Here is a 230,686-nt window from a genome sequence, read left to right on the forward strand (position 1 = left end):
ACCGTCGCGTTGAATTTGAAATTATACGAGAGGAGGCTATTGAAAATGAGTAACTCAAAGGGGCTGTCGAACAGGTATGACGTTACTTATTGGACAGCCCCTCAAAGGTCATATGAATAAGTCCTTGATCCATTTGTAAATGTCATTGCCAATCGCAAAGGCCATCAATCCCAGCAAAATAACCATGCCCACTTTTTGGGCCACCTCCAGAAACTTATCACCGGGCTTTCTGCCTGAGACTATTTCAAATAATAGAAATATGACATGTCCTCCATCCAGCGCCGGAATAGGAAGCAAATTCATAAAGGCCAGCACCATGGAAAGGAAACCGGTCATGGTCCAAAAATTCAGCCAATCCCAGGTGGAGCCGAATATCTGAGCAATGCCAATAGGGCCACTCAATGATTTAGAAGCCGAAACCTGGCCACTTAATATCTTTTTGAAAGCCTTTATCTGATCGATGATAATTTTAAAAGCTTTTTTTGTGCCATGGGGAATAGAGGCCCAAAAGCTATATTCTATTCTGCTATATGCCAACTGGCTGTCAATGGCGAAACCTAGCTGCCCTTCCTCATTAACATAGGCTTTGGTGGATTGGAGGGCGCCATTTCTCATATATTTAAGGTCTATTTCCTCATCTTTATTTGCTTGTAAAACCTCATATATTTCCTGAAAATAGTCAATTTTGCGATTGTCAGCTTCAACGATGATATCACCTTTTTTCAGTCCGGCATAATCAGCTCCCTTTCCAGTGAGTACTTCACCTACCTTAAAGGGCCTTAAAGGTTCTACAAAAGGCAATTTATCTTTGTTGTCGGAAATAATATCCAAAAAATTGGAAGGAATATTTATGATAACGGTGTCAGCGCCTCTTAATACTTCATAATACCCATTGTCTGAAAGAATTGCATCGGTGCTGGTGATGTCCGAAAACCGCTGATAGTCTTTGCCATTAATTCTCAATACCTTATCACCAATCTGAAATCCAAGTTGTTTTCCCAATTCGGTGGGGTACAATCCATGTTTGTTAGCTTCTTCTTTCGAAAGATAAGGTTCGCCAAAATTGAATGTCAGGACAATAAATACAAAAATCCCTAAGAAAACATTCATGATCACCCCTCCGAGCATAACGATCAACCGTTGCCAGGCGGGTTTTGCCCTGAACTCCCAGGGTTCCGGCTCATTGGCAAGACTTTCCGTATCGAGTGATTCATCTATCATTCCGGTTATTTTCACAAATCCTCCCAAGGGAATTGCCCCTAAGGAATATTCCGTTTCCCCATATTTAACCCCAAAAATTTTCGGAGGAAATCCGATGGAAAACTTCTCGACCCTCATCCCAAAGAGCTTTGCGGTGATCATATGCCCAAACTCGTGTATTCCTACTAAAATCGATAGACCCAATATTAACTGGGCCGCCATTATCAATGCTTCCATTTACCTTATATATTCAATTGCTTTTACTCTAGTTTCTTTATCGGTCGATACATAGTCTTCCAGGGTAGGAGATTTTATATGACTGACTTTCGACATACATTCCTCAACCACCTCCGACATCTGTAAAAACCCTATTTTATCATTTAAAAACGCAGAAACAACCACTTCGTTGGCAGCGTTGAGTATGCAGGGCATATTTCCACCCCTGTCAATGGCCTCAAAAGCTAAACGAAGATTCTTAAAAGTATCTGTATCCGGTTTTTCAAAATCAAATGACGGATAATCTGCAAAGTTAAATCTGGGAAAATCAGATTTTAACCGTTTCGGATAACTCAGCGCAAACTGTATAGGAATACGCATATCCGGCAAACCTAGTTGCGCTTTAAGAGATCCGTCCTCAAATTGCACCATGGAATGAATGATGGACTGGGGATGGATTACCACCTCGACCTGATCGGTTTTTAAACCGAACAACCATTTAGCTTCGATTACTTCCAGTCCTTTATTCATCAAAGAGGCAGAGTCAATGGTTATTTTCGCACCCATTTCCCAGTTGGGGTGCCTGAGCGCCTGTTCTTTAGTGACCGAAGCCAGAAATGACTTGTCTTTTCCTCTGAAAGGGCCTCCGGAAGCGGTTAAAATTATTTTTTCAATCCGGTTCCTGAACTCTCCGACCAGGCACTGAAATATGGCGGAATGTTCGGAGTCGATTGGATATATATTAACGCCGTGCTCCAGGGCCAGCCCGGTTACCAACTCTCCTGCCACAACCAGTGTTTCCTTATTTGCCAGCCCAATGTTTTTGCCAGCCTCGATAGCCCTGATCGTAGGTCTTAAGCCGGCATAACCAACACAGGCGGTCACTACCAGGTCGACATCATCCATGGTCACTGCCGAACATATGGCATCATCGCCTGTGTAAACCTTGATATCCAGGGGATCCAGGGCGGCAAAGACCCGGTCGTAATGCGCTTCATTACCGATTACCACCACATTGGGTTTATACTTTTGTGCCTGTTCGATAAGCAGACCGGCATTGTTTTGGGCGGTGAGCACTTCTGCGATGAATCGATCCTCATGTTGCCCTATCACCTCCAGGGTCTGTGTGCCAATCGAGCCCGTGGACCCCAGAATGGCTATATGTCTTTTCCCTTCCTGTTTCAATGCTTTTTCATGTTAGTGATTAATGATGAAGGGAACCAGCCCGGAAGCAATTTTTCTGTCATTTGATAATCGGGGGACTTTATTTTGACCACCTAACTTTCCCTGCGCCTTCATGTAGTTTCTAAATGCATCTTTTTGCAACTTCACCACTTTTAAACTTCTCAAAATGTTTCCTGAAATAAGATCGTCATAATAGGTGTTTAACTTTTGCAAATGCAAATTTAAAGTTTTTTCAAAAGCGATCAAATCAGAAGGGGCATTATTGAATTCCACGTACCACTCATGCAGTGGTAACCCCTCCGCCGGTGTCACCTGTGGCGCAACGGTGAACTCAACTAAGTCTACTTCCCGATGCTCCTGCATGGCATACTTCATGGCTTTCTCCACTTCTTCACCGATAACATGCTCTCCAAAGGCGGAGATAAAGTGTTTTATTCGACCCGTGACCAATAACCTGTAAGGATTTTTGGAGATAAATTTTACTGTATCACCAAGAGAGTACCCCCACAAACCTGCATTATTATTTAAAATAATGGCATAATTGACACCTGTTTCTACTTCTTCTACAGTAAGGCGCCGGGGATGATCGGTGAAATATTCTTCGGCAGGAATAAACTCGAAAAATATACCACTGTTCAGGTTAAGTAACAACCCCTCCTGGGTCTGGGAGTCCTGAAACGCCACAAACCCTTCGGATGCCGGATAGGTTTCCACTGAGTCGATCACCTTGCCTATGGCATCGAACAGCCGGGCCTTATAGGGTTCAAAGTTCACTCCACCATATACAAACAAAGAGAATTGCGGGAAAACATCTTTAATTTTTTTTCCCGTCCTTTCCTGTATTTTATCGAAATACATTTGCACCCAAGGCGGAATACCGGATATGAGCGTCATGTTTTTGTTCAGGGTCTCATCGATGATTTTGTCCAATTTTGCCTCCCAGTCCTCCATACAGTTGGTTGCATAGCTCGGCATTTGATTTCCTCTCAGGTAATCAGGCACATGATGGTTAACAATGCCGGAAAGCCGCCCGGTAGGTATTCCGGCCGTGTCGGTAAGCTCAGGACTTCCAGACAAAAAAATCAGCTTTCCATCTACAAATTTTGAATTTCCGGTTTCATGGATATAATTCAGTAATGCATTTCTGGCAGTGTCAATATGGTTGGAAATAGACTCACGGGTAATGGGTATATATTTTACACCGGATGTGGTGCCTGAGGTTTTGGAAAAATAGATAGGCGAACCCGGCCATAACACATCCTTTTCCCCTTTTTTTACTAACTCCATGTAGGGTCTGATGGCCTCATAGTCACCAGTCGGCACTTGTCGCCTGAAATCATCATAATTCTTGATCTCCGCAAAACCGTGATCTTTACCGAACCTTGTGTCCCGTGCACGCGCGATCAGGCGGTTGAATATTTTGGCCTGATAAAAACCTGGTTTTTTTACCCATTTGTTTTGCTGATGGATAATATAACTGGCAAAAGGTTTGCTTAGTACAGATCTAAATCCCATAATCATGCAAATCTAATAAAGGGATTTCACATTATTGCATTTATGTTTCTATTCCTTGACCGTACCGGCAGGGGAGTGACGGATTAATGTTAAATTGTGTTAAAACCACTTTTTAAATAATTGGCAGGGTTTATTTTTGAGACAAAATAGATAATAACTACTTAATTATAGCTATGAAAAAGAACCTATTATTGATAGTAATTGCATTTCTAAGCGGGATAGGAGGTGCCTTTACCTACGATTATTTCCAGCCTGGCAATGATATGGCATTATCAGATAGCCAAAATACACCGCAGGCGGATCCCAGTTACGTCGCTCTTAAGGAAACGGTTAGTAAGGCAACGTCCGGGTCATCCGTAACAGAAAATTCAGGTTCGGCCATAGAGACAATTGTATCAAGGCCTGATCTGGTCGAAGCCTCTCAAAAAAGTACTAATTCTGTGGTTTTTATAAAAACTATATCCGGCCAGGAATATGGCAGGGGAACATGGCTGGACTGGTTTTTTGAAGGAGGCAGAGGACAAACTTCAGGAAGTGGGTCAGGAGTTATATATACTGCCGACGGTTATATCGTCACCAATAATCATGTGGTAGATGACGCCGATATCATCGAAGTTATACATGGTAAACAAATTTATCCCGCACAAGTGGTTGGAACGGATCCCTCCAGCGATCTGGCTGTATTGAAAATAGAGGAAAAAAGGCTCCCGGCCATCCGGTTGGGCAGTTCCGGGGATCTTGCTGTGGGTGAGTGGGTTTTGGCCGTAGGCAACCCGTTTAACCTGACTTCAACGGTAACGGCAGGTATTGTCAGCGCCAAAGGACGGGACATCAACATTTTAAAGGGGCGGTTTCCTCTCGAGTCTTTCATTCAGACTGATGCGGCCATTAATCCGGGCAATAGCGGAGGTGCCCTGGTTAATGCCCGGGGTGAGTTGGTGGGAATAAACACTGCCATTTTGTCCAGGACCGGTTCTTATGCAGGGTATGGCTTTGCTGTACCGGTCGACATTGTGAAAAAAGTTGTCAGGGATTTGATCAACTACGGGGAAACTCAGAAAGCATTTTTTGGTGCAGAGGTACTTGACCTCACTCCGGAAATAGCTGAAACCATAGGTGTAACTGATCTCAACGGCGTGGTCTTAGGCTATATCCAAAGAGATGGCGCCGCAGAAAAAGAAGGATTGCAAAAGGGTGATGTTATTTTGGAAATCGATCAAAATGTAGTGGACAGCAAAAGTGAATTTGATGAGCGGATAAGCTATTATTCGCCCGGAAACCGTATTAATATCCTGTTCAAACGCGACAACCAAATTAAAAACAAAACCCTTACCCTTACCAACAGGGAGGGCACCACAAGTCTCATTAAACGTGAAATCTACACTTCCAAGGCCTTGGGGGTGGAGTTTGAAACAGTTTCACTGGCAGAAAGGGATCAACTGGACATTGATCACGGTATCAGGGTACTTAAGGTAAAAGACGGGTTTTTCAGGCGGTTAGGTATCAGGGAAGGATTTATTATTACGGCAATTAATCGCAAACCGATGAAAACCCCGAAACAACTGGCCGAAACCCTGGAAAATATTGAGGGAAGTGTCAGGGTCGAGGGGATTAATGAAAGGGGAGTCAGGGGTTATTATTCGTATTATTTTTAGGGGGCGTTGGGGGATAGTGAAAATGAAAGTGAAAATTAAAATGGGGGGTTAGGAGATTTGGAAGGTGAAGGGGAGGTCGAATAGCTCTTCGTATTGTTTGCCGGTTTCTTCCATGTCTTCATCGTCTTCATAATAACACCATATTACCTTGACACCCTGGTTTTTTTGATGGATTTCATTGAGAATATGAAAAATATCCAATAGAAATTTGGAAGAGCTGGTATTCATGTATTCCAGGGCAAAGGTAAATTCGGTACTGTCATTTGGGGTCGATTTGTATGCATTCAACCAGTCCATAATGGGTGTATAAAACGCAACGGTGTCTTCCATAAAAGAAGTGCCTGATATTTTCAGGTTACCTTTTTTGTGATCGAATTTAACTTCCGGAAATTCACCCGATTTTTTAATAACTAAATGTTCCATCTTGTAATCTTGGCATTTAAATGCTTTAAAATTAGCGAAAACTTCAAACATAAATCTGTGTAAGTAAGATTTTTAGATATTTGTTTATTCTGCGAGGCTCATCCTGTCGGGTGAAAGGGAAATTTAATATTGCTTCACTGATCACAGGCGTTTGGCATTGTAAGATTTTCACATAGTTTTTGTTTTAATGCCTATGAGTACTGCTAACAGAAGGGCAATTCTTTCAAAGTCTTCTTAAATTAAAAATAATTTTTAAGTATATTTATTGGATGGTGGGCCGGGCTTGATATTTTTTTAACAAATGCAGGGTGACGAAATGTAATTTGACCTCATTTGATAGCATCGGTATGGCAAATCGATGTAGTTTGAATGTTAGGCTTAAAATTAAGCTGGAAATCAATTAAATCACCAATGGAGCTTTTACACCTGTTCTGCGGGAATGGCTCTTTAGAAATGTTACAGTCGATGAAGGTGAACATAAAAAGACGATCTTTGTATTTTGGCATTTCCACATTGCTTATAGCAGCAATTTTTTTTACGCAATGCCAACCCTCTGCCGGAGTAGCGGATATTCCGGATAAAGTGGATTTTAATTTTCACATCCGGCCGATTCTTTCCGATAAATGTTTTGCCTGTCACGGACCCGATGCCAATCAAAGAAAAGAAGAACTCCGGCTGGACACCAGGGAAGGTGCATTGGCGGCGTTAAAAGACTATCATAACCGTTATGCCATTGTTCCGGGTAAGGCAGAGGACTCTGAGGTTTACATCAGGATTAATTCTGCCGATACCACCCAGGTGATGCCACCCGCCTCTTCTAACATGAAGCTTTCCGATCGCGAAATAAAACTGATTAAAAAGTGGATTGATCAGGGTGCTGAGTATAAACCTCACTGGTCTTTTGTCGCCCCCCAGCCTGTAACACCACCAGCGGTAAAAAATGAGTCCTGGATTACCAATGAGATCGATCATTTTATGTTGGCCAAAATGGAGGAAACGGGTTTATCTCCCAATCAAAGGGCAGACAAATATCATTTACTGAAGCGGGTATCATTCGATTTGCTTGGGCTTCCTCCGTCGCTGGAGCTTCAGGAAAGATTTATAAACGATACGTCTCCCGAAGCTTATGAAAAACTGGTGGACGAATTGCTGACAAGCCCACATTATGGAGAAAAGATGGCCATCCACTGGCTCGATGTCGCCAGATACGCCGATTCACACGGGTATCAGGATGACGGTTTAAGGACGATGTGGCCCTGGCGTGATTGGGTCATTCATGCTTTTAATCAAAATTATCCGTATGATCAGTTTCTTACCTGGCAGTTAGCAGGTGATTTATTGCCAGACAAGACCAAAGAGACGATTTTGGCCACCGGTTTTAACCGAAACCATAAAATTACGCAGGAGGGTGGGGTCATAGATGAAGAATACAGGATAGAATACGTAACAGATCGTACCAATACGTTTGGCAAGGCCTTTCTGGGATTGACTTTCGAATGCGCCAAATGTCACGACCATAAATACGATCCTATCTCTCAGAAAGACTATTTCAGCACCTTTGCATTTTTTAATCATGTCCCTGAAAAGGGCATTTTCGGGACGATCGATGCTTCCTTTGCCGACCCACCCAACATGCAGATTACCGAAGAGGATATTAAGAATTTATTGGCATTTGTCAATAAAAAAGACACCACTAAGCTTGAAGTGATGGTGATGAAGGATTCCATGGGATTACGGAACACCCACATTCTGACCAGGGGCAATTATGATGCGAAAGCTGAAGAAGTATATGCTGACACACCTGAAGCGATTTTAAAATATGATACCACCAAACTCGGAAGTAACCGTCTGGGTTTGACCAGGTGGCTGCTGGACCCGGCCCATCCACTTACCTCCAGGGTCTTTGTCAACCGGATCTGGCAGGAAATCTTTGGCCGGGGCATCGTGAAAACTGCAGGCGATTTCGGCATGCAGGGCGATCTGCCTTCACATCCTGAATTATTGGATTGGCTGGCCCTCGATTTCATGAATAACGGCTGGGACATTAAAAGACTGATCAAAAAAATTGTCATGTCCTCCACCTATACACAATCATCTGAAATAAATAAAAAAAAGCTGGAAAAAGATCCGGAAAACATCTATTTGTCAAGGGCAAACCGGACCCGGCTGGGTGCAGAAATGGTAAGGGATCATGTGTTGACCAGCAGCGGATTGCTAAACCCTGAAATTGGTGGCCCCAGTGTAAAGCCTTATCAGCCGGAAGGTATCTGGGAATCGTCGACCTCGGGCCGGGGGCTGTTGCAAACTTATATTCAGGACCATGGTGATGATCTGTATCGCAGGGGAATGTATACTTTTATTAAGCGCACTGTACCTCCCCCCATGATGTTGATGTATGATGCTTCGAACAGGGACCAATGTGAGGTAAGGCGTCTGACAACCAATACGCCGCTACAGGCACTCGTGATGCTGAATGACCCCACGGTTCTGGAGGCCTCCAGGGTACTGTCTGAAAAGCTGGTGGTGACCCCGCTTTCGGTGGAAGAGAAGGTGGAAAAAGCCTTCCGGTTGATTCTGTGCCGTCAGCCGAATGAAAAAGAAAAAGTTTTGTTGACGACGTATTTTCAGGATGAGCTCGAACGTTTTGCCGGACATCCGGAAGAAGCCGGTAAATTTATCACCATCGGAGAATTCCCAAAACAGGAGGCGGAAGATGATATAGAAGTGGCTGCACTGATGCAGGTCATTCATACGATATATAACATGGAAGAAGCCATCACTAAAAGCTAAAAATACAAATAGTATGGAAAAACCTTTTTTGGAAAATCGCTTAAACGTTAATCGCCGCCATTTTCTGGGCAAGCTGGGGTTGGGTGTAGGCGGAGTGGCACTGGGTTCTTTGCTGGCACCTGATATCTTCAAAAGTACAGGCGAAGCAGGTGAGGGGGTGCCCCTTGGCTTCAAGCACTTTGCCTCCAAAGCCAAACGTGTTATCTATCTTTTCCAAAATGGTGCGCCCTCCCAACTGGAGAGTTTTGACTACAAACCCAAGCTCAACAAAATGTTTGGCGAAGATTTACCTGAGTCCATAAGAGGTGGCCAGCGTCTTACCGGTATGACGGCCAATCAGGAAAAATTTCCGCTGGTTGGCTCCAAGTTTGCCTTTAGCCAATACGGCCAGTCAGGTGCCTGGGTAAGTGAGTTATTCCCGAACATAGCCAAGATAGTCGATGATATTTGTGTGATAAAAACCATGCATACCGAGGCTATCAACCACGATCCGGCCCTGACTTTTATGCAGACCGGGGCGCAGGTAGGCAACCGGCCCAGTATGGGCGCCTGGCTGAGTTATGGCTTAGGCAGTGAAAATAAAAACCTTCCGGCGTTTTGCGTCCTGTTGTCAAGAGGCCGGGGGAATGGACAGGGGGTGTATTCCAAATTGTGGACTAACGGCTTTCTGGATAGCATCCATCAGGGTGTGCAGTTCAGTTCCGGAGAAGATCCCATTCTGTACCTTAATAATCCGGAAGGCATGGATATGGCAAGTCGCAGGAAAATGCTGGATCATTTGGCGTCTCTGAATGAGATGGGATACCGGGAATTTGGGGATCCGGAAATTCATGCCAAGATCAAACAATATGAAATGGCCTACCGCATGCAAACCGCTGTACCGGAGATCACAGACCTTTCAAAGGAGCCGGATCATATCATCAAGATGTATGGGCCCGATTGTCTGGTGCCTGGCACCTATGCTGCCAACTGCCTGCTTGCCAGAAAGTTGTCTGAATCCGGTGTGAGATTTGTTCAGCTATATCATCAGGGTTGGGATCAACATGGCAATCTTGTAGGTGAAATGCCCATGCAGGCTCAGGATGTCGACCGGGCATCGGCAGCACTGGTAACTGACTTAAAACAGCGGGGCCTGCTGGATGAAACCCTGGTTATATGGGGAGGGGAGTTCGGACGTACAAATTACTGTCAGGGCAAATTAACCAAAGAGAACTACGGCCGCGATCATCATCCGAGATGTTACAGCCTATGGATGGCCGGTGGAGGGATCAAAGCCGGGATAACTTATGGTAAGACCGACGAATTTGGCTATAATATCGTTGAGGATCCCGTTCACGTGCATGACCTCCATGCCACCATTCTCCACTTAATAGGTCTTAATCATGAGAAACTTACCTTCAAACACCTGGGGCGCCGTTTCAGGCTGACAGACGTGCACGGTAAATTAGTGAAAGGAATCATCGCATAAGTATGGCCAGACTGGAAAAGATCGTTTCCAATTTTGTTTTTTTTCTGCTTTTTCTGCTGGCCTTTCTGTTGATTTTCGAATCACATGTAACCATCCCTTACTGGCTTCAACCGGTAGGGCGCATGCATCCGATGGTATTGCATTTTCCTATTGCACTCATCGTTATGTTGGTACTGCTGGATCTTTTCCAGTCGCACCTGGAACCCGCTTCTTTTGAAAAGGTCCACAAAGTCTTGCTTTACGCTACAGCAGTTACTACTTCACTATCGGCTATTATGGGTTTTTTCCTTTCAAAAGAAGAGGGGTATACTTCTGACCTGATGGCACTGCACAAATGGATCGGTGTATCGGTCAGCTATCTGGTTTATTTGCTGCTGCTTACCGATCAGAAAAAGTGGTGGTATAAAATTACGCTTTACAGCAGCCTCGTAATCCTGTTCTTTGCAGGTCATTTCGGAGCAGGCCTCACACACGGAATGGACTTTCTGCTGGAACCCATCACCAAAAACCAGAAAAAAGAGATCACGGAAAACACCCCTGTATTTGAGGCTTTTGTAGATCCGATTCTGGAGGCTAAGTGTAAGGGATGCCATAACCACCAAAAGCGGAAAGGAGATCTGGATATGACTAGCTATGCGTTAATGACCAGGGGCGGGGAGCATGGTCCGGTATGGATTCAGGGAAACCCCGCCGGGAGCGAGATCATCAAAAGAGCCCTGCTTCCCCTCGAGCATGAGCATCACATGCCGCCAGAAGGGAAACCACAGCTTACCGGCTCAGAACTGGCATTGCTGAAAAGTTGGATTAGCGCTGGGGCTGACGCCAATGTTTCTATGGCGCAATTGGATCCATCCGATACCTTGTTAATGCTGGCCAAACAGCGTATGAAAGCCCGGCAGGGAGGCGGAAACCGCCCCCGGTATGATTTTGATTTCGCCAGTAAAGACCTGGTAGCTTCACTTAACAACCCCTATAGAACGATCGTTCAGCAAACCCCCGGCTCACCGGCGCTGGACGTAAATATCTTTGTTAAACAAGCCTTCAAATCCGAATACATTTCAGAATTAAAGAAAATAAAGGATCAGGTGGTTTCCCTGAACCTGGCATATATGCCGGTGAAAGATGATGATCTGACAACCATAGCCGCATTGGATAACCTTGAAAAATTAAACCTGAACCATACCGACATCACCAGTGCAGCTTTGGCCTATTTAGACAAGTGTACCAGGTTAAATTCACTTTCATTGTCAGGAACAGCGGTGGATATGCAACTTTCCGACGGGCTGGGGCAATTGCCAGCCCTTAAGGATGTTTACCTTTGGAACACCTCCATAACTCATGACAATCTTACGGAACTGAAAAAGCAGTGGCCCGCTATCCGGTTCCATCTGGGGTATCAGGCCAATGAAGAAGATCTGATCCGGTTGACACCTCCACTTTTGAAAAATAAGAACAAGGTTTTGGAAAGAGGTGAAAGAATAGTATTGGAACATAAGTTGCCCGGGGTTTCCATCCGTTATACAATAGACGGTTCCGACCCTGACAGCATTTCTTCCCTCATATATCAAAAACCTATTGATATTCAGTCATTTACAGATATTAAGACAATAGCTTACAAAGATGGGTGGTTAACCAGTGAGGTGCAGGTGTTTGAGTTTTTTGTTAAAGGGGCGTCACCGGTGGAGGCAGGATTGATCAACCCTCCGAGTCGAAAATATCAGGGTAAAGGGGCTATGTCACTGATGGATTTCGAGAAGGGTGAGGCTACCAATTTTAGAGGTAAACCCTGGCTGGGTTACAAGGACAAGCCCTTTGCTGCCTGGGTGGATTTTGGCGAAAAACCTCCTGCTTTACAGCAGATGGTTTTGAGTTTTGGCATTAACATGAGCCAATACATTATGCCTCCTGTTCAGGTTGAGATATGGGGTGGGAATGACCTGAACGATGTAAGATTGCTAAAAAGACTGACCCCACCACCACCTGACGCGTATCGACCCGATGCTGTAAGTGGCATGCGTGTACCTTTTGCTACTTCCAGTTTCAGATACTACAAAATAAAGGCCTTGCCGGTTAAAAAACTCCCCCCGTGGCATGCCGGAAAAGGTAGCCCGGGATGGGTATTTGTAGATGAATTGTTTTTTTATTGAGAGTCAGATCGTTCTCATCTTTAACTTTTTACGCATACCATCGATGGAATGCCTGAAATTAGCATCGGTATCCATCATATCATTGACGGATTGCACCGCATGAATGACGGTACTGTGGTCCCTGCCACCGAAATGATAGCCGATAGCTTTCAGTGAGTGATTTGTATATTCTTTTGAAAGGAACATAGCCACCTGTCTGGCGATGACTATTTCTTTTTTTCGGGTTTTGTCCTTAAGGTCATCCAGAGGCACCTCAAAGTATTCCGAAACGGCTTTTTGAATGTAGTCTATGCCAACCTCTGTTTCAATATTATGAACTATATTCTTGAGCGTCTGTTTGGCCAGCTCCAGATCAATTTCCCGCCTGTTCAACGATGCATGGGCGATTAATGAAATGACCACCCCTTCCAATTCCCGTATATTGGTATCTACGCTGTAGGCAATGTATTCCAGCACATTATCCGGAATATAAATACCATCAGCCTGTAACTTTCTTTGAATGATAGCTACCCTGGTCTCAAAATCGGGCTGCTGCAGATCTGCTGTAAGTCCCCATTTAAACCTGGATAACAGCCTTTCTTCCAATCCTTTCAAATCCCTTGGGGGGCAATCACTGGTCATAATGATTTGCTTACCCGATTGATGCAGATGATTGAAGATGTGGAAAAATATTTCCTGGGTTTTTTCCTTGCCCGAAAGAAACTGGACATCATCGATAATGAGGGTATCGACCTGCAGATAAAAATTGGAGAAGTCCTGCACATTATTATTTTTCAGTGCCTCTATGAATTGATTGGTGAAGTTTTCAGAGGTGACATATAAGACAAACTTATCGGGGATATTTTTTTTAACCTCATTGCCGATTGCCTGCACCAGGTGTGTTTTGCCCAGCCCTACACCGCCATAAAGCATCAGGGGATTAAAAGAAGTTATGCCTGGCTTTTTAGCGACCGCATAGCCCGCCGACCTCGCCAGCCTGTTACAATCCCCCTCGATATAACTTTCAAATGTGTATTGAGGATTGAGTTGTGAGTCATGCCGTAACCTGTCGACTGACCTCAGGTCGAAAGGGCTTTTATAATAAGTATTGTGTGCGTAGTTTTCGTTGCTTTTATTATTGGTCCTGTTAGTGGGGAGATTGATAGTATAAGGGCTGTTTTTTTCATCGCCCTGATCTACAATGACAGAATACTCCAGTCTTCCATTGGAACCTAGCTTTTGGTCCAGTGCCTGCTTAATAATATGAACGTAGTGCTCTTCCAGCCATTCATAAAAGAATTGGCTGGGTACTTGTATGGTGAGCACATTGTTATCGAGCTTTAGCGGTTTAATCGGCGCAAACCAGGTCTTAAAGCTTTGATCCCCAATTTGCTCCTTAATTACATGGAGGCACTCATCCCATACCGTACTACAGTTCAATTGCATAGACTAATTAAAGTTTAAGGTGAAAGTTTGAGCCCCTTGAGAGAACAAGGGAAACAAATTTGTGAAAAAAAAAATAAAGAAAAAAATGATGCAAGACTTGACTTTTTAGTATACCGTCAGGATCGGATTTTTGCAATATTTTTTTTTAAAATTCTTTAAAAAATACAATCTATTTCTCCTAAAGTAATAAGCGCAAATATGCATAGAAATGACAGCAAACTTTGTGTTCAGCATTGCTGAATGCAAAATTTACTACGCCCAACATTCACCGGAAATTTAAGTTATTTTTGTATACATAATATAGTAATATTTGTTATAAAATAGCAAATGAATTCAGATAAATCGAAACGGGAAAAACGGGCCAATCAGATAAAGGCGATCGCCGGAGAGCTGGGTTTTGACTTTTGCGGAATTTCCAGGGCGGAGTTTCTGGAAGAGGAGGCTCCGAGATTAGAGTCATGGCTAAATCAACATATGCATGGCAAAATGGCGTATATGGCCAATCATTTTGATAAAAGACTGGATCCTGGCAAATTAGTAGACGGTGCTAAATCCGTCATCTCACTTATTTACAATTATTATCCGCAAGAGGACTTTAATGGGTCTTCAGGATACAAAATCGCTAAATATGCTTTTGGTAAAGACTATCACTATGTGATTAAAAATAAGTTAAAGGTTTTTTTTCAACGCATACAAGCCGACATCGGTGAAGTTAATGGCAGAGTCTTTGTCGATTCTGCTCCTGTTCTTGAGCGTGTATGGGCTAAAAGAAGTGGCCTTGGGTGGATAGGCAAAAACAGTTTGCTGCTTAACCGGCATATGGGAAGTTTCTTTTTTCTGGCAGAGATCATCCTCGATTTGGAACTGGCCAGTGATGGCCCGGCGAAAGACTATTGTGGCACCTGTACCCGTTGTATCGATGCGTGTCCGACTGATGCCATCCCAGCCCCCTATGTAGTTGACGGAAGCCGGTGTATCTCTTATTTTACTATAGAATTAAAAGACGAAATTCCGGCGGAGTTTAAAAATACATATGATGACTGGATATTTGGCTGTGATATCTGTCAGGATGTATGCCCCTGGAACCGTTTTTCCACGCCTCATCGTGAAGAGCAGTTTGTTCCCGGTAAGGAACTTAAAGCCATGAGACAAGATGACTGGCTCGAAATAACCCGTGATGTTTTCAATCAATTGTTTAAGGGTTCAGCAGTGAAACGTGCCAGATATGAGGGATTGAAAAGAAACATTAGTTTTATCAGTAAAAAAAAAGCCAGCCAGAAATGATAGCATAAAACCTAATGACTGAATACCTTCCGTCTAAGAACCGCTCATCAAAACAAACCTCCGCAAATAATTAAGCCCCATGTGAATGGGGCTAAGTGATTAAAATTCAATTAAGTCGTAAGGAAACATTTGTTGAGAATAGGCTGGTAAATGTCCCCATACTTCGCATAACACCATTTCCTCAATTCCTTCAATTCTTCGGGAATTAAAGACTTTATTGCTTTCAACAGCTCTTTTTCGAAGAGCTTCCTATCAAAACTAACTTTTGAAAGAATTAATTTAAAATACTCTAACATTAACGGTTGGTTTGATTTAAAATTCTGGTATTAGTATTAAAATTGTTGAAGGATTGTCATGTAATATACAACAAAACTTTAAACAAAAAAAGTGTTTTTCCATGTTTCTTGATCAAAAATGACTGTGCTCGTGACAATTTGAATTAATCACTATACATGTTTCGTCAAAACATTAAGCGCTTAATAACCAGTCAATTCCAACTACCTTCCAACTACCCTTTGCCCGCCCTGCTTGTGACTGCCAACTACAGTACGATTGATTGTTATAGATTATTGTAGCATAGAATGTTAAATTTTGTTAAACAGCCCGACAAGACCTGTAAGCGGAAAGTTTTTAAACAGAATGTTCATTACCTTTGTTCCCAGGTTAAGACCGGTTCTGCGGGAGTCGTATTCTTGCGAATTATGTTAAAACTATAAATTGTATGCGCAATACTCTATTCAAAGCAGTAGTTTTATCCATGCTGGTGATGGTGGTTTCCGGCTTTGTTGCCAATGCCCAGGAGGTCGCTATTGAACTCGGACCCGATGAAATTGCGCTTAATCAAGGTTTTACCATTACCATTACGGTACACAATGAAAGGCTGAAGAATTATGATGATTTTCCGGAAATAGAGGGTTTCAGAAAAATGGGGACCACCTCTTCATCCAACACCACCGTTATAAATGGCCAAATATCTTCATCGCAAAGCACTATTCAGCAATATGCTGCCCTGCGTGAGGGAACTTTCAGGCTGAAGCCATTCTCCATGACTGTCAACGGAAAAAAGATCCGCTCTCCGGGTAAAACCATCGAAGTAGGCCCCGCCTCCAAAAGAACTGCCAGAACGGATCCTTTTTCCAATAGTATTTTTGATGAGTATTTTGGCCGTAGCAGTGGCGAAGAAGAGTTTATGGATGTAAAAGCCGATGCTTTTCTGGCTTTAACTACGGATAAAGACGAAGTGTATCTTGGAGAAGGGTTTACAGCAACATTGGCCTTTTATGTTTCAGAAGCTAACCGGGCAGAACTGGAGTTTTATGATTTGAGCAGGCAGGTTTCAGAGGCTACCAAGCTGATCAGCCCGACCAACTGTTGGGAGGAAAGCTTTAGCATAGAAAATATCAAAGGAGAATTGGTCGTGTTGAATAAGAAGCGTTATATGCGTTATAAACTGTTCCAGTCAGCCTATTATCCATGGAATCTGGAACCTATCGAACTTAATTCAGTGCCTTTGGAACTCATTAAATATAAGGTGTCAAAACGCCGTTCATTTTTCGGAAGAAATAAAAAAGAAGATTTTCAAACATTCTACTCTCTCCCCAAAATCATTGAAGTAAAAGACCTGCCCCCGCACCCACTGAAAGATGAGGTGGCAGTGGGGGATTATTACCTGGAAGAAAAGGTTAGTTCAACCACCCCGAAAACCGGCGAAAGTTTCAACTATCGCTTTCAGATATTTGGTGAGGGAAACATATCGGCAATTAATAATCCACAGATTCCCGATGATGAAATATTTGATTTTTACCCACCTAATATCCGGCAAAATATTAAAAGAGGGAATGGAAAAGTGGATGGAGTAAAACAATTTAATTATTATGGGATCCCCAATGAGCCAGGAAGTTACAACCTTACAGATTATTTTAACTGGATATTTTTTAATACCAGGACAGAACGCTACGATACATTATCCTCTAAAATTGCATTGAATGTCACAGGAGAAAGTAAAAGAAACCTTTCCATTTCTTCAAACGATTTAGGTAGCTTTTATGACATTATCGATTTTGAAAACAACAAATTAACCAGCCGGATTGGGGATGTTTACACCAAAATTTTTGCTAACATTTTTATTTTAATTATGTTAGTGCTTTCTCTGATATTTATTTTTAGAAAGTAGTTTCATGGGGAACACCTTTGGTACAAAGTTTAAGATCACCACTTTTGGTGAATCTCATGGTAAAGCCATCGGAGTAATCATAGACGGTTGCCCGGCAGGCTTACAGCTTGATGAAGCATTTATTCAAAAGGAGTTGGCAAGGCGTAAGCCAGGACAATCCAAAATTACCACTCAACGGAAGGAAAAAGATGAAATGCAGATTTTATCGGGTATATTTGAAGGAAAGGCTACGGGCACTCCGATACACATACTGATCTGGAACGAAGATGCCAAAAGCAAGGACTATTCACACATAGCGGAGAAGTTCAGGCCATCACATGCTGATTATACCTACCATGAAAAGTATGGCATCAGGGATTACAGGGGCGGTGGTAGAAGTTCTGCCAGGGAAACGGCCGCCCGCGTAGCCGCCGGAGCCATTGCCAAAATATACCTGGATGTTAAAGCTATTCATATCAACGCTTATGTGTCTCAGGTAGGGGACTTAAAGTTGGATAAGTCCTATCAGGAACTGGATTTGACCAACACCGAAAATAACATTGTGCGCTGCCCGGACGAGGACATGGCACAAAGGATGATAACCCTTATCGATAATACACGTAAAGAAAGGGATACCATAGGTGGTGTGGTTACCTGCGTAATACAGGGCGCACCTGCGGGACTCGGAGAGCCGGTATTTGACAAACTGCACGCGGATTTGGCAAAGGCCATGATGGGTATTAATGCTGTTAAGGGCTTTGAATATGGGAGTGGATTTGCAGGGGTAAGCATGAAAGGTTCACAGCATAATGATGTTATCATTAACAAAGATGGAAAGATCAAAACTAAAACCAACTACTCGGGAGGTATCCAGGGAGGTATAAGCAACGGCGAAGATATCTATTTTAATGTTGCTTTTAAACCGGTGGCCACCATTATGAATGACCAGGAGAGTATCGATATCAAAGGAGAAAAAACCGTAGTCTCAGGTAAAGGCAGGCATGATCCTTGTGTAGTACCAAGAGCCGTGCCCATCGTTGAGGCCATGGCAGCTTTGGTCATCACAGATCATTTTCTTATGAACCTAACTACAAAACTAGCATAAATGAAAAAGCTTGCACTGCATTGGAAAATCATCATTGGGTTGATATTAGGTGTAATCTGGGCCTTGTTATCCAGTTCTTTGGGATGGAGTAAGTTTACACTGGACTGGATCGATCCTTTCGGAACAATTTTTATTAATCTTTTAAAATTAATAGCGGTCCCGTTGGTACTTTTCTCTATCATCGACGGGATTTCAGGGTTGTCAGATGTGACAAAAATTGGCAGGATGGGTGCGAAAACGCTGATCATCTATTTAACTACAACAATCACAGCGGTAGGTGTTGGATTGTTTATGGTTAATGCAGGCCAACCGGGTACCTATATCGATGAAGAGCAAAGAATTGACAATCGGATTGAATATGAGCTTTGGGCGGGTAATAATGAGCATGTAGCCATACTGGATGGAACCTGTCTGACCTGTGATGAGTCAATGAGAGACCGGGTGGCTAAAGTTTCCGAAAGAAGCAAAGAGGCTATGGTAGATCAGAATTTAACCAACAAAATGTCTTCCGCCTGGGCTACAAAAGAACAGGGCCCCTTGCAGTTTATAGTGGATATGATTCCCAGTAACATATTTTTCTCGCTTAACAACAACAGCCTCATGCTTCAGGTGATCTTTTTTGCAATATTTTTCGGAATCACCATTATAATCCTGCCTAAAGAAACTACCGAGCCCGTTAGGAAACTGGTTGCGAGCATTAATGAGGTATTTCTGAAAATGGTACATATTGTCATGGAAGCTGCGCCGTTTTTTGTATTTGCCTTGCTCGCCGGAACGGTATCCCGCATGGCCGGGGATGATACTTTTAGGGTGTTTGCGATCTTTAAAGCGCTCAGTTCCTATGCAATTGTTTTGGTAACCGGGTTAGCTTTTATGGTATTCGCTTTTTATCCGACTGTTATGCGGTCCTCTGTAAAAGGAATGACCTATAAGAAGTTTTTCAAAAGTCTTAGTCCCGCCCAGTTGCTGGCTTTTTCTACCAGTTCCAGTGTGGCTACACTTCCGGTTACTATGGAGTGTGTGGAGAAAAATTTAAAGGTGCCTGAAGAAACTGCCAGTTTTGTCTTACCCATCGGTGCGACTGTGAATATGGATGGTACCAGTTTATACCAGGCGGTGGCTGTAGTTTTTCTTGCCCAGCTTCACATGGTGGATTTAAGCATTTCGCAGCAGCTTGTGATCGTCCTTACCGCCACCCTCGCTTCGATCGGGTCGGCAGCGGTTCCAAGTGCCGGCTTAATCATGATGATTTTGGTGCTGGAGTCCGTAGGTTTGAATCCGGCATGGATTGCCATAGTTTTTCCGGTGGATAGAATTCTTGATATGTGCCGGACCGTAGTCAACGTAACCGGTGATGCTACAGTAGCTACCTTGGTAGCCAGTTCGGAGGGTGAACTTACTATGGATGATACAAAAACCGCCGGCCCTGCTCCGGAAGAGGAATTGGAAGCGGCAGCCATAAAACAGGATTGATAATTTTGTCGATTAGGTTGTAAAGTTATCCTTGTTTGAACTATTTTGTTGTAACTTTGTTTCCATTAAAATAGTATGACATGGAAAATACGAATTCAGAAAATAACATAGTCAATTTATACCTGGAAGCTAATCCAAATCCCAATTCTTTGAAATTTGTGGTGAATTTTATGATAGTTCCGGAAGGGAAAAGCTATGATTTTCCAACGGCAGAAAGTGCGGTTGAGGCCCCACTGGCTGCGGAGATATTTAAGCTCGATCATGTAGAGCGGGTCTTTTACATGAGCAATTTTGTGACGGTTACCAAATCAGGTGATGTCGAATGGATAGAAATTCAGAATGACATAAAAAACCTGATTAAGAATTATCTTCAGGCAGGGAAGCCAGTGCTTTCAGATAATTATAAAGAAGCAGTCGCTGAGAATGTCGAGGAGGAAACGGATATTGAAAAGAAAATTAAATCCATACTGGATGATTATATCAGGCCGGCAGTAGAGCAGGATGGAGGGGCCATCAGTTTTCATTCTTATGTGGATGGAACTGTCAAAGTCTTGCTGCAAGGTTCCTGCAGTGGCTGTCCTTCTTCCATGGTTACCCTAAAGGCCGGAATTGAAAATCTTTTGAAAAGAATGGTTCCTGAAGTGCAGGAAGTAGAGGCCGAGGGCGTTTGATAGGAAAATAGCTCGACACCCACGTCACGCACGGTTTGTGCCCTTCAACATCGTGAAGTACACCAGCGTCCCGTGGCTGTTGCGTTATGTTCTCGACAAAACCCTTTGTGTCTTGGTGCCTTTGTGGTTAGCCATTTTTCACCACGAAGGCACCAAGACACAAAGAGACTCAAAGCCGGTTTTAAAAAACATTCAGAGACTGCAGGAATACCAGTATAATCAGCAATGGAGAAATTACCTTCACAAAAACCGGCCATACCTTCATAAAAATTGAGTCTGCGACAGTGGGGCTACCTTTTTTCAGTTCTTCAAGGATACTATTTCTATTCATTACCCAGCCAATGAAAATGCATATTATCAAACCCAGGAGGGGTTGACTGTATTGAGTGGTAAAGCTTACCACCATCCCAAACAAGGTTTCGAAATTTGCTACCAAAATAATACTAATAATCCAGAAAACACCTCCGATTACCCAGGTCGAGCGTTGCCTTTGTAAGTTTCTGGTATCCACCGCATAGGACACCGGCACCTCCAGCATGGAGATGGAAGAGGTTAAGGCGGCGATACTCATCAACACAAAAAACACCAGGGCGACAGGAATTCCTACCGGGCCCATAGAGTTAAACAACTCGGGCAATACCTGGAAGACAAGGGTAGGTCCTGAAATCAGATTGCCAGCCGGGTCAAAAATTTCTGTTCCTGCATTGGCAGCTACGTACATAGCTGGAATGATCAACAAGCCTGCTAAAAAAGCAATGGCAATATCTGCAAGGGTCACAAACACCCCCAGGTATACCAGGTTTTCTTTATTGGCAATATAAGAACCGTAGACCAACATCGTGCCTACTCCCAGGGATAAGGAAAAGAAAGATTGCCCCAAAGCACTTAGGATTAATTGCGGATCGGTTATTTTGTTAAAGTCAGGTAGCAAATAAACTTCCAGACCATCGCTGGCCCCATCCAATGTGAGTACATAGATGGTCAGTAAAATCATCATAAATATGAGTGTCGGCATCAGGCGGGAAGACCACTTTTCAATCCCGCTTTTCACGCCACCGATGATAATACCAATTGTCAATAAGTAAAATAAGGATGTAAACAAAATGTTTCTGGTAATATTGCTTTGGTCTACCACCCAGGCTGCGAGATGATCCGCTCCTATTAATTTAAAAAAAGGTTCTACAGCGTATGCCACCATCCACCCTGCTAAAATTGAATAGAAACTAAGGATGAGTCCTGCAACAATAATTCCAAAATAACCTGCCGGAACGAAAGTTTTGCCTCCTGCCATAGAGCGGTAAGCCCCTACAGGATTTGACCTGGCATGCCGGCCTATGACAAATTCTGCCATCAACAGGGGGTAGCCAATAAAAAAGGCAAGTACTAAATATACTAAAACGAAAGCAGCTCCACCGTTTTGTGCGGTTTGGGTAGGAAACCCCCAGATGTTTCCTAAACCTATGGCGGAACCTGCCGCCGCCATAACAAACCCGAAAGTCGAGCTGAATTCACCTCTTGATTTGGCCATGTTTGAAAAGAATATTGATGAAAAATAGGTTCGAATTCATTGCGTCATGCAAAATAAAAATCGCAAATTATAAAAATTCACCACAAATCATATCAATTTTCTGTCGCGATTTTAAACCTGCCTACCTATTGTATACCTGAAATGATTTCAATTGAGCCTCAGAGCCGTTTTTCCAGGTGTATCCGGTTTTCAGCTACAGATTCCGCCTCATCCACTTTTGTGATATTAAAACCATTGCCCAGCGCAAAGTAAAGCATGGGCCTTAAACAGTTTCTGGTCTTCATTTTGACTTTGGTATACCCTTTTTCTCTGGCCCAGGCTTCCTGGTAATCAGCCAGTTGCCGTGCAACACCCATCCTTCTGAAATCTGGTAATATTCCGCCCATCCAGCTATAAAATGAACCGTCGTGTTCTTTTTGGTACCCCACCTTAAAGCCTATGGGTTTATTTTCAACATAAGCCATGGCGATTAAATGGGGAATATTATGTAACCGCTTTTGATACTCATTGTGCCGATAGGGCTCATGGAACTCGGGAATCTGCATAGAGACTCGTACCGCTTCCTCTATAGACCCTGGTTTTATGATGATGTCAGCCATATCCGGATTTCCTGATAAAGATTTTAATTCTTCTAAGCGACCTTATCCTTTAAAATACCAGCCCGCCTTAAGAGCGCCTGTGGTGAGGGTTCTTTACCCCTGAAACGTTTGTACAAAATCATCGGGTGCTCACTGCCACCGGCAGAAAGGATATGTTTTTTAAACAGATCAGCCACCTCGCGATTAAAGATGCCTTTTTCTTTAAAAAACTCAAAAGCGTCAGCGTCCAGTACTTCGGCCCATTTGTAGCTGTAATAACCTGATGAATAGCCCCCCTGAAAAATATGACCAAAAGCACAACTCATGTTGATTCCGTCTACCTTAGGAAACAAATTGGTGGCATCCAGGGTTTCCCTTTCAAAATCAGCGACATCTTTGATTGTTTCCGGTTCGGTAGTATGCCAGGCCATGTCCAGCAATGCAAAGCCTAATTGTCTGATTGTTGCCAAACCTTCGTTGAAGTTGGCGCTGTCTTTGATTCTCTGCACATATTCTTCCGGGATCTTTTCCCCGGTTTCATAGTGTCGGGCAAATAAATCAAGGCATTCCTTTTCATAACACCAGTTTTCCAGTATCTGTGATGGCAGTTCCACAAAATCCCAGTATACATGGGTGCCAGATAAGCTTTCATAATGCCCATTGGCGAGCATTCCGTGTAAGGCATGGCCAAATTCATGAAATAAAGTAGTGACCTCATTGAAGGTTAGCAGTGAGGGTTTGCTGGGTGTCGGTTTGGTAAAATTGCAAACAATTGACGCGTGGGGCCTTTGCGCTTTTTCCGGTTTCTTGAATTGTCCCTGAAAAGCCGTCATCCAGGCGCCGTTCCTTTTGCCTGCTCTGGGGAAAAAATCTGCGTAAAAAATTGCCACATGTTCCCCGTTTTCATCCGTCACTTCGTATGTAACTACATCCGGATGATATTTGTCGATATCATTCCTTTCTCTGAAATTGAGCCCGTATAATTTATTGGAAACCTGAAATACCCCGTCGACTACATTTTCAAGTTTAAAATAAGGTTTAAGTAATTCATCTTCTATCGAAAATTTTTTCTTTTTCAATTTTTCTGCATAATAGGCGAAGTCCCAACGCTGTAAAGGATCGGGCCTTCCGTTTTGCCTGGCATAGTCCGTCAGCTCTTGTAACTCTTCCCTGGCTACTGGCTGTGCCTGATTGAGCAGGTTATTCAAAAAATCGAATACTTTGTCCGGGCTTTCAGCCATACGCCGTTCCAATACAAAATCTGCATGGGTTTTATAACCCAGTAAATTGGCTCTTTCCTTTCTTAAGGCAACCATTTTTAAAACAATGTCGCGATTGTCATTTTTATCTTTGCCGAAAGCTCTGCGGCTGAAGGCTAAAAACATTTTTTCCCTTAGCTTACGGTTATCAGCGTAGGTCAGAAAGGGGCCATAGCTCGGATGATCCAGCGTAATCACCCATTTCCCATCATGTCCTTTCTCCTGCGCGGTCTGTGCTGCGGCTTCCACTGCACTTTCAGGCAGTCCTTTCAGATCTTCTTCATTGTCCAGTACCAATGTATAGGCATTGGTTTCTGCCAAAACATGCTCCCCGAATTTCAAGGAGAGCCCGGCCAGTTCCTTGTCAATTTCGCGTAACCGTTCCTTATCACCGTCTTCCAGCAGGGCGCCGTTTCTTACAAAACCTTTATAGGCTTTATCCAATAAGGTAGCACGCTCGACGGTAAGGGTTAGCCGGTCTTTCTGATCATAAACGGCTTTTACCCGGGCAAACAACTGCTCATCTAACTGAATATCATTGCTGTAAGCCGATAATAATGGTGAGATCTCTTGTGCCAGCTTTTGTATTTCATCGTTGGTTTCTGCCGAGTTGATGTTGAAGAAAATATCAGTAACCTTATTCAATAAACCACCGGCAGATTCCAGTGCCTCGATGGTATTTTCAAATGACGGCGCTTCGCTGTTGGATTTAATCTCTTCTATCTCCTCCTTCGCTATTTTAATCGCCTCTTTGATGGCGGGTAAATAGTGCGCCTCTTTTATCTTTGAAAAAGGGACTGTATTAAAAGGGGTATTAAATGGTGCCAGTAGTGGATTCATAACTTTGTTGTGTTCCTTCATTTGTTCATGGGTTACAAAAATAAATAATCAGTCGGAGATTAAGGTGATTTTGGATCAATACTTGATCAGTGTTTTAGCGTTTAATCCTTTTGGAAAAATAAACATTTGCCACCCACGCCAACATTTATGCCGGATGATTTATTTTTGAGTCAAAATTTATGATTGAAAACCAGATGAAGCGCCACCTTAGCATGATTAATTGCCGGTTGGATGATAATTAAGCCAAGATCAGAGGGCCGGACAAACGGGCGGCCAGTCAGTAGACTACCAGGTAATATCATTATAAAACATTCTCAATCAACTTAGGTGTTTGAAGTTTAATGCCCTGAATTAATCCATCGCAAAGGATAATTACTTATCTTAGAAAGTATTACCATCATCGTATTTTTAATAACGTAGCAAATAGCAGAAAGAAATGGCCGGAAATTTTATAGATACTTTCAGAATGGGTTTCAAAAGAGTTCCGGCCAATCAGGTGGCTCAGGTGAAACTGGTAGAAACAGATTATGGAAACCTACGGGTACTTGATACGCAAGGCTATAAGCCAGTTATTATAAACGTTCCTGACGGACCCAATGTGATTGAACATCATGAGGAATTGATCAAAGGACTTGCTACCAGGTTCAGGGTAATCTGTTTTGAGTTTCCAGGCTTTGGCTTTTCCTACCCTTCCTCACAGTATGATTACTCACTGCACAAGTCTGCTGACTTACTCTTAAACTTGATGGATATACTAAAAGTGGACAAAGCGGCCCTTTCATTTTCCTGTTCCAATGGCTTTTACGCTATTAAAGCTATGGAAAAAGCACCTGAGCGGTTTAACCACTTATTCTTAGCGCAAACCCCGTCTATGCATGCTATGCGAAATTGGGCGGCAAATACAATACCGTCAGTTTTGACACTTCCGGTTATTGGACAATTAGCCAACTCGTTTTTAGAAAAGAAATTTGCCAGGAGTTGGTATAAATATGCGCTGCCAAAAGGAGCGGATGTTTCTGATTATAAAGAAAGGGCCTTACATGCTTTGAATAATGGGGGCTGCTTTTGTTTGTCAGGATTAGTTCAGGGATTGCGTAAAGACAGTGACTCTGAATTGAATGTAACCGGGGTTCCGGCCACAATGGTTTGGGGTAGCAAAGATTTTACCCATACGAAAACAGACAGTCAATCCATCAGAACACATTTACCAGGGTGTGAGATTATTTCATTCGATCACTGTGGACACTTCCCGGAGTTGGAAGACACCAAAAACTATGTAAGCCTTTTGAACGAAAGGCTCGGCTGATCACCGTCTTCAGTTCACTTTAAATTTCCTGAAATCATATACCCGGCAATTTTAAGCCCGCCTTTAATCAGCGTACTTCTTGAAGCAACTTGTAATGCAATAAAAACCCACCCGTAGCCACTATTTTTTCATTTTTTTCAAGAACATATTCCCCGGCATCTTCATCTTTTTTTCCGAACACATCATCATTTTCCTTTCTTCTTCGAAATATGACTTCAGGCAGATTAAAATTCGTTGTCATATGATCTTCAAATAAAACCACTTCGGAGTTAATATTTTTTGAGCATTCATAAACCATCGAGGTCATTAGCAGATCATTGGTTTTGCATTCTGTATGAAGCGCTTTTGACGAGGAAATCAGTGCTGAAAATAAGGACTCTGATTTGGACCGGTGTGGAGGAATTACATAGAATTCAAAGATCGTATCCCTGTCCCCTATTTTGGCTTTAATCATCGGCTAAAACAAATGATTCGATTATTTGATTGAGTCAGGTTTAAATCTTATATTTATTCTACTGAAAACGGACTCATTCGTCCGATATCATTCAGCAACTTTGTGGTAAATCTGATAGGTTTAACCATTTATCCTTTCATAAGCAGGCATATGCTAAGCCAGATCACAGAAATAACAGATGATGATATTTCAGAGATGCCGGAAGAAAGAAAAACAATGATGCCCGATATGCTACTAGGTTATTTATATGTCGATAATAAAAACAGCCAACTATGAATCTAAATTTACGATCCGTTAAAGAAAATACCTATGATGCCATTGTTATTGGGTCAGGCATCAGTGGTGGTTGGGCGGCCAAGGAATTAACAGAAAAGGGCCTGAAAACATTGCTGCTAGAGAGAGGACGGGATGTCAAACACATCAAAGACTATCCTACCGCCAACAAACAACCCTGGGAGCTTCCTGTCGGTGATAAATTAACCATTAAAGAAGCGGCAGATTATGCAAAACAGCTTCGTACCGGCTATACAGTCAAGGCATCGACAAAACACTGGTGGGTAAAAGATACCGAGCATCCATACACTGAAAGGAAGCGTTTTGACTGGATGAGGGGGTACCATGTAGGAGGCAGGTCTATCATGTGGGGGCGGCAGAGCTATCGCTGGAGTGAAATGGATTTTGAGGCCAATGCGAAAGACGGGATAGCTGTTGACTGGCCTGTCCGGTACAGAGATCTGGCGAAATGGTATGACTATGTTGAGGATTTTATCGGTGTAAGTGGTCAAAACGAAAACCTGAGCCAGCTTCCCGATGGAAAGTTTATGGCACCCATGGAAATGAACTGCATTGAAAAGCATGTTGGAAAAAAGGTGGCTGAAAAATTCGATGACAGAATACTTACCATTGGCAGGACAGCTAATATTACAGATCGAGTAACCAGGGGGCAAAGATCGAGGTGCCAGCATCGTAATCTTTGCATGAGGGGGTGTCCTTTAGGAGCTTATTTTAGCAGCAATTCGTCAACCTTGCCGGCAGCCCAGGCTACAGGTAATTTAACTTTACGCCCTCATTCGGTCGTTACGGAGGTTTTATATGACAAAGATACCAAAAAGGCAACCGGCGTAAGAATCATGGATTCCGAGACCAGAGAGACCATGGAGTTTTATGCTAAAGTCATATTTGTCAATGCGTCAACAGTTGGGAGTACGCAAATCATGATGCAGTCTGCTACAAATGTTTGGGAGGGAGGGCTTGGTAGTTCCTCAGGAGAATTGGGGCGTAACCTCATGGATCATCATTTTTTAGTAGGGGCTTTCGGGGAGTACGACGGTTATGGAGATCAATATTATAATGGGCAGCGGCCAAATGGCATTTATATTCCCCGGTTTAGAAACCTTCCTGGTAAACCGAAGACAAAGCAGGGCTATTTAAGAGGTTTCGGCTATCAGGGCGGTGGCAGTAGAGGGGATTGGAGGAGGTATATCAAGGAACTAACTGTTGGGAAACCAATAAAAGATCTCGTCATAGAGCCAGGTCCCTGGAAAATTGGAATCATCGGATTCGGAGAATGCTTGCCCTATCATGAAAACAAAATGGAATTAAACAAAGAGGTGCTTGACATACATGGGTTGCCCACCGTCACTTTCGATGCAGCGTGGAAGGAAAATGAGCTGGAAATGAGAAAAGACATGCTTGCATCTGCAGTGGAAATGCTGGAAGCCTCCGGTTTTAAAAAAATTATGCCAATCGATGGTGAGAGCTATCCAGGCCTTGGTATTCATGAAATGGGTACAGCCAGGATGGGACGGGATCCTAAAACCTCGGTGCTGAACAAATGGAATCAGGTTTGGGATGCCAGAAATGTTTTTATGACCGATGGTGCGGCGATGACCTCTTCTGCATGCCAAAACCCCTCGCTAACCTACATGGCTTTGACTGCCAGAGCGGCAGATTATGCAGTTAATGAATTGAAAAAAGGCAATATTTAAGCAAAACCTTAAAAAAAATGGATAGAAGAATAGCTATAAAAAAAACCGGCCTGTTCATTGGCACCGGATTGTCATTTTCCACCATCGCAGCTATTTTACAAAGTTGCACCAACCAACCGGCTGAAAACGCCTGGAAACCTGAGTTTTTAAGTGAAGAACTTGCCAACGTATTGACCATCATCTCGGAAATACTGATTCCAACTGAACAGGTTTCAGGGGCAGTGGATCTTTTGATCCCCCGATACATAGATTCTATCCTCAAGGATTTTACAACTGCCGGGGAACAACAAGGCTTTTTATCGGGCTTTGAGCAATTTAAATCAAACTGTATGAATCAATATCATCAGGATTTTCTCAGTTGCCCGCCCCAGCAACAGCTTGATTTTTTAAAAAGCGAGGAAAAGAGATTTGTAGAAAGTCCTGAACCCAGTTTTTTCGGAACCGTAAAACTATTAACTTATGAGGTATTTTTTTATTCCGAGGTTGGTGTAACGCAATATTTAAAATATGAGCCAGTGCCAGGTACCTATGAAGGCTGTGTACCATTGTCATCGGTTAATGGTACCTGGTTTTCAAATGATATGTTTTCGCTTTAGCAATTATTAACCCTTTATATCATGAAAAGAAGAAGCGCCATAAAACATGCCATTTTGAGTACAGGAAGCTTGGTGCTTGCCAGTGGTTTTAGGCCTTTTGAAGGCGTCGCGGCCGGATTATCTGCCAGTGCAGCAAAAACCGATTTTGGAGTCCAATTATTCACCATTCCGGGTATGGTTGATAAAGATTTCAGAGAAACCCTTAAAACCATTCGTGAGATTGGCTATAAAGAGGTTGAATTTTTTGGACCGTATCCTTTCAGCGCTGATGAAACAAAGGAGCAATGGGCACCAATGAAATCAATGCTGGGGCTGAAGAACGATGCTTTTTATGGTTTTACAGTACAGGAAACCGCACAGATGCTAAAAGATTTCAACCTTACCGCACCTTCTTTACATGCCGATATCACAAGCATGAGAAAGGGCATGGCTAAAATGCTGGATGGCGCCTCGGTACTTAACCCCAAATACCTGGTAATTCCTGCGCTGATTGAAGGCAGAAGTAATCTCGATGATTACAAAAAGCTGGCGGAAGAATTCAATCGCTTTGGCGAGCAGATGTCCAGTTACAATATGAAATTTGTTTATCATAATCATGGCTATGAGCACATTGAAATGGATGGCCAGATCCCTATGGACTTTTTGTTGCAGCATACGGATCCAAATTTTGTACAATTTGAGCTCGATATCTTCTGGATGAGGGCTGCCGGAGCTGATCCTGTAGAATTTCTCAAAAAATACCCTAACAGATTCATGATGTTACACCTGAAAGATGCTTCAGAAAGCTTCAGGTTTTCAGGTGATGGCGGATCGCCCGATCAGTGGATGGCAGGTTTTTCAAAGATGAGCGATCCGGGCGATGGTGTTTTAAATGTAAAAGAGATCATGCAAACCGCTATAAAATCCGGCGCCAGGCACCTGTTTCTTGAAAGAGATCTGGCTCCGGAGCCCCTGAAGACGCTAAAAAATTCATTTAAAAACCTAAAACGGTTTTCTTAAGAAAGATGAATAAAGGTAGCTAGGCTACCTTATATGGAATTATACGCTCATAAGAGTCTTTATTCGCTTTTTCTTCTTCGAGATCATACCTGCATTGTGCATTGAGCCAGAACTCCGCAGACATTTGGAAATACCTGGACAACCTGAGTGCTGTATCTGCAGACACTCTTCTTTTTCCTTTGATCAATTGACTGATTCTGGTCTGATCGACACCAATCGCTTTGGCAAGTGCATAGGCAGTCAGATTCATTGGCTCCAAAAAGTCTTTTTGTAAAATCTCTCCCGGATGAACATTTTTTAACTTTTTCATTTTCTTTATTTTTTCAGTGATAATCCCTTATAGCCACCTCATAAACATGACCCTTCCTCCATTTAAAAACGATGCGCCATTGGTTATTTATTCTCAGACTATAAATATTCATGTAAATTACCTTTAAGCTTTTCCAACCTGTTACACGGAGGCACCCTTAAATCATTAATTGAAATAGCAGCGTCAACAATTACCAATTTTCTTTTGGCTGTTTGTTGAATAGCAAAAGGAAATTTCAGTGATGCCTCGCCATCCCGGATTCTCTCTGTTTCCTTGCAGGAAAACGAATGTATCATTTGCTTGTGTTTTGCAATACTATTGCGCCACACTCATATTTAACGCAATTGTAAAAAAAAAGTTTAAAATTACTTACCATATTTCCACCCTGTAAACCACAGCAGTTAATTTGGCTTATTATTGCTGTTGCCCACACAGTTGTTCAATTCGCCCACCCTTCCCTGTCCAAACTTCTGTACTGAATCGCTTCAGCCAGGTGCTCAATTTTGATATCCTCACTTTGGGCCAAATCGGCAATAGTTCTTGATACCTTAAGTATCCGGTCATAGGCCCTGGCCGACAGCCCCAGCTTTTCCATGGCGGTTTTGAGGAGGATCTTTCCGGCCTGGTTGATTTGACATATTTCTTTTACTTTATGGGAATTCATCATGGCATTGCTAAAGATGGATTTGTTGCCTGCGAACCTTTTAGTTTGGATTTCGCGGGCCGCTATAACCCTTTCCCTGATCTTATCGCTGGATTCAGCCGGCCGGTCCGAAGTCATTTGATCAAATGATACCGGGGTTACTTCTACATGCAGGTCGATACGGTCGAGTAGCGGGCCGCTGACTTTATTTAGATAGCGCCGCACTATCCCGGGTGCACAGACACATTCTTTATCCGGGTGGTTGTGATAGCCGCATGGGCAGGGATTCATACTGGCTACCAACATAAAGTTAGCAGGAAAATCCACCGATATCCTGGCCCTGGAGATCGATACCTTTCTTTCTTCCAACGGCTGGCGCATTACTTCCAGCACCGATCTTGGAAATTCGGGCAGCTCATCTAAAAACAGCACGCCGTTATGAGCGAGGGATATTTCACCCGGTTGTGGATTGCCACCGCCACCGACCAAGGCGACATCCGAACTTGTGTGGTGAGGGGCACGAAATGGCCTGGTGGCTATGAGAGAAGTATTAGGACCCAGTTTTCCTGCAACAGAATGTATTTTTGTGGTTTCCAGTGCTTCTTGCAATGAGAACGGGGGCAAAATGGAGGGTAATCGTTTTGCCAGCATGGTTTTACCGGCACCAGGCGGTCCGATCATGATTACGTTATGCCCACCTGCGGCAGCAATTTCCAGCGCGCGTTTGATGTTTTCCTGGCCCTGCACATTGGCAAAGTCCGTTTCATAGTGGTTGACATTTTCATAAAAGATATCCCTGGTGTCCCGCTCGAGGGGTTTTAACTCCATGCTGCCATCCAGAAAGGTAATGGCTTCTTCCAGGCTTTCGATACCAATAACATCCAGGTTATTCACGATGGCTGCTTCTTCCGCATTTTCCCTGGGCAAGATAAAACCTTTAAAGCCGTTTTTCCGCGCCTCTATGGCAATAGGTAGTACTCCTTTTACCGGCCTTAGAATACCATCGAGAGAAAGTTCTCCCATAATAAAGTACGCTTCCAGCGCTTCAGCCTGGATCTGTCCTGAGGCACTTAAAATACCTAATGCGATGGGAAGGTCATAGGAGGAACCTTCTTTTTTTATATCTGCCGGAGCCAGGTTAACAATGGTTTTAATACGCGGCATCTTGTAACCGTTGTATTTTATGGCAGACTCCACTCTTTTCCGGCTTTCCCTGACTGTATTATCAGGTAACCCAACCATAAAAAACTTGGTTCCGGCTGATACACTGACCTCAATAGTAATCTTATGGGCGTTTACGCCGTAAACAGCACCACCATAGGTTTTTGCAAGCATAAATTTTGTTTTTTGACAGTAAATCTGTTTTTTGACAGTTAAAAAAATGGCATTATTCGATGCCTTCTGTTAGTTAAAAAAATCCTGTTGCCGGACTGCTCAGGCGATTTGGAAATCATCCTTTCGGGGGTGTTAGAAAGATTGCCTTATAGCCTTTTACTGATCTTATTTTTGATCTGTCAAAATAAAATTATCAATAAATTTTTCTTATAAAAACCAATGACTGAATAATTTTAGTCTGAAGTCATTGGTTTTTGCCGGTTTTTAAGTCCGACAATAAAAATACCTGGCTATCCGTAATTCCAACTCACTGGTTTACATAAATATGGGAGCGGTGAAAGTGACTGTTACACAACGTTTTCGATAAAATTCTTTGTGTCTCTTTGTGCCTCGGTGTCTTTGTGGTTCACCATTTTTCACCACGGAGGCACCGAGGCACAAAGAGACACGGAGGTTTTCGTTTATAAAATGAAAATACAGGCACATTCTGGTGTTGTACAATAGCCAGGGAGGCCTGTGTCAGGGTATGTGGATCAGGGTTAAATTCAGCAAACAGGTGTAGGTGTATCGCCGGTAGTGGAGGGTATTGTGATAATCTTTAAGTGTTAGTAAACCCTTGCAAATGTTGTATCCAAAAGGTTATGCCAGGTTAAAAACGGAAAAGTGCCCTGGAAAGGCACTTATCAGTTAACTAAACTTTCATAATTTCTTATGAAAAATAAAGTTTGCTTGTATTCATTTTGAGTTAAGTGACCGGTCTTGATACAGGTCAGGACACTTAAGCTATTATATTGGGTTCATTATCATATGGTTAACAGCCTGATCATTTTTTAAGCCCGGGTTAAATTCTAAAACCGTAAGCCCCGGGTGGCATAGAAAAACACTATTGCACAATTATTGGTACAATATAATAAAAAGGGCGAATTCGCCCTACCAATCTGACGATTTTTTTTAATAATTAGTCATTTTAAAAGACTTTGAAGAGGATTGGAATAAAAATATTGTTTGGTAGAAGAGTCAGGGAATTACGATTGAGTAAGGGCATGACTCAATTCGATCTGGCTACGTTGATGAAAACCGATACAAAGCAGATTGGAAGGATAGAGCGCGCTGAAATCAATTCAAGCTTGGAGGTTATTTACAAGCTGGCAAGTTGTCTGGATGTCGATATCAAGGAGTTATTTAATTTTGATTGTAAAGGTCATCAGAGGTAGCAACATTAAATTCTCTTAGCCCCTTAAAGGTAACCTGCTTAACATGAACGATCAGCTGGCAGGACACTTAAATCGGATTGTCCTGCCGAAATATTTTTACTTTGACCCCATCCGATAGAATCAAAGGACCCCATCCAAACAGCTCGTGAGAAAAGATAACACTATTATACAATTATTATTACAATATAGTGAATGAAACGAAATAAGGCAAATCTGCTCTATCGATCCAACACAAAAGTTAGGATTTTTAGCTTTTTAGCCCTGTTGGATCAAGTAGACATTAAAATATCATTTGGAAAACGAGTTCGTCAGATACGTTTGAGCCGTAAAATGACGCAGTTGGATTTATCTGTCAGAACCGACACAGACATCAGCCAGATAGGCAGAATCGAAAGAGGTGAAATTAGCACAAGCGTTACTTTTGCCGGTAAGTTGGCAATGGCGCTTAACGTTCCATTGAAAGATCTGTTTGAATTTGACCAGTAGGACATGATCGTCAATCTATAGCCTGTTTTCTGACATTTTATATGTAAATATCTGATTTTCAATAAATTATATTTTTATTGTGCTTGATACAACTGACACCCGGACTGAAATTCTTGTACAGGTATTTTTGATTAAAGAAAATTTAAATATTCGGGGGTATATAAATGTTTAAAAGGTAAGGGTTCCAAATACGCTTAAGCTGTACCAGGGCTATTCTTTTGAGTACTTTTGCCATTGGGATCAGGAGAAGGCGGATCGTTAAGGTGTATCTCACGTTCTGTTTTGTCATACAGCTCAGCTTTATATTTATTCTTTTCCGCTTCCATATTTTTCAATTTCCTTTTCAGATTAAATGCTTCAAAAACATCTTTGAACCACAAAATCGCATATAGCCCCATACCTAGCATTATCCAATACAACAAATAATTTGACGTGTTTAGCCCGAAATACTTATTGAGTTGATCTTTATTTAATACTAAAACTACCGATAATACCAGGTAAATAAAGTGGATCGAATGAAAAATGTATGTGAATTTCCTCATATCTGTCACAGTGATAACAATCTAACCTCAAATTATCAAAAAAAATCATCATACCACAGCCAATGAACCAATAAAAAAACTCCCCCTCCCCACTCTCACAGCTGCAAAGCCCACTCAAAATTTTCCTTTTCAAAATGAACATCACCGATATTGATATGGTTGTCAACAGCAAACTGTTTGTATCCGGCCCTTTCGTTGATATCCAGGGCCTTTACGAAATATTGCAATGCCTCATCACTGGCCCCAAGCTCCTTTTTGATACGTCCAATGTCATTAAATGAAATGGCAAGACCTTTTTTACTTCCGATTTCCCGGTTATCGGCAAGTGATTTTTCGTAATAGTTAAGTGCTTTGAGATTATCGCCCTGCATATCATAGATATAACCTATGTTATTTAAATTAATCGCCACCCCAAGTTTGTTATTTAACCTCGATTCTATTTTTATACATTCTTCAAAAGTATCCAGCGCCTTGTCGTATTCTCCTCTGCCAAGATAAATATTACCAATGCTGTTTAATGAAATGGCAATACCTTTTTGATGGCGCGTCATCCTGGAAATGTCCAGTGATTCCAGGTGGCACTCCAAGGCCCGTTCGATGTTATCCAGGCGACGATAGACCACACCCAGGTTGTCGAGGCTTACTGATATCAAAAACCTGTCGTCGATATTCCTGGCAATTTCCAGCGCTGCTTTATGTTTTTCCTCTGCCTGCAGGTAGTTACTCTGGGTTCTTTCCCTGATACCCCGGTCATTGAGGCAGATCACTTGCCCTTTTCCATAGGCCACTTCTACTGCCAGCTTACAGGCCCGTGACTGGAGCTCTTTTGATTTATCATAGTTGCCCTGTGATCTCATTTTTTTGGAGAGATCAAAAAGCAGCGCTACCTTGAGGCTGTCTTTGGGCTTGGCAATCAGGGCATTTTCAAGACTATCCAACTGGGCAAAACCGCTGACCGGTAGCAAAAATAATCCGAAAAAGAGGTATGAAAGCTTCTTAAAATAGAACATGAGGTCACTATTTAATAATGATAACTAAACAGACATTTAACAGGTCTATATTGTTGATCTTGCCCCACATTAAATTTCAGGACATAAAAGATATGAAAATTAATAAAAAGGTGAGCAAAATTTGTGTTAAATTTTTTGTGATCCTTTTTATTTATGGCATGAACGAAATTTGAGAGTTTAAAATTCATTAATTTTGCAGCTTAAAAAAACGGAATGAGAAGATTTGAAAACGAAAGGATTAAAAAAAGATAAAGTCAATATTGTCACATTGGGGTGTGCCAAGAACCTGGTGGATTCGGAGGTAATGTTAACCCAGTTGAAAGGCAACGGCATAGACACCACCCATGAAGCCCGGAACGATGATGCCAACATTGTCATCGTCAATACCTGTGGATTCATTGACAATGCCAAACAGGAATCGGTAGATACTATTTTACGTTATGCGGCGGCCAAAGAGCAGGGGGAAATTGAAAAGTTGTATGTAACAGGATGCTTGTCACAACGTTACAGGGATGACCTGGAAAAGGAGATACCGGAAGTTGATGCTTATTTCGGGACGATGGAATTACCTTTGCTGTTGGGTCGGTTCAACGCAGACTACAAACAGGAGCTTCTGGGCGAAAGAATCACTACTACAGAGCGGCATTATTCCTACATGAAAATTTCTGAAGGCTGCGACCGTCCCTGTTCTTTTTGCGCCATTCCACTTATGCGGGGCAAACATATATCAAGGCCGATAGAAGATTTGGTGAAGGAAGCAAAATCGCTGGCCAGCAATGGAACAAAGGAACTGTTGCTGATCGCACAGGATTCTACATTTTACGGACTGGATATTTACAGGAAAAGAAACCTTTCGGAGCTATTAAGGCACCTGTCGGATGTGGATGGCATTGAATGGATCAGATTGCACTATGCCTTTCCCACAGGGTTTCCTACTGACGTTCTGGATGTGATGGCAGAAAGATCGAACATTTGTAATTACCTCGATATGCCCCTACAGCATGGGTCGACCAACATGCTAAAAATAATGCGGCGCGGTATTACCAGGGAAAAAACCGAGGCATTGATCCGGATGATCAGGGAAAAAGTGCCTGGAATTGCTTTAAGAACCACCCTCATTGTAGGGCATCCTGGCGAGACCGAAAAAGATTTTCAACAGTTGATGGAATTTGTGGAACAAAGCAGGTTTGAAAGACTAGGTATTTTCAATTATTCACATGAAGAAAACACCCATTCATGTACGATGGCTGATAATATTCCGGAACACGTGAAACAAGAGCGCGGAAATCTCGTAATGGAAATACAGGAAAAAATATCCCTGGAGATTAACCGGGAAAGAATGGGACAAACTCTTAAAGTATTGATAGACAGGCTAGAAGGGGGGAATTTCATAGGGAGAACAGAATATGATTCACCGGAGGTGGACAATGAAGTTATCATTGATGCTTCAAACAATTATTTGCGGGTTGGAGATTTTGCCGCCATCAAAATAAATGATGCCACTGAATTTGACTTGTATGGTGTTCCGGTTTCCGGCGTATAGCAACTTCAAATAATCAGAACGAACAATAATCACCTCAAACCTGGCTTACAACATGCCCATGACCCTATTATCGCAATCACTTCTTATGAAAATAGAAAAAATAGAACTTGGAGAGACAGGCAACTTTTCTCCTATTTTTTTGGATTATCTTCAGCAAAAGGATCAATTGCGCCCCTTTTACCATCTTTATCCCAGTATGGAGAATCTTGGGAAGCAACTCAGACTGAAGGAATTTTCAAAAGAAAAAAGGGCTGTTTTAGCAAAGGCATTGGAGGAGCAATATGCTGATATTGAGGTCGGTACCAAGGTGCGGGATCATATTTCACAGCTTAAATCAGCAAAGACTTTTACGGTCACCACTGGACATCAGTTGAATATTTTTTCGGGGCCGCTTTACTTTATATACAAAATAGCTACCGTAATCAACACTTGTAAAAAGTTAGCCGAAGCTTTCCCGGAATTTAATTTTGTTCCCGTGTATTGGATGGCCAGTGAAGATCATGATTTTGAGGAGATCAATCATTTCCGGTTATTCGGCAAAACATATACGTGGGAAACCGATCAGACCGGTGCTGTGGGCCGGTTTGACCCCGTAGGATTGAGAAATATTTTGTCAGCGTTACCTGAAAAACTGGCTTTATTTGAGCAGGCCTACCTGGGACACAATAATCTGGCCGATGCCACCCGGTTTTTTGTCAATGAATTATTTGGAAGCCAGGGGCTGGTAGTAGTAGATGCAGATCATCCCGGGTTAAAGGCGGAAATTAAGGGGTTAATGCTGGATGATTTAATTAAACATCAGGCTGAGTCTATTGTGATACCTGATTCGGACAGGATCGAAAAAATGGGTTATAAGTCACAGGTGTTTTGCAGACCGGTTAATTTCTTTTATTTGGATAATGGTATCAGGGAAAGGATAGTTTATCAAAACGGCCGTTACGAAATAAACAATACCGATTTGTTTTTCACCAAAGAGGAAATACAGGAACTTGTCCAAACCAACCCGGAAAAGTTCAGCCCCAACGTCATTTTAAGACCACTTTATCAGGAAACTATTCTGCCGAACCTGGCTTATATTGGCGGCCCGGCAGAGGTGGCTTACTGGCTGCAATTGCATGGTTTGTTCCGGCATTATAAAATACCATTTCCGGTTTTAATGCCAAGAAATTTTGCCTTGATCATTAATCGGGCAAATGCGAAAAAAATCGGAAAGACAGGTATTGAGCCCAAAAGCCTTTTCAGGGATGAGCAGTTTTTAAAAGAACGCTTTATTACCGGAAACGGGGGGCGTAAGCTAACGCTTGAGCGGGAAAAAGAGATCCTGGAACAGGTTTTTCAATCTATCAAAAATCAGGCACTGACTGTGGATAAAAGTCTGGGGGGATTTATAGGGGCAGAAGGCAATAAAGTACTTAAAAGTGTAGAGAACATTGAAAAACGTTTGAAAAAAGCAGAAGAGAGCAAGTACGAAAACAGCCTGAAATCCCTTCTGGCTGTTAAAGAAAAACTTTTTCCTGAAGGCAAACTGCAGGAAAGGACTGATAATTTCCTTAACTTTTACATTAACAACCCGGATTTCACAGACCGGATTCTGGAGGCTGTTGATCCCTTCGACTTCCGATTTCATATTTTAATTGAGGATGAATAAGCGTCAATTAAGGTTGACATACAATCAAAAGAGGCAGGAACTGACAGAGGAAAGATACTGTGAGTTGAACGATAAAATCAAAGCCCTTTTTTTTCAGCAATTTAGTCTGTTTTCCGGTAAGACTGTGCATTCATTTTTGCCGGTAAAAAAAAGAAAGGAAGTAAATACCTGGCCGATTATCAGTGAACTTAGCAAGGTGGGCGCCACGGTGACAGTTCCCAGGGCGCACATCGATGTGTTACAATTAACCAGTCACTTATACCATGATCAAATCCTGTTGGAAGAAAATGAATGGGGGGTACCGGAACCGACCGATAACGACACAGTGCCTGCTGACGCAATTGATCTTGCCCTGCTTCCATTGTTGTCTTTTGATGAAAGAGGTTACCGTGTCGGATATGGAAAAGGTTTTTATGACCGTTTTCTGTGTCAATGCAGGCCAGATATTCTAAAAATAGGCCTGTCATTCTTCCCGCCTGTTCGTCAGATCATTGACGTGGATGAGTTTGATGTGAGAATGGATTTTTGTATCACTCCCAATAAAGTTTACAGCTTCTGAGGGATGTGATCAAATTTATATGCCATCCATGACATTTTATTGCGTATTCAGGGCTTCGCCTAAATGGACTAGGAGCTAACAATGGGGGCGTTCTCGCCGTAAAGGCCTTTTTTTACCGCCTCAATCTGCAAAAGATAGTGTTCACTTTCTGCTGGCAACCCGCCTTCTTTGGATTTAGCAAGCAGGAATTGTAAAATTTCGATCCTTAATTCATGGAATTCCGGTAGGGAAGCTGAACCTTTTAGTAAACTTTTGGCCGCATTGATCCTGTCCGGATCAGTTTTTGTCTCACCTTTTTCCTTTAGCACGATAAAAGCCAGCCGGTCCAGGTTGATATTCTTTTTATCATAATATTTTTCGTTAATGTTGGCCAGGTGAGCTTTCAGGGAATTATACTTTCCCGATTTATTCTTTTTTTGATACCATTCCAGCAAAGTATATTTCATATCCAAAACCAGTTCCTGATTTTTATTCAAACTGCCTTCCGCACGTTTAATCAGTTGGCCCAGCCTGGCTATGCTATTTTCCGAAGAATCTGATGCGGCATTCATTTTGATTTGTTGAAATTCGTACTGAAGCATGCTGTAATCTTTTCCCGAAAGATTGTTGCTTATCCATACCCTGGCAACATTAAAGGCACTGTCGGCTTTGGCCGGCTGATTGGTTTTGGTATAAAGCTTTCCTGTCAGGTGCAGGTAACTGGCATAGCTCCTTTTATTTTGCTTGATTTCAAATGCACTCAGCTTTCTTGACTTGTGTTTATCAACGCTGATAAAATTATCTTGTACCTCAGTTGCTATGGTGAGGTCTGCCATATAATCCCTTACTTTTATGAATAAGTCCAGTGATTCCCGATAGCGTCCCTGGCCGGCATAGACCTGGGCAAGTAAATAATCCTTTTTATGTTCCAGGTTAACATCTTTGTTATTATAGTCTGTTAAAATCTGCGACACCTGATTGAGCAGTACTTCGGCCTGTGCATAATCGCCGTACTTTACCAAGACCGTGATCCCTTCGAGAACAATTCTGGCATAATCCGGGTTATTCCGGCCAGTGGTTCCTTGGGCTATGCTGAAACCTCTGTAGATTGATCGCCTGTAAGCATTGAAGTAGCCTGCCCCGGCATGGTATTTGGCATCTTTAAACTGGGCCAGCGCAGTATAAGCATTTTGTGGGCCCAGAGTAGTTTTTATTTTTATTTTCAGGTTGTGATTTTGTTCCTTGGCAAGCTTATAATCCCCTTTCATATACAGGATATCCTGCTTTACAAATTTTTTAGACCAGTGCTGTCCAAAAGCAGCAGGCAGGGCGAAAACAAACATTATGAGCAGGGTGGGTAATTGTATTTTCATAATGAGGTGCTTAAGTGATCCTAGAATTCCCCATACGAAAGTCGGAGGAAACCCTGGAATATAATATAAAAGTTTTTGCCCGGAAAAATATACATAATTATTCGCTTTCCAACAGTTTCGTTAAAATTTCGTGAGCCGCCCGGGAAATAACAGTTCCCGGACCAAAGACACCGGATATCCCGGCTTTATAGAGGAAATCGTAGTCCCTGGCAGGAATGACTCCCCCGGCAATGACCATGATGTCATCACGGCCGATTTTCTTCAGGTTTTCCAGTAGCTCAGGCATTAATGTCTTGTGTCCCCCTGCAAGGCTTGACGCGCCGATTACATGCACATCATTTTCTGCAGCCTGTTTGGCTACTTCCTCAGGCGTCTGAAAAAGCGGACCGATGTCGACATCAAATCCAAGATCCGCGAAACTGGTGGCAATGACCTTTGCCCCGCGGTCATGACCGTCCTGGCCCATTTTCGCAATCATAATTCTTGGTCTGCGGCCTTCGAGCTCAGCAAATCTGTCGGCCAGTTGCCTTGCCTGTATAAAATTTTTATCCTGACTTGCCTCCCCTGAATATACGCCGGAAATAGCCCTGATGGTGGCCTTGTGTCTTCCAAATTCTTTTTCCATTGCAAAAGATATTTCTCCTACGGTAGCCCTTTTTCTCGCAGCTTCGATAGCGTATTCCAACAAATTTCCTTCACCGCTTTGCGCACACCGGGTCAGCGTATCCAAAGCCTCGGCTACTGCCCGGGAGTCCCTTTCTGCTTTAAGCTGTTGTAACCGGTTTATCTGTTTGGTTCTCACTTCCGTATTATCGACCTCCAGTAATTCGATGTCCGTAATATCCTTGGTCTGATATTTATTGACCCCTACAATGACATCTTTACCTGAATCGATTCTCGCCTGTTTCCTGGCGGCAGCTTCTTCAATGCGCATTTTCGGAAGGCCGGTTTCAATTGCTTTGGCCATACCTCCCAGCTCCTCCACCTCTTCAATCAGCTTCCATGCTTTGCGGATCAATTGACCGGTCAGGTATTCTACATAATAAGAGCCACCCCAGGGATCGACTACTTTGGTAACATTGGTCTCGTCCTTCAGATACAGTTGTGTATTTCTGGCAATTCTTGCCGAAAAATCGGTAGGTAAGGCGATGGCCTCGTCCAGGGCATTGGTATGCAGGGACTGGGTATGTCCCATAACGGCCGAAAGTGCTTCAACGCAGGTACGTGCTACATTATTGTAGGGATCTTGTTCTGTCAAACTCCAGCCGGAAGTCTGACTGTGGGTTCTCAGCGCCAGGGATTTTGGGTTTTTGGGGTTGAACTGTTTTACTATTTTAGCCCACAACACGCGCCCTGCACGCATTTTGGCGATTTCCATGAAGTGATTCATGCCTATGGCCCAGAAGAATGATAACCTGGGGGCAAAATCATCAATGTGCATACCTGCGTCCAGGCCGGTTCTAATGTATTCCAAGCCATCTGCCAACGTATAAGCCAGCTCCAGGTCTGCCGTGGCTCCTGCCTCCTGCATGTGGTAACCACTGATACTGATTGAATTAAACTTGGGCATGTTGCCGGAAGTGTACCTGAAGATATCAGCGATAATTCTCATGGAAGGGCGGGGTGGGTAGATATAGGTATTCCTCACCATGAATTCTTTCAGGATATCATTCTGTATGGTACCGCTTAGTTGGTCAGGGCCGACACCTTGTTCTTCGGCGGCAACAATATACAAAGCCATAATCGGAATAGCCGCCCCATTCATGGTCATGGATACCGACATTTTATCGAGTGGTATCTGATCAAAAAGTATTTTCATATCCAGAATGGAGTCAATGGCCACACCTGCTTTTCCAACGTCACCGGGTACCCTAGGGTGGTCAGAGTCGTACCCGCGATGGGTTGGCAGGTCAAAGGCGATAGAAAGCCCCTTTTGGCCGGCTGCCAGGTTTCTCCTGTAAAAAGCATTGGAAGCCTCTGCTGTAGAAAATCCGGCATATTGCCTGATAGTCCAGGGTCTTTTTACATACATCGTACTATAAGGGCCCCTCAGGTAGGGGGGTAACCCGGCTATAAAATCCAGGTGATCCATTCCGGTGATATCTTCTTTGCTAAAAGCCGGCTTTACTTTTATCTCCTCAGCCGACTGCCACTCAGGCAATTGTCCCATTTGCTCGTTTTGCCTGGGGCGGTGTTTGTCAGATGCTTCGAAGTTGAAATTTTGAAAATCAGGTCTCATAACAGTTTCACCTCCTCTCCCTTATCTATTCCCAGGAAACGCTGAATTTGGCCCACAGTGGCTATCACATCTGAATTGATGTGAATGAATCCATCGAGGCCTGCCTCCGGAAAATCTGCCTGTTCGCCCGGTGGAATACCGGCGAGCCATAGCATTTTACCTGTATCCTTTGCTTTGAAATGCTTCACAAAATCCAGGGCTTTCTCCTGGTAATCTTCGTTCGATCCACAAATTACCACTATTTTTTCTTCTGCACCGGCCGCTTCATCGATGCTTTCCGTAAAATTGTTACCGTGAGAGGAGGTTTGTATTTTAAAACCGGCACATACAAAAAAAGTATCTATAAAACTTACCCTGGCTTTTTGCATTGGTGACTTGTTACCCAGGGTGGCCGCAAAAATTCCGGGTTTCATTCCGTTTAATTGTTCCTTCGCATAATGAATGGTTTTCATTCTTAGGGTTTCAAATTGCTCACTGGCCCGGTGGGGTGTGAGAAGCTCATAGTCTTGGACCTGCCCTGTATCTTTTTGAGCCCCGCCACTCGTTGCGGTTGTCAACTTCTCACTTTTATCAGGATATTGATTGACACCGACAATAACCGTACGTCGATTGGCAATTTGCAAGAATTTTTGTGTTCGGGTCTTTTGTATGGTTTCCTGAATTTTGTTGGCCTTAAAGGAACTAATAAAACCGCCGGCTTTTTCCACCTCCCGAAACAATGCCCATGCCGCCTTCACCAATTCATGTGTCAGATTTTCCAGGTAGTAGGAACCGGCAACAGGATCGACGACTTTGTCCAGATAAGCCTCATCTCTTAAAATACTTGAAATATTTCTGGCAATTCTCTGTGACGAAGCCATAGGATTTCGATGTATATCATCATGAGGTGTAATTTGAATCGAGTCACAGCCTCCGATAATAGCGGCCATAGCTTCGCTGGTGTTGCGAAGCATGTTATTGTTAATGTCAGCTAATGTCTTATTCCAATACGCAGATGTACCATGAATTTTAATGGCCCCGGGTCGGTACCCTTTTAAACCATAATTCAGGGCAAGCTGATGAAACAATATCCTGAAGGCCCTGAATTTGGCAATTTCCATAAAAAAATCGCTTCCTGAGGCAAGTGAAAACTGCGTACCCCTGATGATTCTTTCCGGTGATAAACCCTCATCGGTGAGCCGGTCAAAGTAATCAACCGCCATATTGAGTGTATAGGCGAGTTCCTGAACGAGATTGGCACCGCTGTGTTCCAGCGCTTGACTGGAAATGGTTAGCGGCTTAAAACCGGGAAAGTCCTGGGTTTGTCCGAAAAGACCTGCTAACTCACGGAAATAATGACTTTCCAAGGCATCACCGCCCATGGTCCAGGTTGCAATGGCATCACGCCCGTAAAAACCATGGATGTTTTGAGGGTTGTTTCCATTTTTAAGCAGGTATTCAAGGTAATCCTGCATGAAGCCTATACTATTTTCTTCTGCCAGGAAAGATACATGGCAGTGTTCACATAACACCTGATCCAGGAGCACAGCCGGTGTAAGTGACGCCCCGGGATTACCCAGTTTAAAAAGCAGTCCATCCGCTCCCATATCCAGGGCGTTAAGGGCGGCTTTGTTGGCCGGTTTTCCATCGGCTACATGAATTAATTCGTAGTTGGTCCAATGTCTCGGGCCATAGGCCGGGTTTTCCGTATTGGCAAAACTATGCTGAAAGCTTTCAATATAATCCAGTTTTTTAGTGTCTTCAGATGTGTAAAAAGGCTGTATTTCGATGTTTTCCGATGACCGCCAAACCAGGCTGTCAAAAGGTGAGCCTTTAAGATCTGAAAGTACTTTTTTAACCCAGTCTTCTTTCCCGCCCTTGTCAAACTCTCCAAACAGATTTTCCTGTGAACCAGCGTTTGCCATAAGTGTCAAAGTCTTTAAGTGTTTGCCTAAAGTTAATGAATACTGGTATTAAGTTAATCATAAAATGATGATTAAGTTGCGGGTATTTCCGGTTGGGGCGAGCCATAAAAAAGAGCTATAGATCCCGGAATGGGAACTTTCTTTTGGGCATAAATTTTAAGCGATTTGGACCTTTATGAAGCGTTTACATGAAGCTAATTAAAATAATGGCGCCATTTGCTGAGCTCGATGTGGTCATGGATAATATCATGGTACCAGATAGGTTCCTGGTACTCGAGCCACAGATTGCTTCTTTTTTGATCCGCTTCCATTTTTTTTGTTAACCTCGCCTTCGCCTGTTCTATTTTCTTAACCCAGGGATCAGGCAGGTTTCTGATCAGCTCGAAGCGGGCTATTTCTTCGACTTTGTAGCTTTTTGCCAGGCTGTTGTCTGCAACCCTTGCCCTTACATTCAGTGAAAGCGGCAATTCGGGATAAATGCTGAATGCTTTTCGTAAAATGAAATTCTCTTCCCGCAATATTTTTTTGTTTAAAACTTTGTCACCACTTTCATCCGTCATTTTGTATCTGGACTGTGATTGATCGGATTTACTCTCTGCGAAAAAAAGCTGTGTGGCTCCTTTTGCTTCCAGAAGTTCAGCATAAAATCCGCTGAAATCGAGATCCAGCAAAATTAAGTGTTTATCGGTCGCAGTCTCATAATAAAATGCATTCGGGTGAAAATGTTTGTTATCGTAACTGTAACCCAGGGCGATTACTCCTTCTGTTGTTTCCCCGTTTTTTAAAGTGATTTTTCCAATAGCCTGAATATGAGGTAGTTTACTTTGTGATGAAGCAGGAGCCATGGTAAGTCCATATAAAGACAGAATGGCAAGAAGGTATTTTGAATTTTTACAGATCATTTCAACGACCGTCTGCATTTTATTTAAGGTACTTCAGTTTGATCACTTCCTTTTGCGTCAAATACCGCCAGTTTCCTCTTTTAAGGTCTTTTTTTGTCAGCCCGGCATAAACCACCCTGTCCAGTTTGATTACCTCATAGTTCAAATGCTCAAATAACCGGCGTACTATCCGGTTCCTGCCCAGGTGAATTTCTACGCCGATGGTCTTCCGGTCATCCGACAAAATGGCGAAATCATCTACTTTCACCGGCCCGTCTTCTAATTCCAGGCCTTCGTGAATTTTCAGGAAGTCCTCCTTCTGTAACGAACGGTCCAGCTCTACCTCGTATATTTTTTTGACATTATGTGAGGGGTGCGAAAGCTTTTTTGCCAAATCACCATCGTTGGTAAACAACAATAAGCCAGTGGTATTTCTATCTAGCCTGCCCACCGGGTATATTCTTTCATCGCACGCTTTAGCGACCAACTTCATAACGGTCTGGCGATTTTCAGGGTCGTCGGTAGTGGTGATAAAATCCTTTGGTTTATTGAGCAGCACGTAGACAAACTTTTCTCTTGCCAGGATTTTACCCTTGTATTTTATTTTATCGGTCGGATTGACTTTATACCCAAGTTCGCTAACGATTTTTCCGTTCACCATTATTTCACCTGCGGCGATCAATTTGTCTGCTTCCCTTCGTGAACAAACACCGGCATTGGCTATATACCTATTCAGGCGAATGGTGCTATCAGGGTTGTCATTTGCTGTAGAAACCCTGGATTTAAGAGATTTAAAGTCGTAATCCGGAGGGGTACTTTTAGGTTTTGATCGGCTGAATCTTTTTCTGTTGGCAGGATTGTTTTCTTTTTTTCCCGGAGATTTACCTTTCAAACCGGGTTTGCCTGTAAATTTTTGGGCTCGTTTTTTCATGATGATGCAGTATCACTACTGTATTTAATTTTGAAATATCTATTCTTCCTTGTTTTCCCCAATTTCATTTTCTTCCTGCCTGAAGTCTTTGGGGGTAGGCAAGTCATTCAGGCTGTTAATGCCAAAATAATCCATAAACTTATCGTTGGTACCATAAATTAACGGTTTGCCCACAGTATCGGCTTTCCCTTTAATTTCTATGAGTTCTTTTTCAAGGAGTTTCTGGATAGCATAATCGCAATTGACGCCCCTGATCTGTTCAACTTCTGATTTGGTGATAGGCTGTTTATAAGCGACGATAGCCAACGTTTCCAGCGCTGAGGTCGACAATCGCTTTTTGGACTTATGTTTAAGTAAAATGCCAATACTGGATTGGTAGGCAGGTTTAGTTAAAAACTGGTAACCTCCACCCATTTGTACAATACCGAATGAAAAACTATCATCTTCGTATTTTTCCTCCAGAGCGTGTATGGCAGTATCGATATCTTCGTCAGGGATGGCCGCATCAAACATTTCAACCAGGCAGTTTTTGATCTCGGACTTCTTTATAGGCTCCGATGAACAGAATATAAGGGCTTCTATGTGGTTAACTAGAAAATCCAACCTGAAGTGCGTATTTATTTGTTTTGCTTGAGCTTTGCCTCGATGGAATGCATCGTGTGTGGTACGGCTCTCAACCTTTCCTTGCTAATGAGTTTACCCGTATCGACACACACACCGTATGTGCCGTTTTTAATCCTTACCAGGGCACTTTCCAGGTTAGAGATAAACTTTTGCTGTCTGGCTGCCAATTGGCTCAGGTTTTCTTTCTCTACGGTGTCAGCGCCGTCTTCCAATACCTTTAGAGTTCCGGCAGTATTGTCAGTTCCGGTATCATTTTTCCTGCTTAAAGTTGATTTTATATCTTCCAGGGCAACTTTTGCCTGGCTCATTTTTTCCAGAATGATAACCTCAAATTCCTTTAATTCCTCATCAGAATACCTGGTTCTATCATCTTTTCCCATACTTCCTAATTATTTAACTTGAAAAAAATTTTTATCAAATCGGGTTCTTCCGAAAATTGCCGCTAAAATAAACTATTGAAAGTAAAACAAAAACATTATTTCTAATTAAATTTAAGCGCATAAGAATTTTGCTTTTCAGATTAAGCCTCAAAAAATAGCTGTGTAATTATGAAAAAATTAGTTTTTTTACTGCCCGTTTTATTATGCTCTTTTTCACTTAAAGCCCAAAACGGTAAACAAAATATGACATTAGTTATTCATGGTGGCGCCGGTACGATAGTAAAGGAAAATATGACCCCGGAGAAAGAGGCGGCATACCGGCAAAAGCTCGAGGAAGCCCTTGCCAAAGGCTACTCTGTGTTGGAAAAAGGAGGAACCAGTTTGGAAGCTATAGTTGCTGCCATTAGCATCATGGAGGATTCCCCGCTGTTTAATGCAGGGAAAGGGTCGGTTTTTACCAATGAAGGAAAGAACGAAATGGATGCCTCGATCATGAATGGAAAAACTACGATGGCAGGGGCAGTTGCCGGGGTTACAAATATAAAAAATCCCATTACAGCGGCTATGGCCGTGATGAATCAATCCAAACATGTGATGATGGCCGGGGCCGGTGCTGAAAAATTTGCACAACAGGTGGGCCTTGAAATTGTTGACCCTGCTTATTTTCATACAGACAGCAGGTATCATCAACTTCAAAAGATTATCGAGAAAGAAGAAATGCAACTAGATCATGATGGTGATCAGGGCTCACTTAAAAATAACTACAACGACTACAAATATGGAACCGTAGGGGCCGTAGCGTTGGATCAATATGGTAATTTGGCGGCGGGGACTTCCACCGGTGGCATGTCCAATAAAAGATATGGCCGGATTGGTGATGCGCCCATTATAGGTGCCGGTACCTATGCAAGTAATGAGGCCTGCGCTGTTTCAGCTACCGGTCATGGTGAATATTTTATCCGATCAGTGGTAGCGTACGACATTGCAGCGTTGATGAAATATAAAAACCTTTCTTTAAGCCAGGCAGCCGATGAGGTGGTGATGAAGAAACTAGTGGATACCGGGGGTGGCGGTGGAGTGATCGCCGTGGACAAAAAAGGAAATATAGCTATGCCTTTCAATACAGCCGGTATGTACAGAGGTTATATAAAAGCTAAGGGAAAAGCGAAAGTATTTATCTACAAGGAGGAATAACATCGAAAGATAAGATAACAAGCTTGTTAGCTTATCTCATATTTCATCTTATTGATTCTAATTCTGTTTTTTAATGACTCAACATCGATGCTGATGTGGTATTTTAATCTCATGTACCTCCTGATCACATCTATCCTTTTTCCTTTCTTCAGATATCTGCTCAACACGTTGTCAATTAGACAATTCATAACAATTTAAATTTAGGGTTGGCTATTATAAATATAACAATTTATCCTGAATTCAGTTTAAATCGGTGATGGGTTTGCATTAGAATATTGAAAATGTTATAATTAATCTTGGTTCGTTAAAAATCATTAGCCAGTACAACAGTTTTTTTGACCTGGAAACCGGTTCCTTCCGGATCAAGAATATCTACTAATACTAAATAATAGCCCGGTTGGGCCAGTGAATTTGCGTGATTAGTGCCATCCCACTGATAAAAACCCCTTATGCCGGCCAGATCGTTGTTGACAATTTCCTTAATCATTCGCCCTTTTATGTCATATACAAAAATACTGATCAGATAACCTCCCTTATCAAATTGATAGTTAATACTTGCAAAGTCTTTAATTCCATCGTTGTCGGGGGCAAAAACTTTTGGTTCAATGAATATTTGATCACTGACCGATGCCATAGGCAGGTTTTGTGAGTTTTTCTTACCGGGCGTGGTATATCCAACAGCGCTTGCTGCCGAATGCCAGTTATCCCGATTGTTGGTAGGGGCGGTGGCTGATATTCTTTCAAGCGAAACACCATTTAAATCCCGGAGCAGGCCATGATGATAGCTTTCCGAATAATCAAAGCTATCGATGTTTTGATCGAGGCTATCGGTAAGTGTAACATTACCCTGCTCATCGGGCAGTGTGGGCATACTTTTTACCTCATGGTAGTTTTTCTCGTTTCCAAACGGATAATCGGCAATTAAAGTGATGATATCTTCGGTGATTACCAGGTATTGGCCAGGTGCCACTACCAGATTACCTTGGATCTCTGCCACTTTGGGTTTTTGGGCAGTGGACTGGCTGTTTGAGAGACGCCAGGCTTTCATGTTTATAAATTTTTGTGAAACGTTATAAATTTCAACAAAATCCTTGCCTCCTGGTCTTGGGTTAAAAAGCACCTCGTTAATTACCAGGTCCAGGGAGTCTGCTGCGACTGCCAAGGCAAATTGAAAGGTATTTTTTTCTCTCTGAATCAAATTGCCACTACAGTCGATGACATAATTGATCGTTAAACTATGCAAGGTATTGGACTGCAGTGGGTGTTTGAATGAAATGACAACACTGGCTGCATAGGGCGCTGAATCGTCGATACTTTCAATTTCATTGGCGGGTGATATGTCGATATTGCTTTTCCTGATGGTTCTGGTATCAATTTTTTCATCGAAGAAGGTAATTATCTGCCGGGGGTTTTGAACCATTACATTAATGATAGTCGGCCCCAGCAGGTCCGGAATTATGTCCAGAACGGAATTTTGCACACCAGGCGTGCCCCCTGCCGGGTTTTGTGCGGCACGCCAGTTCCGGTTATCGGGACAGGCTTCAAGCGGGTTAACTTGTTCAAGGCTCCATCCACCTCTGGATTTGTCAGAATCCTGGTACCAATCGGTTCTGTAACTCACCTCATCAATGATTACACTATCTGCATTTCTCAGTACCAACTGGTCTTTATCATTGTTGAGGGTAGGCCAGTCGATAAGACCAACAGCCTCTCCAAATTCACTAAATAGGCCTTCCTGCCTATTTTTGCAGAGAATGATAAGCCGGTTCGGTTCAATTTTAAGTTCCGGTAGAACGGCCGATGATTTTGGATCGCTGATGGTCCACCCCGTCAGGTCAACCGGGCCGTTGGACGTGTTTAATATTTCAATGAATTCAGCTTCGGGCAACTGGTTTGGAGGGCTGGGGTCGGCCATAATTTCATTGATTACTACCGTCCGGAATCCTGCGTTTTTGGGTTGTTGTGAGTAGTTTTCACGGTTTTGATACTTGATACTTCCTTTACAGGAGGAATTACTGCGAATAGGGTTTGATACACTGCCGTGGGCATGTACCGCGCGTACTTTATTAGTAAAAAATAGTACCGCTGCCAAAAAAATAAGTCTAAAAAATGTCATTAAAGCGGTTAAAAAAGTATTGAATATACCTAAATATAGTATTTTTGTATGAAGAAATAAATCTTACAAATATGAAATTAGCAGTAGTTGGTGCTACAGGGTTGGTAGGCGCTGAGGTGCTGAAAGTGATAAAAGAGAGAAACTTTCAGTATGATGAAATTCTGATGGTGGCCTCACCCAGGTCAGTGGGTAAAACCATTGCTTATAATGATCGTAATCACGAAGTTATCAGTATGGAAGCGGCTGTGAAACAGCAACCTGATGTGGCGATTTTTTCTGCCGGTGGCAGCACTTCGTTGGAATGGGCTCCGAAATTTGCCGAAGTGGGTACCATCGTTATCGATAATTCTTCGGCATGGCGGATGAGCCCCAGGCATAAGCTGATTGTTCCGGAGATCAACGCTTCAAAATTAAGGATCGATGACAGAATCATTGCCAATCCGAATTGTTCGACCATTCAGATGGTAGTGGCTTTAGCACCGCTGCATGACAAATACAAAATAAAACGCATTGTAGTATCTACTTATCAATCTGTTACCGGTACAGGGAAAGCTGCCGTTGATCAGTTGATGAACGAGCGTGCCGGTAATGAGCATGGAAAGGTATACCCTTACAGGATTGATTTAAATGTCCTTCCTCACATTGACGTGTTTCAGGAAAACGGCTATACCAAGGAGGAAATGAAGATGATTAATGAAACCAAAAAAATTCTGGATGATCAGCATATGGCCGTTACCGCCACTACCGTCAGAATACCCGTGATCGGTGGCCATTCCGAGTCCGTCAACGTAGAATTTCATGAGGATTTTGAGCTGAATGAGGTCAGGGAATTGCTTTCCAACGCAGCCGGTGTAGTGGTTGAAGATGATGTGGAACAATTGAAATACCCAATGCCCATCAACGCTCACAACCGTGATGAAGTTTTTGTTGGCAGGCTAAGAAGGGATGAGTCACAGCCTAAAACCCTGAATATGTGGATTGTGGCCGATAACCTGAGAAAAGGCGCAGCCACAAACGCTGTGCAGATTGCAGAGTACATGGCAGCGCATAATTTGGTTTATTGATTGCCGGACTTTCGCAACCTCATGTAAAAAAATTCATTTTGGAACATCAGGATGATGACCCGGCAACTTTGCTGTTGTCCGCGTCCAAATATCCTGATGTCCCTTTGCGTGAAGTAGCAGCACAAATCAAAGCCAGACAGAAAGCCAAAAACAAGATACCATCCTGGTATCAGTCCGAAAACATCATATTTCCGCCAGCCCTTGCCATGGAACAATGCTCTTCGGAAGCTACTGCCAGGCTGAAAAGTGAGTGGCTTCAGGGGGATAAGCTGATAGATCTGACAGGGGGTGCAGGAATCGATACTTATTTTCTGAGCAGGCGATTCAATCGAACTTATTACGTAGAAAAAGAAACTGAGTTAGGTCTTCTGGCAAAACATAATTTTGCCCGGTTGCAGGCACCCCGTATCCACGTTACCATCATGGACGCCTTAGATTTTTTAAAGGGTGATTCTATGCCGGTGGACTGGATTTATATCGATCCCGCCAGGCGCGATGACCACCATGCCAGGGTATTCAGATTGTCAGATTGCCAGCCTGATGTGACCCTGATGCAGGATAGCTTTTTTCGCCGTTCAGATAATATTCTGATCAAAACTTCTCCTATGCTTGATATCAAACAAGCCCTTAACGCGCTGAGAAATGTGAAAAAGGTCTATGTAGTGGCCGTGAGAAATGAGGTGAAGGAGGTCTTGTATGCCATCCAAAAAGGATTTGAACGGACGCCTCACATCCATACCATTAACCTCAAAAATTATGAAGACAGGGAAGTTTTCAGCTATCCAAGTGATGCTGAATCCACCGCCACTGTCATTTTTGACCATCCCAAAGGCTATCTTTACGAGCCAAATGCAGCCATTTTAAAAGCAGGAGGGTTTAAAATCATTGGCGCGTGTTTTGGTTTGCTCAAATTGCATCCACATAGCCATTTATATACTTCTGATCGACACCTGAAAGATTTTCCGGGCAGAAAGTTTAAAATACAGGCGATATCCAGATTAAATAAAAAAGAAGTCCTGGCCCATATACCAGAAGGCAAAGCCCATATCACCGCCAGAAATTTCCCGTACTCCGTTGATATGATCCGAAAAAAAACAGGCCTGAAACCGGGCGGGGATCATTACGTCTTTGCCACCACAAATATGGATCATAAATTGGTGTTATTGATTTGTGTTAAGTTCCCCGTGGAGTGAAAAGGAGCGAGGGGGGGATGGAGGCAGGTTTCGGCACCAAAACCGGCAGCCTGTAACCCTGTAATTGTTAATTTCACTGTGAACCGTACATTATCTCTAGTCCCCACCAAAGTCGTCATCATCGAAGCCAAAGTCCCTTTTAAGGGTTTTTTTCATCTGTTCGTATTCCGCTTTCACGATGAGCATCTGCAAAATCCGCTGATCATATTTTCTTACCTGTTCAGCGATAAAGGCATCTTTGTCCTCCAAAATATTTTGTTTTTCACCTCTTTGTTTTTTGGCATACCATAAACTTGTGACCACCAAAACCAGCAGAATGGCAGATATCCCACCCAACGTTTTCGTCCTGCGAGTAAGTGACAACTGCAAAGCATCAGCTTTATGATGGGCATCATGTAGGAGGATTTCAGCCTGCAAACGGTGTTTTATTAGGTTACTTTGCAATTCCAGCAGTGCCTCCGACCGTCGCTGTTGGATCTTCATGTATTCTGTTAGGATCTCTTGGGCTAAAGGGAAATTAGCACTTTGGTGGGTTGCCACCTTACTAACGAATTCTATTGTTTTGTTGACGTTTGAACTCAATGGAGAAAGTTGTGTTTTATTGATGAGAGCTATGCCCTTTTTGAGCCATTGCATGGCATTCTGGGGTCTGCCGCTTTTGGTAGTGAGCTCGGCCAGCAGTAGCAGTGTGGATAGAGTGATATCAGGGTCTTGTAAGGTGTCCCTCAGGATCCACTGATTTTCAAGATACCAGAGAGCAGAGTCGTATCGTTCCTCTAGCAAGTAGCTTTCGCCAATGTTATTATAGGCTATAGCTTTGTACTTGCTCCACTTTGGCTGTCCTTCTAGCAATGACATTGACTTACCGTAAAAATTCCTGGCTTTGGTATAATCTCTCTGTTCTTTGGCCACTTTTCCCATTAGGGTATAAATCCTGGCAATTTGGGAAATCCGCTCTTTGGGACATGTGGCCAAAGCCTTGTCAAGTAATTTGATCGCAGGTACCGCGCTGCCTTTTTCTACATAGCAAATGGCCATTTCATATAACACTTCACTGAGATCATAAGGCCTATCTAACGCCAGAAAATGGGTTTTAGCCCGTTCCAGGTACTTCAAAGCCTGATCATACTTATTCGCCTGGGCGAGAATTTGACCTAGGTTAAGGTATACTCTACCCAGACCGGTTGTGTCATGTTGCTGTTCTGCAAGCCTTTTCCACTGAAAAAAATACCGGGTACTTTGTCCGAGGTTACCCTGTAGTTTGTAAGCCAGAGATAATTGACTAACAGCGAATGTCATGGTTATGTCATTACATGATTTTTCAGCCATCTGTTGCAACCGAAGTGACAGGGCAATGGTACTGTCCGGAGCCTTTTTACCGAGTCGTAAGATGGCAGATTTTAAGATGTTCTGCTGCTGCCATGTATGCAAACTTTCCGCGGTGGCATTTGTTGTTTGCAGCCGTCCTGAGATATTAAACTCCATGAAAAGCCATAGTAGGAAGCAAAAGTTTATCATGGATTATGTGTTTAACATACCTAAAGCAGTCTGCTGAAACAGCATGAAGACATTTAGCCAGTTAAACTCCTGCACATTCAGGGTGTCTTCCAACAGTTTGTCAATTAGCCTTTTCAATTCCGTTTCCATGGATATCATAGCTATAGTTTGGCAATTATCATTTCACTTTTTCGATTGGCACTTTTATACACTACTTGTTACAGGGGTATAACTCCCAGCCTGTGTTGATTTTTTTTGAAATAGTCTTGAAAATAAGCTGTCAATCCCCACCCTGGAGACAATATCTGTAGGAGATACTATTAGGCATCCAGGGTATCGAACTAAGAAGCTAGTTATAAGGATCTTTGAGAGAAATGTACAAGGGAAGAAAGGAATTGATACAATAAATCACATACACCATGGCCATAATCTGGCGATATCAAATTATTTGGCAATAGTGGGATCATGCATTATGGTAGCCATTAACCACCAATTAACAGTGGAGAGTATCGCAGCTATCCCTCAATGGGGATAACCAAGGTTGTATTGGGGTTTGTGAGCTTTATCCGTTCAGCAGTTCTTCTTGGTAGCGGATTTTTGTTTGGTTTTGATCTTCTAATCGTTTAATCTAAAAGGTCATCCTCATCCAATCCCATACCCCGTTTTCGCTTGCCAAGGATTTCTTCATATTCTGCCTTAACAATCATCAGTTGGATGATCTTATGGTCATACTCGCTGATCAAGTCCTTGATAAAGGTTTCTTTATCCTGGAGGGTTTTTTGGTTTCTTTGGTTAAGTTTTTTTATGAATGGAAGCCCTAGGGCTAACAAGGCAGCAAGAATTATAATCAATCCTGCGATTATTAGTTTCCGGATAGTCAAAGTATTTTCTTTGTCTGTCAATGAGGCTTGTAAAACTTTCGTATCTTTTTCACGGACAAACAGGTTTTCCCCTGCTTGTATACTGTATTTATCCAAATGATATTTTAAGTACTGTAGTGCCTGGAACTGTTGCTGCTGAATTTCAAAATAGCGTGTCAGCGTAGTTCCTTCGAGTAAAACACTACCTCTAGAGGCATTTATGATCGTTGTGACCATTGCCAAGGCTTCGTTCATATTTTTGCTTAACTTATTGGTCGTCTTAACTTTATCAATACCATAGTTCAGTACACCCAACGCCTTTCTTTTATTACCTAAGTTGAACTCCAGTTTTCCCAATAGTACATAAGTGGACAGAGTAAAGTCGGAATCATTTAATTGCTCTTTTTTGTTAAGCGCCTTTTTAATATAAATCCTCGCAGAATCATACTTCCCTTCCAGAAAATAACTTTCGGCGATATTGTTGTAGGCAATAGCTTTTTTCCTACCCCATTTGGGTGAATTGTCTAACTCAGATAACGATTTTTGATAGTATGAACGTGCGCCGGCATAGTCTTGCTGGTCTTTAGCAGTCCAGCCCAACCGGTTATAGATCATGGCCTTTGTTGATTTATCCAGATCTTTGCCGTGAGGAAGAATCCCCAGTGCCTCGTTAAGTAATGAGGCCGCTGCTTTGGGGTCTCCTTTTTCAATATAACGTTTGGCCATGTCATATAATGCCAGGATGACCTTGTCATCCTCTCCTGCAGCATGGTAATAGTCTTTGGCTTGTTTTAAGTAATTTAGGGCCTTGTCATGCTGTTTGGCTTTAGCAAAGATCAGGCCTATGTTGTAGTAAGCAGTACCTAAACCGGCGCTATCTGCCAACTGCTGATACAGCGTTATGGTCTGAAAATAATGCTGAATACTTTCTGCCAGATGTTGTTTGTGTCTATAAGCCCATGCCATTTCCTTGATGGCATATGCCTTACAGCTGTCATCATGTAACTTTTCGGCGATTTGCCGGAGCTGAGTGGCAACGATAATAATGGAATCCAGGTCGTTAATACCCAATTGTACGATCACTGATTTTAGAGAATCAGCCTGCTGATTTGAAGGCAAATGTGCCCAGGGATATTGATTGGCATGGAGCAAGCTGGTTGCCCAAACACAAATAAAAAATGTCAGTATGCAGAGATTTTTCATAAATATTTGGTGACTCAATAAATAAATTCAACAATATACGTATATTTTACGTTTAAAGAAAAATAATTTCTCTATCTTCCTTATAACGAGATCAATAGTGCTTTATTTAGTGTCTCTTTCCTTAAGTGGGGTCGTATTTTTAGTAATTTTCTGGTAAGGGGCGCCTAAATTCCTTCAGCCGATAATTAGGCTAAACTTTGGCTACATACGCATCAATGGCGTTGTACCACTACGGTAAATGCTAACAATTAAATATACTCAAAACTGTACTGACTATCAAGGTCATAGACAAAAGTAATTTTCCCATTTGCTGGGGAGAGGTAAGAGAAATTAGTTACACCTAAGCTTATGATTAAAAAAGACAAATAACAGTAGTTATGGAAGAATGTTATTTTTGAACACAACGTTGGTTACCAGCGGGGAAGGTTGAGAATAACCAGAGTTCGGAGGTTATCGCCTTTGCTATAAAAAATTTTCTTCATGTTTGATGTTAAAATAAAAAAGCGGGCAAACATTGCCCGCTTCCAGTTTTGTCCATTAACGTTTACCTCGATCATCTCCATCTTCGTCATCAGTCAATTCTACTCGGGGTTTGACATCGTCCGTACCATCATCGATACAAGCGGTAAAAGCGAAAGGGGCAACTAACATCACAAACATCATCAATAACTTTTTCATGGTAATAAAATTTAGATTGGTGAATAATTGATTAAAATAGGCCAGACCATCTCCCTCCCCGAGGGCCCTATGGCCTGTTGTTTCCCTTGACCATAGCTTAAAATAATTCAGGATATATAATAAAAGTCCCATAGCAATCACCGGCTAAGGACACCTAACCTTGGGTAACATCCCAAATCGGATAAGCCCAGCCGGTTCAATTAGGGTTAAATCAAAATAAAACTGATTAACTGGTTATGTCATACATTTTCTAATAGTGCTGGCTCAGCGATATCATGAAAAGCCTAAAACTTTGATATGACGGTAGCTGGACCTCTGTTTATTGCCCATGATGTCCACAGGCCTAATTTCATTTCCGTTTTTGCAGTCGGTGAATGTACTATGAAAGTACATTTTTTTTTTATAACGACCTAATTTTTAAGCCTTTATCTTGGTTTAATCCCTTGCGACCGTTGAACCTGTTTAGTGATGCGGGGCGACCTTTGTGAAAACCACCTGGAAATTTTGGATAATTTCCGAGCAACAAATTAAAATAGGCCTTTACCGGGGACTATAAATACTAATTTGTTTTGATGTTTGTGGTACTTGTCATTAAATGGGGACAAAAGCAATTGACATTGGTATGCGCTGCCATGTATTGATTAGGGCTGAAAGAATATGGCAGTTTAGCTATGGTGTGATGTAGCGGGACTTACCAATGAAGAAACATATCCATGCTATTAACATTCTTTTATTGGCACTTTTTACAACGTTAAAAAAACGTTTATATTTGTACTATAAGAACATCTATTGGGCAACTACTTAAAGTTATGGAAACGAAACTAATCCGGCAACTCTTCCAAAAACTTATTGATGAGACAATCACTGCTGGAGAACTTCATCAATTTTACACCTATGTAAAAAAGGCAAAAGGTGATACTGATATCCAGCAGTTACTTTGTGAACTGTGGGGGCAGATTGAATTGAACGATTATGCCCCCTCCATAGAGCCAGACAATGCAGGTTTCCTTCAGTTGCAAAAAAGGATGCGGTTATTGGACATATTGGTACGGGAGCATACCCAACCTGATGAGATCGATGAGATCATTGAAAAAATAGTCAAAGGACATTACCGATGAATGGCCTAACATAACACTAAACACAGCAGAAACTACCCAAAAGCTTGCCTGTAAAATAGGTAGGTATTGTGACCCATTCCTAAACCACTCGACCCTATCGATAATCGACATTCTTGAATTTTTAACAGTAAAGATTTACATTTTAATTTTTTTTTTGCATATTTAATGATTTGATAATCGAAAAATAACGTTTGGTGAACATGGGGACAGTTAATGGTGACCTAAGTCAGGAGACGAACACGGATACTGATGAAAGCATTTTGATCAAAAGGATAAAGTCCGGAGATGAGATAGCTTTTAAGGTAGTTTATGACCGTTATCAAAGAAGGTTGAGGCACTATGCCTTTAAAATAACAAAATCACGATTTATGGCCGATGAGCTCCTTCAGGAAGCTTTCCTCAGGATATGGCTTGACAGAAAGAAACTTAAACCGGAACTATCTTTTGATCACTACCTTTTTAAGGTTGCCAAAAACCTTGCCCTTAAACATTTCAGAAAAGTTGCCTTGGATGAGCGTTTAAAAAAACAGCAGCTTAATAACATAGAGAAGGTGAGCAACGCTACTCAAAACATTATTACGTTTAAGGAATACCAACATTTGGTTCAGGAAGTTATTCAAAATCTACCACCCAGAAACAGGTCCATTTATCTCATGTCCCGCCACGAGGGAAAAAGTAACCAGGCCATTGCCACAGCACTCAATATCTCAGAAAAAACAGTAAGAAACAACCTAGTGCTTGCCTTAAAAGCTATTAAAGAGAAATTGTTACATACTACTGAAATTACCCTGACGCTTTTGTTAGTCGTGTTAAGTTGATCCAATAATCTTCCTCACCCTATTCTTTAATCTACCATAATTATCCCACATTATTTTCAAATTATCCGAGCCTCTGTATCTTTTGGGACTGGAAAGGTACTGAATGAAACGAAATCCTAAAGCAGGAAAAACACCCTTTGGGGTTGGTCCAAAAGACCTTTTTCAGTAACCGTAGTTCCATATCGCAATTAGGGGACAACTCCCCTAATTTACAACTAACCTATGGCTTTTTATGAATTAAGTGAATTTTATTTTTCTGTCATTCATCTGGTTACAAAAAAAACCGAAAAAATACCGGGACATTTGTACCTCTCAAGGACAATTTGTAAAAACCCAGAAAAACAAAACTAACATTAGCACTCATTTAATGTTATGAATATAGAAGACGATATTAGTTTGTTATTTCAGAAGTTCATTGATGACAAAATCAATGAGGAAGAATTGAGTAGGTTCTATGCTTACATAGAACTTGCCGAAGCAAACCCTAAGATCCAGCAACTCCTCAAGGATTTATGGGAATATGCGGGTTGTACCTTTGATCCTGACTCTGACAAGCTGGAAGAAAGTGTCGATGAAATCCTGGGAAATAAAAATCGCTCCTTTGAGTATCTTCTAAGAAGTGTCAACGATTATAAAACTGAAGCAGCACAGGAAACAACAAAAAAGAGCAAGGTGCAGGAACTAGGAAGCAAAAAACAAGGCTTGTGGGGGTGGTTAAGGGGACTTTTTGTATTAGTGATCATCGTAGCTGCGGGAGTATGGTACTATTTCAACCACCAGGAACCTGTAACAACAGCAGAAGTGGCTTACGTGGAGAAGGTTAGTGAATATGGACAAAAGTCTATCATCCCGTTGCCTGATGGCTCTTCTGTCAAGCTCAATTCCGGCAGTAAGCTTGTTTATCCACAGCTTTTTGAAGGCAATACAAGAGAAGTGATTCTGGAAGGGGAGGCCTTTTTTGAGGTGTCAGAAGATCCGGAGCGTCCTTTTATGATTCGGACCGGCGATCTGATCACCACAGTGTTAGGTACGACTTTTAATATTAGGTTCTATCCCGAGGAGCCACAAATCAAAGTGGCTGTGGCATCCGGTAAGGTGCGGGTAGAAAAGGCTGAAAATAAGTCGACACCACAAGAAGACGCCGATGATAAAGCAGCGGCCGTTTTGACGGCCAACATGCTGGCCTCCTATAATCAGGCCAACAGTCAAATCAAGGTAGAATCCAGGGAAAGCATCGCGGATCTGATTGCCTGGAAGGAGGGGGTGTTGAAGTTCAGCGGCACTCGGTTTTCCGAAGTAGTCAAAACCCTTGAAAAATGGTATGGCGTAAAAATCAACGTTGAAAATGAAAGGTTAGGGGATTGCGTCATCTTTGGGGAATTTAAAAATGAAAGCTTAATGCGCGTCATGCAAACGCTACAATACGCGATAGATATTGATTATCAGCTAACAGATCAAGGTTTGACTGTGAATGGCCTTGGGTGTGAAAACACACCGCCAAATTAGTCGCGAACATAACGATGCTGGCCACATAAAATAGGTGAAAAAGATGGCCACAGATATAATTTCAATAAACGAACCAAAAAATGAAAGACTTTAACCCTTATCGCTATGTACAACATGGTTTACCAAACTGGAAAAAAACCTGCCTAGGCAATCTGACCCGGAGGTTACAACGGCCCTTTGTTACCCACAGGATGGTCCAATGACTTCGATCTTGGTATGATAACGTTTACATTTTAAACAAAGAAAATATTAATAAAAACTGATTGGCTTAATCCAGGTGTTGTAGCAAATGTTTAAGCCTCTCTAAAGATCTAACCAAAACCAAATCTTTTATGAAAACAGATTTACCTTATCTAAGGGTACTTATTATGATGAGCAGAACCTTTTTCTATGGTATTATCCTCACCTACCTCTTTTCGGGGGTCCTCCTAGCCAATGAGGGTAATGCACAACATAAAAGTGTAAATGAAGTATTTATTTCTTTAAAGCTTCAGCAGGTTACCGTCCGTCGTGCGCTGGAATCGATACAAGAGAATACTGAGTTCAAGTTCATCTTCGAACAGGGCGTGCTCAGCGCCACTGAAGGCCAACGGGTGACCTTAATGGTAGATAATGAGAGTGTGGCCGATGTCCTTAAAACCGTCTCCAACGAGACAGACTTGTCTTTCCGCCAGTTGAACGGCAGCATTGTCGTTAAGGCTCCTCCACCGTTGAAGAAATTACAGACTCCGAAGGAGGAGGAATCTGCGCTGGAACAAAATATCAGTGGGAAGGTGACCGATGAAAATGGCGAACCCCTTCCAGGTGCCAGTGTTTTGGTGAAAAACACCAGCATTGGTGTGATCACGGATGCCGTTGGAAACTACCGGCTGTCAGCCCCTGATGAAGCAACGACGCTGGTATTTTCCTATGTAGGCTATGAACGCAAGGAGGTAGCCATAGCGGGGCGCGCGGTGATTGACATTTCGTTGAAATTTGATGTCACTACGCTTGGGGAAGTAGTGGTAAATGTGGGTTATTATGAGGTAAATAAAAAAGTGCAGACCGGTAATATTGCTAAAGTAACAGCACAAGAAATAGAAAAACAGCCTATCACCAATCCTTTGCAGGCTTTGCAAGGGAGAGTTGCAGGTGTATATATACAACAGAATACGGGTGTTCCGGGGGGAGGTTTTGATATACAAATAAGAGGTCAAAACAGCCTTCGAAATACATTAAATGATAATGGTAATCAACCTTTTTACATAGTTGACGGTGTACCTTATGTTCCATCATCTTTATCATCATTTTTTGTGGGTGGTCAAGTAATTCCAAATGCCAATCCACTTAATAGCATCAATCCGGCGGATATTGAAAGTATTGAGATTTTAAAAGATGCCGATGCTACCGCCATTTATGGTTCAAGAGGGGCCAATGGAGTAGTCTTAATTACTACCAAAAAGGGGACACCTGGAAAGACTAAAGTAAATTTTGATATAAGCACCGGTGTTGGTAAAGTGGGAAACAAAATGGAGCTATTAAATACTGAACAATATCTTGAAATGCGTAGGGAGGCATGGTACAATGCTGGATTAAACCCTGAAGATTTCGCATTTGCAGCATTTGATTTGCTCGAATGGGATACAACTCGTTACACTGATTGGCAAGATGTTCTATTAGGTGGAACCGCTAATGTAACAAATGCTCAAGCAACTATTTCGGGAGGAAATAGTAAAACACAGTTTTTATTTAGTGGGGGGTACTTTCGTGAAACGACTGTATTTCCTGGCGATTTTGCCTATCAAAGAGGCTCAGGACATTTTAATTTAAATCATACATCAGATAATAGCAAGTTAAGGGTTTCTTTGGTGATTAGTAATACAAGGGATAACAATAATTTGATAAGGTCTGATCTTACCAGAAGAGCACTAAATCTTCCACCAAATGCTCCAGATATTTTTGAGGGTGAGGGTAATTTAAACTGGGAAAATGGTACTTGGGAGAATCCTTTTGCTATATTGGAAAGAAAGTACGAGGCGAAGACAAAAAATTTGATTACAAATACAAACATTAGCTACGAAGTATTACCTGGGCTTCAGCTAAAATCAAATTTAGGTTACTCTAATTTGCAGTTAGATGAATTTAGCACAATCCCAGCCGGTTCTCAACAACCCGGAAGTGGCTTACCAGCAGTTGCTAGTTCTGCTAAACGTAACGAAGAAACTTGGATTGTTGAACCTCAACTGGATTATAATACAAATTTTGGGGACCATAGGTTAAATATTCTTATCGGCAGTACATTTCAAAGGAATCTAAGTGAGTCAGAAAGAATACAAGTAACTGGGTTTGCTAGTGATGCTTTAATTCGCAACATACAGGCAGGGACAACTATATTAAGTAATATTTCTGATTTTACAGAATATCATTATAACGCATTATTTGGTCGTATTAATTACATTTGGGAAGAAAAGTATATTTTTAATTTGACTGGTAGAAGAGATGGCTCAAGCCGTTTCGGTCCGGGTAATCAGTTCGCCAATTTTGGTGCGATAGGGACTGCTTGGATTTTTTCTGAAGAAGATTTTATTAAGAATTCATTGCCCTTTTTAAGTTTTGGGAAACTAAGGGCTAGCTATGGCACCACAGGTAGCGACGCTATCGGAGATTATGGTTATCTTGATAGCTATTCATCGACGCAACGTCCTTATCAAAATATAGGTGGCCTGATACCTATTCGTTTAGCAAACCCTGATTATGGCTGGGAAAAAGTAAAAAAATTGGAGTTTGGGCTTGAGACAGGCTTTATCGGAAATCGTATACTTTTAACCGCAAGCCATTATAGAAACCGTTCATCAAATCAGCTTGTTGGTTTACCACTATCTAACATCACCGGATTTTCTTCTATTCAAGCAAATCTTCCAGCGACAGTCGAAAATACTGGTTGGGAATTTGAACTAAATACCACCAATATGAGAAATTCTAACTTCAATTGGGTAACTTCTTTTAATGTTACCATTCCTCGTAACAAATTGTTAGAATATCCTGATCTAGGGCTATCGCCATTTGCTAATACATATGAAGTTGGTAAATCCTTGTTTATAAGAAAAGTGTTTAATAATACTGGTGTTGATCCTGAAACAGGAATGTATACTTTTGAAGATATCAGCGGAGATGAAAGTATTACTTTTCCAGAAGACATCATCCCATTAAAAGAGGTTGCACAGCAGTACTTTGGAGGAGTTAGAAATAGCATTACTTATAAAGGCTTACAAGTAGATTTTCTATTTCAATTTGTAAAACAAACAGGTAACAATATATTTAGAGATTTTGGAATACCAGGAGTTGTATCGGCTCAACAACCGATCTCAGTGCTAGATCGTTGGCAGAAACCTGGAGATATTTCTAACTTCCAACAATTTACAGTGGGATTAAATCCTGATATTGTCACAGGACATAATAACAATTTCTTACTTGGTACCAATTCTGTCACCGATGCATCTTTTGTAAGGCTTAAAAATGTGTCTATTTCTTATCAAATCTCTGATAGCATTTTAGAACAATGGAGATTAGAAAATCTAAGAATTTACATTCAAGGTCAAAATCTAATTACTTTAACAGATTACCAGGGTCTGGATCCAGAAAGTCAGGGTTCATCACTTCCTCCTTTGCGTATGATAACCGGCGGTCTTCAAATTACATTTTAAAACTTGATAATATGAAATCTCTAAATTGTAACATAAAAATATACAATTTAAAATTGGGTAAACTAATAATATTCTGTCTACTATTAATGATTTTGTCAACTTCATGCGAAGATTTCGTTGACATTGATCCACCCAGAAATCAGATTATTAGGGAAACTATATATACAGACGATGAGTCTGCAATGGCTGCAATAATTGGTATTTATAGCGAAATGACAAATGAATCTAGCATAATAACAACTCAAAGTAATTTATTTGAAGGATGGTGTTCAGACGAATTTTTTATATTTTCGTTTTCAGCCCCAGAATTAGAATTTTTTAATAATGAACTTACAAGTACAAATTCAATAGTTGGAGGGAATTGGGATCAGGCATATAAATTCATCCATTATTCTAATGCTGTTCTAGAAGGTTTAGCTGCTTCTGAAAATATAAGTGAGATAACTAAACAACAATTAACAGGAGAAGCAAGATTTATTAGAGCATTAACCCATTTTTATTTAGTAAATGTTTTTGGAGATGTACCCGTGATCACGACCACCGATTTTAAAGTAAACAGTGTAGCCTCTCGTAATTCGAAACAACAGATTTATGCACAAATAATTTCGGATTTAGAAGAAGCTCAAATACTTTTGAATGATGACTATTCCTTTTCAAATGGAGAACGGATACGTCCCAATAGATGGGTCGCTACAGCCTTGTTGGCTAGGGTATATCTTTATCTCGATGATTGGGCAAATGCTGAAGAGCAGGCCACTGCTATAATCAATAACTCGCTGCTTTACAGTTTAGAGTCCGATTTGAATGCGGTATTCTTAGCCAATAGTAATGAAGCTATATGGCAACTAAAGCCTAACGCTGCAAACAAAAATGCTGAGGATGGTTTTACATTTATTCCCGCTAATTTTACTTTACGACCTTTTAAAGTTTCACTAAATGACCAATTAATTAATGTTTTTGAAGCTGGAGACGCAAGGTTAAATAATTGGGTTGGTAGCTATGATGTAGACAACACGACCTACTATTTTCCTTTTAAGTATAAAGTCAGAGAATCTTCCAGCATTACAGAATATAATATGATATTCCGCTTAGCAGAACAGTTCCTAATACGAGCTGAAGCACGTGCAAATCAAAATAAAATAGGTGAGGCAATTGATGATCTAAATATAATTCGGGCTAGGGCTGGATTGTCCAATTTATCTGCTTCTTTGGAAGTTGAACAAATGTTATTGGCAGTTGAACAAGAAAGAAGAATAGAATTGTTTGCTGAAGGTGGCCATCGCTGGAGAGATTTAAAAAGAACTGGCCAAGCAAATACAGTTCTGGCATCAAGTAAACCTAGCTGGCAAACCACTGATGAGTTATTTCCCATACCACAATTGGAGCTTGAGAAGAATCCCAACCTTATACAGAATCAAGGCTACTAAGTATTTAACATTTCTTAATTTATAATGTTGAAGTTTAGATTTTTTATCCAAATGGAAAAAGAATACATTAATTCCAAAACAGGATTATGGACATTTTGGGATGGATGAAATCAATATCTAACAATTAAAAATCAAAGATTACGCAAATATGAAATTTACTAAGTTCGTTTATGTCACTTTAACCTTATATTGCTGTAGCAATGGTTCTGCGGAATCAATCAGTATATCAAATCAAAAACCTTTAAATGTAGGTGACAGGGTTCCAGATATAGCATTTAACCACATGGTTAACTATCAGAAGAAAACTGCTAAAATTTCAGACTTTCAGGATAAACTGCTAATTCTTGATTTTTGGACAACTTGGTGTGGCCCCTGTATAGCAGATTTTCCAAGGTTGGATTCTCTGCAACGAAAATTTTCTGCGCAGATACAAATATTGCCAGTTACTGGTGAAAAGCCTGAGAAAATTGAGACGTTTTTTGAAAGGTTGAAGAAGAAAAAACAAATCATACTACCGAGTGCAGCTGATACTGATTTAACCGAATACTTTATGGCAGATGGTGACTTATGGCTCGGTAAAGTATGGATTAATAAAGGAACAATTATAGCATACACAGAAAAGGAGGCTGTAACAGAAAAGAATATTCAAGATGTTCTTTTAGGCAAGCCTTTAGATAAAGGCTTGCAAAAGGTGATACATAAAGTCTTACCAGTTGATTTCAGCAAGTCGTTATTAGAAGGTAACACTCTCTATAGTGCTAGGACAGCCAACTATTATTCAGCGGTAACAACTCATATTGAAGGATTAGAACCCATGGCACACATAAAACTCCCCAATGCTGAGAGCAAATATGCTGGAATGCGCCTTGTAAATGTATCACTTTCACATCTTTACTGGCAGGCTTATGAACTACACCCTTTTCATCAAATTAAATTAGAAATGGCTGATTTTAAGCATTTTGACCCTCCAAAAAACAAAAAAAGTAGTTCTAATTTATACTGTTATGAGTTAATCAAGGAGAGCGCCGGGATAGAGGAGTTACGAGAAATAATGCGAAAAGATTTGAATAAGGCATTTGGCTACAATGTGTCGATCAAAAAAAGAGAAGTCAGCTGTGTAATACTTAAAAAGTTTAATGAGAAATCCTTATCAGACGGGGGTGACGTTCATGCAGAAATCACCAATTTTTACGTCAACCTAAGAAATGCTCCTTTTTCCACATTCACCTCAAAGCTAACATACTTTATGGTAAATAAAGCAATTCCATTTGTAATAGATGAAACCGGTATAAAAGGAAATGTGGATATAGTTTTTGATGCTGATCTTAGTAACCCACAGGCTGTCGCCAAAGAACTCAAGAAGTACGGATTGGTATTAAAGGCAGAGAAACGGAAGATGGAAATGTTGGTTATAGATGACAAAACCAACGAATGAAGAATTAATTTCTCAGTCTAATTGAATGTTATAAGATAGCTTTGTATTAATAATCACTATTAATTATGATCGAATCCTAAAAGAATATTGATTTGCAATTGTAAAGATTTAATCGTAAAGTTAATGTTATTCAAAGCCCAATTGGTGAATTTAAAAGTAATTTTCTCTAGTTTAATGAGGTCGTAATTAGATTAAAAATTTGGAAGTATTAAAATGGGGAAAAAGAACATTCTGTTAGTTATTTTAATTTTGTGTTGGCTCAATTCATGGAGTCAAGTAACCGATCCGGTGCAATGGAGCTTTATTGTTTCAGAATCTACAGTGCAGCCTGGGGATGAAATAGAATTGTTTTTTAAGATTGATCTTGAACCCAATTGGTATATCTATTCCAATGATTTCGAAGTAGACATAGGACCGATACCCACGAAAATTAGCTTTGATGCGCATAAAAGTTACCAACTTATAGGTAAAACTAGGCCACTGAATGTAAAAGAAAAGTACGATGACATTTGGGGCATTACTTTTCGGTATATGGATGAAAAAGCCGGTTTCAAGCAAAAAGTAAAAATACTAGATGATAATCCTATAATAAAGGGGTATTACATCTGCTTGGTTTGTTCAATGGTAGATGGCAAATGCATTTCTAAAAAGGAGAGGTTTATGTTCCCAAAATTAGGGACCTCGCCAATTCAACAACAAAATCTAAATGAAAGGAAATCTGTTAATTAATAATTTTTCATTATCAATGGTATAATGCTCACATCTTTTCCAGGCTCATTGCAATTGATCCTTATTCTTTTAGTTTTAAAAAGATGATATATATTAAATTAGTCAATTCAAATGATAATTATTTAGAAATATTCGTTAATTAGTTAAAAAATTTGGCTAATCAGATTTTTTTTTGCTGTGTTGAGGGGATGGATGTTTTTGATTCTTATGCTTGGAAACGGTGACTTGGAAAATTACTCAGAATAACTAAGTCCAAATTTTCTTTGGTTTGATTTTTTCTGTTACCGGTTGTAGGCATATTTATTTTCTTACGACCGCAGAACATTTGCAGCTCCCAGTCCGAGTTAAGCCGCTTTAACAGGGTAGGATCATCCATTCGTAGCAATTGGGACAATAATAAAAGGGCGATTTGTCCTTCATTGTCAAACCAGGATCTACGGCTAGCCCCACTTTGATCGGGCAGCAGGCCGGACAACTGACCAATGGGTAATACCGAGCGCAGTTTGCCTAACTCAGTCTGCTTGAAAATGTACAATTTGGGAGAAAAAGTAGCATATTGTTCAAAAAGCTCACCTTGTTCTGAAAAATTCTACATATATTTCTGTTGTTAATATTAGATATGTTACCCCGAATATAGTGTTATTGAGCCTTTTTCGAGGTTTTTCTTGGCAGAATTTTTAATACTTATTCCTGATTATCAATCAATTGATTATTTTCCAAGTCATCGTATTTAGATTCTTCTTCTAATGGACTATTAAATTCCTGAGAAAATATTGAATCAAGTTGATAGGAAAGCAGGTATCGATCATGAATAGCAAAAAGCCTATCTTTTAATACTTGAAAACCCTTCATTTTGTGTCCTTGATAGTGAGAAATATAGAAGCTAAATTCATATGTTCCTCTCGCTTTCAAATTGTAAACATCGATTACATTAGATTTCTGGAATGTTCTTTTATCTTCATTGTCAGCAATAAGGTTTGAATTTATAAATAACCAATTACCATACACACAACTTTTCTTATTGACCAAAAAAGGTGGCGAAGCCAATGTAATCGAATTATTTGACTGAATTTCAGCTACTTTAATCTTAGCCTGGCTAATAGTATCTATAGTGTTGCCTTTGTAAAGTAAATTCAAATTGGTATCCATGCAGATAAACTGATTTCGGTAATAATAAATGTATACCAATATATTCATTTCTCGATTATGGTGTAGCATCCCATCAGTACAAAAAACTCCATCTACTTGTTTCTCCAGAATATCAGATGCATAGTGGATATATGAAGAATCAGGTCCAAGTTTTTTTTTGGTCAAAATATACTGCCCCAAAGTTTTATCTATGGTTCTGAATACAAAAGATGAAGGGGAAAGTGATACAGTTGGATTGGTAAAAAAAGTGTTGTTCAACATAAATCGCTCCATATAAGGTTTGGGTAGAATGCCACGTAGTATTGCCGGCGATATGCCATCCATTACATATACTTGAGGATGATCCACAACTACTTGCACAGCATCCCAGTATTGTAAATGTGAAGGCCTATCCAGCCTAACATGGAGGGTATCAGTAAAATTGGTAGAGACAACAAGCATATGAGCAGTCAACATAGAATTCCCCAAATAAATGTGACTATCAGATGTTCCTGCCAAATAATAAGAGTTATGCCGCATATCAACTGAATTATCTGACTCCAGTACTACTGATTTGATTTTCCTAATAAATCCATTCCTGATATCATTTGAATTATAGCTACGTATGTACAAGAAAAGAATTATGAAAGCACTAAAAATAAAACAAAAGCTGATCAGGAAAATGATACGATTTGGCATAGTTGAGTATAAGAAACTTAAGGATAACTATTAAGATTAATTGTTTTAATTCTACTAAAATTATCAGGGTCTTTAACGAACTTTCGAGTACCTTGATCAAACTGCAGCAAGTAAATAAAGTTACAACCATTAAATATTCATTTGTCGAACCCCTTAATTAAGACTCGATCAAAGCTCTGATCACTGGATCTTATTGGTATTTATAAGCTACAATACAACCACCTGCTTGATAGATTTCTTTCATTTGAAAATCTATATAAATAGTACAGTTTGGGCCGAAGTGGTAGAGACTACAGTTAATTGGCTTCTGAATAATGATGTCTGACGGTTCACAGCTTCCATTAACTGGCTTTAAACGAACCGTTGTTGAGCCTCTAGCTCCAAGTGTATAAATTGCTCCGACAATTAAAACAGAGGTAAAACTTATCGAAATACTTCTCATAAATAGCTCTTTACTTCAACTTCATCTAAAACAAATAAGACATTGGTACTTTATAGTACCAATGTCAATATCAAAATTGATCAAGGCTGTTTAGCATAGGGAGTTACACAGCTACCTGCTTGAAAAATTTCCTTGGTGACTCCAAAGTCAACAATTGTGCAAATATTTCCAGGCTGTAATGCACAACCTTGAGGAAGGGTAATTGCCCTATCTTGTGTCTCACAACTTCCATTTACAGGCTTTAAACGTACTGTTGTTGAAGCATTATCCGTTGCAAAAGCAAAAGCTGCTCCAATGGCAAATACAAAAGCGATAGCTGTTAAAATACTTTTTAAAGAATTCATGATTTTATTATTTAAGGTCGAATAAATTGCCTACTCTTTTTTACAGGTTTTCGGTTACCCCTGATCTTATGGCCATAAAATTTCTTTTCCCCATTTTTCCCCTTTCAAATGACGATGCTATTTTTCCAAGTTTGGATCATACCATAGCGGGTTGATTACTTTCATCAGCTTTAGTATGCAGCAAAATGCCGCCTAAACCCAATATTACAAAACCGATATTAAAAATTAAGTGTTCGGTCCACCCCATACTCTCCAGTACACCGCCACAAGAGCATGGTATATTCTCATCGATTGTCAATATCGCAATAATGTAAGCCGTAAACATCACCATCAAGCTAAAGGAAGCGTATAAACCCACTAATCGAAATCTTGTTATTGCCAACATCCCAGCAATTAGCAATTCCGAGATCGGTATCACCCAGGCCACTACCCCGGCAAAATCCGTTAATAAGGGCGACTGCCCAATCTGCACCGTAAACTTCTGCACATCTATCAGCTTCATGACCGCCGCGTAGGTGAACAAAAGAATAAACAGAAAGCAAATGATTTCAAGCGCTACTTTCTTTGTTTTATCAGATTTTAATTGGTTGATGAATGTTGCTGTTGTCATGTTTTTAGTTAATTAGTTTCCCTTAATTAATGGGCCACAAAAGGCAATTTTGATCGAAAGGAAAAGGGTACAGTGTTCCTGGTTCCCAGTGATAGTCTTACGTTTACTCCCAGGCCTACAATGCCCCTTTGCCTTTCATCTAATATGATTTAAGTTGATTCTTTCCTCTTTTTCCCATCCTTATAAAGCCCTACTTGTGCCCAAAGGCTTTGACGTAGGAACAAAACGGACAAGGCTGGTTGATAATATTTAAATTAAAGAGACCGTTACTTTGTTTAGTTTCTAATTACCTACACTTTGGTATGTTAAACATAATCCAAGTGAATTACTTTGTGTTTAACCTCGTTAATGCACTTTTCCATTTACTTCTTTGAAAATGTCATTCCTGCACTAACGCTTTCTTACACAGTTCCATAGCTTTCATTATTTTCAACAGATATCGTTGTTTGTTCTTCCGCCACTACTAGGGCATTGGCGAACAAAGTTAGCTGGTATTTTGATTGCCTGTTTGCTTTACATCCATCACTTTATTAGGGTTTCAGTTGTTAATAAACTAAAGGTGAAAAATTTGGGACTTTGCCTTTTTATCAGTTGATAATAGAATTTTCATTTTTCACATCATTTCGTTTTCTCATTTATTATTGATCAATCAAAGTCTTCTCTCTTCCAGTATCCCGCATCCTAAGACAAGTTTCCTTCATATTAAATTATACTGGCGCTTCTTGTCCTGGATATTTAACGATATTCTTACCCGAAAATCGTCCCCTTGCCCGCGACGCCCAGGTGAAAAGGGCGCGGGGCTTAGGGATTGGGGAGAATAGTTATTTATTTTGATCATTAGTTGGATTAGCTTCGTCCACCTTCGCCAATGCTACTGTGGACAAGATCAAAGTTAGTTTTCAGTTCCCGCCTCGTGCTTTTGTTAAGTCCTTTGAGATGCTAAGAAGGCCTTAGTGCAGACACTTGGCAGACAAGATTGATTGTTTTAATTAATTTCTGCTTTTTCATTTCTGGTTGTTTGAATTAAGTGTTTAGTTGAATATTTTGTCTGGTCTATACGACCTTTTAGTTTTCTGCTTTTTGTTTTAAGTCACTGGTTTAATGGCTATTTTTTTCTGGCCTTCTTATCTGGTTGCCCAGCAAATTACATTAGTGAAAGTAAGAGAAGTAAAAACAAATGTCAATACCAAAATGCAGAATCCGTAGGATTCTCCACCTAAATTTCGTAGGATTCTCCACAACAAATTGTACAAAATAGCTATTTTTTGTCAGTTAACGAAGATCTGCGGTTAAATTTAACCTTCCGTTATTTTTATACGTAGATATACCTACCATCTATCTCATCGATAGCAGGATTTTCATTTTAACCAGTAACCAGCCAATAGCGGACTTCCAAAAGGAAAAAAGAAGAGAAATATGGTTAAAATGGATCTCAGGGGGAATTATTCGAGTTGTGAGCCGATAATATAGCGAAATTAATTAATCACCAAAACTTATCAACTATGGAAAAAACACCTAATGGATCACACCAAGGGAAAGCTGACGATGCGGTCAGTTTAACAGATCAGGAGATACAAATCATCCGTATGATATGTGAGGAGAAAACCACCGAAGAAATTGCCAAGTCACTGAATATCAGCCCGAGGAGTACCAGTCGCTACCGGGAGAAATTATTGATCAAGACAGGATCAAGAAGTGCTATTGGGATATTGAAATTCGCTGTGAAACATAAAATTTATCATCTTAGTAGAGACAATAGCCATTTCATGTAAGGCTATAGTTAACGGATGGGATGGTCAATCGCACCGTCAGGTGTGATCTTTGAGAGGGCGTATTATGTCCAAGCTCAAAACAATAGGGGCTGTTCTCCTCCTCAACGATTCAGTCTGGTTTTTATAGACATTAGAATCAGGATGAGGAAGGGGATTGGGCCGGATTGCGACTGTGGTTTGGAAACGCTGGTTTAAAAACAGGTGGAAAAATGTTACCTTTAAAAGACCAACGTTGATCTTCTTATGGACATATTTCTTGCTATCGAGCACAACCTTATCCTCCATTCCCTCTGTGGGATAATTGAAAATTATGACTTTGTGGACAGAGTGGTTGCCCTAGACCATGTTGCCAAGATCCGCCAGCATTATCCGATTGCGAGCCCCTCCGTATTATTGGCCAGTTCCTGGCAGGCACGGGAAAATAAAAAAGCCTTCCCCGGGTTAATGGGAACCATCATGGAGGTGCCTCTCGTGGTTATGGTACTCAGCACTGATCCCAACGATAATGCCCGAGAATTTGAGAGTGGCGACCTCTATGACTATATACCTTTCAATGCCCCCTTCCAAACCATCGAAGAAAAGCTCAGAAAATTCGCCGTTAACAACGCGAGAGGAGAAGTATCTTATATTGAAAAAAAGCCAAACCCCGGAACACTGGCAGCGTTATCTAAACGTACAGGGCTGACTGGCCGCGAGTTACAAATATTGTATTTGATATGTAAAGAATATTCTTCCGAAGAAATAGGCACCATGTTAATGTTGAAACGCCGAACCATTGAGGCCAACCGGCGAGTACTGTTCCATAAGCTGGGGTGCAACAGCGTGTTAGGCTTTGCCAAATATGCTTTGAAACACCGCCTTTTCCCAGATTTTCGAATACCCGGCTAAAGCACCGGTCTAGGTACTAAACTTTTCAAACCTCGGAACACCCGCAACCCACTTACTCAAAATCAGCGTATTTCTTCACATCTTCTTCCTTTATTTCCTCCCCACTCATGATAATGAGGCGCTCGACCACGTTTCTCAGTTCACGAATGTTGCCGCTCCAGTCGGATTTTTGTAAGTGATCGACTGCTGATTGCTCGATTGATTTCTTTTTGGTACCATATTCATTGGCAATATCTTCCAGAAACCGGTTCACCAACAAAGGAATATCTTCCTTCCGGTCTTTGAGGGCGGGTACCTTGATAACAATGACGCTTAACCTGTGGTATAAATCTTCTCTGAATTTGTGGTGAGATATGGCCTGTTTGAGGTCTTTGTTGGTGGCTGCAATGACTCTTACATTTACCTTTTTCTCCTTGTCACCACCGACTTTGGTGATTTTGTTTTCCTGCAAAGCCCTTAGCACCTTGGCCTGGGCTGACAGGCTCATATCGCCGATTTCATCTAAAAACAGGGTGCCACCATTCGCTTGTTCGAATTTTCCTATGCGTTGCTTAATGGCGGATGTGAAAGCCCCTTTTTCATGACCGAATAGCTCACTTTCTATCAACTCGGAGGGAATGGCGGCGCAGTTAACCTCTACAAATGGCTCCGAAGATCTGCCACTTTTAGCGTGCAGCCAGCGGGCTACCAACTCCTTTCCGGTTCCGTTTGGCCCGGTAATTAGTACCCTGGCATCAGTGGGGGCTACTTTTTCAATGGTGTCTTTGACATGGTTAATGGCCGAAGACGCTCCAACAATATCGATGGTTCTGGAGATTTTTTTTCTTAACACCTTGGTTTCGGTGACAAGATTGGTTTTGTCCAGCGCATTACGGATGGTAAGCAACATCCGATTGAGGTCGGGGGGTTTCTGGATGAAATCAAAAGCACCTTTTTTGGTGGCTTCTACTGCGGTTTCAATGGTACCATGGGCAGAAATCATGATAAACTGTGTTTCTTTCCCATATTCCATGGTCTTTTCCAATACCTCGAGGCCATTCATTTTGGGCATTTTGATATCGCATAACACCACATCGTACTCATTTTTTTTGATCATCTCAAGCCCTTCCTCGCCGTCCTTGGCTTCCTCTGTGGTGTACTTTTCATAGTCCAGGATCTCCTTCAAGGTATCCCTGATCATCTTTTCGTCGTCAATGATTAATATTTTCGCCATATTCCAAGTTAATAAAATATGCAAGCCTGTAAGCCGGGTTCTGTCTCCCTTGCAGTAGCAAGGGGTCTTACCATTTATCTGGCCCCGGCATCACTGCCGGGATCAATCGACCTACCCATCCGGCTCATTCCCCTTGATCTACCATACGCCTGAGTTGATTCCCTGACCTGAGGCCGTAGCCTGTGTCAAAGCATCGCGTGCAAGCGTAAGGTAGAGGGGCCTATTGGGCGAGCAACCCTTTTCACCAACGCCACCGTTGGCGAAAGCCGGACCTATTTGGTCTTTCAACCCGTAAGGTTTTCCCTGCCATTAATGTCACCATTAACGCGGTGGGCTCTTACCCCGCCATTTCACCCTTACCATAACGCCAGGCGCTATGGCGGTATATTTTCTGTGGCACTATCTGTTCCCGGCCCGCAGGCCGGAACCTTCCTGTTAGGAAGTACGGTGCTCTATGTTGCCCGGACTTTCCTCCCTGACCCAAACGGACAGAGCGGTAAGACGGCTTGCAATAGCTGCAAATTTATAAATATTGATGATAACGAAAAATTGGAGGCCCTCAAAAAAAATGACTTGTAAAGTTATTGGGTTCATATCCGGGAACCCTGCTTTACAAGTCACCTTGAAAGGTTTAACAACCTGAATAAATACTTTTATCAATCCCTTAATGCACGTCCATTCCGGTAAGTTTGTATTCCCACTCATCGGCCATTTGGGCCACTTCAATGATAATTTCCTTTAAAAGATCATCGGTAGCATTGTCAATAAACGCTGAAGCTTCCACTTTCACAAAACCATCCACGATGGAAAATTTTGCATGGCAGAATTTGGTGTTTTCTTCCAGTAATAGCTTCAAATCGATATCTGCTTGAAACGGGCACACTTTGGAGGAATATTCAATAGCAGTCTTATCATAATGCTTTATGTGTCTCATTTCCCCCACTACGGTTTGGAAACGAAACTCATCGACCGGAACAATGATCACCGATTTCGTTTTGTCATATTCCGAAAATTGACCACCGATTTCATCGGCGAAGCTTTCCATAAATTCAGTAAAATTCATATCGAATACTTTCACACTAAAGATTAAAAATTCTTTTAATACACATTCCTTCTAAACTTTGTGCAAGTTACATAGCGTATATGTGTGAAATCGTTCGAATTCTAGGTAATTCTTACAAGAGTAGCTCCTCCTCCAAATTTCTCCATATTATGGTTATCGACATAAGTAACGTTAGGTAATTCCCTTAGCCGTTTATGGAGTTCCTTTTTCAATGAGCCGTTGCCGATTCCGTGGATGTATATAATCTCTTCCTGACCTGAAATGATGGCCTGATTCAACGTTTTGTCAAACTTTTGTAGTTGCTGGCGCAGTATTTCACTGCCTGGCAAATCTGCATGGTTTTTTGTGATTTTTTCGATATGCAGATCGACTATGAAGGCGGGTGGCAACTGCCTGGATTTATCTTTTTCGGTGTTGTCACCCGGCTCAAACAAGCTTTCCTTTACTTTTTCTGCCTGAATAGGCTGCGCGTTTTGGGCCGCGTCTATCTGATATAGATAGGCTTCCCGCATCAGTATGGGTGCTACTTTTTTCTGCTTGAATAAATTTCCTGCTTTGAACCTGATTTTTCTTTGAAAAGGCTCTTTCAGGTCAAAAATCCCATCACAATAAAACAGCAATTGCAGGATAAACGATGGCCATTGTTCGAAATTGGTTTTGTCAAGATCGCCTATTTTGATGGAATTCCTGCTTTTTATTTCAGCGGCGGCATATCCCTCGTATGTCTCATGGGTTAAAGCCGAGAGCGTAAACAAGAGCATATAGTCCGTATTGTTGATAAAATGCAGGGAAAGCCTTTTGTCATTAATAGGAACCAATGCCAGGTAAATACCTTTGGCGGTAATCGCAGGTTTTTGACTTTTTTTAGGAATGGGTCCAGGAGCCGTTTTTTTTCCAAATGCCGACTCCTCCTGTTGCGAGATGATTACTACCTCTTTTTTAAGTACCGGGATATTGAAACCGTCTTCTATCTCTACTTCGATAAGCTTGTCGTCAATAATCCTGGAAACGATGCCTTCTTCCCTGCCTTTTAAGAGTCTTACGCGGTTGCCTATGTTCATGGTGTTCTGTTGCCTGGTTTTCTTGTTGTTTTTTTTGAAATATCGCCTTCCCCCGGATTTTCTCCGGGAGCCGATTCTTGGGTATCTTCTTTTTCTGCCTCCTTCTGACCCTGCTCATTATCGGTTCGGACCTTTTTCCAGATTTCACTGATTTTATCAAAATTTTCAGTATACTGTATGCTAAATCCGGCGGTGGTGCTGGTTCTCTGATTGGCAGCCCTGAATTCGGAAAAAAAGTTGTTTTTATTATACATCCTGGCTTTTAGCCTGCCATCGGGCGTTAACAAATATTCCACTGTCCAGTCTCCCACAATATTGTTTACACCGGCGTTGTTATCCCCGGAAGTAAAGCCGCCGTCGCGGGTAATACGGAGCCTGCCGTCGAGAAAAGAGTAGGAGAGTCGAAGCTGAAAAGTGTTAAAAGCATCCTGGTCCAGGTTCCCTAAATCCACGTCTATTTCCAGGTTTTCATCCACCTGGGTGATCCAGTAACTGAGCTGATTAGACAGTAACTCGCTCACACTGTTGCTTACCGACAGGCCTCCACCCAGATCAAAGGTGCCCTGGGGCGAAAATTTTCTTAACATGATGAGACTGAAAACCTGTCTGCTTAACTCCTGTTCGTCGTTTTCCAGATTGGCTTCTACAAGGTTTATCGGAATGTTGAGCGTAAACGGATAAGCGGAAAAGTCCAGGTCAAAATGTATATTGGGGTTTAATAAATCACCCTTCAGGTCGAGCAATACCTTGGCGGAATACTTTCTCCTTAAATCCGGATACTGTTTTACGGTAGAGGTATCAGAAAAAAGCGGCGCCATAGCAGCCTGCTGGGCATAGCTGGCCCTAATATCCATGACCCCACCGTATGGATCGCCATACCAACTGATTCTGCTTTTGGGTTCAATGACAAATTCTTTGTTGATGAGGTTCCTTAAAGTAAAGTTATAGCCCCCTTCCACAATTTCCAGGTTGCCAAACATGTTAAATTCTCCCTGCGGGTCTATCTGCAGTTTCAGTTTACCATTACTCCGCCCGCGGATGATATCTCCCGATCTGATATCGAATATGATTTCGCTGTAGGCATCCGGGGTAATATCCAGATTGAAATCGAGGTTTAACCGCTGTATGTTAACACTCTCTATGCCATCTTCGGGATCACTGGTTGCCAAGGTATCCTTTTTCTTTACAAAATGGATAAAATCTACCTGGTCTACTTCACCTGAGGAATTAACCGGAATGAAGAATTTAGTACCCTTGTTGGTGGTGGCATCGGCTGAAATATTAAGGTTGCTGAACGAGCCCAGGATTTCGATATCACCGGTCATAACAGCGGTGCCATAATACAGTTTGTTATGTTTTGCTTTGGTATCCAACACTTTGAATTCACTCAGATTGCCTTGAAAATCAACAATAAAATTTTTGAAACCATCATGAAATAAACCGCCACTGAAGGTAGACATGCTGCCGTTGTCGTCGGTCAGTTTTAAATTTCTCACACCTATTTCGTTATCGTCGAAAAATATGTCCCCGTCAAACGAATATTTTGTGTTTAAGTAATTGATTTTTACCTGGCCATCGGACAAAAAGCCTGTTCCTCTTAATATGGGGTAATCCAGGGTGCCGGTGATGTCGAATTCGCCGGATCCCAGGCCTTGTATTTCGGTGATGTATTCTTCCAGGAATGGTTCAATAACGCCCAATTCCGCCTGATTAAAATTCGCAGATAAGTCAAGCTGCTCGTTCTCTTCCACCGGATTGAAGTATCCTCGCAGGTCTACTATTTTTTTACCGAGCCGCTCTATTTCAAAGTCCAGTCTTGCCCGGTCGTAGGTATTTTCCCAGTCGGCCAACCCGTATATATTCCCTAACAAAAAATTGTTGATCTCAAAAGTCGATACCTGCAACTGACTACCGATTTTAGGCGTTCCAAGCAGGTTTTGAAACTCGACAAATCCGTCGACAATACCTTCAAATTCCTGTTTGAAAAGGGGATTGAGGTTATCAATTTTAAAATTATGAATAATCAGCTTCAGTCGTTTATGCAGGCTGTCCGAAACGACTCCGTCAAGGGCCAGATACTGATCTTCACTTTGGATTTTTAAGTTGTGTACCAAAATTTCGTTATTGCTAAATACCACCTTGTTGTCTTCACCTATACGCCATATCTTATCGATGGCCCTGGCATTGGTCGGGTTGAGTTTAATTTCAATACTATCCTTTAAAAAAGACAACAGACCGTTCAATTCAAAATAATTATCATTTTTCGTCTGATGGAAGGAGCTGGAAAAGTCTATCTGGTCTTTGTCCCACACCGCTTCCAGCATAATATTATCTGTGGTTACCATGCTTCGGTATAGCTGACTGCCGGAATGCAGATACGCCATGGCCAGTACATTAACACTATCGGCTATTTTAGAAGCGGAAAAGTCCAGGTTATTGTCAAGAAACAGGGTTTCTTTGTATTTAACTGAGTCGAGATCGGAATACATCGTCAAAATGGAGGTATAGCCGTGCTGGAATTTACCTTCTATTTTCGTATTTCGGGCTACGTATCCATCCTGATTGATAAGTTTGAAGTAGGGATTTATGTCCTTTAACAGGATTTCATAATTTACGGTGTACTTATCAAGGACTTTGTTTTTTTTGTTTGCGTAATAGTCGGCAAGCAGTTTCCGGTCATTCCGGAAGTTTAGCATGTACTCATGGTACAACTTGGCAATATCCTTATAGATTTTACTGAAGGAGTAATTACCGTCAGAGTCTACGCTGAATTCTTTGGAGTCCAGATTAAACTTTCTGAACTGATCGGTTTTTGATGAAAATACATGAAGCGTATCCAGGTCCAGCCATTTTTCCCTGTATTTGAGGGAAGTATTGCTAAAGCTGGCTTCTCCAACCAGATCGTCCATATTATTACCTTGCATGTCGAGATCCAGGGTGGTGCTAATAAAAGACTCCGTATCGATCAGGCCGATGGCTTTGGCAAATAGCGTATCGAGCCGGGCATTTACCTTGATAAGGTTGTTATTGTTCCTGAAATCAATGGAAACATCTCCGGAAAACTTGAGGTTTGGATCGGCGATACCCAATGATCCGTTAAACAGCTCCTTGGTCAGCCGGGCGTCTGTGGTGATGTTTTGATAATCGTAATGCATCAAACCCAACTTGCTGATGGAGGCATTCAGTTCAAAGTCTGCCTTTTCCAGGGTGAGGCCCGATCCTTGAATTTTTCCGTTAAGGGTGATCTTTTGTACCTCATCCGAATAACCGATCAACTGGCCAAAATCAAAATCGTAAGTTTTAAGGTTTCCGCTGTAAACCGAGGTGTTGGCGGCTTCATCGGTTTTTAGGTTGATATCCGAGTCGAACCTGCCAAATTGAGTTCGGAAGGTGCCGTTGGCTACAAAGTCATAAGGAAAACCAAGAAATTCGCCGTTAAACCTGACGTCCCCCAGTCTGGTAATCTGCTGGTAGGCATTCCCTTTGACATAGGGAAACAGATCCCCGGAGGTAATGATGGAATTTTTAAGGTTAAGATCGATGAATGATTCCTGGAAGTTTGGCAGTCCGTCGATACTCAGGTTACCATCGATGCGGCTTTCTTCGCCGAATGATAGTTCAAGATCACGAATGTTGAGGCTGCTGATTAAGCCGTTAAACCTTCCCGATATCTTGTAGAATTCTTCAAAACGGTTCATATAGGGGGCAAATACGCCCAATTCCTTCGAGAAAATATGGGATTCTTTCAGGTTAGCTTCAATACGTACACTATCATTGAAATGACTCAGATTTTTGATAGAGTTATAGTTAAACACGAGTGAATCCTTAATTTCGCTATGTTCGGTCTTCAGGTCGAGGTTAGTAAAAGCCATGGACCGGTTACATATCCTGAAGAAGGTAGACAAATCCCGAATCACAAAATCGCTGACCGGTTCTAGCATCGTAAGTCCCTCCACCTTCATTTCAATGGTATCAGCGATAATTTTAAATTGCTTCACTCCGGCATTTATATCCTCCAGTCTGAAATGCCTGAAATCGAATCCTGTACGGATAGAGTCCTTTGACGGTTCGAAAAGCATAAACTTGCTGCCTGCCAGTTGTATATTATCCACCGTAAATGGTTTGGATTTACCATCACCCTTTTTTCCTTTTCCCAGTTTTCTGAGATTGGCAATAAATAGATTAATATTGAGGTAGCCATTCGGGGCGTTTCTGACCAACTGTACCACGGCCTGCTCCAGATAAACCTCATCCAGATTAATCGCATCGCTAAAAAGCAGCGCATTTAAATTGAAGTCTATGGCAATCTCTTTAACTCCGATCATAAGACTATCCTTTGTGTCCATAATCTCCACACCCTCCAGAAGGATGGTATCGAACCATCCGATATTCACATAAGATATTCTGGATTTAAAGCCGGTTTTTTCAGAAATGTATTGAGATGTCTTACGAACGATCTTTGTTTGTACGTAAGGAATCTGAATGACGATCATGGTGATGAAAAAAAGTATAAAGACAGCAAGTATAGCCCGGAGCGTTATTTTAACTATCGGTTTTTTAATAACTTGCGCTATGTTTTTAAATTTCATCAACCGGATGTATGAGTATTACAATATTAGCCATTGAATCATCTTGTGATGAAACTTCAGCGGCTGTCATCAAAGATGGGCTTGTAATTAACAACGTAATTGCTACCCAAACAGTGCATGAAAATTATGGGGGGGTGGTTCCGGAGTTAGCCTCCCGGGCCCACCAGCAAAATTTGGTTCCCGTTGTTCATCAAACCTTATCTGAGGCAAATATACGTAAATCTGAGCTGAGTGCGATAGCATTTACACAAGGTCCCGGACTTTTAGGTGCGTTATTGGTGGGTACATCCTTTGCCAAAGCCCTGGCTATGTCCTTAGACATACCGCTAATTGGGGTAAATCATATGCAGGCGCATATTCTGGCACATTTTATTGAAGCGCCCAAACCGGCATTTCCATTCCTGTGCCTGACTGTAAGTGGGGGACATACGCAGTTGGTTTGGGTACAAGACCATTTAAAAATGAAAATTATCGGACAAACAAGGGATGATGCCGTTGGTGAGGCTTTTGACAAATCAGCCAAGTTGTTAGGGTTGACCTATCCCGGCGGGCCGTTGATCGACAGGTATGCGCAAAAAGGAAATGCCCATGCATTTACCTTTACCGCGTCTGAAATGCCTGATTTTGATTATTCCTTCAGTGGTATTAAAACGGCTATCATGTATTTTCTAAGAGATAAATTGAAAGAAGATGCTGATTTCATCGGGCATAACCTTCCGGATATTTGTGCCAGTATACAGTACACATTGATCCATATGTTGTTAAAAAAACTGACTAAGGCCGCAGAACATTATAAAATTACCAATATTGCTATTGCCGGTGGTGTCTCGGCCAATTCGGGGCTGAGATCTGCGATACATGAGTTGGCCAATGAGAAGGGCTGGCAGGTTTACATGCCAAAATTTGAATATTGCACCGACAATGCCGCCATGATTGCCATGACGGCCCATTTTAAATATCTTGAAGGAGAATTTAGCTCTTTGAAGGTGAGTCCCGAACCTCGTATGAAATTTGGCGTATAGAATGGCATGATGGCTGAAAAACAAAAAAGATTTTCAAATAAAATCAATATAAAAAACAAAAGCGCTGGCTTTGAATATGAATTTTTAGATAAATTCATTGCGGGTATCGCTTTGACCGGTACGGAAATAAAATCCATCAGAGAAGGGAAAGTGAACCTTCAGGATGCATTTTGTGCATTTCAGGATCATGAATTATGGGTACGGCAAATGCGCATTTCCCCTTACAAATCGGGTAGTCATTATAACCATGATGCTACGCGCCTGCGAAAACTTTTACTGAATAAAAAGGAATTGCAAAAACTACAAAAGGCAAAGGAAGAAAAAGGCCTGACGATAGTACCTACCCGTCTTTTTATCAATGACCGTGGCCTGGCCAAATTGGAAATTGCCCTGGCCAGAGGCAAAAAATTACATGATAAACGCGAAACACTGAGGCAGAAAGATCTGGACAGGGAAATTAAAAGAATGCAACCCTGAAGGTATTTTTCAATTTTATGGACTAAACGTCAGGAGAATACCTGTTTTGATCATTCATGAATTAAGAATTGATACATTGTACATTAATTACACATTTCATAAGAAAATGACCCATTCATTAATAAATTGAATTATTAATCGACCAAAAATTAAGATTTTTTTATTAACTGAACATTCCTGTAGAATTGTATAATTCTTATATTTTTTGTCTCAAAGCCTAAAAAATGCGATCTCGGTAAATTTTTTAACTTTTTTCTTATTTTTTTAAAGATATTATAATTTTATGCACCCACCATTCCATTTTTTTTACAGAAAATAAGATTAATGATATTAAAAACACCTTAAAAAATTGTAGAAAACGTAAAAAGTAAAATTTTTGGTTAAAAATTACACCAACTTTTTTTGCATCGGATTTTTTTCTACAGTTTATTTGTTCTTACGCTTATGCAAAATCTTATTTTGTTAACTGCTTTAATTAAACTTTTTTATTATGAAAAAAATGCTTACAGAGACATTTTCTATGGTTGAATCGGGTGTGGCAGCTTTGGCCCAGGATCCTGCCCAGGCAGCTATAGATGCAGCTTCGGTCGGAGCGAACGCTTTATTTACTGCCAATAATGTATGGATGATGTTGGCAACGGTCCTGGTTTTTATTATGCACCTGGGATTTGCCGGTGTGGAGGCAGGGTTTACCCAGGCCAAAAATACGGTCAACATATTGTTTAAAAATACTTTGACACCGGTCATAGGCTTATTGACTTACACCTTTATGGGGTTTAGCCTGATGTACCCGGACGCCGAGGCCGGTTTTTGGTTCGCCTTTGACGGATTTGGTATTGTGCCCAGGGAAAACGGTATGACTTCCGATTATGCCGACTATACAAGGTGGACAGACTTCCTGTTCCAGGGAATGTTTGCTGCCACGGCTGCCACCATCGTATCCGGTGCAGTAGCTGAGCGGATTAAAATTAATGCTTACCTGATATTTACGGTCTTGTTCGTGGGGATTGTTTATCCTGTTATCGGCGGATGGAAGTGGGGGGCCGGAGCACTCGATGCCATGGGCTTTGCCGATTTTGCCGGATCTACCCTTGTACACTCGGTGGGCGGATGGGGAGCCCTTGCGGGTATTATTGTGCTCGGTCCGCGTATCGGAAAATATGTCGACGGCAAGGTGATCGATAAACCGGGATCGAGTGTGCCCCTGGCGGTAATTGGTGTATTTCTGCTTTGGCTGGGTTGGTTTGGCTTCAATGGTGGATCGGTACTATCTGCAGACCCGGCTTTGACTTCACTGGTACTGGTCAATACCAGTCTCGGCGCCTGTGCGGGAGCTATGGGTGGTTATATCACAGGATGGCTGGTTTTCAAAAGATTAGACCTGGGTATGGTGCTTAACGGCATACTTGCCGGCCTAGTAGGCATTACGGCAGGGGCCGATGTAATTACCTACGGCGAGTCTATTTTCATTGGACTGGTGGCTGGTGTGCTGGTGGTTTTATCTGCGATTACGCTCGACAAGTTTAAGCTGGATGACTGTGTGGGTGCCGTCTCCGTGCACTTAACCTGCGGTATCTGGGGTACTTTGGCGACTGGAATATTTGGAGCGGGTGTAAGTTTCCTTCCACAGGTGTACGGTGTATTGATATGCGGTGGTGCCGCATTTGGCTCAGCACTGATCATATTTTTCCTGCTGGATAAAACAATTGGCATCAGAGTTTCCAAAGAACATGAAGAAGAGGGTATGGATAGCCACGAACATGGCATCAGGGGATACACCATTGTTTACAATGAGTAGCTAACCTGGCTCAATATAAAAGGCCTTAACCGGGTGAGTGGCAGCTCACACCGGTTGACAGGCCAAAAGAATGTCACAAAAAAATTGTCCTAAAACAAAATTTGTAACCTTAATTCAAATTTAAAATGAAAAAAGCACTTTTACTATTGTTGGGTCTTGCATTATTAATCATAACTCAACGTGTCCGGGCCCAGGACGAGGAAGATGATAACAAATTTCCAGTAGATATTTCAGGATCTGTGGATACTTACTTTAAAACAAATTTAACATCCAAAAATGTGGCCGATGAAGAGGGGGCATTTATCACACCTGGTTCATCATTTGCCAATAAATCGGGGTTTGCCCTGGGTATGGTCAACTTAATTGCCTCCAAAGAATGGGATAAAGTCGGATTTGTGGCTGACCTGGTATTTGGTCCCCGCGGAACGGATGCGGTATTTAACTCTATGGGATCATCCAGCATTGTCAACCAATTGTACGGTTACTGGAACGTCAGTGATAAGGTGACCCTGACCATGGGTAATTTCAACACCTTCCTGGGGTATGAAGTGATCTCACCAGTGGATAACTTTAATTATTCTACCTCCTACATGTTCTCTTACGGTCCCTTCTCCCATACGGGGGTTAAGGCCGATGTTTCCCTATCAGATAACCTGAGCCTGATGGCAGGGATTTTGAATCCTACCGATTTAACGGAATTCAACCCTGCGAGTACCTATTCACTTGGTGCTCAACTTGGGTATGAGAACGATAAGGGAAGTATTTACTTTAATGTATTATACGGTGATCAGGATGGTAATCTGGATGAAGATTTGGCTTTGACAGCAGATACAACCTCTGCCGGAAACACCTTACAGTTTGATATAACCACCGGATGGAATTTGACAGATGCGTTGTATGTCGGTTTAAATACCACTATTAATACTACCGATGCCGGAGAGGTATTTAACGGAACTTCGGTAGAGGACGCAGACGGTGACTCATTTGGCTTTTATGGTGTTGCCGGCTACATTCAGCTTACTACTTCCGATGTATTTGCTATTGGAGCGAGAGTAGAATATTTCTCAGAATTTGAAGAAGGCGCAGGCGCTATCGGCGCTTATGATGCTGATGGTGATGCCAGTATACTGGACGTTACCCTGACCGGAAAAATAAGTATTGGCGATCATATGACTTTAATACCTGAGGTAAGACTGGATGCTGCCTCAGAGGATGGAACCTTCGTTGAGGGTGATTTGGATCCTACCCAGAGCCTGGCATCATTTTTAGTAGCAGCCGTTTTTTCATTCTAAATATTAATATTCCGGATTGTGTGTTCCTTTTTCCGGATAAGCCAATTATTCGGGAAAGTCAATAATCCGGAATACATTAAATGTTTAAAGATCCTTTTGATGCTGAATTTTTGTCAAAACATAATAAATTGGGTATTTTTTATATCATAAAAACAAAAATAATTGTATATTTAAAGGTTATTGGATGAAATAAATGCCTAAAATTTGAAAAATTGCAAAGATAAAGCGTCAAGCGGGTTGAATTTTAGAAATAATTGAAAATAAATACCTTTTATTGATGAAATAAAAAACCTGAATCTGACACCTTATTCATGAATAATCATTTTAAAAATAGAAAAGTATGGCTAAAGTAAAATTAGAGTACATTTGGTTAGACGGATACAAACCAACTCAAAATTTAAGAAGTAAAACTAAAATCGTAGATGATTTTGGCGGTACCTTGGCTGACTGTCCCATGTGGTCATTTGATGGAAGCTCCACAGAGCAGGCTGAAGGTAATTCTTCGGATTGCCTGTTGAAACCAGTGGCCCTATTTCCCGACCTGGGAAGAAAAAATGCCTACCTGGTAATGACCGAAGTGTTAAATCCCGATGAAACGCCACACGAATCAAATGGCCGTGCCACCATAGACGACGATGACAATGATTTTTGGTTTGGCTTCGAACAGGAATATACTTTATGGAATCCGGAAACGGACAAGCCGCTTGGTTTTCCGGCTACGGGTTATCCTGCGCCCCAGGGCCAGTATTACTGCTCCGTAGGTGCTGCCAATGCATTCGGAAGGGAGATTGTAGAAGAACATCTGGATTTGTGCCTGAATGCAGGGATTAACATTGAAGGAATCAATGCGGAGGTAATGGCCGGGCAGTGGGAATTCCAGACTTTTGCCAAAGGAGCCAAGGCCGCCGGAGACCATACATGGGTAGCCAGATATCTATTGGAAAGAACCGCTGAGAAATACGGTGTGGTTGTCAACTGGCATTGCAAGCCGGTCAAAGGAGATTGGAATGGTTCTGGTAAGCATGCCAACTTTTCTAATTCCCTGTTAAGAAATGCCGGTAGTGAGGCAGTGTATAATGCTATCTGCGATGCTTTTGGCGATGTAATTGAAGAGCATATCGAGGTGTATGGTGCGGATAATCACGAAAGACTGACCGGTCTGCACGAAACGCAATCTATCGATAAATTCAGCTACGGCATCTCCGACCGGGGTGCTTCTATCCGTATACCGGTAGCTACGGTTGTCAACGGATGGAAAGGTTGGCTGGAAGACAGAAGACCTGCTTCAAATGCTGATCCTTATAAGGTTGCAAGCAGAATCATAAAAACGGTAAAAGGTGTGGCAGTTGAAGTCGAGGCCTGATCGCTGACCGTTTTCCAAAAGAGATATAGCAAAGAAAACTTTAATCCTTGCTTTTCTTTATATTCATCCGAATGATGCGCCATTCCCGGCGCATTATTTTTTTTTACAGCGCTTATTAATAACTTCGTCTTTTTAACTTCCGGTTACATGAGAAAAAAACTGTTATACGAAGGGGCCAGGAAACTTGAATACGAGATCAGGCACATCGTTAAAAAGGCTGAGTTGGTTGAAAACTGCGGTCAGTCGATTTATTGGGAAAATATAGGCGATCCTATTCAAAAGCATGCGAAGGTGCCGGGTTGGATCAAGGAAATCATCGGCAAACTCGTGAAAGAAGACGGAACCTACGGTTATTGTCATTCGCAAGGTGATCCGGAAGCGCGGGCTTTCGTAGCCGGGCAAAATAATTTATTAAAAGGTGTCCGGGTGTCCGCCAATGACATACTCTTTTTTAATGGGCTCGGCGATGCTATATCCAAACTATACAGGTATCTGCCGCCTACTTCCAGGGTAATTGGCCCTTCACCTACCTATTCCACCCATTCATCTACCGAAGCCGCACATGCTAACAGTGATCCGCTCACCTACAATCTTGATCCTGATAATTATTGGTATCCGGACCTGAATGACCTTTACAATAAGGTGAAGTACAATCCCAACATCGCAGGTATTTTAATCATTAATCCGGACAATCCTACCGGTATGGTCTACCCGCCGGAATACCTGGAAAAAATTGTAGCTATTGCCCGTGAATTTGATCTTTTGCTGATCAGCGATGAGATTTATACCAACATTATTTACAATGGGGCAAAGACACTTCGCTTAGCAGAGATAGTAGGGGATTTACCTGGCATTGCTTTGAAGGGGATTTCGAAGGAATTACCCTGGCCTGGTGCCAGGTGTGGCTGGATGGAGTTTTACAACCGCAATCTGCACCCTGAATTCAGCGATTTTTGTACAGCGCTGGAAGATGCAAAGATGGTTGAAGTCTGTTCTACCACCTTACCCCAAAAAGCCTTGCCGCTTATTCTGGGAGATCCCAGATACAGAGAATATGTAGCGGTTAAAAATCAAGCCATAGGTGAAAGGAGTAAGGTAATCTCAGGCATCTTAAGTGATGTTGCGCCAATAAGATTTGTGGCCACGCAGGGGGCTTTCTACAATACCATGGTATTTAAGGATGGAGCATTGAGGCCTGGTCAGTTCCTGAAAACAGATAACCCGGAAATACAAGCTTTGCTGGACGACTGGATCGATGATCAAACCCCGTTGGATAAGCGGTTTGTGTATTATCTTTTAGCCACAACCGGTGTGTGCGTGGTGCCTCTGTCATCGTTTCATTCCGGTTTGCAGGGTTTCAGGGTGACTTTACTGGAAGAAAATCCCGAACTTTTGCGATTGACTTTCAATAAGATAAAAGGTGCCATCAAGGAATACTGCCAGTCAGATATGATAAAAGTCTGAGTTTTTTAAAGATGGATTTCGCATTACAGGAAATCAATGTCCACATTAAATGGGTATTTCATTAAATACTGCAAAGCCTCCTCCACGGTAAGGTCTTCAAACAGGACTTTATGTAGCATATCCAATATAGGGGTACGGACTTTATAAAAATTGGCCAGCTTTTTGGCAATTTTTATGGTATTAATGCCTTCCGCCGTCTCCTCCATTGATTCAACGATCTGCGGCAGTTTTTCACCCTTCGCCAGCCGGTAACCAACGCTGAAATTTCGACTGAGTGTACTCGAACAGGTGGCTACAAGATCACCGACCCCTGCAAGACCGATAAAGGCCTCAGTATTGCCACCGAGTGCCCTGCCCAGGTAGATCATTTCAACCATGCCACGGCTGATCAGAAGTGCTCTTGCGTTTTCCCCGTAGCCCAGGCCGCTCAATGCCCCTGAGGCGATGGCAATGATATTCTTTAATACACCACAGAGCTCTACACCAATTAAATCCTTGCTTCCGTAAACCTGAAAACGATCATTTCTTAACAGTCTTATGCCTGCCTCGATCACTTCATCAAAATGGCTGGCCACCACTGTAGCAGCGGGTTGAAGGTCTGCCAGCTCCCTGGCAAGATTGGGACCAGCCAAACAGCCTACTCTTACAACCACGCTTTCATCCTGTATGATTTCGCTCATGGTTTTGACCTGATCGCGGTTAAGTTTTGTGACGTTGTCCATTTCAGCAGGAGTAGAAACGTCCATGCCTTTGGTGCCGTGAATAAGCAGGTGATAGGGGTGCAGGTAGGCGGATAAATCTTTTATCAACGACCTGAAAGCCGATGAAGGTACAATAGGAAAAAGAATGTCACATTTGGTGGCTATTTCCTGCAGTTCGTTAGTGCCACTGATATTTTTATGAAGCTTTTGGCCGCTGCTGATACCTTCGTTTTTAATCCGGTTTACAACGGCTTCATTTCTTGCGTAAAGCAGTACTTTACTTTTTTCAGCTAATATATTCGCAATGGCAGTACCAAAGCTCCCGGCTCCGATTACCCCCACAGGTTTTTCAGACGATATTTTCGAGTCCATACCCACATAATCGGTTATGATAATAAAATAATGTGTTCAGGTCATGGGTTATCAGATTACCCTCCTTATTTTTTACCAGGGGTCTTTTCGAGTGATACATGCCAACATTATACAAGCCATGGTCAATGATTTTATCCGGGGTATCCCTGAGATGGGGAGCGATGGTAACTTTTTGTTCCTGATTTAAAAGGTGTATCTGTTGCAAGGCAAGTTCGAACGATTTCCTGAACTCCTCATAGGAAATGATGCTTTCTTCTTTTGGGATTCTCAGCAGATCATAGAGATCCAGGTGACTGTGTCTTTTTTTCAGGATATTAAATGCCGTAAAGGCTACCAAATGACTTGAAAAAACGCGATTATTCCTGCGAAATTCTTTGACAATTACTTCACCCAGTCTTCTGGTATATTCCTTTTCCCTTTGAAGATCTTCTGTAATCTCCCCATTACTGATAAAGTAATCGCGAATATTTATCCTTCTTCCTTTTTTATCGATACTGTTTCCGGCCTCATCCACATAATTACCCAACAAATCGAGTCCCCTTCCGATAGATACCGAAATGTCAGACCCTTTGGTAATAAATTTAAAAAGAAATATCAGGATTTTGTATGAATTGGTAAATGAGTCGTTTTCAACATAATACCTTTCCTGACCTTTTGACTGCAAATAATCGTTAATGAGCCCGGGGGCCTCCACCACAAAGTGATAGTTGATGACTACAGGAACCACAAACACCTTATGATTCTCCTCATCACTGTTATGTTGAAGGCTATGGCGCTGGGCTTCCATGGCACTCCCTAACAACCCCAGCTTTAATTTGCTTTCTATTTTACCTGACCTGGAGCGGGTGCCTCCCGGGAAAAAAAGGCCGTGACATCCCTTGACGGTTGCTAATTTGGAATAGGTCTTTAGCGTCTCCCTGTAAATCTGATTTTTTTTTCTTCTATCCACTTTGTATGCCCCCAGGCTGTTCATAAAGAAAGCCAGAATGCCAATATTGAACAGGTTTAACCCTGCTCCGTAAATAAATGGGGGCAAACCCAGAATATGAATTACCCAGCCAATCAATATCGAATCCAAATTGCTGAAATGGGTGGGTACCATGATGACGGTGCCTTTTTTAGCGAGGCTTCTCAACTGCTCAACTTCACCAGTGATCTGGATTTTATCCTGAAGTGTCACCCGCCTGCTCCAGACCGAACGCCAACCTTTGACCTTTGAGGCGTTTAGCAGCCGTTTAAAGCCGAACTTTACCAGGGTCCGTGCCAGCTTGTAACGGGACCGCTTAAAGTTGCCCTGAATCTCATGGGCATACCGGGAGACAATTTCATGTAAGATGTTTTTTATCTCATCTTCATGTTTTTTCTCGTTGTTGCCGACAGAAATTTTTAAAAGCCTGGCTTTGATCCCGGACCAAAATGCCGGATCGTCATCCGGGTCGACGTTCCAGGGATTTTGCTTAACCCGCAACATCTCCTTGAACCTGGTTTGCTCTATTTCTTCTTTCAGGCTTCCGTTTTCCGCATGTAGGGCAGTAATCACTGAAACCGATTCATGAATAACTGATTCAATGAATTGTTTCCGGTTTTTACTGAGCTGGACTACCGGCCAATCCATAGAGCCCGGCAAGATGGGAGCATATTTCTTCTTCACATAAGAGTCGCCTGAAGGTCGCATCAAAAAATCTGTTGATTACCTGCTAATTTAATTATTTTGTTCAATTTCAAGCTTTGGAAAGAAAAATTTCCCGGTACTATCTTTTTCGAAAGGTACAGCCTGTATCACCGCCTCCAGGTTAACCGGCCCAAAAATATGAGGGAATAGACTGTCCCTTGTTACTGCCAGCTCATATTTGACGGGGGCATTCAGTTTTTCGGGGTCGATGGCTAACAATACTAAAGGTACATCTTCGCTGTAGTACATCTCCGCAGTTGACAATAGCTGATCATAATCCGAGGCATGAATAAACCCCTCTTTGATCAGGCTCTCATGGGTATACACTTTTTCCTGAATAGCCCGTTCCCAATCCTTTTTAATACTGATATGATAAATGAACATTTCCTTTAGGGGTAATTTTCCCATTTTAAACCTGATCAGTTTATTCACATAAACCACAAAGGATCTCATGTTGATACTTATATGCTTCAACATGAAATCGTTGTTATGCCCGGCCTCCTTTATGGTTAATACATTGGTACCCAACCAGCCGAAATAACCGACAACCAGGCTTGCAAAGAGGAATGAAAGGCTTAGCCAAGGGTTAAAAAGGTTCTTTAATATGGATATTAAAACAAATGCCGACGAAGTGCCTCCCAGGATGAGCGGAAACATGAGCTTCCTGGATTCAAATGTAATTTGTTTAATATGGGACAATTCGAAGTTATAGCTTCTTGAGCGGTAGATAATGGTGAGGTATGCTTCGCTTAACAAGCATTTATTTTTATCGTCATTCTCCTTGTATAAATAGCAGATAGCTTTGATCGAATCTCGTTCAGAGGGACTTGCTTCCAATGTTGACAGCGGTTAATTGAAAATGTTAAAATTAGTGATTACTAAGATATAACACGTTATGAAAGGAAGTATTTTTCTGCTGGTTGAAGGAAAAATGAAGAGCCTCGCAAAAAAATGTCGCCAGCGAGGCATTCTTCATTTACCACTAACATACACCACTATGATTAACTAAAATATCTTGTTCATTCAGGGGTAGCTTTTTAAATTGGGCTATCGTTCGTTTCTAAACAACCACTTATATAATAGCGCCGATGCCAGTATTCCCGCGAGCATTAATGTGATAATCAAAAACATCTTTCAATTATTATCTTGTTACACGCACTTCAAGCCAAAAGGTATGCCAACAACGTAAACAACTCTAAACAGCCCTTAATGGCCTATTCCAGGTAATTTCCCACAAAACAATGTCCCATTTTGGGAAAAAACCCTCCATTATGGGATAAATGGAGGGTGAGAGTGGGTGTGAGTGTGAGTGTGGTTTTTCTGCCCCGGAGGGGCGGCATATTGGTAGCCCGACGTATTGTTTACAACTGGTGTGTTGGCTTGGTTTTTCCATCGTTGGGGCAAAATATTGTTGGGCCAACGTATTATTTAAAACCAGTCGCTTGCTGGCTGATATTAAAGCCTTTGGAGGGTAAAATATCGATGGATGTTTTGCAGGGGGTTATTTATTTGCTTTGATGTAGACCACCATTTTGGTTTGAAAGAAGTCTTCAGAAAAGAATTCAGCCAGAGGGATAAGCTGGTAAGGGCGGTTGAGGGCTTTCATTTCTTGTTTCAGGTCTCCACCTTTCAAACATAGAATACCATGTGAAAAGCCATTTTCATCAGCTCCGTAGATGATCTTTTTTCCGACCCATTGATAGAAAGGTTTGATACGCGCCACGGCCCTGCTTACAACGAAATGAAATGTCCCTTTCACCTCCTCCACTCTCTGATGCCGGGTGCTTACATTTTGGAGATCTAACCGGGAGGCTATGGCATTCACCACTTTTATCTTTTTACCAATGGAGTCTGCCAGCATGAATTCGGTTTCAGGAAACAGTATGGCCAGAGGTATCCCGGGAAAACCACCGCCCGTCCCCGCATCCATAACCCGCTGACCAGGCAAAAAACCGCTTACTTTGGCTATCCCCAGGGAATGCAGGCAATGTTTGAGATATAAATGATCGATGTCTTTTCTGGATATAACATTGATTTTTTCATTCCACGCCCGGTACAGGCCTCCAAGCTCCTGAAACTGCTGTTTTTGCCTGTCTGTCAGCGCCGGGAAATACTTGAAAATGAGTGCTGCGGAATCCATAAGGTATGCATATGACCAATTGGCAGGTATAACTGCTTGATGTAATAGCCCGGTTAAATGTGCTGTTCCTTGCCTTTGACCAGGTCATACATCAATTCCCGTGCCCGGTGCAGTTGGGCTTTGACGGTGCCGAGAGGTGCATCTAATTCTTTGGCGATTTCGTCGTAACTGTACTCCTGGAAGTATCTCAACCGGACGAGTTTTTGGTATTTCGGCGGCAATTTGGTGACAAACATCCGGATCAACTCAATCTTCTGGGATTTAATGGCTTCTTCCTGCGGATCCAGGTTGCTGTCCTTTACATCGATAGTAACCGCATCACCATTGTCATCTTTAAATGAAGTATCCAGGCTCAGCGTTTCCAGTTTTTTCTTTCTGATAAAATCGATTGAATTGTTGGTGGCTATTCGAAACAACCAGGTACTAAATGTATAGTCTTTCTTGAATTTATGTAAATTTTTGAATGCTTTGGCAAAGGCCTCTATGGTGAGATCCTCCGCGTCATCCACATTTCTGACCATTTTCAAAATCATATGGTAAACAGGTTTCCTATACCTTTTCATCAATTCGGCATAGGCGCTTTCATCGTTCTTCACAGTAGCCTCATCGATGAGATGGAAATCTTCTAGCGCTTTTTTTGAAAACTGTTTACTGTTTAGTTCCATTTAACTTTTTTTGAAAACAATGCAGGGATGCCTGTAAAAGAATAGTAAAAGACATAGATAATGTCGAGTATTACTAAATTCCAAAAGCTGATACTATCTCCTAGTTTTTTGGAAGCAGGCACAAAGGTTACTAACAAGAAAAATGCTCTAATTAATAAACCCCACAATAACCAAATTGGTTCTCTACTCATTACTGCTAAGGTAATAAAAGAGAACCAGAATAATACATGTGACAACGATAAAATTCCTAAACTCGTTTTATTTCTCCCTTTGTATAACTTACCGACAGACAAGTGCCGTTTCTTTTGGCGGTAAAACTCCCGCCACTTGGTTTTGGGATAAGAGACGACCAATCCATCCTTTCCAACAGCCACCTTGGTATTATTTTTATTGCTGTTTTTATTCACAAAAAGATCATCATCCCCGCCCACAACTTTTTCATATCCTGAAAATCCGTTTTTCTCAAGAAAAAAAGACTTTCTGTAAGCAAGGTTTCTGCCTACCCCCATATATGGGGACTTTCCCAGGGCGGCAGAAACATATTGAATCGCGGTATATAACGTTTCAAACCGGATCAATTTGTTGAGTAACCCTTTTTTTCTTTCATACTGCGAAAACCCTAAAACAATTTTTATGTTTTCCTCAAAACCATTGGCCATGGTTTGTATCCAACGGTTGGTATTGGGATAACAGTCGGCGTCGGTTAAAAGGACGATGTCATTTTTGGCTTTTTTGATACCTAACATCAGGGCATATTTTTTTTCCTGTATGTGGTCGGGGGTGCTTTCAATGTTGACAACTTCCAGGAGATTGCTTTTTTGCTCTTCTTCCCTTAAAAAATCATAGGTACCATCGCCGGAGCGATCATTGATTACGATAATCTCGAAGTCCGGATATTCCTGCTCATATAACCTGGGCAAGAGCTTTTGCAGATTCTGCAATTCATTACGTGAACAAACAACGACAGACACCGGCTCTTGCCGATTGGTTTTTTGTGATCCTTTTTCTTTCATGAAAACCAACCTGGAAAACCTGAAAAGCCAAAATAAAAATTGTACGGTAGTACTTCCCAAAAAAATGTAGAATATTGTCTTAAATACCATATAGCCTAATTGATCTTAACAAAGATGGATAAATAGGTTCTCGCCGAAACCATCAAAAGACAAAGATAAATTGAATTTTCACAAGAAAAGTTGGATAGAAGCTATATTTTTGTGCAAAAAACACAGATTTCTTGCATGGAATTTAAGGTATTGGAGGCAGATGATCGGAGCAATGCCAGGGCCGGTCTCATCAAAACTGCCCACGGGGAAATAGAGACACCAATATTTATGCCGGTTGGTACAGCCGGTACGGTAAAAGCGATTCATCAGAGGGAATTAAAGGATGATGTCGGAGCGGAGATTATTTTAGGGAATACTTATCACCTTTATTTAAGACCCGGGCTTGAGGTCATAGAAATGGCGGGGGGGCTGCATAAATTTAATGGCTGGAAAGGGCCTGTTTTGACCGACAGTGGCGGTTATCAGGTTTATTCCCTTTCCGACAGCAGAAAGATTTCAGAGGAAGGGGTCAATTTCAGGTCACATATCGATGGTTCAAAACACCTGTTCACACCTGAGAATGTCATGGATATTCAAAGAGTCATTGGCGCAGATATTATTATGGCATTTGATGAATGTACCCCGTATCCGTGTGAATATCCCTATGCAAAAGATTCTCTGGACATGACGCACCGTTGGCTGAAGAGGTGCTGTGACCGTTTTGATCAAACCAGGCCGCTTTACGACTACAGTCAGGCCCTGTTTCCCATTGTACAGGGGAGTACCTTTTCCGATTTAAGAAAAGCTTCATCGGAGACAATAGCGTCATTTGAGAGGGAAGGCAACGCTATCGGTGGACTGGCAGTAGGTGAGCCTGCTGAGGTGATGTATAAAATGACAGACGAAGTTTGCACCATTTTGCCAAAAGACAAACCCAGGTATTTGATGGGTGTAGGTACACCGGAGAATATACTCGAATCTATTGGTCTGGGAATTGATATGTTTGATTGTGTGATGCCGACCAGAAACGCAAGAAATGGGATGTTATTTACAAGCGAAGGCATCATCAATATAAAAAACAGAAAATGGCAAAACGACCTTAGTCCGATAGATGCCCATCTCGGCGGGTATGTGAATGAAACTTATTCAAAGGCCTATTTACGGCATTTAATCATCAGCAAAGAAATACTTGGTGCGCAAATTGCTAGTATTCATAACCTGAGCTTTTATCTCTGGCTGGTGAAGGAGGCAAGAAGGCAAATTATTGAAGGTAATTTTGCCTCATGGAAAACGGCTATGATCAAAAAAGTATCCGTAAAATTATAGTAATTGTATATTTGAAAATAAATTTCAGTTGATGCTTAAGCTGATTGACAGATATATACTCAAGAAATTTCTCAGTGCCTATTTTTTTGTGGTTATCATTCTGGTAGCGGTAATACTCGTGATTGATTTTACCGAAAAGAATGACGACTTCATAAAACACAACCTTAGTGCCTGGCAGATACTGAACTATTATAAGGTTGTCGCACCGTTTTTTGCTAATTTAATTACACCCATTACGGTGTTTATTGCCACGGTATTTGTCACGTCCAAAATGGCCGGACACACAGAAATCATTGCCATTCTGAGCAGTGGCGTTTCCTTCATTCGCCTGATGCGACCTTACTTGGTCGGGTCTATTATTATCGCCGCCCTTAGTTTTTATTTAAACGGCTGGGTAATTCCCGATTCCAATAAAGAAAGGGTAGCTTTTGAAATCCAGTATACAAAAAAACCCTTTAACTATTCGGAGCGGAATATTCATATTCAGGAAGGAAATGAGACTTTTCTGTACATGCAAAGCTATAACAACCGGGTGAACAGGGGCAACCGCTTTACCATGGAAAAAGTTGATGGTACCCAGTTGGTGGAGAAGCTAACCGCCGATTATGTACAGTGGCAGCCGGAAAAGGGGAAGTGGTTGATTAAAAACTGGAGGTTGCGGGAATTTGACAGTTTGGGTGAAACGCTTTCGGAAGGTGCGGAACTGGATACTTTGCTGAGAATACATCCCAAAGATTTCGAAAACAACTACCGCCGCTGGGAGGCACTTACCATAGATGAATTAAATGAATATATCGGGGAGTTAAGTTCCAGAGGGTCCATGGAGGTACCAATTTACCAGATTGAAAAGTATGTCAGGTATATGGCCCCATTCACCGTTATCATTTTGACGTTCATTGGATTGATAGTTTCCGCGCGTAAAACCAGGGGTGGCACCGGCTTTCAGATAGCGCTGGGGTTTTTGATCGCCTTTATCTATATCATCGTATTTATTTTAACAAGAAGTATCGCCGAAACCAGCAGTTTAAACCCGATTTTTGTGGTCTGGTTACCCAACATTATTTTTTCTTTGGTAGGATTTATACTTTATAAAACAGTTCCCAGATGATGAAGGCGCACTTCCGGGATTATTTATTACTTCATTTTATTGTATTTATTTGGGGTTTTACTGCAATTCTAGGCAAACTTATTCAAATTTCTGCCCTGGAACTGGTGTTTTACAGAACACTGTTTGCTTTTGTATCCCTGGGCATTTTGATGACTCTTAGAAAACGGAATTTCATAATAGGGGGTGTGGAAATAGTCAAAATCCTTGCAAACGGCGTTCTTATTGGTCTGCACTGGGTATTTTTTTTTGCTTCGGTGAAGGTTTCTACCGTCTCGGTATGTCTTGCAGGTATGGCTACGGCAACGTTGTGGACCAGTATTCTGGAGCCGGTTATGGGTAAGCGAAAAATCCGGATATTTGAAGTGTTACTGGGTATCATCATCATATTTGGGCTGTATGTTATTTTCAGATTTGAATTTGATCACCTGCTCGGGCTGATTTTTTCGATTTTTTCTGCCTTTCTGGCAGCGTTGTTTTTTGTGATCAACAGCAAATTTGCTATGAAACACGACCATTATATGGTAACTTTCTATGAAATGGTGGGGGCATTTTTGGGTACGGCCTTTTTTTTGCTGGTTTATGGTTTCTGGTTGGCTGGTGATAGTTATACCATAAATCTTGCCGGAAGTGGAATGGATTATCTTTATCTCCTGATTTTGGCGTTGGTTTGCACCGTTTACCCACTGGCCATTTCGGTAGAGTTGATGAAAAGGTTGACCGTGTTCAGCATCAATCTAACCATTAACCTGGAACCAGTGTACGGAATAATACTGGCGTTGATCATTTTTAAGGAAAAGGAAAATATGTCCACAGGTTTTTATCTGGGCACTTTAATCATCCTTATGGCGGTTATTATTCACCCTTTCATTCAGCGGCGCCTGATGCAGCGAAGGTTGAGGTCGCGCCCCTGATATGATCAGGTAAGTTTTCCTTTCCATAATTTGTAGCTGTTGTATTCGTCAGGCAGGGTAGGCATGTCCTCAAACAGCCCAAACAATACCGATCCGGAACCACTCATACTGGCATATTCGGCACCCAGCTCATACAGTTCATTTTTAATACGTTGTAAAACAGGGAATTTTTTAAAGACAGTATTTTCAAAATCATTGATTAGCAGGTCTTTCCAGTTTTGAGGTGATTCATTTTCAATGATCCCTGCAATTTTTTTTGACGGTGCTGAAGGTGTGATTCCACTGTAGGCATCAGCGGTATCTACATGAATATTAGGATAAACCAAAACCAGGCATTTGGAGGACAGGTCTATGCTGATATTTTCAAATCTGTCTCCCTTTTCTGTGGCAAGTGTGGGCAGGCTTTTTATAAAGAAAGCACAATCACTACCAATTTGCCTTGCATATTGGCATAACATATCCTCCTCAAGATACAGGTTAAATAATTCATTCAACATTTTTAGCGCAAATGCCGCATCTGACGACCCTCCTCCCAATCCGGCTCCGATGGGTATGATTTTATGCAAATGTATAGCCACCGGGCCGATAGCAAAATCTCTGTTCAGCAGCCGGTAGGCTTTCAGGCATAAGTTCTCTTCGGGATTTCCGGGTATTTCCAGCCCGCTGCTTTGAAAAGATACTTTTTGTGCCGGTATAATTTCCAGTATATCGTGCCAGGCAACAGGATAAAAACACGATTCCAGGTTATGAAATCCATCTTCTCTTTTTTCAATAATGTTTAACCCGAGGTTTATTTTGGCGTTTGGAAAGGAAATCAATCTGCAAATAAAATGGTTATGATTTCTTTAATTCTGCGATGATGTCTTCAGTAATTCCGGAAGAGGAGAAACCTCCATCGTGCATCAGGTTTTGCATAGTAACCATACGTGTCAGGTCTGAAAACAGGGTGACCACGTAGTTGGCACAATCTTCGGCCGAGGCATTTCCCAGGGGAGACATTTTATCTGCGTAATCAAAAAATACGTCAAAGCCCCCGACTCCGGTACCCGCTGTAGTCATGGTCGGTGATTGGGAAATGGTATTGACCCGCACTTTTTTAGATTTGGCAAATCTGTATCCATAACTTCTGGCAATGGATTCCAAAACTGATTTTGCCTGAGCCATATCGGAGTAATCGGGAAAGGTTCTCTGAGCCGCAATGTAGCTAAGGGCCAGAATGGACCCCCATTCATTCATAGCATCTAACTTTTCTGCGGTTTGCATTACCTTATGAAATGATATCCCCGACACATCCAGGGTTTTAAGAAACCAATCATAATTTAAATCACCATATGTTTTCTTTTTCCTCACATTCGGGCTCATTCCTATGGAATGCAAAACAAAATCGATTTTCCCGCCCAATAAATCCATAGATTCGGTAAACAGCTTTTCCAAATCTTCGGTGGAGGTAGCATCGGCAGGTATTACTTTAGCATGACAAATTTCAGCGAGCTGATTGATGGACCCCATTCTCATAGCGATAGGAGCGTTGCTTAGGGTAAAAGCGGCGCCTTCTTCCCTGGCCTTTAAAGCCACTTTCCAGGCGATGGACTGCTCATCCAGGGCGCCGAAGATTATTCCTTTTTTACCTTCTAATAAATTATATGCCATAGGTATAAATTAAATATGGGTTTTGACGGTGCAAAAATATAAATTTATTCGAATAATTCAGTTGACGCTCATTAATTCGCGGGCATTCTCAAATGCCGTGGCTGTCGGCTCGTCCCCACCGATCATTTTGGCGATTTCCAACACGCGTTCTTCGTCGGAAAGTTTTCTGATCTTACTGATGGCCTTGGACTCACTGTTATCTTTGAATACAAAGTAATGAGCATCTCCTTTAGCCGCAAATTGTGGCAGGTGACTGATGGCCACTACCTGGTGTTTTACAGCCATTTCTTTCATCATATTGGCCATTTTGATGGCAATTTCACCGGAAATGCCCGCATCGATTTCATCGAACACCATAGTTGGCAGGGATGTCTTTTGGGCCAGGAGGTATTTGATACAGAATAATAACCTGGAAAATTCCCCTCCTGAAGCTACTTTTTTCAGCGGTTGTGGTGTGATGCCTTTGTTGGCACTGAATAAAATGCTGATTTCATCAATTCCTGAGGCATTGGGCTCGATTTGACGCGAGGATATTTTTAGTGTCGCATCTTCCATGCCCAGATTTTTTAACAACCGTGTAATGGACTCCTCAATCTCCTTAAAGCATCGGGTTCTTGACCCTGATAATGCACGGCCTTTTTCCAGCAATTCTTTATGAAGGCTTTCCTTCAGTTTTCTGGCCTGTTGCAGTGCTTCCTCCATGTTTTCGGCCTTATCGATCTTTTGACTTAATTCCTTGCAGATATTCAACAAGCCGGCAATATCGTCTACCTGGTGTTTTTGTTGAAGCCGGTAAATCAAACTCAGGCGGTCCTGAACCGCGGTGATTTTTTCGGGGTTGAATTCCACTCGATCCTGGGCTTTTTCCAGATCGGAGGTCAGGTCTTTTAACTCAATAAGGCAATTGTCAATCCTGTTTTTGGCCGTCTCGTACTGGCTCGAAATTCTGGCAAGTTGACCCAACAACGTGGAAATGGTTTGCAAGTGGCTATTGATAGCCATTTCATCCTGGTCAAGAATTAACAGGCATTGATGCAATTTACTTTTTATTTCCTCAGCATTTTCCAGGGTTTTTAACGCCTCCTCCAGCTCTGGCTGTTCATCTTCCTGCAAGTCGGCTTTTGCCAGTTCATTCAGTTGAAACCTGAAATAATCTTCTTCTTTGGATATTTCTTTGGCGGTGTTCAATAGTTTTTGGTAGTCGCTTTGGGCTTTGGTGAAATTGTGAAAAGTGGATCGGTATGCCAAAAAAAGCGCTTTGTTTTGTGCAAAACTGTCCACTAAATCCAGTTGAAACCGGTTTTCCCCTAAAAGCAGGTTATCATGTTGGGAATGGATATCAACCAGGTATTCGCTCAAAGTTTTTAGCACATCCAGCGTCGCCGGAGTGTCGTTTACAAATGCCCTCGATTTGCCATTGGGGGTAATCTCTCTTCTGATAATGGTAACGGGTTCATAATCCAGGTCCGATTGCCTGAACAAATCTTCCAGTTGATAATCTCCGATATTAAAACATGCCTCGATAATGCACTTTTCATGTTGATTAAAAAGTACTTTGGTATCGGCCCTCTTGCCCAGTAGCAATCCCACCGCGCCGAGGATGATTGATTTTCCCGCACCGGTTTCACCGGTGATGATATTGAACCTTTTGGATGGATCAATCTTCAACTCTTTTATAAGGGCGTAATTTTTAATAAATAGGTTTTGAAGCATTAATTATATCTTATCCTGGATTGCCTTTTAAAAATAAGAATAATCAGGGAGATTAGTTACTTAAAATCTCTTGATAATCTGAAGTTTTTGTAGGTTGCAATTGTGCTAATATTTCGTAAGCCTGTCTCCTCACTGTCAGGTCGCCTTCAGAAAAAATATTGATTAATTCATCGGATTTCGCATATAAGAACAGGATAATAATGTAGGCATTGGGGTTTACCTGAAAGGCAGTCCGGATTTTTTTCAAGGAATCCAGAATAGATTTCCTGCTTTCATCAGGGGATTGGTCAAAGGTATCCAGCCCCAAACGGTGGTAATCATACATGGCTTCCCTGGCACTTTGTAACTGGGGGCTGTTTAAATTTTCAGCGAGCCAGTAACGATTTCTCGGAGGCGATACAAATTGCTTCCAACCATTGCCACCGAATTGCTGGTCGGCGTTATTAGCTATATTTCTGGCTTTTTCAAAATATTGTGTGCCACCGAATTTGCTAAAAGAGTCATAATCAATGCCGATGATAATGTAAGCGTAATAAGCTAAAATGGCTGTAATGTTGCTTTGAAGGCTATTCTCGTTAAATTCCAGCGGCTGTGAGGTAACATAGTCGAAATTCCAGTTGTTGTCTGCATAATTTTGTGCCATATTCAGCAGAATGGATTCATAATTTGTATTGTAAATGGGTCTGGCGGACTGGATTTGTACTGCCGCCTCAAAACTGCTCACCGAGTTCATTTTTTCAATAGTAATCACCAGGTTACAATCGATTCGTTCCTCTAAGCTAAAGTTGTCATTAGTCCATTTCCGGTTATTCAAAAACTGTGAGAACGCCGTTTCCATGTCCCTGAATACTGCCCGTTCAGAAGTTTGTACCCTCGGGCCAAGGTTGACCACTACATTGGCGTTCAGTTCCTGCCCGTAGGAAGTAATCAGGCTAAACAATACCAGCAAAGAGCATAACACTTTTTTCATGGAAGTTTGGCGCTAATAGCAGTAATAATATCTTCTGCCACGTCTTTTTTACTTTTTAACTCAAAATTACGGGAATTATTTTCGTCAATGATAGTAATTTTGTTGGTATCATGGCCAAAACCAGCCCCATCGTCCCTGAGGGAGTTTAAGACAATTAAGTCGAAATTTTTTGAAGTCAGTTTCTTCCGCGCATTATCGGTTTCATTTTCTGTTTCGAGGGCAAACCCTACATTGATCTGATGAGGTTTTTTCATTTTGCCCAGTTCCAGGGCTATGTCATGTGTTTTTACCAGGGTGATTGTTAGCCCATTTTTCTCTTTTTTGATTTTTTGTAATGATTTATCCCTGGGGGTATAATCTGCCACAGCCGCTGCCAGTATGGCAACCTCCGACTGTTCATAATGTTTTATACTCTGCCGGTACATTTCCTCTGCGGAATTAACCCGGATTAACCTGATGTTAGGGTGGTCAACTGTCAGACTTGTCGGCCCGCTTACCAGGGTAACTTCCGCTCCTTTGTCAGCCATGCTGTTAGCCAGTGCGTAGCCCATTTTACCGGAAGAATGATTGCCGATGAATCTTACAGGATCGATTTGTTCATGTGTAGGCCCCGCTGTTATTAATACTTTTTTCCCTTTGAAACGGTCATTGGCAGAAAAATGGTTTTTCAGGTGCTCTATAATGTGCTCCGGCTCAGCCATCCGCCCGTTTCCGATTAATCCACTGGCTAACTCCCCGAATTCCGCTTCAATGATATGATTGCCATACTCGTTCAAATCCAACAGGTTTTTGCGGGTGGCGGGATGCTGATACATGTCCAGATCCATTGCCGGAGCAAGAAAAACAGGACATCTTGCCGATAAATAAGCGGCTAGCAACAGGTTGTCACACAGCCCTTGGGCCATTTTAGCAAGGGTGTTGGCGCTGGCGGGCGCTATCAGTAAGGCGTCTGCCCACAACCCAAGCTCCACATGATTATTCCACTCACCCGTATCATCTTTTTTGAAATCAACCAATACCGGATTTTTGGACAAAGTAGCTAAGGTCAGGGGGGTAATAAATTCAACAGCAGCGGCTGTCAAAATGATTTTTACCTCTGCACCTTGTTTGATGAGCAACCTCGTAAGTATCGCCGCTTTGTAGGCAGCGATACTGCCGCATACTCCCAAAACAATTTTTTTATTGCGGAGCATGCTTCCATGTTTTATTTGGGATCTTCGTCGGCCTGACGAAACATAATTTCTCCTTCCAGAAACTCTTCTGTGGCCACACTGGTGGGCTTTGGCATCCTTTCATAGAATTTGGAAATCTCAATTTGTTCCCTGTTTTCAAATATCTCTTCCAGGTTATCCACCGTGCTTGCAAATTCTGCTAATTTGCTGTTAAGCTCTTCTTTCATTTTAGTAGATATTTGCCTTGCTCTCTTAGAAATTATAGCTACCGATTCATATATGTTGCCGGTAGGCCTGGAAATTTCAGCCAGGTCCCTTGTGATAATTGATGATTGTATCGCCATAATTTAATGTTTATTTACAGATTGCCATTGGCTTCTTTTTTGCTCAACTGGTCAATGCTTTCTTTATAAATATTTTCTGCCTTCTTCAAATATACGCTTTCCGGATAAAAATCAATAAAAGTTTCACAGAGTTTAAGCGCTTCCTTAAACCTTTCTTTTTGTTTAAGCGGTACACTCTGCTGTGCAAGCCTGAATTTGGCATCTAGTCTAAGGTAATTAATCTCTTCGTTTCTTTTTGAGTCAGGAAAATCCTTTTCAAAATTCTCAAAAGCAATGATGGCCGCTTTCAGGTTTCTCGGATCATATTCCTTTAGTTTGTAATATTCTTTCGCGTTAAAATAGGCCTTGTCTTCCAGCTTCTCCCTCAACCTGTTAATAATATTGTTGCCCTGCTCCTTGTACTCGGTTTGCGGATATTTGTTCAGAAAATTCTGCATGGCTTCTACCGCTTCAAACGTACTTGACTGGTCGAGATTAAAAGCCGGGGAATCCAGGAATAATGAATAGGCATGCATGTACATACTTTCTTCTGCAAACTCACTTCTTGAATAGGTTTGATAAAACAGCTTGAAATAATAGGCACTTTGAATATATAACTTTTGATGAAAATGAGAATAAGCGTAATAGTATTGCGCCTTTTCGGCTCTTTTGTCACCTCTCAAGAGAGGCAATATCTGTTCCAGTAATACACTGGACCGGTAGTAATCCTTTTTATCAAAATATTCAATAGCAGCCTTGTACTTTGCCTCCAGATCATCACTTTTTTCGATTTTTCTGAATTGGGAGCAATAGGAAAGGAACAGGGATACAACCAGAATAAAATATACGTATTGCTTCGGTTTTAACATGCGGGTGCAAATATAAAGTACTCAGTAAAAATAAACTAGTAAGGTGGATTTTTGTTGCTAACCTGTTATACTGGAACTAATGCATAAAGGGGCAAAAAGGTTGCCCGTTTATCTTTTAATGATAAACTTTTTTGTGATCGCATTGTCATTATCGATGTACACGGAATAGAAATATACGCCAGGGTTTAAATCTTCAGTATTGATTACCAGGGATTGATCGAAAGAAGATAATTCATATTCACCTACTTTACCCCCAAGGACGTTGTGAAGCACTATTTTAACATCTTTTTCATCATTCAGAATGCTGTAATCAATAGCAGCGGAATTACTGACCGGATTTGGATAGACATTGCTGATTTGAATATTTTTATTTTTCAGCATCAGACTTTTTGGCTTTTTTTCAAGCACTTTATATAATACCTCAAATTTTACGGCATCCAGTGGGTTGTTTTTATCATAAAAAACATAAGTAACGGTGCTTTGTGCCTCTGTTATACCTGCAAGCAATACACTGTTGAATTTACTGGTAGTTTGTCCAGGCTCCAGCATGATCGATCTGGGTAGTAAATCTACTTTGGTATCAAAGCAATCGTCACCCCAACAGAAATAATGGCTTTGTCCTGAACTGATTTGCTTTTCAGCTCTTTTAACGGTAAGTAAAATGGGTTTATCGGAATGGTTTCTGATTTTGAAGTTATTGTTGATTTTTGAGCCAATAGTACCTATAACCTCTTTTTGGGCTTCCAAAATTTCTATACTCTGGGCCAAATTAAAATCCAGGGCAAAAAAGAACAGAAAAATTAACAGGACTATGAATTTTGTAAATTTCACTCAAATTATCTCTTGACTTAATATACTTTTTAAAAGTACGCTTTATTCATGTAAAAGTTGTTAAAACTTATTCAATTTAACTTACGTTAACAAAATTTTTTTGAAAGCGATTCGTTCTGGGTACTTTTGTAATGAATACTCATTAATTTAATGAATTTCTTGGATATAAGCAAGGAATTCTTGATATAGTCTCATTCTTCAGGGCGAATTCTCTTTTTCCGGGCCGTAGTTTTTTTGTCAATTACCTCCTCAACCTTACTTTCACCATATATCACTTCATTTTTGGTGGGCTTTTCATCTTGTCGCCAGCGATAATCCTTTAACCGGGTGTCAGGTTCTTCCATTTCATGTGGTGGGATCAAAGTTGCGTCAGGATTCACATAAGTATTAATGCTGTTGACCTCTCCTTCCTTGAACAATATACGCATGTCACTGCACACAATTTTGTTCATACCGAACAGGATCGTATCATTTTCAGCGACGAAATAAATGCTTTCCGCATTTCCGAATACATCGACCTTATTAATCTCATTTTCTTCAAAATAAGCGATCATGTCCCGTCCCTTTATTTGATTGTGGCGGATCAGTAACGAGTCGAGCGAAATAACGAAGGCATTCTGTGTCATGTTCATCCGGTCAATCTGATCGTTGCGGATAACCATATTGATGGAGTCGGCTACAATTTGGTTCCCACCGTTCCAGATAATAGGGTCATTGTAAAAATAGATGATAGAGTCTGCCTGGTGATAGGCCAGCGAATCTGCCTTTCCCTGCATGTCTGTGTGATACACTTTCACGTTATTAAAGGCTAACAGCCTTTTTTTACGGGGGTCTATGTTATCAATTGAAACCAGTGTATCGGCCGATAAATACAGCGTATCATCTTTGAATGCTTTTTTCATCAGTGCATTTCCATAAACTTTGGTAATGCTGTCCGCGGCCCAGTATTTGCCAAAATCGCCCAATATAATCACTTTATCTTTTTCACTAACCACCTTGACATTGCCGGTGGAGGTATAGTATTTGTTTAAATCATCAAAATCCAACGCATCACCTTCCAGTATCTGGTCACCGCTTTCAATCACACCTTTTTCAATTTCAGATTTTTCAATCCTGGTAATATATTTACCCTTATGGGCATTTAGCGTGGTGCCGTCTTTTTTCACAATCCTGGTCGGCCCCCTGAAATAAGCGATATCAGCGTTAAGGTCATACTGCAGGGTATCACCGGTAATCACCGCTTCGGGTGTTGTCAGCTCGGCGTTGTCCTTAAACGAGGAGAACTTGGTACGGGTATCATAATAGCCTTTATCACTGATCAGGACGTTTTTACTGTCCACAACTTTCCCTCCATTGAAGTAATATGCCAACTTGCCCGGCATATCATAGTCAAGAAAATCGGTATAAATGGTAATTGAATCATCTTTGTAGACCACATCTTCCCTGAATTGCGCCAACTTTGTATTGCCATTATAAAAAAGTTTCTTGCCGGTAATGGTAATGGAGTCTCCCTGCAGAATCTTTACATGCCCGATGGCCTCCATGGTGTTGGTACGGTCAAAACTATATGCAGTGTCGCAATATATAATGGTGTTTTCATGAATAAACTTAGCGTTGCCAAATAGTTTGGTGTATTCTTCCCCGTTCCTAACGCCGTTTTTCAATGAATCCGCATGCTGGATTTTGATTCGGTATTTTTTTTGTCCATAGGTAGATTGAATGGCACCCAAACAACAAAAAAAAAGCAAGATGTATTTTAGATCCTTCATTAATATCAATTAACAAAGTTATGCAAAAAAGATTGTTTTATGGGTTAGGATACATTGGAATTTGATTAGCTTCGTAATTCTATTAACAGAATTAGCAAAAACGAAGCCAAACTTTTAGTTTACAGGGTATATTGCCTATTATGTTTGAGGAATTCAAAAATTTTATTGACCGTCGGCAACTGTTTCATCCTGATGATAAGATCCTGTTGGCGGTTAGCGGGGGGCTGGATTCCATGGTGATGGCTTATCTTTTTCATCATTGCAAGTACCGCTTTGCCATCGCCCATTGCAATTTTCAGCTCAGGGGTGAGGCATCGGTTTTAGACGAGGAATTTGTTGGTCAGGTAGCGGAAAAGTATCACGTCGAATTTGTTTCCCGCAGGTTTGAGACAGAAAAATATGCTCGGGAACAGGGGATCTCCGTACAAATGGCTGCCAGGGAGCTGAGGTATGAATGGTTTGAACAACTATTGGTTAAATTGGAATGCAGGTATCTGGCCACAGCCCATCATTTAAACGACGCTTTCGAAACAGCCCTGTTTAACCTGGTTAAAGGGACAGGTTTGAGCGGATTAAGGGGAATTACTGCCAAGAGCCAATATCGTATCAGACCTTTGCTTTTTTCGGATGGAAAAAGGATCGAATCATTTGCGGTCGAACAAGGGGTTGAATGGCGCGAAGACCAGTCTAATGCCTCGGTCAAATACCACAGAAACTTTATTCGGCATAAAGTTGTTTCACTGCTCGAGCAAATAAATCCTGACCTTATCAACAGCTTTTCAGAAAGTGCAAGGAAAATTACTGCCGCTGAAAATATCGTCGCTGCCAAAACGGAGGAATTCAAAGAAAAACTGGTAAAAACCGACGGAAAAGATTTTTACCTCGATAAAAAGGTTTTGGCTGAACAGCAAGAAGGTTCATTTATGCTATTCCAAGTACTGAAACCTTTCGGGTTTAATTTTTCGCAGGCGTGTGATATTTACGATAAACTAGGCCATACGGGTAAACGCTTCCTTTCCAAAGATTACCAGCTTAATGTAGACAGGCAAGCATTGATTGTAAGCCCGGTTTCTGACAATCCTGTTAAGGAAATATTCATTGAGGCGGGCCAACAAACGGTTCTTAGCCAGCAATTTCGTTTATCATTACAGCAGATTTCTGCCGAAGGTTTTTCCATTCCAAACAATAAAGACACCGCAGCCCTGGACTTTGAAAAGCTTAAATTTCCTTTAAAAGTGAGGCTATGGAAAAAAGGTGACTGGTTTATTCCACTTGGAATGAAACACAAAAAAAAGCTGAGCGATTTTATGATAGATGAGAAAATTCCTTTAAACTTGAAATCGAGAGTGTCAGTGTTGCAATCTTCCGGTGATATTGTCTGGGTCATTGGATACCGGATAGACGACAGGTACAAAATCACCAGCCATAGCCGGCAGGTCTTCGTTGTAAAAAAGCAAATGTATGATTAACCCTTTTAAAAAGAGTTATTCTAAAGAGGAAATAAATACTTTCAGGTTTCTTTCCAGAATAAAGCTGTTCAGTTTGTTATCCAATGATGAACTCTCCGAGTTTGTCCCATACCTCTACCCCAGGAAGTATAAGAAAGATGAGGTGGTTTTCTTCCGGGATGACCCAAGTCAGGCCCTGTATATTGTCAAAAGAGGCGAAGTTACCCTGAACATAGATATCAGCGACAGGTTTGAAAAATTGGTGGAGGTCAAGTCCGGGCAGGCTTTTGGAGATAACACCTTGCTGAATAATACGAAAAGACTATACACGGCTGTCATTTCATCGGACACCGCCACGTTATTCGTTATTCCCCAGGTCAATATTCAGGATATATTCAACAGCAATGACAAAATAAAAGCAAAAATGCTGAATTCCCTCGCAGAAATGTATAATCAATACACAGGGAACCTTTTTAAGGCCTACAAATCTTCCTTCGGTTTTTTCGACATTGCCGAAGCCTACCGAGGGTAGTTGAGTGAGTCCTTACCTGTTATATTCCCATTTTCACCAAATTTCGGTAAACCGCGTGAACAGGCAATCCCATCACATTGAAATACGAACCAACAATTTTCTCGACGGCCACCATGCCGATCCACTCCTGGATGCCGTAGGCACCTGCCTTGTCGAAAGGTCTATATCGATCTATGTAGTAGTCGATTTCCCGGTTGCTTAATGACCTGAAGTGCACTTCGGTGGTTTCGTCGAAGACGATTTTTTGATCTTTTGTTAAGAGGCAAACTCCGGTTGTCACATGGTGTGGCTTGCCTGAAAGTGCTGAAAGCATCTCTCTGGCATGATTTTTATCTTGGGGTTTTCCCAGGATCTTTTGATCAATCCTAACCACCGTGTCTGCAGCAAGAAGAATTTCGTGCTGTATGTGATCTTTAAGGGCAAGGGCTTTTTGGGTAGCTATGTAACTGGCCACATCCTTGGCTTCGAGGCCGGATGGGTAGGTTTCATCTGTGGCCTGTGTTTTTACCGTAAACTGAAATCCCGCCTCTTTTAACAAGGCCTGGCGCCGGGGGGATTTAGACGCTAAGATCAATGTTTTTGTGAAATTCATCATCATCGATGGAGTCAAAAAGGAAACCACATATTACTTTGGGATAAAAGTAAGTGGATTTTTGAGGAAGTGTAAACCCACTAAAGCAAACGTCTTTAATTTTGTCCATGGTAATTTCATTCACGATAATCGCCATCTGGGCTTCCCCGGTGGTTACTTTGATGAGGCAATCGGCAAAACTTCTGTCAAAAGTAATATTCTCCGAAGTGGTATGATCTTTTCCAGGTATGCCCAGTGCTTTTTCTATGACAAAATAATGCATAACCGTCAAATCCAGGTCTTTGATTTTATCCGGAAATTTCCAGTCAATATCTCCGTAAACCTCGGGTTTTAGTCTTATTTTGAAGGCATTGTTTTTAAATAATATACCGAATGCCCATTTTTTACCAACAATAATCTCATTGAGGTCATAGGTATTTTCAACGGCTTTAATGGTGAAGTTCGGTTCGATTTTTTTCATTACCTCTTGCTGATCGAAACCTTTCAAGCCATGTATTAAGCGGTGGGTGGGTAAAATACGGATATCATCTGATGCTATATTGGTCAGATACATCATATGGTAATTGTACCCTTCCCAACCGGTGTGTCCGGGGTTACCGGCCTGTTGTTTTTTTTTGTAAACCAGGGATCCGGCATACCGATGATGGCCGTCGGCGAGTATGATTTGTTTTTCTTTCAGATGGTTGGTGAAAGTTTTTATAACATGGGCATCATGAATGACGCTGATTACGTCTCTGACACCTTGGTAATCCTCGGTTTCATATAATGGTGAGGCCATACTTTCATCCATAAATTCTTCAAGGACAAAATCAGGGTCATGGTACAAGCCATGGGTAGGGCTGACGTTAAGTTTGGTTTTCTCCAGGATGTCGATCCGGTCGTTAACGGAAACGGGCATGGTATTTTCGTGGCGCATTATCACATTTTCATCCCAGTCATAAATCCGGATATTGCAGATAAATCCTTTACGGCAGTATGCACGGCTACTGCCTGGAAGTTGAAAATATTGGTAATACACATACAGACTGGGAATCCGGTCCTGAACAAGCACTCCGCTTTCTTTCCATTTTTTTAATGTTAGCCGGGCATTTTCAGGTGGGTTACTGCCCTTGGGTACGGAAAGATGGATGCTGTTGTAGGGATTTTGATATAGTTTTTTCCGCTGTTTTTCCGAAACTACATCGAACAAAGGCGAAACCAACTGGTCAATATCAGGGATCAGGGATGGATGATAGCGCCAGGCTTTCAAAGGAATGATTTCTGCCATTATTTTAGTCTATATCTCCATTTACTGAGTTTGGTATGCTGGTTCCGATGGTCGATCACGTCTTTCTTATCGTTTTCTATCAGGTGAGCAGCCAGAACCACAGCCAGCTTTTCCAACTCGGTATGGTTACTGTCCCGGAGGTATGCCGGTTTAAAATGTTTCTCAACAAACCGGGTATCGAATTCACCGCTGACAAATGCCTGATGTTTAAGTACAAACTGGCAAAACCCCAAGGTAGTTTCAATTCCGGTGATTTCAAAATCACTAATGGCCCTTAACATTCTTTTTATGGCTTCCTCTCTATTGCTCCCGTGTACCGTAAGTTTTGCGATCATAGGATCGTAATAAATAGGTATTTCCATGCCTTCCTCAAATCCGTCATCTACCCGTATTCCAGGGCCCTGGGGCGGGCGGTATGTTTGCAATGTACCGATATCAGGCAAAAAATTATTGGCCGGATCCTCCGCATATACGCGTACCTCGATGGAATGCCCATGAATGGGCAATTCTTCCTGAGTAAAGTTCAGGGGCTTGCCTTCGGCGATGTGGATTTGTTCTTTTACCAGATCGATACCCGTAATTTCTTCAGTCACCGGATGTTCCACCTGCAGGCGGGTATTCATCTCCAGAAAGTAATAATTACGGTGTTCATCTACCATAAATTCCACAGTGCCCGCGCCATAATAATCGCATGATTTTGCCACCTCAATCGCAGCTTCACCCATCGCTTTTCGCATATCATCCGTCAAAATGGCTGAAGGTGCCTCTTCTATCACCTTTTGATGTCTTCTTTGAATAGAACATTCACGTTCAAACAGGTAAACGACTTCGCCATGTTGGTCTCCCAGCACTTGAATTTCGATATGCCGGGGCGAGGTGATGAATTTTTCAATAAATACTGACCCGTTACCAAAAGCGGATTGTGCTTCACTCACAGCCCTGTTCAATTGTTCTTCCAGGTTTTCCTCACTTTCGACAACGCGCATACCCTTTCCGCCTCCACCGGCGCTGGCTTTGATTAACACAGGATAACCTATCTCCCTGGCCTTGTTTTTTGCCATAGCGATGTCTGAAATCGCTTCATCGGTTCCGGGCACCATGGGCACATTAAATTTGGACACGGCCGCTTTGGCCGCAAGTTTATCACCCATGGTGCTGATTGATTCCGGCGACGGGCCCACAAAAATCAGGTTGTTTTCAGCGACTTTCCTGGCAAATCCGGCGTTTTCTGACAAGAATCCATACCCCGGATGGATGGCATCGACCTGCAATTTTTTGCAGATTTCGATGATTTTGTCCCCCTGTAAATAGGAAGAAGCAGAGGGTGGCGGCCCAATCAGAACAGCTTCATCGGCATACTTTACGTGAGGGGAGGTGCGATCTGCTTCGCTGTAAACAGCCACGGTTTTAATGCCCATATCTTTGGCAGTTTTCATCACCCTCAGGGCGATTTCACCTCTGTTTGCCACGAGTAGCTTTTTAATATTTGTCATGTTAAATTGTAAATATTTTATCGGAATCCTTCCCTGCAATGCTACGGAATAATTTTTTCATAAAAAATCTATATATGATAAAATTAAGAGCGTTTTTTGACTTGAATGGGATTAAGTGTTACATTTGTGTGTTTTTTAAAGTAAGAAGTTAGATTTATTTGATCACTAAAAAGTATTAGATTGGATATTTTTGAGAAATTTCAAAGCGACAAGGGGCCACTAGGTAGGCACGCCAACGTAGAAGAAGGATACTTTATGTTTCCGAAGCTGGAAGGGGAGATCGCGCCAAGAATGAGATTTAGGGGAAAAGAGGTTTTGACCTGGAGTTTGAATAATTATCTTGGTCTGGCCAATCATCCCGAAGTAAGAAAAGCTGATGCAGATGCTGCCAGGAAATATGGCCTGGCTTATCCGATGGGTGCAAGGATGATGTCCGGTAACACGAATTTACATGAGCAGTTGGAGGAAGAATTGACGGCTTTTGTAATGAAGGAGTCAACCATGCTGCTCAACTACGGCTATCAGGGAATTCTTTCCATTATCGATGCCTTGGTAGGAAGGAAAGATGTTATTGTCTATGATGCTGAATCACATGCATGTATCATAGATGGCGTGCGGTTACATATGGGGAAAAGATTTGTTTACCCGCACAATGATATTGAAAACCTGGAAAAGCAGTTGGAAAGGGCTACAAAGCTTGCGAATGAGAATGGGGGAGGTGTGCTGGTTATTACCGAAGGGGTATTTGGAATGTCCGGAAATATGGGTAAGCTGAAGGAAATTGTAGCGCTAAAAAAGAAATTTGATTTCCGGTTATTGGTTGATGACGCCCACGGATTCGGAACTATGGGAAAAACCGGTGCTGGCGCCGGTGAGGAGCAAGGTGTGCAAGATGGCATCGATTTGTATTTCTCTACATTTGCCAAATCAATGGCAAGTATCGGTGCATTTGTATCAGGAGATAAGCCCATTATCGATTACCTGAGATATAATACCCGGTCGCAGATATTTGCTAAATCATTGCCTATAGCCCTGGTGGTAGGCGCCCTCAAGCGCCTTGAATTGCTGAAAACCAAACCGGAGTTGAAAGAAAATCTTTGGAAAGTCGTTGATGCCCTGCAAAATGGTTTGAAAGAAAAAGGATTTAATATAGGTACCACCGAGGCCTGTGTAACACCAGTACTGATGAGTGGTGGTTTAAATGATGCCACCGGTTTGATCAAAGACCTGCGTGAACAATATAACATATTTTGTTCGGTGGTAATCTATCCGGTAGTTCCCAAAAATGTCATTATGCTAAGGTTGATTCCGACGGCTGTACATACCATCGAAGATGTCGAAGTTACCATCAGTGCCTTCGAGTCTGTGAAGCATAAACTGGTCAGCGGGGAGTATAGAAAAAAGGGGGTAGCGATAATTGCAGAACAATAATTTATCTAAAAAAATGCTTGTTTTTATTGTTTTTGGAACATTTTGTATATATTGCCATCAAATTATAAACAATTATCTTAAACTTTTAAAACTATAGAATAATGAATAGATTTGAAGAAATCAGAGATATGGTTTTGTCTCTAGAAGGTGATTTCCAAAAGTTTTATGACAAAGGTAACCAGGCCGCTGGTACCAGAGTAAGAAAAGGAATGCAAGAGCTGAAAAACCTCGCCCAAAACATCCGTGTTGAGGTTCAAGACAGGAAAAATGCTAATTAGAGAGTAATTGATAAGATATCATTCATTGTAAAGGGTGATGTTCCATAGAACATCACCCTTGTGTTTTTAATCCTTCTGTTTATCAAGAATCAATTCTTTAGAGAAAACGATCCCTACTATAAGAAACATGGCAAATAGGGATTGTTATAGCTTATTTTAGCCAGCTTTTTTGGATGATGGTGCCTTGTGGCGGTTTTTTGCCACGAAGGCACCAAAGCCCTGATTAACAAGTGCTTGTTAACACAATTTATTTTAAACTTTGGTGATTGGTGAAATGAATTGAGAGGTTTAGAGGTGTTTTATTGCCAGTGCATTTGCTTTAATACCCATCTGATCTCTTCAGTTAACTCAGGGGAAGCGGGTAATAGGGGCGGGCGTACTACCGGGCGGCAAATATTCATTTCATTCAATACCTGCTTTATACCTGTAGGGTTGCTTTCTTTGTACATTAATGAATTCATCAGAGATAACTGGCGCAACGCACCGGTGTAAAGGTTTGTATCGCCATTCAGTGCACCATGGGTTAGCTTTTTGAATAATGCCGGAAAAGCATTGGCCATTACCGAAATAACGCCGATGCCACCAAGCCCAATGAGCGGGACGGTGAACATGTCGTCCCCTGAAATCAATAAAAAATCTTGGGGTTTCCTGCTGGCAATTTCAATGCATTGATGCAGGTTCCCCGATGCTTCTTTAATACCTATAATGTTTGAATGCTCTGCCAGCTTTAGTGTTGTCGATACATCGAGGTTGGAGGCTGTTCTTCCTGGTACATTATATAATAACACCGGTACCGGACAGGCATCGGCGATCATTTCGTAATGATTGATAATACCGGCCTGTGAAGGTTTATTGTAATATGGACTCACTGAAAGCAGACCATCTACCCCCTCAAAATCCGTATTTTTAATTTGATGGATTACACCCAATGTATCGTTACCGCCAATACCATACAGAATAGGTAACTTATGGGGATTGTTGCTTTTAATAAACTGCAGGATCTCCTTCCTTTCCTCCCGGGTAATTGTTGGCGATTCCCCGGTAGTGCCCAGCACTACGAGATAGTCTGTACCATTTTCTGCATGGTATTCCAATAACTTAGCCAGCCCGTTATAATCCACCTGATATGAGTCTTCAAAAGGTGTAACCAATGCCACACCGGTTCCTTTGAATAAACTTGACATTTTATTAATTAATAAATTTAAGGTAGTGATAAACCTGATCAATCAACTCTTCAATCGAGTTGTCTTTATTGATTTTGATCATCAGTTCATAAAATGGGTTTTTGTCGTCGTAGTATTTTCCTACCCGGCATTTGGCATTGCTTTTTGCCAATATGTTGTCCGTAAAAATATTTGATTCGATGTCAAGGACAATTAAATAGTCGAATTTCTTTTCTACAAATTGGGAAATTGATCTGGACACAATTCCTCCAAAAAGGGAAAAATCCCTGGTAGTGAAATAATCAAATATAAAATCATAGTTTTCCTTACCCTCCCCAAGCCAGCACAGTACATCTACCTGCTTTTTATCTTTTTCCAGTAACTTGATAAACTTTTTGATGAGGGTATGTTTTGGCCGGTCAATCACTGTGAACAAAATACCTATACTTTCAGCCTGTTCATAGCTAACACTATGTCGTTTAACTTTACCTTTTTTTATAACTCTTTTGGTATTCCTCGTTAAAAGCTTATCGGAAATTGTTGACATTATGATTGATTGATCATCGCTAAAAATTCCTGCTCGGAGATGATGTTAACACCCAGCTTTTGAGCTTTCTCCAGTTTTGCAGGCCCCATGTTTTCTCCTGCCACAAGGTAGTCTACTTTTCCTGAAATGCCGGACACTACCTTGCCACCGTTATTTTTGATCCTCTCCTTGATTTCATCCCTGCTAAATGAACTAAAAACACCCGATATTACAAAAGATTTGGCATCCAGCAAATTACTTTCCAAAACTACTTCTTTTTCTTCTATGGCAAATTGCAATCCGGCGTTTTTTAGTTCTTCAATTAACCTGTTATTTTCCGGATCTTTAAAAAATTCAATAACACTTTCAGCAATTCTTTCCCCAATTTCAGGAACATCGATTAGTTCCTCAAAATTAGCGGCAGCCAGATGATCTATACTTTTAAAATACGCTGCCAGTTTTTCCGCTACTGTTCTGCCGACATACCGTATTCCCAAAGCAAACAGCACACTCGCAAAATCTATATTTTTGGAGGCTTCTATGCCGTTAAGCAGGTTTCTGGTAGATAAATCCTTAAATCCTTCCAATTGAAAGATGTCATCGTATGATAGCTTGTACAGATCGGCGGGGTTATTTAACAGTTTTTGTTCAAAAAGCAATGCAATGGTTCTGGCTCCCAAACTGTCAATATCCATTGCCTTCCTTTGGATAAAGTGCTCAATTCTCCCTTTTATTTGAGGGGGGCATCCCCGTTCGTTGGGGCAATAATGAAGCGCCTCACCTTCTTTTCGGATCAAAGGAGTGCCGCATTCCGGGCAGGTGGTTATATATTCGACAGGTTCGCTTCCTTCCGGCCGCTTCATTACATCCACACCGGTAATTTTGGGGATAATTTCGCCTCCTTTTTCGACCAGGACAGTATCGCCTATCCTCAGGTCAAGCCTTTCGATTTCATTGGCATTGTGTAGTGAAGCCCTCTTTACGGTCGTTCCCGCTAACAAAACCGGTTCCAGGTTAGCTACAGGAGTTATAGCGCCGGTACGGCCTACCTGATAGGAGATTTCTTTTAGTACCGTTGCTGCATTCTCGGCTTTATATTTGTAGGCAATAGCCCACCTCGGACTTTTTGCTGTAAATCCCAACACTTCCTGCTGCTCGTAACTGTTTACTTTTACCACAATGCCGTCCGTTTCGAGGGGCAGTTCAAACCGTTTTGTTTCCCAATGTTCGATATATTCAATGACCTCCTCGATGTTTTTACATTTTCGATAGGTAGGGGAAACTTTAAACCGCCATTCTTCCAACTGTTTTAAAGCTTCTTCATGGGTTTTGACCTGCAGGCCTTCACCAAGCAGGGCATACAAAAAACAATCCAGCTTTCTGCCGGCTACCACGCTCGAATCCTGCATTTTCAAGGTGCCCGAGGCCGTATTCCTGGGGTTGGCTAGTTTTGCTTCCCCAATATCTTCCCGCTCCTTGTTTAACCGGTCAAAAACTTTCCGGGACATGAAAACCTCTCCTCTGACCTCGATGAGGCTTCCACCCGAATTACCGTTAATCTTCAGCGGCAGTGTTTTTATGGTTTTGGCGTTATTGGTAATGTCATCGCCCTTTTCACCATCGCCCCTTGTGATTGCTTTCGACAACACATTATTTTCATAGGTGATGCTAAGGGCTACACCATCGAATTTCAATTCACAAATGTATTCATATGATTCCCCATCCAGGCCCTTATCAACTCTTTTGTCATAATCCCGCAATTCATCCTGTGAATAGGTATTGCTTAGTGACAGCATGGGGTATTTATGGTATACCGTTTCAAATGCCTTAGTGATGATACCCCCGACCCGCTGTGTGGGTGAATCGGACAGCCTGAGTGCTGGAAACTGTTCCTCCAGGTCGATTAGTTCCTGCAGCAGTTGGTCGAATTCGTAATCTGAAACCTCGGAAATATCTTTTTGATAATACAGGTAATTGTAATAGTTGATTTTTTCAGTTAATTCTGTAATTCTTGATTTTGCCTGCTCCTGTGTCATACAAAGTCTTTCCGGGATAATAATATTTACCAATAGGACATTTCCAAATTTATAAAAAATTCTCTTGCAGTCATAGTATGACTCAAAGTCATACTATGACTAACTTACCATTAAAGATAGGCTATGCTATTAATCCTAAGCATAAAAAACTTTATGATCGCATCAAAGTGTTGACCAAAATGAACCGTCTACCTTACTTGCTGTCTGAATGGAAGGCATTGTTCTGATGGTTAATATCTGCCAATCGCTCCGAAGGGTCAATTTTTATTTCTGAAATTTCCGATAATTTTTTTGGTATCCGGAGGCTGTATTGGGGGTGAGTCCAGGGCCAGTCTTCCTGCAATAGTAATTTTAGGTCCCTGTCATTTTTTTTCTCATTTCTCATGATCCGTAAGGGGATATAGTAAGTTTCCTTGTTACCGTCAGTATAGGTAACTTCCAAATCTATTGGCATAGGAATTTCACCGATACGCTCGAGCGTGACTGACGTTGACTGGCCATTGTCGACGACAGATCCAATGCCATAGTCTATGGTTTTAGTCGTATGAACCCAATAATTAAGGTACCAATCCAGAATCATTCCTGATTCCTTTTCCATGATCCTGATAAAATCATTAGGGTTTGGGTGCCTGAACTTCCAGGTATTGAAATATCTGAGCATGCCCTTGTCGAAGTTTTCCTGACCGACAATGTAGCTCAGTTGGTTCAGAAAGATTGACCCTTTTGAATAGGCTGATGTCGAATAGGCCCGGTTTGTGTTAAAATGATCTGCATGGAGAGAGGACGGCTCTTCGATTCCTCTTTTTACCAAATCAAAATATCCCATATAGGTACCTTTGTGCGGATTAAGGATGGTTGAATTGCTGATGTGCTTGATTGTCTCATTGCTGGCAAATGTTGTAAACCCTTCATCCATCCATGCATAGAGTGACTCATTGGTACCTAAAAGATGCTGAAACCAGCTATGAATAAGCTCGTGTACCGTTACTCCAACCAAACCATTCAGCGACCTGTGGCCTGTGATGAGTGTGGCCATAGGATATTCCATTCCACCATCCCCGCCCTGAATGATTGAATATTGCTCGTAAGGATATTTTCCGAACCTTTCATTCATATACTGAAATGCCTTTATAGTGAGTTCAGGTAGCCTGGACCAGTTTTCTTCGGTATTTTTGTTTTTTACATAAAGAAAATGCAAGGTAGGCCCTCCGGGAACCCGGGCGATATCATGGGTATAATCCGGGTCGGCCGCCCACATGAAATCCATGACATTTTCAGCTTTGAAGTGCCAGGTGATGCCTCTTTTATGTTCAGGTACTTTTGTACCGGGTGTTTCATAACCATGTCCGGTTTCATTTGGGTTTTGCAGATACCCCGTGCCACCGACCACATAGGCCGGATCGATGGTAATTTTTACGTCAAAATCGCCCCAGACTCCGTGAAACTCCCGCCCGATATAAGGATTGGGATGCCAGCCCATGTAATCATACTCGGCCATTTTAGGATACCATTGCGACATGGAATAGTCAATGCCTTCTGCATTGTTTCTACCTGACCTTCTGATTTGTACAGGCACCTGGGCTTCAAATTCCATCGCAAATATGGCTTTGCTTCCGGGTAATACAGGTTCATTGAGCTGCACCTCGAGGATTGTGCCGGCGACTTCATAATTGACTGCCTGGCCGTTTTGTTTTAGTGATAATATCTTTTGATAACCAATTTCATCCGGTTTTAATCCGTTGATTCTGCTGCCGACCCTTCTATCGGGATCTGAAATGTTCCTTGACCTGACATCCATCATGCTTTCCGGTTGAAAAGCATTGAAGTAAAGATGGTAGTAGACATTTTGGAGTGTATCCGGGGAGTTATTGAAGTATAAGAGTTCCTGAACGCCTTTATACTGATGGGATTTGACATCCATGACTATATCCATCTTGTACTCCACTCTTTGTTGCCAGCGTCCGGATTGTGACAAGACACACAGACTAAAAAATGAACAAAAAAATAAGAGTGTGATTTTTGACAGGGTTGGGCTTTTCATTGTTGGGTGTTTTTATTTGTGATTAGTTTTTATCTGCATAATCCTTGTAACATTTGTTGATAGCGACTATAATTTCATATTCATTGGCATCGTCGATAAACTTGTCTGATAACTTGCAGTATTTCATAAAGTTATCAAGCTCCTGGTCTTTCAGTCCGGTTATTCTGCTAACGATCCCCTTATTATATTTTGAATTCAGATAACTTCTGTACTGGTCTTTCCTTTTCGCTTCATTAAATTTCTTTTCGATTTTTGCCCGTTTGCCTAATTTGTTTGCCAAAAATGAAATAGGGCTACCCACACCGGGTTGCACCGGTTTTTTCGGGCCGTAATAGTATCCGGGCACCTGTGTTTTGACCTGATTTTCCTCTTCCAGTTCCAACGCAAGAATAGCCTTTTTAAACGCACGTTCGTTTTTGTAGGCAAACACCTTAACAGACTCCAGTTCCACAAGGGATTTACTTAATGAAATAATGACTTTGTCCTGCATATTTTCTTTCATGCTATCATCCAAAACGAAAAAATGCTGATTGTATCCTACATAGGAAAATGTGAGTGTATCAGTTTCCGAAAGTTTGATGAAAAAATTTCCGTCGATGTCGCTTACAGTGCCTTTGCGTTGGTTTTTATTCAGGATATGAACGCCGGGCAATGCCTCCTGACTTTCTTTATCGATAATTTTGCCTGCCAGTACATGTTCTATGGCTTTATATGACTGTTGTGCCAACAGTTTATCACTGGCGGCCAGCAACACGATAATTATAGCTATGCACCTTATACCTTTCAAAACATAGATTGATTAAACAGTATTTGGTAACGAACAAACATCGCTCCAATTTTTTATGTCTTAAAGTAGAAATTACAAAGACATCTACAAATCTAGGATAAATAATTTTTTTGTGACCAAATGACGGAAATATTTCCATCTTACCCACTTTTTTTACAAAAAAAATTAGTAATATTTATATCGGGTGTCATGTCATTGTTTTTTTATCATTAATCAATAATTATATTTAAGAAGAAGAAAAGGAAATTAACTGATGGTATATGTCAAATCCAAAGCTGAAAGGTATTTGCAGGTTAAGTGTTATTCCTGTGAAAGCTGAAGCCTCTGATAAAAGTGAAATGGTCACCCAGCTTTTGTTTGGAGATCACTATGAGGTTTTGGAGGAGAGCAATGACCATAACTGGTACAAGATTAAGATACACTATGATGGCTATGAAGGGTGGATTAGCAGCCAGCAATTGGTAGAGATTTCCGAGGGTTTTTACCGGGAATTAAATCATTCCGATTATAAAATTGCAGTAGACCTGACCTCACCCCTAACTTTTCAGGGGAAAAAAATAAATGTAATCATCGGCAGTATTTTACCGTTTTCTTCACAGGAACTTTTTGACGTTGAAACGCAAATGGCTTTTAATGGTGCCTCGGGTAGTGCAGGACAAAAGCGGGGATATGCGTATTTGGAGCAAATTGCTTTTCGATACTTAAATGCACCTTATTTATGGGGAGGGAAGACACCTTTTGGCATTGATTGTTCAGGCTTCACACAACAGGTTTTCCGAATTTGTGGCTATCATTTAAGAAGGGATGCCTGGCAGCAGGCGGGACAAGGTATGGCAGTTAGTGATGCCGGTGGCGCCTTGCCCGGTGACCTGGCGTTTTTTGCCAAAAAGGATAAAAGGATACACCATGTGGGTATAATTCTCCCTGAAAATAAGATTATCCATGCCTCAGGGTATGTAAGGGTGGACCTGTTGGACGGGGAAGGAATATTTAATAATGATTTGAACCGATATACACATAAGTTGTTTTCTATTAAGAGAATCTTAAAAAATGAAGTATGAATGACAGAGTGTTAGTTTTAAACCAGGATTTTTCTCCTATGGCTGTTTGCACGGTGCAGCGTGCCTTCATCCTGGTTTATATGAACAAAGCTGAGTTAATCAAAAAGGTGGGTAACAAATCCATAAGAACAGTTACCAGTACATTTCCTATGCCGGCTGTTGTTAAATTAAACCGGTATATTCATATTCCTTACAAAAGTGTGGTGCTTTCCAGGATTAATATATTCAAAAGGGATAATTTCAGGTGTCAGTATTGTGGTGCCAGTGATAACTTAACCCTCGATCATGTTCTTCCAAGATCAAAAGGAGGAGCCACCAACTGGAAAAACCTGATTACGGCATGCAAAAACTGTAACGCTAAAAAAGGTGATAACACTCCGGAGTCGGCGGGGATGTTGCTGGAGAATAAACCCTATAAGCCATCTTACATTATTTTTTTAAGAGATTTTTCAGGTTTCACTAAAGAAGAATGGCGGCCTTTCCTTATGCAGAAAAATAAAGTGAGTATATGATAGCTGTAAAAAACTTATCCTTTAAGTTACTTTTTACTTTTCTTTTTTTGTGGTCATTTTTGGTTAACAAAAAGTTTATGCCAACGAAAAAAGAGGCGTGGTAGATGACCTCGTCATGTTTGGCGAAGGTGATCATAGGGATTATCTTCACAGAGCTTTTAGGCCACATGGATGCCAAAAAAATACGCAGGATTTGCCGGAAGATTGAAATGGATGAAATTTAGCCTTATTCATAGGCATGTTGAACAAAAAGGTAAAATTACTCGTTTAAAAAAGTAAATTTACCTATTATTGTATTATGACCAATGAAGCAAAAATGTTGGCCCTTATTCCGGCTAAGATCAACACCAATCAGGTGCTCAATCTTGTTAATAGTGGGAATATTAATTCTACCATTCTGCTAATTCTTAAATCACTTACACACTTTAGCGATGAAGTGATTTCAAGTTGGTTGAATATAAACGTAAAAACCTACCGTAGCTACAAGAGTACGAGGTCAGAAATTAAAGAAGATATTCAGGAGCATACGGTCATGTTGGTGGCCTTGATGAAACACGGGATAGAAGTTTTTAATTCCAGCGATGAATTTAGCAAATGGCTGGAAACTGAAAATTATTATCTTGACAAGAAAAAACCCATTGAATATTTAAACACGATTAGCGGGATCAAATTCATAGATAACCTCCTCACAGGTATGGAATATGGAGATAATGCCTAGGTATGGAGGTTTTCAGGATTTCCAGGGCTAGATATGCTCGTAAAATTACTTCCTCCGGCGCGGCCAACCGGTGGAATTTCGAAAATGAATATGTGGTATACACGGCTGAATCAAGGTCTCTCTCTACACTCGAACTGGTAGTACGCCGGGCTGCTATCCAACCAAATTTTCCCTATAAAATCATGGTTATCTCCATTGCTGATGATGAAGACCTTTTTACCCAAATACCTATTAAAAAATTACCTGAAAATTGGAGATTCATTAACGCCTACCCTGCTCTTCAACAAATTGGTAGTAATTGGTATTCAAGTGGTCAATCTTTAATATTAAAGGTACCTTCTGCCATAATCACCCAGGAATACAATTATTTAATTAATACACGACATACAGACTATAAGAGGAATGTAAAACTGGTTAGACAGGAAGCTTATTTTTGGGACGGCAGGCTGGTTTCCGATTAGGATTTCACATCCATCAGATATCATCCAAAGCACCATCCAATTCCTTTTCCGTTGTTTTTAGCTTTTCTTTGCACTTTTTTACAAGTGTCGATGCTTCTTTGACCAATTGAGACAGCTCATCTACTTCCGGTTCATCATTTTCAATTTTGTGAACAATTTCTTCCAGCCGCTCCAGGGCTTTTTTATAGATAAGTTTTTTTTCAGCCATTAGTTGATTTTTATGTGTTGTATTTTGCTTTTTATTGTTTTTTTTCTCGATTTGGTAACCATAACCATGTCTTTGCCGATATTTTCTATGCTGTCGGGCGGCTTACCGTCTATTGTCGTGATCGTATAACCCCGTTTTAAAACTTCCTGAGGGTCGAGTAACTGTACCGACTTTTCTAAAAAAAATATTTTGTTTAAATGGTTTTGCAATATAACAAAAGGTTTGGATTTAATCTGGTTTGTAAGGTTGGTTAGCCGGATTCTATGTTGGCTGACTATTGATTTACTCAACAATTTCAGACTATGCCCAAGGCGATCCAGTTCACTTTCTTTTTCTGCTAAAAACCGCTTTGAAAGGTGTTTAAGCTGGTTTTGCAGGTGATCCAACAAGCTGTTTTGATGATTGAGAAAGTTATGGGTATGATGCCAGGCTTTTGTATAAAGCGCGTCTATTTTTTCTTCAAATTGTTTCAAACCGCTTATTAGAAAGGCAGCCACTGCAGTGGGTGTTTTCATTTTGGTATGGGCTACCAGATCGGTTATGGTTTCATCCCTTTCGTGGCCAATACCGGTAATAACCGGTAAAGGAAACTGGGCCACATGAGCGGCAAGGTCGTAGGAATCGAAGCAATCCAGGTCGACTTTCGCACCACCTCCCCGGATAATTACCAATACATCGAAATCTTCAATTTCGTTATGAACCCGGTGCATAGCCTCGATAATGGAATTTATCGCCTCGTCGCCTTGCATCATAGCCTGAAACAGCTTTACTTCAAACCGGAAGTTTTCTTTGTTGTTTTCTAACTGATCCATAAAATCACCCAAACCTGCTGCGGTCGGCGAACTAATTACAGCAATGTGTTGCGGGGCCACAGGCAAAAGCAATTCCTTGTTCATGGTAAATACCCCCTCTGATTGCAATTGCCTGATTACTTCCTGCTTTTTCCGCGCTCTTTCACCCAATGTGAAATTTGGGTCGATATCTTTCACGGTAAGGCTTAAGCCATATAATTCGTGAAAATTGACAGTGACATTGGCCAGAATTTTGATACCCGGGTGCAGGGTTTGATGGGTTATCGATTCGAACCAGCCGCTCAGATTACGGTAGGTATAGGACCAGATGTTGGCCCTGATTTTGGCTCTGATTGTATCTTCCTCCTTTTCCACCAATTCCATATAACAATGACCTTTTTGATTTAGCCTCAGCTCTCCAATCTCCGCCACGACCCAGTAACTTGGTTCCATGTTCAGATCCAGGGTTTGCCTGATAAGCTTATTGAGTTCAAATAATGAAAGTGGCTCCACTTGCAAACAAGTAAATGATTACAGCCTAAATTTATAGGATAAACTTAAGGAAATATAATCATTGGGAGATAATTCGAAAAGTTCGCCGGGAAGCTCCTCAGGAATGTTGTAGGTGTAGGTAAAAACAAAGTTCACCGGACCGATGCCAAGGCTTAATGGGAAAGAAAAACCATAGTTCATTTCATCATAGTACTTCATGTTAAACACCAAGCGTTGCTTATCGGGCAGCTTCAATAAGGCCTTTTGCAGTTTTTTCTAGACTTCACTCCCATCGATGTGCGGAGAATTGTCTATTTTAGAAGACAGCTCCTTTTCCACGTCCACCACGGATAAAAAGAATCTTTTTCTCTTTTTATTCAAAAATGTCAGACATTCATTGGTGGCAATTCTGTAAATCCAGGTATATAGTTGTGATGCTTCTTTAAATTTATCAAGATTTTTCCAAACCTTTATGAACACATCCTGGGTCAGGTCATCGGCATCATCATGATCAACAACCATTTTACGGATAAGCCAATAAACCTTTTCCTGATACTTTCTCACCAGCAAATTGAAAGCATAGTTCTTACTTTCTGCATTTTTAAATTTTATCAGTATCTCTTTATCTTCCACTAAAAAAGAAATTTCTAAATAGACTGGAAATTCGGTTGAGGGTTTAATCGGTGGAAAAATAATTAATAATATTTTTATTCTTTATTGTAATTTCAGGTCATTTCTATCCATGTAATCTTTGTGAAAAGCTTGAATATCAGAGGAAACCGGGTAAATTACATGGCTTAACACAAATTTTGTCAATATTTGGGAATTATGGCCTTGGAAGAAGATATAAAACAGGAAAAGTTTAAAAGCGAGCATAACAAGATGATTGTCAACCTGATGTTTACCAACAACTGGGTAGTGGCAAAGGAAATGGAGTTATTACGGCCTTACGGTCTGACGGTTTCGCAATATAATGTGTTGAGAATATTGCGGGGACAAAAGGGGAAGGCAGCAACTATTAATCTTATTATCAACAGAATGCTCGATCGCATGTCCAATGCTTCCAGGATCGTGGACCGGCTCGAGCACAAGGGACTGGTTACAAGAAAACCTTGTGAACATGACAGGAGGGCAGTGGATGTATTAATCACAGAAAAAGGCATGAAACTATTATCGGTTTTGGATAAAAAAATGGATAAATGGGAAAAAACTTTTGAAGTAATAAGCCCGGAAGAAGCCCAGGTGTTGAATGCCCTGTTAGATAAAATCAGGACTGCCCAATAAAAAAAGAAGAGCCGTATGGATCTTCTTTATATATCTGATCCTATTTATTACCGTAAATTACAGGTTCGGATGAATTATTCAAGTACTAAACGCCCGTGGATTGATTGATTCCGGTCATTGTTGGCTACTTGTAACTGATAAAAGTAAATGCCGGGTTTCACTTTATCTCCGACCTCATTGCTACCATCCCACTCGACTTCGTACAAACCGCCTTGGTATTTTCCTTTCATCAGTGTTTTTACATTTTGACCAAGATTGTTGTAGACACGCAGGTAAATATCGTGTGGTAGCGCGGCATTTGGAAGTGCTAAGGGTATTTTAGTGGTTTGGCTGAATGGGTTGGGGTAACCACCGCCCAGTACTACACCCGAGGGAATACTGGATTTCTTTAAAAATTCAGTGTTGCCATAGATAATTTTAATGTCATCGGCATTTCTGCTGTCTATCCAAATGCCTGAATTGGTCCGCATGTCCACCTGTACGCCATTGTTCGCATTGTGCAGTACCAGGTGTTTATCGGGATCGTCCAGATCAGGAATTTCCCATGAAAGGTATACATATTGGTCTGCCGATTCATTTTCTATTTCCAAATTCCAGATATGCTCGTTTTTAAGGGAAACAATGTCTTTGGCTATCAACCGGTCTTCAAATCGTGTACTATTAAACCGGATAGCCAGGTTAGAGAGGAAGCCAAAATCGGGTAAATGGGTTTCATCCAGTGGGTCTATACCATCGTTGGCCAGCTCATTCATGCCAAAACCGTTAATTTCATGTTCATAAAACCCATTGCCTATGGCCAATCCCACGTACCAACCATTTGAATTTTTTTCAGTACGGCCTGCCATTCTTCCATTAGGAATTTCTTCTTTGGCAATTGGTATTTTGAGGGTTATACTGTTATTGGCCTGTACAAATCCCCCTTGAAAGCTTTTGAGCACATCTGAAGATTTAAATCCTCCTTCAAAAACTTTTATGTCGCCACTAACGCCTGAAGGAAAGCCGTTTTTGGATAGCACATCAGACCATTGAAAGTCAAAATTATATGGATTACCAATTTGATTCCAACCCTCGTTCAGTGTTATTTCAAATAACTGGTCCTGATTTGCCTTGACCGTTCTCCCTTTGCCGGTAAATATTTTCTGTTCGTCTCTCACGATCAGCCAGTAACCCCGGCCTATTTCCATTTGCTTCGGGCTTTCCACACCTTCTCCGTACTCGCTGAACGCACCATTTTCATAGGTAAAAAGCCGCCATCTTGTTTTGTCATAAGGGCCGAGGTCATCTTCAAAAATATCTTTGATATCATTTTTGCTTAGATCGAGAGGAATCGCAACCATTTGATAATCAATTTGATTCTTTCCGTAACTCAGACCGGGGAAAGGAAGTCCATCGCCGGAATATTCTATATGGGTAAATCCGGTTTCACTTACGGCTTTGAGGCCTACATCATCAAAAACCTCAAAATAATACTCCAGGCCCAGTTCGTCAAAAATGGCTCCGGGAATTGATACCTGGTAGTAGCCATCTTTCAGATTAACAATCGTGGAATCCCAGATGGTGCTTCTTATCCCTTTGTACTTAAAAATAACATTGGCTATTTCAACATCATCCTCGGCCTGCACTTTAATAATGGTATTATCCAAGCCTTCAACCCTGTATTCAGGAAAGTCTGTGCCTGTTATAACTGGTGGAAGATCGGATAAGATAGTTATCTCATGTGCAGCGGCATTGTTACGTTCATTGTTCTCCCATACCACATCTTCGGCGTCGGCCCAGGCAATAATGTAGTATATACCCTCTTCAAACACTTCGGGAATGTCCAGAAAATGTTCAGCGTTGACCTGTTCACCCACCGCCAGTCCGGGTATTTCCGCTACCGGTTCAAAAATCAGATCGCCTTCACTAACCAGGCTGTCTGAAGAAAGATAGAATTTCATAACACTTGGATCGGCACTTTCCACACCCATGTTGATGATTGTAGCGGTGATTGATACGGTTTGACCAAAAGCAACAAGGCCAGGATCTATCCCCACGTCTGTAATGTTTAAATCAGGCAGATTTTGGATAGTGATGTTGATGGTGGCAATGTTGTTGTCCTCATTTTTTTCGATAAGGTCATTTTCACTATCTGCTCTGAAAACCAAAAAATAATTACCATCCTCAGTGACGGTTGGTATCGTCAGATTTTCTTGAATACTACGCGTTTCACCGGCACCGACAGCGGCTATGGTGGTTGCTCCAATGACCTGCTCTTCGCCGAAAGTCTGCTGATCCCTGGCCAGATAATACTTTATTTGATGGGTTTTTGCTTCAATCTCTCCGGAGTTGATAAGGTCAAAGGATACATTAAAATTTTGTCCCTTTGAAAGCACTGTTTGACCGGCATTCTGGTTTTCAATGCTCAGGTCCGGAAGACAGATGTTGAACGCCTGATTTTTGGCGTTATTGTTTTCTTTTGCCTCTTCGATCTCATTGTTATGATCTATTTTAAAAATGATGTAATATGGTCCAATCCCCTGTTCCTGCTCTAAAGTTACATCAACGGCAACGGGGACGGTCTCATCTTTGTCAAGTACGGGCACTGGGGCATCGGCAAGCAATATGTCTGCATCGTTAATTTCTTTGTCACCAACCGAGAAAAAAATAGATAATGTTGATCCGGGAGCCTGTTTTGATCCCTGGTTTTTTACATCGCAGGTAACCTGAAATGACTCACCTAAGCAAACCAATTCAGGGACTACCTGGTTTTGAATAACAAAATCAGGAAGAGCCCTATCCACAATCACCTTAAAGTCCCTCGTTATTATGTTGATGTTGTTAGGTGGGTTGTGAGGCCCACTGTCTTCAACAGTTACGGTAATTGTTGCCGAACCGAAAGTTCCACCCACAGGGGTATAACTTAAGGAACCGGTTTTACCCGGGGAGTTGTAATTAATTGAAGGATTAGGAATAAGGCCTTTATTATCAGAAGTCGCCGTCACTGTCAAGGATTGTGATTCGTTACCCCCTGCGGTAATTCCGCTGAGATCAATGGTTTGTTTGCCTGAGTTTTCCAATATCGGATCAGGGTCTGCGATGGTATCGAGGGTGGGGGGGAACTGGAAAGTGACGTCGGAATCTTTATTGGAAAAATCACTGTTACCGTATTCATTTAAGCCTCTTACCCGGTAATGATAACGGGTATTTGAATTTAGCCCATCATCAACATACTTCTTTTTATCCGCACCGATATTGGTTACAGAAGTGAAGTTGTCGTCGCTGTTTTCGGATCGCTCGATGCTGTATGCTTCAGTGTCATCAGAACCTTCATTCCAGGTTACCTCAATGGCGGTTTTAGACAAGGTGGAGGCATTCAAACCTGATGGTGGAGATGGAGGCCCGGGTGTGGTAGCATTGGCAATATTTGAATACCCGGAGTCCCTGTTATCAAAAAAAGTTGTATCCCTTGCTTTAACCCTGTAAAAATATTTTGTTTTTGGCGCTGCGAATTCATCGGTAAAAGTAGTATTATTCCTGGCAACGGTGGAAACTATGCTAAAGTAATTTTGGTTGATAACCGATCTTTCAACTACAAAAAGGTCTTCATTGAATGAATTGTCATTCCAGGTGAGAACGATCTCAGTATCCGATTCAGCGACTGCTTTCAGGTTGCCCGGAGCGGCAGGTATTTGAGCATACACTCCAAAACTCAGTGATAGTAGTAGAATTGCGGTTACAATCAGGGCTTTGGATGTCATTTTACTATTAGTTTTGTACAGTGTGTTTACTAGACGTTTATGAATAATTATCGGTTGCTTAAAACGTGCGTCATTTCACGTTTTAATTAATTTTTAATAAATTAACCTAAATCTCCTAAACAATAAAGTAATAAAGATCTTTTACGATCTATCGATCACAAAAACTAAAACAGAACTCCAAGCCCCTAACATAGTTGGATCGTTCCTTTAATTATAACAAAGATAATAAAATATTTAGCAATGAATAATAATATTTTTTCCAATTTAATTAATAGAATGAATGGTTGATGATGTAGTTGGAAAAAATCCGGGTACCAGCCGGCAGCTCAACGGAGTTTACCAGCATGATTACTTAACCATTGCAAGGAAAACAGGCGGGTCCATCCACACCATGGAGGATGATCTCGAAAGCCTGCAGGAGATAGAGAAAGGGAGCCATATATGGCTGAAATTAATGGGCTAAAATCCAGGAAGCCAGCGTAGGCGTCAATTCCTTTCGTGGCCAGGTCATTGGCGCATTTCACGTTTTTCAGTTCAGCTTGGATCAGGAACAAAATGAGCTCGACCTTTGGAGGCAGGTTGACTCATGGTGTGTTTTGTAACCCATTAATTCCTGATCGCAATCTTCAATTTCAAATTGCCTTATAACCCCTAAAACTGCGTTTTGGTAGCTTTGTAATTCTTCGATTCCCGATAAAGGAATCGCGATCTTTCATTGATTTTCTTTTTGATCGTATTCTATCATGATTTATGCAATTAGGTGTAATAAAAAAGTGAGTTGTGTTTTACAATTTCACAGGTTGTGTTTTAGCGGGCCCTGTTTAACGCACTAAAGTAGAGGAGAAATTTAATTGTATCCTACTACCGCAATGCGTAGTATTTTACGCTACTTTTGTTTTGGCATAGACGATTCAAAAGTTTTGTATCAACCCTGGGAATTGATATATTTATGCTATGGAAAATAACACAAAACCCCGCTCCAAACACATGGGAAGAAAGATTGGCCGCATGCGTGAACTGTTGGGTATCAGACAGGATGCGGTCGCCGACAAATTAGGTATCAGCCAGCAAACCGTCTCCAAAATTGAACGGAGTGAAAATGTCGATGATGAAATGCTGGCCAAGATGGCCAAAGCGCTGGGTATAAATGTAGAGGCCATTAAAAGCTTCGATGAGGAATCTATTGTTTACAATATTATTCAAAACAATTATGAGGGGGCAACGAATAATGATGGCCCCTACTATCATTGCACTTTTAATCCGATTGATAAGTTGATGGAGGTTGTTGAAGAAAACAAAAAATTGTATCAGGAGCTTTTGAAGGAAAAGGAGGCTGTTCTGAGGAGTGAAAAAGAGAAGGTGGCGATGTTGCAGAAGATGTTGGATGAAAGGAAGTAAAGTGATTTTTTAGTATTTTTTTGGGCTATGGGGATGATAAGTTTGGCCAGCGCTTAATTTCCCGTTGACTTTTGCAAATTTTTCAAATTGTGAATCCAATTTCTTTTTGGTAGTATAATCTTGACTTATCTGCTCAAATCAGTTTTGGAAATAATATGAAATCAAAGATTGTGGTTTTGGAATGTCTGTTACCACCCTCAATAAGCGGACATTGGTAACAACATCCGGCTTTTAGTAAGACTTTTTAACTAAATTTATTCGGTGGCTTTTTACTAGTATTGTTATCGATGCCATATAGGAATTGAAAGAATTATTCAACATAGCGTCTCATTACATTTAGGGGAAACCGATTTATAAGAGGTCATAAGCTCATTCCGTTCGCTTTTCTTTTTCCTTTCTCTTATTGACTACGATTTTTGAAACAATATAAATATAAAAACAACAGCTTCAAGTCAACCGATAAAAAACGACGCCCGAAAAATGTATCCGGAAAACCGGAGGTTGGCCAGTAATCACCCCGGTTGTAATTCCTCAGGCTCAAATCAAAAGATATTAATTAATTGTTATTTCATGAACTTAAAATAAACTTATTTTGGTTTAACTAATGATTCTGGTTCAACTTGATTAATCTGCGATGAAAAAGACCATGGTTCTCGGCGCCACCCCTAACCCAGCGCGTTATGCTTACAGGGCTGCCCATATGCTGGTAGAAAATAATTTTGAAATAGTCCCGGTGGGTATTAAAACCGGTGTGGTGGCCGGGGAGAAAATATTGGATTTGAAGTTAAAACCCGTCATGAATGATATTCACACAATCACCTTGTATATAGGGCCTGTCAACCAGCCCCAATGGTACGATTATATGTTGAGCATCAATCCGAGAAGGGTAATTTTTAACCCTGGTACGGAAAATCGTATTCTGGAAAATCTTGCTGATAATCAAGGTATTGAAGTATTAAGGGCCTGTACCCTTGTCATGTTAAGTGTGGGCAATTACTAATAATTTACGGTTGTTCCTTTTTTCCTGAATGTATCCATCAGCGTCTGAAACCTCGATGAATCGGTGCTTTTGGCCTCGATCGGGTTTTTTTGCAGGAATAATAATTTGAGCTTCTTCAACTCAGTAAGCTGATCCGGAATTTCAAAAATTTCATTTTCAGAAATATCCAAATCCTGCAAAGAGGTCAATGCTAATACAGGAAAGGGAAAATCTGTGAAATAATTATGGTTCAGGTGTAATACCTGCAATTTTTTTAAGTTAGACATACCATTGGGAATTTCGGTCAATTTGTTGTGATGCAGGTAAAGCCTGGTGAGATTTGGCAGTTCTCCCAACTCATCGGGCAACGTGTAGAGTTGGTTAAAAGACAGGTACAATACTTTTAGCTCCTTTAAATTCTTGATGGCAGGATCGATCCTATCAATTTGATTGTAATACAAATCGGCCTCTTTCAGGTTTTTTAATTTATAAAAGCCTTGTGGTAAGGAAGTTATCTGGTTCTTGTACAAAGAGAACATTTCCAGTTTCTCCAGATGTTTTATTTCCTCGGGGACGGTTTCGATATTATTTTTTGCCAGTTGCAACTCCCTGAGGTTTTTTAATGAAAAAAGATTTTGGCTAATGCTGGTGAGGTGGCAGTCATTAAGTCTTAACTTTTCAATATGCGATAGTTTTTTTAATGATTGGCCATCTATGTTCAACCCGCTGTTTTGACTTAACTTGATAATTTTTAAATTTTTATATCTTTTCAGTTGAGGTGGTATTCTGGTAAGGTTGTTTTTATCCAGATTGATTTCGCTGACTGATTTTAGCCTGGTGTAGCGCCCTGAAAACTTTTTTAACCCATTATCCTGCAAAAACAGCTCCTGGATATTGCGAAGTTTCCTGATCTTTATTTTACGGTCGTGAAGGTTATTCGATGCCAGGCTAAGGCTTTTAAGCTTTTGCAACCGGTTCAGTGCTTTTGGTAATTCCTTAATATTATTATGAGATAAATCAAGGGATTCCAGGTTGTAGTATTTGTAAATAAATTCCGGAATTTCAGTTAACCCTGCGTATGATAAGTCAAGGTGCGTTACGGTATCTTTTCTTTCGTTTAACCTGGCATTTTTCAACCATTTTTTTCCCGAAGCCATGGCCCTGCGTTTGGCAGCCGTCAATAATGAGTCCTTTTTATGGTTTTTGAAGTCAAACCGGCGAATTGAATTTTCCTGTTTCTCCTTCTCAGGTTCCTGGGTTTGGGAGTATGCCTGGTTGAATGCTATGAGAAGGGCCAAAAAAAAGATTTGTCGCATAATTATCTTATATAGTAGGATAAAACTAATTATTTAGTTGATTATTTCATAACAAAATGCAAGAAATAATTGCGGATGCGTTACCAGATATTCTAACGTTGTTTATGGGGTAAATAGTTTTATTGTTTAAACAAAAATCCTGTTGACGTGCTGTTTAAAAGTGACTGTACAATCTTGTATAGCCCCTTCAGGCAATTTGTTCCTTATTTAACGGCTATTAACATGTAAAAAAAGTTTAATTGTTGTATTTTTGGACGATTTTTGTAAAACATTATGAATGAAAGCAAAGAAAACAAGCCTGGCGGCTACTCAGCCGATAATATTCAAGTTTTAGAAGGTTTAGAGGCGGTTAGAAAAAGACCGGCCATGTACATTGGAGACGTAGGGTTTAAGGGATTGCATCACATGGTGTGGGAAGTCGTTGACAACTCAATTGATGAAGCGCTGGCAGGTTATTGTACTGAAATCAAAGTTCAAATCCGGGAAGACAACTCTATTCGCGTAGAGGATAATGGTCGGGGTATTCCCACCGATATTCACCCTAAAGAAAAGAAATCGGCCCTCGAAGTGGTCATGACCGTTTTGCATGCGGGAGGTAAGTTTGACAAAGATACCTACAAGGTATCCGGAGGATTGCACGGTGTCGGTGTTTCCTGTGTAAATGCACTTTCCGATCCTATGGAGGTGACGGTTCATAGAAACGGTAAAATCCACAAGCAAAGTTATAAGAAGGGAATACCCGATCAAAGCGTAAAGGTTATGGGCGATACCGGTATTACCGGCACAATTGTCCATTTTAAACCCGATGCGGGGATTTTCACCGTATTGGAATATAAGTATGAAACTATTGCCAGCAGACTGAGGGAATTGGCTTATCTCAATGCAGGAATTCGCATTTTTTTGGAAGATTTAAGGGAACTGGATGAAGCCGGAGAACCCAAGTCGGATGAATTTTATTCCGAAGGTGGATTAAAGGAATTTGTTGAGTACCTGGATGGCTCAAGAGAAAAGCTAATCCCGGATCCGATTTATATTCAAAGTGAAAAAAGTGAGATACCGGTAGAAGTTGCGATGAATTACAACACTTCTTTTACCGAAAATGTGGTATCCTATGTCAATAACATTAACACCATAGAGGGAGGAACCCATGTGGCAGGCTTCCGGAGGGCTTTAACAAGAACTTTGAAGTCATACGCTGACCGCTCCGGCTTGCTGGAAAAAGTAAAAGTAGAAATCAGCGGTGATGATTTCCGGGAAGGATTGACAACCGTGATATCTGTAAAGGTGGCGGAGCCTCAGTTTGAAGGGCAAACCAAAACGAAACTTGGTAATTCCGAAGCTATGGGCGCTGTTGACACCGCAGTAGGGGAGATGTTGCAATACTACCTGGAAGAAAATCCCAAGCAGGCAAAATCTATCGTACAAAAGGTTATTTTGGCTGCCCAGGCAAGACATGCGGCACGAAAAGCCCGGGAAATGGTGCAACGCAAAAATGTGTTAACCGGTACAGGGCTGCCAGGCAAACTGGCCGATTGCTCAGACAAGGATCCTGGAGCCTGCGAGCTGTACCTTGTAGAGGGTGATTCTGCCGGGGGATCAGCCAAGCAGGGAAGGGACAGGCGATTTCAGGCGATTTTACCCTTGAGGGGTAAGATTTTGAATGTTGAAAAAGCCCAGGAACACAAGATTTATGATAATGATGAAATAAAAAATATTATTACAGCGTTAGGCGTAAGTTTTGGCACCGAAGAAGACGAAAAAGCTTTGAACACCGAAAAGCTGCGCTATCATAAAATCATTGTGATGACCGATGCGGATGTAGATGGTAGCCATATTCGTACCCTTATTCTGACTTTTTTCTATCGTTACATGCGTGAATTGATAGAACATGGCTTCTTGTACATCGCTTTGCCCCCCCTTTATCTTCTGAAAAAGGGCAAAGATCTGAGGTATTGCTGGAACGATGAGGACCGTGACCGTCTGATCAAGGAAATGGCCAAGGACGGAAAAGAAGAGTCGGTAGGAATACAGCGATACAAGGGACTTGGAGAAATGAATCCTGAACAGTTATGGGAAACAACGATGGATCCGGAAGGCAGAAGCTTAAAACTCGTGACCATAGAATCCGCTGCGGAGGCAGATCATTTGTTTTCTATGCTTATGGGTGACGAGGTGGCTCCAAGAAGGGAATTCATTGAAAAAAATGCCAAATACGCCAATATCGATACTTGATAAATACTGAAAATATTGCTATCATAAGGGTTCATGAAGATGAACCCTTTTTTCATCTGAAATATTTGTTGCCAAACCGGAATCAAGCCAATGACGACGACATTAAGCAAGGATAGGTTATCTGTATTAATTGAGGAGAGTGATTATATAAGCCGTGATTTAAGCTGGTTGAAATTTAATTACAGGGTACTGGATCAGGCCAAAAATGAGGAAAGAACCATCTTTGAACGATTGAAGTTTCTGGCTATTACCGCTTCCAATCTTGACGAATTTTTTATGATCAGGGTAGGAAGTTTATATAACTACCTTGACTATGGAAAGCAGCGGATTGATTACTCCGGGTTAAGGGAAATACCCTTCAGAAAAAAATTATTGCTGGAATCCCAGATTTTTTTCAAGGACCAGACCGACTATTACCTGGAGGCTGTCAAGCCGCTGTTTCGGCAAAACAACTTTGAAATAGTACCGCTCGATAGTATCCATCAAAAGGAAAGAGAGCGGGCGAATGACTATTTTAAAAAGTTTATATACCCCATGCTTACTCCGATGGTTTATGATGGATACCATACATTTCCGGTGTTGATGAATAAAGTACTGACCTTTGGGGTAGTCACCAAGGCGCTGAAAGGCAAAAAGGAAGGCAAAAAACTATCTTTTGTACAAATACCCCAAAACCTGCCGAGGTTTTTTGAAATCACCCGAAAGGATAAGATTATTTTTGTCCCTATCGAACAGATTATCGCCGATAATATTAGCAAGCTTTTCAGAAATGTAAGCATCATTGCATGGAATTTGTTCCGGATCACCAGAAACGGCGATTTTACCCTGGAAGAAAGCGACGATATCGAGGCTAACTTCATAGAGGAACTCCAAAGTAAACTACAGACACGAAAAACAGGAAGGGTAGTCAGGATTGAACTGATAGGCCGTGAAAACAAGTGGATCATGAAGACGTTAAAAGACCGGTGGGAACTGGATGATTTTAACATCTTCATCACCGACAATGAGAGCCTGCTGGATTTTACCGGTTTTTGGCAAATTGTCAATCATCCGGAGTTTGCAGATCAGCAACCCGAATTGACGCGACCGGTGCCCCCGCTGAGTTTTCCCTCTCAGAAACCGGATAATATATTCGATGCCCTGAAAAACCAGGATATTTTATTGCATATGCCGTACAACAGCATGGAACCTGTGTTAGAGTTATTGGAAAAGGCAGCCGACGATCCGGGGGTACTGGCGATCAAGTTGACCATTTACAGACTGGCCAAAGACTCGAGGGTAACTTCCGCTTTATTAAAAGCCGCGGAAAACGGGAAGCACGTTTCGGTGCTTTTTGAGGTAAAAGCCAGGTTTGATGAAGAAAACAACATGAAAGAGGCCAAAAAGCTGCAAAAGGCCGGCTGCTTTGTGATCTATGGAATCGGTAGTTATAAAACACATACGAAATTGCTGTTAATTGTGCGAAAAGAAGGTAAAAGGGTTACAAGATATGTGCACATGTCTAGCGGCAACTATAACGAAAACACATCCAGGTTATACACAGATTTAGGTTTGATGAGCACCAACGAGGTTTATGCGGAGGATATATCTGAATTTTTTAATGTAATCACCGGGCACTCCAGGCCTAACTACTACGAATACCTCATTACCGCACCGGGCGATATGAGAAACAAATTAATCGAGTTGATCCAAACCGAAGCCATGCATGCCAAAAGCGGTTTGAGCAGTGGTATCGTCTTAAAAATCAATTCCTTGCAGGACAAAGAAGTAATAGATGAATTGTATCTGGCTTCGGCTGACGGTGTGTCGATCAAACTGATTGTACGCGGAATATGCTGTCTCAGGCCGGGGCGTCAGGGGCTGAGTGATAACATTGAGGTGATCTCAATCGTGGGTGATTATCTCGAGCACTCAAGAATCTATTATTTCCACAACCTTGGAAATCCAAAGGTATACGGAGGAAGCGCTGACATTATGGTAAGAAGCTTTGACAGAAGGATCGAGTCGCTGTTTTTGATTGTTGATGAACTTTGCAAGCAGCAGGTTATCAATATATTGAATTACAATCTTAAAGATAATGTCAACACATACATTATGAACGAAGATGGAAATTACCGGGAAAAGGGGCATGAGGGTGAAGAACTATTTAACATCCATCACAGATTCTTTGACGTAACAATTGATGAAATCTGGGATGTGAGGCTTTTTGACTAAAATAAACAATCTTTATGCTTTTCATAGAGTGATTTGATGATTCCGTCTTTAAGACCTACGGCAGGAACTTTCATTTTTTTTGCCCCGGCCCATTTCATAACGGCCACATAAATCCGGGAAGCAGGTATGATGACATCTGCACGGTCAGGATTCAGCCTGAGTACGTTAATACGTTCATTGAGAGAATACCCCATGAGATAGTCATGGATTTGCTCAATTTTTTTTAGGGACAGGGTGTAACCGGATTTTTTTTCGGCCAGCTCAAAAATTTTATTGATGTTGCCGCCGGTGCCAATCGCTACGATATGCTGGAATTTTCCATTGATGTGATTGTTGACCCAATTTTTCATTTCCAGCCATGAATCGGGCTCTTCTTTGTTTTCAAGCTTTCTCACAGAGCCTATTTTAAATGAGTGGGAAGCGATCTTCAATCCATTTTGATAGAGATTCAGCTCGGTACTACCACCCCCCACGTCTATGTGAAGGTTTTGTTCATCATTGATAAACAGCGTTAATGAGTCGTTGATCATTTCTGCCTCCTTTTCACCATCGATAATTTCGATGTCGAGGTTTGTTTCCCTTTTCACCTTTTCAACGATTTCCAGGCCATTGGTTGATTCACGCATGGCTGAAGTAGCACAAATCATGTGATCTTTTACCTCGTAGAGATCAATAAGAAGCGAAAAGGCTTTCATCAACTTCAGAAATTTGACCTCACTTTTGGGACTTATGCGTTGTTGGGTAAATACATCATGCCCCAGGCGTAGCGGGAATCTGATATACTCCAACTTTTTAAAAGAAATCTCATCCTGATTATTCAGGACTGTAGAGATTTGAAATCTGATGGCATTTGAGCCAATATCGATTGCGGCCAGTTTCATGATATCAGGAATAGCTTGACAACTACTCGGCAAAAAAACAGAAAATATATGACGGTATAAATAAAAAAGTTCTCAATCATTTTGAGAACTTTAGCACGTCCGGAAGGATTCGAACCCTCAACCCCCGGAGCCGAAATCCGGTATTCTATCCAGTTGAACTACGGACGCTTGATCGTTTTAGACACCAGTTGATAAATAGCCTCTGGCGTAAGCCTGATACTGGCCCTGGCTAAAACCGAGACTGCAAAATTAAAATTATTACACCAATTAGCAATGAATTTTAAGGGTTAAGTGGGGTTGGTTATTCCTCATCAATTAAAAATTTTTATACCGGAAATATCTATGTTTTTCAAATAGGGTTCCAGTAGTTTGATGTCTTTAAATGACCGGATTTGATTGATTCCTACCGAATTGGGGCTGTACCAAAGCTCCACAAAAAAATCGTCTACACAGTAAAGATCAATAAGAAAATGTCGATTTTCCCGTATAGAAAGATAACGCCCTCTGGTCTTTACAAATTTTGCTTGTTGGTCAATGGTTAGCTTTTTAAATTTTTCCAAAATTTACAGTTATTAGTATGGGAATAGTTTCAAAAATAGGTTAAATATTGCTAAAACTTAATGATTATTAGCCAATTATTCAAGAATTGAATTAAATAAAAACTACTCCTAGCCATTCATATCCACATACTTTTTTTCCATGTATTTGAAAATGAAATATTTAGAAAGAAAATTTTATATGTGATTTTCTGACTGTTAATACACGGATTTCAGCAGATAATAAATCTATCTTTATTGGATGAAATATTTTTAGGTTAAGGTTTATCCTCCATGATTAATTAAATAATTCAGGGTACCCTGCCAGGTTGTCCGGAAATCTTAATAGGGGTTTAATGTGTGCATATGAAAATTAATTTTTTTTATAGTGAAGCAAATAAAGGGGGTATTTTGAGGGTTTTAACAGGATTTCTTATTTTCCTGATAAGCACGAATTTGGTGAATGCCCAATTTCGGCAGTCAGGGGGCAATACATTTACCTATGAGGAGATTTATGACACTCCTTATGAAATTCATAAGCTGTTTTTGATGATCCAGCCTTTGTACGGTGAGTTATTTGTTGCCAATGTTAATGTAGGATTTGGGCTTGAAGCACAATACTATTTGAAGGACAAACTGGATTTCAGGGCGCATGCCAGAAAAACTTACACTAAAAAATTTGATCATTCCCGTAATATCGCCGAGAAAAACAGCAATGTCGATAATCTCCCCAATGTCTATAACTACTATGAGCTGGGCGCCACTTATCACGTTGTGGATAAAGAAGAAGACACTGAAACCCGGATGGTCCTTTACTCCAAACGATACAAAGGGCGAAAATGGGTAGCCAAAGTCCCGGATCATGCTATTATTCCCTCGAAGGTAAGAAAAATCTATGGTGTAAGACTAGGTGCACTGGCCTATGATACTTCAACAGACCTGGACAGAGCCTTGGAGCAGCAGGAGGTAACACTGGTCGATGCCGCAGGAACCCCTATCGATGAAGAAGCGGTAATATTCGGCAACCTGAGTACCCAGGCCATTTATGTAGGAGGCTCTTCGGCCTGGATAAAGAACTTTGCTGTTAAGCCTGACAAAACTTACAGCGATCTCACCAATGATTTGATATTTACTACCTATCTCGATATCATCGTTGCCCCGTCTGTCAAGGTGGATGACGTGCGTTATAATAATAGAATTTATGACACCGATGTGCTGAAAACCAATATGCTGGGAATACGAGGGGGCATGGAAGGTAAGTTTAACCGTGATTTCAGTTGGGCATATGGCGCTGAAATCGGCTTCAGACCCGGGATAAGAAACCGCGGTTTTTACGCACTTTTCAAAATAAGCTTTCCGGTTATTGGTACGAGTCTTAATCATTCTAAGGAAGCCTTCGGGAAGTAGAGTGTGAGTGTGAGTGTGAGTGTGGGTGTGGGTGTGGGTGTGAGAGTGAGTTTGGGTGTGTGGGGGGCTTTTGTTTGGTAGGAGTCAAATATGGGTGGGAGGGGTATGTTGAGGTGGGTGTGGGTTTTTGGGGATGGAGTGGGGGATATTGGGGGTAAGGCAAAATTTTTTAATGGGGGATTAATTGGCTTTTTAGAGGGGGGCGTTTTATTTATTCTTTGTTTTTATTAAAAAAAGGATAAGCGTAAGACAGGCTTATTTCAACGGTTTGGTTTCTGGAAAATTCGGGTTCAGTGACTTGCTGTTTGTCAATAATGTTGCTTAAACCCAGGCTGAACTTACCCACCACCTGAAAGTTACCAATCGCCGTTTTCAGGCTGAAGCCGCCGCCACCGCCAAGACCGAAATCCCATTCGTTATCAGAGGCATTATCATAGACAAAAGGGATGTTTTCGGTCTGATTGTCAGGTATTTCGGGGCTTTCCGAATCGTACAGGTAACTTAAATAAGGTCCGGCTATGAGTAATGGCCTGAATTTCCTTTTTCCTATCAAAATGATGGTTTGGGCATATACGTTTAAATATTTTAATTCGGTTTTGTATTTAAAATTCTCAAGAACCTGTGTCCAGCCCTTATCGATCAGGTTAACTTCAAATTGTAATCCTGCGTGTTTATCCTGCAAAAATCTGAACATAAAACCGGTAATATCCCCCCGGGTTTGTTCCTGCACTATTTCGGTATCAAACGCAGGATCTACATCGTCAAACATCACCTGTGAGAGGCTTACCCCTCTTTTGATGCCTATATAAGTTTGAGCCTTACAGTGGGCGGAGAGCAAAAAGGCCGTAAGCGCTAGTATAATTGATAATTTTATCCTGATGTTCAGCATCCTTGAATGTTAAAAACTGCAAATTACATCCAATAATCGAATATTGCATGTACATGATGGCTAAATGCAATTTTCATGCAGAAAATGCCGGTAAAGGTCATTATTAAAAATTTACTATTTCCTGAATTGTCGGTCTCACACAATACCCAGGCTCGAAGCTCTTTGCTAACTTCAAGAAAATATAAATTTTTTATAACGTAAATTTACCTAAATTTACAAGTAAAAATACCTGAAATTGGTGTTTTATGATGAAATATTGATGCTTTAAATAATTGATTTCCAGTATTTTACATTAAATTAGGTGAGATTAATACAAATTTGAAGGGGAGCGTTTAGTTCTATCAGAGATGCAATTTAATTAAATTATTGAACAATATGTTTAACCATAAATTTAATTAAATATGGCATTTACAGGAAAAGAAGGTGGACCAGTTAACCTTGAAACTTTACAAAAAGCAGTCGACAAATACAAGGAAAAAAATCCTAAATCGACTAGTAGCCACTTTTTTGGAAAGGATTGTATCAATCAATTGCTAAATCAGCCCGGATCAGTTGGCATAAGGGTGTTGTACGGAGTTGATGAGAATGATGAACCTCAATTATTTTTAGTTTCAGTTGATGAAAATGAAAATAATCTAGTACCCGGATCGAATGCGGCAAGGGGTGGGGGAGAATTTTTAATAGTCGACCACTCAAAACCCTGTCCACCTTATTGCTGAGATGAAGATCTGTTAAATGTATGACAAACATTGGATGTTGATCTTATACAGCTCATTTTAACTGCTTCTTCATATTCGGCAATCTTACCTTTAGGCCTGGGTATTTTTAATTGGAAATACTTAAATTTTAATTTAAAAATACTCAGTGTCTATCTGTTTCTTTCAGCACTTATCGACATAACCACGCTCCAGTTAGCTAATAACCTGATTAACAACCTGCCTTTACTCTATGTATTTACGGTACTGGAGTTTACACTTTTTAGTTTGATTTATTACAATATATTCAGGCCATTGCGCCTGAAAAAGACTGTCATAGCAATGGCGGTATTATTTTTTTTAGTAGTGATTCTGAGTTTATATAATCAAGGAGCATCGACGTATGCTTCTATCCCCCGTACATTGGAATGTGCCCTGTTTACCTTTTATGCCATCACATATTTTTACCGGATTCTCAGTACAAGTTTTGTTGCGAGGGTGGAAAAGGATGCCATGTTTTGGTACAATGGAGGGATATTAGTTTATTTTGCGGGCTCATTGCTGTTTTTTAGCTTAAGTTCTTTTATATTGGAACATGCAAGTCTGGGGATGCAACGGAAGCTTTTTATAACTCCGGCTATTTTAAATATAGTCCAGAAATTGTTATTTACTATTGGGATATGGGTCAGCCAACGGAAGAAATAAACTTTTTGCTCCTTTTTTTAACCGGTACGCTGGGATTACTTTTTCTTGCCTCGACCCTGATCTTGTTTGTGTTTGTTAATCAAAAAAGAATGCTTTCACAGCGCAATAAGCTACAGGTTCTTAAATCATCCTACCAACAGGAAATGTTAAAGGCGGCCATAGATGCACAGGAAAAGGAGCGAAAAAGAATAGCCGAAGACCTGCATGATGAGGTGGGCGCCATGCTATCGCTGGCCAGACTGAACGCCAATCGTGCCTGTGACTACTCCAACAACGAAACCGGTCAGAAATTGACCCTCGACACAATTAAAATTATTGACGATACCATCAACAATGTCAGAAGAATTTCGAAAGACCTGTTACCTTCTACTTTAGAAGAATTTGGATTGATTCAGGCCATCGAAGAGCTGGTGACCAAGATTAATGCTTCTAATATTGTAGGGGTTAAGTTTGAATATCAGGGAGAATTTAATAATTTATATTCCGAGGTGGAATTGGCCTTGTATCGGGTTACGCAGGAGTTAGTAAACAATGCTATTAAGCATGCAGCCGCAGAAGAGATCGACATTTACTTGGAAAAGAATCAAGATCATCTTACCCTCAAAGTATCTGACAATGGATCGGGGTTTAAGGTGGAGGAAGTAAACAGGAAATCTACATTTGAAAGGGGGATTGGATTAAAAAATATTCATAGCAGGGTAAGCATGTTGGATGGGGAAATTAAATATTTGCCTAATCTTCCAAAAGGTACGGCAGCCATGGTAAAACTGGACCTGTCAACCAAAGTGTATAAATAACTCGTTACCGGCTAAAGAAATTTTAATACTATATGGGCATTATCAGGGTAATGATAGCTGACGATCATCGACTTTTTAGAACAGGGTTAGTGGCTGTGCTAAAAGAAATGAAAGGTATCAAGGTGATAAACGAGGCCGAAAATGGAAAGGAGTTGCTTGCAAAACTGATTCATGAGCGACCCGACGTCATTCTTATGGACATCAAAATGCCGGAAATGGATGGTATCGAGGCCACGGAAATTGTCATTGCCAAATACCCTGACATCAAGGTGATCATGCTCACTATGCATGACGATGAGCAATTCATTACCCATATGGTCGATTTAGGTGCGCATGGATACCTGCTTAAGAACTCTGATGTGAGGGAGTTGGAGTTGGCCATCAACAAAGTAATGCAGCAAGGGTATTATTTTAATGACAAAGTTGCGGAGGTATTGCTGACCAATTTGATTGGAAAAAAGTCAAAACTGATTATAAAGGAGAAGCATGAACTAAGTTTCAGCAAAAGGGAGCATGAAGTTTTGCAATTGATCTGTGAAGGATTTACCAATTCCGAAATCGCCGAAAAACTTTTTTTAAGTACCAGAACGGTAGAAGGTTATCGATACAAGCTATGTGATAAGGTGGGTGTGAAAAATACAGCAGGTTTGGTGAGATTTGCCATCAAAAATGGTCTGGTAGATTAATGGAAATGATAAAAATTATTTTTAAGTAAAAAATGCGTAGTTCTACGGTTTTTTCTCAAAATGATTTAAATTACCTTTACGAAATAAAATCAAAGGTCCCTTTCAAACAGCTAAGTGCTCGACAGCCCCAAAAATGTGAGTCGGGCACTTTTGTTTTGTTAAGATTAAGTTGAAAAAGCTACTAAATGGCAAAGCAAGCCGATTTAAAAACGGAGTTGCCCTATTTGCGGGTCCTGATTCTCTTAATCAGGAGATAGATCAACACCGTAATCACCACTGGGATTAAAAGAAGCACCGATACCGGAAGCGCTGTGGCCTGCTTGTTAAACAAGGTAGCCAGGGCCCTTGAAATGTTGACAAGTCCCAGAAAAGTGGTTACCATAACTACGCCAAGCAAAAGATAGTTGGAGACTGGTGGGTTGAGGTATCGATGAGGGATGATTTTAGCATCATTAACAATGATCACCAGGAAAACGCTGGCGACAGGTAGTAGTAAGCCGTTAATGGCCTGCGCCAATATTATCGCAGGAACGGGCCTGACCCCTGAAATTCCAAACAGAAATCCGACCGAAATAACAATCAGCCAGACACTGTTGTAAAACTTCCTGTTTTCCTGCCACCGGCTATCGTTTTTGTGAAACAGGCTTCTGGCGGTGATGGCCGCTGCCAACGGCGCTGTAACTGAGGAGGTAAATCCAGCCGAAAACAGTCCTATTGCGAGCAAATAACCACCCAGCGCCCCTGACTTATTTTCCATCATTGTTTTCAGGGATTCGAAGGAAAAAGCGCCATTGATGATTGTGCCTGCCAACAGAATGGCTACAGAGATTAATCCGCCCAAAATTATAGCTGCAATTATTCCAAATCGCATAGTTTTGACCTCCTGCCCCTTACTGATCCCCGATGCCAAAAAGAGATTGTAAGGTACAATTGTAGTACCTATCAAACCGATGATAATCCATTCCGATCCTGTTGGGATGGCCGGAAGAAAGGAGCTTTTGAATATAGCAGACCAGTCGAGGTTAGCTTTAAGAGCTATATAGATAAAAGCAAACCCCATCACTGCCACAACCACACCCAAAATATTCGAAATAATTCTGTAGTTTCCGAACCAAAGCAAAATGCCACCCAGCAAAGAGATAAGAGCGGTAACCACCTCGACATTAAAGTCGAACAATAGCTGTAGGCCTGCTATGGCACCCAAAATATTTCCTGCCTGATAGGCTATTCCTCCGATGAGTATCGACAAAAATATAAAGAGCCGGATCAGCAGGCTTTTCCTTTGATGATACCTTTCTGCGATGGCTTCTCCCAGGCTCAGTCCTGAGATGAGCGTAACCCGTGCAGCGGCTTCCTGCAAAATTGTGCAGGCGACGATTGAAAAGATCAGCGCCCATAAAAGTGAGTAACCATAGCTGGCTCCGGCGTTGGAGGCCGTTGTTACCGTACCGGGGCCGATGAAGGCGGCAGAAACAATAGACCAGAATAACATGCTGGAAAGCCGGGATTTCAGGGTGTTTCCTTGCTTCATAGATAACAGGGTTTTAAATCCCCTAAGTTAAACCAACACCTTTAAACCGGCAAGCAAGAAAAAAGCGGCCTTTGATATGAAGGCTGCCTCGTACGGTCAGGAATAGTTTGTATATTCTTACTTTACAGTTTACAGTCACTGGCTTTTCAATCCCTTGGCCATTACTGTCGACTTTTACCAAATAATCGACTTTTAAATGTCCGTAGGAAAATTTAATCCGGAGCACCATATCCACCACCGCCGGGGGTTTTTATCACTACCCGGTCAAAGGGATAGGCGGTAATGCCATCGACGCCTTTGAGGGGAATCTTATCACCGGTGCTCCTTATAAGATACTGTTCACCGGGTGCCCCATCCCCACCACCCATAAGTCCGAAGGGCCGGTATTTTCGATGCTGTGTTAACATGGTCAGTTCAATTTCAGACAAAAATCGAATGACTCTTTCTATACCGTTTCCACCATGCCATTTTCCTTTCCCGCCAGAGCCCAACCTTACCGCAAATTTTTCCAGTCTCACGGGATATCTCAACTCCAGTACTTCAGGATCGGTAATTCTGGTGTTGGTCATGTGTTGATGCACAGCATCGCAGCCATCAAATCCTTCAACGGCCCCGCTGCCTCCGCCAATGGTTTCATAGTAACCGAACTCATGATTACCAAACAACAGATTGTTCATCGTTCCCTGACTACAGGCCGCCAGGCTCAACGCCTTTATTAAGGTATCGACCAATCGCTGGCTGGTTTCTGTATTGCCCCCGACTACCGGCGGGCATTTTTCAGGATCTTCGATAAACCTTGGGTTCAAAAAGCATTCCGGGATTTTTACCTTTATGGCCTGGAGAATCCCTTCGTTAAGGGGTATATTTTCATCGGCGAGCAGGCGGAAGACATAAAGTATGGCACTGAAAGTTATGGCGGGTGTGGCATTGAAGTTTCCGGGATGCCGGGCTGAGGTACCTGCAAAGTCAATAAAGGCTGTCCGGTTATTGATTTTTATAGTCACTTTGATTTCCCATCCATCGTCGAGAAACTCGCTGGCAGCAAACGCCTTGCCTTCGTACCGGGCCAGGGCATTTTCTATAATCTGTTTTGATCTGGATTTAATAAGTTCCATGAAGTGATGCAACTGACGGGTTCCGTACCTGGAAGCCAGCTCCTGCAGTGCTTTTTCACCTTGATTCAGCGATGCAATCCCGGCGGCGAGATCGGCTATGTTTTCTTCGATACTGCGCGAAGGAAAAGGAGGGGAGGATAAAATCTTTTTTACCTTTTCCCAAAATACACGTCCATCACGTACCAGGGTGGCCGGATGAATGACTATTCCTTCCTCAGACAGATTTTTGGCATCAGGTGGCATCGATCCTGGTCTTTTCCCACCGATCTCAGCATGATGGGCCCTGTTGGCCAGGTATCCGATTAGTTTGTTGTCTTTGTCAAATACGGGTTTGACCAGTGTAATGTCCGGCAGGTGGGAACCCCCATAGGCAGGATGGTTTGTGATAATAATATCTCCCGGCTTCATATCAATGGTTTTTATCAGACTTCTCACACAAAGTCCCATACCCCCTAAGTGAACCGGAATGTGTGGGGCGTTTACAATGAGCTCCCCATGATGGTCCAGCAACGCGCAGGAGAAGTCCAGCCGTTCTTTAATGTTTACTGAAAATGCCGTTCTCCTCAATAACGCCCCCATTTCATCGGCAATACCACGAAACCGGTTGGTAAATAGCTCCAAGGATGTTACCTCCGGTTTTTCGCTGTTGCCTGTAGCACTATTGGCGTTTTGGTTTTCACCAGTGAAGGTAATGAGCGCATTATCATGCTCGTCGATACAAAAATTCCAACCACTTTTTACAAACACGGTGGTGTTTAGGCTGGTTACCAGACAATTACCTTTTACTGTTTTTTCCACGCCAAGTGTTTCCCATTGATACACGGGGATTTTTTGCCATCGCCCCTCTATGTAACTGTTGATTGATCTTACCGGAACAGGATCAACCACATCTTTAAATCCGGCAGGCTTCACCGGATTAGGTACGCTGGAAGAAGCAAAACACTTAATGGATTCCAACTCGATGTTTTTGTCCTCTATCTCGTGGTTGTAGCGTTGCCGGTATTGGTCTTGGAACCGCTTTTCAAGATTTTTTCCCGATTGATAATCCAGGGCCAAGCTGGTATCTTGCCCTGCATATCTCAGAAAAAGCTTGATATAGGCGATGGTAATTTGCTGTTCTTTTAACCCTTCATTTTTCAGCTTTTCAATGACCTCTTTTTTAAGATTGGCAATCACCGCCGGAATATTGCTTTTTATTTCATGCAAGGGTTTAAGCACTACCTTTTGGGCAAATCGCTCAATGCTGGCATTGCCAATGCCAAAAGCGCTCAGTATCCCTGCATTGTAAGGGATGATCACTTTTTTGATCGATAACAACTGTGCCAGGTCGCAGGCATGTTGCCCTCCGGCACCTCCAAAAGCTACCAGCGTATAATCCTCTACGGCAAAGCCCTTACCGATTGATATTTTCTTTATCGTTTCAGCCATCCGCTCATTGGCAATAGCCAGGAAGCCACCCAATATATCGAGCGGGTTGGCGGGTGCCGAATTTTTAAGTTCAACGCTTTTTACAATTTCAGCTAACCGCTTTTCGGCATCCGCTTTAGTTAAGGGAATGCTGAAATCGTGCTCATCCATTCTTCCCATGAGCATGTTGACATCGGTGATGGTCAATGGCCCACCGCAGCCGTAACATGCCGGTCCCGGGTATGAACCGGCAGATTCAGGTCCTACCTTTAAATTAAAACCATCAAAAGAACATATGGAACCACCTCCCGCTGCTACAGTTTCAATCGATAAAGACGGAGTAAGCAGTTGGGCGTCACCGATTTTTGTTTCATACTGATAATCATACTCCCCATTGTACCTTGAAACATCTGTGCTCGTACCGCCCATATCAAAAGAAATAATATCGGAAATGCCAGATGAAGCTGCCGACAAAGCTGCGCCAACAACTCCTCCGGCCGGACCGCTAAGCAGGCTGTCTTTGGGCAGAAAATCGGTATTATCCACAATTCCGCCTGCACTGGTCATTACTTTCAGGGAAGCGTTGTTCAGCGACTTTTTGATCCCGTCCAGATAATTGTTGATCGTTGGGGCCAGATAGGCATTTACCACAGTAGTGTTGGCTCTTGGGACTAATTTGATGGCGTTGGCCAGATAACTCGAACAGGAGATGTGTTTTATGCCTTTTTTTTCGAGCTTCCCCCTGATCAGATTCTCGTGCTCAGGGTTATTGTAACTGTTAAGCAGGGCGATTGCGACTGAATCAGCATCTGATAGGATCACCTTTTCTATCAGTTGATTTAAATAATCTTCCTTGATAGGCTGCAAAACCTCTCCGTTAGCACCGATACGTTCATTTACTTCCATGACCTGATGGTAAACGGGTGCTGGTTTTCGGATATTCAGCGAAAATAAATCAGGCCTTTGCTGATCGCCTATGACCAAAAGGTCCTTGAAACCTTTGGTCACAAGCAAGGTTACATTAGCTCCTTTGCGTTCCAACAGTGCGTTGGTGCCTTTGGTGGAACCCAGTCTCATTTCGATCTCCGGAAAATCTTCATGCAGCCCGGTGTGTGTGGCCATGCGCGCTGCTAGCACCGGTGCCTCTTCATGTGCGGTTATGGAAAAATCTCTACCCTTGCTTGTTGCCGGATGGAGTGGAGCTTTCAGCGTGAGTATTTTGTCTGAGGTATCATAGCTGATTACCTCATTGGTACTGTTGCCAACGTTCAGTAACTGAAAGCTGTATCCTTTAAAAATATCTTCGCTAACCGGCCAGTGATTATAGATCCTGATGGTATCGGGGGCGATGATTTCCATGACATTGCCTCTCAGTGAGCCATCGCTTAATACCTTGATCCTCTGCAGTGCCGCCTTCGGGTCAAAAGCGAGGCAATCGGTAAATGTGCCCCCCGTATCGATCCAAAGTTTCCAGGTTCCTTTTGTGGTATTTTCCGACAAGAAAAGTTTATTGTTTATTAATCAATTGTCCCGTTCCCGAAATGTCGACCTCGATAATTTCGGGATTGCCAAAATAAAAAATATTTCCACGACTTGTGAGTTGTCCGGATAGTTTTTCTTTAACATGAATGAAAATATCATTGACCCCGTTTTGCGCAACTGCTGCATGGCTCACCTCCAGGTTGGAGCCTATGAACCTGCCGTCATTATACCAGTGGCCTAATGACAGGAAATTAGCAGTGCCGGAAATAGTGATATTGGAAAAACTATTATTCACTACCCATAACCGCTCAACAGCCACGGTCAACTCAAAATCTCCCGATCCGTCCTTTGACTCAACCCATAGATTCTCAAAACTCAGGGTGTTTAGGGATTTTATCAACCCGTATCCTCCTGACCGGATCTCTTTTAACCGATTGCTTGTAATTGTAACGACAATGGGCTCATAGTCCCGTACCCAGTCACAGCTATTGTCGTCAGTGATGGTTAATAGCTTTTCATTTACCTGAAAATTAACATTGGGTATAAGGTTTTCCCCTCCTCTGATAATGACTTGCTGGGTGTCTCCATAGACCAGATCCAGTTGAACGCCATCATAGACAAAGACTTTTTCAACCTCCTCCAACACAACCTCCTCCTCTATCACTGTGCCCGATTTTTTAAGGCAATTGAAAGCATCGGGGTCGTCACAGCCAGATTGCTGCAACAGCACCGGGAAGAGAAGTATTATCGGATATTTTTTCATCATCGCTCGCTTACAATCTTATACCTAAACCCCATTCGACATTCTGTGCCACACCATAGTGGACCCTTAAAAATACACCGGAAAAAAACCTTTCATTAAAGTAATATTTTAAGCCGTAACGCTGATAAACCGGATCGCCTGAACTTTTGAAAGGTCTGTAGACATATACGCCGAACTGCGTCAGCAGCGATATTTTGCTGACAAGCAACTCATGTCCAACAGTGATCCCGGCCCTTTTAAAATCCGGTCTGTCATCCCCTTCCAAACCCCTGGCAGTCTTAACTTCCTGCTTTACAGCCCAACTGTAGAAAAAGTCTGCACCCAGTAGCAAGGCACTTCTTTTGCTCACTTTTTTATCGACGTACATCACTGCATTGATAAATGGATACTTATCACCTCCGATAGGAATGATTTCCCTTGCGCCGGCAAAAACTGAAAAATTGTACCGTAGTTTTTTATCCTCTTCCTCAGGAGGGGCATCATGGGAAGGTCTTTCGATAAAATCGGGCCTGGATCGATCAGTCAGCAAATAGGAAAATCCAAGGTTGGCCGAAATGATGTTGATGCCTTTGTTAGGCATTTTAAAAGCGCCATTGGAAAAGTGACTAAAGGTGAGTGCCGGGGTTAATCTGAACCGGTCATTGATTTTTACCTGATAACCCAGCCTTCCCTGCAGCGTAAAAGTGATGGTGGAGCCAATAACGTTGTTTTTGTTGTTGTCTTCCCGGTCATAGGGATTGGTGCTGAATCCAAGCCCGGTCCCGACCTTAAAGATCAACTCGGAGTTACGCCAACGTTTAAGATAAAAATCCAGGTAGACAGTAGACGCGATGACCTCACCTAATTCCGGGGTTTTAAAATCAAAATAGGCCAATGAAAAACCAATATCAGGATAGTTGTATAAATGTTGCCAGTGTTTTTTTCCATACGTATTCTTGTTGATAAATAGCTCCAGGCCAACCGGGTGCTCTCTGATCAGGTGTCCGATTCTTTCATCGTGCTTCATGATAAAACCTTTAAAGGTGTTGGCACCAATGGTGTAAGTATATCCCCTGGAATTTTTGTTTTTTAAGGTCTGGGCAGTTGGTTTGTCATGCGCAATGCATACAAAAATTACGGTAATGAGAAACAGACGACAGTTTTTGTTTGGCATTGGTTATTACATATTTCAGCAAAAATATAAAAGTAATGTTAAACGGGCTTAAAAAAACATCCGTTAATTATTATCGATGTAGGTAATGTGCAGGATAGAATGATTTTGATTATTTAGCGTTAATGTACTTATACAGGTAAGATATTTGTAAAATTGTTGTATTAAATAGTTAGTTTGTATTTTTACATTTGTGTGTATAACAACTGAAGCTTGATGTCAGTAAGGGTTAAAAATCTCACTAAAATTTATGGTGAACAAAAAGTAGTAGACGATATTTCCTTTGAAGTGAAAGAAGGTGAAATCGTAGGATTTTTAGGGCCAAACGGAGCCGGTAAATCAACCACTATGAAAATTGCCACCTGTTATATTCCACCGACCTCTGGCGAGCTCACAATCAATGGGTTTAATGTAGAGCGGGATGCACTCAAAGTCCGGAAGATTATAGGCTATCTGCCGGAACATAATCCGCTTTACCTGGATATGTATGTACACGAGTACCTGGGTTTTATTGGTTCGCTGCATCAGTTGTCAGGTAAGGGGTTAAGGCAAAGAGTGGCTTTAATGGTAGAAATGTGCGGGCTGACCCGGGAGCAGAATAAAATAATAGGTACCCTTTCAAAAGGATACCGGCAAAGGGTCGGGCTGGCACAGGCACTGGTTCATGATCCCGCGGTTTTAATACTCGATGAGCCGACCACAGGGCTCGACCCCAACCAACTGGTTGAAATCAGGCAACTCATCAGGGAAACAAGCCGGGAAAAAACGGTGATATTTTCAACCCATATCATGCAGGAAGTGCAGGCTCTTTGCGACAGGGTAATCATCATCGACCAGGGCAGTCTGGTGGCAGACAGCCTGGTATCAGCGCTTAAAGGAGACGATTCAAATGTTATTTACCTCGTTGCTGAATTTGCCGAAAGTGTGGATGTGGGTGAATTGATAGCCATCGAAGGGGTGCTCGATGTGGCTGAACAACAGAAAAACCAATATATTTTAAAAGCAGATGCCAACCATGACGTAAGACCCGGAATATTTAAGTTTGCCACGGTCAATAACAAGGTCTTGCTGGAGATGAGGGAAGAAAAGCAATCCCTTGAAAATGTGTTCCAAAAGTTAACAGGAGGGAGATAGGACTTATGTTAAGGATATTGTTAAAGGAGATCAACAGTTATTTAAATTCCCTCATTGCCTACATTGTCATCAGTGTTTTTTTGACAGGTATCGGGCTGCTCATGTGGGTTTTTCCTGAAACCAATGTGCTGGATTATGGTTTTGCTGATATGGAGACGTTGTTTTCCTTTTCACCCTATGTTTTTTTATTTCTTATCCCGGCAGTGACTATGAAGTTATTTGCAGAGGAAAAAAAAACGGGGACCCTCGAGTTACTCTTTACCCAACCTGTGACGGACTTTCAGATCATTCTGGCCAAGTATCTGGCCGGGCTGGTTATAGTTATATTTGCTTTGATCCCCACCTTGATTTATTATTTTTCTATTTACAAGCTGGGACAAACGCAGGGAAACATTGACACAGCCGGGGTGATTGGCTCATACATCGGACTATTATTGCTTGCCGGCGTATTTACCGCCATTGGTGTTTTTGCCTCTTCCATTACTGAAAATCAGATCGTTGCTTTTATTATAGCGGTATTTTTGTGTTTCTTTTTTTATAGTGGATTTGGCTCGATGGCAGCCATAGACGTTTGGGGCAGCGGATCTAACTTCCTGGATCAATTGGGATTGCTTTATCACTACAGTGCTTTAAGCAAGGGGTTGATCGACGCTAGAAATGTTGTGTACCTGTTAAGCCTTACTGTTGCCATGTTGTTATTGACCCAAGTTATCGTAAGCAGTAGGAAATGGTGATGAAAAGATTTAATAAGAGCGGTAAAATGTGGGAGTCACTGCTGAAATTTGGCATTGGTTTTATGATTCTTGTGCTGATTAACCTGCTGGTTTCCAAATATATCCTGCGAATTGATCTCACTGAAGAAAAGCGGTTTACTATATCAGATGCTACTAAATCCATGCTGAAAGGTTTGGACGATGTATTGTATGTGGAAGTTTTTCTGGAAGGGGAGCTTCCGGCAGGAATGAGAAGGCTTAAAACCGCCATCAGAGAGCGGCTTGATGAGTTTGCGGTTTACTCAAATAACAAAGTTCAGTTTAAGTTTATTGATCCCTCCCAGGCGGCCAGTGATAAAGCCAGGCAGGAGTACCATGATAACCTTGTGAAAAGGGGCCTGCAACTCATCAGGTTATTTGATCATGAGGGGGGCAAAAATGTGGCTAAAATAATTTTTCCGGGGGCCATTATTACATATCATGAGCAGGAGAAACCCGTTTTGCTGTTAAGAGGAAAAGGTGGGCAGCGTGCCATCAATCAGTCTATTGAGGGGCTGGAATATGAATTGGCCAGCGCGATCAGGGCCCTGACCAGCAGAGAAAAGAAAAAAATCGGATTAATCAAAGGCCATAAGGAATCTGATTCATTGATGCTGGCAGGATTAACCAGTGTGCTCAGTGAATCTTATCATGTTTATAATGTCAATCTGCCTGAAAAAGAGCAACTCGAAGGGTACGACGCGGTAATCATTGCCAAACCAAAGGCGGCCTATAAAGAGGCTGAAAAGTTTAAGCTCGATCAGTACATCATGAAAGGTGGCAAGGTACTTTTTTTTCTGGATCAACTTTATGTCAATGAAGATAGTGCGTTGAGCCAGGGAGGAACCATTGCCTTGCCGGTGGATGTAAACCTCGATGACCAATTGTTCAAATATGGGGCAAGGATTAACCGTGATCTGATTTTGGATTTAAGTGCAGGGGTGATGCCGGTTATTGTCAACATGATTGGCGATGAGCCTGAAATACAAAACTTCAAGTGGCATTACTACCCGATTATTAATCGATTTGGACAACATCCCATTGTGAAGAATTCCGATGCCATTTACACCAAGTTTATCAATACAATTGATACAGTCAGGGCTGATGGTATTGTTAAAACGCCGTTACTTTTCAGCAGCCGGTATTCAAAAAGGGTCAATTCACCGGTAAGCGTAGCATTGGCGGATGTTACCCGGTTAGGGCAAGAAGACTTTCCGCCCCGGGAGCCATTACCGGTAGCTTATTTGCTCGAAGGGTCGTTTAAATCCCTTTACGCTAACAGGTTTTTACCCGAAGGGATTGCCCGGCAGAAGGTCATGAATGAAAGTGTTCCTACCAAAATAATGGTTGTGGGAGATGGAGATATTATTGAAAACGAATTCAGCCTTCAGAACAGGCAACCTGTGGAATTGGGATTTAGTGAATTTATGAGACAGAAATTTGCCAACGAGGATTTCATTAAAAATGCCTTACAATACATGATGGACGATCAGGGGTTGATTACTGCCAGAAATAAAGAGATTAAAATCAGGCTTTTGGATGAGGTCAAAGTTAGTCGGGAAAGGGTCTTTTGGCAGGTTGTAAACCTGGGGTTTCCGGTGGTTTTGATCATCATGTATGGCTTGGCCAGATACTATTGGAGAAAAAGAAAATTCACACGTTTTTAGTGATGCAACGGAAAAAAAATATCAGGTTGTTTATTATATTCATGGCACTTGTCATGGTCAATACTGCGGTTGTTTTCCTGGATGTAAACCGGTCTGACCAGTACGTTGATCGTTATAAGTTTACCCTTATAGATACCTCTCAGGTTGACAAAATAACGTTAAAGCAGCATGACAGGTTGATTTCCTTCGAAAAAACAGGTGAAGGCTGGCTGGTTAATCAGAAATACCCCACAGATGAAAGAATGATGGGTTTGATTTTTGCCGTTATGACCAGCGTTGAAACCAGCCGGTCTGTTGGGGCTTCTGCAGACAATGAAGTGAGAGACAAGCTGTCAAAAGAGGGCGTATTGGTTGAGTTTTATAGTGGTAAAGACGATATCTCGGCGTTTTACACGGGTGGTAATCCTACCAGGACACTTTCTTACATGATGAAGAAATCGGAATCAGTACCCTATGTAGTTTATATACCGGGATATTCCAGTTACCTGGCGGGGCTGTTTGCGTTGAAGTTAAGCGACTGGAGAAACAAAAAAGCTTTTGAAACCTCCTGGTCTTCGCTTAAATCCTTAAAACTGGAATCAGTAAAAGATAACCTTGTTCAGTTACATATTGCCTATCAGAATAACTTTTTTAAAGTGGCCGATGTATCTGGTGTAGATACCGTCAAAATGATGAACTACCTTGAAACCACCACAGGCCTGGCAATTGACCAGTATATTGAGCCGGGGGAATTCCCTGATTATGACAGTTTGATCTCTGCCCAGCCTGAATACATCATTTTTATAGAGGATACGGACGCCGCCAAAAACCGCCAGCTACAGATCTTCCCACCACTGGAAGGCAAAGGCCTAAGATTAGGCCAACTACTTCCATCTAAACAAATGGTCATCATCAGGCAAAAAAAGGTGGATGGCATACTTGCTGCTAACAGTGATTTTGAGCGGATTGAATAGTGCCGGAAGGTGGCATTTAAACAGGGCCTTTAAATTAGAATGAAGTTATTTTTTAATCAATTTATTTTTAACTTTACCCAGTTTTAAATTATATAACTTCACTCTATGAAATTCATTGTTTCTTCCTCATCTTTATTGAAACAACTTTCCGGAATCAACGGTGTTATTACTTCTAATCCTGTAGTGCCGATCCTGGAAAACTTTTTGTTTGAGATTAATGATGGCCTTTTGACCATAACAGCCTCAGACCTTCAAACCTCTATGATTACCCAGATGGAAGTGGAGGCCAAAGACCCTGGCAGTATCGCTGTGCCCGCTAAAATATTGCTGGAAACATTAAGAAATTTACCAGAACAGCCTGTGGCATTTTCGATCGACGAAGAGACCTACAGCGTGGAATTAAGTTCAGACAACGGGCGATACAAGCTTGCCGGGGAAAATGCCACTGATTTTCCTAAGGTGCCGGTTGTATCCGACGGCTACACGGTTGATATATCCTCCGATATCCTGGCTACCGCCATCAACAATTCCATATTCGCTACCAGCAATGATGAGTTACGGCCCGCTATGACAGGGGTATATTTGAACCTCGGGGAGAACAGCACTACTTTTGTAGCCACCGATGGTCACCGGCTGATCAGATACAGAAGGGTAGATGTTGCGGCTGAAACGGACAATGCCATCATTATTCCAAGAAAGGCCCTCAATCTGCTCAAAGCCTCTTTACCGGCAGAGTCGACTCATGTCACCCTGGAATTCAATCCGGCCAACGCCTATTTTAAGTTCGAAAATGTCAAATTGATCTGTCGCCTGATTGATGAGCGGTTTCCGGATTATGAGAATGTAATTCCATCGGATAATACGAACCACATGACAATCAAAAGGCTGGAATTGTTAGGATCACTACGCAGGATAGCCATCTATGCCAACAAAACCACCCATCAGGTAAGGTTAAAAATCACCGGAAGCGAACTGCAGATTTCGGCAGAAGATTTGGATTTTTCCAACGAAGCGTCTGAGCGGCTCAGGTGTGAGCACGATGGGGAAGACATTGAAATTGGCTTCAACGCCCGTTTCCTTTTGGAAATGCTCAATAACCTGGAGTCTGACGAGGTTACATTGCAATTATCCGCATCCAACCGGGCCGGCCTGATTGTGCCTAAGGAGAAGGATGAGCATGAGGATATTCTGATGTTGGTGATGCCAGTGATGTTAAATAATTACGCTTAACTTTAACCGTCTGAGGTTAGTTCTTTTAACCTGAAACTATTCAATTGGCAAATATCTTATTAAAAAACGTTTTCATATCTTCCCAGGATGCTTTGTCTGCCGCCTCATTATAAGCCAATGGCAGGTCGAACTTTTGTCCCATTGCATCTGCTCCCGGATTAGTAAAGGAGTGGGTAGCTCCTTCATAAGCCTTAAAGGTGAAGTTAGCATTGGCGTCAGCCATTTCTTTTTTGAATCCTTCCAGGCTTTCGGGTGAAACAAACGGGTCTTCTGCGCCATGACAGACAAGAATGGCAGCTTTGATATCACCAGATTGTGCAGGAGTTGCAGTGTCCAGACTGCCGTGAAAGCTCACCACACCATTTAAAGGAAAACCGAATCTTGCCATATGTAAAACCACACCACCTCCGAAGCAATAGCCAATGGCGGCCATTTTGGTAGTGTCTGTGGCAGGATTGGCTTTTAAGATGTCCATTGCTTCAGTAAACCTGGCCTTTGCACCTTCTATATTCTGGAATACTGCGCTGGCAAATTTGCCAGCGTCCTCGGGATGATCGGCCTGCAGTCCCTCACCGTACATATCGACAGCCAATGCCACATAACCCATTTCGGCCAGCATTTCAGCCCTTTTTCTGGCGTAATCATTATGCCCCCACCATTCATGAACCACCAGTATTCCGGGGCGCTGACCGGCTCGATTGGCATCGTAAGCCATAAATCCGTTCATGGAAATTCCATCAGCCTCATAGGTTACTTCCTCACCTTTTATATCGATGGGTCGATCTTCAACAGTTTCTGGAGCCGTGTCTTCAGTTCTAACGGTCGAATCGCCTTTTTGGGTGCCACAGGAGAAGAGCCATACAGCTAGCGATATGATGGTAAAACAACGCAAATTTTTAATCATGGTTAGCCTGGTGTTTATTGATGAGATAAAGGTAATAATTATAAAAAAAAGACAAAGTAAAATGAAAAATGATTGTATTTTTAACCACAAAAAATCCGTAATTATTTGAAAAACCAACCCTTACGCCCTGTCTGGGTGCTGCCCGTCATTGTTTTTTCTCAATTTGCCGGAACCTCACTCTGGTTTGCGGGTAATGCTATTTCCGGGGACTTGCAAAGTGAATTTTCGTTAGGAGATGGCGCTGTGGAGGATTTGACCTCTGCTGTTCAACTGGGGTTTATTACAGGTACCCTGGTTTTTGCTTTTTTGTCACTGGCCGACCGTTACTCGCCCTCCAAAGTCTTTTTTTATTCCACCCTGCTGGGCGCCATCGTTAATCTGGGCGTGTATTTTATAGCAAATGGCTTTATTGGTCTCATATCATTCAGGTTTTTAACCGGTTTTTTTTTAGCAGGCGTCTACCCCGTAGGAATGAAAATATCTGCTGATTGGTACGAAAAAGGACTTGGCAATGCGTTGGGGCTTCTGGTCGGGGCGCTGGTAATCGGGACCGCTTTTCCCCATTTGTTGAAAAACCTCACCAGGAACCTGCCCTGGGAAACCCTGATTTTTGCTACTTCTGGCCTGGCGGCATTTGGTGGAGCGTTGATTTATTTTTTTGTTCCCGATGGCCCCTTCCGTAAACCGATGAGTCATTTTGAGTTTAATGGTATCCTCAGGGTTTTTAAAGATAAAGCTTTTCGCTCCGCAGCTTTTGGTTACTTTGGACATATGTGGGAGCTGTATAGTTTTTGGGCGTTCATACCAATCATGTTAACCATTTATCGAACCTATCATGAAAGTGCTGCATTTGATATTTCCCTTTGGTCCTTTCTGATTATTGCCATCGGGGGGGTAGGTTGTACGGTAGGCGGTAAGCTGTCATTAAGCATCAGCAGCTCCAAAGTCGCTTTTTATGCCTTGTTAATTTCCGGAGTGTGTTGTATGTTTTCCCCGTTTGCGTTTTATCTTAACAGCACTTTGTTCCTGGTCTTTTTGCTTATTTGGGGGTTGGCAGTAGTTACTGATTCTCCGCAGTTTTCGGCCGTTGTCGCCCGTACGGCCCCTCAGAAGATGAAAGGCACAGCACTTACCATCGTCAATAGTATCGGTTTTGCCGTTACCATTGTCAGCCTTCAGTTTTTAAAGCAGATGGACCCCTGGTTTCATGACAAATCCATCTTCATATGGCTGGCGGTTGGACCGGTAGCAGGCTGTTTATCAATACTGCCATTGATAAAAAAAGGATTGTAATTAATCCTAAAATTATTGCGTTTAATCCAAGAATAATCTTACATTTAACAAATAAGAGACAAAGGGAAATGAAGTGATTTTTCGCCCTGAATTATCTATGTCGATCATTTTTTTCATGAAAATTTATGGATAAAAAGAAAGTACTGGTCCTTACCGGCGGGGGTGACTGTCCAGGGCTTAATGCGGTTATTCGTGGCATTTTTAAAAGAGCCAAAAAAGAGAAGGATTGGGAGGTGCTGGGAAGTATTGAAGCCTTTAACGGAGTCATGAAGGAGCCTGTCGATGTTGTGAGGCTTACCAGCAAGAAAGTGGCAGGAATCCACATCAAGGGTGGAACTATATTGAAAACCACCAATAAGGGCAATCCATTATCCTATCCGGTACAAAAGGAAGATGGAACCTGGGAAAACATTGATAAAACAGATATGCTGGTTGAGCGGTTAAAGCAACTCGGCATAGAGGCTGTTATTAATATCGGCGGGGATGGTTCCCAGCTTATCTCCCAGGCACTTTATGAAAAAGGGGTCAACATCATCGGTGTCCCTAAAACAATTGACAATGACCTGTCAGCTACGGATTTTACTTTTGGTTTCCGTACGGCTGTACAAATTGCCACCGATAGTTTTGACAAACTGGTCACAACCGCCGAAAGCCACCACCGTGTGATGATCATGGAAGTAATGGGAAGGGATGCAGGCTGGATTGCGTTGCATACCGCCATAGCCGGAGGGGCAGAACTGTGTTTGATCCCGGAAATTCCATATGATATTCATAAAGTGGTTAACCATATCAACAAGCGATACAAAAAGGGCAAGGGTTTTGCCAACATTGTCATTGCAGAAGGTGCAAAACCCAAAGGTGGCGAAGTGTTTCAAAAAGAGGCCAAGCTCAAGCACGAGGAGCATGTAAGGCTTGGAGGGGTGGCCTACCTGCTTTCCAGGCAATTAAAGGACGCCGGATGCCAAGCCGAAATAAGAGAGGCTGTGCTGGGCCATGTGCAAAGAGGGGGTACGCCCATTGCGTTTGACAGGATTTTAGCGACACTTTTTGGTGTGAAGGCTTTTGAAATGGTTTTGGATCGTGAATTTGGCCATATGGTATGTTATCGTGGAAGTAAAATCTGTACGGTTTCGTTAAAAGAAGCTACCAGTACTTATAATTTTGTAGACAAAGACAGTTACCTGATCAAGGCAGCCAAAGGTGTAGGTATTTCTTTTGGGGATTAAATGCTATTTAACAGCGGTTTTTTTTAACGGAAATTTGGTTAATATCAGGGAATGACTTTTGCGCAAAATGTATTGCAGTTTTTTGATCAGCTCAGCGATCATCCCGAGGTGCCGTCAGGAGTAAATGTCTTAAATCCTTATAAAGAAGAACCTGTCAAAAGGGTTACGCGTCTTTTTTACGAAAAATATTATGGAGACCCCTATGAAAGGTATCTGATAATAGGCATTAATCCCGGCAGATTCGGAGCGGGACTGACTGGCATTCCATTTACTGACCCTGTTCGTTTGAAGGCTGTTTGTGGGATCGATAATTCCTTTGATCCGAAACCGGAGCTGTCTTCAAAATTTATTTACGAACTGATTGCCAGAATGGGAGGTCCGGAAAAGTTCTACAGCCGGTTTTATTTCAGTTCTGTATCACCGTTAGGATTTACCAGGGACCACAAAAATCTGAATTATTATGATATCAGAGCGCTGCAGGACGGCTGGGAGCCTTTTATGGTTGATAACTTAAAAAAACAGTTGTCTTTTGGCTGTAGCAGCAAAAAGGCTTTTATTCTGGGACGGGGAAAAAATTTCCAATATATGCAAAAGTTGAATGGGTATACCCAACTTTTTGATTCATTAATTGAATTGCCTCATCCCAGATGGGTCATGCAATACCGTCTCAGGCGTATTGATGATTTTTTGCAGGAATATGTCAGCCAACTTGCCGAATAGTATTATCTATCTCCCTATAGTATTATCTATCTCCCTGCGAATTTATTAACCGGTAGATTTTGCCGTCAAATGCACATATTAACAGCTCATTTTTTTCATCGGTACCAAAGGAGGATATGGCAAGATCGGTATCTGCCAGCAAAGTGTTTACTACATTTTCCGGATTATCACCTGCAAGGGCCCATATTCTCCCGGAGACAAAATCCCCATAAACATACAGCCCCTGTAACGCTGTTAAATTCGATCCCCGGTAAACATATCCACCGGTGACTGAGCGGCCATTCCCTTGCTGGGCATAATCCCACACTGGCAAAATCAATCCTTCCCGCTGGCATGGTTCCTCCTCGGGAAAGCAATGCCCGCCTTCCATGATTTTCCAGCCATAATTCCCACCTTTTTCCACCAGATCAATTTCCTCGAAAGCATTCTGCCCTACATCCCCGGTCCAGAGCCTGCCCGATTCGGGATCGAAACTCATCCGCCAGGGATTTCTGAATCCGTAAGCGTAAATTTCCTCCCTGAAGTTACTGCTGTTACCGACAAAAGGATTGTCGGCAGGTATCGTATAGTTTAATCTGCCGGCTCCCGGGTTTACATCTATTCTTAATATATTGCCGTGCAAAGTACTGCGATCCTGACCATTGTTCAGAGGATCGCCACCCGAGCCTCCATCGCCGGTGGCAATGTAAAGATATCCGTCCGGACCAAAAGCGAGTTGTCCGCCATTATGGTTAGTAAACGGCTGATTAAATGTCAAAATCACGAATTCACTGTTTTCATCTGCCTCCTCAGCGTTGCCACTGTTTATCTTGAATCTGGAAATAACAGTTCTGTCAGGGCTGCCTGCCGTATAATTGACATAAAAGAAGCCATTATTTACGAAATCAGGGTGAAATGCCAATCCCAACAGCCCCTGCTCGCTGCCCCGGTCATTTACACGGTCCCTGATATCTAAAAATAGCTGAGTTTCGGAAACCTCCGGATTGTTGATAAAAGACCGGACCATACCTTCCTGTTCAACCACGAATAGTCTGCCGGAGCCGTCATGGGCACTTTGAAGGTCCACTGGTTTTGTAAACGATAAATTCGGAAAAGCTGTTACGGCCTCCATGTTAATTACATCGGCAACATCTGCCGGTTCATTGTCTTCCTGGCAGGCAATTGCGGGAGCCAGAAAAAATATGAGAATAATGAATTGCTTATTTAAAATCATGCCTGTAGTTATTATACAGTAACGAGCATTGTGCCTGTATTATTGAGATTTGTTTTAATACAACAAATACTAGACGTTAATAGTGCTATTGTGGGGATTGACAAGATTTTTAATGGGAATAACAGCTTCAGTCATCCAAAAACCTGTGTAAGGAGCCTCTTTCACCTGGGACAGTTCGAAGATATATTTTATCACCTCGTTTTCCCGGCTGGTTATTTCAACAAAAAACTGTGCCTCGCTGCCTTGCACAAAGTGTTCGGCAACCTTGTAATTGATATGATTCAGCAAGGGCTCATACGGATCACTGTGCAGCATGGTCTTAAATCTGGCTATGGGACCTGTGTTGTTTTTGTTTTTTGGAGAAGCAAATGCAAAGACCACCATGATTCCGTGATCCGGATCCGGCTGATCGTTGCTTTGCAAAGCGATAAGTTGTGATACCACTACCTCCATTGGCGAGAGATCCTGCCTGGGTTCATCGCTGGTTCTGATTATTTCGTTCCGGCAAGAGATTAAGATGCTTGCCAGCAGCGTTACAGGTAGAATCCACTTTATTAGGGGATGCATAACTTTGCGTTAAATAAGCATTTTTGAGTGATAACTTAATATAAATAATATTTTGAAGCTATCCGCACGATAATAACAGAATCTGATTAAAATGGACTTAAATAAAAAAGGAAGCTTGTAGGCTTCCCTTTTTCTTAACCACTCTCCTAGAGAGATTTTTAATTGTGTAATTTATAATAAGAAGTATTTTCGAAACTCATTAAGAAATCACTTTTGTGGATTAATATGAGTAGTTGTTTGTCTTCAATAGCCTCTTTATTATCTACGATACCTTCGTAAATAAGTTCATAGTTTTCATTGAAAATTTTGATCATCGGTTTGTTGAAAGCTTTCAATTCAGCCAGGTAGTTATCTTCGTCTTTCATCTGTGCCAAAACTTCAGCTTCCAGTGCGGCTATTTTAGCTGCAGAGATTTTGTCATCGATCATTGTACTGTCTGCTGCTGCGTTTGCCAAAGTTGTGGTCATTACTAAAGCGCCCATCACGATACCTGTAATCGAGGCTAATTTTCGGTTTATATTAAATAGTGTTTTCATGACTTGATAGTTTGTATTGTTTTTGAAGTATTTATTTTGAGTTTTTGACTTTCTGCTTATTTAATAGTCAATCCCTGTGCCAAAAACCTAAAATGTCGAAATTCATATAGTTAATACGGAATACGCAAAAATGTGTAAATAAGTTGTGCTATTACCGGACAATTTTTTGTATCGTTACCGGACAGTTTTTTTGTTCCCTGTTTAAGTGCATGAACATGGTTACCGGCAGTGGCCGACAAACCCCTCAAAGCCTGGCATGATAAAGCGGATCCTGCTTTAACAATTGCGTAGTAACGAGGTACAACTCCTGATCATACCGGTAAAACTGTTCAGGTCTTTCAAAAAAATTCTCAACGACAATGGCAAAAAATTCATGAACATTTGTGCCAGCATAAGACCTGAAAAAAGAAGATCCTTCCAACCGTATTTTTTCTATCTCATGTTTTGCCAGCCTGTAAAAAGACTTCAAAGAGTTTTCATCGATAAAATTATACTCATTATTTCTGATAGCGTTTTCGATCTTAAGGGCATGTGCCAATTCATGAAGCCCGAGGTTACGCCCACTGTCGGCCTCATTATATCCTTTCACAAAATTTACCCATGATAAGATAATGAAGCCGCGGGTGTTTACTTCACCCTGATGATATTTTTGTGTGATGTTGGAATAATAGTCGGTTTTATACAAAATGATTTTACGAAAATGCATAAAATATATGCTGGGATAGCCAAAAGTAAGCTGTATGGCCGAGGCCGCAATTAAAACTTTCATTTCAACGGTAATATGCTTTATTCCACCTCTCGGCACGAATTCCTTGATATTTATGAATTTTTGAACCCTTTTTTCAAAAATCGACTTATCTTGATCATTTAAGTGATGATAGTACCCAAACTTTTCTATCAATACTTCTTTGTAATGAGGTTTTAACCGGATGGTTAACAAATACCGGTTGATATGATCTTTGAAAAAATAATTAATAACCTCCCGAATGATACCATAGAACTGTATTACTATGGCAATGGCAAATAGCAACATGATTGCTGTAACCCAGAATCCGTCTAAACTTTCGGCAATTTTCAAAGGCGTAATTGGTTAATTATTCCGGTTTTTCACAAAGATAAAGTAGCCGGCAATAACGTAAAAGCGGTAAAAAAATAAACCGGGTTGAGAGAAAAAAAGGGAAGCCGGCAGACTTCCCCTCTCATCAAATTTTTCTTTTCAGGGGAGCTATTTTAATAACCTAATTGGTAATAAGAGATATTTTCAAAGTTCATCAGTAAATCACTTCGGTGTATGAACGATAGCAGTTTTTTATCCTGGATCATTTCAATATCATCCATAACAGCCTCATAGATCAGTTCGTTGTTGGCATCAAATACTTTTACCATGGGTAAGCTAAGATGGTCGAATTCAGTCAGTACATCTTCTTCTTTTTCCAACTGTTCCAACACCTCGGCTTCAAGGGCTGCCACTTTAGCCTCTGTGGCTTCATCCTTTTTGGTTTTGTGGTTAGGTTCAGCGTTTGCCAGACTTGAGACCATTATTAAAGCACCCATCGCGATTCCTGTGATCAATTTTAACTTTCCGGTTATATTATTTGATTTTTTCATGACTTGTTAATTTGCATTGTTTTTTGAAATATTTATTTTGAGTTTTTGACTTTTGCGTACTAAATAATCAATTCGTATGCCAAAAACATAAAATATTGTAAATCAAATGTTTATAACATATTTATTTTAAGAAAAGTCAATATATTGTATCATAAACGGACAATTTTTTGTATTATTACCGGACAGTTTTGATCCTTTGCTTTTCTGGCTTGCGAGCATGATTGCTCAAGGATACCAGTCCTTTTATCTTTGTCTGCCGGTAATTATGCCGGAATGCGCAATTCCCAGTGTCTGGATGGTATGTATAATATTAGCAGATAAGTGGCCTACGGCGTATGAAGGCATTATGCGCAATAGCAAAGCCGCCGCCTGACTGTTTTAATACCATTTATAGATCCTTAGTCCTGAAAAAAAGGCGATTGCCCCTACAGCAAGCAGAATAAAAAACGGTGTAGCAATTTCTGCCAGACCCGCTCCTTCTATAAAAATACTTCTGATGTTGTCAGCCAAAATTGTGAGTGGCAATTTTTGAATAATGTTAATAGCCCAATCAGGAAAGTTATGATAGCTGAAAAAAATGCCGGAAAGGACCATCATAGGCATGACTACCAGATTGATAAGCCCGTTTCCTACCTGTGTGTTGGCAGTGCGGGAGGAAACAAAAATAGCAATTCCGGTGAATGCCAGATTACCGGCCATGAGTATAAGAATCAAAGCAAGCCAACTACCTTGTAAATTAATATCAAAATACAGATAAGCGAAAAGGAAGAGCAAGCCTGATTCTACAAAATTGAGTAATAATCGGGCCACAAACTGGGCAAACAAGAAGTTTGATTTTTTCATGGGCGTAGCCACCATTCTGCGCAGGAGCTTTTTCATGCGCTTGTCAATGAGCGAGTAGCTGATACCCCACATGCATGACATCATGATGCCCATTGCCATTAAGCCTGGCACCAGGAAGTCTATATAGCGGGTTCCGGTCTGGGTAAGTGGGCTTATATTGACAGATTTGGTTGGCTCACTTTTCTGGTTGAAAGCGGCGTTAATTTGCAAATAGGCGAGCTGCGCTTCAGGATTAAGTGGGTCGAAATGGTAAACGACCGAATCATTGACCAACTCCATAATCATACTTATTTTTCCTCGTTTCAGCATAATAATTGACTCCTGCCAGTCAGACTTCCGGAATTGATAAGTGGTAATGCCCAGTTGCTCATTACCAATTTTTTTTACAAGCGGCTGACCTTCTCCGGGGTTTAGGCTGACGAAGAATTGACCGAAATCCTCGCGTTTGATCAGTGAATTTTCTTCATCGACCAAGGCGATGGTTCTTATCAACTCATTTTGCTTGGTAAATGCCAGCCCCAACCCCCAGGCCATCAGTATGGGAAAAAGTATGGCCCAGAAGATGATCCCCGGCTCGCGGAAGAATTCTTTCAGGTGCATACCGATTAATTGTGATATCTGCTTCATCATGTTTTACCTTATTAATTCATTGGTCCAGATGCCTTCCGGTCATAGCGATAAACAGGTCATCCAGGGTCATTTTTCTACATTCAAGTGACGTCAGTGCCAATTGTTGATTTTTAATAAACGCCAAAAAAAGAGGAAGGTAGCTCACCAGGTCCCCTACGATTATCTCTCCTTTGTTACCTGCCGGATCAATAATCGATTGGATGATTTTTTCATTACGGGGAAGCTGGTCCTCCTGAATCGATCCATTGGTTTCAAAACTTATTACTTCGCCCTGCTTATGTTTTGAAAGTAGCTGTTCCAGTGTCCCTTCGGCTAAAATCTGCCCTTTATCCATGATAACAATTTTTTCACAGAGGTAAGCGGCTTCGTCCATGTAATGGGTGGTAAGGATCATGGTGGTTTTATTAGCTGTTTTTAAAGCCATTAAAATGTCCCAGATTTCCCTCCTGGCTGTCGGATCCAGTCCGGTAGTAGGCTCATCGAGTAGCAGGATTTCAGGGTTATTGAGCAGGGCTATACCAAGCGCCAGCCTTTGCCGTTGGCCACCGGATAAGTTTACAACGTATGACTTTCTTTTTTCATTCAGGTTGACCAACTCAAGGATTTCCAATATACGCTTTTTGTCCAGTCCGTAGAAACTGGCAAAAAGTTTTAAAGTTTCAAGGACCGTGAGCTTGTCTATAAAACGTGTCTCCTGCAATGACAGGCCGATAATGTGGTGCAAGTCCTCTGCATGATCTTTCCAGCCTTTTCCCATGATCTCGATTTCCCCTGAATCGGGATGTTGCAGCCCTTCTATCATTTCTACCAGGGTAGTCTTACCAGCGCCATTTGGGCCCAGCAGAGCGGCGTATTCGCCTTTTGTAATGAACAGATCGATGCCGTTAACAGCTTTTACTTCCTTGAAATTTTTGTACACATTGGTGACCTTTATCATATTCAATCAGCGTTGTTTGGTGAAATGGCTTGTTCTTCCTTTCGGTCTAAAAATTGTTATACTCAGCAGCCAGCGCAGCACCCACAATACCGGCATTGTTCAGCAATTTGGCGGGCACAATTTTCGTATGGATATTTAGCATTGGAAAAAAAGTCTCATGGTGTTTGCTCACCCCCCCGCCGATAATAAACAAATCCGGCCAGAAGAGTTCCTCGAGCCTTCGCAGATAATCACTTAACCTGTCCGAAAACTCTTCCCAACTCAAATCCAGGTTTTTTCTTACGGCATTGGAAGTATATTTTTCAGCGATCTGTCCATGAAGCAGGAGATGACCCAGTTCGGAGTTTTCAAACAAATGCCCGTTACTTATGAGAGCCGTACCTATACCAGTGCCAACCGCCGCCATAATTACGACTCCTTTCTCCTTTCTGCCTGCTCCGAAGGCCACTTCTGCCAAACCTGCCGCATCCACATCATTAACCATGTGGGTAGGGCAGTTTATTCTTTTTTCAATATTCTTGCCCGCATTTAAGCCAATCCATGATTTGTCAATGTTCGCAGCCGTCATCACGGTTTCATGCTTGATAGCCGCCGGAAATCCACAGCCTACCTGACCATGCCAATTAAAATGATGAACAATATCGGCAACCGTATTAATGACAGATTGGGGCGTGGCTGGTGAGGGTGTAGGAATGCGGTGTCTGGTTTCTAGCAGATCTCCGGTTTTAGTGTCTACCGGTGCGCCTTTGATGCCGGTTCCACCAATATCAATTCCAAGAATGTGCACTTTAAAGGATTATAACAACAATTAATATTTGTAATTCAAGTTAAAATTAACAATCAATCATAACTATCAAAACTATTCCCATAATTGATTCTCAATTTGCCTTGATAATTTTTAAAAACGGGGAAGCTTGCGACAATAAATTAATTCTGATTTATCCCTCGGGAATGTATCGATTAAGAATTAATTATTGCTATTTTTGCATCTCTTTTAAGTAAATGGATAAAATAAGGAACTTTTGTATCATTGCCCATATCGACCATGGTAAAAGTACCCTGGCTGACCGGTTATTACAATTCACTGATACCGTGTCGGAGCGGGAAATGCAGGATCAGTTGCTCGATGACATGGATTTGGAGAGAGAACGCGGTATTACTATAAAGAGTCATGCCATTCAAATGGAGTATGAGTTCAATGGTGAAAAGTACATTTTAAACCTTATCGATACCCCCGGTCATGTTGATTTTTCATATGAGGTTTCACGGTCTATCGCTGCCTGTGAAGGGGCCCTGCTTATTGTAGATGCTTCACAGGGCATTGAGGCTCAAACCATCTCTAACCTTTACCTGGCCCTTGACAATGACCTGGAAATCATTCCTGTTTTAAATAAAATCGACTTGCCGGGTGCCATGCCAGAGGATGTTTCTGACCAAATTGTTGATTTGATTGGATGCTCCAGGGAAGAAATCATCCATGCCAGCGGCAAAGAAGGAATCGGTATCGGGGAAATACTCGCTGCCATTATTCAAAGGATTCCTGCCCCCCAGGGAGATCCTGCCGCACCCCTGCAGGCCATGATCTTTGATTCGGTATTTAACGCCTATCGGGGCATAGAAGTATATTTCAGGGTTTTTAATGGCAGTATCAAAAAAGGTGACAAAGTAAAATTTGTAAACACCGGAAAGACTTATGATGCTGATGAAATCGGAGTACTGAAGTTAGGCCAGGAATCAAGGGATGAAATAAGTGCCGGCAATGTGGGTTATTTGATTTCGGGCATCAAAGTGGCCAAAGAGGTGAAGGTCGGCGATACCATTACGCATGTTGATAATCCCACCAAAAATGTGGTAAAGGGATTTGAAGATGTTAAACCCATGGTCTTTGCAGGGATTTACCCTGTTGAAACCAGCGAATATGAAGAATTGCGTGCCTCTATGGAAAAGCTCCAGTTAAATGATGCCTCACTGGTATGGGAACCCGAAACCTCAGTAGCTTTGGGTTTTGGATTCAGGTGCGGATTTTTAGGGATGTTACATATGGAGATTGTCCAGGAGCGACTGGAAAGGGAGTTTGGTATGACGGTGATTACTACCGTGCCTTCTGTAGAATTTCATGCGATCAAAACAGACGATGGGATTATTCCCGTGAATGCCCCCTCGGAAATGCCGGAACCCAACACCATTTCCCATATCGAAGAACCATTTATAAGGGCGCAAATTATTACCAAGTCGGACTACATTGGTGCCGTAATTGCCCTTTGTATGGATAAAAGGGGTATGATTAAAAATCAAATCTATTTGACAGCCGACAGGGTGGAGCTGACCTTTGAATTACCGTTATCGGAGATTGTATTTGATTTCTTCGATCGCCTGAAAACTATTTCGAAGGGATATGCTTCACTGGATTATGAACTGATTGGATTCAGGCAGTCCAATATGGTGAAACTGGATATCATGCTGAACGGCGAAAAAGTAGATGCACTTTCAGCCATTGTGCACAGGGACAAGGCTTATGAGTGGGGAAAAAGACTTTGTGAAAAATTACGGGAGTTGTTACCAAGGCAAATGTTTGAGATTGCCATACAAGCTGCCATTGGCACGAAGATAATTGCCAGGGAGAGTGTAAGGGCATTGAGGAAAAACGTACTAGCCAAGTGTTACGGAGGGGATATAACACGCAAGAGAAAACTTTTGGAAAAACAAAAGAAAGGCAAAAAAAGGATGCGCCAGGTAGGTAATGTGGAGATACCACAGGAAGCTTTTATGGCTGTTTTGAAACTGGAAAATTAAACGGAGCATCATTCATAAATCAATCCTTATTTAAACAACATGGCGCAACTAATTGACGGACGAAAGATCTCCAATGAAATTCTGGAAGAAATTACCACTGAGGTTCAAAAAATCCAGTCTGCGGGGGGCAAGGTACCACACCTCGCTGCTGTACTGGTTGGGGACGATGGCGCCAGCCTCACCTATGTAAATGCCAAAGTGAGGGCTTGTGAAAAGGTTGGTTTTAAATCTACACGCATTCATTTGCCTGCTTCTACCGGTGAGGAAGTATTGCTTGACAAGGTACGGGAACTGAATGACGACCCTGAAATAGACGGTTTTATTGTACAGGTGCCACTCCCGGAGCATATTGATGAGCAAAAGGTAGTAGACACCATTAAACCGGAAAAGGATGTGGATGGTTTTCACCCGGCTAACCTGGGCAGGATGCTGCTGGATTTACCCACGATGATCCCTGCCACACCCAAAGGAATCCTTTTATTGATGGAGAAAAGTAATATCGATACAGTCGGTAAAAACTGTGTGGTAATGGGCAGAAGCCATACTGTCGGAACACCGGTAAGTGTGTTGATGTCACGGAATAAAAAGACCGCCAACAGTACCGTTACGGTCACACATAGCCGCACTAAAGACCTGCCAGTCGTTACCAGGCAGGCCGACATATTGATTGTCGCCATTGGCAGGCCTGAGTTTGTTACAGGGGATATGGTGAAAGAGGGAGCGGTGGTAATTGATGTGGGAATTCACCGGGTTCCTGCCCCTGAAAAAAAATCAGGGTTTAAATTGAAAGGGGATGTGAAATTTGAGGAAGTTGAACCAAAAGCGGGTTTTATCACTCCTGTGCCCGGTGGCGTGGGGCCCATGACTATTGCCTCGCTTTTACACAATACCTTAATAGCTTCCCGTAAAAGATAGTATGTAATGATGATGAACAGCGGTTCAATCACCCGCTTTAAAAAAAATTTTATGTCAGAAACAACAATAAAAATAATAAAAAATACAGACCGTCTTCCATTGATGGAGGCATTTCATACCATTCAGGGGGAAGGCTACCACCAGGGTACATCGGCTTATTTTATCAGGTTAGGAGGTTGCGATGTAGGTTGCCACTGGTGTGATGTGAAAGAATCCTGGGATGCTTCCCTGTATCCTAAAATCAAAATAAGCAATATTGTCAGTGAAGCAGCTACCCAACCATCGAATATCGTGGTTGTCACTGGTGGTGAACCGTTAATGTATGACTTGTCTGCTTTAACAGATGAACTGAAATCCTGCAGCTTTCAAACCCACCTTGAAACCTCAGGCGCTTATCCGGTATCGGGCCGTTGGGACTGGATTTGCTTTTCACCCAAAAAATTTAAAAAACCCCAACCCGATATTTATCGACTGGCCAACGAGCTCAAAGTGGTGATTTACAATAGAAGCGACTTCACATGGGCTGAACAACATGCCGCTTTAGTCGACAAACAATGCCATCTCTACTTACAGCCCGAGTGGTCCAAACGAGAAATAATGATACCCCAAGTTGTTGACTACGTAAAACAACATCCCAAATGGCATATATCATTACAAATACATAAATACATGCACATACCTTAGGGAGGGTGGAGTTTGGGTGTGGGTTTGGGTGTGGGTGTGAGGAGGTGTTCGTGGGGGAATCTATCGTTTAAAAGGAACAATGCGGTCGGAAGGGGTAAAGGTTATGGGGAGGTATGTCCCGTAGGGACAAAATATTGGTAGGGGTGATTAGATTTTGTAATCAAATTATGATAAACGAGGATGGGGTGATTAGATTTCGGATTCAAATTATGATAAACGAGGATGGGGTGATTAGATTTCGGATTCAAATTATGATAAAAAACGAAAGCGTCAGGCAATTTCAAATGATGAATGAATTGGGAAGGGAGCAGGTTCCCTTTTTGTTTATCATTGATTTCGAAATGAAAAACCCAATCGTCATTCCTGTGAAGGACCTGCCCGGATTTCCTGTTTTATTCGACGTCAATGGGTACCGGAATTTTTCGCATCATTCAGACATAGTCAAAGCTGTCAACATGGAAAAACGGCCCATTTCCTACCCCCAATACAAAAAAAGCTACGACATCGTATCCAAAAACCTTCAATACGGGAATTCATTCCTGGTCAACCTTACCCACAAAACAGAGATAAGTATTAACCTGGATTTTCCTACCCTCTTTTTTCAAAGTGCTGCCAAGTATAAGCTGCTGTATGATAACCGGTTTCTGGTGTTTTCCCCCGAGACTTTTATTACGATTAAAAAGGGTGAAATCGCCTCGTTTCCTATGAAAGGCACCATTGGGAAAGACTTTCCCAACGCTGAAGAAACCATCCTGAATGACCCTAAGGAACTGGCTGAGCATGTAACCATTGTCGATCTGATAAGAAACGATTTGAGCCGGGTAGCTACCGGAGTCAAGACGAAAAGGTTCCGGTTTATCGATGAGATCAGAACCCATCAAAAAAATTTGTTACAAGTGAGTTCGGAGATAACCGGCCGGTTGGACAAAAACTACACGGAGAAAATAGGAGATATCCTGATTTCCTTACTTCCTGCGGGTTCTGTCAGCGGAGCCCCCAAGACAAAAACGATGGACATTATCAAGCAAAGTGAAAAAGGCGACCGGGGATTTTTTACAGGAATTTTTGGTTATTTTAACGGCAGGGATCTGGATAGCGGGGTGATGATCAGATTTATGGAAAAAGCAGAAGGAAGCTGTTTTTTCAGAAGTGGCGGAGGTATTACCGTGAACAGTGATCCCAAATTGGAATATCAGGAAATGATTGACAAAGTGTATGTGCCGCTTGCTTGAGTCATTAAAAATCACAGCTTCGGGAATAAAAAACCTGGATTTTCACAACCAAAGGTTTAACCATGCCCGTTCAGCGCTATTCGGCCTGAAAAAAAAGGCCGACCTCTCACATTTTATTCAGCTTCCACCCTTAAAAAATTCCGAAATTATTAAATGCAGGATCATTTACCAGGAAGAAATAATAAAAATTGAATATATTTCCTACAAAAGAAAAGACATTAACACATTGAAGGTGGTCTATGATGATGATGTAAACTATGAATATAAATTTGAAGATCGCACGCATCTTACCGATCTTTGTCATCGCAAAGGTGAATGTGATGACATACTTATAGTAAAGCGCGGTATGGTAACGGACTTTTCATATGGGAACATCATCTTCTATGACGGGAAGCAGTGGGTAACGCCGGCCACTCCGTTACTGGCCGGTACTATGCGTGCATCATTGATCCGGTCAAATAGGATTATTGAAAAGAATATCACAATCAGAGATTTGGATCAATATAAAAGCTTTAAGCTGATCAATGCGCTTTTCGGCTTTGATGCGCCGGAACAGCCCGTTGGAAATATCATCAGGTGAAAATCATTTAACGCTAATTTGCGTTATTAAAATAAGTTTTTTTATGACGTTTTTATGAAAGAGGTATTAATTATTTTACTATCACTCAACTGTTTTAACCTTTTTGCCCAAAGAAATCAAGCCTATACTTCCAGATCCAAAAAGGCCATCGCCTATTACCAGGAGTCTGAGATGTTTATGGTTAGAAGGCAGTATGAACAGGCAATTAAACTATTGGATCTTGCTACAGATAAAGATGATGATTTTGTAGAGGCTTACAATAGAAAAGGATATATATATGGTTTGATGAGATACCAGGAAGAAGCCAAAATGAACTATCTCAAGGTGGTAGAACTGGAACCGAAAAACCCCAAATTTTCTAATGCCTACTATTTTTTATCAGAGATTGCGCTTAAAAACGGCGATTATGATAAGGCAAAGGAATTAGTCGATAGATTTCTGTCCATTCAGCCTGTCGATAGAAAGCTGGCCCCTCAGGCCGGAAAAATTTTGCAAAGTATTCAGTATGCCAGGGATAATATGGGAAACAGGCTTCCTTTCAACGCAAGACCGTTGCCTGACAAGGTCAATGCACTTTCATTACAGTACTTCCCTGTATTGACCGCAGACCAGCAATCCATCATTTTTACGGGTAGAAAAGGATTGTCAGCCAATTATGACGAGGATCTCTATATCAGTGAAAAAGATGAAAATGGTGAATGGTCCAGGCCGGTTTCCATATCGGACATGATCAATACCTCCAACAACGAAGGTACCTGCACCATTTCAGGTGATGGAAGGACATTGATTTTTACTTCATGCCTGGGACGGAAAGGTTATGGAAGCTGTGATTTGTTTATAAGCTATAAAATCGGAGATGAATGGACCAGACCCAAGAATCTGGGAAGTGGTGTCAACAGCAGATACTGGGAGTCGCAACCTTCCTTGTCGGCTGACGGACGTACCCTGTACTTTGTATCGGACCGGCCCGGAGGTTTGGGAAAACGGGACATCTATGTCAGCTATCTTAAAAAAGATGGCATCTGGTCTCCTCCCGTAAACCTGAGCAAGCCAGTGAACACCAAGGAAGATGAGGTATCGCCATTCATTCATGCTAATGGTCAGACACTGTATTTTGCTTCCGATGGTCATCCCGGATTTGGTAGCTTTGATCTTTTTTATTCCGAATTATCTGACAATGTATGGCAGAAACCAAAAAATCTGGGTTATCCAATCAATACCTATGAAGAACAGGTGTCTCTGTTTGTAACCTCAGATGGCAAAAGAGGCTATTATTCAAACGAAAACCTGAGCAAAAGGGTAGGGGCAAAAAGTGCTTTGTACGAATTTGATATGCCTCAGGAAATTCAGGTCAGCCATAAAAGTAATTTCGTAAAAGGCCGGGTCATTGACAGCGAAACCCGGGAATACCTTAGCGCCAGGGTAGAATTATTCGACCTGTTGCCCAATGAAATGATTTCTTCAGTGACTTCCGATAAGGTAAGCGGAGAATACCTGATGGTCATCACCGAAGGGAAAGAATATGCCTTGTATGTTAATAAAACAGGTTATCTGTTTAAGAGCCTGGCTTTTGACTATCAAGGTGCATCCCAGCTTGACCCGGTTTCAATAGATATATACCTGGATCCTATAAAAACCGGAACTGCGACCATACTTAACAACCTGTTTTTCGATTTTGACAAATACGAGCTCCAAGAGAAGTCTATCACCGAATTGGAGAAAGTCAGACGATTTCTGGAAGAAAACCCGACAGTCAACATCGGCATTGCAGGGCATACCGACAACTCCGGCTCCGCCAGCTATAACAAAGAGTTATCCGTCAACCGGGCCAAGTCTGTTTACAGGTACCTCATAAAACAGGGCATCAGGGAAAACCGTCTCAAATTCAGGGGGTATGGCCAGGAAAAGCCTATCGCGCCTAATGATACCGAAGAAAATAAACAAAAAAACCGTCGCATCGAATTTGTGATTTTGTAAAAGTCAATGACCCGATATTTAGCCAAACCTTCGGAGGCCCTTACCAAAAAGTTTCCATTTCAGCCAACCCGGGGGCAGTTGCAGCTTTTTGGCCTGCTAGACGATTTTATTCCGGAAAAAAACAAGGAAAAATCGACGCTGCTGATTAAAGGTTATGCGGGAACAGGCAAGACCTCGGTGGTAACGTCGCTGGTTAAGGTGTTGAAATATTATAATTATAAATCCTTGCTTATGGCTCCTACCGGCAGGGCGGCCAAAGTAATGGCCCAGTATGCCGGAAGAAAGGCATTTACCATCCATAAAATCATCTATAAAGTCGGGCAGGATGACAACGAGTCATTAACTTTCAAAAGGCAGAAAAACTACCACAGAAACACCATTTTCATTGTAGATGAGGTTTCAATGGTTACAGACCAGGCAGAATTTGGCACCAACAGCCTGTTGGCAGATCTTATGTGGTTTGTGTTTGAGGAACCTTCCAACAAACTGATTTTGATTGGCGACAACGCCCAGTTACCTCCGGTAGGACAACAGGAAAGCCCTGCCCTGCAACTTGACCACCTGTTAACCAATTTTGCCTTACACATTGAATCCGTCGAGTTCACCGAAGTCATGCGCCAGGAACAACATTCCGGGATTCTGCTGAATGCGACCAACCTTAGGGAAAAAATCATGGCCAACCAATTTGAAATACATTTTAAAACCAGGGGATTCAAGGACGTTTTCAGGATGGGAAATCAAAAAATGGAGGATGGCTTAAGATATGCCTATGATAAATTTGGCATTGAAAATACCATTATAATCTGCCGGTCCAATAAAAACGCCGTGGCTTACAACCAGTTTATCAGGCGTACCATTCATTTTTATGAAAATGAGCTGGAAGTAGGAGATTACCTGATGGTGGTAAGAAACAATTATGCCGTACTACCCCAGGACTCGCAGGCGGGGTTTTTGGCTAACGGGGACTTTGTGGAGGTGATGAAGGTAGGCCTGATTGAAGAAATGTACGGTTTCAGGTTTGCCAATCTGGACCTGCGATTGATTGATTATCCTTCAGAACCCGTTTTACAGGCGAAAGTACTACTGAATACCCTTTATTCACACAGCACTGCTTTAAGTGAACAGGAGAACAGGCACTTATACAGGGGCGTGATGGAAGATTACCGGGACCTGGCATCAAAAAAAGAAAGAGCAAAGGCCTTGAAAAGTGACCCTTATCTAAATGCTATTCAGGTAAAATTTGCTTACGCACTCACCTGTCATAAATCCCAGGGGGGGCAATGGAAGGTGGTATTTTTAGATCAGGGTTATTTGCTGAAAGAGAGGATTGACAAAGAATACCTTAGATGGTTGTACACAGCCGTAACCAGGGCCACACAGGAACTCTATTTATTGAATTTCAATAACGAATTCTTTGAAAACAACAAGAACTAAAGTGTTAAAAACGGTGTTATCATAAGCATTTAACCTGAGGATATTTATTACATCGGCCAGGTAATTAAATTAAATGTCGGTATTATAATTGTTTCTCAAATACTTACGTTATAAATTTGGAATAACAAAGACAAGCGAAATGAAAAAGATAATCTTAGTTTTAGCATTTTTATTGGCGAATGTGGCTGTTCAGGCCCAGCAAAAGAAAGAAAACCAGTCAACCGGCGGTCCGGTTTTGGCATTTGCCGAAGACCGGTATGAGTTTGGTGATATTAAGCAAGGTGATAAGGTAGAGCACACCTTTGATTTCGAAAATACGGGAAATGAGCCTTTGATCATTTCAAATGTATTGACAACATGCGGGTGCACCGTGCCAAAGTGGCCCAGAGAACCCATAGCTCCGGGTGGTACAGGCAAAATAGAGGTAGTTTTTAACAGTACCAATAAATCCGGCGTACAAAACAAAGTCGTTACCATACTTTCAAATGCCGGTGAAGGACGTACCAAAGTGACATTGTATGGAAACGTTCTTGTAGGAGAATCAGCCAACTAGTAAAAAATCAATCGACATGTAAGCCGGGGCTTACCCGGCTTTTTTTATACCAAAATAAATCAGAAATCCCCATCCTGCGATCATTAAAACCCCTCCGATTGGCGTAATAGCGCCCCAGATCCCGGTATTGGTCAAACACAAAATATATAAGGACCCCGAAAAAATGATAACGCCTGACAAAAACAACAGGGCTGCTGATTTTAAAAACCTGTGATTTTCCGATTTCATAAAAATTGAAAGAAACAAAAGCGCGAGGGCATGGTAAAACTGGTATTTTACGGCAGTTTCAAAAGTATCCAATCGACCTGTTTCAACCAGGTAAGGCTTTAGCGAATGGGCCCCGAAGGCTCCCAGTGCCACAGCCAAAAGCCCTAACACCGCACCGGCTACCAACACTTGATTCTTGTTCATCTTGCCTGATAGTTACGTTCTCCAAAAATGGCACTGCCGATCCTGACTATAGTGGCCCCTTCCTCGATGGCGATTTCATAATCACCACTCATGCCCATAGAAAGTTCTTTCATGTCCAGGCGTGGACTTCGATACGCGTTCTTTAATCTGTCGAACAGGGATTTCAGGTACCGGAATTCCGTCCTGACCTGGTTTTTGTCCATGGTGTTGGTGGCCATCCCCATTAATCCTTTTATCTGAATATTATGCATTTCTTCAAATTCCGGGCTTTCAATTAAATAAAATAACTCATCTTCATTCAAACCGAATTTCGTCGATTCTGAAGCGATGTGTACCTGCAAAAGACAAGGGATTATCCGGTCTGCTTTTACCCCTTGCTTATTGATCTCCTTTAGCAATTTCAGGCTATCGACGGCGTGAATCAGATAAACGAAGTCAGCAATGTATTTCACCTTGTTCCGCTGTAAGTGTCCAATCATATGCCATCTGATATCCTTGGGCAGGGCTTCATGCTTAACTACCAGATCCTGAATCTTATTCTCCCCAAAATCTTTGAAACCGCCTTCATAAGCGTTTAGAATTAGCGCATTAGGCTTGGTTTTGCTTACCGCAACCAGGCGGCACCCGGTTCCGGAAAGTTTTTTTTCGAATTCTTTAATGTTATTTTTAACATCCATTTTATAAATATTGATTAACTTTATAATAGATAACCATGATTTATTATGGCAAATAAATTAAATTCAGGGGACAATTTATCCATGGTTATCGATAATTCCGGGGATGGACATTTTTTGAGTATGGACATTAGACCACATTTAATTCAGGGAATAGAAAGTATATGCCGCTTTTAGCTACTTTACTGAAAAAAGGTATCAGAATCAGGGAAAGTTTAGACCAGGAGTACTCTTCCCCCTTTGAGCTTCAAAAACTGGAACTTAAAAAGCTGTTAATTACCGCCAACCTAACCGAATTCGGAAGAAAATATTGCTTCTGGGAGGTGCTGAACGAATTTAAAAGCTATAGAAGGTACAGTTTTTATGAGAAGTTTAAAGAGAACATTCCGGTATATAATTACAACAAAATTTACAATGAGTGGTGGTACAAAAACAGGGCTGGAAAATTTAATGTTTGCTGGCCGGGAAGAGTAAAATATTTTGCCCTCAGCTCGGGCACTTCGGAGGCCTCGTCCAAATATATTCCAATTACCAAGGACATGATAAAAGCGGTTAGAAAAACCAGTATCAGGCAAATTCTAACCCTTTCCAAATATGATCTCCCCGACAGATTGTTCAATTCGGGCATTTTAATGCTTGGAGGAAGTACACATTTGAATTTCAACGGCACCTATTTCGAGGGAGACCTGAGTGGTATTACTGCCAGCCAACTGCCCTTTTGGTTTCAGCATTTTTATAAACCGGGAAAAAAGATTTCGCAAAATACTGACTGGAATGCTAAACTGGATGAAATCACCATCAACGCCAAGGATTGGGATATCGGTGTTATTGTCGGGGTTCCGGCCTGGATTCAAATTTTATTGGAAAAGATTATCGATTTCTATGGGGTAAATACTATCCATGATATATGGCCCAATTTAATGATTTACGTCCATGGGGGTGTATCTTTCCATCCTTACAAAAAGGGCTTCGAAAAACTGTTTGCCAGGCCTCTGAAATATATAGAAACATACCTGGCGTCAGAGGGTTTTATCGCATTTCAGGCATTCCCCGACACGAATTCCATGAGGTTGGTGCTGAATAATGACATTTTTTACGAGTTCATCCCCTTTAATGAAGAGAATTTCGACTGTGACGGAGAGCTCATTGACAAACCGCAAACCTTAATGATCGATCAGGTAGAAGCGGGTAAGGAGTATGCCTTGCTGTTATCTACCTGTGCCGGCACATGGCGCTATTTGATCGGGGATGTCATCAAATTTGTCTCAGTGGAGGATTGCGAAATCGTCATCACAGGCAGGACCAAACATTTTTTGAGTTTATGTGGTGAACACTTGTCGGTAGAAAACATGAACAGGGCCATAGAGTTAGTGGCTGATGAACTAAACATTAATATCAAGGAATTCTCTGTCACAGGAATACCGTATGACACGTTATTCGCACATCATTGGTATATCGGTACCGATGATGAAGTCAGTGCCATTCAACTGAAGGAAAGGATCGATCATCATTTGAAAATACTCAATGATGATTACCGTGTGGAGCGGAGTGCTGCCTTAAAAGAGATTTTTGTGGATGTATTGTCGCCTAAGATGTTTTACAATTGGCTTAAACTTCAAGGCAAAGAGGGAGGACAAAACAAATTTCCAAGGGTGCTTAAAAAAATTCAATTGGAAAAATGGAAGGCATTTTTAGAAAGTGAGACATCTATGGACCTGAAGTAACGCTTTTTATTTCCATCGGGAGATGCTTCATGGAGGAACCAAAGGCAATGTATGGGAACATTTGAAGCCATTACCAAGGGGCTGGCAGCAGGAATGATTTTGACCATTATGATTGGTCCGGTGTTTTTTGCCTTGTTGCAAAATAGCCTTGAAAAAGGTTATAAGGCCGCCTTTCACATGACCATCGGTATTTCGATCAGCGATGCATTCTATATTACGATCTGTTATTTTGGCATCGCACAATTTGCCAAAGATCAGAGGTTTCAATTGTGGCTGGGTATCATCGGAGGATGTATTATGCTGGCTTTGGGACTTTTGAGCCTGCTCAAATCGACGACAAAAAGACCGCCGCGTAATGGCAACAATAAGTCATCCGGTTTTATCAGGCAAATGTTGAAGGGAATGGTTATTAACGGTTTAAACCCCTCGGTTTTAATTTTTTGGCTGGGTATTGTAAGCGTGGCTACTGTCAACTACCAGTTTAAGCAACAAGGATTGTTATTCTTTTTCGGTACGATTATCCTGACCGTTTTTATCACCGATAACCTGAAAGCCTATCTCTCTGATAAATTAAGCCCTGTTATCACAATCAGGTTTATAAGGATCATGAACTCTGTAGTAGGTATTGCCTTTTTGATTTTCTCCATAAAACTTTTCCATTTTGCCTACAAGATAGGATTTGAAAACCTGTTTTAACCCTTTGCATCCTATTCTCCATTATTCCACCAATTCACCACTTCATCACTCCACCATTCCACCAATTCACTATTCCCCCATTCCATTTTCCATCACCCCCTAGTGTCCCCTTTCCCCCAAAATACCCAAACCGACACCCAAACTTGTTGCAGTTGAAATCTTGGCTTATGCCATATATTTATTAAGTTTAAAGAAAAAAGTATGATCGCTGTCCACGAAATCAGCAAGGTCTATAACGATAAAAATGTAGTTGATCATGTCTCTTTTGAGGTGAAGAAAGGCGAAACCCTTGTTTTGTTAGGCACCAGTGGTTCCGGTAAAACAACTACCCTGAAAATGCTTAACCGGCTTGTGCCGCCTACGGCGGGAAGTATCCATATAGACGGAGAGGATATCATGGCTGAACCCCCTGAAAAGCTTAGATTGCGGATCGGGTATGTTATTCAAAACATCGGATTGTTCCCACATTATACAGTAGCCGAAAACATAGCCACTGTGCCGGTGCTGTTAAACTGGGAAGAGGACCGGATAAGTGAACGTATCGCATCCCTTCTTCGACTGATGGGATTGCCACAGGAGATGGCGGAACGATATCCCTCTGAGTTGAGTGGTGGTCAGAAGCAGCGGGTGGGTCTTGCCAGGGCCTTGGCAGCCGATCCTCCTATAGTTTTACTGGATGAACCTTTCGGGGCACTCGACCCAATTACGCGAAGGCAAATTCAAACTGAGTTCAAGGAGTTGGAAACCCTGCTGGATAAAACCATGGTACTGGTCACCCATGATATCTTCGAAGCTATAGAACTGGGAGATAGAATATGTCTGATGCATGAGGGGAAAATTCAGCAGATCGGTACACCCCTGGCGCTTATCTTTGAACCGGCCAACGAGTTTGTGTGGGATTATTTTAAAACACAGCGTTTCCAACTTGAAATGAAGGTACTGACGTTAAAGGATTTGTTGCCTGAGATAGAACCTTTTGACTCCGGCTTAGGTGAAAAGATTATTTTCAATGAAGAAACCAGCTTTCTGGATACTATGGAAAGGCTTGAAGCCAATAAAAACGATGCTTTCCAGATTGCTATTTTTAATGAAAAACGGCAAAACATGCATTTTACCAGAAAAGACAAACTATGGGTAGCTTTCAATAAAGTAAAAGAAAAACTGATTAATAAAGCCAATTGATGACTTAATAATGGGTGTTCTCAAATTTATGATTGATAACCTGGGTGAAATCTGGGAACAAACGATTGAACATTTATGGATAACACTCGTGGCGATGATTATTGCCACGTTGCTGGGTATATTGCTGGGCGTGATCCTGACCCGGGCCGAAAAACTATCTGCTCCGATAATTGGTTTGGTGGGTATATTTCAAACCGTTCCGAGCCTGGCTTTACTCGGTTTCATGATCCCGGTTTTTGGTATTGGTGTAGTGCCGGCTATTATTGCACTTTTTCTTTATGCGCTGCTACCTATTGTAAGAAATACGTATACAGGCATTCTTAAAGTGGATCCGGCCATCAAGGAGGCAGCTATCGGTATGGGCATGACAGATTTGCAATTGTTGAGAAAAGTGGAAATTCCACTGGCTACCCCCATTATATTTGCCGGAATCAGAACGGCGTTTGTTATCAATGTAGGGGTAGCCACACTGTGCGCATTAATCGCAGCCGGTGGTTTAGGGGAATTCATATTCAGGGGTATTGCACTGAACAACGTAAACATGATATTTGCCGGGGCTATTCCAGCCGCATTGCTGGCGTTATTTTTCGATTTTGTTTTAGCAAAAATTCAGGAAAGGGTTCAGGTGCTGATCAGGCCTATGCTTATTGGGTTTAGTGTGCTTTTTTTATTGGTGATTGTTTTTGTCACATGGGGCAGCCGTTCTAAAAATGTACTCAAAGCAGGGTTCCCTTCTGAATTTATCTACCGGGAGGATGGATTTATAGGGTTGAAGAAAGCTTATGACCTGGATCTGGAAACCACGGAACTGGATGCCGGTTTAATGTACCAGGCTGTGAAGAATGAGGAAGTGGATATTGTGGGTGGCTACACGACGGATGGGAGGATCAGGGCCTATAACCTGAAAATCCTCACGGATGATAAAAACTACTTCCCTCCATACTTTGCCGCACCGATTGTTCGCGGTGCCACATTGCGCAGGTACCCTGAGTTAAAAGGGGTATTTGATCTGCTGGCCAATAAAATATCAGATACTGAAATGGCACAGATGAATTATGAAGTGGATGAAAACAAAAGGGAGCCAAAAGCTGTGGCAAAAGATTTTTTGGCGTCGATGGGGTTAAACACGCAAGTAGACAGGACCGGGGAAGCGGACATTGCCATAGGATCAAAAAATTTTACGGAAAGCTATATTCTGGCACAAATGTTTGCCATACTTGTAGAAAACTACAGTGACCTGACGGTTTCGCTCAAACTTGGGTTTGGTGGTACAAAACTAAACCTGGATGCCCTGGCTGGTGGCGATATTGACCTGTATCCCGAATATTCCGGCACCGGATTGCTGCTGCTTATCAAACCACCCCAAAATGTCCTGGACAGCCTGATCGATGACAAAGACAAGGTTTACCACTATGTGAAAAAGAAATCCCGTGAAGATCATGATTTTGAATGGCTGGCACCGCTGGGTTTCAATAATACCCATGCCCTGTTGATGCGGGAAGAATATGCGAATGAACATGGCATTCAAAGTATTACAGACCTCAGCACTTACATAAAATCCCTTAATGATTGACCTGTGATGATTCCGTGAAAAATCAATGAATTTTCCGGATGTTTATTTCAAAAGCACGCTGTGGGTTGTCTACCAGTAACTGACGGATTTCCTTATCTGAAAAACCCGCCGCTTTTAAACGTGGTAGTAAGATTTTAAAAAGTGACGTATAAGCCCTGAATTTACCACCATTCACCTCGCCAGGGCTATACCATCCTGCATCATGCGATATTAAGGCGTTGCTTAGTAGTCCATAGGTTTTCAAATTTTTTAACATTTGCAGGTAATGATCCGGATTGTTATCATTCAGTCCATCCAAACTTATCCACGCCCCCTCTTTAGCGGCCTTGATATGGTTTTCCAGGTCCTTTTCCGCCTGTGCATGAACCCAGATGAAGGCATCCGGAGCCACTCCCTCTCTTTTAAGTAATTCTATTTCTTCCAATGCGGGAACAGCCGTGCCCGTATGTGAGGCAATGGTTAGCCCTGTTTGCAGGTGGGTCCTGGCCGCGGCGGTGACTAGTTTTTGATGAATTTTGGATAGATTGCCTCTATCCACGCCTATTTTTATGAAACCAGGCCTGATATTCGTGCCATTTATGCCAGACTCCCACTCCCCGATCCACCTGGCGGCCAATTGATCGGCCTCATAGATCTTTTGGTAAAGCTCAAGCATGGAATCAGGAATGGTTTTGACAGAAAGGTTAGGGATATGTTGAAAGTATGCTGGAGGTTTGTTATCTTTTGGGTAACTATAAAGATAGAGTGAAACCGGTTTTTTAAGCTTTTCCAGTCGCTCCGAAACCAGCTTTTTACATGCCAGATCATTTGTAAAGACAATAACTGTCGCCTTCTATCAGCAGATGAGTAGGTTGGCCATCGTCATTTTTGATGGTATTTTCTTTTATTTCACTTAAAACAGGCATCCGGGTTTCCCCGTTTTCTTCAAAAGCTTCTGGTATATTCATCCACACAATACCATATTTAGCGGTTTTGATCCTTTTGTTCGCTTTTTCCAACTGTATTCTCAACCGCCCGATTTCTGCCAGTAGATCTTCTTCTTTTGGCATTTTATTTATTGTCAATATCCGGCATTTTTATAGCATCGAAGGGGCTGGGTGCATCCATCAGGGCCTCAATTTCATCACTTTTTCTTGGTGCCATGTCCGAAAGCAATTCACACCCCTCTTCGGTGACCAAAAAGTCATCTTCTATCCTTACCGGAATATTCCACCATTTCTTGTCTGCGGGGCTGCCTTCGGGAATGTATATTCCTGGCTCTATCGTGATGACCATGTTTGCTTTCAATACATCGTACTCTCCCTTATCGTGGACGTCAAGTCCTATATGATGGCAGCAACCGTGTGGATAGTACCGATTCCTCCCGGTTTCCGGGTTGATAATATCGGTGCTGTCTGTACTTTTATAAAGCCCAAGCTCAACCAATCCTTCATTAATCACCATAGCTGTGGCATCATATAACTTTTTAAAAGGGGTACCTTCCCTGCAAATTTCGATAGCGGCCTCCTGTGCCTTGTACACAAGATCATATATCGTTTTTTGCTCCTTCGTGAATTTCCCGTTAACCGGGATCGTCCTGGTTACGTCGGCCGTATAACCGTGATACTCTGCGCCCAGATCCATAAGTATCAGTTCTCCGTCTTCTACCGAGGGTTTGTAATTGTCAATGTAATGTAAGACACAGCCGTTATGACCGGCCCCTACAATACTTGGATATCCTTCATACTCAGCCTGATAGATTTTGTAGACATATTCATGCAAACCCTGAATTTCTGCTTCGGACATGCCCGGTCGCATGGCTTTCATGACCTCCCTTTGCCCAATGGCCGAAATGTTCACCGCTCTTCGCAGCAAAGTCAGCTCTTCGGGTTTTTTAATGCCTCTCAACCTGCTCATGATCATATTGAGTGATGTAACATCGAGGTTATTCTTTTTTGGCTCAATTTTCAGCACGGGTGATTGATCCGGATAGTTTATTTTTTCTTTGAAAACCTCGATCAGGTCATAAAGATCGGCTTTCTCCTTTGTTTGGCGTACATCATTTTTAAAGTCGTAAAACAAAACTTTGTCAAACCGGGAAAAATCAATGGGGAATTTTTTGAAATCCGGTCCTTCCAGTGCAATTTGAAATCCCAACCTTTCCATAGCCCCTTCCTTACCCAGCCGGGCACCGTCGTAAAGCTCTTTCAAGGCATTATGGGCCCTGACAAATAGGATCTCGTTAAGCGTAGTCTTTATTAAATTTTGTTCCTCTTTGAAAACCAACAATACTGAATGGGGCTCCCTGTGACCGGTCAAATAGTAGAAATCAGGGTCCTGGTGGTATACGAAATTTACGTCGTTAGAACGATTGCGGATAGGATTTGAAAAGAAGACAGCCACAGAATTTTCTGGCATTTCATCCCGCAACGCCTGCCTCCGCTCTTTGTGAAAGTCACTCGGCAAATAATCTGTGGGCCTGTCCGCAGTCTGACCAACACAAAATACGGAAATTATCAAGGCGAAAAAAAGGGTTAATATCGAAGTCAGTACTTTCATATCCGGATATATGTAATAAAAGTAGGCAATTAGGAATGAAAAAGGAAAACAGTTGTCAATTTAACTTCAGATAATTCATAACGGCGTCATCTCCCTTGAGTGCGTTATCAGGAACCGGGTTTTCTGCATTGAAAACTTTTAAATCTTCTGCCGGTAATATTGTGACAAAATCCTCTTTAACACCCCTGTCAAATGGCACCCAGTCGATATCCAGCTTCAGGTGATGTGCCAGAAACATGTACGCGGCGGCGCGTTTGGAGTAACCATAGTTATGCTTCTCAGCCGGTAAATGTACATTTTCTGCCCTATGCTCGGCGTCGTACAAGGCGTATACTTTTTGAACATACGGATACTCTATGCTTGGCGTATTTCTGGTCCAGTCCCCGCCATTGGATATTAACAGCAAAGGTCTTGGCGCGCAAAGCGCAGCAATTTCTACATTGTTTGTCTGGTGGTCTTTGCTCTTGTGAATGGGCATGCCACTTTCACAAACACAACCGCCAAAGAAATGGGCCGATACCTGCGCTACCGGCACAGCAACCTTTATTCTGTCATCGATAGCAGTCAGAACAAATGTTTGTGTCCCACCTCCCGATCCACCGGTCATGCCGATCCTGTTTGCATCCACATCTGATCTTGACAGCAGGTACTCAAGCACCCGCCGGCTGTTCCAGGTCTGAAGCAGCAGGGCTATAGGCATGCGATGGGTCACCTGGAGTGACTCACCATATCCCACCATATCATAGGCAAATACCACGGCCCCCATTTTGGCCAGTACTGCACAGCGGGATTGCACATCCTCACGCAGGCGCTTATTTTTCAGATGTCCATGCGGAGATAAAATGGCGGCATGTTTTTCCCGGGTTTCGATAGGCCGGTATAAATTGCCGGTGATATAAAAGCCCGGAAAACTCTCAATCGCAATGTTTTCTACAATGTAGCCGTTGAGCGTTCTGGTATTGTTGATAACAGGTTTAAAATTACCCTCGATGACTGGCATTTGATCCAGTTTCATACCTTCGATAATACCTTTCCGGATACGGTCAGCACGTTGTTCCCAGGACTCTAAGTCATCCCATTGTTCACCGAACTTTTTCATCATCAAATTTGCTTCATCCTCAGTCCAGTGATGGCCCTGGCATAACATGCCCTGCTGGGCGTTTGCTTGTATAACTTTACAAAAAAGCAGAAGCGCTATGACTATTTTAATGGTTTTGTATTTTTTCATTTCCCAATGAATTTATGATGACAATGAGAATAGCATATGAGTTAATTCTAATACTTCTAAGCTTCTACCTCCATGTCCCTTAGCACTTTTTTCCTCCGGGCTTTATAAATATTTTCAGAGCAGCGTTTTTATCAATGGATTATTCGCATAAGCATTAAAAAAGTAGGTAAAGAAAGTATTTGAGCACTACACTAAGAAATGAGCGGTTAATAATTTGCCATAAGGAATTCATAAGGTATATTGAGCTTTTCATGGAGATTGCGGATCATTTTAAGTGTTAATTTGCGCTTTTTGCTTAAATACAAATATTGGTAAATTTACCCCCTTGCATTCTATGCCAGGATGGGCTTCAATCAGCCTGTCATACAAATCCGGCTTGCCGGCGGGAATGGCACTTTCGTTTTTCTGTTTTGTACGCATTGGTTGAGTGGTTTTAGTTTTCAGCATTCTATGGGTAAATCCGGTAGTTTTCCCCATTCGCTCCATGAGCCATCGTAGATTGATTTTTGATGCAAGCCCGCCCGTTCTGCTGCCAGGGCGATGATACAGGCGGTGACACCTGAGCCGCAGGTAAAAATCAGTTTTTCATTTTTAACATGCAGGTTGGCAAACATTTCTTTCAAGTCATCTTCAGGTAGCATTTCACCCTCTTTCACAACTTTTTCAAATGGGAGATTGATGGAATTGGGAATGTGACCACCCCGGAGACCTGCTCTTGGCTCAGGCGTGCTGCCGGTAAATCTGCCTTCTGAACGGGCATCTAAAATCAAGGTACCCGGATCATGCATGGCCACCGATACCTGTTCCAGATCTGAAATCAATGCCGGCTGATGGGAGGCCTTAAAATTACCATGGGGTACGGGCATCTGCCTTGCAGATTCACAGGCCAGGTTCGCTTTTCTCCAGGAAGGAAGGCCACCATTGAGGACAGCCACATTTTCGTGTCCCATCGCCCTGAACATCCACCAGGCCCTGGGGCTTGAATACACACCATGGTTATCATAAACCACGATGGCACTGTTTTGCTTGATTCCGAGTTTCTGCGCCTCTGCTGAAAACACCTCTGGTGTTGGCATCATGTGTGGTAAAGGACCGGATATTTCGGAAAATGAGTTCTCAATATCAAAAAACCTGGCATTTTTGATCCTGATGTTTGCATACTCATTTTTGGAATCTTCAGCGTTTGGTTTTTTTAAACTGGCATCCAGAATGATTAAGTCCGGATGGTCGACGTTTGCTGAAAGCCATTCTATTGATACAACCGGCTCTGTGATTTTTAATTGTGTCATGAAGGTTGTTTTTTATTGTCAAACTCAGTCGCTCTCATTGACCTTGACAATTTACTACTTTTAGTTGTTAATTATTAAATTGGCTTGAAAGTACCTATTATACGGAGTAGTTACCTAAGAGTTCCTGCGATGGGTGGGATCGAACCTCAAATTTGGATAACTTTACCCCCCCTGGCGCGAGCGGACGTGGCTGTTACACAACTTCAGCATGTGCCAGCATTTTTATATAGGCTAAAACCTCTGTGTGTCTTTGCGCCTTTGTGGTGAACAATGGTTAACCGCAAAATTCCCCAAGGTCAGACAATTGACCCAACCTCTAACAAAGACAACCAATTCATAAATATTTGATGTTCAATAATTTATGAATTGATTATATAATAGTTAAGCAACAGCGCTCCTGCCATCTGCAAAAAATAGCAGAACGAGCCCCCACGATCTTGGCTAATCGCTACCCTAAGAAAATAACAAAAATGCAAAAACTCATATCTTTGCAACCAATCATAGTATGATTAGGTATATTATTGATTATCAGCAATTTATTTTTTGTTATATGAAAGTGAACTGAAGTAAAAGCAACCTGCCGTAAACATTAACTGGTAGCCGACTATGCTGTCCTTACCATTTTAGTCTTAAGTATCACAAGCCCATTGTCAATCGTCATATATCCCTGTTCATAACAATAATAAATGGTACCTAACCGGGTACGATGACAGTTTGTGAAATGCTCAAAATCAAACCCTTGTATTAATAATCGGTCTCGATGAACTTTACCACTACCGGTAGGGTTTAAGGTGGCCAGGATACGTCGGTTTTTCCTTAAAATGTTATTGACGTTGCGTACGTGCAGGTTGGCATCCCGGTTGAGTTGGTTGTAATGATTGTTGCGGCATTGTTCTGCGCAAAATTTTTTGTCTGCACGCCCTTGTATCGGGCAGCCACAAGCCAGGCATTTTCTTTTAGATGGTTGCATAAGAAATTATTTAAAAAAATAAATAAATAATGTTTCCGATATAAAAATCAGCTTTAAACCTTCATGAGGGCCAATATGGTTGAGGGGAGTTGCGTGGCCAATGGTGCTGTTAAGCGTTGACAAATGTTTTTTAAACGACTATAAATGTTTATTAAACGAATAAATCTGAAGCCATTTATTTACTTTGTCTTGAAATTAATCATTGACCATTAGAGCCAATGAAATTAAAGATTTTTTTTTACTAATTGAACATGTATTGATAAATTTTTTAAACTATGAATTCTTTACGAAACAGGGTACAGTTAATTGGCCGGCTGGGGGCAGATCCGGAAACAAGACAGGTTAATGGTGACAGGACGCTTACCAAATTTACTATGGCTACCAATGAGACTTTCCGCAATTCCGCAGGAGAGAAAATAGAAGAAACCCAATGGCACAATGTGGTGGCCTGGGGTAAGATTGGTGAGATTGCTGGCAAATACCTGAAAAAGGGTAGTGAAGTAGCTATAGAGGGTAAGCTGATCCATCGTGTTTATGAAAACAATGGTGAGAAAAAATATTTCACTGAAATAAGTATGAATGAAATGGTGATGGTAGGAGGAAAAAACTAATTCTGTGCCCATAGAAGTAAAATTCCCTGGTTAACAACAAAGCAGGGAATCTTGCTTCTTTCCATACGCCGCGTTATCGGGGTTGGTTTTGAGGATTTTTATTTGAATTGCCAGATTATTCAAGTAAATTATATTTAATAACACCGTTCTTTGGATAAATACAATTTGGGACAAACAATTTCAAATGCCATGAATAAAATAATTACAATTTCAGTGGTGATTATAGCTTTGGCTCAATTTAGCTGTAACAACGACAAACCTAAACAAGAATCAGCAGGAACAAATCCTGAATCCATGGAAGGTTCCTGGCGGTTGATTTCCTATATTGACCATGAGCAAGGAGGTACCGATTGGACTTCATATTCAGCCGATATTATCTATGAGAAAAACATTACACCTACTCATTTCACCTGGATCAAATATGCAAAATCCAAAGATGATATGCTTGGTACCGGAGGTGGTACCTATGCTTACAAGCGTGGGGTGTATACCGAAAATATTCAATTCTTTTTTCCGCCGGGATCTTCTATCTTAGGACAATCCATTCCCTTCGACGTAAAACTCAGGGATGGAAAATTATACCAAACCGGTTATGCCCTGGAGACAGAATTTGACCCCGAAACCGGTGAAATGGTAGTGGTGGATTCGGTAAAAATCGAGGAAATATGGGAAAAAATACCTGAAGAGCCAAAAAATGCCTCTGAACTCATAGGCACCTGGGAGTTACTGTCTTACCGTGAGGAAGGGGACTCGATCAGGCTGGAACATCCGGATTTTTTTGGCTATATTAAGCATATTACCCCTACCCATTTTAACTGGGTTTTCTTTAATAAGGAAGGGGATGAGGTATTTGCAGAAGGAGGGGGAAAATACATGTTAAATGGTGAAAGTTATACGGAATTTATCGAATACAGGTATCCCAGAGGGAGTCAGAAAGGCGTGGTGGTTCCCTATACAGGCACAGTGCTTCCTTTTAGTAAGAAAATTGAGAATGGGCTCTGGTATCACTCAGGATACGTAAAAAAAGTAAGGACAGATCCCGAGTCGGGGGAACGCGTAGTTGTCGACTCTACCAAAATTGATGAGATATGGAGGCGGATTGAAAAAAAAGATAATGATGTCGGCACCTAACCCATAAAAAGGTTAGACCGAGCAAAAACAGATCACCACATAAAACAGAGGCATGATTTAATTGTTGCCATCACTAGGCCTTCTTTGAATTTTAACGGTTTCATTAATCCAGCAACCCACAGTAACGTTCTGGCCTTCTTCCAATCCGAGTTCGAATATCTCTTCCATCGAAGGGAACTGGGCTCTGGCTGTATTCATGTAGGAGTTATTGCCGGCTTTTTGATACATATTGTAGGCGGCAATATAAACAGCCCTATCTTGCACCCTGCTTTCACCTTCTTTACATTCCTTGTAACTGGTCATATACAGATCACCTATGACTTTGTAAGCTTCCTTTTTGGAAGGATCGCTCGCAACGGCTTTCAAAGCATACTCCCTTGATTTAGGTTTCATGCTACGGCTGCGGTAATGGTTAGCGAGGCCATAATAGATTTCAGCTTTCTTGACATTTTCTTCTGTCAATTTTGCGGCCTCATGGTAGTACTTTTCAGCTTTTTTTGTTTCGCCGACTTTATCTGCTTTGATAGCAATCAATTTGGCAATGCTGTAAGTGGGTTCTTTGTCTTGGAGCTGGGTGGCTGCTTCAAGAAATATGGGCTGTTCGGTGCATTTGTAAGTGAGGGAAAGCTTGATGATTTTTTTTGCCATAGCCAGATCATCCGGATTATTCCTGAATGAACTGCCTAGTTTATTCTGAATAAAGTCGCAATCTAACTCTACCATGCTGGAAAGTAACTTGTCAAGCAATTCTTGATTTTTATTGAGTGTTTCAACTTTTTTCCCTTTTTCTTTTTGCGTAGCAATAATTTCAGAAATCTGGTCATAAATTGCTATAATCCGCTCATCGCTGATATCCCCACCCGCGTCTTTATGTCTTTTTACAACATCCATATAAGCTACATGGTTACTCATAGATACTTTATCGCCATTGAGCTCATATACTTTTTCAAATAATTCAAATAGTTCAGGATGCTTTTCCGGTTTGTCTTTTAAATATTTGTATGCCACATAGGCCTTTCTGTTCAAAACGTTGGCCTCTCCTTTGAAATACTTGACCCTATTATCATAAGTTGCCAGCGTTTTTTCCTGATACATGGCTTTTTTGTCCTTATCCGTTTCAGCGTCTACTAAGGCTTTGTAGATTTTAGCGCCGTTGATATAAATAGATGAATTCAAATCAGGGGTGTTTTCAAACAGCCATTCCAACGGTTCCACTGCCTCGGCAAAGTTACCTTGTTTCATGGCGTCTGTATATTTCGCATACATTGTTTTGGCGGTAGCTTCATCTTCTCCCCAGTTCCATTGTGCCTTCAGACTTGCACTGGTGCCTAAGATAATGATCAGAGTTAGCAATAGTTTCATGGTTCTTATTTTTTTGTCAGGGCATTGCAGATAAATTTATGGGATATGCTGCTATGTTATCAGTAATTTTGAAAGCAAGTATTATTCAAAATCCTATCTAATTTAATAAAAATCTTTTGTTATATGTAAGTTTTGAAGCGAAAAAGCAAAAACTATGAACCAAATAATTCAAAGTTCGTTTGATTGCTATATATTAACTTGAGATGGGCGTCATCGACTGTATACTATTCTTCAATCAGAAGGATATGAAAAGATTGTTTATTAGTCTCTGTTTAGTATGTTTCTCATTTCTGGTCTTTGGTCAGGCCGACTCTGTTGTTATCAGAAGTATTTATTTTGGCCCGGGCAGCTACCATGTCGATGAAGAACAAACTATCGAACTTTTTCAACTCATAGACAATATTGGAAATCTGGAAATGTTTCAAATCAGCATCACAAGCCACACTGATAATATTGGTGGTGTAGCATATAACCAGTGGCTGTCGAACATGCGAAGTGAGGCGGTGATACAAAAGTTGCTTTTAAAAGGTATCCCAACTGACCAAATCCATAAAAAGGATTTTGGACAACACAACCCCTTATATAAGTAACAGTAACTGGAAGGGAAGAATGAAAAACAGAAGGGTAGATATCATTTTTTCGCCAATGCTTTTTTAAATTTGCCGATCACCCTTCCATAGAAAACTGAATAAATTATGTTTCAGGTTTTGTTAACGTTCAATTCACATGTCTAAAAAAGAAGTCATATTTTGGATTTTGTTTTTTTTGTTGAATACCTTGCTCTTTCTTCCCAAATTTTTGCTGTATTTTGATTCAAGCACATTTTTTCCCGACTTCATCCATGCGGGAAACTTTAGGGAAAAATGGAAGTTTTTTTTCAGGAGAGACAATGAGGACATCTTTCGCATCAGTGTGGATTTGCTGATTTTAGCATGGATTGTGGTTTTATTTAAAAGCCGGAAGCTCCCAAAACCATTTTGGCCCCTGGCGGTTGGCATTTACTTTATTTTGTTCCTCTATCAAATTTATCAGGGTGTTATTCAGATGTTATATCACCAGAAACCCCTTTTTTACAGCGATGTTTTGTTGATACATGAAGGTTTATCAATTCTGGCAGCCTCTTCAGTTTGGCTTTTAGTGTTGTTCCCGCTGGTCATAGCGCTGCTTTTCTATCTTGTTTATCTGATTTTCAACCGTTTTAAAAAAATATCAGACCACCTGAATTTTTCTGCTTCCTCTAAAATTGTCTTGATTGCCATATCGATTCCTTGCCTGATGTCGCTGATTGATTTTTACAGCAGATTAGATAACCTAAAAATGGCTTTTCCCCTGCAGGCATATTGGGTATTTGATAATATCCGGCGGTCAGCCGTCGTATATCGGTCTACTCACCAACTAAATCCTGCCACCTACAGCAGTTATTACAATTACAAAAATTGTTCGTTGACCGTTAAGTCCAATATTTACTTATTTTTTATTGAGTCATACGGTAGAATACTTTATGAGGATACTTCTCTCAAAAATTCCTATTTGAATAACATAAAGTCTAATGAAGCTCAACTAAAGGCACATGACTGGAAGAGCGTATCGGCATTCAGCCAATCACCTGTGAAGGGCGGGCGGTCATGGCTTGCATTTACCAGCTTTGTAACTGGCACAAACATCGATAAACATGCACTTTATGATTATTTGATTGACAATGCGGAGTTTAATTTGCCAACTTTATATAAATCTCTCAAGACATTTGGTTACAAAAGCTACTGGTTGTCGACCCTGCAAAATAACCGGGGGGATATTCCTTATGGTCGGTACAGCCAGTTTTATGGGATTAATCAGTGGATCAGATTTGATGATTTGGACTACAAGGGCAAATTGTATGGTGTCCTACCCGCACCGGCAGACCAATACTCTCTTAACTTTGCGCATGATTTTATCCGACAGCAGGCAACTGAACCGTTCATTTTGTTTTTTATCAGTTTGAACTCCCACCATCCTTTCGACTCCCCGGATAGGGTGTTAGACAACTGGCGCCTGTTATCCCTGGTTAATTATAGCGGTCAGGAATCAACAAGTAAGACAAAAAACAAAGTTGATAAGAATTATCTTCATTCAATTAATTCTCAATTGGATTATCTAACCAGATTTATCATCAGGAATGGAAAGAAAAACGATCTTTTTATTTTGATAGGAGATCATCAGCCGCCTGTCGTTGCTAACCGGTCTCATAGCTACGACACACCGGTACATATTATCAGCAGAGCTGGGAATTTGATAAAAAACTTTGATAAGTATAATTTTAATGAGGGAATGGTGGTTGTTGATGAAAATGAACGTTCATTAAAACACGCCGGATTCCATTCCATGATCATGAAGGAGCTTATCCACTCATATGGTACTAACTGTGCAGGAAAGCTAAACTATTTTCCGGACGGAGTTCAGTTAAACAGCCAATGAAACGATCTGAAGACCTCATCCACTCATTGTTAATTTTAGCCGGTTTTTCAGGGTTTATGATTTTTGGTAATACAGCGATCCTGGTTGCAGTAGCAATTATCTCATTTGGACTGATGTTAGTTATTAACAAGGCGGTGTTCAGGGAGTTAAAACCTATTGGCGGTTATGCTAACTGGGTGACTATTTTTAGATTAACATTATTGTGCCTGTTGGGTTTCAGCTATAACCAATACGATCATTTTACATTGGGTATACTTTCAGTTATCGTATTATTCTTGGATGGGGTCGATGGGTATATAGCAAGAAAAATGTCCATGAGCTCGGCATTTGGGGGCAGGCTGGATGGTGAAACTGACGCCTTTTTTGTTTTGTTGTTTTCATCCATTGTTTATGACCTCAAAATGGCTGATTACTGGATTTTATGGCCAGGGTTATTGCGTTATATTTTTGTGTTGTGCTGTTATCTGTTTTGGAAAAAAACTATACCTGAACCGGTATCATATCTGAGAAAGACCATCGCGGTCATAATCATGGGGGCTTTGGTTAGTCCTTTTTTGTTGGATAAACAATATTATTTACCTGTCTTGATCATAGCCACCGTCCTTTTAACTTACTCATTCGGCAAATCCTTTGTTTTTCAATGGCGGCAAAACCGGTTCATCAGCCCCTAGCTTTTTGTGAATACCAAAAATCTGTAATTGATCAATCCTCTTATAAGACATTTTTGCAGTGCGTCTCCTCCCCGCACACTTTCCCAATAGATGGACTTGACTGGTAACAACTTATATAAATACAGAAAAAAATGTGCCATTTTATCTCTTAGCGTCCAGAGATTCAGATAAGGAGTGAGGTCCGTATTTTTGGCCAGGGTCAATCCATGGTTTTCCGCTTTGTTTTTTAGTTTTTCAACCTTCCATAAACTTCCGATATGCCAACCCTCTACAAAAGCAGCTAATAGTTTATCAGATTCAACCCTGGTGCCGTCACCTTCTGTAAGAAAATCATCGCAGATAATTAACTTTCCCCCCGGCTTTAAGCGTTTTTGTATACCTGATAGAAGCCGGTCCGGATCATAAGAAAGCACAAATGCTTCCACCAAATAAATGAAATCGTAAAGGGGTAAGTCGGGTAATTCATGAAAATCGGCCTCGATAAACTCACATGCCAACCCGCTGTAATCTTGTTGATGAAATTTCCGGGCATATTCAATTTGCACCTTGCTGATGCTTATCCCAGTAAATTCAGCCTTTCGCAAAAGGCCATTAGCCAGATAAAAAACCGAAGCGCCAACGCCACAGCCCAGGTCGAGTATTCTTAAAGTTTCTGAGGTATCAGTACTGTTAATTTCGTCCAGTATTATTTTGTTGACATATGTCATCGCCTCGGTGTCATTCGTTACGCCATTCCCCCAGACGGCCCGGTGTATATTGGCAGAGGCAAACGACCTTCCTATTTTTATGAATATGGGGGTGTTGCGATCAAAGTATTTCTTTAATTTTTCATTTGCTTTGGAAGTCATAGCTATAATTACTGATGTGGTGGGCTTTGGTGTATAGGATTAAAGAACGGTTATTGTACTTTCCGGGTTTTCATGACAGGTGCCAGTGTCATGGCGATCCAAAACGTCAATATGGGAATTGTGATATAAAACTGACGGGGATAGGCGCTTAACAAACTGCTTCCCCCTAAATAGACAACCGTAAAAATCATGAGAAAAATGATCGGAAAAGGCAGTTTCGGCCGCGCTGAAACTAATATCGCAAAACCCAATAACAGGGCTGCCAGCAAAGGTATATGAGGAATGGCGTATTTTAGAAACTTATAATTTTGCGTTTTGTAGGAATAAGGGATGTCAAACAGCATACGCGATACGTTGGCCACCCAGTTATTTAAAAACTTACCAGGATCGCTTTTTATGTTGGCCCATGCATATTTCCTGAAACCTTCATCCTGATAGATGTTTGATCTCGCTATTAAATCTTCCTGACCGAGTTTTTCAAACAGGTGAGGATAATCAAACAACTCATTAATGATTTTTCCATGTCTGGCTCTGAATATTTTGTTTACTTCCTCATGTTTTGATACCGGATAAGTGAAATTTATCCAATCACCGAATTCTCCCTTGTAAGGTGTGGACATCCAGTAGAGTTGCATACCGCCGGCATTGCTCCAGTAAAAAAGTTTTCCTGAGATTGTATAGGTATAGATAAGATAAGGCCAACAAAATACCAAACTCAAGACGATTACTTTAACGGCCGTTACCAACTTGCTATTTCTTTTGATCAGCAGCCATACGGACATGATAAGTATCATGGCTAAAAGTACATAACCAAAAATAACCTTGGTAAGCGCTGCCAGAGCCAGTGAACCAGCCAATAGCATCATGTACAGACTTGAAGGATTTGAAGACATATATAATCTGATGCAGAACCAAAGCAATAACGTTATTAAAAAATCATGAAGGACTCTGTCATCAGATAGGATAACATTTCATAGGCCGGCCAATATGCACCTAATAAAGCTGTAACTACCAGACTAATGTATCCCGGGAAAAAATAAGCGGACGATTTATAAAAATATACCAATGAAAGATACAGGAAAAACGCATTAAACATTTTTAAAACGCCCAAAGAAAAGCCCATTGCAATAAATGGTGCTAAAAATAGGGGGTAACCAGGGCCATTCCACAAAAACACAGTGCCAGGTGGCGAATATTCTCCCTTCAACAGTTGGTGGGCATAATAAACATAACGCCACTCATCTTTGCGAAGCCCCTTTTTCATCCCGGAAATCACCAATATCCCATATAATAACAGAAATGGCAGTAGTATTAAAAAAATATTATTTGGATTACGCTTTAAGCTGGAACTAACCTTTTGAAACAATTGGTTCATTACCGGGATTTTGGTGGCTTACTTTGACAGTAAATTGTATTTAAGAATACAATAAATTGCCCTGAATCCATCCTTCCAGTTTATTTTTTTTCCTTCCTGGTAAGTACGGCCGTAATAAGAAATACCCACCTCATAGATCCTGATGTTTGGCAAATTGCTTATTTTGGCGGTCACCTCGGGTTCAAAACCAAATCTTTTTTCTTTCAATTTCAGTTGTTGCAATTGATCGGTTTTAAACAATTTATAACCTGTTTCCATATCCGTTAAATTCAGGTTGGTAAACATATTGGATAAAATGGTTAAAAACTTATTGCCAACAGAATGCCAAAACAATAAGACACGATGGGCCTGTCCACCCATGAATCGTGAACCATACACGACATCTGCCATCCCGTCGATGATAGGTTTTAATAAAATATTGTATTCCATGGGGTTGTATTCCAGGTCGGCATCCTGAATAATGATGTAATCTCCTGTGGCCTTTTTAATGCCGGTGTGGATAGCCGCACCTTTTCCTGCATTTTTTTCATGATTAAACAACCGGATATGATTACCGGAGTTTTGCTCCCGGTAGTTTTTTACAACAGTCTCGGTGTTATCGGTTGAATAATCGTTGATAATGATAATCTCTTTTTCCGTATCATTAAGTAGTTTGACGCTGTTAATTCTATCTAAAACCTGGCAAATTGTCCTTTCCTCGTTATAAGCAGGGATGAGAATAGTTAGTTTCTTTTTTGATTCCAAAGTAAATAAATCCTAAAAAGTTATGATCTGTACCTTTCAATACTATTTTTCGCTGCTTTCGGGAATTAATATTTCCCGGTATCTGTTTGCAGCTAGGTTCCAATTATATGCCAACAGATTATCCTTTGCAAACTGAAACCTTATTTGTCCCTGTACAATTTTACTCAGGGTGGCAGCCATTGCACAAATATCGAATTTTTCTATTAAAAATCCGTTTTTCCCATTTTTCACCACCTCACTGAGCCCTCCGACGTCAAATGCTACCACCGGGGTATGATTGGCCAGGGCCTCACAGACGGCAATTGACAAGTTTTCCATTTGTGATACCGAAAGAAATAATTGATAAGGACTAAAGTCCATTTCACGCGAAAATCCCATCGACTTCACAAAGTTATAACGAGAAAGTTTTTTCAGTATTCCGGTACTTTGCGGATGTCCGTATATATGAATTTCAAGAGGAGGCAGCTTTTTAGACGTCTGCAATGTATCAAAAAGCATGTCTGCTAACCCAAATTTTCGCTCATCGATATTGCCGGACATCATTATTCTGACCACCTGCCCCGGAACAATGGCCTCACACCGGGTTTTATGGATCGCCGTGTTGATCCCGTTACGAATTAGAAAGTTATTTTTATTCATGGCAGCATTGTATGCATATGAATAATCAGATACGTTAATCAGGGCCGTTGCCTTTTTAAATATCCATTGATAAACCGGGATATAAAAAAATGATTTTACATACGACACAGTATTTAGTTTTTTCTGAGCTGGCCAGTTGTCATGATAGGTAAAATAAAAAGGAACCCCGGCAAGAATGAAATAATAGGCCATATAAAAATCCCCGTAGAAGGTTAGACCGGGCTTTTTTTTGAGGTTTCTAAGATGTTTTAATGCCCCGAAAATACTCCGGTACCTCAAATGTCTTAGATGTAGGAAGTTATGCACACCCACCTGGTGGGCGATGACAATGATTTCCTGGAATTCGTGCTGAAAAAGCTCAAAAATCCTGCAGGTGGCAATCGCGCCTCCGGAAAAGTTTAGTCCGAGCCGGTCTGTTAATATAACCAGTGATTTTTTCAACTTCCGGTGTTTTTAGACCGTGGCCTCATAACCTGCCCAGGCTACATGAGACTCCCCCAGGTTTACCCTTAGGTTTCCACTAAAATGTGTATTTACCTTCTCAGCAATTTTGGAATGGATATAGTAAGCCAAATACTCAGTGGTTGTCAGAATGTCCTTAAACTGAGGCAATTCGTCGAGATTCTGATAGTTGAGTGGCGTTATGATGTCTTTCAGGACTTGTTGAGCCAGAGCGATGTCAATGACAATGTTGTTTTGATCCAGCTTATTTGACTGGAAGGTTGCATCAATAACATAGGTGGCCCCATGCATTTTTTGTGCGGGACCAAATGCCTCACTTTTGAGGGAATGAGCAATCATTATATGATCTCTTATTGTTACGGTGTACATAGGTTAATATTTTATGATAGTAGCTATAGGGTCAACAGGCCTCTTTCTTAAGCGTTGAAAAAATTCCGGGGAGTCGTCAAAATCAATCTCTTCGGACAGTAATTCATCAAAACGCGCATCATTCAGCATATCGATAACCAGTCTTTTTCTACGGTTATGATCCCACCGGTTGCGCATATGACCGGGAATCTGGGATACCTGGGAGCTAATGATCTTTTTTCGAAGGTGATGAAAACTGCTACCCAGGTTGATATTTATATTTTGGTTTCCATACCAGCTCAGTTCAACTACTTTGCCTTCATAACCGACATGATCGATACAGATCTGCAAAGCGTGCTCATTACCACTTGTATTAAATGCCAAATCATAAGAAGCCTTTGGTTCCGAAGGTGAAGTAATCACATCAAAACCCAGTGACTGAGCCTTTTTATACCGGAATTTATTTTTTTCAAGCACCACCGGCTTCATGGCAGGAAAAGTGCTTAGCACCTGACATAACAAGGCACCAATAATGCCAAACCCTACCACCAGGATTTTTTCACCCAACATCACTTTACCATCCCAGATGGCGTTGATTACCGTTTCCAGATTGCTGGCTAAAATGGCCCTTCTGATCGGGACACCCTCCGGCAAAACGGTAAAATCTTTTTTATGGGCATAGAAATACGATTGGTGTGGGTGCATTATATGCACAAAATTTCCTGTTAGTGATTCCGGCCCTTCAATGATTTCCCCCACGATGGAATAGCCGTAGGTCAACGGAAAGTTAAAACTTCCTTGCATGTAAGGGACCTCCATCGCTTCATGCAATTCTTCAGGTACTTTACCCTGGGCGATCAGACGTTCGATTCCTGTGCTGATCAATGAATACAGGCTTTTAATCAGACACGAATGATTCCGGGGCTCGATCTCGGCAGTTTTTAATACTGTACAGGATTCGGACAGGTGCCAGAGTGCTTTTGTTTCCATGGGATTTGGTGCCGGTTAACCTCGCCGGTAAACATTATATGTCTTCCTACCGGGGTAAAGTTGAATTTTTTAAACGAAATGGATTCATTGATCGCCTTTATTTCAGGCAAACTGAAATTGACAATCCCGGAACCCATGATCAGTGGGGCAATATGCAATTGGACGACATCAATTAAGTTATTTATCAGAAAATTTGAAGCCGTTTTACTGCCACCTTCAATGTAAAGGGAGTGAATGCCCTGCTTGTAAAGTTTTTTCAGTATTTTGTCACAATCCAGCATACCATGAATTTCCGGTGCACCGATGGTTTCTACACGTCCTGTCCGGCAGTTGTTCCTGTCGTTAGTGATATAGATTACCCTGGCGTTATTTTCCAGCAGTTTAGTGAAATTCAATTCGCTGGACTAGCCAATTACCACTTTCACGGGATCATTGCCTGGTACATTTCTGACTGTTAGGGATGGATTGTCATGGATCAATGTATTTGATCCAATCAAAATGGCATCGCAAAGTGCCCGCATTCTATGGGCGTGGATAAGGTTCTCTTTGTTACCTATCCATTTGGAATTACCTTCATTCGTGGCAATTTTACCGTCCAGAGACTGTGCGAAATGAGAAATAGTAATGGTGCGCTGTTCCTTACTGGCATACAAGGGCAATAAGGCATAGGGTATATATTGCTTCACAAAACCAATATGTTCATCTGTCATGTAACCGGTTTTCCGTAAATGTACTTCAGTCAGGCTGTCAGGCTCAAATCTGGTATGTAAGCCATTGAGGTTTTCCATAACCTGTTGTGAAACCACGATGCTGGGAGAGCTTTTGATGGATTTTGCCAGTGCATTAACATATACGTCTACATCTTTTTTCTGAAAACTTAACACAGCAAACTCGAAGGGGGTTGTAAGCAGCTTCAATGACTGGTGCAACTTGGCAATACCAGTCCAAATAAGATCTAGGTTTAAAGGCTTCATTGTTTGTCATTAAAGGTCGAGGGAATAAAAAATATGTCCCATTTCCCGCTTCTTGGTTTTCAGATAGCCAATATTTTCATCATGTGGTTCGATTTCTATAGGAATTCTTTCTACCACCTGAATGTTGCTGTATTTAAATCCATTGATTTTCTTAGGGTTGTTAGTCATTAATCTGATCTTGCGGATACCGAGATCTTCCAGTATTTGGATGGCTTCCCGGTAATCACGGGCATCCTGATGAAAACCTAACATTTCGTTGGCTTCCCTGGTATTATACCCCTGATCCTGAAGATTATATGTATGCATTTTATTGATCAGACCGATTCCTCTTCCTTCCTGTCTTAAATAGATGAGGACACCACCTTCCCTGCCAAACCAATTCAAGGCAAAATCCAATTGTTCGCCACATTCGCAGCGTAAAGAGCCGAATACATCACCAGTCATGCACTCAGAATGTATCCTAACCGTTTGCACATTGGTGTTGATAAAAGGTTTGCTTACCAGGGCAATATGTGGAAAGTGATAAAACTCACTTTCGTACGCATACATCTCAAATTGCCCATTTTTTGTAGGCAATTTTGATTTAACTAGACTTTTTATCTTCACAATCTTTGTCTTTAATCAGGTTAACTTTAATTTTTTCTTGAAATTTTACAATTCTTTTAATGAATATGCTAGTATCGGGAACTGACGCCGGTGGTCAACCGGGCGTAAACATCCCCGGAAATCCCTCTGCTATGGTTTTTAAGTATCCCTGCCATTTCGCCGGGATTGAGCCATTTGGAAAACTCTAGTTTCAGGTACTCTTTAAATGAGAGGTTGTATTCGTATTTTCCCAGTTTATCCAGACAGAGAATAGCTTTATCGATTTTGGCCGGAAAAAACTCAAAAGATAAAGCAGGGATAGGATAACCCAGCCCATTGAGAACCTCCAGTTCAAAGTCTTCAACATCTATTTTGCAAAAGTCCGGCGAACCAAATTCATGGATTAACGTGTCTAACGTGATAGTTTGAATATCAATTTGGTCATCCCAATATTGAAGTGTATCTGACTTTTTTGATTTGCTGAATTGCCATTCTGTTGATATTGTGCTGATAGTAGGATATAGACTGGATATCCGGAATTTTGCCTGACCGACTTTTTCACCGACTGCTTTGGTGACAAGCTTGCAATTCGGATGATTACCAAATTTCTTTTTTAAGAATTCGATACATGCAGGCTGGGGTTCTACTGCCACAACAGTGGCACCCATCTTTAACCATGCATGGGTTCTATTTCCTAAGTGTGCTCCAATATCGAAGCATAAATCTCCTTTCTTTATAAACTGACCATAAAATTTTGTCAATCTTATGCCATTGAAAGGTTTTAGATAATAAATAAAGAACGACCTAATTATTCCTAATTGCTTTTTGAAACTCGATTTGATTTTTGTTTTAGGCATTATTGAGCCAGACATGGTCTTAGCAAACTAAGTTTTAAACATGTGTTTAGCTAAAAATGTTTCACTGTCAATAAAGAATCGCAAAGCATAACACCATGAGATTGAAAATCTTTATTCACAGGACAATTTAGATCTTCACCGTGGTTTAATAAATTAAATTAAGCTGAACAGGAAAAAATATTATTTTAATCAGCAAAATGTCTCATTGAATATCCCTATATGTATCCTGAAAGTTTGTAAAGTGCCAACCCCAACAGTTCTTTAAACAAAATAGTCCATTTGTGGATCGCATGAACGCTTGGAAAAAGTAAGGTATCGAAGCGAAAGTTACGATCGTGGGTATAAAAATCAGTGCTGAACATGGAGACATTTAGCCCGGCGTTGACAAAACAGGCTGTGGCCCTTCGCATATGAAAAGCGGAAGTAATCAACATAAAATCAGCCCCGGGGAATTGTTTGTTAAGAATCCTGGCTGAAAATTGGGCGTTTTCATAGGTATTTCTCGACGCATTTTCGATAAGGATGTCTGCTTCCGGCACCTCCGCCTGGGTTAAAATAGATTTCAGGTTATCAGCTTCCATCCTTTCAGTGTTGAATAAAGAGCCTGAGCCGCCTGAAATCAGTATTTTTTCTATCTTTTTTTCCTTATAAAGCTGTATAGCGTGAATAATTCTGTCAGCTCCCTTGTTAAAGTAGACACGATCAAACGGACTTTTCTCCATATTGGTAATACCTGTCAACACTATCCCAACCTTGTAAGACCGGTGGATGCGGGGAATTGGTTTAGGAGGAATTTCCCATAGCAGCAACAGTTCATTGATAATGAAAGAGTTTGAAAAAAAAAGCAGCAACAAGACGCCCAGTAAGAAGGCTTTTTTTTTATACTTTCTTCTTTTGACAAAACAACCCGTAAGAAAACAAATGAGTACGAGGCTGATGGGCATCGCCAGTATATAGATGGTTTTGGATAAAATAAAAAACATCGGACTTACAATAGTTATTAGCAATATTAACAATAATATCATTATGAATTGTAAACCAAAAAGCTTCCATATGCTACTGATATGATGCTATCGCATAGCGATACTAAAAAAAATTTCAGGAAGGGGTTACACTTTCGCGTTAAAAGACATAAAACAATATAGACTGATAGCTTATTTGCCATAATATTTGAAAAGTTAAAGTTTATCTCAATTTGAGGCAATATTTCCCAATTTGAGACGTGAAATTCCCTTGTGGTATGCAAAAACCTGCCAAGCATTAAATTAAGCCGTTGGCATATGTTTTGAATGCTGATCTGAAAAAATAACAAATATGATACTATTAATTGTGCTGGTATTATTTCTGGCTGCTGTGGGTATTTCATACCTGCTATTTCGCGTTATGTTTAAAGACTATAACAATCAATAGTCATTAAACTTTTTAAACTTTTTTCAGTCTGAAACCTCAGGTGCCCGTAATACAGGGCATCTGAATTATAAAAGGAGGCATTATGGAGTTAAGAGCAACAAAAAACAGATGGGCTGAAATCTTTAGCAAAGATCAACAAACGACTAAACTTCAAAGATTTGCAGATGCGTATGCCATGGAGACAGGGGATGATTTTGTAGTGGTTTGTAAAAATGGGGGTTGGATTGAAGTTTACGATACTGATCTGAAGTTAATCAGTACCGAGGTTTTTCTGAATGTAAAGGAGGTCAGTGCTGGAAAATATATCACTGTTATATTAAAAAATGGTTGGAGCGAGGTGTATGACAAGTGGTTTAATATGCAATCTGTGAAGTATTGCGGGGATTAATTCAGTCCCGGCTGTCAACCTTCCAAAGCGCTAACGCCTGGTAATACTTTACCTTCCATATATTCAAGTAAAGCCCCCCCTCCGGTGGAGACATAGGAAACCTTATCTCCAAAACCAAGCGTATTTACGGCTGCAGCAGAATCACCGCCCCCAATCAATGAGAAAGCACCGTTTGTTGTGGCCGTGACGACTGCCTCGGCAATCTTTATAGTGCCGGCAGCAAATTTATCCATTTCAAACACACCCATAGGGCCATTCCATAAAACAGTTTTTGACGCCTCAATCGTTTTTGAGAAAACTTCCCTGGCTTCAGGTCCTATGTCCAGCCCCATCCAACCTTCATCGATATGGTGGTTTTGGGCTACCGCCGTATGGGCGTTGTTATCAAAAGCATCGGCAATAACAGAGTCAATGGGAAGTTGAAGATTTACATTTTTGTCTTTTGCCTTCTGAATAAGGGATTTTGCCAAATCCAGTTTGTCTTCTTCCAGCAGGGAGCTACCCACATGGCCACCCATGGCTTTAAAGAAGGTATAAGACATGCCCCCTCCGATAATCAGGTTGTCAACGCGATCCAATAGCTTTTCAATGATCAAAATTTTGTCGGAAATCTTGGCCCCCCCCATGATGGCGGTAAAAGGCCTTTCCGCATTTTCCAACACCTTGGCGGCATTGTCCAACTCTGCCTTCATCACATAACCGCAAACTTTTTCCTCAAAAAATTGTGCAATAATGGCGGTGGATGCATGGGCCCTGTGCGCCGTACCGAAGGCATCGTTGACATATATATCCCCGAAGGAAGCCAACTTTTTGGCAAACGCCTCATCTCCGGCCGTTTCTTCCTTATGAAATCTTAGATTTTCCAGCAGCAAAATTTCGCCCGGCGACAGTGAATTTGCCAGTTCCGTAGCCTCTTCACCCGCGCAATCCGTAGCAAATTTTACCTTTCTGCTAAATATTGACGATAAGTGATCAACCAAATGTTTTAAAGAGAACTTTTCCTCCGGACCGGTTTTGGGCCTTCCCAAATGGGACATCAGAATTACCGCGCCCCCATCATCTAATATTTTGCGAATGGTAGGAACGGCCGCCTTGATTCTGGTATCATCGGTAATCTGAAAATCACTGTTTAACGGGACATTAAAATCAACCCTTATAAGTGCTTTTTTTCCTTCAAAACTTAAACTGTCAATGCTTTTCATGGCCTGTACGTTTCCGGTGTAATAACTTTTAAAACTATCTTTTTGCGTGTTGGTAACCTGGACGCTAAATTCATAAAGAAATCCAAAAATGCAAACCCCGCAGACATTTAATTCTGCATTTTATTTAGCGGCTGCCCGTTTTAGTCTGTCATTAATGGCCAACCCCAGATCCCGGTCAGGTACGTACTCGGTTAAAATGTATTCCACCGGCAGATTGTCCAGGGTACGCAAGCTCGAGAACAGGTTTTGGGCCGCTTCATCAAGGTCGCCTGATTTTGAAAGAATTAACTGATTTTCTGACGGAATGCGGTCATATTCTTTTTGGAAAGATAACAGGGCAAAAGATCGGTCTTTGTAAACATCCATCAATTCCTCGATGTTACCAATAACCACCTTTTTGGCAGGGGAATAATGGCTTTTCAGACTTCCGGGAGTGGTAGGGTCAGAACTTGAATGTGGCTTGATCGTGACTTTACCGACTACATGCTCGATTTTTTCCAGCGTCAGCCCGCCTAGCCTGTAGACAACCAACTGGCTACCCTCGTAACCGATTATGGTAGATTCAATGCCGACCTTGCTAACGCCCCCGTTGAGAATGTAGGGAATTTTACCTCCCAGTTGATCGTTTACATGCCGGGCGGAGGTAGGACTGACATAACCGAATGGATTGGCACTGGGGGCGGCCAGGGGAAAGTCAAGTTTCTCCAGCAAAGCCAGTGTCACGGCATGGTTGGGTACCCTTACCGCTACGTTGGGCAGCCCCGAGGTGACCAAATCAGGGATAACACTTTTTTTGGCCAATAATAATGTCAGGGGGCCCGGCCAAAAGTATTTAGCTAACTGAAAGGCGCTTTCCGGTATATCCTTTACGAACTTGTAAATTTTAGCTAAACTGTCAGTATGGACAATCAGCGGATCAAAATCCGGTCTTTTTTTTATCTTAAATATCTTGGTGACTGCACTTACATTATAGGCATTACCCGCCAAACCGTAAACTGTTTCCGTTGGTATGCCAATCACCTCTCCTGCTTCTAGCAATGTGGAGGCATGCTCAATATCATTTCCGATGATGGCCATTTGATATCACCAAATTTTGAACTACTCACAGTTTTTTGTAATTACTTCCGCCGCATTTTTATATCCTAATGCCTTCGATTTCTTTAAGTTGACGCAGCCTTCCCTCGCGTTGCCACACAGGATTTTGCTTAACCCTAACCAATAATGTGCTTCACCATGGTCTGGCGTCAGGTTAATCATTTGTGTAAAATCCCTGATTGACAGTTCAACACTATCGATCTTCAAATAAGTTTTTGCCCGGTTATAAAATATCGAAGCCATGTTTTTATCCAGCTTTTCAGCAAAATTGAAATCTTCAATGGCCTTTGGATAAGCACCTGCCCTGTAATAGGCAGTGCCTCTGTTGAGATATATATCTGCTTCATTCGGTTTGATACCGATGGCTTTTGTATAGTCCGTGATAGCTTCCTCCAACTGTCCAAGTTCCAGCCTGGCATTGGCCATGTTGTAGAAAGGTTTATAATCAGTGCTGTTAACTTTAATGGCTTCCAGATTGTTTTCAACTACCCCTTGATATTCCTTCAGGGCAAACAAAGCAAAACTCTTGGCATTGTAAGCCTTGATGTTTTCAGGATTAATCGCCAGGGCTCTGTCCAGGTAATTGATAGCCTCCTGATATTCTTCTACTTCAATTTTGGAGATACCAGCCTCCAGTAATTCTTTTTCTCCTGGCGAACAACTCACAAACCCCAGGTACAAGCATCCCCAAAAAAAATACTTTTTCATATGATAACCGATTAACAGGTGGCAAATATACATACTTACTGCCAAAATTTAAGTGAACTTACCTGAACCAAAGCCAGCGTTTGGAAAGTTTTTGGTGGGGTTTTTTATTTCAACTGAAGGGCGATTTTATTTTTAAGATTGGTGGTCCAATTAAAGAACCAGTAAAGAAATGCATAAGCAATTACAAATTCCCGGATTTCATACTGCATATTGTAGTAATCAAATACCTCATAACAGGTGGCAAATATGATACAGGCAAACAGGACCAGGACAAGGTGGAATATTAGAAATCTGTTGCGATACTTTTTTTTAGAGAGCAAGAGAAAGATTACCAACAGCATTGCCAGCCACAAAAAAGTGGTATCAGCCAGCGTGCGAGGTAAGAAATAGGCTTGCAGGCCGGAGGCGAAACAAAACATCAGCATATTGTGTATGGATGGCAGGTAGATAGAAATTTTACCGCTGATAGACGGTGAATTACTGCCTATTTTTGGGTAAAAATAAACAGCCAGTGGCAGATATATAAAAAAAATATAGATCAGGCTGTAAATAACCAGATTAAGATACTCTCCCGATACCAGATTATGGAGGTTGGTCTCCTTTTGCATATTATAGATGGAAAAAAAATCATCGCTTTTAAATCCTAGAATCCTTTGTCCCCAGCTAATCTCTTCCATGGCGATTACATAAGTGCCAATCGCAATAAGCAAAATAAATCGCCTTCTGGCTTTTCTGAAGATTTTTTTGCCACGGCTTTGAAAGTATACAAGCAAGGCAAGCCCTGAAGTCGTAAACGAGATAAGAAAACTTCCCCATTCAAAAAAACCTCCTTCGGTACTTAAGCTATGTAACAGGCCTGACTGGCTTGGAACGTACCGGGTCAATAGTACTATAAGACATACAAATAGCATCAGAATAAAATGCAGGATCGTATAGAATCTGTTAATTCTTTGCAGCATGTTGTTTAAGTACGCGTTTTAAATTTTGGTCAACCATGCAGTGATGTAATTCGGCAGGGATCTGATATTGCATAATTGCATAAAAATCCGGGGACAATATAGGCAATTTCCTGATTTTTCAAGTTGAATGTCAAATATTTCGACCTTTTGTTAAACTTCTTTCAGGCGTTTTCGTGTGTCACCTCTTTTTGGTTCAATGGATCGACCACACCGTTTTTCACGGTTTATAACCATTCACAATATTTTTGTAAAAAAGTTCCCGAAGGTTAAACTTTTTTTTAGCCGCAACGTTACGGAACTAGAAAAACTTTGGGAATGTTTAAAGTTTCCGTAGTTTTGCTGGAAAATTTTAAGGAGTTGGATATAAGAGAAAGTATTCTGGAGGCTTCCTATGGGCTGTTTCATAAGTATGGGATAAGAAGTGTTTCAATGGATGACATAGCGAGGGAGCTGACCATTTCAAAAAAAACGATCTATCAGTATTTTAAGGATAAGGATGATTTGGTTTCCACTGTGACCAAAAAGCAGATGGACATGGAGAGGAGGGAAATAGAGGAAATAGAAAAGTCTTCTGTGGATGCCATTGACGAGTTAGCCAAAATGAGCGTTTGTGTCAGGAAGAACCTCAAGGAAATAAACCCTTCATTGTTATTTGACTTACAAAAATATCACCGAAAAGCCTGGAACATATGGACAACATTTAAAAATGATTTTATTAAAAACAACATTGTTAAAAATCTGAACAAAGGGATTAAGGATGGGTTTTTTCGAAAAGAAATAAATGTTGAGGTGCTGGCCATCTTCCGGGTAGAGCAGGTGCAAATGGCATTCGATGACAATATTTATCCCAAAGATAAATTCGAATTAACAGAGTTGCAGATGCAACTTTTCGATCACTTTGTATACGGATTGCTAACAGATAAGGGGAGATGTTTGTACAAAGATTATCAGGAGAAACTATATAGAACTAATTAAAAAAGCTTTTATAGCATGAAATTACTCAAAATAAATAGTTTAATTTTTGCGCTCATTATTCCGGCAGGCTTGTTTGCTCAAAATGAGCGTCAGGCAACCGGATTTTCATTGCAGGATTGCATTGATTATGCGCTGAAAAATAATAAGGAGGTTTTAAATACAGATTTAGATAAAGGCATTGCCAAGGCCCAGGTAGGGGAAACCACCGCGGACGGCTTGCCTCAGATAAATCTGGATGCGGACGTAACCAACAACTACAGGGTCAGAAGATCGATTGTGGATGCAAGTAATTTTGATCCGACTGCTCCGGAAGGAACAGAGGTCGAAATTGCTTTTGGGTTGCAGTACGAAGGAAATGCCGGGCTTAATCTTAGGCAAATGGTATTTGATGGTTCTTATTTCGTCGGTTTGCGGGCGGCGAGGACTTTCAAGGAACTTAGTGAAAAAGAACACATCAAATCCAAAATAGATGTGGTGGACGCGGTTACCAAGGCCTATTATGTTACCCTGGTAAGCCAGGACAGATATGATTTGCTAAAGGTCACCCTGAAGCGATATGACACCCTTCTGAATGAAACTTCTATATTATATGAAAACGGGTTTGCTGAAAAAATCGAGGTAAACCGGGTGAAAGTGCTGGTTAACAATACCAGAATCTCGGTTAAAAATGCAGAGGAAGTATTGAGATCAAGCTATGATCTGTTAAAGTTTCAGATGGGTTACCCGGTTAGGCAACCCATATTCCTGGCTGACAAGATAAGTGATATTATTTTTGAATATAAACAGCAGGAGGTGGCTGATTTTGATTATTCCGATCGTATCGAATATTCACAGCTCTTAACCAATCGTCAGTTGGCGGAATTACAAAGAAAAAATAACCAGGTACAATACCTGCCAAAGATTGATTTGTTTGCCAATTTTGGCTATAATACAGGTACCAATCTTTCTGACCAATTGTTTGACTTTAATGACCGGTGGTTGAACAATGGTAATGTAGGCCTGGCTATAAATGTGCCGGTGTTTGACGGTTTAAGAAAAAAGTACAAAATACAGCAGGACAAGTTGCAGATTCAGCAAATTGACAATCAGATTTCTTTGCTTAAAGACAACATTGACCTGGAAATTAATCAGGCCCAGAATCAGTTAAGAGTAAACATAGAAAATTTGGAAGCACAGAGAGAAAACATGGAATTGTCAAAGGAGGTTTACGATGTAGCCAAGATAAAATATACGGAGGGGGTTGGTGCCAATACCGAGGTGCTGGATGCTACCACCGATTATCGTGAGGCGGAAAATAATTACTACGAGGCCCTCTATAATGCCTTAATTGGCAAGGTTGAGTTGGAAAGAGTATTGGGAAAACTTCTAAAATAAATAGGAAAACCGCAATTATTAAATTGAATACGTAATGAAAAATACTATTTTAATCATAGCTATTATTATCTCCACTTTTTTTGGTTGCCAGTCGGGCACAGATTTAGATGCCAAAAAGGCGGAATTAGCCGAGGCTAAAAGTGCATTGTCTGAATTGCAGCAAAAAATCTCAGCGCTGGAAGAAGAAATATCGATACTGGACACCACCACAGTGGTACAAAATGCTGTGCTGGTCTCTTCACAAAAAGTGCAACTGGTTCCATTCAGGCACCAGATCAAGGTGAGGGGATCGGTAGCTTCGAGAAAAAATGTTATGATTAGTGCTGAAACCATGGGCCGAATTGAAGGCATAAAAGTGCGGGAGGGCCAAAATGTATCCAAAGGACAAGTGTTGCTTACTTTGGATGCGGATATTATCAGGAACAATATTGCAGAATTAAAAACTTCGCTTGAATTGGCAACCACCGTTTATGAAAAGCAGGAAAGGTTATGGAGTAAGAATATTGGTACGGAAATCCAATACCTGGAAGCTAAGAACAATAAGGAGTCATTAGAGAGAAAACTGGCTACGACCAACTCTCAACTCAGTCAATCGATTGTGAAGGCACCATTTGACGGCAGGATCGATGACCTCCCGGCCAAGTTAGGCGAAATGGCGCAACCGGGATTACCACTGGTCAGGATGGTAAGTCCTGAGTCGATGTATGTCGAAGCCGATATTTCGGAGCGGTTTTTAGGGGCCTTTAAAAGAGGAGACTCAGTGACACTGAATTTTCCGATTCAAAACAGAACCTATTTCAGTAAAATTACTGCGGTAGGGCAGGTAATCGATCCTGAAAACAGAACGTTTAGAATCGAGGCAGCGCTTCAAAAAACTGACTTTAATGTAAAACCCAATCAGGTGGTAGTGCTACGATTAACCGATTACGAAGTGCCGGAAGCCATACTTGTACCAAGTGAAATCATTCTTACCGACGCTACCGGAAAATATTTGTATGTAGTGGACAAAGAGCATAATATAATGGTCGCGAGAAGACGAAGCATTGAAGCCGGTAAGACACAGGATGGCCAAACAGAAGTTGTCGAAGGTTTGGGTAAAAATGACACGATTGTGCTGGAGGGGTACCGGGATTTAAATGATGGTATTCCTGTTAAATTCGCTGAAAAGTCAACCCGAACCGCCAATTTATAATATTTTAACAGATTTAAATTATGTCAGAGGATCATAAAAATATTGAATCTAACAAAAAAAATATTGAGTCGAACAAAATAGATAAGGAGTTCAAATTAACCTCACTGGCCCTCAGGAACAAAAACACTGTATTTATTTTGCTGGTGATTATTGTCCTCATGGGCATTAATTCCTATATCAACCTGCCAAAAGACAGTTATCCGGAGGTAGAGCAGCCTATGGTATATGTAGGAACCCCTTATCCGGGCAATTCGCCGGTGGATATTGAAAACCTTGTTACAAGACCACTGGAAAAGGAGATAAACGATATTTCAGAAATTGACAATATTAAGTCCACTTCCGTACAGGATTACTCTACCATTATCGTTGAATTTGATCCTGACATCGATATCGACGACGCCCTGCAAAAGGTGAAAGATGCGGTAGACCAGGCCAAACCCGACCTGCCAACCGATCTCGACCAGGATCCGGATGTGTTTGAAATGAACTTCTCGGAATTTCCTATCATGAATATTAACCTTTCGGGTAATTACAGTCTGGAAAGATTGGAAGATTATGCGGAGGAGTTGGAAGATGAACTTGAAAAAATATCGGAAATCTCCTCGGTTGAAATCAGGGGGGTAGATGAAAAAGAGGTGAAGATTATGGCAGACCCTTATCTGATGGATGCCAGAATGGTAAATTTTGAAGACATAGAAAATGCCATCCGGGCTGAAAATGTTACGTCTTCTGCCGGAAATATCCGCGAAGGTAACATCAGGAGAAGTATTCGTGTAGTGGGAGAGTTTGACGATCCCGAAGAGATGCTGGATATCGTTGTCAAAAATGAAGATAACAGAATTGTGTACCTCAGGGATGTAGCCCAGATACAATTTGATTACCGCGAAAAGGAGAGCTATGCAAGATTAGCCTTGAAACCGGTAGTTTCGGTAGATGTCATCAAAAGTAGCGGAGAAAACCTGTTGATCGCTACAGATAAAATTAATGCTGTGCTGGACGAAATGAAACAGCAATTTCCCGAAGGTCTGGAAATATCCATTACCAATGATCAGAGCGAAATGACGAGAGAGATGGTAAACAGTCTTGAAAACAACATTATCTCAGGGGTAATCTTGGTGGTATTGGTACTGTTGTTTTTTCTGGGAACCAGAAACGCCCTGTTTGTGGGTATTGCGATTCCGGTATCCATGTTTATTTGCTTTCTGATCCTGGGTGCTTTTGGTATTACTATCAATATGATGATTCTATTTGCTTTGATCCTGGCCCTGGGTATGTTGGTGGACAATGGGATTGTGATCGTAGAAAATGTGTACAGGCTGATGGAGTCAGGCATGAAACCCTGGGAGGCGACCAAACTGGGCGTAGGAGAGGTAGCGTGGCCTATCATTACTTCTACCGCCACCACGCTTGCAGCTTTTATACCATTGGCTTTATGGCCGGGATTGATGGGAGAGTTTATGAAATATCTGCCCTTTGGTGTGATCATCACCCTGGCTTCTTCCCTGTTTGTGGCCCTGGTAATTAACCCGGTTTTGATTTCAACCTTTATGCGCATTGACAAAGGGGAGAAAACCAATCATACCAAAATATGGAAAATGGTACTGATAAGCTTTGTTATCGGCATCCTTTTTCTGGTGCTGGGCGCGACAGCCCTCGGCAATATCGCGATTCTTTTCGGGCTGTTGGTGTTGTTGAATGTATACTTGCTGATTCCTTCCAGCCGGCGCTTTCAACGGAGGTTTTTGCCGTGGTTGGAAAATCTGTACTCGCGTACACTGGAATTCGCCTTGAAAGGTTACCGGCCCTGGTTCTTCTTTTGGGGAACCGTGTTACTAATGTTCATATCGATCGGGCTAAATATGGTAAGGCCACCCAAAGTACTCTTCTTTCCTGAAAATATGCCTAAGTACGTCAATGTCTTTATAGAATTTCCTATAGGAACGGACATTGAAAAAACAAACGCTTTTACCAGAGATATTGAGCAGAAGGTATTAAATGTCATTAACCCGTACAACAATATTGTAGAGTCGGTTATTTCCAAAGTAGGACAAGACACCGCCGACCCAAATGACCCCTCGGCTTTTGGGCAGTCTGACACACCGAATAAGGCAAGGATTACCGTTAACTTCGTGGAATTCAAAGACCGGGATGGAATCAATACCAAGGATGTGATGGAAAAAATACGTGTAACTGTAGCCGGTTACCCGGGAGTCAGCATCACGGTAGATAAAGATGCCGCCGGACCGCCTGCCGGTAAACCGATCAATATTGAAGTCTCCGGTGAAGACCTCGAGACTTTGATCGATATTGTGGAGAACATGAAAAACCTGATTAACCAATCTGGCATTGAGGGCATTGAAAAACTACAAAGTGATTTGCAAACCGGAAAACCGGAACTACTTATCAATATTGACCGGGAAAAGGCCCGTAGATTTGGCTTGTCCACTTCCTCCATAGCCAATGAAGTGAGAACCTCTTTGTTCGGCAAAGAAATTTCCAAGTTTAAACAGGGTGAGGATGACTACGAAATACAACTTCGATTGGATGATGCCTATCGATATGATATGGAGGCCCTTAGAAATAAGAACATTACTTTCAGGAACCAGGTAAATGGCCGTATGATGCAGGTGCCTATTTCCTCGGTGGCTGAAGTTGAACTCAGTTCAACGTATGGGTCAGTAAGAAGAAAAGATCTCGACAGGGTTATCACCATTTATTCAAATGTGGTAGGCGGTTATAACCCCACTGAGATCAATGCTCAAATTCAGGCCTTACTGACAGATTATGCTATGCCTTTAGGATATGAATACAGGTTTGGCGGTGAGCAGGAAAAACAGCAGGAAGAAATGGCTTTTTTGTCACAAGCTTTAATTCTGGCCGTATTTATTATTTTCCTCATAATCGTTGCCCAGTTTAACAAAGGTACGACACCGTTTATCATTATGTCATCGGTGGTTTTAAGTACTGTCGGAGTATTCCTGGGATTATTTGTGTTCAAAATGGAATTTGTTATCATCATGACTATGATCGGCATCATTTCCCTGGCAGGAGTGGTGGTGAACAATGCCATTGTGCTCATTGATTTTATAGAACTAATCCGTAAAAGGAAACAGGTGGAGCTAGGTGTTGAAAGGCTTGAGTTTAAATACATCAATGAGGCCATAGCTGAAGCAGGAAGGACCAGATTACGGCCTGTGTTGCTGACAGCGATTACCACTATACTCGGTCTGATTCCATTGGCGGTAGGTATCAACATTGATTTTATAAAGTTCTTTACCACTTATGATGCAGATTTTTATCTGGGTGGTGATAATGTTGTATTTTGGGGGCCTATGTCATGGACCATCATTTTTGGCCTGACTTTTGCAACCTTTTTAACGCTCGTCATCGTTCCTATTATGTATCAATTCTTTGCCAAGATAAATCGTAGGTTTGGTGTGAGTTAGTTAATTGTCTGTCAAATTGTCATCAAATGATGCGATCCGGGTTAGCTTATGAATAAATTGCTGGTCATACCAATCTTAGCGATTATTTTAATCATTGTAGACCTTTATGCCCATAGTGCCATAAAGATTTTCTTTAAAAACCTTTCTCCCCGGTTTTTAAGAATTTTTGCTGTGGGTTTCTGGTTGGTTTCCCTGCTGTCTATTCTCGGTCTTTTTGTATATCACTTTACCGGCACCACGTTGTTGAATTTTCATCAACGTTCGATTTTAATGGCGTTTCTGTTCATCAGTTATTTTTCCAAGGGTATCATTATGATGATCACTTTTATGGGAGATATAATTGAGGGGATGCAAAACCTTTTTTTTAATAAGAAAGCGGTGGTTAGCAGTGAGAACAAAAAGACTGGTTCGGAAATGACCAGAGGGGAGTTTATCAAGAAGGCTGCGGTAGCGACAGCAGCATTACCTTTTACCACCTTAAGTTTCGGGGTGGTCAATGGTGTTCACAATTACCGGATAGTGTTTAAAAAAATAAAACTGCCCCATCTTCCGGATTCCTTTCATGGGATCCGGATAGGGCAGATTTCTGATGTACACTCCGGCAGCTTTTTTGACAGGAAATCAGTAATAGGAGGTATAGAACTGTTGAGTCAACAGAAGACAGATTTAATCTTTTTTACCGGTGATCTTGTGAATAATGAAACCAAGGAAGTAAATAATTACATTGATATTTTCAAAAAGGTAAAGGCACCACTTGGGGTATTTTCTACCTTGGGGAATCACGACTATGGAAATTACAGGGTCTGGCCCAGTGGGAAGGAAAAGGCACAAAACCTTAGCGATATGCACCACGCACACAAACTACTTGGGTGGAATTTATTAAATAACGAAAACCATATCGTAGAGATGGGTGGAGAAAAGCTGGCCATCCTGGGCGTTGAAAACTGGGGAACAGGCAGATTTCCTAAATACGGTAAATTGGGTGAGGCTTACGCAGGAACCGAAGATGCGGTAGTAAAGCTGTTACTTTCCCATGACCCGAGCCATTGGGACGCACAGGTCAGGCCTGAATTCAAGGATATTGATATCATGTTTGCCGGGCATACCCATGGCTTTCAGTTTGGTATTGAAACCGCTAATTTCAGATGGAGCCCCTCACAATATATGTACAAACAATGGGCTGACCTTTATAAAAAAGAAAACCAATATCTCTACGTAAATCGTGGTTTTGGCTTCCTGGGGTTCCCGGGAAGAATTGGTATTGAGCCCGAAATCACCATATTTGAACTGGTAAAAGCCTGATGTTATTACGGTTAAGCGCCGGTCTTTTAGGAATGTCATGCCTCCCTTTATCCTATTTAAAAGAATACCTTAATTGACATCTGATATCTGTTTTTTGAGGTGCGTTGATTTGATCAGTCCCCGAACCAATGACCATCCGGTCAAAGTAGATGGTTTTTGCCAGTTTCACCCAAAAAGTCAGATTCCTTGATATTTTGGTTTGGAGCATAGTGTAATAACGGTATCCGCTCCCTGAAAAGGCCGGTATGGCCAGGGCGTAAAGTAAGTCCCTTTCATACCTGTAGTGCCGGTTATCGAAGTTTTCTGTATCGAACAACATGATCCGGCTACTTAAACGTAATGTCCGCCAATTAATGTATAGATCCTGGCTCATTGAGAAACCTTTACTTTTGTTTCCGGCTTTTTCAAAACGGCTCCACTGGAGATTGGTTTTAAGCGTCAACAAGTCAGCAATATGGTGGTTAAAGCTCAGTTGATAGTTGTTTCTTTGCCGCATGACAACCTTGTTTAAATTCGCGGAGGTTCCTGCATCATTCATTGCTTTATTTTCCTGGCGTAGCAAACCGGTTATCTCCGTATTCCGGGCGAATTGGTAAGAAAATGAAAGCAGGTGTTCATTGCCGCTCGAGGGGCGGTCCACCTGAAATTTTAGCCATGGAAATTGAAAGGTATCCATAAAGGCTGTGAGGGTAAAGTTTTTGAAAGGGAATAACTTTAATCCCCAATAAAATCCATACTCGTTGCTATTGGTGCTATTTTCTGAAAAAGCGTCACCAAATGGTGCATGATAGCCCGTTTCAAATTTTCTGAAAAGCAACGAGAACTGAACCATTGAAGAAAAACTACCCAAAGCTCCCAAAATCAGTCCATACTTGCCCATACTACCCCAAACTCCTTCTCCAAAGAAATGAAAGTTTTCCCAATTGTAGCTGAAATTACAGCCAAGGTAGCCCGTCAGTTTATCATTGCTTTCAAACTTTTTATAAAGTTTGTCGGACCTTGCCGGTGCAAAACCGTATCTGCTGAAACTAATCACCTGACCCAGACTCAAATTCTTGTCATCGCTTACATAAGAAATGTTCACACCACCGACTTCTTCATGAAGCGATTTTCTCTGGCCGATTTCACTATCAGTGCGGTGCAATCCACTTTTTTTGATACTGCTCACTAAATAAGTGGAAACCACAGTGTCCGCTTCCAGGTTTGCGTCAATCAGTTTATTGGAGTAGAAGGTAGTAAGGGCAAACCGGTCGATTTGATAGGTGGCAGCAGCTCCCCGGAGAAATCCATGTTCAGTTGTAGATGTGTAGGGCACAATTCCCAGATTGCTCCGTCTGATGGTGGTGATGGTTTCGGCACCTTTGCCGGGATAAAAACCTGCAGCAAACAATACTCCCTGACCTAGCTGAAGCCTATAGTCTCCAAAGGTCAGGTTTTTTAATCGCCCCCGGTTTTGTAAAGTGAGATGAAATGACCAAAAATCCGCACCAAACTGATGATTTTCCGGTTTCCAGGTAAACTTTTCTCCCGCGTCTTTCTCCAGGGTTAATCCCAAACTAAAATCTTTGGAGTGGCTGGATCGATATTTGATCAAATATTGGTAAGGGGAACCGGCAAATCTCGATTTGCCCGTGTCATAATACCCGGACTTTTTTTCCAGTGTCTTGTTTACACGTAAAACCAGGTAATGATTATCGGCATTTCCGATGCGTTTTATCAGAGGTTGGCTTACATAGTTTTGGGTTGAGGGCTTTAAGGTAACCAAAGGCAGTATTTTGCGGATCGTATTGACATCAAAACCCGGAATGGCCTGCAGTTCGTAAATTGAAATTAACTTACCATGAATTTTAATATAGTTCAGAAAACTATTGATTTGAGAAATTGATAGAAGTGACAACGACATTAACTCATCTTTGGTAATCTGATTAAGGTCAAGCGGGTTTTCCTGCAAGTCGATCCAATGCCGGGCAGTCTCCTCGCTGTATTGTCCCTCATCCATGTTTAAAAGACCTGTTTCCCGGTTGAGTGGGTCACCGCTTCGGTCAATGAATTCAGCTTGCCCGTTTACTTCTAAATCACCAGTTAGTATCAATAATAGTTTTAGAAAAACAAAATGCCTCATCTTTCCGGTTTTAATTCATAACTTACGCTTAAAAGGTGGGAGAGTCCTAATGCTGAATGGCCGGTAATTGCGTAACCAATCTCAAGTTTCCCGGTGTCGAATCCGGCTCCGAAGTTATAGTTAAAAGGATTGGTTTGGATACCACTGGTTATGTTAAATTTTTCTTTTACCCGGTACAGCAACCCAATTTTTGTGGTGGTGGTAAATAAGAGCGTTTTTTCAACCTCCGCATTTAAAACAAAGACTGATATGGGTTCATAAGAAATACCTACCCTGAATAATACCGGCAATCTGTTATCTGCGGGTCCTCCGAATGCCGCGAGGTTTATGTTAAAGGCATACATGCCCACGCTGAGCTGTGGGGTCAATGCTGTGACACTACCGGCTTCCACGATCAGGTAGCCCCTGCTCCCATAACCTTCGGTATTGAAAACCAGGTAATTTACCTTCAGCCCAAGGCCAGTATTGCCCAGGGTATGACCTATGGCAAGTCCTACCTGATTTTGATGATGCAGCCGGTCACCAAACCTGTTTACTGTCATACCCAGGTTGAAAGCTCCGACAGGATATATCAAACCTGCATTCAGTGAGCTTAATTCGCTGACATTGAATCGGTTGTAAATTGAAAATAAGGAAACGACCGACTTAGATCTGCTAAATCCGCCTACGTTATTAAAAATAGACCAGTGGTCACAAAAAGCTACCGTCGCATCGCCCATTCCGAGGGATTTGGCACTGATTGCATAATTAAATGGCTGGCTTTTGGAACACAGGATTATCATTAATAAACATCCTGAAAAAAATGTTCTCATTGAAAATCAAAAAAGCAATATAAAAAATTTATGCAATTAAAACCAACGTGTATTTTCAGGAGAACATCGAATAATAAAATTATTTTTATTATTTAAGCTAAAATTGCATTATTTTTAGCCCGGTTGTGTAAAAGATGATTGTTTTATCAATTAATAACTTTTTTGTCGATAGTTTTTTGTGAGACTTTTTTGAAAGTTAGTTTTAAAATCGGGACTAAGCAAAACAGGATGATTACAGGTATAAATTTGACCTTGCCTGAAAGCACAACCATTGTTTTTGAAATTTAAACCGAAATAATGAACAAAATTCATTTACTTTTTACCAGTGCTGTTTTATTATTAAGTTGTAATTATACGTTGGCGCAGGACAGCGACGTATTTAAGCAGGCAAGGAAAAATAACCGCTTGTTTAAGTTTAACAAAGAATTGCGATACACCACGATTGGAATCGGGATCAATGCGATCAACTATTTTGGGGATCTTGCCCCAAGGCCCGGAAACCTGAGCACTGATATTTCGTTTACTCGCGCCGGTTTTGGGATAATGGCCAATCACAGGATCGGTTCCAGGGTATTTCTCAGAGGTTCATTTAATTGGGCTACCATGAAGGGGGATGACTTTGAGTCTGCCGACCTGGATGATCCCGAATCCAGGGACAGGTATGCAAGAAACCTGCAATTCAGGAATACAATTTTTGAATTATCGGGAACAGCTATTTTTGATTTGATACGTAATCATGGATTTTACGTCAAAAGGGCACTTTTCACACCCTATATATTTGCCGGTGTGGCAGTTTTTCATCATAACCCTCAGGCCAAGGTGCCGGAGTTTGATTTAAACGGAATACCATTGGAAAATGCAGGTGATTGGGTAGACTTGCATCCACTCGGTACGGAGGGACAGAATAACGACGCCAGTGATGTTGAAGCCTATCACAAAGTACAGTTTTCTATTCCTGCCGGTTTCGGGGTCAGGTTGAAGCTTAACAAGAATTTTGATCTGGCTTTTGAAATGGGTTACAGAATTCTGTTTTTCGATTATATTGATGACGTGAGTTCTGAGTATCCTGATTACGGGCTGCTGGATAGTGATCTGGCAAGAACTTTATCGGGAAGGGCGGGCGAACCGATTGCGGTTGTGTCGGGTGATGAAAGAAATGCTGATCTCCTTCAGGTACTTGAACAAAGCCGTACTACTTATGTGGGTGCCGATAACAATACTTACTCTGTGGTATCGGACAACCTTCCTGGCGTCCGGCGTGGTGATAGGAATGACAACGACCTTTATATAGTTACCAGTCTGCAACTAACTTACGTATTGGGAAGTCCGATCAGGAAACCTAAATTCAGATAAAGGGGATAGAAAGCCTGGCATTGAATATTGCGGCTAATTGAACACAGATCTGAAGTTGAGGAAAAAACCTCCTACACCTTCACTGTTCACTGAGTACTCCAACCGCATCACGAAATCATAATAAGTAACCACATCGAGCCCTACGCCGGTACCGAAGATGTATCTGTTGACAAGCCTGCTATTTTCCCTTTCATCAATGTGTCTGTTGACAATGCCTCCGTCAAAATAGGTTTTGAGATAAATAGCGATCGGTATATTATTAAATTCGTCTTTCTTGATGAATTTATCAAGCCGGGCCGACGTATTTAAGATACGTTTTTTAAAGGCAAGCTTATGGAGAAAAAAGCTTTGACCCTCGATCACATTTAATTCATATCCTCTTATAAAATTGGGCCTGAATCCCAGTGCCCGGGAGTTGACATACGGCTGTCGTCTTGGGAAGCTGACATTTCCGCTCACCCTGCTAGACACAAAATAGTCTTTGCCCAGATCAAAAAATTTATTGTAATCCGCATTGATTTCCAACTGGTTGATATCGTCATATATACCCAGCCCCAGTTTATCTGCGGTAAAATTAAATACATAACCTTTCAAGGGATAAGCGATCATATCCCTGGCCTCTTTCCGGTACCGGTACCGAAACTGGAAATATTGCTGTTGCGTACGTCCGTTTAAAAAGTAGTTGGGATTGAGTTGGGCAACCGAGTCAGCTACTCTTGCATTTTGATAAAACAGCGAAAAATAATGAAAACTATAAAAAGAGGGGCGATGACTAAAAGTGACGGAACCATAGATGTTTTCCCTGCCTCTTTTACCAAAATCGGCAAATTGCTGTACATGATCCTCGGTTATATAATTCACATCATTGTTTTCGTCATAACCAACCCGTAATATCAATCCATTTTGTTGCGATTTGTCAATGTAAGGTATTCTGTAATCAAGCTCAAACCTTCTCGTAAATCCAAATTGAGCTTCCAGTTTAAGTCGTTCATTCCTTCCCCTTAGGTTGTATTGGTATAACTTCATCCCATAGCTGACCCTGTTAAAATCACGGTCCCAGTTGGTCCACCAGTCATTGAAGTTCCTTGCCTCCAGTTTAAATACAGGTACCGGAAACAGGTACCATCGCTCGGATACCTTGACTAAAATTTCCACCTGATGAAAGGCAATATCAACTATTTGGAGATCGACGGTTAAAAACAGTTGGGTGTTTACAATGTTGTTTTTGTTATTTTCCAGAATCTTCTCCAGGTCGCTTCTTAGCACCACATCACCAACCTGCACCCCAATCTCGCGTAAGATGATGCTTTCTCTTGTCTTTTTATTGCCAATGATAAAAATATTCTGAATCGTTACATAAACATCTTCCTCATCGGAAGCGCTGTTACTGTGGTCGGTGTTCGAACTGCCCGGATTGCTGTTGGGTGTGTTTTGTGAGGTTTGGCAGTGAGCCGAAGCAGTGAATAACACAAGCAATAGAAAGACACTGCACCTGTAAGAGGTGTTCTGTATAAGCATACAAACAAGTAAACAATGCGACAAATTAATACCTTTCTATTACATTTACGGTTGACTAGCTCATGGTAATCTAACAACACTACCTAAAGTTAATAGGTTTCATCCACAGAATTAAATATCTGCAAAAGACTTTGCTACTTATGTATTATAAACATTTATAATTACTTAAGATAGAATTAAAGTAAAAATTCTTTGTCAATAAACAATATTTAAACCATAAAATTCTATAATAGTACATAAACATTATGTTATTTAAACTTTATCAATTTTGTTTCCCACCTTATTTTGACGAAATCTAATTCTGAATAACATATAAATGCCTATTAAAACCAGTGGTATGCTCAATATTTGTCCCATATTCAATGGCAAATCTTCTTCAAAAGCTTCTTGATTTTCCTTAAAAAACTCATCTATAAACCTAAGTGTCCAGAGTATAACCAGGAATAGCCCAAAAATCAGTCCTTCCGGTGTTTTGTCCTTTTTCTTGTGCCAAATGACAAACAATAATACAAATAGCAAAAAGCAATAAATGGATTCATAGAGCTGACCCGGATGCCTGGCTATACCATTGGTTTGAATTTTTGCCATGTAGACGCTATTTTTCCGGGATAAATCATATTTCAATGGTTCATTAGCCGGCTCGAATAAATTGGGTTCCTGACGGGAAGAGTATCTTACAAGTGCATCCTTAATATTTGATTCCAACAGTTGCCGCACCTGATTCTCCTGTAAATCTTTCCCTGGGAAAGTGATTTCTAACCCTAATGGCACAAAACCTTCTGCCGCTTCCTGACCGCTACCTTTTATAGCTTCCACATTTTCAATTTCCGGAAACGTATTTTCCAGACCTTCTTCAATTTCTCTAGCAAAAACCACACCAAAATTACTATTTGTGGGAATTCCCAGGATTTCGGAATTCATGAAATTCCCGAACCGGATCAGGCAGCCGGTAATTGCACAGCGATGACCAATCTATCTACTACCCAAAGATAACTTTGGTTTTTTTTCTTTCTTACATAGAGATACAGTGCGGCAAGAATGCCTATGGCAGCCCCATGACTGGCCAGACCGCCTTCCCACACTTTCAGAATCTCTATGGGATTGGAAAGGTAATGGCTTGACCCATAAAACAGGACATGGCCCAATCTGGCTCCCACAATAGTTGCTACCACTATGTAAATGGTGAGTAATTCGACATCTTTTTCCGACTTACCCTCTTTTTTGAAAATGTAGATCAATAATTGCTGGCTAATTAAAAACCCCAGGGCAAACAGTAATCCATACCATCTCGGTATGCTCCAACCCGGTATCACTTCAGCCACCGGATCCCAGACAATAAAAATTAAAAATGAAAGCATAATTAAAAATTTGATCAAATATAAGGTAAATATCTATAGTTCATTTTTTGTCTGATACATATCTCTTTTGCCATCATAACTTCATAAGTGGTCCAACGTTTCGAGTTCTTCTCTGAAACTTCCGGATAGTATCGGAAATCTGCACCACGTTCTAGGGTCTACGTTAAAATCATCGAGGTGGAAAGCCGGAGCAATGCGTTCCCTTTTCCACTGATTTTTTGCCCACAATTGATAAAACTTTTTAATGTATTGTTTTAGTAACGGCTGGGAAGTCAACGCAGATCCGGACAACTGATTGAACACCTCTACAGGAGACTGATGATCTCTGATTGCCAGTTTTTCAATTTCTACGAGAATGTGGTAGGGCATCAGGTCACCTTCATCGGTTTGATATTGGCCCGGTGGCCTTAACTCCGCCGTGGGATTAAGGCTGTTGACATAAGTCAGACTTCGGTAACCCAGGTTTTTTTCAGCCCAAAGCAACCATTGGTTTATAAAATGTTTGTCAACCGCAGCTATAGGGGCGATACTACCACAAGTATCCCCATCCATGGTAGTGTAACCTACGTCACCTTCACTACGGTTGGAGGTAGTGATTAATAAGGCGTTGTTGAGGTTGGCCAGCATCCAGATTACCGGGGCCCTGGATCGCGCCTGGATGTTTTGCAAGGTAATATCATGCTCGTTCCAGGTCAGCGGGTAACCAAGTGCATGTTCAATTTTCCGGGTGTATGAACTGACCTCCTGGTCAATATTCCAGTGATAAAAAACAGCTCCCGTGTCTGTTGCCAGTGCCTGGGCAGCATTAAAGGTTTCACAGGAAGAATTTTCGGTGGCCTGGTATGCGCAGGTCAGTATTTTATGAGTGACTTGTTTAAATAAATCCTGCTCCCCGGCAATATTTTCCAGGGTGTCGAAATCACCCGGATTGAAATTAAGTTTTTTGATAAAGTTATCCAGCCCCAGCTCCTTTATTCCTCTTTTTACCATTTCAGCTACCAGAACTGCACAGGTTGATGAGTCGGCGCCGCCACTTAGAGATAATACAAACCCTTGGCTTCTACTTTTTCTCAAATAGTCGAACAGTGCCAGGGTACTGGCTTTGACAAATTCGGTGCATTTGTCATGATCATCGTGGTTGAAGTCTGCCCGGGAATCCGAAGGGTTTTCAAAATCCAGTGTGGCCCTGGCCAAATTCATATCTTTGTATGATAACCTGTTGTTTCTTTGTACCAGGCGGCCATTTTGCGCAATCAGCACATCACCGTCATAGACCATTCTGCCCGCCTCATTGCCCAACAAATTGGCATAAACATAGCTGCATCTGAAATTCTTTGAACTACCGACAACCAGTGATTCCCTGAACCGGGCCTTGCCCATGGCAAAGTGACTGGCGCTGGGGTTTAAAATGAGATTTACCTTTTTGTCAAATAGGCGGCATGCAGGGCGCTGGTTACCCCTCCAGGCATCTTCACAGATTTCAAATCCGATCTTCAAATCATCGATTTCATAGACAACATCACCGATTTGATAAAGCTGGTTTTCCAGTTCGATTTGCTTAACCACCCCACTCGGCCATGGTGTAAACCATCTGGGCTCGTAGTGCACACCATCATTGGCCAGATTTTGTTTGGCATTAAAACCGAGAATTTTTTGATTTCTAATGACGCAGGCGCAGTTATACAACCTGCCTTCAAACCTGACAGGCACTCCTACAGCCACCATCAAATTTTCGCAGGCTTCGGCAATTTCCGGAAGAAAGGTGACCGCTTTTGCCGGTAGCCAATCGCTTAAAAACAGGTCTTCACAACCGTAGCCGCTGACAGCCAGTTCCGGTAAACACAACACATCTACGCTTTCTGTAATCGCCTTGCGGATACATGCAATGATACGATCAACATTGCCTTCCCAATCCAAGGGGGTTTGGTTAAGGCTTCCACCGGCAACTGTATATCTGGACATAAAATGATTTCTATTGCATCGCAATTATAAACAATACATGCTTAAAAGCACAACCTGTCAGGCTTTTCTAAAGATCGAGGAATTCACAAGATTTTTGGGCTGCATCCTGTTCAGCTTTTTTCTTGCTTGTTCCGTGTCCCTTTCCAACTGGTTTGTCATCGACAAAGACCTGAACAGTAAACTCTTTGAAGTGTCTTTTGTTTTTTATTTCTACCACCTCAAACCTTACTTCCTTATTCTCTTTTTGCGCCCATTCAATGATGAGGCTTTTACTGTTGGGGTTAGTTTTGACTATCTGGTCGAGGTCGTAGTAAGGGAGCAACAATTTATTGATAATAAACTTTCTGCAAAACCTAAAACCTCTGTCCAGATAAACCGCCCCAACCAAAGCTTCCAGGGTATCACCATGTATGGACCGGTGGGAGAGCGAGTTTTTTCTATTGGCATCATATTCAATCAAAACATCCAGGCCAATTTTTTTTCCCAGGTCATTTAGTGATTCCCGGTTTACAATTCTGGAGCGTATTTCAGTGAGGAATCCTTCGTCTTTTAACGGATACTTCTTAAATAGAAATTCTGCAATGACTGTACCCAGCACCGCATCTCCGAGATATTCCAGTCTTTCATTGGATTCCCGAAAGCCTGATTTTAAGGTTTTGGCCACCGAAGCATGTTTGGTAGCCAGTTCATAAATATCAAGATTAATAGGCTTTCTCCCTACAATGGTATTTACCGCCGAAATGAGCCGTTTATTTTTTGGGGACTGATTAATACCGATTCGTGAAATCCATTTTAAAAGGGAATACACTATTCTTTTGGTTTTCCAAATATAATAGAAGCATTGTGGCCTCCAAAACCAAAGGTATTGCTTAAAGCCACATCGATTTTTCTCTGCTGAGCTTTATTAAAGGTA

The 230,686-nt window shown here is 41.5% G+C and carries 199 protein-coding genes, 1 tRNA gene, 1 other RNA gene and 3 pseudogenes (2 of these 204 only partly in view); 92 read left to right on the forward strand and 112 right to left on the reverse strand.

Annotation, left to right across the window (positions count from 1 at the left end; translation table 11 throughout):
* Nucleotides 1-53, forward strand: the final stretch of a protein-coding gene (locus AC04NP_RS06200) for an OmpA family protein (protein ID WP_482858650.1). 1,924 nt of this gene lie to the left of the window's left edge; 53 of the gene's 1,977 nt are visible here — the last part of the coding sequence; its start codon lies beyond the left edge, outside the window; the stop codon is at nt 51-53.
* A gap of 55 nt (nt 54-108) precedes the next feature.
* Here the strand turns inward: AC04NP_RS06200 and rseP are convergent, their stop codons facing one another.
* From rseP to AC04NP_RS06215, 3 genes are read right to left on the reverse strand one after another with little or no spacing between them, the layout of a single operon-like run.
* Nucleotides 109-1,437, reverse strand: a complete 1,329-nt coding sequence (gene rseP, locus AC04NP_RS06205) for an RIP metalloprotease RseP (RefSeq protein ID WP_482858651.1) — start codon at nt 1,435-1,437, stop codon at nt 109-111.
* Nucleotides 1,438-2,601 (reverse strand): 1-deoxy-D-xylulose-5-phosphate reductoisomerase, encoded by a 1,164-nt coding sequence (locus AC04NP_RS06210; protein ID WP_482858652.1) that lies wholly within the window; start codon nt 2,599-2,601, stop codon nt 1,438-1,440.
* 12 nt (nt 2,602-2,613) lie between these two features.
* Entirely contained in the window at nt 2,614-4,116 is a 1,503-nt protein-coding gene (locus tag AC04NP_RS06215; protein WP_482858653.1) for a GH3 auxin-responsive promoter family protein, read from the reverse strand.
* A 173-nt stretch (nt 4,117-4,289) separates the two neighbouring features.
* Between AC04NP_RS06215 and AC04NP_RS06220 the strand changes: the two genes are divergently transcribed.
* Entirely contained in the window at nt 4,290-5,771 is a 1,482-nt protein-coding gene (locus tag AC04NP_RS06220; RefSeq protein ID WP_482858654.1) for a S1C family serine protease, read from the forward strand.
* 48 nt (nt 5,772-5,819) lie between these two features.
* Here the strand turns inward: AC04NP_RS06220 and AC04NP_RS06225 are convergent, their stop codons facing one another.
* Nucleotides 5,820-6,194 (reverse strand): DUF1987 domain-containing protein, encoded by a 375-nt coding sequence (locus AC04NP_RS06225; RefSeq protein ID WP_482858655.1) that lies wholly within the window; start codon nt 6,192-6,194, stop codon nt 5,820-5,822.
* A 465-nt stretch (nt 6,195-6,659) separates the two neighbouring features.
* On the opposite strand from AC04NP_RS06225, the gene AC04NP_RS06230 reads away from it, so the two are divergent.
* The 3 genes from AC04NP_RS06230 to AC04NP_RS06240 are packed head-to-tail and all read left to right on the forward strand — an operon-like array spanning nt 6,660 to nt 12,599.
* Nucleotides 6,660-8,984 (forward strand): PSD1 and planctomycete cytochrome C domain-containing protein, encoded by a 2,325-nt coding sequence (locus AC04NP_RS06230; protein WP_482858656.1) that lies wholly within the window; start codon nt 6,660-6,662, stop codon nt 8,982-8,984.
* Nucleotides 8,985-8,997: 13 nt separating this feature from the next.
* On the forward strand, nt 8,998-10,452 hold the full coding sequence (locus AC04NP_RS06235; RefSeq protein WP_482858657.1) for a DUF1501 domain-containing protein: 1,455 nt from the start codon (nt 8,998-9,000) through the stop codon (nt 10,450-10,452).
* A 2-nt stretch (nt 10,453-10,454) separates the two neighbouring features.
* Complete coding sequence (locus AC04NP_RS06240; protein WP_482858658.1) at nt 10,455-12,599, forward strand: FN3 associated domain-containing protein; 2,145 nt, start codon at nt 10,455-10,457, stop codon at nt 12,597-12,599.
* Nucleotides 12,600-12,602: 3 nt separating this feature from the next.
* Here AC04NP_RS06240 and dnaA read toward each other — a convergent pair whose 3' ends face one another.
* Nucleotides 12,603-14,024, reverse strand: a complete 1,422-nt coding sequence (gene dnaA, locus AC04NP_RS06245; RefSeq protein WP_482858659.1) for a chromosomal replication initiator protein DnaA — start codon at nt 14,022-14,024, stop codon at nt 12,603-12,605.
* A 327-nt stretch (nt 14,025-14,351) separates the two neighbouring features.
* Between dnaA and queG the strand changes: the two genes are divergently transcribed.
* The 5 genes from queG to AC04NP_RS06270 all read left to right on the forward strand — a co-directional run bounded on the left by queG (nt 14,352) and on the right by AC04NP_RS06270 (nt 20,709).
* A complete protein-coding gene (gene queG / locus AC04NP_RS06250; protein ID WP_482858660.1) occupies nt 14,352-15,308 on the forward strand; it encodes a tRNA epoxyqueuosine(34) reductase QueG in 957 nt (318 codons plus the stop codon).
* 721 nt (nt 15,309-16,029) lie between these two features.
* Nucleotides 16,030-17,481 (forward strand): BatD family protein, encoded by a 1,452-nt coding sequence (locus tag AC04NP_RS06255; RefSeq protein ID WP_482858661.1) that lies wholly within the window; start codon nt 16,030-16,032, stop codon nt 17,479-17,481.
* 4 nt (nt 17,482-17,485) lie between these two features.
* Nucleotides 17,486-18,565 carry a chorismate synthase gene (gene aroC / locus AC04NP_RS06260; protein ID WP_482858662.1) on the forward strand — a complete coding sequence of 360 codons (1,080 nt, stop codon included), beginning with the start codon at nt 17,486-17,488 and terminating at the stop codon, nt 18,563-18,565.
* On the forward strand, nt 18,566-20,038 hold the full coding sequence (locus AC04NP_RS06265) for a dicarboxylate/amino acid:cation symporter (protein ID WP_482858663.1): 1,473 nt from the start codon (nt 18,566-18,568) through the stop codon (nt 20,036-20,038).
* An 80-nt stretch (nt 20,039-20,118) separates the two neighbouring features.
* A complete protein-coding gene (locus AC04NP_RS06270) occupies nt 20,119-20,709 on the forward strand; it encodes a NifU family protein (RefSeq protein WP_482858664.1) in 591 nt (196 codons plus the stop codon).
* A 181-nt stretch (nt 20,710-20,890) separates the two neighbouring features.
* Here the strand turns inward: AC04NP_RS06270 and AC04NP_RS06275 are convergent, their stop codons facing one another.
* The 3 genes from AC04NP_RS06275 to AC04NP_RS06285 all read right to left on the reverse strand — a co-directional run bounded on the left by AC04NP_RS06275 (nt 20,891) and on the right by AC04NP_RS06285 (nt 24,914).
* Nucleotides 20,891-22,237 carry a sodium-dependent transporter gene (locus tag AC04NP_RS06275; RefSeq protein WP_482858665.1) on the reverse strand — a complete coding sequence of 449 codons (1,347 nt, stop codon included), beginning with the start codon at nt 22,235-22,237 and terminating at the stop codon, nt 20,891-20,893.
* 158 nt (nt 22,238-22,395) lie between these two features.
* A complete protein-coding gene (locus AC04NP_RS06280) occupies nt 22,396-22,836 on the reverse strand; it encodes a GNAT family N-acetyltransferase (protein WP_482858666.1) in 441 nt (146 codons plus the stop codon).
* Nucleotides 22,837-22,868: 32 nt separating this feature from the next.
* The gene (locus tag AC04NP_RS06285) at nt 22,869-24,914 is read right to left on the reverse strand and encodes a M3 family metallopeptidase (RefSeq protein WP_482858921.1); all 2,046 of its coding nucleotides are present in this window, start codon (nt 24,912-24,914) and stop codon (nt 22,869-22,871) included.
* Nucleotides 24,915-25,350: 436 nt separating this feature from the next.
* Between AC04NP_RS06285 and AC04NP_RS06290 the strand changes: the two genes are divergently transcribed.
* Complete coding sequence (locus tag AC04NP_RS06290) at nt 25,351-26,220, forward strand: alpha/beta fold hydrolase (protein WP_482858667.1); 870 nt, start codon at nt 25,351-25,353, stop codon at nt 26,218-26,220.
* Between the two features lie 67 nt (nt 26,221-26,287).
* Here the strand turns inward: AC04NP_RS06290 and AC04NP_RS06295 are convergent, their stop codons facing one another.
* Complete coding sequence (locus AC04NP_RS06295) at nt 26,288-26,674, reverse strand: hypothetical protein (RefSeq protein WP_482858668.1); 387 nt, start codon at nt 26,672-26,674, stop codon at nt 26,288-26,290.
* Between the two features lie 150 nt (nt 26,675-26,824).
* Between AC04NP_RS06295 and AC04NP_RS06300 the strand changes: the two genes are divergently transcribed.
* Genes AC04NP_RS06300 through AC04NP_RS06315 form a run of 4 tightly spaced genes read left to right on the forward strand, consistent with a single transcriptional unit; the run spans nt 26,825 to nt 30,257 of the window.
* A complete protein-coding gene (locus AC04NP_RS06300; protein ID WP_482858669.1) occupies nt 26,825-26,950 on the forward strand; it encodes a hypothetical protein in 126 nt (41 codons plus the stop codon).
* Nucleotides 26,947-28,662, forward strand: coding sequence for a GMC oxidoreductase (locus AC04NP_RS06305; RefSeq protein WP_482858670.1), 1,716 nt, complete (start codon nt 26,947-26,949; stop codon nt 28,660-28,662). The genes AC04NP_RS06300 and AC04NP_RS06305 overlap by 4 nt, the downstream gene beginning before the upstream one ends.
* A gap of 17 nt (nt 28,663-28,679) precedes the next feature.
* On the forward strand, nt 28,680-29,258 hold the full coding sequence (locus AC04NP_RS06310) for a gluconate 2-dehydrogenase subunit 3 family protein (RefSeq protein ID WP_482858671.1): 579 nt from the start codon (nt 28,680-28,682) through the stop codon (nt 29,256-29,258).
* Between the two features lie 21 nt (nt 29,259-29,279).
* Nucleotides 29,280-30,257, forward strand: coding sequence for a sugar phosphate isomerase/epimerase family protein (locus AC04NP_RS06315; RefSeq protein ID WP_482858672.1), 978 nt, complete (start codon nt 29,280-29,282; stop codon nt 30,255-30,257).
* A 19-nt stretch (nt 30,258-30,276) separates the two neighbouring features.
* Here AC04NP_RS06315 and AC04NP_RS06320 read toward each other — a convergent pair whose 3' ends face one another.
* The 3 genes from AC04NP_RS06320 to AC04NP_RS06330 all read right to left on the reverse strand — a co-directional run bounded on the left by AC04NP_RS06320 (nt 30,277) and on the right by AC04NP_RS06330 (nt 32,545).
* Nucleotides 30,277-30,567: a HigA family addiction module antitoxin gene (locus AC04NP_RS06320; protein WP_482858673.1), complete on the reverse strand. Its 291-nt coding sequence runs from the start codon at nt 30,565-30,567 to the stop codon at nt 30,277-30,279.
* A gap of 98 nt (nt 30,568-30,665) precedes the next feature.
* Nucleotides 30,666-30,863: a type II toxin-antitoxin system RelE/ParE family toxin gene (locus AC04NP_RS06325; protein ID WP_482858674.1), complete on the reverse strand. Its 198-nt coding sequence runs from the start codon at nt 30,861-30,863 to the stop codon at nt 30,666-30,668.
* A gap of 143 nt (nt 30,864-31,006) precedes the next feature.
* A complete protein-coding gene (locus tag AC04NP_RS06330) occupies nt 31,007-32,545 on the reverse strand; it encodes a YifB family Mg chelatase-like AAA ATPase (protein WP_482858675.1) in 1,539 nt (512 codons plus the stop codon).
* Nucleotides 32,546-33,546: 1,001 nt separating this feature from the next.
* Here AC04NP_RS06330 and AC04NP_RS06335 point away from each other — a divergent pair.
* Together AC04NP_RS06335 and AC04NP_RS06340 are read left to right on the forward strand one after the other, a co-directional pair.
* The gene (locus AC04NP_RS06335) at nt 33,547-33,759 is read left to right on the forward strand and encodes a helix-turn-helix domain-containing protein (protein WP_482858676.1); all 213 of its coding nucleotides are present in this window, start codon (nt 33,547-33,549) and stop codon (nt 33,757-33,759) included.
* 192 nt (nt 33,760-33,951) lie between these two features.
* Nucleotides 33,952-34,245: a helix-turn-helix domain-containing protein gene (locus tag AC04NP_RS06340; RefSeq protein WP_482858677.1), complete on the forward strand. Its 294-nt coding sequence runs from the start codon at nt 33,952-33,954 to the stop codon at nt 34,243-34,245.
* A 194-nt stretch (nt 34,246-34,439) separates the two neighbouring features.
* Here AC04NP_RS06340 and AC04NP_RS06345 read toward each other — a convergent pair whose 3' ends face one another.
* Together AC04NP_RS06345 and AC04NP_RS06350 are read right to left on the reverse strand one after the other, a co-directional pair.
* Nucleotides 34,440-34,787, reverse strand: a complete 348-nt coding sequence (locus tag AC04NP_RS06345) for a hypothetical protein (RefSeq protein ID WP_482858678.1) — start codon at nt 34,785-34,787, stop codon at nt 34,440-34,442.
* A gap of 95 nt (nt 34,788-34,882) precedes the next feature.
* Complete coding sequence (locus AC04NP_RS06350; protein ID WP_482858679.1) at nt 34,883-35,797, reverse strand: tetratricopeptide repeat protein; 915 nt, start codon at nt 35,795-35,797, stop codon at nt 34,883-34,885.
* Between the two features lie 223 nt (nt 35,798-36,020).
* On the opposite strand from AC04NP_RS06350, the gene rimO reads away from it, so the two are divergent.
* From rimO to AC04NP_RS06365, 3 genes are all read left to right on the forward strand, one after another.
* On the forward strand, nt 36,021-37,340 hold the full coding sequence (gene rimO, locus AC04NP_RS06355; protein WP_482858680.1) for a 30S ribosomal protein S12 methylthiotransferase RimO: 1,320 nt from the start codon (nt 36,021-36,023) through the stop codon (nt 37,338-37,340).
* Nucleotides 37,341-37,425: 85 nt separating this feature from the next.
* Nucleotides 37,426-38,988: a bacillithiol biosynthesis cysteine-adding enzyme BshC gene (gene bshC / locus AC04NP_RS06360; RefSeq protein ID WP_482858681.1), complete on the forward strand. Its 1,563-nt coding sequence runs from the start codon at nt 37,426-37,428 to the stop codon at nt 38,986-38,988.
* Nucleotides 38,981-39,547: a 5-formyltetrahydrofolate cyclo-ligase gene (locus tag AC04NP_RS06365; RefSeq protein WP_482858682.1), complete on the forward strand. Its 567-nt coding sequence runs from the start codon at nt 38,981-38,983 to the stop codon at nt 39,545-39,547. Before bshC ends, AC04NP_RS06365 begins: the two co-directional genes overlap by 8 nt.
* Before the next feature lie 68 nt (nt 39,548-39,615).
* Here AC04NP_RS06365 and AC04NP_RS06370 read toward each other — a convergent pair whose 3' ends face one another.
* From AC04NP_RS06370 to AC04NP_RS06400, 7 genes are all read right to left on the reverse strand, one after another.
* A complete protein-coding gene (locus AC04NP_RS06370) occupies nt 39,616-40,899 on the reverse strand; it encodes a tetratricopeptide repeat protein (RefSeq protein WP_482858683.1) in 1,284 nt (427 codons plus the stop codon).
* Between the two features lie 97 nt (nt 40,900-40,996).
* Nucleotides 40,997-43,138 (reverse strand): methylmalonyl-CoA mutase, encoded by a 2,142-nt coding sequence (gene scpA, locus AC04NP_RS06375; protein WP_482858684.1) that lies wholly within the window; start codon nt 43,136-43,138, stop codon nt 40,997-40,999.
* The gene (locus AC04NP_RS06380; RefSeq protein ID WP_482858685.1) at nt 43,135-45,042 is read right to left on the reverse strand and encodes a methylmalonyl-CoA mutase family protein; all 1,908 of its coding nucleotides are present in this window, start codon (nt 45,040-45,042) and stop codon (nt 43,135-43,137) included. Before AC04NP_RS06380 ends, scpA begins: the two co-directional genes overlap by 4 nt.
* Before the next feature lie 194 nt (nt 45,043-45,236).
* Complete coding sequence (locus tag AC04NP_RS06385; protein ID WP_482858686.1) at nt 45,237-45,962, reverse strand: hypothetical protein; 726 nt, start codon at nt 45,960-45,962, stop codon at nt 45,237-45,239.
* A 1-nt stretch (nt 45,963) separates the two neighbouring features.
* Nucleotides 45,964-46,854: a pseudouridine synthase gene (locus AC04NP_RS06390; protein WP_482858687.1), complete on the reverse strand. Its 891-nt coding sequence runs from the start codon at nt 46,852-46,854 to the stop codon at nt 45,964-45,966.
* A 39-nt stretch (nt 46,855-46,893) separates the two neighbouring features.
* Nucleotides 46,894-47,457: an SMC-Scp complex subunit ScpB gene (gene scpB, locus AC04NP_RS06395; RefSeq protein ID WP_482858688.1), complete on the reverse strand. Its 564-nt coding sequence runs from the start codon at nt 47,455-47,457 to the stop codon at nt 46,894-46,896.
* Nucleotides 47,458-47,471: 14 nt separating this feature from the next.
* Complete coding sequence (locus tag AC04NP_RS06400) at nt 47,472-47,858, reverse strand: TraR/DksA family transcriptional regulator (protein ID WP_482858689.1); 387 nt, start codon at nt 47,856-47,858, stop codon at nt 47,472-47,474.
* Nucleotides 47,859-48,026: 168 nt separating this feature from the next.
* On the opposite strand from AC04NP_RS06400, the gene AC04NP_RS06405 reads away from it, so the two are divergent.
* Nucleotides 48,027-49,052, forward strand: coding sequence for an isoaspartyl peptidase/L-asparaginase family protein (locus AC04NP_RS06405; RefSeq protein WP_482858690.1), 1,026 nt, complete (start codon nt 48,027-48,029; stop codon nt 49,050-49,052).
* A gap of 26 nt (nt 49,053-49,078) precedes the next feature.
* On the opposite strand, the gene AC04NP_RS06410 is transcribed toward AC04NP_RS06405, so the two are convergent.
* Together AC04NP_RS06410 and AC04NP_RS06415 are read right to left on the reverse strand one after the other, a co-directional pair.
* Nucleotides 49,079-49,240 (reverse strand): hypothetical protein, encoded by a 162-nt coding sequence (locus AC04NP_RS06410; protein ID WP_482858691.1) that lies wholly within the window; start codon nt 49,238-49,240, stop codon nt 49,079-49,081.
* A 116-nt stretch (nt 49,241-49,356) separates the two neighbouring features.
* Entirely contained in the window at nt 49,357-51,168 is a 1,812-nt protein-coding gene (locus AC04NP_RS06415; protein ID WP_482858692.1) for a lamin tail domain-containing protein, read from the reverse strand.
* Nucleotides 51,169-51,239: 71 nt separating this feature from the next.
* Here AC04NP_RS06415 and AC04NP_RS06420 point away from each other — a divergent pair, with 71 nt between their 5' ends.
* Both AC04NP_RS06420 and AC04NP_RS06425 read left to right on the forward strand, forming a co-directional pair.
* Nucleotides 51,240-52,232, forward strand: coding sequence for an aspartate-semialdehyde dehydrogenase (locus AC04NP_RS06420; RefSeq protein WP_482858693.1), 993 nt, complete (start codon nt 51,240-51,242; stop codon nt 52,230-52,232).
* Nucleotides 52,233-52,270: 38 nt separating this feature from the next.
* Entirely contained in the window at nt 52,271-53,425 is a 1,155-nt protein-coding gene (locus AC04NP_RS06425; protein ID WP_482858694.1) for a THUMP-like domain-containing protein, read from the forward strand.
* A gap of 96 nt (nt 53,426-53,521) precedes the next feature.
* Here the strand turns inward: AC04NP_RS06425 and AC04NP_RS06430 are convergent, their stop codons facing one another.
* From AC04NP_RS06430 to AC04NP_RS06445, 4 genes are all read right to left on the reverse strand, one after another.
* Nucleotides 53,522-54,943, reverse strand: a complete 1,422-nt coding sequence (locus AC04NP_RS06430) for a tetratricopeptide repeat protein (protein WP_482858695.1) — start codon at nt 54,941-54,943, stop codon at nt 53,522-53,524.
* 3 nt (nt 54,944-54,946) lie between these two features.
* Nucleotides 54,947-55,072 (reverse strand): hypothetical protein, encoded by a 126-nt coding sequence (locus AC04NP_RS06435; RefSeq protein WP_482858696.1) that lies wholly within the window; start codon nt 55,070-55,072, stop codon nt 54,947-54,949.
* A 473-nt stretch (nt 55,073-55,545) separates the two neighbouring features.
* Nucleotides 55,546-56,985, reverse strand: coding sequence for a tetratricopeptide repeat protein (locus AC04NP_RS06440; RefSeq protein ID WP_482858697.1), 1,440 nt, complete (start codon nt 56,983-56,985; stop codon nt 55,546-55,548).
* 537 nt (nt 56,986-57,522) lie between these two features.
* Nucleotides 57,523-57,795: a hypothetical protein gene (locus tag AC04NP_RS06445; RefSeq protein WP_482858698.1), complete on the reverse strand. Its 273-nt coding sequence runs from the start codon at nt 57,793-57,795 to the stop codon at nt 57,523-57,525.
* A 677-nt stretch (nt 57,796-58,472) separates the two neighbouring features.
* Here AC04NP_RS06445 and AC04NP_RS06450 point away from each other — a divergent pair.
* The 7 genes from AC04NP_RS06450 (at nt 58,473) to AC04NP_RS06480 (ending at nt 68,379) form a co-directional block, all read left to right on the forward strand.
* A complete protein-coding gene (locus tag AC04NP_RS06450; protein WP_482858699.1) occupies nt 58,473-58,781 on the forward strand; it encodes a hypothetical protein in 309 nt (102 codons plus the stop codon).
* Between the two features lie 200 nt (nt 58,782-58,981).
* Nucleotides 58,982-59,599 carry an RNA polymerase sigma factor gene (locus AC04NP_RS06455; protein WP_482858700.1) on the forward strand — a complete coding sequence of 206 codons (618 nt, stop codon included), beginning with the start codon at nt 58,982-58,984 and terminating at the stop codon, nt 59,597-59,599.
* Between the two features lie 372 nt (nt 59,600-59,971).
* The gene (locus tag AC04NP_RS06460; RefSeq protein ID WP_482858701.1) at nt 59,972-61,105 is read left to right on the forward strand and encodes a FecR family protein; all 1,134 of its coding nucleotides are present in this window, start codon (nt 59,972-59,974) and stop codon (nt 61,103-61,105) included.
* 332 nt (nt 61,106-61,437) lie between these two features.
* The gene (locus AC04NP_RS06465; RefSeq protein ID WP_482858702.1) at nt 61,438-64,788 is read left to right on the forward strand and encodes a SusC/RagA family TonB-linked outer membrane protein; all 3,351 of its coding nucleotides are present in this window, start codon (nt 61,438-61,440) and stop codon (nt 64,786-64,788) included.
* Nucleotides 64,789-64,799: 11 nt separating this feature from the next.
* Nucleotides 64,800-66,215, forward strand: coding sequence for a RagB/SusD family nutrient uptake outer membrane protein (locus AC04NP_RS06470; protein WP_482858703.1), 1,416 nt, complete (start codon nt 64,800-64,802; stop codon nt 66,213-66,215).
* Nucleotides 66,216-66,363: 148 nt separating this feature from the next.
* Complete coding sequence (locus AC04NP_RS06475) at nt 66,364-67,650, forward strand: TlpA family protein disulfide reductase (RefSeq protein ID WP_482858704.1); 1,287 nt, start codon at nt 66,364-66,366, stop codon at nt 67,648-67,650.
* Between the two features lie 213 nt (nt 67,651-67,863).
* Nucleotides 67,864-68,379 carry a hypothetical protein gene (locus AC04NP_RS06480; RefSeq protein WP_482858705.1) on the forward strand — a complete coding sequence of 172 codons (516 nt, stop codon included), beginning with the start codon at nt 67,864-67,866 and terminating at the stop codon, nt 68,377-68,379.
* 684 nt (nt 68,380-69,063) lie between these two features.
* Here the strand turns inward: AC04NP_RS06480 and AC04NP_RS06485 are convergent.
* The 3 genes from AC04NP_RS06485 to AC04NP_RS06495 all read right to left on the reverse strand — a co-directional run bounded on the left by AC04NP_RS06485 (nt 69,064) and on the right by AC04NP_RS06495 (nt 71,602).
* Nucleotides 69,064-70,026: a hypothetical protein gene (locus tag AC04NP_RS06485; RefSeq protein WP_482858706.1), complete on the reverse strand. Its 963-nt coding sequence runs from the start codon at nt 70,024-70,026 to the stop codon at nt 69,064-69,066.
* A gap of 702 nt (nt 70,027-70,728) precedes the next feature.
* Nucleotides 70,729-70,992, reverse strand: a complete 264-nt coding sequence (locus AC04NP_RS06490) for a DUF6520 family protein (protein WP_482858707.1) — start codon at nt 70,990-70,992, stop codon at nt 70,729-70,731.
* Nucleotides 70,993-71,128: 136 nt separating this feature from the next.
* Nucleotides 71,129-71,602 (reverse strand): MauE/DoxX family redox-associated membrane protein, encoded by a 474-nt coding sequence (locus tag AC04NP_RS06495; protein WP_482858708.1) that lies wholly within the window; start codon nt 71,600-71,602, stop codon nt 71,129-71,131.
* 1,502 nt (nt 71,603-73,104) lie between these two features.
* Between AC04NP_RS06495 and AC04NP_RS06500 the strand changes: the two genes are divergently transcribed.
* Together AC04NP_RS06500 and AC04NP_RS06505 are read left to right on the forward strand one after the other, a co-directional pair.
* The gene (locus AC04NP_RS06500; protein WP_482858709.1) at nt 73,105-73,374 is read left to right on the forward strand and encodes a response regulator transcription factor; all 270 of its coding nucleotides are present in this window, start codon (nt 73,105-73,107) and stop codon (nt 73,372-73,374) included.
* A 243-nt stretch (nt 73,375-73,617) separates the two neighbouring features.
* Nucleotides 73,618-74,262 (forward strand): response regulator transcription factor, encoded by a 645-nt coding sequence (locus tag AC04NP_RS06505; protein WP_482858710.1) that lies wholly within the window; start codon nt 73,618-73,620, stop codon nt 74,260-74,262.
* Between the two features lie 52 nt (nt 74,263-74,314).
* Here the strand turns inward: AC04NP_RS06505 and AC04NP_RS06510 are convergent, their stop codons facing one another.
* From AC04NP_RS06510 to AC04NP_RS06530, 5 genes are all read right to left on the reverse strand, one after another.
* Nucleotides 74,315-75,475: a sigma-54-dependent transcriptional regulator gene (locus AC04NP_RS06510; protein WP_482858711.1), complete on the reverse strand. Its 1,161-nt coding sequence runs from the start codon at nt 75,473-75,475 to the stop codon at nt 74,315-74,317.
* A gap of 13 nt (nt 75,476-75,488) precedes the next feature.
* An RNA gene (gene rnpB / locus AC04NP_RS06515) (RNase P RNA component class A) lies at nt 75,489-75,988 on the reverse strand.
* A 151-nt stretch (nt 75,989-76,139) separates the two neighbouring features.
* Nucleotides 76,140-76,538 carry a type III secretion system chaperone family protein gene (locus tag AC04NP_RS06520; RefSeq protein ID WP_482858712.1) on the reverse strand — a complete coding sequence of 133 codons (399 nt, stop codon included), beginning with the start codon at nt 76,536-76,538 and terminating at the stop codon, nt 76,140-76,142.
* Nucleotides 76,539-76,639: 101 nt separating this feature from the next.
* Nucleotides 76,640-77,599, reverse strand: a complete 960-nt coding sequence (locus tag AC04NP_RS06525; RefSeq protein WP_482858713.1) for a DUF2027 domain-containing protein — start codon at nt 77,597-77,599, stop codon at nt 76,640-76,642.
* The gene (locus AC04NP_RS06530; RefSeq protein ID WP_482858714.1) at nt 77,596-82,188 is read right to left on the reverse strand and encodes a translocation/assembly module TamB domain-containing protein; all 4,593 of its coding nucleotides are present in this window, start codon (nt 82,186-82,188) and stop codon (nt 77,596-77,598) included. The genes AC04NP_RS06525 and AC04NP_RS06530 overlap by 4 nt, the downstream gene beginning before the upstream one ends.
* An 11-nt stretch (nt 82,189-82,199) precedes the next feature.
* Between AC04NP_RS06530 and tsaD the strand changes: the two genes are divergently transcribed.
* The 6 genes from tsaD (at nt 82,200) to AC04NP_RS06560 (ending at nt 89,604) form a co-directional block, all read left to right on the forward strand.
* Nucleotides 82,200-83,210 (forward strand): tRNA (adenosine(37)-N6)-threonylcarbamoyltransferase complex transferase subunit TsaD, encoded by a 1,011-nt coding sequence (gene tsaD / locus AC04NP_RS06535; protein ID WP_482858715.1) that lies wholly within the window; start codon nt 82,200-82,202, stop codon nt 83,208-83,210.
* A gap of 9 nt (nt 83,211-83,219) precedes the next feature.
* Nucleotides 83,220-83,687 carry an SsrA-binding protein SmpB gene (smpB, locus tag AC04NP_RS06540; protein ID WP_482858923.1) on the forward strand — a complete coding sequence of 156 codons (468 nt, stop codon included), beginning with the start codon at nt 83,220-83,222 and terminating at the stop codon, nt 83,685-83,687.
* 499 nt (nt 83,688-84,186) lie between these two features.
* A complete protein-coding gene (locus tag AC04NP_RS06545; RefSeq protein ID WP_482858924.1) occupies nt 84,187-85,485 on the forward strand; it encodes an ammonium transporter in 1,299 nt (432 codons plus the stop codon).
* Nucleotides 85,486-85,610: 125 nt separating this feature from the next.
* Nucleotides 85,611-86,777 (forward strand): porin, encoded by a 1,167-nt coding sequence (locus tag AC04NP_RS06550; RefSeq protein WP_482858716.1) that lies wholly within the window; start codon nt 85,611-85,613, stop codon nt 86,775-86,777.
* Between the two features lie 340 nt (nt 86,778-87,117).
* Entirely contained in the window at nt 87,118-88,140 is a 1,023-nt protein-coding gene (locus AC04NP_RS06555; protein WP_482858717.1) for a glutamine synthetase beta-grasp domain-containing protein, read from the forward strand.
* Nucleotides 88,141-88,287: 147 nt separating this feature from the next.
* Nucleotides 88,288-89,604: a pyridoxal phosphate-dependent aminotransferase gene (locus AC04NP_RS06560; RefSeq protein ID WP_482858718.1), complete on the forward strand. Its 1,317-nt coding sequence runs from the start codon at nt 88,288-88,290 to the stop codon at nt 89,602-89,604.
* 23 nt (nt 89,605-89,627) lie between these two features.
* On the opposite strand, the gene AC04NP_RS06565 is transcribed toward AC04NP_RS06560, so the two are convergent.
* The 6 genes from AC04NP_RS06565 to AC04NP_RS06590 form a co-directional block, all read right to left on the reverse strand.
* Nucleotides 89,628-90,677 (reverse strand): NAD(P)H-dependent glycerol-3-phosphate dehydrogenase, encoded by a 1,050-nt coding sequence (locus AC04NP_RS06565; RefSeq protein WP_482858719.1) that lies wholly within the window; start codon nt 90,675-90,677, stop codon nt 89,628-89,630.
* Nucleotides 90,655-92,352: a 1-acyl-sn-glycerol-3-phosphate acyltransferase gene (locus AC04NP_RS06570; protein ID WP_482858720.1), complete on the reverse strand. Its 1,698-nt coding sequence runs from the start codon at nt 92,350-92,352 to the stop codon at nt 90,655-90,657. Before AC04NP_RS06570 ends, AC04NP_RS06565 begins: the two co-directional genes overlap by 23 nt.
* Before the next feature lie 27 nt (nt 92,353-92,379).
* Nucleotides 92,380-93,186, reverse strand: a complete 807-nt coding sequence (locus tag AC04NP_RS06575; protein WP_482858721.1) for a DUF952 domain-containing protein — start codon at nt 93,184-93,186, stop codon at nt 92,380-92,382.
* Between the two features lie 664 nt (nt 93,187-93,850).
* The gene (gene rsmG, locus AC04NP_RS06580) at nt 93,851-94,489 is read right to left on the reverse strand and encodes a 16S rRNA (guanine(527)-N(7))-methyltransferase RsmG (protein WP_482858722.1); all 639 of its coding nucleotides are present in this window, start codon (nt 94,487-94,489) and stop codon (nt 93,851-93,853) included.
* A gap of 53 nt (nt 94,490-94,542) precedes the next feature.
* Entirely contained in the window at nt 94,543-95,154 is a 612-nt protein-coding gene (locus AC04NP_RS06585) for an RNA polymerase sigma factor (RefSeq protein WP_482858723.1), read from the reverse strand.
* Nucleotides 95,145-96,257 carry a glycosyltransferase gene (locus tag AC04NP_RS06590; RefSeq protein WP_482858724.1) on the reverse strand — a complete coding sequence of 371 codons (1,113 nt, stop codon included), beginning with the start codon at nt 96,255-96,257 and terminating at the stop codon, nt 95,145-95,147. The genes AC04NP_RS06585 and AC04NP_RS06590 overlap by 10 nt, the downstream gene beginning before the upstream one ends.
* A 135-nt stretch (nt 96,258-96,392) precedes the next feature.
* Between AC04NP_RS06590 and tgt the strand changes: the two genes are divergently transcribed.
* From tgt to AC04NP_RS06605, 3 genes are read left to right on the forward strand one after another with little or no spacing between them, the layout of a single operon-like run.
* Nucleotides 96,393-97,523 (forward strand): tRNA guanosine(34) transglycosylase Tgt, encoded by a 1,131-nt coding sequence (gene tgt, locus AC04NP_RS06595; RefSeq protein ID WP_482858725.1) that lies wholly within the window; start codon nt 96,393-96,395, stop codon nt 97,521-97,523.
* A gap of 31 nt (nt 97,524-97,554) precedes the next feature.
* Nucleotides 97,555-98,631 carry an LptF/LptG family permease gene (locus AC04NP_RS06600; protein ID WP_482858726.1) on the forward strand — a complete coding sequence of 359 codons (1,077 nt, stop codon included), beginning with the start codon at nt 97,555-97,557 and terminating at the stop codon, nt 98,629-98,631.
* Nucleotides 98,628-99,542 (forward strand): DMT family transporter, encoded by a 915-nt coding sequence (locus AC04NP_RS06605; RefSeq protein ID WP_482858727.1) that lies wholly within the window; start codon nt 98,628-98,630, stop codon nt 99,540-99,542. Before AC04NP_RS06600 ends, AC04NP_RS06605 begins: the two co-directional genes overlap by 4 nt.
* A gap of 5 nt (nt 99,543-99,547) precedes the next feature.
* Here the strand turns inward: AC04NP_RS06605 and ispE are convergent, their stop codons facing one another.
* From ispE to AC04NP_RS06650, 9 genes are all read right to left on the reverse strand, one after another.
* Nucleotides 99,548-100,360, reverse strand: a complete 813-nt coding sequence (ispE, locus tag AC04NP_RS06610) for a 4-(cytidine 5'-diphospho)-2-C-methyl-D-erythritol kinase (protein WP_482858728.1) — start codon at nt 100,358-100,360, stop codon at nt 99,548-99,550.
* Between the two features lie 16 nt (nt 100,361-100,376).
* Nucleotides 100,377-101,192, reverse strand: coding sequence for an enoyl-ACP reductase FabI (locus AC04NP_RS06615; protein ID WP_482858729.1), 816 nt, complete (start codon nt 101,190-101,192; stop codon nt 100,377-100,379).
* A 57-nt stretch (nt 101,193-101,249) separates the two neighbouring features.
* Nucleotides 101,250-102,905, reverse strand: coding sequence for a DNA repair protein RecN (gene recN, locus AC04NP_RS06620; RefSeq protein ID WP_482858730.1), 1,656 nt, complete (start codon nt 102,903-102,905; stop codon nt 101,250-101,252).
* 52 nt (nt 102,906-102,957) lie between these two features.
* Complete coding sequence (porD, locus tag AC04NP_RS06625) at nt 102,958-103,875, reverse strand: type IX secretion system protein PorD (RefSeq protein WP_482858731.1); 918 nt, start codon at nt 103,873-103,875, stop codon at nt 102,958-102,960.
* The gene (gene coaBC, locus AC04NP_RS06630; protein WP_482858732.1) at nt 103,872-105,068 is read right to left on the reverse strand and encodes a bifunctional phosphopantothenoylcysteine decarboxylase/phosphopantothenate--cysteine ligase CoaBC; all 1,197 of its coding nucleotides are present in this window, start codon (nt 105,066-105,068) and stop codon (nt 103,872-103,874) included. The genes porD and coaBC overlap by 4 nt, the downstream gene beginning before the upstream one ends.
* A gap of 11 nt (nt 105,069-105,079) precedes the next feature.
* A complete protein-coding gene (locus tag AC04NP_RS06635) occupies nt 105,080-105,391 on the reverse strand; it encodes a DNA-directed RNA polymerase subunit omega (protein WP_482858733.1) in 312 nt (103 codons plus the stop codon).
* 14 nt (nt 105,392-105,405) lie between these two features.
* A complete protein-coding gene (locus tag AC04NP_RS06640; RefSeq protein ID WP_482858734.1) occupies nt 105,406-106,239 on the reverse strand; it encodes an outer membrane protein assembly factor BamD in 834 nt (277 codons plus the stop codon).
* 108 nt (nt 106,240-106,347) lie between these two features.
* Nucleotides 106,348-107,070 carry a T9SS type A sorting domain-containing protein gene (locus AC04NP_RS06645; RefSeq protein WP_482858735.1) on the reverse strand — a complete coding sequence of 241 codons (723 nt, stop codon included), beginning with the start codon at nt 107,068-107,070 and terminating at the stop codon, nt 106,348-106,350.
* A gap of 191 nt (nt 107,071-107,261) precedes the next feature.
* Nucleotides 107,262-108,839 (reverse strand): OstA-like protein, encoded by a 1,578-nt coding sequence (locus AC04NP_RS06650; protein WP_482858736.1) that lies wholly within the window; start codon nt 108,837-108,839, stop codon nt 107,262-107,264.
* A 140-nt stretch (nt 108,840-108,979) separates the two neighbouring features.
* Here AC04NP_RS06650 and tilS point away from each other — a divergent pair, with 140 nt between their 5' ends.
* Together tilS and AC04NP_RS06660 are read left to right on the forward strand one after the other, a co-directional pair.
* Entirely contained in the window at nt 108,980-110,308 is a 1,329-nt protein-coding gene (tilS, locus tag AC04NP_RS06655) for a tRNA lysidine(34) synthetase TilS (protein WP_482858737.1), read from the forward strand.
* Nucleotides 110,301-110,819: a cyclic nucleotide-binding domain-containing protein gene (locus tag AC04NP_RS06660; RefSeq protein ID WP_482858738.1), complete on the forward strand. Its 519-nt coding sequence runs from the start codon at nt 110,301-110,303 to the stop codon at nt 110,817-110,819. The genes tilS and AC04NP_RS06660 overlap by 8 nt, the downstream gene beginning before the upstream one ends.
* A gap of 19 nt (nt 110,820-110,838) precedes the next feature.
* On the opposite strand, the gene AC04NP_RS06665 is transcribed toward AC04NP_RS06660, so the two are convergent.
* From AC04NP_RS06665 to accC, 3 genes are read right to left on the reverse strand one after another with little or no spacing between them, the layout of a single operon-like run.
* The gene (locus AC04NP_RS06665; RefSeq protein WP_482858739.1) at nt 110,839-111,393 is read right to left on the reverse strand and encodes a Maf family protein; all 555 of its coding nucleotides are present in this window, start codon (nt 111,391-111,393) and stop codon (nt 110,839-110,841) included.
* The gene (locus AC04NP_RS06670; RefSeq protein WP_482858740.1) at nt 111,377-112,678 is read right to left on the reverse strand and encodes a DUF1015 domain-containing protein; all 1,302 of its coding nucleotides are present in this window, start codon (nt 112,676-112,678) and stop codon (nt 111,377-111,379) included. The genes AC04NP_RS06665 and AC04NP_RS06670 overlap by 17 nt, the downstream gene beginning before the upstream one ends.
* Nucleotides 112,678-114,171, reverse strand: coding sequence for an acetyl-CoA carboxylase biotin carboxylase subunit (gene accC / locus AC04NP_RS06675; protein WP_482858741.1), 1,494 nt, complete (start codon nt 114,169-114,171; stop codon nt 112,678-112,680). The genes AC04NP_RS06670 and accC overlap by 1 nt, the downstream gene beginning before the upstream one ends.
* Nucleotides 114,172-114,351: 180 nt before the next feature.
* Here accC and AC04NP_RS06680 point away from each other — a divergent pair, with 180 nt between their 5' ends.
* Both AC04NP_RS06680 and AC04NP_RS06685 read left to right on the forward strand, forming a co-directional pair.
* Entirely contained in the window at nt 114,352-115,602 is a 1,251-nt protein-coding gene (locus AC04NP_RS06680; protein WP_482858742.1) for an aminotransferase class I/II-fold pyridoxal phosphate-dependent enzyme, read from the forward strand.
* 101 nt (nt 115,603-115,703) lie between these two features.
* On the forward strand, nt 115,704-115,880 hold the full coding sequence (locus AC04NP_RS06685; RefSeq protein ID WP_482858743.1) for a histone H1: 177 nt from the start codon (nt 115,704-115,706) through the stop codon (nt 115,878-115,880).
* Between the two features lie 299 nt (nt 115,881-116,179).
* Here AC04NP_RS06685 and dapA read toward each other — a convergent pair whose 3' ends face one another.
* The 5 genes from dapA to AC04NP_RS06710 form a co-directional block, all read right to left on the reverse strand.
* A complete protein-coding gene (dapA, locus tag AC04NP_RS06690) occupies nt 116,180-117,064 on the reverse strand; it encodes a 4-hydroxy-tetrahydrodipicolinate synthase (RefSeq protein ID WP_482858744.1) in 885 nt (294 codons plus the stop codon).
* 4 nt (nt 117,065-117,068) lie between these two features.
* Nucleotides 117,069-117,590 carry a DUF6913 domain-containing protein gene (locus AC04NP_RS06695; RefSeq protein WP_482858745.1) on the reverse strand — a complete coding sequence of 174 codons (522 nt, stop codon included), beginning with the start codon at nt 117,588-117,590 and terminating at the stop codon, nt 117,069-117,071.
* Nucleotides 117,590-119,605 (reverse strand): NAD-dependent DNA ligase LigA, encoded by a 2,016-nt coding sequence (gene ligA / locus AC04NP_RS06700; RefSeq protein WP_482858925.1) that lies wholly within the window; start codon nt 119,603-119,605, stop codon nt 117,590-117,592. Before ligA ends, AC04NP_RS06695 begins: the two co-directional genes overlap by 1 nt.
* 193 nt (nt 119,606-119,798) lie before the next feature.
* Nucleotides 119,799-121,646, reverse strand: a complete 1,848-nt coding sequence (locus tag AC04NP_RS06705) for a M1 family metallopeptidase (RefSeq protein WP_482858746.1) — start codon at nt 121,644-121,646, stop codon at nt 119,799-119,801.
* 22 nt (nt 121,647-121,668) lie between these two features.
* Nucleotides 121,669-122,433, reverse strand: a complete 765-nt coding sequence (locus tag AC04NP_RS06710) for a carboxypeptidase-like regulatory domain-containing protein (protein ID WP_482858747.1) — start codon at nt 122,431-122,433, stop codon at nt 121,669-121,671.
* Nucleotides 122,434-122,693: 260 nt separating this feature from the next.
* Between AC04NP_RS06710 and AC04NP_RS06715 the strand changes: the two genes are divergently transcribed.
* The 4 genes from AC04NP_RS06715 to AC04NP_RS06730 all read left to right on the forward strand — a co-directional run bounded on the left by AC04NP_RS06715 (nt 122,694) and on the right by AC04NP_RS06730 (nt 125,185).
* Nucleotides 122,694-123,494, forward strand: a complete 801-nt coding sequence (locus AC04NP_RS06715) for a C40 family peptidase (RefSeq protein ID WP_482858748.1) — start codon at nt 122,694-122,696, stop codon at nt 123,492-123,494.
* The gene (locus AC04NP_RS06720) at nt 123,491-124,006 is read left to right on the forward strand and encodes an HNH endonuclease (protein ID WP_482858749.1); all 516 of its coding nucleotides are present in this window, start codon (nt 123,491-123,493) and stop codon (nt 124,004-124,006) included. Before AC04NP_RS06715 ends, AC04NP_RS06720 begins: the two co-directional genes overlap by 4 nt.
* Nucleotides 124,007-124,304: 298 nt before the next feature.
* Nucleotides 124,305-124,724, forward strand: coding sequence for an antitoxin Xre/MbcA/ParS toxin-binding domain-containing protein (locus AC04NP_RS06725; RefSeq protein WP_482858750.1), 420 nt, complete (start codon nt 124,305-124,307; stop codon nt 124,722-124,724).
* A gap of 2 nt (nt 124,725-124,726) precedes the next feature.
* Nucleotides 124,727-125,185 (forward strand): RES family NAD+ phosphorylase, encoded by a 459-nt coding sequence (locus tag AC04NP_RS06730; RefSeq protein ID WP_482858751.1) that lies wholly within the window; start codon nt 124,727-124,729, stop codon nt 125,183-125,185.
* 13 nt (nt 125,186-125,198) lie between these two features.
* On the opposite strand, the gene xseB is transcribed toward AC04NP_RS06730, so the two are convergent.
* The 4 genes and pseudogenes from xseB to AC04NP_RS06750 form a co-directional block, all read right to left on the reverse strand.
* The gene (gene xseB, locus AC04NP_RS06735) at nt 125,199-125,393 is read right to left on the reverse strand and encodes an exodeoxyribonuclease VII small subunit (RefSeq protein ID WP_482858752.1); all 195 of its coding nucleotides are present in this window, start codon (nt 125,391-125,393) and stop codon (nt 125,199-125,201) included.
* Nucleotides 125,393-126,697, reverse strand: a complete 1,305-nt coding sequence (gene xseA / locus AC04NP_RS06740; RefSeq protein WP_482858753.1) for an exodeoxyribonuclease VII large subunit — start codon at nt 126,695-126,697, stop codon at nt 125,393-125,395. Before xseA ends, xseB begins: the two co-directional genes overlap by 1 nt.
* Nucleotides 126,698-126,715: 18 nt before the next feature.
* Nucleotides 126,716-126,895, reverse strand: coding sequence for a hypothetical protein (locus tag AC04NP_RS06745; RefSeq protein ID WP_482858927.1), 180 nt, complete (start codon nt 126,893-126,895; stop codon nt 126,716-126,718).
* Nucleotides 126,869-127,309, reverse strand: a pseudogene (locus AC04NP_RS06750) (RNA polymerase sigma factor); the annotation flags it as partial. The gene AC04NP_RS06745 and the pseudogene AC04NP_RS06750, both read right to left, overlap by 27 nt.
* Nucleotides 127,310-127,504: 195 nt before the next feature.
* Between AC04NP_RS06750 and AC04NP_RS06755 the strand changes: the two are divergent.
* On the forward strand, nt 127,505-127,960 hold the full coding sequence (locus AC04NP_RS06755) for a MarR family winged helix-turn-helix transcriptional regulator (protein ID WP_482858754.1): 456 nt from the start codon (nt 127,505-127,507) through the stop codon (nt 127,958-127,960).
* Between the two features lie 74 nt (nt 127,961-128,034).
* Here AC04NP_RS06755 and AC04NP_RS06760 read toward each other — a convergent pair whose 3' ends face one another.
* Nucleotides 128,035-131,697: a CARDB domain-containing protein gene (locus tag AC04NP_RS06760; protein WP_482858755.1), complete on the reverse strand. Its 3,663-nt coding sequence runs from the start codon at nt 131,695-131,697 to the stop codon at nt 128,035-128,037.
* A gap of 280 nt (nt 131,698-131,977) precedes the next feature.
* Between AC04NP_RS06760 and AC04NP_RS06765 the strand changes: the two genes are divergently transcribed.
* From AC04NP_RS06765 to AC04NP_RS06775, 3 genes are all read left to right on the forward strand, one after another.
* A complete protein-coding gene (locus tag AC04NP_RS06765) occupies nt 131,978-132,160 on the forward strand; it encodes a hypothetical protein (RefSeq protein WP_482858756.1) in 183 nt (60 codons plus the stop codon).
* A gap of 491 nt (nt 132,161-132,651) precedes the next feature.
* Complete coding sequence (locus tag AC04NP_RS06770) at nt 132,652-133,095, forward strand: helix-turn-helix domain-containing protein (RefSeq protein WP_482858757.1); 444 nt, start codon at nt 132,652-132,654, stop codon at nt 133,093-133,095.
* Between the two features lie 634 nt (nt 133,096-133,729).
* Complete coding sequence (locus tag AC04NP_RS06775) at nt 133,730-134,095, forward strand: CoA-binding protein (RefSeq protein WP_482858758.1); 366 nt, start codon at nt 133,730-133,732, stop codon at nt 134,093-134,095.
* Here the strand turns inward: AC04NP_RS06775 and AC04NP_RS06780 are convergent.
* Nucleotides 134,092-135,390, reverse strand: coding sequence for a leucine-rich repeat domain-containing protein (locus tag AC04NP_RS06780; RefSeq protein WP_482858759.1), 1,299 nt, complete (start codon nt 135,388-135,390; stop codon nt 134,092-134,094). The genes AC04NP_RS06775 and AC04NP_RS06780 overlap by 4 nt on opposite strands.
* 273 nt (nt 135,391-135,663) lie before the next feature.
* On the opposite strand from AC04NP_RS06780, the gene gyrB reads away from it, so the two are divergent.
* Both gyrB and ppk1 read left to right on the forward strand, forming a co-directional pair.
* Nucleotides 135,664-137,622: a DNA topoisomerase (ATP-hydrolyzing) subunit B gene (gyrB, locus tag AC04NP_RS06785; protein ID WP_482858760.1), complete on the forward strand. Its 1,959-nt coding sequence runs from the start codon at nt 135,664-135,666 to the stop codon at nt 137,620-137,622.
* 90 nt (nt 137,623-137,712) lie between these two features.
* Nucleotides 137,713-139,836, forward strand: a complete 2,124-nt coding sequence (ppk1, locus tag AC04NP_RS06790) for a polyphosphate kinase 1 (RefSeq protein ID WP_482858761.1) — start codon at nt 137,713-137,715, stop codon at nt 139,834-139,836.
* Here the strand turns inward: ppk1 and AC04NP_RS06795 are convergent.
* From AC04NP_RS06795 to AC04NP_RS06805, 3 genes are all read right to left on the reverse strand, one after another.
* Complete coding sequence (locus tag AC04NP_RS06795; RefSeq protein ID WP_482858762.1) at nt 139,833-140,717, reverse strand: Ppx/GppA phosphatase family protein; 885 nt, start codon at nt 140,715-140,717, stop codon at nt 139,833-139,835. The two genes, ppk1 and AC04NP_RS06795, sit on opposite strands and share 4 nt — an antisense overlap.
* Before the next feature lie 94 nt (nt 140,718-140,811).
* Nucleotides 140,812-140,885: transfer RNA gene (locus AC04NP_RS06800), tRNA-Arg, on the reverse strand.
* A gap of 143 nt (nt 140,886-141,028) precedes the next feature.
* The gene (locus AC04NP_RS06805) at nt 141,029-141,277 is read right to left on the reverse strand and encodes a hypothetical protein (protein ID WP_482858763.1); all 249 of its coding nucleotides are present in this window, start codon (nt 141,275-141,277) and stop codon (nt 141,029-141,031) included.
* Between the two features lie 342 nt (nt 141,278-141,619).
* Between AC04NP_RS06805 and AC04NP_RS06810 the strand changes: the two genes are divergently transcribed.
* Entirely contained in the window at nt 141,620-142,660 is a 1,041-nt protein-coding gene (locus AC04NP_RS06810; RefSeq protein ID WP_482858764.1) for a hypothetical protein, read from the forward strand.
* A gap of 211 nt (nt 142,661-142,871) precedes the next feature.
* Here the strand turns inward: AC04NP_RS06810 and AC04NP_RS06815 are convergent, their stop codons facing one another.
* Nucleotides 142,872-143,549 (reverse strand): outer membrane beta-barrel protein, encoded by a 678-nt coding sequence (locus AC04NP_RS06815; protein WP_482858765.1) that lies wholly within the window; start codon nt 143,547-143,549, stop codon nt 142,872-142,874.
* 401 nt (nt 143,550-143,950) lie between these two features.
* Here AC04NP_RS06815 and AC04NP_RS06820 point away from each other — a divergent pair, with 401 nt between their 5' ends.
* The 4 genes from AC04NP_RS06820 to AC04NP_RS06835 are packed head-to-tail and all read left to right on the forward strand — an operon-like array spanning nt 143,951 to nt 146,432.
* Nucleotides 143,951-144,268 (forward strand): hypothetical protein, encoded by a 318-nt coding sequence (locus tag AC04NP_RS06820; RefSeq protein ID WP_482858766.1) that lies wholly within the window; start codon nt 143,951-143,953, stop codon nt 144,266-144,268.
* 30 nt (nt 144,269-144,298) lie between these two features.
* Entirely contained in the window at nt 144,299-144,949 is a 651-nt protein-coding gene (locus AC04NP_RS06825) for a hypothetical protein (RefSeq protein WP_482858767.1), read from the forward strand.
* Entirely contained in the window at nt 144,925-145,746 is an 822-nt protein-coding gene (locus AC04NP_RS06830; protein ID WP_482858768.1) for a sensor histidine kinase, read from the forward strand. The genes AC04NP_RS06825 and AC04NP_RS06830 overlap by 25 nt, the downstream gene beginning before the upstream one ends.
* A 32-nt stretch (nt 145,747-145,778) precedes the next feature.
* Entirely contained in the window at nt 145,779-146,432 is a 654-nt protein-coding gene (locus tag AC04NP_RS06835) for a response regulator transcription factor (protein WP_482858769.1), read from the forward strand.
* Nucleotides 146,433-146,652: 220 nt separating this feature from the next.
* Here AC04NP_RS06835 and AC04NP_RS06840 read toward each other — a convergent pair whose 3' ends face one another.
* The 4 genes from AC04NP_RS06840 to AC04NP_RS06855 all read right to left on the reverse strand — a co-directional run bounded on the left by AC04NP_RS06840 (nt 146,653) and on the right by AC04NP_RS06855 (nt 153,883).
* Complete coding sequence (locus AC04NP_RS06840) at nt 146,653-147,963, reverse strand: Nramp family divalent metal transporter (RefSeq protein WP_482858770.1); 1,311 nt, start codon at nt 147,961-147,963, stop codon at nt 146,653-146,655.
* A gap of 212 nt (nt 147,964-148,175) precedes the next feature.
* Nucleotides 148,176-151,985, reverse strand: a complete 3,810-nt coding sequence (locus tag AC04NP_RS06845; RefSeq protein ID WP_482858771.1) for a hydantoinase B/oxoprolinase family protein — start codon at nt 151,983-151,985, stop codon at nt 148,176-148,178.
* A gap of 7 nt (nt 151,986-151,992) precedes the next feature.
* Entirely contained in the window at nt 151,993-152,733 is a 741-nt protein-coding gene (locus AC04NP_RS06850) for a head GIN domain-containing protein (protein WP_482858772.1), read from the reverse strand.
* A gap of 7 nt (nt 152,734-152,740) precedes the next feature.
* Nucleotides 152,741-153,883 carry an acyloxyacyl hydrolase gene (locus AC04NP_RS06855; RefSeq protein ID WP_482858773.1) on the reverse strand — a complete coding sequence of 381 codons (1,143 nt, stop codon included), beginning with the start codon at nt 153,881-153,883 and terminating at the stop codon, nt 152,741-152,743.
* 213 nt (nt 153,884-154,096) lie between these two features.
* On the opposite strand from AC04NP_RS06855, the gene gldA reads away from it, so the two are divergent.
* The 5 genes from gldA to dnaN all read left to right on the forward strand — a co-directional run bounded on the left by gldA (nt 154,097) and on the right by dnaN (nt 159,616).
* Nucleotides 154,097-155,014 (forward strand): gliding motility-associated ABC transporter ATP-binding subunit GldA, encoded by a 918-nt coding sequence (gene gldA, locus AC04NP_RS06860; protein WP_482858774.1) that lies wholly within the window; start codon nt 154,097-154,099, stop codon nt 155,012-155,014.
* A gap of 5 nt (nt 155,015-155,019) precedes the next feature.
* A complete protein-coding gene (gldF, locus tag AC04NP_RS06865; RefSeq protein ID WP_482858775.1) occupies nt 155,020-155,748 on the forward strand; it encodes a gliding motility-associated ABC transporter permease subunit GldF in 729 nt (242 codons plus the stop codon).
* The gene (gene gldG, locus AC04NP_RS06870) at nt 155,748-157,433 is read left to right on the forward strand and encodes a gliding motility-associated ABC transporter substrate-binding protein GldG (protein ID WP_482858776.1); all 1,686 of its coding nucleotides are present in this window, start codon (nt 155,748-155,750) and stop codon (nt 157,431-157,433) included. The genes gldF and gldG overlap by 1 nt, the downstream gene beginning before the upstream one ends.
* A 2-nt stretch (nt 157,434-157,435) precedes the next feature.
* Nucleotides 157,436-158,386: a hypothetical protein gene (locus AC04NP_RS06875; protein ID WP_482858777.1), complete on the forward strand. Its 951-nt coding sequence runs from the start codon at nt 157,436-157,438 to the stop codon at nt 158,384-158,386.
* A gap of 105 nt (nt 158,387-158,491) precedes the next feature.
* On the forward strand, nt 158,492-159,616 hold the full coding sequence (gene dnaN / locus AC04NP_RS06880) for a DNA polymerase III subunit beta (protein WP_482858778.1): 1,125 nt from the start codon (nt 158,492-158,494) through the stop codon (nt 159,614-159,616).
* A gap of 40 nt (nt 159,617-159,656) precedes the next feature.
* Here the strand turns inward: dnaN and AC04NP_RS06885 are convergent, their stop codons facing one another.
* On the reverse strand, nt 159,657-160,520 hold the full coding sequence (locus tag AC04NP_RS06885) for a dienelactone hydrolase family protein (RefSeq protein ID WP_482858779.1): 864 nt from the start codon (nt 160,518-160,520) through the stop codon (nt 159,657-159,659).
* 105 nt (nt 160,521-160,625) lie between these two features.
* On the opposite strand from AC04NP_RS06885, the gene AC04NP_RS06890 reads away from it, so the two are divergent.
* The 3 genes from AC04NP_RS06890 (at nt 160,626) to AC04NP_RS06900 (ending at nt 163,759) form a co-directional block, all read left to right on the forward strand.
* Nucleotides 160,626-161,813, forward strand: coding sequence for an MFS transporter (locus AC04NP_RS06890; RefSeq protein ID WP_482858780.1), 1,188 nt, complete (start codon nt 160,626-160,628; stop codon nt 161,811-161,813).
* A 125-nt stretch (nt 161,814-161,938) separates the two neighbouring features.
* Nucleotides 161,939-163,039 (forward strand): 6-phosphofructokinase, encoded by a 1,101-nt coding sequence (locus AC04NP_RS06895; protein WP_482858781.1) that lies wholly within the window; start codon nt 161,939-161,941, stop codon nt 163,037-163,039.
* A gap of 51 nt (nt 163,040-163,090) precedes the next feature.
* Nucleotides 163,091-163,759 (forward strand): uracil-DNA glycosylase family protein, encoded by a 669-nt coding sequence (locus tag AC04NP_RS06900; protein WP_482858782.1) that lies wholly within the window; start codon nt 163,091-163,093, stop codon nt 163,757-163,759.
* Between the two features lie 22 nt (nt 163,760-163,781).
* Here the strand turns inward: AC04NP_RS06900 and AC04NP_RS06905 are convergent, their stop codons facing one another.
* The 8 genes from AC04NP_RS06905 to ppgK form a co-directional block, all read right to left on the reverse strand.
* Nucleotides 163,782-164,972 carry a PQQ-dependent sugar dehydrogenase gene (locus tag AC04NP_RS06905; RefSeq protein ID WP_482858783.1) on the reverse strand — a complete coding sequence of 397 codons (1,191 nt, stop codon included), beginning with the start codon at nt 164,970-164,972 and terminating at the stop codon, nt 163,782-163,784.
* A gap of 69 nt (nt 164,973-165,041) precedes the next feature.
* Complete coding sequence (locus AC04NP_RS06910; protein WP_482858784.1) at nt 165,042-165,539, reverse strand: hypothetical protein; 498 nt, start codon at nt 165,537-165,539, stop codon at nt 165,042-165,044.
* Between the two features lie 158 nt (nt 165,540-165,697).
* The gene (locus tag AC04NP_RS06915) at nt 165,698-166,075 is read right to left on the reverse strand and encodes a hypothetical protein (protein WP_482858785.1); all 378 of its coding nucleotides are present in this window, start codon (nt 166,073-166,075) and stop codon (nt 165,698-165,700) included.
* Nucleotides 166,076-166,319: 244 nt separating this feature from the next.
* Complete coding sequence (locus AC04NP_RS06920; protein WP_482858786.1) at nt 166,320-167,153, reverse strand: zinc-dependent peptidase; 834 nt, start codon at nt 167,151-167,153, stop codon at nt 166,320-166,322.
* A gap of 152 nt (nt 167,154-167,305) precedes the next feature.
* Nucleotides 167,306-167,683: a hypothetical protein gene (locus AC04NP_RS06925; protein WP_482858787.1), complete on the reverse strand. Its 378-nt coding sequence runs from the start codon at nt 167,681-167,683 to the stop codon at nt 167,306-167,308.
* Between the two features lie 378 nt (nt 167,684-168,061).
* Complete coding sequence (locus AC04NP_RS06930; protein ID WP_482858788.1) at nt 168,062-169,156, reverse strand: ABC transporter permease; 1,095 nt, start codon at nt 169,154-169,156, stop codon at nt 168,062-168,064.
* Nucleotides 169,157-169,172: 16 nt separating this feature from the next.
* Nucleotides 169,173-170,093, reverse strand: coding sequence for an ABC transporter ATP-binding protein (locus AC04NP_RS06935; protein WP_482858789.1), 921 nt, complete (start codon nt 170,091-170,093; stop codon nt 169,173-169,175).
* Between the two features lie 46 nt (nt 170,094-170,139).
* Nucleotides 170,140-170,880 carry a polyphosphate--glucose phosphotransferase gene (gene ppgK, locus AC04NP_RS06940; protein ID WP_482858790.1) on the reverse strand — a complete coding sequence of 247 codons (741 nt, stop codon included), beginning with the start codon at nt 170,878-170,880 and terminating at the stop codon, nt 170,140-170,142.
* 215 nt (nt 170,881-171,095) lie between these two features.
* Here ppgK and lepA point away from each other — a divergent pair, with 215 nt between their 5' ends.
* From lepA to AC04NP_RS06980, 8 genes are all read left to right on the forward strand, one after another.
* On the forward strand, nt 171,096-172,886 hold the full coding sequence (gene lepA / locus AC04NP_RS06945) for a translation elongation factor 4 (protein ID WP_482858791.1): 1,791 nt from the start codon (nt 171,096-171,098) through the stop codon (nt 172,884-172,886).
* A 39-nt stretch (nt 172,887-172,925) separates the two neighbouring features.
* Nucleotides 172,926-173,801, forward strand: a complete 876-nt coding sequence (folD, locus tag AC04NP_RS06950) for a bifunctional methylenetetrahydrofolate dehydrogenase/methenyltetrahydrofolate cyclohydrolase FolD (protein WP_482858792.1) — start codon at nt 172,926-172,928, stop codon at nt 173,799-173,801.
* 51 nt (nt 173,802-173,852) lie between these two features.
* Nucleotides 173,853-174,485, forward strand: coding sequence for a 7-carboxy-7-deazaguanine synthase QueE (locus AC04NP_RS06955; RefSeq protein WP_482858793.1), 633 nt, complete (start codon nt 173,853-173,855; stop codon nt 174,483-174,485).
* 251 nt (nt 174,486-174,736) lie between these two features.
* Nucleotides 174,737-175,717 carry an aminodeoxychorismate synthase component I gene (locus AC04NP_RS06960; protein WP_482858794.1) on the forward strand — a complete coding sequence of 327 codons (981 nt, stop codon included), beginning with the start codon at nt 174,737-174,739 and terminating at the stop codon, nt 175,715-175,717.
* Complete coding sequence (locus AC04NP_RS06965; RefSeq protein ID WP_482858795.1) at nt 175,710-176,297, forward strand: aminotransferase class IV; 588 nt, start codon at nt 175,710-175,712, stop codon at nt 176,295-176,297. The genes AC04NP_RS06960 and AC04NP_RS06965 overlap by 8 nt, the downstream gene beginning before the upstream one ends.
* 54 nt (nt 176,298-176,351) lie before the next feature.
* A complete protein-coding gene (locus tag AC04NP_RS06970) occupies nt 176,352-178,274 on the forward strand; it encodes an OmpA family protein (RefSeq protein WP_482858796.1) in 1,923 nt (640 codons plus the stop codon).
* A gap of 6 nt (nt 178,275-178,280) precedes the next feature.
* Nucleotides 178,281-179,708: an ATP-dependent DNA helicase gene (locus AC04NP_RS06975; RefSeq protein ID WP_482858797.1), complete on the forward strand. Its 1,428-nt coding sequence runs from the start codon at nt 178,281-178,283 to the stop codon at nt 179,706-179,708.
* 139 nt (nt 179,709-179,847) lie between these two features.
* Complete coding sequence (locus AC04NP_RS06980; RefSeq protein WP_482858798.1) at nt 179,848-180,261, forward strand: DUF1573 domain-containing protein; 414 nt, start codon at nt 179,848-179,850, stop codon at nt 180,259-180,261.
* Between the two features lie 30 nt (nt 180,262-180,291).
* Here AC04NP_RS06980 and AC04NP_RS06985 read toward each other — a convergent pair whose 3' ends face one another.
* Nucleotides 180,292-180,672, reverse strand: a complete 381-nt coding sequence (locus AC04NP_RS06985) for a DUF423 domain-containing protein (protein WP_482858799.1) — start codon at nt 180,670-180,672, stop codon at nt 180,292-180,294.
* A complete protein-coding gene (locus tag AC04NP_RS06990) occupies nt 180,669-181,349 on the reverse strand; it encodes a YggS family pyridoxal phosphate-dependent enzyme (RefSeq protein ID WP_482858800.1) in 681 nt (226 codons plus the stop codon). Before AC04NP_RS06990 ends, AC04NP_RS06985 begins: the two co-directional genes overlap by 4 nt.
* 161 nt (nt 181,350-181,510) lie before the next feature.
* Here AC04NP_RS06990 and AC04NP_RS06995 point away from each other — a divergent pair, with 161 nt between their 5' ends.
* The 4 genes from AC04NP_RS06995 to AC04NP_RS07010 all read left to right on the forward strand — a co-directional run bounded on the left by AC04NP_RS06995 (nt 181,511) and on the right by AC04NP_RS07010 (nt 186,521).
* The gene (locus AC04NP_RS06995; RefSeq protein ID WP_482858801.1) at nt 181,511-183,070 is read left to right on the forward strand and encodes a GH3 family acyl-acid amido synthetase; all 1,560 of its coding nucleotides are present in this window, start codon (nt 181,511-181,513) and stop codon (nt 183,068-183,070) included.
* Nucleotides 183,071-183,121: 51 nt separating this feature from the next.
* Nucleotides 183,122-183,766, forward strand: coding sequence for a LysE family translocator (locus AC04NP_RS07000; protein WP_482858802.1), 645 nt, complete (start codon nt 183,122-183,124; stop codon nt 183,764-183,766).
* A 201-nt stretch (nt 183,767-183,967) separates the two neighbouring features.
* Nucleotides 183,968-184,948, forward strand: coding sequence for an ABC transporter ATP-binding protein (locus AC04NP_RS07005; protein WP_482858803.1), 981 nt, complete (start codon nt 183,968-183,970; stop codon nt 184,946-184,948).
* 28 nt (nt 184,949-184,976) lie between these two features.
* Nucleotides 184,977-186,521 (forward strand): ABC transporter permease/substrate-binding protein, encoded by a 1,545-nt coding sequence (locus AC04NP_RS07010; protein ID WP_482858804.1) that lies wholly within the window; start codon nt 184,977-184,979, stop codon nt 186,519-186,521.
* 22 nt (nt 186,522-186,543) lie between these two features.
* Here the strand turns inward: AC04NP_RS07010 and AC04NP_RS07015 are convergent, their stop codons facing one another.
* The 7 genes from AC04NP_RS07015 to AC04NP_RS07045 all read right to left on the reverse strand — a co-directional run bounded on the left by AC04NP_RS07015 (nt 186,544) and on the right by AC04NP_RS07045 (nt 192,546).
* The gene (locus AC04NP_RS07015; protein ID WP_482858805.1) at nt 186,544-187,176 is read right to left on the reverse strand and encodes a phosphotriesterase family protein; all 633 of its coding nucleotides are present in this window, start codon (nt 187,174-187,176) and stop codon (nt 186,544-186,546) included.
* 148 nt (nt 187,177-187,324) lie between these two features.
* Nucleotides 187,325-187,570 carry a hypothetical protein gene (locus AC04NP_RS07020; protein WP_482858806.1) on the reverse strand — a complete coding sequence of 82 codons (246 nt, stop codon included), beginning with the start codon at nt 187,568-187,570 and terminating at the stop codon, nt 187,325-187,327.
* A 1-nt stretch (nt 187,571) separates the two neighbouring features.
* A complete protein-coding gene (locus tag AC04NP_RS07025) occupies nt 187,572-189,059 on the reverse strand; it encodes an aminopeptidase P N-terminal domain-containing protein (RefSeq protein ID WP_482858807.1) in 1,488 nt (495 codons plus the stop codon).
* 55 nt (nt 189,060-189,114) lie between these two features.
* A complete protein-coding gene (locus AC04NP_RS07030) occupies nt 189,115-190,287 on the reverse strand; it encodes an alpha/beta hydrolase family protein (RefSeq protein ID WP_482858808.1) in 1,173 nt (390 codons plus the stop codon).
* Nucleotides 190,288-190,557: 270 nt separating this feature from the next.
* Entirely contained in the window at nt 190,558-190,707 is a 150-nt protein-coding gene (locus AC04NP_RS07035; RefSeq protein ID WP_482858809.1) for a hypothetical protein, read from the reverse strand.
* Between the two features lie 20 nt (nt 190,708-190,727).
* Nucleotides 190,728-191,576 carry a 3-mercaptopyruvate sulfurtransferase gene (sseA, locus tag AC04NP_RS07040; RefSeq protein ID WP_482858810.1) on the reverse strand — a complete coding sequence of 283 codons (849 nt, stop codon included), beginning with the start codon at nt 191,574-191,576 and terminating at the stop codon, nt 190,728-190,730.
* A 604-nt stretch (nt 191,577-192,180) separates the two neighbouring features.
* Complete coding sequence (locus AC04NP_RS07045) at nt 192,181-192,546, reverse strand: hypothetical protein (protein WP_482858811.1); 366 nt, start codon at nt 192,544-192,546, stop codon at nt 192,181-192,183.
* 275 nt (nt 192,547-192,821) lie between these two features.
* Between AC04NP_RS07045 and AC04NP_RS07050 the strand changes: the two genes are divergently transcribed.
* Both AC04NP_RS07050 and AC04NP_RS07055 read left to right on the forward strand, forming a co-directional pair.
* Entirely contained in the window at nt 192,822-193,157 is a 336-nt protein-coding gene (locus AC04NP_RS07050; protein WP_482858812.1) for a single-stranded DNA-binding protein, read from the forward strand.
* A 189-nt stretch (nt 193,158-193,346) separates the two neighbouring features.
* Nucleotides 193,347-194,288, forward strand: a complete 942-nt coding sequence (locus AC04NP_RS07055; protein WP_482858813.1) for a hypothetical protein — start codon at nt 193,347-193,349, stop codon at nt 194,286-194,288.
* A 57-nt stretch (nt 194,289-194,345) separates the two neighbouring features.
* Here AC04NP_RS07055 and AC04NP_RS07060 read toward each other — a convergent pair whose 3' ends face one another.
* Nucleotides 194,346-195,650, reverse strand: a complete 1,305-nt coding sequence (locus AC04NP_RS07060) for a tetratricopeptide repeat protein (protein WP_482858814.1) — start codon at nt 195,648-195,650, stop codon at nt 194,346-194,348.
* A gap of 245 nt (nt 195,651-195,895) precedes the next feature.
* Between AC04NP_RS07060 and AC04NP_RS07065 the strand changes: the two genes are divergently transcribed.
* From AC04NP_RS07065 to AC04NP_RS07075, 3 genes are all read left to right on the forward strand, one after another.
* Nucleotides 195,896-196,240: an OmpA family protein gene (locus tag AC04NP_RS07065; protein WP_482858815.1), complete on the forward strand. Its 345-nt coding sequence runs from the start codon at nt 195,896-195,898 to the stop codon at nt 196,238-196,240.
* Nucleotides 196,241-196,376: 136 nt separating this feature from the next.
* Nucleotides 196,377-198,104, forward strand: a complete 1,728-nt coding sequence (locus AC04NP_RS07070) for a sulfatase-like hydrolase/transferase (protein WP_482858816.1) — start codon at nt 196,377-196,379, stop codon at nt 198,102-198,104.
* Nucleotides 198,101-198,775: a CDP-alcohol phosphatidyltransferase family protein gene (locus AC04NP_RS07075; RefSeq protein WP_482858817.1), complete on the forward strand. Its 675-nt coding sequence runs from the start codon at nt 198,101-198,103 to the stop codon at nt 198,773-198,775. The genes AC04NP_RS07070 and AC04NP_RS07075 overlap by 4 nt, the downstream gene beginning before the upstream one ends.
* On the opposite strand, the gene AC04NP_RS07080 is transcribed toward AC04NP_RS07075, so the two are convergent.
* From AC04NP_RS07080 to AC04NP_RS07125, 10 genes and pseudogenes are all read right to left on the reverse strand, one after another.
* A complete protein-coding gene (locus AC04NP_RS07080; protein WP_482858818.1) occupies nt 198,772-199,623 on the reverse strand; it encodes a methyltransferase domain-containing protein in 852 nt (283 codons plus the stop codon). The two genes, AC04NP_RS07075 and AC04NP_RS07080, sit on opposite strands and share 4 nt — an antisense overlap.
* A gap of 50 nt (nt 199,624-199,673) precedes the next feature.
* Nucleotides 199,674-200,489: a hypothetical protein gene (locus AC04NP_RS07085; RefSeq protein WP_482858819.1), complete on the reverse strand. Its 816-nt coding sequence runs from the start codon at nt 200,487-200,489 to the stop codon at nt 199,674-199,676.
* Nucleotides 200,490-201,016: 527 nt separating this feature from the next.
* Nucleotides 201,017-201,742 carry a glycosyltransferase family 2 protein gene (locus AC04NP_RS07090; protein WP_482858820.1) on the reverse strand — a complete coding sequence of 242 codons (726 nt, stop codon included), beginning with the start codon at nt 201,740-201,742 and terminating at the stop codon, nt 201,017-201,019.
* Between the two features lie 42 nt (nt 201,743-201,784).
* Entirely contained in the window at nt 201,785-202,822 is a 1,038-nt protein-coding gene (locus tag AC04NP_RS07095; protein ID WP_482858821.1) for a glycosyltransferase family 4 protein, read from the reverse strand.
* A 12-nt stretch (nt 202,823-202,834) separates the two neighbouring features.
* The gene (locus tag AC04NP_RS07100) at nt 202,835-203,212 is read right to left on the reverse strand and encodes a 6-pyruvoyl trahydropterin synthase family protein (RefSeq protein WP_482858822.1); all 378 of its coding nucleotides are present in this window, start codon (nt 203,210-203,212) and stop codon (nt 202,835-202,837) included.
* Nucleotides 203,213-203,215: 3 nt separating this feature from the next.
* Complete coding sequence (locus tag AC04NP_RS07105; RefSeq protein ID WP_482858823.1) at nt 203,216-204,181, reverse strand: zinc-dependent alcohol dehydrogenase; 966 nt, start codon at nt 204,179-204,181, stop codon at nt 203,216-203,218.
* Nucleotides 204,133-205,155, reverse strand: a pseudogene (locus tag AC04NP_RS07110) (RibD family protein). Before AC04NP_RS07110 ends, AC04NP_RS07105 begins: the two are co-directional and overlap by 49 nt.
* A 9-nt stretch (nt 205,156-205,164) precedes the next feature.
* Nucleotides 205,165-205,761, reverse strand: a complete 597-nt coding sequence (gene ribA, locus AC04NP_RS07115) for a GTP cyclohydrolase II (RefSeq protein ID WP_482858824.1) — start codon at nt 205,759-205,761, stop codon at nt 205,165-205,167.
* 68 nt (nt 205,762-205,829) lie between these two features.
* The gene (locus tag AC04NP_RS07120; RefSeq protein WP_482858825.1) at nt 205,830-206,501 is read right to left on the reverse strand and encodes an FkbM family methyltransferase; all 672 of its coding nucleotides are present in this window, start codon (nt 206,499-206,501) and stop codon (nt 205,830-205,832) included.
* A 311-nt stretch (nt 206,502-206,812) separates the two neighbouring features.
* Nucleotides 206,813-207,580 (reverse strand): YdcF family protein, encoded by a 768-nt coding sequence (locus AC04NP_RS07125; protein WP_482858826.1) that lies wholly within the window; start codon nt 207,578-207,580, stop codon nt 206,813-206,815.
* 509 nt (nt 207,581-208,089) lie between these two features.
* On the opposite strand from AC04NP_RS07125, the gene AC04NP_RS07130 reads away from it, so the two are divergent.
* Nucleotides 208,090-208,395, forward strand: a complete 306-nt coding sequence (locus AC04NP_RS07130; protein ID WP_482858827.1) for a hypothetical protein — start codon at nt 208,090-208,092, stop codon at nt 208,393-208,395.
* Between the two features lie 14 nt (nt 208,396-208,409).
* Here AC04NP_RS07130 and AC04NP_RS07135 read toward each other — a convergent pair whose 3' ends face one another.
* The 4 genes from AC04NP_RS07135 to AC04NP_RS07150 all read right to left on the reverse strand — a co-directional run bounded on the left by AC04NP_RS07135 (nt 208,410) and on the right by AC04NP_RS07150 (nt 212,359).
* Nucleotides 208,410-209,597, reverse strand: a complete 1,188-nt coding sequence (locus tag AC04NP_RS07135) for a phosphoglycerate kinase (RefSeq protein WP_482858828.1) — start codon at nt 209,595-209,597, stop codon at nt 208,410-208,412.
* A gap of 120 nt (nt 209,598-209,717) precedes the next feature.
* Complete coding sequence (locus AC04NP_RS07140; RefSeq protein ID WP_482858829.1) at nt 209,718-210,674, reverse strand: L-threonylcarbamoyladenylate synthase; 957 nt, start codon at nt 210,672-210,674, stop codon at nt 209,718-209,720.
* Between the two features lie 21 nt (nt 210,675-210,695).
* Nucleotides 210,696-211,400, reverse strand: a complete 705-nt coding sequence (locus AC04NP_RS07145) for a tetratricopeptide repeat protein (RefSeq protein ID WP_482858830.1) — start codon at nt 211,398-211,400, stop codon at nt 210,696-210,698.
* Between the two features lie 104 nt (nt 211,401-211,504).
* Entirely contained in the window at nt 211,505-212,359 is an 855-nt protein-coding gene (locus AC04NP_RS07150) for a hypothetical protein (protein WP_482858831.1), read from the reverse strand.
* A gap of 315 nt (nt 212,360-212,674) precedes the next feature.
* Between AC04NP_RS07150 and AC04NP_RS07155 the strand changes: the two genes are divergently transcribed.
* The 5 genes from AC04NP_RS07155 to AC04NP_RS07175 are packed head-to-tail and all read left to right on the forward strand — an operon-like array spanning nt 212,675 to nt 220,648.
* On the forward strand, nt 212,675-213,334 hold the full coding sequence (locus tag AC04NP_RS07155; RefSeq protein ID WP_482858832.1) for a TetR/AcrR family transcriptional regulator: 660 nt from the start codon (nt 212,675-212,677) through the stop codon (nt 213,332-213,334).
* 15 nt (nt 213,335-213,349) lie between these two features.
* Complete coding sequence (locus AC04NP_RS07160) at nt 213,350-214,708, forward strand: TolC family protein (protein ID WP_482858833.1); 1,359 nt, start codon at nt 213,350-213,352, stop codon at nt 214,706-214,708.
* Between the two features lie 34 nt (nt 214,709-214,742).
* Nucleotides 214,743-215,900, forward strand: a complete 1,158-nt coding sequence (locus tag AC04NP_RS07165) for an efflux RND transporter periplasmic adaptor subunit (protein WP_482858834.1) — start codon at nt 214,743-214,745, stop codon at nt 215,898-215,900.
* Between the two features lie 20 nt (nt 215,901-215,920).
* Complete coding sequence (locus AC04NP_RS07170) at nt 215,921-219,346, forward strand: efflux RND transporter permease subunit (RefSeq protein ID WP_482858835.1); 3,426 nt, start codon at nt 215,921-215,923, stop codon at nt 219,344-219,346.
* 48 nt (nt 219,347-219,394) lie between these two features.
* Nucleotides 219,395-220,648, forward strand: a complete 1,254-nt coding sequence (locus AC04NP_RS07175; protein ID WP_482858836.1) for a metallophosphoesterase — start codon at nt 219,395-219,397, stop codon at nt 220,646-220,648.
* Nucleotides 220,649-220,700: 52 nt separating this feature from the next.
* Here the strand turns inward: AC04NP_RS07175 and AC04NP_RS07180 are convergent, their stop codons facing one another.
* Together AC04NP_RS07180 and AC04NP_RS07185 are read right to left on the reverse strand one after the other, a co-directional pair.
* Complete coding sequence (locus AC04NP_RS07180) at nt 220,701-222,770, reverse strand: ComEA family DNA-binding protein (RefSeq protein ID WP_482858837.1); 2,070 nt, start codon at nt 222,768-222,770, stop codon at nt 220,701-220,703.
* Nucleotides 222,767-223,489: a hypothetical protein gene (locus AC04NP_RS07185; protein WP_482858838.1), complete on the reverse strand. Its 723-nt coding sequence runs from the start codon at nt 223,487-223,489 to the stop codon at nt 222,767-222,769. The genes AC04NP_RS07180 and AC04NP_RS07185 overlap by 4 nt, the downstream gene beginning before the upstream one ends.
* A 390-nt stretch (nt 223,490-223,879) precedes the next feature.
* Between AC04NP_RS07185 and AC04NP_RS07190 the strand changes: the two genes are divergently transcribed.
* Complete coding sequence (locus AC04NP_RS07190) at nt 223,880-224,935, forward strand: DUF6089 family protein (protein ID WP_482858839.1); 1,056 nt, start codon at nt 223,880-223,882, stop codon at nt 224,933-224,935.
* A gap of 33 nt (nt 224,936-224,968) precedes the next feature.
* Here AC04NP_RS07190 and AC04NP_RS07195 read toward each other — a convergent pair whose 3' ends face one another.
* The 5 genes and pseudogenes from AC04NP_RS07195 to fabF form a co-directional block, all read right to left on the reverse strand.
* On the reverse strand, nt 224,969-226,453 hold the full coding sequence (locus AC04NP_RS07195) for a BamA/TamA family outer membrane protein (RefSeq protein WP_482858840.1): 1,485 nt from the start codon (nt 226,451-226,453) through the stop codon (nt 224,969-224,971).
* A 252-nt stretch (nt 226,454-226,705) separates the two neighbouring features.
* Nucleotides 226,706-227,811 (reverse strand): annotated as a pseudogene (locus AC04NP_RS07200) (prolipoprotein diacylglyceryl transferase).
* 81 nt (nt 227,812-227,892) lie between these two features.
* Nucleotides 227,893-229,773 carry an NAD(+) synthase gene (locus tag AC04NP_RS07205; protein WP_482858841.1) on the reverse strand — a complete coding sequence of 627 codons (1,881 nt, stop codon included), beginning with the start codon at nt 229,771-229,773 and terminating at the stop codon, nt 227,893-227,895.
* A gap of 67 nt (nt 229,774-229,840) precedes the next feature.
* Nucleotides 229,841-230,581, reverse strand: a complete 741-nt coding sequence (gene rnc, locus AC04NP_RS07210; protein ID WP_482858842.1) for a ribonuclease III — start codon at nt 230,579-230,581, stop codon at nt 229,841-229,843.
* A protein-coding gene (fabF, locus tag AC04NP_RS07215; RefSeq protein WP_482858843.1) for a beta-ketoacyl-ACP synthase II crosses the window boundary here: on the reverse strand, nt 230,581-230,686 show its end. Its footprint extends 1,148 nt past the window's final position; 106 of the gene's 1,254 nt are visible here — the last part of the coding sequence; its start codon lies beyond the right edge, outside the window; its stop codon occupies nt 230,581-230,583. Before fabF ends, rnc begins: the two co-directional genes overlap by 1 nt.

This window comes from Agaribacillus sp. DX54, from assembly GCF_056858335.1.

Coding starts and splice junctions, on each gene's coding strand:
- rseP (WP_482858651.1), bottom strand. CDS start 1,437: ATGGAAGCATTGATAATGGCGGCCCAGTTAATATTGGGTCTATCGATT.
- AC04NP_RS06215 (WP_482858653.1), bottom strand. CDS start 4,116: ATGGGATTTAGATCTGTACTAAGCAAACCTTTTGCCAGTTATATTATC.
- AC04NP_RS06220 (WP_482858654.1), top strand. CDS start 4,290: ATGAAAAAGAACCTATTATTGATAGTAATTGCATTTCTAAGCGGGATA.
- AC04NP_RS06225 (WP_482858655.1), bottom strand. CDS start 6,194: ATGGAACATTTAGTTATTAAAAAATCGGGTGAATTTCCGGAAGTTAAA.
- AC04NP_RS06230 (WP_482858656.1), top strand. CDS start 6,660: ATGAAGGTGAACATAAAAAGACGATCTTTGTATTTTGGCATTTCCACA.
- AC04NP_RS06235 (WP_482858657.1), top strand. CDS start 8,998: ATGGAAAAACCTTTTTTGGAAAATCGCTTAAACGTTAATCGCCGCCAT.
- AC04NP_RS06240 (WP_482858658.1), top strand. CDS start 10,455: ATGGCCAGACTGGAAAAGATCGTTTCCAATTTTGTTTTTTTTCTGCTT.
- dnaA (WP_482858659.1), bottom strand. CDS start 14,024: ATGCAATTGAACTGTAGTACGGTATGGGATGAGTGCCTCCATGTAATT.
- queG (WP_482858660.1), top strand. CDS start 14,352: ATGAATTCAGATAAATCGAAACGGGAAAAACGGGCCAATCAGATAAAG.
- AC04NP_RS06255 (WP_482858661.1), top strand. CDS start 16,030: ATGCGCAATACTCTATTCAAAGCAGTAGTTTTATCCATGCTGGTGATG.
- aroC (WP_482858662.1), top strand. CDS start 17,486: ATGGGGAACACCTTTGGTACAAAGTTTAAGATCACCACTTTTGGTGAA.
- AC04NP_RS06265 (WP_482858663.1), top strand. CDS start 18,566: ATGAAAAAGCTTGCACTGCATTGGAAAATCATCATTGGGTTGATATTA.
- AC04NP_RS06270 (WP_482858664.1), top strand. CDS start 20,119: ATGGAAAATACGAATTCAGAAAATAACATAGTCAATTTATACCTGGAA.
- AC04NP_RS06275 (WP_482858665.1), bottom strand. CDS start 22,237: ATGGCCAAATCAAGAGGTGAATTCAGCTCGACTTTCGGGTTTGTTATG.
- AC04NP_RS06280 (WP_482858666.1), bottom strand. CDS start 22,836: ATGGCTGACATCATCATAAAACCAGGGTCTATAGAGGAAGCGGTACGA.
- AC04NP_RS06285 (WP_482858921.1), bottom strand. CDS start 24,914: ATGAATCCACTACTGGCACCATTTAATACCCCTTTTAATACAGTCCCT.
- AC04NP_RS06290 (WP_482858667.1), top strand. CDS start 25,351: ATGGCCGGAAATTTTATAGATACTTTCAGAATGGGTTTCAAAAGAGTT.
- AC04NP_RS06295 (WP_482858668.1), bottom strand. CDS start 26,674: ATGATTAAAGCCAAAATAGGGGACAGGGATACGATCTTTGAATTCTAT.
- AC04NP_RS06300 (WP_482858669.1), top strand. CDS start 26,825: ATGCTAAGCCAGATCACAGAAATAACAGATGATGATATTTCAGAGATG.
- AC04NP_RS06305 (WP_482858670.1), top strand. CDS start 26,947: ATGAATCTAAATTTACGATCCGTTAAAGAAAATACCTATGATGCCATT.
- AC04NP_RS06310 (WP_482858671.1), top strand. CDS start 28,680: ATGGATAGAAGAATAGCTATAAAAAAAACCGGCCTGTTCATTGGCACC.
- AC04NP_RS06315 (WP_482858672.1), top strand. CDS start 29,280: ATGAAAAGAAGAAGCGCCATAAAACATGCCATTTTGAGTACAGGAAGC.
- AC04NP_RS06320 (WP_482858673.1), bottom strand. CDS start 30,567: ATGAAAAAGTTAAAAAATGTTCATCCGGGAGAGATTTTACAAAAAGAC.
- AC04NP_RS06325 (WP_482858674.1), bottom strand. CDS start 30,863: ATGATACATTCGTTTTCCTGCAAGGAAACAGAGAGAATCCGGGATGGC.
- AC04NP_RS06330 (WP_482858675.1), bottom strand. CDS start 32,545: ATGCTTGCAAAAACCTATGGTGGTGCTGTTTACGGCGTAAACGCCCAT.
- AC04NP_RS06340 (WP_482858677.1), top strand. CDS start 33,952: ATGAAACGAAATAAGGCAAATCTGCTCTATCGATCCAACACAAAAGTT.
- AC04NP_RS06345 (WP_482858678.1), bottom strand. CDS start 34,787: ATGAGGAAATTCACATACATTTTTCATTCGATCCACTTTATTTACCTG.
- AC04NP_RS06350 (WP_482858679.1), bottom strand. CDS start 35,797: ATGTTCTATTTTAAGAAGCTTTCATACCTCTTTTTCGGATTATTTTTG.
- bshC (WP_482858681.1), top strand. CDS start 37,426: ATGAAAATAGAAAAAATAGAACTTGGAGAGACAGGCAACTTTTCTCCT.
- AC04NP_RS06365 (WP_482858682.1), top strand. CDS start 38,981: ATGAATAAGCGTCAATTAAGGTTGACATACAATCAAAAGAGGCAGGAA.
- AC04NP_RS06370 (WP_482858683.1), bottom strand. CDS start 40,899: ATGAAAATACAATTACCCACCCTGCTCATAATGTTTGTTTTCGCCCTG.
- scpA (WP_482858684.1), bottom strand. CDS start 43,138: ATGAGACCTGATTTTCAAAATTTCAACTTCGAAGCATCTGACAAACAC.
- AC04NP_RS06380 (WP_482858685.1), bottom strand. CDS start 45,042: ATGGCAAACGCTGGTTCACAGGAAAATCTGTTTGGAGAGTTTGACAAG.
- AC04NP_RS06385 (WP_482858686.1), bottom strand. CDS start 45,962: ATGCAGACGGTCGTTGAAATGATCTGTAAAAATTCAAAATACCTTCTT.
- AC04NP_RS06390 (WP_482858687.1), bottom strand. CDS start 46,854: ATGAAAAAACGAGCCCAAAAATTTACAGGCAAACCCGGTTTGAAAGGT.
- AC04NP_RS06400 (WP_482858689.1), bottom strand. CDS start 47,858: ATGGGAAAAGATGATAGAACCAGGTATTCTGATGAGGAATTAAAGGAA.
- AC04NP_RS06405 (WP_482858690.1), top strand. CDS start 48,027: ATGAAAAAATTAGTTTTTTTACTGCCCGTTTTATTATGCTCTTTTTCA.
- AC04NP_RS06410 (WP_482858691.1), bottom strand. CDS start 49,240: ATGAATTGTCTAATTGACAACGTGTTGAGCAGATATCTGAAGAAAGGA.
- AC04NP_RS06415 (WP_482858692.1), bottom strand. CDS start 51,168: ATGACATTTTTTAGACTTATTTTTTTGGCAGCGGTACTATTTTTTACT.
- AC04NP_RS06420 (WP_482858693.1), top strand. CDS start 51,240: ATGAAATTAGCAGTAGTTGGTGCTACAGGGTTGGTAGGCGCTGAGGTG.
- AC04NP_RS06430 (WP_482858695.1), bottom strand. CDS start 54,943: ATGATAAACTTTTGCTTCCTACTATGGCTTTTCATGGAGTTTAATATC.
- AC04NP_RS06435 (WP_482858696.1), bottom strand. CDS start 55,072: ATGGAAACGGAATTGAAAAGGCTAATTGACAAACTGTTGGAAGACACC.
- AC04NP_RS06440 (WP_482858697.1), bottom strand. CDS start 56,985: ATGAAAAATCTCTGCATACTGACATTTTTTATTTGTGTTTGGGCAACC.
- AC04NP_RS06445 (WP_482858698.1), bottom strand. CDS start 57,795: ATGGGACTTTTATTATATATCCTGAATTATTTTAAGCTATGGTCAAGG.
- AC04NP_RS06450 (WP_482858699.1), top strand. CDS start 58,473: ATGGAAACGAAACTAATCCGGCAACTCTTCCAAAAACTTATTGATGAG.
- AC04NP_RS06455 (WP_482858700.1), top strand. CDS start 58,982: ATGGGGACAGTTAATGGTGACCTAAGTCAGGAGACGAACACGGATACT.
- AC04NP_RS06460 (WP_482858701.1), top strand. CDS start 59,972: ATGAATATAGAAGACGATATTAGTTTGTTATTTCAGAAGTTCATTGAT.
- AC04NP_RS06465 (WP_482858702.1), top strand. CDS start 61,438: ATGAAAACAGATTTACCTTATCTAAGGGTACTTATTATGATGAGCAGA.
- AC04NP_RS06470 (WP_482858703.1), top strand. CDS start 64,800: ATGAAATCTCTAAATTGTAACATAAAAATATACAATTTAAAATTGGGT.
- AC04NP_RS06475 (WP_482858704.1), top strand. CDS start 66,364: ATGAAATTTACTAAGTTCGTTTATGTCACTTTAACCTTATATTGCTGT.
- AC04NP_RS06480 (WP_482858705.1), top strand. CDS start 67,864: ATGGGGAAAAAGAACATTCTGTTAGTTATTTTAATTTTGTGTTGGCTC.
- AC04NP_RS06490 (WP_482858707.1), bottom strand. CDS start 70,992: ATGAATTCTTTAAAAAGTATTTTAACAGCTATCGCTTTTGTATTTGCC.
- AC04NP_RS06495 (WP_482858708.1), bottom strand. CDS start 71,602: ATGACAACAGCAACATTCATCAACCAATTAAAATCTGATAAAACAAAG.
- AC04NP_RS06500 (WP_482858709.1), top strand. CDS start 73,105: ATGGAAAAAACACCTAATGGATCACACCAAGGGAAAGCTGACGATGCG.
- AC04NP_RS06505 (WP_482858710.1), top strand. CDS start 73,618: ATGGACATATTTCTTGCTATCGAGCACAACCTTATCCTCCATTCCCTC.
- AC04NP_RS06510 (WP_482858711.1), bottom strand. CDS start 75,475: ATGGCGAAAATATTAATCATTGACGACGAAAAGATGATCAGGGATACC.
- AC04NP_RS06520 (WP_482858712.1), bottom strand. CDS start 76,538: ATGAATTTTACTGAATTTATGGAAAGCTTCGCCGATGAAATCGGTGGT.
- AC04NP_RS06525 (WP_482858713.1), bottom strand. CDS start 77,599: ATGAACATAGGCAACCGCGTAAGACTCTTAAAAGGCAGGGAAGAAGGC.
- AC04NP_RS06530 (WP_482858714.1), bottom strand. CDS start 82,188: ATGAAATTTAAAAACATAGCGCAAGTTATTAAAAAACCGATAGTTAAA.
- tsaD (WP_482858715.1), top strand. CDS start 82,200: ATGAGTATTACAATATTAGCCATTGAATCATCTTGTGATGAAACTTCA.
- smpB (WP_482858923.1), top strand. CDS start 83,220: ATGGCTGAAAAACAAAAAAGATTTTCAAATAAAATCAATATAAAAAAC.
- AC04NP_RS06545 (WP_482858924.1), top strand. CDS start 84,187: ATGCTTACAGAGACATTTTCTATGGTTGAATCGGGTGTGGCAGCTTTG.
- AC04NP_RS06550 (WP_482858716.1), top strand. CDS start 85,611: ATGAAAAAAGCACTTTTACTATTGTTGGGTCTTGCATTATTAATCATA.
- AC04NP_RS06555 (WP_482858717.1), top strand. CDS start 87,118: ATGGCTAAAGTAAAATTAGAGTACATTTGGTTAGACGGATACAAACCA.
- AC04NP_RS06560 (WP_482858718.1), top strand. CDS start 88,288: ATGAGAAAAAAACTGTTATACGAAGGGGCCAGGAAACTTGAATACGAG.
- AC04NP_RS06565 (WP_482858719.1), bottom strand. CDS start 90,677: ATGGACTCGAAAATATCGTCTGAAAAACCTGTGGGGGTAATCGGAGCC.
- AC04NP_RS06570 (WP_482858720.1), bottom strand. CDS start 92,352: ATGCGACCTTCAGGCGACTCTTATGTGAAGAAGAAATATGCTCCCATC.
- rsmG (WP_482858722.1), bottom strand. CDS start 94,489: ATGGATTCCGCAGCACTCATTTTCAAGTATTTCCCGGCGCTGACAGAC.
- AC04NP_RS06585 (WP_482858723.1), bottom strand. CDS start 95,154: ATGGAACTAAACAGTAAACAGTTTTCAAAAAAAGCGCTAGAAGATTTC.
- AC04NP_RS06590 (WP_482858724.1), bottom strand. CDS start 96,257: ATGGTATTTAAGACAATATTCTACATTTTTTTGGGAAGTACTACCGTA.
- tgt (WP_482858725.1), top strand. CDS start 96,393: ATGGAATTTAAGGTATTGGAGGCAGATGATCGGAGCAATGCCAGGGCC.
- AC04NP_RS06600 (WP_482858726.1), top strand. CDS start 97,555: ATGCTTAAGCTGATTGACAGATATATACTCAAGAAATTTCTCAGTGCC.
- AC04NP_RS06605 (WP_482858727.1), top strand. CDS start 98,628: ATGATGAAGGCGCACTTCCGGGATTATTTATTACTTCATTTTATTGTA.
- AC04NP_RS06615 (WP_482858729.1), bottom strand. CDS start 101,192: ATGGCATATAATTTATTAGAAGGTAAAAAAGGAATAATCTTCGGCGCC.
- recN (WP_482858730.1), bottom strand. CDS start 102,905: ATGCTTCAAAACCTATTTATTAAAAATTACGCCCTTATAAAAGAGTTG.
- porD (WP_482858731.1), bottom strand. CDS start 103,875: ATGAAAAAAGTGTTATGCTCTTTGCTGGTATTGTTTAGCCTGATTACT.
- coaBC (WP_482858732.1), bottom strand. CDS start 105,068: ATGCTCCGCAATAAAAAAATTGTTTTGGGAGTATGCGGCAGTATCGCT.
- AC04NP_RS06635 (WP_482858733.1), bottom strand. CDS start 105,391: ATGGCGATACAATCATCAATTATCACAAGGGACCTGGCTGAAATTTCC.
- AC04NP_RS06640 (WP_482858734.1), bottom strand. CDS start 106,239: ATGTTAAAACCGAAGCAATACGTATATTTTATTCTGGTTGTATCCCTG.
- AC04NP_RS06650 (WP_482858736.1), bottom strand. CDS start 108,839: ATGAAGGATCTAAAATACATCTTGCTTTTTTTTTGTTGTTTGGGTGCC.
- tilS (WP_482858737.1), top strand. CDS start 108,980: ATGTTTGAGGAATTCAAAAATTTTATTGACCGTCGGCAACTGTTTCAT.
- AC04NP_RS06660 (WP_482858738.1), top strand. CDS start 110,301: ATGATTAACCCTTTTAAAAAGAGTTATTCTAAAGAGGAAATAAATACT.
- AC04NP_RS06670 (WP_482858740.1), bottom strand. CDS start 112,678: ATGGCAGAAATCATTCCTTTGAAAGCCTGGCGCTATCATCCATCCCTG.
- accC (WP_482858741.1), bottom strand. CDS start 114,171: ATGACAAATATTAAAAAGCTACTCGTGGCAAACAGAGGTGAAATCGCC.
- AC04NP_RS06685 (WP_482858743.1), top strand. CDS start 115,704: ATGAATAGATTTGAAGAAATCAGAGATATGGTTTTGTCTCTAGAAGGT.
- dapA (WP_482858744.1), bottom strand. CDS start 117,064: ATGTCAAGTTTATTCAAAGGAACCGGTGTGGCATTGGTTACACCTTTT.
- AC04NP_RS06695 (WP_482858745.1), bottom strand. CDS start 117,590: ATGTCAACAATTTCCGATAAGCTTTTAACGAGGAATACCAAAAGAGTT.
- ligA (WP_482858925.1), bottom strand. CDS start 119,605: ATGACACAGGAGCAGGCAAAATCAAGAATTACAGAATTAACTGAAAAA.
- AC04NP_RS06705 (WP_482858746.1), bottom strand. CDS start 121,646: ATGAAAAGCCCAACCCTGTCAAAAATCACACTCTTATTTTTTTGTTCA.
- AC04NP_RS06715 (WP_482858748.1), top strand. CDS start 122,694: ATGTCAAATCCAAAGCTGAAAGGTATTTGCAGGTTAAGTGTTATTCCT.
- AC04NP_RS06720 (WP_482858749.1), top strand. CDS start 123,491: ATGAATGACAGAGTGTTAGTTTTAAACCAGGATTTTTCTCCTATGGCT.
- AC04NP_RS06725 (WP_482858750.1), top strand. CDS start 124,305: ATGACCAATGAAGCAAAAATGTTGGCCCTTATTCCGGCTAAGATCAAC.
- AC04NP_RS06730 (WP_482858751.1), top strand. CDS start 124,727: ATGGAGGTTTTCAGGATTTCCAGGGCTAGATATGCTCGTAAAATTACT.
- xseB (WP_482858752.1), bottom strand. CDS start 125,393: ATGGCTGAAAAAAAACTTATCTATAAAAAAGCCCTGGAGCGGCTGGAA.
- AC04NP_RS06745 (WP_482858927.1), bottom strand. CDS start 126,895: ATGAAGTACTATGATGAAATGAACTATGGTTTTTCTTTCCCATTAAGC.
- AC04NP_RS06755 (WP_482858754.1), top strand. CDS start 127,505: ATGGCCTTGGAAGAAGATATAAAACAGGAAAAGTTTAAAAGCGAGCAT.
- AC04NP_RS06760 (WP_482858755.1), bottom strand. CDS start 131,697: ATGACATCCAAAGCCCTGATTGTAACCGCAATTCTACTACTATCACTG.
- AC04NP_RS06765 (WP_482858756.1), top strand. CDS start 131,978: ATGGTTGATGATGTAGTTGGAAAAAATCCGGGTACCAGCCGGCAGCTC.
- AC04NP_RS06770 (WP_482858757.1), top strand. CDS start 132,652: ATGGAAAATAACACAAAACCCCGCTCCAAACACATGGGAAGAAAGATT.
- AC04NP_RS06775 (WP_482858758.1), top strand. CDS start 133,730: ATGAAAAAGACCATGGTTCTCGGCGCCACCCCTAACCCAGCGCGTTAT.
- AC04NP_RS06780 (WP_482858759.1), bottom strand. CDS start 135,390: ATGCGACAAATCTTTTTTTTGGCCCTTCTCATAGCATTCAACCAGGCA.
- gyrB (WP_482858760.1), top strand. CDS start 135,664: ATGAATGAAAGCAAAGAAAACAAGCCTGGCGGCTACTCAGCCGATAAT.
- ppk1 (WP_482858761.1), top strand. CDS start 137,713: ATGACGACGACATTAAGCAAGGATAGGTTATCTGTATTAATTGAGGAG.
- AC04NP_RS06795 (WP_482858762.1), bottom strand. CDS start 140,717: ATGAAACTGGCCGCAATCGATATTGGCTCAAATGCCATCAGATTTCAA.
- AC04NP_RS06810 (WP_482858764.1), top strand. CDS start 141,620: ATGAAAATTAATTTTTTTTATAGTGAAGCAAATAAAGGGGGTATTTTG.
- AC04NP_RS06815 (WP_482858765.1), bottom strand. CDS start 143,549: ATGCTGAACATCAGGATAAAATTATCAATTATACTAGCGCTTACGGCC.
- AC04NP_RS06820 (WP_482858766.1), top strand. CDS start 143,951: ATGGCATTTACAGGAAAAGAAGGTGGACCAGTTAACCTTGAAACTTTA.
- AC04NP_RS06830 (WP_482858768.1), top strand. CDS start 144,925: ATGGGTCAGCCAACGGAAGAAATAAACTTTTTGCTCCTTTTTTTAACC.
- AC04NP_RS06835 (WP_482858769.1), top strand. CDS start 145,779: ATGGGCATTATCAGGGTAATGATAGCTGACGATCATCGACTTTTTAGA.
- AC04NP_RS06840 (WP_482858770.1), bottom strand. CDS start 147,963: ATGAAGCAAGGAAACACCCTGAAATCCCGGCTTTCCAGCATGTTATTC.
- AC04NP_RS06850 (WP_482858772.1), bottom strand. CDS start 152,733: ATGATGAAAAAATATCCGATAATACTTCTCTTCCCGGTGCTGTTGCAG.
- AC04NP_RS06855 (WP_482858773.1), bottom strand. CDS start 153,883: ATGCCAAACAAAAACTGTCGTCTGTTTCTCATTACCGTAATTTTTGTA.
- gldA (WP_482858774.1), top strand. CDS start 154,097: ATGTCAGTAAGGGTTAAAAATCTCACTAAAATTTATGGTGAACAAAAA.
- gldF (WP_482858775.1), top strand. CDS start 155,020: ATGTTAAGGATATTGTTAAAGGAGATCAACAGTTATTTAAATTCCCTC.
- gldG (WP_482858776.1), top strand. CDS start 155,748: ATGAAAAGATTTAATAAGAGCGGTAAAATGTGGGAGTCACTGCTGAAA.
- AC04NP_RS06875 (WP_482858777.1), top strand. CDS start 157,436: ATGCAACGGAAAAAAAATATCAGGTTGTTTATTATATTCATGGCACTT.
- dnaN (WP_482858778.1), top strand. CDS start 158,492: ATGAAATTCATTGTTTCTTCCTCATCTTTATTGAAACAACTTTCCGGA.
- AC04NP_RS06885 (WP_482858779.1), bottom strand. CDS start 160,520: ATGATTAAAAATTTGCGTTGTTTTACCATCATATCGCTAGCTGTATGG.
- AC04NP_RS06895 (WP_482858781.1), top strand. CDS start 161,939: ATGGATAAAAAGAAAGTACTGGTCCTTACCGGCGGGGGTGACTGTCCA.
- AC04NP_RS06900 (WP_482858782.1), top strand. CDS start 163,091: ATGACTTTTGCGCAAAATGTATTGCAGTTTTTTGATCAGCTCAGCGAT.
- AC04NP_RS06905 (WP_482858783.1), bottom strand. CDS start 164,972: ATGATTTTAAATAAGCAATTCATTATTCTCATATTTTTTCTGGCTCCC.
- AC04NP_RS06910 (WP_482858784.1), bottom strand. CDS start 165,539: ATGCATCCCCTAATAAAGTGGATTCTACCTGTAACGCTGCTGGCAAGC.
- AC04NP_RS06915 (WP_482858785.1), bottom strand. CDS start 166,075: ATGAAAACACTATTTAATATAAACCGAAAATTAGCCTCGATTACAGGT.
- AC04NP_RS06925 (WP_482858787.1), bottom strand. CDS start 167,683: ATGAAAAAATCAAATAATATAACCGGAAAGTTAAAATTGATCACAGGA.
- AC04NP_RS06930 (WP_482858788.1), bottom strand. CDS start 169,156: ATGATGAAGCAGATATCACAATTAATCGGTATGCACCTGAAAGAATTC.
- AC04NP_RS06935 (WP_482858789.1), bottom strand. CDS start 170,093: ATGATAAAGGTCACCAATGTGTACAAAAATTTCAAGGAAGTAAAAGCT.
- lepA (WP_482858791.1), top strand. CDS start 171,096: ATGGATAAAATAAGGAACTTTTGTATCATTGCCCATATCGACCATGGT.
- folD (WP_482858792.1), top strand. CDS start 172,926: ATGGCGCAACTAATTGACGGACGAAAGATCTCCAATGAAATTCTGGAA.
- AC04NP_RS06955 (WP_482858793.1), top strand. CDS start 173,853: ATGTCAGAAACAACAATAAAAATAATAAAAAATACAGACCGTCTTCCA.
- AC04NP_RS06960 (WP_482858794.1), top strand. CDS start 174,737: ATGATAAAAAACGAAAGCGTCAGGCAATTTCAAATGATGAATGAATTG.
- AC04NP_RS06970 (WP_482858796.1), top strand. CDS start 176,352: ATGAAAGAGGTATTAATTATTTTACTATCACTCAACTGTTTTAACCTT.
- AC04NP_RS06975 (WP_482858797.1), top strand. CDS start 178,281: ATGACCCGATATTTAGCCAAACCTTCGGAGGCCCTTACCAAAAAGTTT.
- AC04NP_RS06980 (WP_482858798.1), top strand. CDS start 179,848: ATGAAAAAGATAATCTTAGTTTTAGCATTTTTATTGGCGAATGTGGCT.
- AC04NP_RS06985 (WP_482858799.1), bottom strand. CDS start 180,672: ATGAACAAGAATCAAGTGTTGGTAGCCGGTGCGGTGTTAGGGCTTTTG.
- AC04NP_RS06990 (WP_482858800.1), bottom strand. CDS start 181,349: ATGGATGTTAAAAATAACATTAAAGAATTCGAAAAAAAACTTTCCGGA.
- AC04NP_RS06995 (WP_482858801.1), top strand. CDS start 181,511: ATGCCGCTTTTAGCTACTTTACTGAAAAAAGGTATCAGAATCAGGGAA.
- AC04NP_RS07000 (WP_482858802.1), top strand. CDS start 183,122: ATGGGAACATTTGAAGCCATTACCAAGGGGCTGGCAGCAGGAATGATT.
- AC04NP_RS07005 (WP_482858803.1), top strand. CDS start 183,968: ATGATCGCTGTCCACGAAATCAGCAAGGTCTATAACGATAAAAATGTA.
- AC04NP_RS07010 (WP_482858804.1), top strand. CDS start 184,977: ATGATTGATAACCTGGGTGAAATCTGGGAACAAACGATTGAACATTTA.
- AC04NP_RS07015 (WP_482858805.1), bottom strand. CDS start 187,176: ATGCTTGAGCTTTACCAAAAGATCTATGAGGCCGATCAATTGGCCGCC.
- AC04NP_RS07020 (WP_482858806.1), bottom strand. CDS start 187,570: ATGCCAAAAGAAGAAGATCTACTGGCAGAAATCGGGCGGTTGAGAATA.
- AC04NP_RS07025 (WP_482858807.1), bottom strand. CDS start 189,059: ATGAAAGTACTGACTTCGATATTAACCCTTTTTTTCGCCTTGATAATT.
- AC04NP_RS07030 (WP_482858808.1), bottom strand. CDS start 190,287: ATGAAAAAATACAAAACCATTAAAATAGTCATAGCGCTTCTGCTTTTT.
- AC04NP_RS07035 (WP_482858809.1), bottom strand. CDS start 190,707: ATGCGTACAAAACAGAAAAACGAAAGTGCCATTCCCGCCGGCAAGCCG.
- sseA (WP_482858810.1), bottom strand. CDS start 191,576: ATGACACAATTAAAAATCACAGAGCCGGTTGTATCAATAGAATGGCTT.
- AC04NP_RS07045 (WP_482858811.1), bottom strand. CDS start 192,546: ATGCAACCATCTAAAAGAAAATGCCTGGCTTGTGGCTGCCCGATACAA.
- AC04NP_RS07050 (WP_482858812.1), top strand. CDS start 192,822: ATGAATTCTTTACGAAACAGGGTACAGTTAATTGGCCGGCTGGGGGCA.
- AC04NP_RS07055 (WP_482858813.1), top strand. CDS start 193,347: ATGAATAAAATAATTACAATTTCAGTGGTGATTATAGCTTTGGCTCAA.
- AC04NP_RS07060 (WP_482858814.1), bottom strand. CDS start 195,650: ATGAAACTATTGCTAACTCTGATCATTATCTTAGGCACCAGTGCAAGT.
- AC04NP_RS07065 (WP_482858815.1), top strand. CDS start 195,896: ATGAAAAGATTGTTTATTAGTCTCTGTTTAGTATGTTTCTCATTTCTG.
- AC04NP_RS07070 (WP_482858816.1), top strand. CDS start 196,377: ATGTCTAAAAAAGAAGTCATATTTTGGATTTTGTTTTTTTTGTTGAAT.
- AC04NP_RS07075 (WP_482858817.1), top strand. CDS start 198,101: ATGAAACGATCTGAAGACCTCATCCACTCATTGTTAATTTTAGCCGGT.
- AC04NP_RS07080 (WP_482858818.1), bottom strand. CDS start 199,623: ATGACTTCCAAAGCAAATGAAAAATTAAAGAAATACTTTGATCGCAAC.
- AC04NP_RS07085 (WP_482858819.1), bottom strand. CDS start 200,489: ATGATGCTATTGGCTGGTTCACTGGCTCTGGCAGCGCTTACCAAGGTT.
- AC04NP_RS07100 (WP_482858822.1), bottom strand. CDS start 203,212: ATGTACACCGTAACAATAAGAGATCATATAATGATTGCTCATTCCCTC.
- AC04NP_RS07105 (WP_482858823.1), bottom strand. CDS start 204,181: ATGGAAACAAAAGCACTCTGGCACCTGTCCGAATCCTGTACAGTATTA.
- AC04NP_RS07125 (WP_482858826.1), bottom strand. CDS start 207,580: ATGTTTTTTATTTTATCCAAAACCATCTATATACTGGCGATGCCCATC.
- AC04NP_RS07130 (WP_482858827.1), top strand. CDS start 208,090: ATGGAGTTAAGAGCAACAAAAAACAGATGGGCTGAAATCTTTAGCAAA.
- AC04NP_RS07135 (WP_482858828.1), bottom strand. CDS start 209,597: ATGAAAAGCATTGACAGTTTAAGTTTTGAAGGAAAAAAAGCACTTATA.
- AC04NP_RS07140 (WP_482858829.1), bottom strand. CDS start 210,674: ATGGCCATCATCGGAAATGATATTGAGCATGCCTCCACATTGCTAGAA.
- AC04NP_RS07145 (WP_482858830.1), bottom strand. CDS start 211,400: ATGAAAAAGTATTTTTTTTGGGGATGCTTGTACCTGGGGTTTGTGAGT.
- AC04NP_RS07150 (WP_482858831.1), bottom strand. CDS start 212,359: ATGCTGCAAAGAATTAACAGATTCTATACGATCCTGCATTTTATTCTG.
- AC04NP_RS07155 (WP_482858832.1), top strand. CDS start 212,675: ATGTTTAAAGTTTCCGTAGTTTTGCTGGAAAATTTTAAGGAGTTGGAT.
- AC04NP_RS07160 (WP_482858833.1), top strand. CDS start 213,350: ATGAAATTACTCAAAATAAATAGTTTAATTTTTGCGCTCATTATTCCG.
- AC04NP_RS07165 (WP_482858834.1), top strand. CDS start 214,743: ATGAAAAATACTATTTTAATCATAGCTATTATTATCTCCACTTTTTTT.
- AC04NP_RS07170 (WP_482858835.1), top strand. CDS start 215,921: ATGTCAGAGGATCATAAAAATATTGAATCTAACAAAAAAAATATTGAG.
- AC04NP_RS07175 (WP_482858836.1), top strand. CDS start 219,395: ATGAATAAATTGCTGGTCATACCAATCTTAGCGATTATTTTAATCATT.
- AC04NP_RS07180 (WP_482858837.1), bottom strand. CDS start 222,770: ATGAGGCATTTTGTTTTTCTAAAACTATTATTGATACTAACTGGTGAT.
- AC04NP_RS07185 (WP_482858838.1), bottom strand. CDS start 223,489: ATGGGCGATGCGACGGTAGCTTTTTGTGACCACTGGTCTATTTTTAAT.
- AC04NP_RS07190 (WP_482858839.1), top strand. CDS start 223,880: ATGAACAAAATTCATTTACTTTTTACCAGTGCTGTTTTATTATTAAGT.
- AC04NP_RS07195 (WP_482858840.1), bottom strand. CDS start 226,453: ATGCTTATACAGAACACCTCTTACAGGTGCAGTGTCTTTCTATTGCTT.
- AC04NP_RS07205 (WP_482858841.1), bottom strand. CDS start 229,773: ATGTCCAGATATACAGTTGCCGGTGGAAGCCTTAACCAAACCCCCTTG.